The organism is Streptomyces luteolus (genome assembly GCF_029968015.1).
Classification (GTDB): Bacteria; Actinomycetota; Actinomycetes; order Streptomycetales; family Streptomycetaceae; genus Streptomyces; species Streptomyces luteolus.
Genome location: NZ_JASCIS010000011.1, coordinates 1 through 210,822 on the forward strand (window position 1 = coordinate 1; position 210,822 = coordinate 210,822).

Below are 210,822 nucleotides of genomic sequence, written 5' to 3' on the forward strand. Positions count from 1 at the left end.
CGGAGGGGCTCATTTTTGAGCCCCTCCGGCGATTGAGGAGGCCCGTCCGGCAGGACTTTCGGGAAGGGGCGGGTAGGGGAAAAGAACGCCCCAGCCTACGAACCCGCACCCGGCAACGCGTCCCGCAATAGCTCCGCCAGGTGCCGAGGCCGGCGCTCGGACAACTGCAAGATCTGCGTACGGCAACTGAACCCGTCCGCCAAGACCACCGTCTCGTCCGGCGCCGACCGCAGCGCGGGCAGCAGCGCCTGCTCTCCGACCTGCACCGACACGTCGTAGTGCCCGCGCTCGAAGCCGAAGTTGCCCGCCAGGCCGCAGCAGCCGGAGTCGAGGCGGCCGCTGTCGACGCCGACGCGGGCGAGGACCCGGTCGTCGGCGGCGCTGCCGAGCGTGGCGTGCTGGTGGCAGTGGGTCTGGGTGAGGGCCGTGGCGTCCAGGCGGGCGAACCGGGCGTCGGGGGCGCGCCGGTCCAGGAGCTCGGCGAACGTCAGGGTCTGCTCGGCGGCGCGCCGGGCCCGTTCGTCCCCGGCGAGGAGTTCCGTACCGTCGCTGCGGAACAGGGATGTGCAGCTGGGCTCCAGGCCGACCAGCGGGATCCCGCGCCGCAGATACGGGTCGACGGCGTCGAGTGTGCGGCTCAACCTGGCGCGGGCGGCGTCGAGTTGGCCGGTGGTCAGCCAGGTGAGGCCGCAGCAGAGCCGGTCGGGAGGCAGGAGCACCTCGAAGCCCGCGCTCTCCAGGACCTCCACCGCGGCCCGCCCGACCTCGGGCGTGAAGAACTCCGTGAACGTGTCCGGCCAGAGCAGGACCTGCTGCCGCTCCCCCTCCGAGGACCGCGCGGGACGGGACTCGAACCAGCGGCGGAACCGCTGTGTCGCGAACGGCGGCACCGCGCGCTGCGGGGCGATCCCGCCCACCCGTTTGAGCAGGGCCGCCGCGGCCCGGTTCTGCGTCACCGCGTTCGCGAGGCGCGGCGCCTTCCCGGCCAGCCGGGCCCACAGCGGGAGCCTGCCCAGGGAGTAGTGCGTGACGGGGCGCAGCCTGCCGCGGTAGTGGTGGTGCAGGAACTCCGCCTTGTATGTGGCCATGTCGACGCCGACCGGGCAGTCGCTCTTGCAGCCCTTGCAGGACAGGCACAGGTCGAGGGATTCCCGTGCCTCCTTGGAGCGCCAGCCGGCCGTGACCACGTCGCCCTGCACCATCTCGTACAGGACGCGGGCGCGGCCGCGGGTGGAGTCCTTCTCGTCGCGCGTCGCGCGGTAGCTCGGGCACATCACGCCGCCGGACGACGTGCGGCACTTGGCGATGCCGACGCAGCGGCGCAGCGCGCGGCTCAGGTCGCCGTCGTCCTCGGCGAGGGCGAGTGTCGTGGTGAGCGGCAGCTGCGGCCGGTGCCCGGGGCGGATGCGGAGGCGTTCGTCGGCGGGGCGCGGGTGGACGAGGATGCCGGGGTTGAGGCGGTTCTCCGGGTCCCACACGTCCTTGAAGTCGGAGAACGCGGCCATCGCCTCGGGGCTGTAGACCAGCGGCAGGAACTCGGCGCGGGCCTGCCCGTCCCCGTGCTCCCCGGACAGGGTGCCGCCGTGCGAGGCGACGAGCCGGGCCGCGTCCGTCATGAACTGCCGGAACGTGCGCAGCCCTTCGGGCGTCGAGTGGTCGAAGTCGATCCTGATGTGCACGCAGCCCTCGCCGAAGTGCCCGTACGGCGTGCCCTGCAGTCCGTGCCGGGCGAGCAGGGCCTCCAGGTCCCGCAGGTAGTCGCCGAGGTGCTCGACGGGGACGGCGGAGTCCTCCCAGCCGGGCCAGGCCTCCGAGCCGTCCGGGGCGCGGGTGGCGAGGCCCGAGCTGTCCTCCCGGATCCGCCAGAGCGCGGCCTGCTCGGCGGGGTCGGCGACGAGGCGGACGGCGATCGCGCCGGTGTCGCGGCGCAGGGCGGCCGCCAACTCCTCGTCCCCCAGAGGGCCTTGGGCTTCGTCCGCGTACCCGAACTCGCAGAGCAGCCAGCCCCGGCCCTCCGGCAGGAGCTTCTCCGGTTCGGCGTCGGGGACGGTGCGGCGCAGGGCCGCCACCTGGTCGCCGCCGAGCCCCTCGCAGGCGATCGGGTGGTGCTCCAGGACGTGCCGGGCCGCGTCGCCCGCCGCGGGCAGGTCGGCGAAGCCGAGGGCGACGAGGGTGCGGCGGGCGGGCAGCGGGACGAGCCGGACGGTGGCGGCGAGGACGACCGCGCAGGTGCCCTCCGTACCGACGAGCACGGCGGCCGGGTCGAAGCCGCGCTCGGGCAGCAGGTGTTCCAGGCTGTAGCCGGACACCTGGCGGCGGAAGCGCCCGAACTCGGTGCGGAGCAGGGCCAGATGGGCGTCCCGCAGGTCCCGCAGGCGGGCGTGGATCTCGCCGCGCCGGCCGCCCGCCTCGATGACCCGCAGCAGCTCGTCCTCGCTTAGCTTGCGCAGGGCCATGCGGTGTCCGTCGTACGTCACCACGTCGAGCTCGACGACGTTGTCCGCCGTGCGGCCCCAGGCCACGGAGTGGGTGCCGCAGGCGTTGTTGCCGATCATGCCGCCGACGGTGCAGCGGGCGTGCGTCGACGGGTCGGGCCCGAACCGCAGGCCGTACGGGCGGAGCACCTTCTGCAGGTCGTCGAGGACCACGCCGGGCTCCACGCGCGCGGTGCGGGCCTCGGGGTCGACGTCGAGCACGGCGCCGAGGTGGCGCGAGGTGTCGACGACGACGCCGTCCCCGACCGCCTGACCGGCGATCGAGGTGCCCGCGCCGCGCAGCGTGACGGCCATGCCGTACCGGTGGCAGACCGCGAGCGTGTCGACCAGCTCGTCGGTGGAGCCGGGCAGCACCACGGCGGCCGGGACCTGCCGGTAGGTGGAGGCGTCCTGGGCGTACTCGGCGCGGCGGCGGGCCCCGAAGGCGACCTCGCCGCTCACGACGGCGGCCCGCAGGTCCCGTTCCAGCCGTGCCAGGGTGCGCCGTGCGGGGCTGTCGGTGCGCGGCTCGGCAGAGAGGGACATGCGGGCTCAACTCCTCGGTGTACGGGGCGGATTGGCGGCGGAGTGGGTCAGTGCGGCCTCACCCGCCCAGGGCCGCGTCCACGGACTGGGTCCACAGCCGCAGGCCCTCCGCGACCTCGCCCTCGTTCACGACGAGCGGCGGGATCATGCGGACCACCTGGCCCTGGGTGCCGCAGGTGAGCAGCAGCAGGCCGCGCTCGCCAGCGGCGGCTTGCACCTTCGCGGCGGTGGCGCCGTCCGGCTCGCCCTCGGCGTCGGTGAACTCGGTGCCCGCCATCAGGCCGAGCCCGCGCACGTCGCCGATCCCGGCGCGGCCCTCGCCCGCCGCATGCCGCGCGGCGACCTCGCGCAGGCCCGAGAAGAGCTGCGCGCCGCGCGTGGCGGCGTTCTCGACGAGCTTCTCGTCCTGGATGACGTCGAGCGTGGCGATGGCGGCGGCGCACGCGACCGCGTTCCCGCCGTACGTACCGCCCTGCGAGCCCGGCCAGGCCTTCGCCATCAGCGCTTCCGGGGCGGCGATCGCCGACAGCGGGAAGCCGCTGGCCAGGCCCTTCGCGGTGACGACGATGTCGGGCCTGCCGCCGAAGTGGTCGTGGCCCCAGAACTTGCCGGTACGGCCGAAGCCGGTCTGCACCTCGTCCAGGATCAGCAGGATGCCGTGCCGGTCGGCGCGCTCCCTGAGCCCCTGGAGGAAGGCGGTGTTGGCCGGTACGTACCCGCCCTCGCCGAGGACCGGTTCGACGATGAACGCGGCGGTGTCGGCGGGGGCCGTGACCGTGGCGAGCAGCTGGTCCAGCTCGCGCAGCGCGAAGCGGGTCGCGGTCTCCTCGTCCCAGCCGTAGTGGAAGGCGTTCGGGAACGGGGCGAGGGCCACGCCGGGCATCAGCGGGCCGTACCCGGAGCGGAACTTGGTGGCCGAGGTCGTCATCGACGCGGCGGCCATCGTGCGCCCGTGGAAGCCGCCCTGGAAGGCGACGATGTTGGGCCGGCCGGTGGCCTGCTTGGCCAGGCGCATGGCCGCCTCGACGGCCTCGGAGCCGGAGTTGACGTAGAAGAGCGAGTCGATCCCGGCGGGCAGGACCTCCCCGAGGCGCTCGGTCAGGGTCAGCAGCGGCTGGTGCATGACCGTCGTGTACTGGCCGTGCACCAGCTTGCCGACCTGGTCCTGCGCGGCGGCGACCACGCGCGGGTGGCAGTGCCCGGTGCTGGTGACGCCGATTCCGGCGGTGAAGTCCAGGTGGGCGCGCCCGGATTCGTCGTAGAGGTGGACACCCTCGCCGCGTACGGCCAGGACCTGCGTTGCCTGCTTCAGGACGGGGGACAGTGCACTCATGGGACGTCTCCTCGGACGCGTACGGCACGGCTCTCGGTCACCCGAGGGACTCCCGGGACGTGCGCGGGAGCCTCTCGGGGCGTTCTCAGGACTGTCGATTCATCGTAGGATTGTCAACAACCTGCACGCATGCAAGCATGCCATTTCAGACGCTGTCCATAGGCGAGTTGAGCGGGAGTACGCGTGAGCACTTGGACGGAACACGAGCGGGCCGTCGTCGACGCCGTGCCGGACGGACTCTTCATCGGCGGGGCCTGGCGCCCGGCCGCCTCCGGGGCCCGGTTCCCGGTGGAGGACCCGGCGCTCGCCCGCGAGCTGCGCACCGTCGCGGACGCGGACGCGCAGGACGCCCGCGCGGCGGCCGAGGCGGCGGGCGCGGCGCAGGAGGCCTGGGCGGCGACGGCTCCGCGCGAGCGCGGCGAGATCCTGCGCAGGGCCTACGAACTGCTGCTTGAGCGCAGGGACGACCTCGCGCTCCTGATGACCCTGGAGATGGGCAAGCCGCTGGCCGAGGCCAAGGGCGAGGTGGGGTACGCGGCGGAGTTCTTCCGCTGGTTCGCCGAGGAGGCCGTCCGGATCGACGGCGGGTACCAGACCTCGCCCGACGGCAAGGACCGCTTCGTCGTGATGCGCCGACCGGTGGGCCCGGTGCTGCTGATCACGCCGTGGAACTTCCCGCTCGCGATGGGTACGCGCAAGATCGGCCCGGCCGTCGCCGCGGGCTGCACGATGATCGTCAAGCCCGCCGAGCAGACCCCGCTGTCGCTGCTCGCGCTCGCCGGGATCCTGCGCGAGGCGGGCCTGCCGGACGGTGTGCTGAACGTCCTGACGACCAGCCGCCCGGGTGAGGTCGTCGAGCCACTGCTTCGCGGCGGGATCGTCCGGAAGCTGTCGTTCACGGGGTCGACGGCCGTCGGGCGGCTGCTCCTTGAGCAGTCGGCCGAGCAGGTCCTGCGGGTCTCCCTGGAGCTCGGCGGGAACGCCCCGTTCCTGGTCTTCGAGGACGCCGACCTGGACCGCGCGGTGGAGGGCGCCCTCGCCGCGAAGATGCGCAACATGGGCGAGGCCTGCACGGCCGCCAACCGCCTGTACGTCCACGAGAGCGTCGCCGGGGCCTTCGCCGAGTGCCTCGCCGCCCGCATGGGCGCCCTCACCGTGGGCCGAGGCACCGAACCGGGCGTCGACGTCGGCCCGCTGATCGACGCGGACGGCCGCGGCAAGGTCGACGAGCTGGTCGAGGACGCCGTCGGGCGCGGCGCGAAGACCCTGGTCGGCGGCGAACACGCCCCGGGCGACGGGTACTTCTACCGGCCGACGGTCCTGACCGGCGTCCCCGCCGACGCGGCGATGCTGCACCAGGAGGTCTTCGGCCCCGTGGCCCCGATCCTCACGTTCACCGACGAGGACGAGGTGGTCGCCGCCGCCAACGACACCCCGTACGGCCTGGTCAGCTATGTCTTCACGCAGAGCCTGGAGCGGGCGTTCCGGCTCGGCGAGCGCCTGGACACCGGCATGGTCGGGCTCAACAAGGGCGTGGTGTCCAACCCGGCGGCGCCGTTCGGCGGGGTCAAGCAGTCGGGCCTCGGCCGCGAGGGCGGCACCGTCGGTATCGACGAGTTCCTGGAGACCCGCTATCTCGCCATGCCGCTGAGCTGAGCCTGTCCTACGCGTACGCCCCCGCCCGTACCCACCGCATCGGAGAGTCAAGCCCATGGCCCGCCACATCGAGGTCTCGCTGCCCAAGCGCGGCGTCACCTGCACCGCCCTGCTCCTCGACGACAAGGCCCCGATCACCTGCCAGGCCGTGTGGAACGCGCTGCCGCTCGGCGGCGACGTCTACCACGCGAAGTACGCCCGCAACGAGATCTACACCCTGGTCCCCCCGTTCGCCCCGCAGGAGCCCCCGCTGGAGAACCCGACGATCACCCCGATCCCGGGCGACCTCTGCTACTTCACGTTCACGGACACGCAGTTGAACACCTCGTCGTACGGGTACGAGGCGGCGGCCGAGCAGCAGGGCGGGCAGGCCGCGCACGCCGAGCGCAGCACGGTCGTCGACCTCGCGCTGTTCTACGAGCGCAACAACCTCCTGATCAACGGCGACCAGGGCTGGGTGCCCGGCATCGTCTGGGGCACGATCGTCGACGGCCTCGACGCGATGGCGGAGGCCTGCCAGGACCTGTGGCGGGCGGGCGCGCTCGGCGAGTCGCTGCAGTTCCGCAGGGCCTGAGCACAGGTGAAGGGGCGGGCCGGACGGCCCGCCCCTTCACCTGTGATGTCTCACTGTGTCATCACTTCTCGGAGGGGACACGCCCCGGGGGGTCAGCCCACCGGGTCCGTGCTCACCACGCCCTCCCGCAGCAGCTCCCGCTGCAGCAGATGCGCGGCCCGGAGCACCAACGCGTCCCCGTGCCGCGCCGCCACCAACTGCGCGCCCACCGGCAGCCCTTCGTCCGTCGTCCCGCACGGCACGCTCGCCGCCGGCTGCTGGGTCAGGTTGAACGGGTACGAGAACGGCGTCCACCCGGTCCACCGCGCCAGCCCGCTGCCCTCGGGGACCTCCACACCCGCCGCGAACGCCGTGCGCGGAACGGCCGGCGTGAGCAGCAGGTCGTACGTCTCGTGGAAGGCGCCCATCAGGACGCCGAGCGCCATCCGGGTGTCCACCGCGCCCAGGTAGTCGAGCGCGCTCTTCTCCGCGCCCTCCGCGACGATCTCCTGGAGGCCCGGGTCGAGCCGGGCGCGCTGCTCGGGCCCGAGGTGCTCCACGACCCTCGCCGCGCCGGTGAACCACAGCGTGTGGTACGCCTCCACCGGGTCCTCGAACTCCGGTGCCGCCTCCAGGACTTCGGCCCCGAGACCGGCGAGCAGCTTCGCCACCCGCGCCACCCGCGCGGCGATCTGCGGGTCGACCTCGGCGTCCGCGAGCGTCGGCGCGTAGGCGATGCGCAGGCCCGCGAGGGAGTCGGCCTCAAGAGCCGCGCGGAAGCTCCCCTCGGGCAGGGCGAGCCCGGACCAGTCGCGGCTGTCCGCCCCGCACACCACGTCCATCAGGAGCGCCGCGTCCGCGACGGTCCGCGTCATCGGGCCCGCGTGCGCGAGCGTCCCGAACGGGCTCGCCGGGAACATCGGGATCCGCCCGTACGTCGGCTTCATGCCGAAGACGCCGCAGAATGCCGCCGGGATGCGCACCGAGCCACCGCCGTCCGTGCCCACCGACAGCGGACCCATCCCAGCCGCGACCGCCGCGGCGCTGCCGCCCGAGGAACCGCCCGAAGTCCGGCTCGGGTCCCAGGGGTTGCGCGTCACGCCGGTCAGCGGGTTGTCGGTCACGCCCTTCCAGCCGAACTCCGGCGTCGTCGTCTTCCCCACGAACACCGCGCCCTGCTCCCGCAGGCGTGCCACACACGGCGCGTCCGCCTGCCAGGCCTGCTCGGCGGCGATGCTGAGCGAACCGCGCAGCGTCGGCCAGCCCCGGGTCAGGAACAGGTCCTTGATGGACGTGGGCACGCCGTCGACCAGTCCCTGCGGCTGTCCGCGCCGCCACCGCTCGGCGCTCTGCTCGGCCTGCGCGAGCGCCGCGTCCCGGTCGACCAGGCAGTACGCGTTGACCCGCGGGTCCACCTCCGCGATCCGGTCGAGCACGGCCTCCGTCGCGGTCACCGGGGACAGCTCGCCGGAGGCGTACCGGTCGAGCAGCTCGGTCGCGGTGAGCGCCGCCGGTCCGGTCACCGAACCGGCGGGCACGTGGGCTTCTTCCTGCACGTTCGTCATCGGGACACTCCATCGGCAGGGGCGGCGTACGGGATGTAACCGAGCTTCTTGTCGACGACGTTGCGCAGCGGGCGGCCCGCGCGCCAGCGGCCGAAGTTGTCGACGAACACCGCGGCCAGATCGTCCAGCCACGTCGTGGTGTCCGCCGCCATGTGGGGCGAGACCAGGAGTCCCGGCGCGTCCCACAGGGGGCTGTCGGCGGGCAGCGGCTCCTCGCGGAACACGTCGAGCGCGGCGCCGCCCAACTGCCCGGCGCGCAACGCCTCCAGGAGGTCCGCCTCGACCACGAGCGGGCCGCGCCCCACGTTCAGGAAGCGGGCCCCGCGCTTCATCAGGCCGAATGCGCGGGCGTCGAACATGTCCCTGGTCTGCTCGGTCAGCGGCGCCGCGCTCACCACCCAGTCGGCCTCCGGGAGCAGCGCGTCGAGCTCGGCGAATCCGTGCACGCGGCCCACCTCCGGGTCGTCCGCGCGGGCCGTCCGGCCGACCAGGGCGACCCGCAGGCCGAGCGCGCCGAGCGTGCGTGCCGTGGCCCGGCCGATGGGCCCGCCGCCGACGACCACGGCGCGCGTGCCGCCGACCCGCTCGGTGACGCGGTGCTGCCAGACGTGGTCCCGCTGGCGGGCGTACGTACCCGCGAAGTCCTTGGCGAGGGCGAGGATCTGGCCCGCGACGTACTCCGCGATGGGCTGCTCGAAGACGCCGCGCGCGTTGGTGAGGACGGTGTCCGAGTCGACCAGGGCGGGGAACATCAGCCGGTCCACGCCCGCGCTCGCCGTGTGCACCCAGCGCGGTCCGCCCGCGCGCGGCCAGGCGGCGGGCAGCGCGTCGGTGGCGAACTCCCAGACGAGCAGGGCGTCCGCGGCGGGCAGTTCGGCGGCGAGCCGGTCCTCGGTGACGAGGCGCAGCTCGGCCCGGCCGTCGAGCGGTTCGAGGCCGGGCGGCGGTTCACCCGAGAGGACCAGGACGCGCGGAGTGGTGCTGTCGGTCATACGGCAGGCCGCCCTTCGATCGCGGTACGAACGGCCCCAGTGCGGCCCTGGCGCCGCGTCAGGGGCCGTTGGAGCGTCTTCCCGGGGCCGCGCGCCAGGGCCGGACCAGGGCGCCAGGGCACCCGATACGACGCCCTCAGCAGGGATTGACACGCTAGGCAGCAGATCTTTAGATTGTCAACAATCTACCGTGCCGGTGGCCGCACGAACAGCCGCGCCGGGCCCGGAGACCGCCACGGCCGCGCAGCCCGCGGGTCACCCCCACGTCCCCCGCTGCGACTTCCCCGGCACGGGTGCACACGACAACACCACTCATGTCCACCAGGGCGCACGGCCGACCGTGCCCGTGCGCGTGCAGCGTCGAAGGGGAACCGCGTTGGACATCACCACCCTGGGCGGTCCACTGCCCCAGTGCGGCGTCGGCGTCGTCGCACCGTTCGACTTCGCTCCAGGCCCTGTCCTCAAACCCCCGCCTGCCCCGCAACGCCTGGCACCCACTCTCGCCGCACCGGGCGAAGACCCAAGTAGCTCCGCTACGAGGGCCTGCGCCCGGCACACCGAGAGCACGCACCAGACGCCGCAGGGCCGCCCTTCGGGCGACGACGGGGGTTTGAGGACAGGGCCTGACCGCGAGCTGTGGCGCTGGGTCCCGGACGAGGTCTCCCTGCACATCACCCGTACCCCGTTCGTCCCCGTCGAGGTCAGCCTCGACATGGCCCGGCTCATCAGTGAGCACGAGACACTGCGCGCTGCGGTCTCGGCCCTGCAGGAGGTCGAGCCGCGCACCCTCGCGTACGCCTGCACCTCGGGCAGCTTCGTCGCCGGGCTCGCCGGCGAACAGGCCATGTGCGCCCAGATGAGCAGCGCGTCCGGCGGGCTCCCGGCGGTCACCACGTCCGGGGCGCTCCTGGAGGCGCTCGCCGACCTGCGGGTGCGCAGGCTCGCCGTGATCACCCCGTACACCCGCTCGGTGACGGACTCGCTCGCCGACTTCCTGCACCAGGTCGGCATCGAGGTCACCGGCCGCGAGTATCTGGGCCTGACCCGGAAGATCTGGGCGGTGCCCTACCGCGACGTGGTCGACATGGCCCGCAACGTCACGCTCGGCGGCGCCGAGGCGCTCTTCATCAGCTGCACCAACCTGCCCACCTACGACGTGATCCCGCAGCTGGAGGCCGAGCTGCGGATGCCGGTGCTCTCCGCGAACCAGGTCACGATGTGGGCGGCGCTGCGCCGCATCGGCGTCCGGCCCGTCGGCGACTACCAGGCCCTGATCGACCCGCAGGCGCGCGTCGCGGCCCTTCCGCGCCCATCCGCCGGACCCGGCGCGGCCGCCCCCGCAGCGCCCGCCGAGCCGGCGTCGGACGCGCCCTCCGACCTGCCGTACGACGTGCCGTACGACCTGCCGTACGACCTGCCGTACGACGTGCCGTACGACCTGCCCTGATCCGCCCGGTCCCGATTTCGGCCGGCCGCGGATTGTCGAATGTCTACAACTTTTCGTCGTCTCGTCGACAGCGGGCTAAACTTCCCGCGCGAAAGGAAATCGAACCCATGCCTGACCGGACCACCTGCGTCGGATTTCTGTACCCGGGCTTCTCCGCCGAGGACGACTACCCCCGCCTCGAAGCGCTGCTCGGCGACGGCACCCGACTCCCCCTGGTGCACACGGACATGGGCGAGGACGCGCACCGCGTGGACGCCCTCCTGGAGATGGGCTCCACCCACCGCCTCGCCGACGGCCTCACCGAGCTCTCCCGGCACAGCCCCGACGTCGTCGTCTGGGCCTGCACCAGCGCCAGTTTCATCTACGGCCCCGAGGGCGCGCTCCGCCAGGTCGAGGAACTCGCCGAGGCGGCGGGACTGCCCGTGAGCCGCGCCTCCTCGACGTCCTTCGCCTTCGCCCACGCCGTCCAGGCGCTCGGCGTGCGCAGGCTCGCGATCGCGGCGACCTACCCGGACGACGTCGCCGGCTACTTCGTCCGCTTCCTCGAAGCCGCCGGGGCCGAAGTCGTCCAGGTCTCCGGGCGCGGCATCATCACGGCCGCCGAGGTCGGCACGCTCACCCGCGACCAGGTCCTGGACCTCGCCCTGTCCAACGACCACCCGGACGCGGAGGCGGTCCTCCTGCCGGACACCGCCCTGCACACCGTCGCCTACCTCGACGACCTCGAACAGGCCCTCGGCAAGCCGGTCCTGACCGCGAACCAGGTCTCCGCCTGGGAGGGCCTGCGCCTGGCGGGCGACGCGAAGCCGCGCACGGGCCTCGGCGCCCTGTTCGGGCTCTCGCACCATCCCCGTATCACCACCGGCGTGGCCTGAGCCCGGCCGCGCCCCGACCAAGGACAACCCGAATATGGCGGAAGTGAAGAGTCTGCGCCCCGTGAAGCGGGAGCCCGCGGCCATCGCGATCGCGTCCCAGCTCACCCAGGCCATCATGGACGGCAGCCTGCCGCCCGGACACCAGCTCGGCGAGGCCGACCTTGCGGCCCAACTCGGCGTCAGCCGGGGGCCGTTGCGGGAGGCGATGCAGCGTCTCGTGCAGCAGGGCATCGCGGTGAGCGAGCCGCACCGCGGCGTCTTCGTCACGAAGCTCGACGAGGAAGACGTACGCGACATCTACTTCACCCGTTCCGCCATGGAAGCCGCGGCCTGCCGTCTCGTCCTGCGGCAGGACCCGCAGCGCACCGCCGACCGCCTCGCCAAGGCCCACCGGGCGATGGCGACGGCGGCGCGGCGCGGAAACATGACCGGGCTGAGCGCCGCCGACATGGAGTGGCACCAGACCCTGGTCGCCGAGTCCGGCAGCCGCCGGCTCGCCCGGATCGCGGAGACCCTCTTCGTCGAGACCCGTATGTGCCTCTCGGCCCTCACCCACCGCCACCCCGACCCGCAGGCCATGGTCGAGGAGCACGCCGCCCTGATCGAGGCGCTCCGCGCGGCGGACGAGCCGCGTCTGCTGACGCTGCTTGAGGCGCATATGCGGGATGGGGTGGAGCGGTTGACGGGCCGGGAGGGCTCCCCGGAATAGATACGGTCGGGCTATGAAGGCACTGCCCGGCTGGATGCTTCCGCCACGCCCGGAAGGCTGGCTCGCCGAGGACCTGGACGACCTCCCCGAAGCGCCCCGCCACACCGAACTCATCGACGGCGCCCTCGTGTTCAGGCTTCCTCCGCAACGGTCCCGGCACAGCAGCCTGGTCACCGCGCTCACCGTCGCCCTCATGGAACAGGCACCGGACGGCGTCGAGGTCGCACGAGAGATGACGATCCGCCTCGACGCCAAGACCCGCCTGGAGCCGGACCTCCTTCTGACCACCGCGCCCTACCAGGCCGACCGCACCTGGTTCGCCCCCGAAGAGGTCCAGCTGGTCATCGAGGTCGTCTCCCCCGAATCCGCCCACCGCGACCGCACCGTCAAACTCCGCAAGTACGCGGAGGCCGGCATCCCGCACTACTGGTGCATCGAGGACGAGGACGGAGCGCCCGTCGTCCACGTCTACGAACTCGACGGGCCGACGCGCGCCTACGCCCCGGCAGGGATCTTCCGCGGCACCCTCACCCGCCCGGTGCCCTTCGCCATCGCCCTTGACCTGGACGCACTCACGCCTGGTCGCGCCGCCTGATCCGGGACTGCCCCAGGAGAGTCAGCTCCGCGTTGCGGCGGTCGGTGGCCCGGCGAGGGCAGGCTCGGGCGGGAGCGCGGGGCGGTGCCTGCGTCGCCGTACCGCCTCCACGGCCGCCGTGGCCGCGATGTTGGCGAGCAACGCGGGCAGGCCCGGGTCGACCGTGCCGGCGTCCACGCCCCCGAACGTCAGCCACGTCAGGACCGCGACGCCGGTGAGCACCCCGCTGAGCGCGGCGGCGGCGCTGAGCCGGACGCGGCGGGCGAGGCCCATCACGATCGCCGGGGCGAGCTGGGTGAGTCCGCCGTACGTCAGCAGCAGCAGGTTGGACAGCAGGTCGGGGCGGGCGAGGCCGAGGAGCAGGGCGAGTCCCGCGGCGGCGATCGCGACGGCGTGCGTGACCCGGAGCTGGGCCCGGTCGCCCCGGACGCCGAGGACGTTGCGGGAGACCAGGCTGGAGATGCCGACGATGATCGCGGCGGAGGGCACCATCGCGGCGGAGGCCGCGGCGACGGCGACGAGTCCGACGAGCCACCCCGGCAGGGTCTGTCCGGCGAGGGTCAGGGCGACGGCGTTGCCCGGCGAGTCGGGGGCGAGGCCGAGGACACCGGCGAAGCCGACGATCACCGGGATCATCAGGGCGAGTTGGTACAGCGGCAGCCAGATGGCGTTCTTGCGCAGCGCCCGGCCGCTGCCGGCGGCGAGGACCGGCGGCCACAGATGCGCCATGGTGCCGAGGCCGCCGCCGATACCGGAGATCACCACGGCGCTGATGAACCAGGCGGTGTCGTACCCCTCCTGGTCGAAGCCGAGCAGGGCCGGACGCTCCTCGCGGATCGTGGTGAAGAGGCCGCCGAGGCCGCCGTCGAGGGAGGCCAGGACGCCGACCGCGAGCACGATCAGGCCGATCACCATCAGGAAGTCCTTGAGGTAGGCGACCCGGGCGATGCCGCGGATGCCGGACCACAGGACGAAGCCGACGGTGAGGACGGTGGCGAGGACCATGGAGAGCCGTCCGCCCGCCGCGCTCCCGGTGGCCAGTTCGACGATCAGCCCGAGTCCGGTGATCTGGAGCTGGAGGTACGGGAGCAGGAAGACGGCTCCGACGACGGCGACGACCTTGCCGAGCAGCGGGCTGCGGAAGCGGTCGGTGAAGAAGTCGGCTTGGGTCAAGTAGCCGCCCTGGACGCCGAGTTCACGCATCCGGGGCATCGTGAAGTACTGCAGGATCAGGTTGATGGAGAGGTAGCAGAGGGCGAAGCACGCGGCGACGCCGCCGCCGAAGGCGATTCCGGCGAGGCCGAGGAAGCTGAACGTGGTGAACGCCTCGCCGGCCTGGAGGAACCAGGTGGTGAAGGCGCCGAACCCGCGCTTGGCGACGGTCCATTCGCCGATCCCGTCCTGCTTGCGGCGGCGTCCGCCGATACCGACGGCGGCCAGGCCGACGATCCCGAGGAGGGTGACGACGGTGGTGGGGTCGAGGCTCATCGGCCGGCCTCCTCGGCGTGCGGTGCGGCGAGGTCGTCGGCGTGATCCATCCGGGCCAGCCGTTCGGTGAGGGCGAGGCAGACGGTGGTGCCGGCGGTCCAGGACAGGCACCAGACGAGGACGGACGGCAGCCCGAACCACAGGTGCGGGCCGTTGACGAACGGCAGGAACGGCGTACTGAGGAACCCGAGCACGGGCAGCACGGCCCAGAGCAGGTGCGGTCTTCTCAACGAGACTCCCGGGGAGGGGCGGGGACGAGCCGGAGAGGGTGGTACGAGAGAGGCGTTGCACGGGGGTGGCCTTGTACGGGTGGGGGTGCGGATGGGCCGCCGGTGCGGACGGGCCCCCGGCGGGGGTGCGGATGGGCCGCCGGTGCGGATGGGCCGCCGGTGCTACGCGGCGGAGTCCAGGTCCGGGCGGCGGCGGCCGTAACCGGTCGCGGTCTCGTACACCGCGCCGATCTCCAGGACCGCTCGCTCGGCACGGGGGCGGCCGACGATCTGCAGGCCGACGGGGAGGCCGCCGGGCGTGAATCCGGCGGGGACGGCGAGCGCGGGGGCGCCGAGCACGGAGAGGAAGTACGCGGAGCGCATCCAGTCGAGGTAGGTGTGCTGGGGGACGCCGTCGATCGTCTGCGGGTACTCGGCGTCGACGTCGAACGGGGTCACCTGGCTGACGGGGGCGAGCAGCACGTCGTAGCGCTCGAAGAAGGCGGTGGCGGCGAGGTGGATGCGGGTGTGTTCCGCGTGGGCGCGGGCGATGTCGGCGCCGGTGAGGTCGCGGCCGGCCTCGATGTTCCGGACGAGGCTGGGCTTGAACGCGTCGGGGTGCTGGTCCAGGAGCGGGCCGAGGCCGAGGTGGAACTCCTGGGCGCGCAGGGTGCGGAAGACCTCCTCGGCGCCGTCGAGGTCGGGGCAGTCCTCCTCGACGTGGGCGCCGAGCTCCTCGAAGACGGTGCGCTGGGCGGCGAACACGTCCCGGACGTCCCGGTCGACGGGGACGCGGCCGCCGAGGTCGGGGGCCCAGGCGACGCGCAGTCTGGTGAGGTCGGCGCGGGTCAACGGGGCGCGGAACGCGGCCGGTTCGGGGCTGTCCAGGGAGAGCGGGGAGCGTGCGTCGGGACCGGCCATCACCGAGAGGAGCAGGGCGACGTCGGCGACGGAGCGGCCCATCGGCCCGGCGACGGCGAGGGTCTCCCAGAGGTTGGCGGCGGGCAGGGCGGGGACGCGTCCCGGGGTGGGGCGCAGGCCGACGACGTTGCAGAAGGAGGCGGGGTTGCGGAGCGAGCCGCCCATGTCGGAGCCGTCGGCGAGCGGCTGGAGCCCGGCGGCCAGGGCCGCGGCGGCGCCTCCGCTGCTGCCGCCGGCGGAGCGGCCGGTGTCGTAGGGGTTGCGGGTAGCACCGAAGACGGTGTTGAAGGTGTGCGAACCAGCGGCGAACTCGGGGACGTTGGTCTTGCCGATGCGGATCGCTCCGGCCGACTGGATGCGGCTGACGAGGAGTTCGTCCTCGTCGGGGACGTGGTCGGCGAAGAGCGGGGAGCCGTGGGTGGTGCGCATCCCGCGGGTGAGGTGGGTGTCCTTGAAGGCGATGGGCAGCCCGTGCAGGGGGCCGGTGGCATCGCCCCGTACGAGCTGTTCGTCGGCTCTGGCGGCGGCGGCGAGCGCGCCGTCCGCGTCGACCGTCACCAGGGCGTTGAGGCGGGGGTTGAGGCGTTCGATGCGCTCCAGGTGGGCGGTCACGACCTCGCGGGCGGACAGCTCCCGACGCCGGATGCGAGCGGCGAGTTCGGTGGCGTCGAGCAGGCAGGGGTGATCGGTCATCGTGGTGTCCCGAGGGCAGGGTGGGCGGCGCGCGGACGGGCGCGGTCGCCAAGACGTGTGCGGTCCCACACTGCGACCCCCTGACGAGAACCGTCAATAGATGGGTCTGTATGAACTTTTCAGACGATCGGAGTTCTACAGAGAACGTTTCAGTCGCGAGGCAGCAGCGCCGTCGGGGTTCCGCTGCGCTTGAACGCCTCCACGACCAGGTGTGACTGCACGGACTCGACGCGGCTCACCCAGGGGCGCCGGGTCAGGAAGTCGTGGAGCGCTTCCTTGTCGGGCTGCGTGACGTCGACGAGGAGTTGGTGCTCGCCCATGACGACGGCGGCGTACCGCACCAGTGAGTCCTCGACGAGCATGCGGCCGACCGTCTCGACCTCGTCCGGCCGCGTGCGGATCCACAGCATCGCCTCGACCGGCAGACCGAGCAGAGCGGGTTCGACCGCAGCCCGGATGGAGACCGCGCCCGAGGCGATCAGCGACTCGACCCGGCGGCGGGCCGTGGCGACCGACACCCCGGCGAGGGCGGCGAGTTCGTCGTGCGTGCGGCGGCCGTCCTCGGCGAGGGCGAGCAGGATCGCCTCCTCGTCGGGGGCCCACGGGCCGGGCGCGGCGCCGACCCCGTCGGCGAACGGGTCGATCCCGCCGAGCTCCTCGACCTCGTCCGCGTCGAGGATGTCCGGACGCCACTCGTGCACGGTCCTGAAGTACCGCAGGACCGGGGTGATCTGCTGGCCCGCGAGGCCCGGGAGCGCGGGCACCTCTTCGTACATCAGCCGCGCGAGGCGGCGCGGCGGGCACTGGATCTCGGCGACGCAGTCGACGGATCCGGCCAGGACGTACGAGAAGACGGTGTCCTCGCGGCGGGCGGCGGCGACGGCGGTGTCCCGCACCCGCCCCGGCAGGCAGCCGAGCCGTGCGATCACCGTCTCCCCGCGCACCACGAGCCCGGTGACGGCGACCGCCCCACTGTCGAGGAGCCGCGCCCCGCGCCGGGCCACCTTCCGCTCGGGCTCGCCGAGGGCGGCGGCGATCCGGCGCCACGAGGCACGGCCGTCGATCTGGAGGGCGGCGACGATCCGGCGGTCGAGCGGGTCGAGGGGTCCGGGGGGCCAGGGGGCGGTGGAGGTCACGCGTCGACCTTAACGAGCGCCTTGACGAGGCCGGGGCGTCCAGAGTCCGGGCATATCTGAAAGGGCACATCTGAAAAACAGATCCCCTACCCCGAAAAGATCTGTTGGACAGGCTTTCCGGCTCGGGCCAAGGATGTTCATGCGGTAGCGCGCAACGCGACACCTCGATGAACTACCGCCCGAGTGGAGGCTGAAAGTGCCGAGTGAAGAGACCGAAGTCGTCGTCGTCGGGGCCGGACAGGCCGGCGTGGCGATGAGTGAGCACCTGGGGGCGCACGGCATACCGCACGTGGTCCTGGAGCGGCATCGCATCGCCGAGCGCTGGCGCTCGGAGCGCTGGGACTCGCTGGTCGCCAACGGGCCCGCGTGGCACGACCGGTTCCCGGGCCTGGAGTTCCAGGACGTCCACCCCGACGCCTTCGCCTCGAAGGAGCAGGTCGCGGACTACTTCGTGGCGTACGCCGAGAAGATCGGCGCCCCCGTCCGGTGCGGGGTCGAGGTGAACTCGGTGCGCAGGCACGAGGGGCGGCCCGGCTTCCGGGTCGAGACCTCCGAGGGCTCCATCGACACACGTTTCGTCGTGGCCGCGACCGGACCGTTCCAGCGGCCCGTGATCCCGCCGGTCGTCCCGGACGGCGCCGTGCCCGTGCAGATCCACTCCAGCCAGTACCGCAATCCGCGGCAACTGCCCGCAGGTGCCGTGGTCGTGGTCGGGGCCGGCTCGTCCGGGGTGCAGATCGCCGACGAGCTGCGGCGGTCCGGGCGCCGGGTGTTCCTCTCCGTGGGGCCGCACGACCGGCCGCCGCGGCAGTACCGCGGCCGGGACTTCTGCTGGTGGCTCGGCGTGCTCGGGCTCTGGGACCTGGACACGCCCCCGCAGGGCGCCGCGCACGTGACGATCGCGGTCAGCGGTGCCCGGGGCGGCCACACCGTGGACTTCCGCGCCCTCGCCGCCGACGGCATCGAACTCGTCGGCATGACCGCCGCGTACGAGGACGGCGTCCTGACCTTCGCGCCCGACCTGGCCGAGAACATCGCGCTCGGCGACGAGAAGTACCTGGACCTGCTGCGCGCCGCCGACGCCTACGTGGAGCGCAACGGGCTCGACCTGCCCGAGGAGCCCGAGGCGCACGTCCTCGGCGCCGACCCGGCGTGCGTGACCGAGCCGCGGCTCGAACTCGGCCTGGCCGAGGCGGGCGTGACCTCGATCGTCTGGGCGACCGGCTTCGCCGCCGACTACGGCTGGCTGGACGTCGACGCCTTCGACGCGAACGGCCGGCCCGACCAGCGGCGCGGGGTGTCCGCCGAGTCCGGCGTCTACTTCCTGGGCCTGCCCTGGCTGTCCCGGCGGGGGTCGAGCTTCATCTGGGGCGCCTGGCACGACGCCAAGTACATCGCCGACCACATCACGACCCAGCGCGGCTACCTCGCGTACGGCGCGGACGAGAACTGAGGAGCAGCGGAACATGACCTCCACGAACCAGCGGAACACGACCTCCACAAACCAGCGGAACACGACCCCCACGAACCAGCCCATCGTCGCCGGCGGGCACACCCGGGTCCGCCCGTTCAACACCCGTGACACGTACCCCGAGCAGAGCCTCGACAACGACCTCTGCCAGGCCGTCGTCGCCGGCGACACGGTGTACGTACGCGGCCAGATCGGCCAGGACCTCGACACCAGCGAGTCCGTCGGCGTCGGCGACGCCGAGGCGCAGGCCGAGCGGGCCATGGCGAACATCAAGATGCTGCTCGAAGAGTCCGGCAGCCGGATGGAACACCTGGTCAAGCTGACGATCTATCTGATCGACCCGCGCTACCGCGAGGCCGTCTACCGCACGGTCGGCCGCTGGACCAAGGGCGTCCACCCGATCTCCACCGGCCTGGTCGTCTCCGCGCTCGCCCGCCCGGAGTGGCTGTGCGAGATCGACGCGATCGCGGTGATCCCGAAGGACGCACAGGAGGCCCGGCGATGACGTTCTCCCTGGTGGTACGGGACGGCGAGCGGTTCGGCATCGCGGCGAGCTCGTCGAGCCCCGCCGTCGCCGCCCGCGTGGTGCATCTGCGGCCCGGCATCGGCGCGGCGACCTCGCAGAACGTCACCGATCCGACGCTCGGCCCCGCCCTGCTCGACCGGCTCACCGAACACGGCGACCCCGAGCGGGCGCTCACAGAGGTCACGGCTGCCGCGCGCAACGAAAAGACCATCGCGTACCGGCAGTTGACGGTCCTCGGGCGGTCCGGTCCCGGCTTCGCGTACAGCGGTACGCAGACGCTCGGCACCCACGCCTCGGCCACGGCGGACGGTGCGGTGGCGGCGGGCAACATGCTGTCCGGCGAGCACATTCCCCGCGTACTCCTCGACGCGTACGCCGCCGCCACGGGCGAGATGGAGGAGCGTCTGGTCGCCGCCATGAAGGCGGCGCTCGCGGCGGGCGGCGAGGAAGGGCCGGTGTACTCGGCGGGCCTCGCGGTCGTCGCCGACGTCGGCTGGCGCGTGACCGACCTGCGCGTGGACTGGGCGGAGGACCCGCTCGACCGGCTCGGCGAGCTCGTCGACGTCTGGCTCCCGCAGCGCGACGACTACGTGCGGCGCGGACTCGACCCGGCGTCGGCTCCCTCGTACGGCGTTCCGGGTGATCGGTGATGGGCGCGGTGACGGGCGCGGTGACGGGCGCCGAGCAGATGAAGCAGGGTGCCCGGGAGGCCGTGGAGCGGCAGGCGGACCGACTCGTCGCGCTCTCCGAGCGGTTGCACGCCGACCCGGAGACCGCGTGGGAGGAGCACCGGGCGGCCGCGGCCGTGCCCGAGCTCCTCGACCGCGCCGGGTTCGACGTGACCTCGGCGTATCTGGGCCTGGACACGGCGTTCCACGCCCGGTTCGGCAGCGGGCCCGTGCGGATCGCGCTGTGCGCGGAGTACGACGCGCTGCCCGGCCTCGGCCACGCCTGCGGGCACAACCTGATCGCGGCGAGCTCGGTCGGCGCGGCGCTCGGCCTGGCCGCGGTCGCCGACCAGGCCGGGCTGACCGTGGAGGTGTACGGCACGCCCGCCGAGGAGGGCGGCGGCGGCAAGATCGAGATGCTCGACCGGGGCGCGTTCGCCGGGGTCGACCTGGCGATGATGGTGCACCCGGCGCCGGTCGACGTGGCCGAGGCCCGCCCGTTCGCGGTCAGCCACTCGAAGGTCTCGTACACCGGGAAGTCCGCGCACGCCGCCGCGTACCCGGAGGCGGGGATCAACGCGGCCGACGCGTTCACCGTCGCCCAGGTCGCCATCGGCCTGCTGCGGCAGCAGCTCCCGGCCTCGGCGCGGGTGCACGGCGTGGTGACGCACGCCGGGGACGCCCCGAACGCCATCCCGGAGCGGGCCGACGGCCGCTGGTACGTACGGGCCGAAACCCTCGCGGAACTGGCCGAGTTGGAGCCGCGCGTGATGCGGGCCTTCGAGGCGGGCGCGCTCGCGACCGGCTGCGACCTGGAGATCGAACCGGAGAGCAAGCCGTACGCGGAGTTCCGCGCGGACCAGTCGGCGCTCGCGCACTACCGGGCCAACGCCCTCGCCCTGGGGCGGGAGTTCGCGCCGCCCGGACAGGCCGCCCGGATGAACCGCGCCTCCACCGACATGGGCAACGTCTCGCAGGTGGTCCCGGCCATCCACCCGTACATCGGCATCGGCTCCCTGCCCGCCACCAACCACCAGCGGGAGTTCGCGGCCCACTGCGTCGGCCCCGCCGCCGAACGGGCCCTGCTCGACGGGGCGATGGCCCTGGCCTGGACGGGCGTGGACAGGGGGGCGGCTTCGTGACCCCCCGGTTCCGTACCGAGTACGACATGCTCGGCGCCGTCGACGTCCCGGCGGACGCCTACCACGGGGCGCACACCGCGCGGGCCGTCGCCAACTTCCCGCTCACCGGGGAGACCCTGGCCGACCGCCCGCACCTGGTCCGCGCCCTCGCCGTCGTCAAGAGCGCCGCCGCGCGGGCCAACGCCGAGGTCGGCGCCCTGGACCCCGCGCTCGCCGACGCCATCACCGACGTGTGCGCCGAACTTCAGCAGGGCGCCCTGCACGAGCAGTTCGTCGTCGACCTGATCCAGGGCGGCGCGGGCACCTCGACCAACATGAACGCAAACGAGGTGATCGCCAACCGCGCCCTGGAACGCCTCGGGCACCCCCGCGCCGCGTACGACGTCCTCCACCCCCTCGACCACGTCAACCTCGGCCAGTCCACCAACGACGTCTACCCGACCGCCGTGAAGCTGGCCCTGGACGCGCACATCGGCGAACTGCTCGCCGCCCTGGCCGAGTTGGGCGAGGCGTTCGCGGCCAAGGCGGCCGAGTTCTCCGACGTACTGAAGATGGGGCGCACCCAGCTGCAGGACGCCGTGCCGATGACGCTCGGCCAGGAGTTCGGGGCGTTCGCCGCCACCCTCGCCGAGGACCGGGACCGGCTCGCCGAGGCCCGGGTGCTGCTGCACGAGCTCAACCTCGGCGGCACGGCGATCGGCACGGGCCTGAACGCCCGCCCCGGCTATCGGGAACGGGCGATCGAGCACCTGCGTCGCCTCACCGGCATCCCGACGCTCGTCTCCGCGCCCGACCTGGTCGAGGCGACGCAGGACGTCGGGGTGTTCGTCCAGCTGTCCGGGGTGCTCAAGCGGATCGCCGTGAAACTGTCCAAGATCTGCAACGACCTGCGGCTGCTCTCCTCGGGGCCGCAGGCCGGGTTCGGCGAGATCGCGCTTCCCGCGCGGCAGGCCGGATCGTCGATCATGCCCGGCAAGGTCAACCCGGTGATCCCGGAGGCGGTCAACCAGATCGCGTTCGAGGTGATCGGCTACGACGTGACGGTCACCCTCGCCGCCGAGGGCGGGCAGCTCCAGCTCAACGCCTTCGAACCGGTCATCCACCGTGCCCTGAGCGCGGGCCTCGACCACCTCACCGCGGGCGTCGGCGTCCTCACCGAACACTGCGTGCGCGGCATCACCGCCGACCGGGACCGGCTCGCGGCGACCGTCGCCGCGTCCACCGGCCTGGTCACGGCGCTCAGCCCCGCACTCGGCCACGAGACCGCCTGCGCCCTGGCGTTGGAGGCCCACCACACCGGCAGACCCGCGCTCGACCTGATCCGGGAGCGGGCCCTGCTGACCGAGGCGGAACTCACCGCACTCACCAGTCCCGCCGCGCTGACCGGCCTGCCCGCGCTCTGAGGGCACGGCACACACCGGCGGCACCCGCCCATCAGCTCCGCTTCTCCACCCATCCACAAGGAGGCGTGCAATGCCTACCTCTCACACCGGCGCCACGACGACCGAGCCCGAGTCCCGGGCCGGGGTCGAGGCGGCCACGGACGTGGTCACCCTGCGCAGGAGCGTCGCCGCGGGTGCCGTCGGCGTCTTCGTCCACTGGTTCGACTGGGCCGCGTACGCGTATCTCGCCGGCACCGTCGCGACCGTGTTCTTCCCCGCCGACGACAGCACGACCGGACTGCTCGCGGTGTTCGGCGTGTTCGCCGTCTCCTTCGGCATCCGGCCCATCGGCGCCCTGGTCTTCGGCCCGCTCGGCGACAGGATCGGCCGCAAGCGCACGCTGTCCCTGGTCATCTTCACGATGTCCGGAGCGACCCTGGCTATCGGCCTGCTGCCCGGGTACGACTCCATAGGCATCGCCGCCCCGGTCCTCCTGATCGTCCTGCGCCTGATCCAGGGGTTCGCGGCGGGCGGCGAGTTCGGCAGCGCGGCCAGCTTCCTCGCGGAGAGCGCGCCGCGCCGGCGCCGCGGCTTCGGCGTGGGCTGGCTGGAGGTCGGCTCGCTGCTCGGCTTCCTCGCCGGTTCGTTCGTGTTCCTGCTGCTCTCCACCGGGCTCGACGAGGCCCAGCTGACCGCCTGGGGCTGGCGCATCCCGTTCCTGATCGCGGCCCCGCTCGGCGTCATCGGCTTCATCATCCGCAACAAGATCGAGGACACCCCCGAGTACCGGGCCCTCGAAGAGAACGACACCGTCCCGCGCTCCCCCGCCCGCGAACTGCTCCGCTCCCACAAGCGCCAACTCCTCCAGGCGGCGGGCCTGATGGCGGCCATGCACGTCCCGTTCTACGCGGTCCTCACCTACCTGGTGACGTACGCGACCGACCACCTGGGCCACTCGGCGGACAGCGCGGCCCTCCTCTCCACGGTCATCTCGCTGCTCGGCCTCGCCCTCGTGCCACTGTTCGGCGCGCTCTCCGACAAGGTGGGCCGCAAGCCGGTGTTCGTCGGCGCGACGACGGCACTCCTGGTCGTGGCCACACCGGCGTTCTGGCTGATGCGTACGGGCAGCACCGGGACGTGGATCGCGGGGCTCGCGCTCGGCGTGATCCTGGCGGCGATCCTCGGCACGTACGCGGTGTGGTCGGCGGAGATCTTCCCGACGCGGACGCGGCAGAGCGGACTCTCCATCGCGTACAACATGACGGCCGCGCTGTTCGCCGGGACGGTGCCGTACCTGATGACGGTGCTGATCTCCGCGACGGGCAGCACGCTCGTGCCCGGCCCCTACCTGATGGTGTTCGCGCTCGGCGGTCTGATCGCGGCGCTGTCCCTGAAGGAGACCGCCGGTTCGCCGCTGCTGCACGCGGAGGACGTCGCGGCGGATGCTGCGCCCGCCAACCAGGTCTAGCGGATCCGGAGGCCGCATAGGCTCGGGCCCGGACACGGTTCACCGGGCACGAAGGTCTCGTATGACGTCACCGCTGGGGTTCACCCTCGTACAGCTCCGCTACTTCCTGGTCGCCGCCGAGCGCGGTTCTGTCACGGAGGCGTCGGTGGAGCTGCACATCGCGCAGTCCGCGGTGTCCGCGGCCATCCACAACCTGGAGCGCGACCTGCAGGTGCAGCTGTTCATCCGCCGCCGGGGCCGGGGCCTGACCCTGACCCCCGCCGGGGAGCGGCTGCGCCAGCAGGGCCGCGACCTGCTGGCGCGCGCCCGCGAGGTGGAGCGGGAGGCGCGGGGCGACGGCGAGACGGTCTCGGGCCCGGTCTCGGTGGGCTGCTTCGTGACGCTGTCCCCCTATTACCTGCCGGCGCTGTTCAGCGAGTGCACCCGGCGCTTCCCCGACGTCGAGATCGACGTGCTGGAGGCGGAGACCGACCAGCTCGTGCACGCCCTGGCGACGGGCCGCATCGACTTCGCCGTGACGTACGACCTGGGCCTGTCGACCGAACCGGAGGTACGCAGCGAGACGATCGCCCGCGCCCCGGCGTACGTCATCGTCGCGGCGGACCATCCGCTGGCGGGGCGGGACAGTGTGGAGCTGTCCGAACTGTCGACGGAGCCGCTGGTCCTCCTCGACCTCCCGCACAGCCGCGACTACTTCCGCTCCCTGGTCGCGGCGACGGGCACGGCACCGGATGTCCGCTACCGCACCCAGTCGTACGAAACGGTCCGCTCGCTCGTCGCGCGGGGTCTCGGGTACTCGGTCCTGAACCAGCGTCCGGCTACGAGTCAGACGTACGGGGGCGGGGAGGTGGTGGAGCTTGAACTCCGGGGGGCGGGGCCTGCGTTGGAGGTCAGGCTGGCCGTCCTGGCCGGGGTGGCGCACAGTGCGCGGGCGCGAGCGGTGATGGACGTACTGCGAGATGTGGCGCCCCGGCCCACGTGAGTTTCCCCTCCCCGCCCCTTCCCGTAAGCCTGCGGCGCTGTCGTTTCGTCTGCTGCGCCGTCGTGGCTGGTCGCGCAGTTCCCCGCGCCCCTATCGGGGCAAATTCAGCCCCTCCGGCGTTTGAGGAGCGGGGGTCCGGGGGCGGAGCCCCCGTGCCGACGGCAGTCTTTCGGGAAGGGGCGGGGAGGGGAGAAGTTCCTACAGCGACGCGCACCCCGTCACCGCCCGTGCATGCGCCAGCACCAGCTCCCGCGCCCGCTCCGGCCGCACCGCCGCGTTCCGGCTCACGATGTGCAACCCGTACCCGTCCTCAAGGGCGACCAGCCCATGCGCCAGATCCTGCGCCGACGCGGCCAGCGTGAACACCCCCGTCGCCGCGCCGACCTCGAGGGCCGTCGAGTAGAGCCCCACCTCCCGCGCGAACAGCGACGTCATCAGCTCGGCGTGGCCGGGGCTGCGGCCCGCACGGCGGTGCAGTTGGTAGAGGAGTCCGTGCAGGGAGTCCTCCGGGCTCGCGGGCAGCCCGCTGTCCACGAGCGCGCGCAGCCGCACCGCCGGATCCGCCGCCGCCTCGTCGTACGCCCGCTGCCGGGACTCCACGAAGCCCTCCACCGCGCCGCGGTGCACCTCCAGGACGAGGTCGTCCAGCTCCGGGTAGTAGTACAGGACCGAGCCCTGTGAGACGCCCGCCGCATCCGCGATGTCCTTGATGCGCAGGCCCTCAAGCCCGCGCTCCGTGATCGCCTGCCCCGCCGCGGAGACGAGGGCCTGCCTGCGCGCCGTCTGATTGCGCGGTCTGCCGACTTTGCTCATGGCGGCCAATTCTCTGTCACCCGAACCATCTCCCGCAAGAAGATCTTGCCCAGAGCATTGACGATCCCGTCACCCATTGTTTGAATTTCGACTCAAAGAATTGCTCGGGCCGCCCCCGGCGCGCGCCGCCCAGGCACCTTCCCCTCGGCCCGCCCCCGGCCCCTCTCCGCAATCGCCCTCCCCGCAATCTCCCTCTCCGCAATCGCCCTCCCCGCAATCGAAGGCCACAGCATGACGACGTACTCGCACTGGCGGCAGCGCGCCGCCGAGCTCGTCCCCCGCACCCGCCTCTTCATCGACGGCACCTGGTCCGACCCCACCGGTGACGACCCGTGGCTGCCCACCGTGAATCCGGCCACCGGCAAGACCACCGCCCACGTCGCGATCGGCTCGGCCGCCGACGTGGACCGGGCCGTGGCCGCCGCCCGCGCCGCCTTCGAGGACGGCCGCTGGTCGCGCACCGCCCCCGCCGAACGCAAGCGCGTCCTGCTCGAACTGGCCCGCCTCATCGAGGCGCACGGCGAGGAGCTCGCCCTCTGCGACACCCTCGACATGGGCAAGCCGATCGCCGAGTCGTACGGCACCGACGTACCCGGCGCCGCCGGCGTCTTCGCCTGGTACGCCGAGGCCCTCGACAAGCTGTACGACGAGGTCGCCCCGGCCCCGCCCGGCAACCTCGCCCTGGTGCGCCGCGCCCCGCTCGGCGTCGTCGGCGCGGTCGTGCCGTGGAACTTCCCCCTGGACATCGCGACCTGGAAGCTGGCGCCCGCGCTCGCGGCCGGCAACAGCGTCGTCCTGAAGCCCGCCGAGCAGTCACCGCAGTCGGCGCTGCTGCTCGCCGAACTCGCCACCCGGGCCGGTCTCCCCGACGGCGTCCTGAACGTCGTCCCCGGCCCCGGCGAGATCACCGGGCGCGCCCTCGGACTGCACCCGGACGTCGACTGCCTGGCGTTCACCGGCTCCACCGCCGTCGCCAAGCGCTTCCTCGGCTACGCGGCCGAGTCCAACATGAAGCAGGTCTGGCCCGAGGCCGGCGGCAAGAGCCCCAACCTGGTGTTCGCCGACGCCGACCTGGAGGCCGCCGCCGAGCGCGCCGCCTGGGGCTTCGCCTACAACGCCGGGCAGGTGTGCTCCTCCAACACCCGGCTGCTCGTGGACGCCTCGATCGCCGAGGAGTTCGCCGCCCGCGTCGCCGAGCACGCCCGCTCCTGGCTTCCCGGCGACCCGCTCGACCCGGCCACCCGCCTCGGCCCGCTGGTCGACGAGGCCCAGGCGCGGCGCGTCCTCGCGGCGGTCACGTCCTCCGGCGGCACGGCCCTGTGCGGCGGTACGCGGCCCGACCGCGAGGGCGCGTACGTCGACCCGGCCGTCGTGACCGGCCTCGCGCCCGACACCCCGCTGGTCCGCGAGGAGCTCTTCGGTCCCGTACTCGCCGTCCTGCCGTTCCGCGACGAGGCGGAGGCGGTCCGGCTCGCGAACGACTCCGCGTACGGCCTCGCCGCCTCCGTGTGGACCCGGGACCTGGGCCGGGCGCACCGCGTCGCCGACGCGCTCCGGGCGGGCACCGTCTCCGTCAACACCGTCGACGCGCTCAGCCCGTTCACGCCCTTCGGCGGCTTCAAGCAGTCCGGCCACGGCCGCGACCTCTCGCTGCACTCCTTCGACAAGTACACGGGCCTCAAGACCACGTGGATCGCGTACGAGGCCTGACCCGCTCGCTCCGTACGACCAGTTCGCTCACGAAAGGCACCAGAACATGACCCTCGACGCCGCCGACCTCGCCCGACTCGACCGGGCCCACATCATCCACCCCTATCTGCCGGGCACCGCCACCGAGCGCGTCGTAATGACCGACGGCGCGGGCTGCCGGCTGACCGACACCGAGGGGCGCGGCTACCTCGACGCCACCGGCGGACTGTGGCTCGCCCAGGTCGGCCACGGCCGCACGGACCTCGCCGACGTCGCCCACGAGCAGATGAAGAAGCTGGAGTACTTCACCAGCTTCTGGGACTTCTCCAATGACCGCGCGATCGAACTGGCCGCCCGGCTCGCGGAGTTGGCGCCGGACCCGCTGAACCACGTGTACTACACCTCCGGCGGTTCGGAGGGCGTCGAGGCCGCGATCAAGATGGCCCGCTACTACCACCACCGCCGCGGCGAGAGCAGCCGCACCTGGATCCTGGCGCGCAGCAAGGCGTACCACGGCGTCGGCTACGGCGGCAGCTCCGCCGCCGGATTCCCGCTCTACCAGGAGGGGTTCGCCCCGATGGTGCCGCACGTCTCGCACCTGACCCCGCCGTGGCCGTACCGCACCGAGCTGTACGACGGCCAGGCCACGACTCCCGAAGAGGTCACCGACTTCCTGATCCGCGAACTGGAGGAGCGCATCGCGGAGATCGGCCCGGAGCACATCGCCGCGATGGTCGGCGAGCCGATCATGGGCGTCGGCGGCATGCTCGTACCGCCCGCCGACTACTGGCCGCGCGTGCGCGAAGTCCTCGACCGGCACGGCATCCTGCTGATCTTCGACGAGGTCGTCACCGCGTACGGGCGCGTGGGCGAGTGGTTCGCCGCCCAGTACTTCGACACCACGCCCGACATCATCGTCACCGCCAAGGGCATCACCTCCGGGTACGTCCCGCTGGGCGCCCTGCTCGTCGGGGACCACGTCGCCGAGGCGCTGCTGCGTGAGCACGGCTTCCCGATGGGCTACACGTACAACGGCCACCCGGTCGCCACCGCCGTCGCGCTCGCCAACCTCGACATCATCGAGAAGGAGGGCCTGCTCGCCCGCGCGACCACCATCGGCTCGTTCCTGCACGCCGAACTCCAGTCCCAGCTGGGCGACTTGGAGGTCGTGGGCGAGGTCCGCTCGGTCGGCATGATGCTCGCCGTGGAGCTCGTCGCCGACCGCGCCACCCGCGAGCCGCTGCCCCTCGACCCCGAGCGGATGCCGCATGACGTGATCCGCCGCGAGACCGGCGTCATCGTCCGCGACTCGGCGCACAGCCTGGTCCTCTCCCCGCCGCTGATCATGACGGAGGCGGAGGCGAAGGAGGCGGCGTCGGCGCTGCGCGGCGTCCTGGAGCGCACGGAGCCGAACGGCCGGATCCGCCAGGCCTGACCACACCCCCCGGGGAGGCCCGTTCCCCCGCCGGGCCTCCCCTCCCCCTCCCCCGTACCGCCGCAGACACGCACGCACCCGCACGCAGTCCCCGCAGTCCCCCGACTCCCGCCCTAGGAACTGCCCGTGTCCACCAAGCTCTCGCCCCCCGACCTGCCGGCGCCCGAGGCCACCCCGGGCCTGCGGCGCAGCCTCAAGCGCTTCGACATCACCGCCATGGCCATCGCCGCGGTGATCTCCTTCGACACCGTCGGGCAGATCGCCACCGGCGGCGGTGAGGCCGCCACCTGGACGGCGGCCATCGCCCTGTTCTTCCTCGTCCCGTACGCCCTGCTCTTCGCCGAGACCGGCGCCGCGTTCCCGCAGGAGGGCGGCCCGTACATGTGGGTCAAGCTCGCCCTCGGCCGGCCCGCCGCCGCGCTCACCACTCTCTTCTACTGGGTCACCAACCCGATCTGGCTGGGCGGTTCCCTTGTCTTCCTGGCCGCCGAGACCTGGGACGGCTTCGTTTTCCCCCTGGGCTCGGGCACGGCCGCCGACTACGCCTTCAAGCTCGTCTTCGTCTGGGCCGCCATCCTCACCGCGGTCGTCTCCCTCAGCCGCGGCAAGTGGATCACCACGGCCGGCGCGATCGTGAAGGTCCTCTCCCTCGCCCTGTTCACCTGTACCGCCGTGGCCTACGGCGCCCAGCACGGCTTCCAGGGCCTCACCGACGCCGACTTCACCCCGACGACGGCCGGCTTCCTCGCCCTCGTACCGATCCTGCTCTTCGCGTACGTCGGCTTCGAGGCGCCGAACGCCGCCGGCGAGGAGATGCACGACCCGCAGCGCGACGTGCCCGCCGCCCTCGGCCGCTCCGCGACCGTCGCGGCCTGCTGCTACCTGCTGCCGGTCCTCGCGCTCCTCGCCGTCGTCCCGGCGGGCAAGGTCACCGGCGTCGGCGGCTTCATGGAGGGCGCCCGGCTGGTCTTCGGCGTGTACGGGGGAGCGGCCGGGCCGCTGCTCACCCTCACCGCGGTGATGTTCGTCTTCGCGCTCCTCACCCAGGGCAGCGCCTGGATGATCGTCAGCGACCGGATGCAGGCCATGGCCGCGGCCGACGGCGGCTTCTTCTCCCGCGCGCTCGGAACCTTCCACCCGAAGCTGGGCACGCCCGTGCGCACGAACCTGCTCTCCGGCGCCGTGGCCACGCTGTTCATGTTCGCGGCGATGCAGCTCGCGGACGGCGATACGGCGGCCGTCTTCACCGTGGTCCTGACGGTGGCGGTGACCACCCTGCTGCTCTCGTACCTGGTCGTCGTCCCGGCCCTGGTCGTCCTGCGCCTGCGCCGCCGGGAGGTACCGCGCCCGTACCGAGTCCCGTTCGGCGACCGCGGGTTCGTGACCTGCGCGGTGGTCGTGTACGCGTGGATCGTGGTCGGCTCCTGGTCGGCCCTGTTCCCCGGCGTCCTGGAGGGCCTCTTCGGCATCGACTACGTCTTCACCGACGTGTGGGGCGTCTCCCGCCTCGCCTTCGAGACGTTCACTCTGGGTACGGTCGCGCTGCTTCTGCTTATCGGGGCGGCGGGGCTTGGGGTGGCACGGCGGGAGAACAGGCGCGAGTGAACTCGGCCCACGCGGCGGGACCGAAGGACAACGCGGCACGGTGCGTGTCCTTCGAGTCCCGGACGTGCACGGCTGTGGGGCAGGTGGCGACTTCGACGCACTGGCCGCCCTCACCGCTGCTGTACGTCGACTTGTGCCAGGCCATGGCGACCTCGACGCATTCGCCGCCATCGCCTGCGCTGTAGCTGCTCTTGAACCAGACCAGCGCGCCGGTTTCCGCCTTCATGCCTCTCTCAGCAACCTCTCGATCAGGCACAGCGACTCCTCGGGAGTGATCGCCTGTGCACGGAGAACTCCGTACGTGGCCTCCAACTCTCGCACTCGGCAACGCTCCGTGTAGAGACGGCTGTCGCTCTGGACCTCCGCATAGGCGATCCTCCGCCCATCACCCGTTTCCATCAAGGTGAAGGGCCCAGCCAGTCCAGCGTGCTCGCCTCGATCCAGCGGCATGATCTGGACCTCAACATTGCGCTTCTGAGCAACCAACATGATCTGCTCCAACTGCCCCCGCCAGGCGTCGTGTCCCCCTATCTTCCGGTGGAGCACGCCTTCTTCGATCACGAAGCTCACATGCGGGACCGGTCGACGGCTGAAGATCGCCTGTCGCGCCAAGCGCGCCGCAACCCGGTCTCCGATGCCCCCTTCGTCCAGCAAAGGACGCCACAACCGGCAAACAGCCAGGGCATGTTCTTCCGTCTGCAACAGCCCAGGGACCCCTTGCGTCGCATACACATGCAACTCGACCGCCTTCGCCTCCAACCGCGCCGCATCGCGGAAGAACGCCGGATACTGCGCCCGCTCCACCTCCTCCGTCATCTCCACGAGAACCCCGTGCGCCCCCACCGCCTCATCCGCCTGGGAGATGAACCGCGCCGGAGGAATCCGCCGACCCTGCTCGAACGAGGCGATCGTCGCCGCCGAGTAACCGGTCAGCGAGCCCAACTGCGCGCGGTCCATGCCCTTCCATTCCCGGAACCGCTTCAACTGCCGCCCGAACGCGAGCAGTACGCCACTGCCTGCCTCGTCCACGCTCATGCCGTTCCCCTCTGCCGCCTCCCCGGACCAACTTCCCACCCAGGGCCGGGTCACGCCGCACCCCGCGTACAACGCGCCCCCCTCCACGTACAACACCCCGCAGTCAGGCCGTAGCCCCTGGGCACGCGCCACGACCCCGACCACGCTGGCCGCCATGAGCAGCAGCACCTCCCACACATTCGCGATGCGCTTCACCTCCACGCCCCGCGGAGCCCGCCTCGCCCGGCGCCTCGTCTCGCACCGTCTGGACGCCTGGGGGCACCCGTACGACTCACACGTCAACGAGACCCTGACCCTCATCGCCGCCGAGCTGACCGCCAACGCGGTCCGCCACGGACACGTCCCCGGCCGCGACTTCCACGTACGCCTCACCACCGACGGCCACACCCACCGCATCGAGGTCTCCGACACCCGCACGGAGAAGCACCCACCGAGCAAGGCGCCCGCCCCCGCGAACCCGGAGAGCGACGGCGGCCGCGGCCTGCTCCTCATCTCCGCCCTCGCCGACGACTGGGGCTGCGAGCCGAGGACGGGGGCTCCGGGGAAGACGGTGTGGGCGGTGGTCGACGGCAGCCATGACCGACGCACCGACTGCGGCTCGCGTCACGCCCTCAACTGGTGTGCCACGTAAGACATGTGCTGGCTGTGCCCTGCCGTGATCCACTCGGCAGCACCTCCCGTCCCCACCCTCCCGGCGCCCCGCGCACACCCGTCGAGCCAGGAGTCACCGTCGCTGAAGCCCGCGCCGCGGTACTCCTCCGTCTCGATCAGCCGCCGCGCGAGCGCCCTGACATCCGCCGCGCGTTCCTCCCCCGCTGTCGGCGCCTTGGCCAGCAGGAACGTCCGATCCGTCGTGTACCGCAAAAGCCCCCACGGTCGGCCGCCTCCGCCGTCCATGGGCAGATCGGCGGCACGCGCGTGCTGAGCCCCGTAGTCGCCGTACGTGAGGAGCGGCAACGGCGCCTCCCTGGCCTCCCCGTCATGCAGGACCATGTGCGGGATGTCCCAGTCGAAGCGGTGCGGTTCGGCCAGCGCGCCCACGGCGAGATCCGGCACCTCGCGCGGGACGGAGCCCGCGAGGACCACCACGGTGCGCCAGCCGTGCAGGGCGCCGAGGAGGTCCAGCGCATGCAAGGCCCACTTGTCGGCCCGGTGGTGCTCCTCCGTCACGGAGCCGAGGTCGAGCAGGAGATCGAGGGGGACCGGGTCCGCCCGCAAGCGGTCGAGGATCCTCAGCAGGGCTTCGGCCCGACGTTCGTCAGGCAGGTCCGGCAGGAACACGCGGATCCCGAGCCCGTTCCCGCTGACGCGGGCCACCCGCGCCGTCACGTCCTGCTGCCACTCGGGCCGCTCGACGCCCGTCACGGGCCGCACGGGGCTGTGCAGCAGGTGGTTCCACAACTCACCGGTGACCGGCCCCTCTTCATCCTCCACATGGAACGCGTCCACCCAGGCCTGAAACGACCCCTGCGCTTTCAGGATCTCGACCGTACGACCACGCACATGCGCGGCGAGGGCAACCCGGTCCCGGTCGTACAGGACGTCCGGCCGGTGACCGAGGAGCCGTTCCGGGCCGGTGCGCGGCGGAACGGTCCAGAGGGGTGCGGTGACCGCCCGGACCCACGGCTTCAGCTTGGCGTACGCCGCGAGCGCGCTGCTCCGAGCCGGCAGCGCGGGCACGTAGAGAGGTAAGCAACCGGCCATAGCGAACAGCCCCCGTCTTCCCCGCGAGAACGTCCTGATCGCAGAGTCACCCGGGACAGCGGACGGCGAAAGAGGGCGTCCCTGGTCAAGGGCGCGTATCTCGCCACGTGACGGGTGTGGGGTGTGCAAGCCGACCGGCCCGGTGCCCCCGAACACCCCAGGACGATCCCGGCACGGTAGGGATGAGCCGGGGTCAGGGCGGTCAGGGCGTTGCCGGATCGGGGACCGCCGAGTCCTGACCGTGGGCGGCAGAGTCTTGGCATGACGCGTCACCGGTCTGTCCTGTGGTGGCAAGACCTGGTGGTGCGCGGGGCGGCAGGCTGGTGGCGGTGCCGCGCGGACGGTGCGGCGCGCTCGTCACCGAGGACACGTATGAACCACACCGAAGACGCCTCCGCACCGCGCGGCTGCTGCACGCCCTCTCGGCAGCCCTCCGCTCAACTGGGCGTAGCGACGGGCCTGTTGTCGGTGGCGGCGCCGTGCGGGACGGCAGTCGCCGACGGGGTCGCTGAGTCCGTCCGGCTGCCCGGCGGGGAGTTCCTCATGGGCACCGACAGCGCGGAGGGGTTCGCCGTTGACGGGGAAGGGCCGTCGCGCGCGGTGCGGCTGAGTCCGTTCCGCATCGCGCCGTACGCGGTCACCAACGCCGAGTTCGGCGCGTTCGCCGAGGCGACCGGTCACGTCACCGACGCGGAGCGCTTCGGATGGTCGTACGTCTTCGCCTCGTTCCTGCCGGCCGCGCTGCGCCGGATCTCCGAACGGGTGCCGGGCACCCCCTGGTGGTGCGGCGTCACGGGTGCGAGCTGGCGGGCGCCCGAAGGGCCGGGGAGCGATGTCGCCGAGCGGGGGCGGCATCCCGTGGTCCATGTGTCGTGGCGGGACGCGCAGGCGTACTGCGCGTGGGTGGGCGGGCGGCTGCCGACCGAGGCGGAGTGGGAGTACGCCGCGCGCGGCGGCCTAGAACAGCGCCGCTACCCCTGGGGCGACGAGCTCACCCCCGGCGGCGAGCACCGCTGCAACATCTGGCAGGGCCACTTCCCCACGAAGAACACCCTGGACGACGGTCACCGGGGAACCGCTCCGGTGGACACGTACGCGCCGAACGGCTTCGGCCTGTACAACACCGCCGGGAACGTGTGGGAGTGGTGTGCCGACTGGTGGACCACCGATCACGGCCGTCCCGGCATGGTGAAGACCGACCCGACCGGCCCGACCGGCACGACCGACCCGACCGGCCCGGCGGAGGGCGCCGCGAAGGTCATCCGGGGCGGCTCTTACCTGTGCCACGACTCGTACTGCAACCGCTACCGGGTCGCAGCCCGCACCTCCAACACCCCTGACAGCACCACGGGGCACATGGGCTTCCGGTGCGTTTTCGACGCATGATCCCCGTTCTTGTCATTCGGCGACAAGAACTTGACGTCGGGTGACATGGCCCCGCAGGGGGACGGCGGCGATGGTGTGGCGCACTCACCTCGCCCAGGGCCCAGGAGGCCCCGCCGAAGAACGGTCCACGACATGATCAGATCGTTGGGTTCCCCCGGTGTCGAAGACGACGGCACGCAGCCTCGACCGCTGTCCGCCCGCCGGATGGCCGGCTGGGGCAGCGGCGCCTTCGCGTCGAACGCCTTCAACACGCTGCCGGGCCTGCTGCTGCTCATCTACATGACGGACGCGCTGGGGGTCCCGGCCGCGCTCGCCGGGGTCGTCGTCGCCGTACCCAAACTGTTCGACATCGCGGCCAGCGCCTGGCTCGGTGCGGTCAGCGACCGGGAGGCGGCGCGTACCGGTCGGCGCTCACACCTGATGCGCGCCGGCGCGCTGGTGATGCCCTTCGCGTTCGTCGCCACCTTCAGTTCGCCGGTGCGGGGTGACGCCGCCGCCCTGTGGGTGTTCGCGGCGTTCCTCACGGCGTCGGCCGCCTACCTCTGCTTCCAGGTGCCGTTCCTCGCCCTGCCGGCCGAGATGACCGAGTCGACGGAGCAGCGGACCCGGCTGATGACCTGGCGGACGTTCTTCTTCACCCTCGGCATGCTGGCGGGCGGAGTGGCCGGCCCACTGCTCACGCAGGAGGGGACCCCTGCGGCGTACCGGACCATGTCCGTGATCATCGGTGCGGTGCTGCTCGTGGTGCTCCTGATCCCGGTCGTGGCCACCCGCACCGTGCGCTCGCGTCCCTCCGCTCAGGCGCTGTCACTGCGTGAGGCGGTCCGTACCGCCCGGGGCAACCGGCCGTTCGTGCTGCTGTCGACGCTGCTGTTCCTCTACTTCGTCTTCACCACGATGATCCTGACGGGTCTGCCGTACGTGGCCACGTACTTCCTCGGCGGAAGGAAGGGGCAGGCGACGGTCTTCCTGGTGTTCGCCCTCAGCTCCACGCTCGCCGTGCATGTCGTCGGCACCTTCGCCCGCCGGTTCGGCACGGTCCCCTTGCTCCTTGCCGGGCTGGCGCTGTGGGCGGTCGGCGGCGTCACCCTGTACTTCGCCGTGGGCATCGGCGTCGGGGCCACAGCCGCCGCGGGCGTCCTCACCTCGCTGGGCCAGGCGTCGAGCCTGGTCGCCATGTACGCGCTGCTGACCGACTGCATCGGCATCCAGGCCGAGCGCACCGGCCACGACAGCGCCGGTGTGCTGTCCGGGGTGTGGACGGCGGTCGACACGGCCGGGCACGCGCTCGGGCCGCTCTGCTACACCCTCGTCCTGTCGCTCACCGGCTATGTGTCCTCGACCCTTGACGCCCCGGTCACCCAGTCGGCGACGGCACTTGAGGCTCTGCGGCTGGGCTTCTCGGCCCTGCCCGGCCTGCTCATGCTGACCCTGATCCCGCTGGTGCTGCGCTACCGCCGCGCCGTCTCCGATCAGGCCACCGGCCCCGCTGTCGTCAGCCCGGCCGACGCCTGATCCGCACCCCCTCCTCGCGCCAGCCTCACCCCCGCGCATCCGCACATCCACGTACCCGCGCACCCGCACACCCGCGACCCGCACACCTGCACATCTGCACGTCCACGCATCCGTACGTCCACACATCCGCGCATCCGCGTACCCGCACATCCGCACCATCCCGAAAGGACCATCCCCGTGGTGAATCCGGCCTACCGCGCCACCCTCCCCATCCAGCAGCCGAAGCGGCTCAAGGCGACACCGATGGACGTCCGCGACGCCGAGCAGCCCGCGCCGATCGAGCGCATCCGCCCGCCCGAGGGCGCCCCCAACGTGCTGATGATCCTGGTCGACGACATGGGGTTCGGCGCCTCGTCCTCGTACGGCGGCCCGTGCTCCATGCCGACCGCCGAGCGGCTCGCGGAGGGCGGCCTGCGCCTGAGCCGCTTCCACACCACGGCGATCTGCTCGCCCACCCGCGCCTCGCTCCTGACCGGCCGCAACCACCACACCGTCGGTGCCGCCGGCATCACCGAACTGGCCACCAGCCACGACGGATACACCTCCTCACGGCCCGACTCGTGCGCCCCGATCCCGGAGATCCTGCGCCGCAACGGCTACAACACCTTCGCCTTCGGCAAGTGGCACCAGACGCCCACCTGGGAGACCTCGCGCTCCGGCCCGTACGACCGCTGGCCGACGGGTGAGGGATTCGAGCGGTTCTACGGGTTCATGGGCGCCGAGACCGACCAGTGGTACCCGAACCTGTACGAGGGCACCACCCCGGTCCCGACGCCGACCGAGCCCGGCTACCACCTCAGCGAGGACCTCGCGGACCGGGCCATCGCCGACATCCGCGAGCAGCAGGCGGTCACCCCGGACCAGCCGTTCTTCGGCTATCTGGCGTTCGGCGCCTGCCACTCCCCGTTCCACGCGCCGAAGGAGTACGTGGACGCGTACCGCGGGCGGTTCGACCACGGCTGGGACGAGCAGCGCGAGCGGACCCTGGCCAAGCAGCGGGAACTCGGCCTCGCGCCCGAGGACGCCGGACTCAGCGCCCGCCCCGACGAGATAGGCGCCTGGGCCGACCAGTCCGAGGACGCCCGGCGCCTCTACGCGCGGATGATGGAGGCGTACGCCGGAATGGCGACGCACACCGACGCGCAGGTCGGCCGGGTCGTCGACGCCCTGGAGGAGATGGGCCTGCTCGACGACACGCTGATCCTCTACATCATGGGCGACAACGGCGCGAGCGCCGAGGCCGGTCCTGACGGCTGCGTCAACGAGTACGCGGCGTACAACATCGTCCCGGCGACGGTGGAGTCGATGCTGGAGCGCGTCGACGAGCTCGGCGGGCCCACGCTCTACAACCACTACCCGGTGGGCTGGGCGCACGCGATGAACACGCCGTTCCAGTGGACCAAGCAGATGGCCTCGCACTGGGGCGGCACCCGGGTCGGCACGATCGTGCACTGGCCGGCCGGCATCGACGCGCCGTCCGGCGGCGGGATCCGCGAGCAGTTCACGCACGTCAACGATGTCGCGCCCACCCTCCTCGACCTGGCGGGCATCCCCGAGCCGACGTCGGTCAACGGTGTGGCCCAAAAGCCCATGGAGGGCGTCTCGTTCGCGTACGCCCTGAACGACGCCGACGCCGCCGAGCGGCACACCACCCAGTACTTCGAGATCTTCGGCAACCGCGGGCTCTACCACGAGGGCTGGTCCGCCTGCACCAAGCACGCGGTGCCGTGGGAGTTCAACGGCGAGCAGCCGCCGTTCTCCGAGGACACGTGGGAGCTGTACGCGCCCGGCGACTACGCCCAGGCGAACGATCTGGCGGCCGCGGAGCCGGACAAGCTGGAGCGGCTCAAGGAGCTGTTCCTGATCGAGGGCGCCAAGTACAACGTCTTCCCGCTCGACGACCGCAAGGCGGTGCGGACGGACAGCGAGGCGGTGGGCCGCCCGACGACCGGCAGCACAGACTCGGTCAGTCTCTACCCGGGCATGCGGGCCCTGCACGAGTCGGTCCTGCCCTCCACACGCAACCGCTCCTGGTCGCTCACGGCGGATGTCGAGGTGGTGGAGGAACCGGCTCGCGGTGTCGTCGCCGCCCAGGGCAGCCGGTTCGCCGGCTGGGCGCTGTACCTGCGCGACGGTGTCCCGGTCTTCCACTACAACTGGGTCGACGTCGAGCGCTACGAGATCGCGGCGCCCGAGCAACTCCCGCCCGGCACCCACCAGTTGACGTACCGCTTCACGTACGACGGCGGGGGCGTGGGCAAGGGCGGCCACGGCGAGCTGTTCGTCGACGGCAAGCCGGCCGGGTCGACGCGGATCGCGCACACGGTGCCGTTCATCTACCACATGACGGACGGCCTGGACGTCGGCGAGGACAACGGCAATCCGGTCACCGACGACTACGGGACCGTACGCGGCGTCTTCACCGGCGGCCGGATCCACAAGGTCGTCCTGGCGTCCGGCGACGACGCGCACAGGGACCTGATGGGCGAGGCGAAGGCGAAGGCGTCGCTGCAGTGACGCGCTGAGAGACGGCGAAGTCCCCGGGTGCCGCGCACCCGGGGACTTCGCCGTCTCTGGATTCATGCCTCCTTGGAGGCGGCGTAGCGGGCGGCGCCGCCCGTCAGGTAGTTGACGTCCAGGCCCTGCGCGGCGGCGAGCTGCTGGGTCAGGCCCTGGATGGTGACCGCGTCGAGCACCGAGTGGAACTGGCCCTCGTCGGTGAAGTTGATGTTGGCGCCGTAGACGACGTAGAGGACGACGGTCTCCTCGGTGTTGCTCTCCGGCACGAACAGCTTGTGGACCGAGGCACCCGGCTCGTACAGGTACGAACCCTCGGTCTGCGGCTGGTCCGGGTACTCGCGGTACGCCCACGAACCCTTCAGCGTGTACGCGTGCACAGCACCCGTGTGCAGGTGGACCGGGAGCTCGGCGCCGGGGGCGAAGTGGGCGAGGACGACCCAGACGCCGACCTCGGGGTCGAGGAAGAGGGGCTGGTAGTGGATGCCCGGGCCCATCGAGTCCTTGATGACCGGGATGTCCTTGACGTTCAGGGTCAGCAACTCGCCCTGCGGGAGCGACATCACGGGAAGCTTGGCGGCGGAAGACTGGTCGGCCATCTGCTGTCTCCTTGTTGATCGGTGGGAAGGTGTCGGGAAGGCGCAACTGGAATTGATGGGGCGTCAGAGGCCGGGAACGATCAGGACCTTGGCGTCCTTCTCGGGGTCGGCGAGACCGCGGCAGGCGTCCGCGACCCCGTCGAGACCGACCCGGCCGGTGATGAGCGGCTCCGCGCGCAGCTCACCCGCCGCGAGGTGCCCGAGGGTCTGGGCGAACTCCTCGACGGTGTAGTAGAGGGAGAAGACCAGGTCGATCTCCTTGAGCACGCCGAAGGTGGGCAGGAACGTGTCCTCGGCCATGCACAGACCGGCGACGACCACGCGCGAGCAGGCCGGGGCTCCGGCCAGGACCTGCTGGATGACGCCGGGCACACCGACGCACTCGAAGACGACCGACGGGCGGTAGGGCAGCTCGGGGAAGAGCGCGGTCTGGCGCCCGTAGCGGGCCGGGTCGTCGACGGCCGCGACCTCGCGCCAGGAGTCGTACGGGGACGTCTCTCGCGGGTCGACGACGATGTCGGCGCCCAACTCGGCGGCCAGCGCGCGCCGGGCGGGCGAGAAGTCGGCGGCGATGACCGGGCCGGCGCCGCGCATCTTCAGGACGGCGATCACGGCGAGGCCGATCGGGCCGCATCCGATCACGACCGGCACGTCGTCGGAGCCGAGCGCACCGCGGTTGACGGCGTGCAGCGCGACAGCCAACGGCTCGGTCAGCGAGGCGACTTCGCTCGACAGGTGGTCGGGCACCGGCATGAGCAGCACCTCGGAGAGCACCATGTACTCGGCGAAGCCGCCCGGCGCGTCCACCCCGCCGAAGCCCAGGTTCACCGGCACCGGCCGGGCGAGCATGGGCGGCGACACGACACGGGTACCGGGGGCGAACGTGCCCCGCGTGTCGGGGCCGCCCCGGACGACCTCGGCGCAGTACTCGTGGCCGAGCACGACCGGCTGGTCCGGGTCGAACAGGTCGGCACCGGTCACCGCCTTCACACCGGCGGCGAGCGCGTGGCTGTGCGTCACGCAGTGCAGGTCCGAGCCGCAGATGCCGTTGGCCAGGGTCTTGACCAGGACCTCGCCGGGGCCGGGCTCGGGCAGCGGCACGTCGGTGAGCTCAAGGGATCCGTTGCGCAGGACCACCGCTTGCATCGTCATAGGGGTTCCTCACGGGACAAGACGGGGAAGGGGACGGGGCTACAGAGGGACGGGCGTACGGGGGTGGTGCTCAACCGGCGCTGTATCCGCCGTCGACCGGGATGGTCACGCCGGTGATCAGCCGGGCGGCCGGGGAGGCCAGGAACACGGCGGTTCCGGCGAGGTCCTCCGGCTCGCCGAGCTGCCCGCCGGGGATGCGGCTGGTGATCGCCTCCGCCGCACCGGGAAGGTCGGCGAGCGGCGCGGTCAGCGCGGTGCGGATCCAGCCCGGTGCGATGCCGTTGACGCGGATGCCGTCGGCCGCCCAGGCGAGGGCGAGGGTCTTGGTGAGCTGGACGATGCCCGCCTTCGCGGCGCCGTAGGCGGGCACCAGCGGGGAGCCGAAGTAGCTGTACATCGAGCCGACGTTGAGGACGCTGCCGCGGGACGCCGCGAGCAGCGGGCGCAGCGCGGTCGCCATCGAGAACGAGCCGGTGAGGTGGATGCCGACGATCTCCTCGAAGGTGGCGAGCTCGTACTCCGTCATGGGGGCGGCGCGGCCCGCGCACTGCACAAGGACGTCGAGCCGGTCCAGGTCCTCGGCGAGAGCGCGTACGGCGTCGGCGTCCCGCACGTCGAGTACGCGGTCGTCGATGCCCTTGCGGGGCTCGACCGGGACCGGCGAGAGGTCGGTGGCGATCACGTGCGCGCCGGCGTCGACGAAGGCCGCGGCGATCGCGCCGCCGATGCCTCCGCGGCCACCGGTGACAAGGACGTGCTTGCCTGATACGTCGAAGTCGACGGGCATCCGAGGGCTCATCCGAGGGCTCCCTTGCTCCGCATTCGGAATGGTGAACGGCCCCCAGCTTGCGACTGAACGCCCATCAAGTCTTGACGTAGGACGACAAGAATTTGACACTTGGCGACATGAGTTCGCTGATCCGCTCCAGTTGCCTCACCGGGTTTCCCGCGCTGGTGTCCTCGCTCGGCGGGCAGTCCGCACCGCTGCTGCGGCAGGCCGGAATCCGGCCCGAGGCGATCGAGGACCCGGACGAGTACATCCCGTACCGCGCGCTCGTGACCGCCCTCGACCTCGCGGCCGGGCGGCTCGACTGCCCCGACTTCGGACTGCGGCTCTCCAAGCACCAGGGCCTGGACATCCTCGGCCCGGTCGGGGTCATCGGGCGGCACGCGACGTCGGTGGGCGACGCGATCGACGGCATCGGCCGGTTCCTGTACCAGTACAGCCCGGCGATCGAGTCCGCCGTCGAGCGGGCGGGCGCGGTGGCCGACTACCACTTCCGCATCCGCCCGCGGGTGCAACGCACGCTGGTCGACGTGGCCCAGATCGGCGAACTGTCCCTGGGCGCCTCCCTGCAGATCTTCCGCATGCTGATCGGGCCCGAGTTCGTCCCGCTCCGCGTCGCGCTCCCGCACCGGCCCGCTGCGCCCATGACCACGTACGAGACCTACTTCGGCTGCCAAGTGTCGGCCGAGCAGGACCACTTGGGCTTCCACTTCGCGGCCGATGTGCTCGACCGCCCGGTCGAAGGCAGCGACCCGGCGGTCCGCAGGCTGGTCCTGGAGTATCTGAGCGGCGTGGTCGGCGGTGCCGTGGGCAGCGGACTGCCCGCCGAGGTGCGCAGCACGGTCAAGCGCGCGCTGCCCACCCGGCGGTTCGGCCTGGAGGACGTGGCGGAGAGCTTCGGCCTCCATCCCCGCACCCTGCAAAGGCAGTTGGCCGCGCACGGGACCACGTACCAGGAGATCGTCGACGAGGTGCGGCACGAACTCGCCGACCGCTATCTGCGCACGACGGCCATGCCGCTCGCCCAGCTCGCCGACGTCCTCGGCTACAGCGAGCAGAGCAGCTTCAGCCGCTCGTGCCGCCGCTGGTTCGGCTGCTCACCGCAGGCGCACCGGGCGGCCACGGCTCAGGGGCCGCTCAGTCCTTGAGCACCGCGGGCGGCGCCCATGTGCCGTCCAGTACGGCCTCGTCCGGCCAGTAGGCGCGCAGGAAGAGGGAGAACTCGCCCTCGGGGGCGGGCAGCCAGTTCGCCGCGCGGTGCGGGTCGGCGGGGCGGGCGGCGGCGACCGTGACGGTCAGGGAGCCGTCCGGATCCACGTGCAGATCCTGGTTCTTGGTGCCCAGGGAGTAGCGGCCGAGTTCGTTCGGGTGGAAGAAGTGGTGGGCGTCGTAGAGGGTCAGCGACCAGAAGCCGCGGACCGGCGGCAGCGCGCCGGGCTCGAAGGTCACGGTGTACGAGTCGCCGCCCCGCAGCCGCGACCCGTCCGCGGCCACGTCCAGGTAGTAGTACGCGGTCTCCTCCACGGGGTTGACGAAGATGTTGGACTTGGCGACGGCGGTGCGGGTCAGGTAGTCGGTGCCGAAGCGGGCGCCGTTGCGCTGGGTCGTCCAGCCGTGCGCGGCCGGCAGTCCTACGTGCCTGAAGTGGGCCAGATCCGCGACGAGTTCGGCGTCGGCGGTGCGTGCGGCCTCGCGCAGGGCGCGGGCCGCCGCGGGGTCGGCTTCGGCCGCCGTCAGCAGCGACCGGAAGAGGGCGTACAGCGACTCCTCGCCTGGCAGCGGCGGCACCTCGTCCATGACCGCGCCGAGCTGGTCGAAGAACGTGTCCGGGTCCACCTGGATCTGCTCGCCCCGGCCGGCGGTCGACTGGTCCGAGGCGACGGGACCGACGGTCGGCAGGGCCGTCCAGTCCACCTCGCGCACGGACCCGTCGTACTCGGCGAGCGGGTACACGCTGATCCGCCGCACGTCGGGCAGCAGCGCGGCGCGGTCCTCGGCGGTGTCGTCCATGAACATCCGGGGCACCACGACACCGGTCCGGGTGTCGTGGCGGAAGACTTCCTCGATGCCGGGCGGCACCTCGCCGTCCCAGTCGTGCGGCGCGAGCAGGTAGTGGCCGGGCTTGCTGCCGTACGGGGAGCCGAGCCTGCCGAACGACTCCGTGCGCTGGTCGACGAGCTGGATCACCCAGAACCGGTCGCCCAGATCCGGGACTTGGACGACACAGGGGCCTGATTCGGCGTCCAGCATGCCGAAGCCGTAGACGACATCCTGGTTGGCGCATGCGACGGTGCGCTGCTGCGCCTGGACGTAGTCGTGCAGCATGCCGATCGTCCCGGGCGGACCGGCGGGGACCACCCCGCCGAGCAGCGCGGGGGCGGACAGCTGGGACATGGCCCGCAGCCGGTTGTGCAGGTTGACCAGCGGCCATCCCCACAGATAGGCGACGCGGCCGACCGCCGTGAGGTAGGCGTCGCTCATCAGGGTGCCGGGCAGCGGCCCCGGAACGGCGGCCGGGGCGAGGGCGCGGGCGTGCGGGTGGCGGTCGGCCTCGGAAGAGCGTGCGGGGCGCCCTGGCCCCTCGCTCGGCACGGCGTGAGAACGGGACATTCTGACTCCCTGCGGCAGGACTGGGACAGCGGATGCTCACCCTCGCGCCTGCCGCGCGGCCGTGTCTTGACCGTGCGCGACGAATCCTTGTCACTTGGCGACGTCCCGGCACCGAGGCGGAGGCGGAGGCGGAACCGATGCCCCTGACGCTCCCGCCTTCCCACCTCTGCCCCCTGGCACGGGTGCCGGGGGGAATCCCGTAGACCGAATCCGACGCGAGCCCGACCAAGGCCGGCACCATCCCGACACGGGAAAGACAAAGGGCCCGGCTCCGAAGAGCCGGACCCTCTATGACCTGCACATTCGCAAGATCAGCGACGTGGTGACGTCAGCCGCTACACGTTGAAGCGGAACTCCACCACATCCCCGTCCTGCATCACATACTCCTTGCCCTCCATCCGCGCCTTCCCCTTCGCGCGGGCCTCGGCGACCGAGCCCATGTCCACCAGGTCGTGGAAGGAGATGACTTCGGCCTTGATGAAGCCCTTCTGGAAGTCCGTGTGGATGACGCCGGCCGCCTCGGGGGCCGTGGCGCCCTTCTTGATGGTCCAGGCGCGGGATTCCTTGGGGCCGGCCGTCAGGTAGGTCTGGAGGCCGAGGGTGTCGAAGCCGACGCGGGCGAGGGTCGCCAGGCCCGGTTCCTCGGCGCCGACGGACTGGAGGAGTTCGAGGGCGTCCTCCTCGTCGAGCTCCGCGAGGTCCGCCTCCAGCTTGGCGTTGAGGAAGATCGCCTCGGCCGGGGCGACCAGGGCGCGCTGCTCCTCCTTGAACGCGTCGTCGGTCAGCTCGTCCTCGTCGACGTTGAAGACGTACAGGAAGGGCTTCGTGGTGAGGAGGTGCAGGTCGTGCAGGAGCTCCTCGTTGTCGCCGCCGTTGACGATGCCGGCCGAGAAGAGGGTCCTGCCCTCCTCCAGGATGGCCTTGGCCTCCTCGACGGCCTTGACCTTCGGGGCGATGTCCTTCTTGATGCGCGACTCCTTCTGGAGGCGCGGCAGGACCTTCTCGATGGTCTGGAGGTCGGCGAGGATCAGCTCGGTGTTGATCGTCTCGATGTCGCTCTTCGGCGAGACCTTGCCGTCGACGTGGACGACGTTCTCGTCGTGGAAGGCACGGATGACCTGGCAGATGGCGTCGGACTCGCGGATGTTCGCGAGGAACTTGTTGCCGAGGCCCTCGCCCTCGCTCGCGCCGCGCACGATGCCCGCGATGTCGACGAAGTCGACCGTCGCCGGGAGGATCTTCTGCGAAGCGAAGATCTCCGCCAGCTTGTCGAGGCGGGTGTCGGGGACGCCCACGACACCGACGTTGGGCTCGATGGTGGCGAACGGGTAGTTGGCCGCCAGCACGTCGTTCTTGGTCAGGGCGTTGAACAGGGTCGACTTGCCGACATTGGGCAGGCCGACGATTCCGATCGTGAGCGACACGTTGCGACTTCCCGTACGTGAGGTCTGGTGGAGGACCCGATGGCTGCCGGGCCGATCCACCAGTCTACGGCGCGCCGCGAGTCCGGCCGCCGCCCGCCCGCGAGCCCGTGGCCGGTACGCGTCGAACGCCGGGCCAAGGTGCGCCAAAACGCGTGTCCAAGGGCGGTTTTCCGGGCGGAGCCGACCTAGGTTGGAGCGGTGGAGCAACACAGGACGCGACCGCCCAGGGACAGAGCGCGACGAACCGCACCCCTCCCGCCGCAGGCCGGCGGGCCGCCCTCCCGCCCCCGGCCCGGGAACGGCCGGACCGGCGGACGCGGGAACGGGAACGGGAACGGGAAGGTGAACGGGAGCGGCACCGTGTACCGGGCCGCCGCCCGGCCTCGTCTTCCCGGCGGCGGTTCGCCGGTCGTCCGCGGGGTTCGTGCCGTGGTGCGGGCCGTGCGGAGGTTCGTGGCCGCGGTGCGCGCTCTGCCCAACCCGCGCCTGACCGGGCTCGGCAGCGGACTGTTCTGCACCGTGGTGATGCTGCTGACCGGCTTCCTCGACCGCCTGCTGTTCGGCGGCTCCGGTCTCGCGTACGGGCTGCTGTTCCTGCCCGTCAGCGCGCTGACCGCGGTGTGGGTGCGGCCGGCGGACCTGGTGACCGCGCCGGTCGCGGTGCCGATCGCGTTCGCCGTCGGGATGCTGCCGATCTCGGGTGGCACGGATGGCTTCGGCGGCCAGGTGATCGGCCTGTTCACCTCGCTCGCCGTGCACGCCGGGTGGTTGTACGGCGGCACGCTGATCGCCGGAGTGATCGCTTCCGTACGCAAGATCCGGCTCATGGCGCGGAAGCGGGCGCTGCGCGCGCAGGCGAGTGCGGGTGCAGGTGCAGGTGCAGGTGCACGTCAGGCGTCCCAGCGGCGGAGGATGCCCGCCCAGCATTCCTGAGGCTTTCAGGAAGCCTGCGTCGCCTTCGGGGCTCCGCCCCGGACCCCTCCCCCAAGCTCTCGGCTTCGCTCGAGCAGGGGGGACCCCCATCTCAATCTCCCCCAACCTTCGGCCGGGAGGTGCCCCCAGAGGGGCTGGTTGCAGCCGCCATCGCCGCGCCCACGATGCCCGCGTTGTTCTGCAGCTCCGCGGGGACGATCTCCGCTCTGACGCCCTCGATCAGGGGCAGGAACTTCTGCGCCTTGCGGCTGACTCCGCCGCCGATGACGATCAGCTCCGGCGAGAGCAGCATCTCCACGTGCGCCAGGTACTTCTGGAGTCGGCGGGCCCAGTGCTCCCAGCTCAGCTGTTCGTCGTCGCGGGCCTTGGTGGAGGCGCGCTTCTCCGCGTCGTGACCGTGCAGCTCCAGGTGGCCCAGCTCGGTGTTGGGGACGAGGACGCCGTCGGTGAAGAGGGCGCTGCCGATGCCCGTGCCGAGGGTGAGCATCAGGACCGTGCCCTTGCGGCCGCGGCCCGCGCCGAAGTGCATCTCGGCGACCCCGGCGGCGTCCGCGTCGTTGAGCACCGTGACCGGGCCGCAGCCCGTGCGCTCGCCGAGCAGGGCGCGGGCGTCGACGTCGATCCAGCCCTTGTCCACGTTGGCCGCCGTGCGGATCGTGCTGCCGCCGGTGACTACGCCGGGGAACGTGACCCCGATCGGGCCCGACCAGCCGAAGTGGCCGATGACCTGCTTGACGCCGTCCGCCACCGCGTCGGGCGTCGCCGGGTGCGGGGTCAGGACCTTGTGGCGCGGCTCGCTGAGCTCGCCCCGGTCCAGGTCGACCGGGGCGCCCTTGATGCCGGATCCGCCGATGTCCACGCCGAAGATCTGCATGGACACCACGTTACGACGCGGCACTGACAGTCACGAGGTGAAAGCCGACGACGGGCGGTCACGCAGACCTCGGCCGCCCCCGGTCAGGACTCCGTCGTACGCCCCGTGCGCTCCTCGATCAGGGCGGTGGCCTCGGCGCGCAGGTCGCGGCGGAGCTCCTTCGGCAGGGAGAACGTGAGGGACTCCTCGGCGGTCTTCACGATCTCGACGTCGCCGTACCCCTTCTCCGACAGCCAGGCCAGGACCTCCTCGACCAGGACGTCCGGGACCGAGGCGCCCGAGGAGACGCCGGCCGTGCCGACGCCCTCCAGCCAGGTCTCGTCGATCTCGCTCGCGAAGTCGACCAGGTACGCGGCGGGGCAGCCGGCCTGCTTGGCGACGTCGACCATGCGCTGGGAGTTGGAGGAGTTCTTGGAGCCGACCACGATGACCAGGTCGGACTGCTGGGCCAGTTCCTTGATGGCGGTCTGGCGGTTCTGCGTGGCGTAGCAGATGTCGTCCGAGGGCGGGGAGATCAGGTTCGGGAACTTCTCCTTGAGGGCGTCCACCGTCTCCATCGTCTCGTCGACGGAGAGCGTGGTCTGGGACAGCCAGACGACCTTGGAGTCGTCCCGCACCTCTACGTTGGCGACGTCCTCGGGGCCGTCGACGAGCGTGATGTGGTCGGGGGCCTCGCCGGAGGTGCCGATGACCTCCTCGTGGCCCTCGTGGCCGATGAGGAGGATGTCGTAGTCCTCGTTGGCGAAGCGGACCGCTTCCTTGTGGACCTTGGTGACCAGGGGGCAGGTGGCGTCGATGGTGGCGAGCCTGCCCTCGCGGGCCTCGTCGTGCACGGAGGGGGCGACGCCGTGGGCGGAGAACATCACGATGTTGCCCGGCGGGACCTCGGTCGCCTGGTCGACGAAGATCGCGCCCTTCTTCTCCAGGGTCCGCACCACGTATTTGTTGTGCACGATCTCGTGCCGGACATAGACGGGGGCCCCGTACTGCTCCAGGGCCTTCTCGACGGCGATCACGGCGCGGTCCACGCCCGCGCAGTAGCCGCGGGGGGCGGCAAGCAGGACGCGGCGGGCTTGGGTCTGTGCAGTCATGCCCCCCATCGTAAGGGCGCCCCCAGCGCGTCAAAGATCCACACCTTGGGGAGACTGGAGCGGGCGGTCCGCAGAGGGCGGGCGTGGCCAGGGAGGCGCACGATGTCGGGTGACGGCGACAGCACCACAACGGGGGGCGGCGAGCCCGTCACGGGCGACACCCATGTGGGTCTGCGGCGCAGCCTCGGCTTCAAGGATCTGGTGGTCTACGGGCTGCTTTTCATCGCCCCCATGGCGCCGGTCGGCGTGTTCGGCACCCTGGACGCCAAGTCGCACGGCGCGGTCGCGCTCGTCTACCTCGTCGCCACGGTCGCGATGGCGTTCACCGCGTACAGCTACGCCCAGATGGTGCAGGTCGTCCCCCAGGCGGGTTCGGTCTTCGCCTACGCGCGCGTGGCGCTGGGTCAGGGGCCCGGTTTCATCGCGGGCTGGATGGCGATGCTGGACTATCTGCTGATCCCGGCGGTGGCCTATCTGTTCTCCGGGATCGCGATGCACGAGCTGGTCCCGTCGGTCTCGCAGTGGGTGTGGACGGCGATCGCGGTGGTGGTCACCACGGCGCTCAACCTGTGGGGTGTACGGGCCGCCGCGCGGGTCGGTTTCGCCGTCCTGGCGATGGAGATCGTGGTGCTGCTCGTCTTCGTCGTGGCGGCGCTCGTCGTGCTCGTGCAGGACGGGGCGCGGCGCGGGTGGCTGACGCCGCTGACCGGTGACGGCACGTTCGCGGTGAGCGCGATCCTCGGGGCGGTGTCGATCGCCGTGCTGTCGTACCTGGGCTTCGACGCGATCGCCACGTTCGCGGAAGAGGTCACAGGGGGTTCGGCGAAGGTCGCACGCGCGGTGCTGTTCTGCCTGGCCCTTGCGGGCTTCCTGTTCGTGGCGCAGACGTATCTGGTGGCGCTGCTCGAACCGGTGTCGTCGGCGCAGCTCGCGGCGGAACCGGGCAAGCAGGGCGCCGCGTTCTACGACGCCGTGGACGCGTCGGTCGGTACCTGGCTGCACGATCTGGTGGCGGTGAGCAAGGCGATCGGTGCCGCGTTCGCGGCGCTCGCCGGGCAGGCCGCGGCCGGCCGCCTCGTCTTCGCGATGGCCCGCGACCGGCGGCTGCCGAAGGTGCTCTCCCGTACGGACTCGGGCGTTCCGCGGGTGGCGATCGGGGTGGCCGCGGTGATCACGCTGGTGGCCGCGGTGTGGGCGGCGCGGCGGGACGACGGCATGGACCACCTGGTGTCGGTGGTCGACATCGGCGCTCTGGTGGCGTTCACCATGCTGCACGCGTCCGTGGTGTCGTGGTTCGCGGTGCGCCGGCAGGGCGGTGCGGTCAGCTGGTGGCGGCACGGGCTCATTCCGGTGCTCGGGGCGGTGATCACGATCGCGGTGATCGTGGAGGCCTCGTGGACGGCGCAGGTCGTCGGGGCGGTGTGGTTCGTGGGGGGGCTTGTGGTGCTGTTCGCTCAGCGCGGGCGGCGGGTTCTTACGTAGTCGGGTTCTGTGCTGTCGGCTCGGGTGCCGTTGATCGCCCTGCGGGCTCGTCCTCAAGCGCCGGACCGGCTGATTTTGATCCCCTCCCCGCCCCTTCCCCAAAGACTGCCGTCGGCTGCGGGGGCTCCGCCCCCGGACCCCCGCTCCTCAAACGCCGGAGGGGCTGATTTTGCTGGGGCGGCGTTGTCAGTGGGGGCGGCTACTCTCCCCTCATGGCTCTCAACACCTCCCCCGAAGCCCCCCTGCCCGTGGGCGAGGTCTCGCGGCTCATCGGCGGGTGGATCGACCGGCTCGGCGCGGTGTGGGTCGAGGGGCAGATCACCCAGCTGAACCGCCGCCCCGGCGCCGGGGTGGTGTTTCTGACGCTACGCGACCCGTCGTACGACATCTCGGTGAGCGTGACCTGCTACCGCCAGGTGTTCGACGCGGTGGCGGACGTCGTGTCCGAGGGCGCGCGCGTGGTGGTCCTCGCGAAACCGGAGTGGTACGCGCCGCGGGGGCAGCTGTCGCTGCGGGCGGCCGAGATCAAGCCCGTCGGTGTGGGTGAACTGCTCGCGCGCCTAGAGCAGTTGAAGAAGGCGCTGGCGAGCGAGGGGCTCTTCGCGGCCGAGCGGAAGAAGCCGCTGCCGTTCCTGCCGCAGCTGATCGGGCTCGTCTGCGGGCGTGCCTCGGCGGCCGAGTGGGACGTCCTGGAGAACGCCCGGCACCGCTGGCCCGCCGTCCGCTTCGAGGTGCGCAACGTCCCGGTGCAGGGCGTGCACGCCGTGCCGCAGGTCGTGCAGGCGGTCAAGGAGCTGGACGAGCACGAGGGTGTGGACGTGATCGTCGTCGCGCGCGGCGGCGGCAGCGTGGAGGACCTGCTTCCGTTCTCCGACGAGCAGTTGGTCCGCGCGGTGGCCTCGTGCCGTACGCCGGTGGTGTCGGCGATCGGGCACGAGCCGGACTCGCCGCTGCTCGACCTGGTCGCGGACCTGCGCGCCTCGACGCCGACGGACGCGGCGAAGAAGGTCGTCCCTGACGTGGGCGAGGAGTACGACCGGGTGCGGCTGCTGCGGGAGCGGGCCCGGCGCGCGGTGGGCATACACCTGGACCGCGAGGAGCGCGGGCTCGACGTCGCGATGTCGCGGCCCTCGATGGCGCATCCGCACCGGATGACCGCCGAGCGGGAGGAGCAGGTCACGGCCCTGCTCGACCGCGGCCGCCGTACCCTCGGCCACCTCCTGGACCGCGCCGACTCGGAGCTGACGCACACGCACGCGCGCGTGGTGGCCCTCTCCCCGGCGGCCACCCTCCAGCGGGGGTACGCGGTGCTGCAGCGCCAGGACGGCCACGTGGTCCGCGACCCGGGCGAGGTCGAGGCGGGCGACGCGCTGCGGGCCCGGGTCTCGGGCGGGGAGTTCAGGGTCGCGGTGACCGAGGCGCCGGAGGCGGACTCCGGCGACTCCGGCGACTCCGGCGACTCCGGCGGGCAGCGTTAGTCCTCCCGCGACCGGGCAGCGTTGGTCCTGCCGCAACATCGTCTTCGTATCGGAAATCTAGGGTGGAGCACATGAGCAGTACGGGTACCGAGACCGCGACCGAGAGCGCGCTCGGCTACGAGCAGGCGCGGGACGAACTGATCGACGTGGTGCGGCGCCTGGAGGCGGGCGGCACGTCGCTCGAGGAGTCGCTCGCCCTGTGGGAGCGGGGCGAGGAGCTGGCGAAGGTGTGCCGGCGCTGGCTCGACGGCGCGCGGGCCCGGCTCGACGCGGCGCTCGCGGAGCGGGAGGACGGGGAGGACGGGGACGCAGGGGCCGAGCGGGACGACTAGCCGCCCCCGCCCCACCGCGGCCCGCCCCACCCCGCCCCGGCCTGTCGTGTTTGTGAACCCGATCACATAGACCCATTTTTGTTGAAACTTAAACCTGTGTGCGGGTAAGGTGATCACCGCAAGCGTTACGACGATCGTCTTCTCGAGAAGGTTGACCGCATGTCCCTCGCCCTCGACGCCGCCGCCCAGGACCTCCTCTTCCGCGAGGCCCGCACCGCCAACACTTTCACCGAAGAGCCGGTGAGCGACGAGCAGGTCCAGGCCATCTACGACCTGGTCAAGTACGGCCCCACCGCCTTCAACCAGTCGCCGCTGCGCGTGACCCTGGTCCGCACCCCGGAGGCCCGGAAGCGCCTGGTCAAGCACATGGCCGAGGGCAACCGCCCGAAGACCGCCACCGCCCCGCTGGTCGCGATCCTCTCCGTGGACAACGAGTTCCACGACGAGCTGCCGAAGCTGCTCCCGCACGCCCCCGCCGTGAAGGACGCCTTCTTCGCCGAGCGCCCGGTGCGCGAGCAGGCCGCCGCCATGAACGGCGCGCTGCAGGCCGGTTACTTCATCGTCGGCGTGCGCGCCGCGGGCCTGGCCGCGGGACCGATGACCGGCTTCGACTTCGACGGCGTGCAGAAGGAGTTCCTGGACGACGACCACACCCCGCTGATGGTCGTGAACATCGGCAAGCCCGGCGAGGACGCCTGGTTCCCGCGCTCCCCGCGCCTCGACTACGACGAGGTCGTCACCTCCGTCTGACCTCCGTCTGGCCTCCGTCTGGCCTCCGTCCGAGCCGCACACGAAGCCGCACACGAAGGGGCCCCGGCGATTCCCGCCGGGGCCCCTTCAGGTCTGCGTCACTTCAGCGCGCCCGCCATCTCCGCGAGGGTCTCGAAGGAGGCCGAGCCGGTGACCACCGTCGTCGCGCCCTTCTCCGTACGCACAAGGGCGTCGTACGTCTCGCCCTCGTAGCGCGTCCACGTGGAGCCGTCGATGCGCTCGCTGCGGGCCGTCTCCGCGGCGCCGCGGGTGACCTGGTCGACGAAGACCGGGGCCTTCTCGGTGGACTGCTCGACCGCGACGTACTTGCCGTCCGGGGCGTGGAAGCCCAGGTGCCAGTGGTCCCGCTCGTCGCCCTTGAAGCGGACCGAGGTCGCCTTCCAGTCCTTGCCCAGGCCCTCGGGTGCGAGGACCGGGTACGCGGCCGCGCGCTTGGCCGTCGCCAGCTCGACGTCGTAGCTCACCGTCTTGACGGGGCTCTGGGACTCGTCGTGCGGGATGAAGATGTAGATGACCGCCACGACTGCGCCGATCACCGCGAGGGACAGCAGCATGTCCCGAATCGTCTTGGTGCCTCTCGTACCTGCCACGCCCCCCATCGTCGCAGGTGCCCCCTCTGCTCATGCGTGGGGGCCACTGCTCAATTTGTCGGCCTCCGGATAGAGTGCGAAGCACACCCTCCTCGGCCGCCCACCCGACGCCCGCCACCGCCGCTCGGCACTTCGGGCGCGGCCTGCTGGTCGTATCAGAAAGGTGCGCTCCGATGACCGAGCATCACTTGCCGTCCGCTCTGGAGGTCTCGCCCGAGGCCCCCGACCGCAACCTCGCCCTGGAACTGGTCCGGGTCACCGAGGCCGCCGCCATGGCCGCCGGGCGGTGGGTCGGCCGCGGCGACAAGATCGGTGCCGACGGCGCCGCCGTGCGCGCCATGCGCACGCTCGTCTCGACCGTCTCGATGAACGGCATCGTCGTCATCGGCGAGGGCGAGAAGGACGAGGCCCCGATGCTGTTCAACGGCGAGCGGATCGGCGACGGCACCGGCGCCGAGGTGGACATCGCCGTCGACCCGATCGACGGCACCACCCTGAACGCCAAGGGCATGCCGAACGCGATCGCCGTGCTTGCCGCAGCCGACCGGGGCGCGATGTTCGACCCGTCCGCCGTGTTCTACATGGACAAGCTGGTCACGGGCCCGGAGGCCGCGGACTACGTGGACATCAACGCCCCGGTGTCGGTGAACATCCGCCGGGTCGCCAAGGCCAAGCGCTCGGCGCCCGAGGACGTCACGGTGGTCATCCTGGACCGGCCGCGGCACGAGGGCATCGTCAAGGAGATCCGCGAGACGGGCGCCCGGATCAAGTTCATCTCGGACGGCGACGTGGCCGGTTCGATCATGGCGGTCCGCGAGGGCACCGGCGTGGACCTGCTGATGGGCGTCGGCGGTACGCCCGAGGGCATCATCTCGGCCTGCGCCATCAAGTGCCTGGGCGGCACCATCCAGGGCAAGCTCTGGCCCAAGGACGAGGCGGAGAAGCAGCGCGCCCTGGACGCCGGGCACGACCTGGACCGGGTGCTCTACACCGGCGACCTGGTCTCCGGCGACAACGTCTTCTTCGTCGCCACCGGCATCACCGACGGCGAACTCCTGCGCGGGGTGCGCTACCGCGCCGAGACCGCGACCACGCAGTCCCTGGTGATGCGCTCGAAGTCCGGCACGATCCGGCAGATCGACTCCACGCACCGCCTGGAGAAGCTGCGCGCGTACAGCGCGATCGACTTCGACCGCGCGAAGTAGGCCGCCAGACCTCGCTGATACGACGCGAACGGGGTGCCCCTGTGCGGAGGGGCACCCCGTTCGCGTACGCATATGCCGTCAGCCGGCGGCCGCTATCGCCTCGGCCGGAGTGGCCGCCTGAGCCGCCTGAGCCGCCTTCTTCAGCTCCATGTCGCGGCGCCTGCGGCGGGCGAGGACCACGCGGCGCTCGGCGGCGGTGAGCCCGCCCCACACTCCGTACGGCTCGGGCTGGAGCAGGGCGTGCTCGCGGCACTCGACCATCACCGGGCAGCGGGCACAGACCCGCTTCGCGGCCTCTTCGCGGGCCAGGCGGGCGGCCGTCGGCTCCTTGGAGGGGGCGAAGAAGAGGCCGGCCTCGTCCCGGCGGCAGACCGCGTCCGAGTGCCAGGGCACGTCCTGGTCCCGTGCCGGGGCTCCCTCCTGCCCCTGACTTCGCTGTGCCGGAACGGCGGCGACCTGCAGGGACTGATGCGGCGTTTGCAGCACGGTCTACTCCTGACGGACGGCTTCGCGAGCGAGAAGAAGGCGACGAACCGTCCCTACCCGCTGTACGCGGCCCTATGCACTGCGTTCCCATACGGGCGGCCGCGTCAACTTCCCGGCTGGTCACGGAGGTTGACGCCCCGCGCCAGGCGTCAGAGGTGCTTGCGCAGGTGCTTGGCCGTGGACCGGCCGACGTACTTGTGCAGGTCGGCGATGAGCTTGCCGCGCCTGGGCTTGGCCTCGATGCTGCCGAAGACGGCGTAGCCGCCGACGAAGACCACCGGGGCCTGCGCGTCCTCCGCCTCCTGGGTGTCCACCTCGAAGTTGCCGCAGACGCCGCTGCCGGTGCCGCGGAGCGTGACGTTCTCCGGGACCCGGACCTCGACGCTCCCGAAGACCGACCAGGCCTTGATGACGATCTGCGGGTACTCGAAGATCGCCTCGGTCAGGTCGATCTCCACGCTCCCGAACACCGCGTACGCATGCGTCCTGCGGCCCACGCGCCAGCGGCCCTTGCGGGTGGCGCCGCTGAAGACCGCGACCAGGTTCTCGTCCGGCTCGGCGGGGATCGTGCCGGGCAGGGGCGCGTCGGTGTGCGGCGCGGGCGCGGGGCGCGACTGATGCGCCCCGGGCAAGTCCCTTACGTACGGCTCCAGTTCGGCGAGGGTCTTCGCGCGGTACACCCCGTCGATACGGTCGGCGTGCTCCTCCGCGGTGAGCCGGCCCTCGGCCATCGCCTCGCGCAGGATGTCCGCCGTGCGATCACGGTCGGCGTCGGACGCGCGCAGGTCGGCCGGCTCCGCGGCGGGGGCGGTCTGCTGGGGGCGCTTTTCGAGGTCCACCCCACCAGCGTACCCAAACGCGATAGATCGCGACTACCCCACGCGTACAACTGCCGTTCCGCACTGAGCCTTACCTCACAAGTCCACTGTCAGTGGCGCGTCCTACCCTTGAGGGCGCTGGCCAACGGAGGCCCGCCGCTGTCTGCCGAGTGAGGAAAAGGCCGAGATGCCGGAATTCGCGTACACCGATCTGCTCCCCCAGGGCGAGGACACCACCCCGTACCGCCTGGTCACCGCGGACGGTGTCTCCACCGCCGAGGGGCCGGACGGCCGTACGTTCCTGAAGGTCGAGCCCGAGGCGCTGCGCAAGCTCGCCGAGGAGGCCATCCACGACATCCAGCACTATCTGCGCCCGACGCACCTCGCGCAGCTGCGCCGCATCGTCGACGACCCGGAGGCGTCGGGCAACGACAAGTTCGTGGCGCTCGACCTGCTGAAGAACGCGAACATCGCCGCGGCCGGTGTGCTGCCGATGTGCCAGGACACCGGCACCGCGATCGTCATGGGCAAGCGCGGCCAGAACGTCCTGACGGAGGGCGAGGACGAGAAGTCGCTCTCCAAGGGCATCTACGACGCGTACCAGAACCTGAACCTGCGCTACTCGCAGATGGCTCCGCTGAACATGTGGGAGGAGAAGAACACCGGCTCCAACCTCCCGGCGCAGATCGAGCTGTACGCGACGGACGGCGGCGCCTACAAGTTCCTCTTCATGGCGAAGGGCGGCGGCAGCGCCAACAAGAGCTTCCTCTACCAGGAGACGAAGGCCGTCCTGAACGAGGCCTCCATGATGAAGTTCCTGGAGGAGAAGATCCGTTCGCTCGGTACGGCAGCGTGCCCGCCGTACCACCTGGCGATCGTCGTCGGCGGCACCTCTGCCGAGTACGCACTGAAGACCGCCAAGTACGCCTCCGCCCACTACCTCGACGAGATCCCGTCCGAGGGTTCGGAGCTCGGCCACGGCTTCCGGGACAAGGAGCTGGAGGAGAAGGTCTTCGAGCTGACCCAGAAGATCGGCATCGGCGCGCAGTTCGGCGGCAAGTACTTCTGCCACGACGTGCGCGTGGTGCGGCTGCCGCGGCACGGCGCCTCCTGCCCGGTCGCCATCGCGGTGTCCTGCTCGGCGGACCGCCAGGCCGTCGCGAAGATCACCGCCGAGGGCGTCTTCCTGGAGCAGCTGGAGACGGACCCGGCGCGGTTCCTGCCGGAGACCACGGACGAGCACCTGTCCGAGGACTCCGAGTCCGACGTGGTGAAGATCGACCTCAACCAGCCGATGGACGCCATCCTCACCGAGCTGACCAAGTACCCCGTGAAGACCCGTCTTTCGCTGACCGGCCCGCTCGTCGTCGCCCGTGACATCGCACACGCGAAGATCAAGGAGCGCCTGGACGCGGGCGAGGAGATGCCGCAGTACCTGAAGGACCACCCCGTGTACTACGCGGGCCCGGCGAAGACACCCGAGGGTTACGCATCGGGTTCGTTCGGCCCGACGACGGCCGGGCGCATGGACAGTTACGTGGAGCAGTTCCAGGCGGCCGGCGGCTCGAAGGTCATGCTGGCCAAGGGCAACCGGTCCAAGCAGGTCACGGACGCGTGCGACGCGCACGGTGGTTTCTACCTCGGCTCGATCGGCGGCCCGGCGGCCCGCCTCGCGCAGGACTGCATCAAGAAGGTCGAGGTCGTCGAGTACGAGGAGCTCGGCATGGAGGCCGTCTGGAAGATCGAGGTCGAGGACTTCCCGGCGTTCATCGTCGTGGACGACAAGGGCAACGACTTCTTCCAGAACCCGGCCCCCGAGCCGACGTTCACGTCCATTCCGGTGCGCGGCCCGGGTCTCGCCTAGCCGGATGTCGTACGGGCCGTACGGGTCGTGCCGCTCGTACGGCCCGTACGGCCCGTACGGCTGTCGAGAAACCGCTCCCCCGCGCTCGGCGCGGCCAGGGCGAGGTCGCGGTGGACGCGACGCGGCATCATGCGCGCCATCGCGGGGTGCACCGGCCTGACGACGCTCCAGTAGAGCCGGGCGCGCGGCGAGTCGGGGGCGACGGCCGTGCACAGCGTGACGTGGCGCTCGTCGACGAGGATCGACGCACGGGCCGAGAGGCCCCGCCGTGTCCACCCGCATCAGCAGCTCCCCGCCCTCGCGCGCGATGACCGGGAAGGCGTCGCGCAGCACCCCGGTCCACGCCGCCGGATCGCGCGGCAGCCCCGGCTGGAGCTCCATGCGGTACGCGTCCTGGTAGGCCGGGCGGTCCAGGGCCGTGCGGATCAGGCGGGCGTGCTCCGGGACCGCGACCGCCTCCGGCCTGGCCCACATCACCCTGCGGAGCAGCCGTACGCGCGCGCGGTGGCGCACCGGGTGCGGGAGCGAACCGGTCGCGACCAGCTCGATGTTGTCGAAGAGCTCCTCGATCATCGTGTCGTGCACGGGCCGAATCGCGGCGGTCCAGGCAAGCCGCCTGAGGCCCGGGAACTCCATCTCCAGGGATCCACCGGCGGGCGCCGTACGGACCGGAGTCGGCCCGTACGGCGCCCGTTCTCGCAGCTACGCGCTGAACCTCTGCTGCCCCGAGCCGTCGCATGCCCGCAGGCGCAGCGGGTCCTGCGCGCCCGCGAGCGTGAGGCACAGGCCGTTCGCCGAGGCCGGCCGGATCGTCGAACCCTCGCGTACGAAGCGCTGGTTGGCGCCGCCGTGGCAGTTCCACAGGACCACGTCCGTGCCCGCCGTCACCGACTTGGCGTCCAGGCAGCGGTCCTGGGTGAGCTCGGTGTGCACGGTGCCGCGCGCCGCGTCGAACCACCAGTTCTGGTTGCGGCCGTCGTGGCAGTCCCAGCCCAGGACGCGGGTGCCGTTGGCGCTTTGGGCGCCGTCGACGTCCAGGCAGGCTCCGCTCGCCTGGTTCTTCAGTGGCTTGAAGACGTCGTCCCAGGCGTACGGGACGAGGGCCGGCTTTCCCGAGGAGTTCACGTCGGCACAACTCGCCTCACGGGCAGGGGAGTTGTAGAGCTGCGTGAGGCAGGAGGCGAAGGCCGCGTGGCCTGCCCTGTTGGGGTGGAAGGACTGGCGCAGCGAGTTCTCGTCCGGCAGTCCGGGCTTGGAGAGGTCGATGTAGAGGCCGCGCGCCCAGGTGCTCTCCATACATACCTCGTGGCCGTGGAAGAGCCGCGAGTTGTCGAGGTAGGTGGCGCCGGTGTTCGCGGCGGCCTCGCGGACACCGCGCTCGAAGGCGGGCACGGCGGCGTTGCGGCCCCACACGGTGTCGGAGTCGTACCCCATGCCGCCGCAGGCCAGCTTGCCGGGGAAGTCGGGGTTGTCGCGGAAGTCCGGGCCGATGGGGCTCGGGTAGCCCATGACGACCAGCTTGTACGCGCCGTCCGCGTACCCGGCGTCGCGCATCACGGTCCGCAGGTCGCGCACGGTCTGCTCGACCTTGGGCACGAGCCCGTCGACGCGGGACTGCCAGCCGGGGGCGTACTTGGGCTCGCAGGGGCCCTGGCTGAGCAGGAAGCGGGTGACGCAGTCGGTCATGACGGGGCCGAACTGCAGGTCGTCGTTGGCGCCCGCGACCAGGACCACCATCTTGATCCTCGTGTTGCGGGCCTTCACGGCGAGGCTGTCGCTCTGCACCAGCTCGTCGGCGTACTGCTTGCTGCCGCCGATGCGGATGTTGGCGGTGGAGGCGCCCGAGCAGGAGACGTTGTAGGTGACGTCGGCGGCGATGCCGGTGCGGTGGATCGCGGCGTCCGGCGAGCGGTGGCACCAGTTGTCGGGACCGTTGGTGCCGGGCTCGTACGTGCCCACGCCCTCGCCGGAGATCTCGCTGTCACCGAGCGAGATCAGGGCCGACTTGCGCTCGGCCAGGGGGCGTTGCGCGGGGTCGCCGTAGAGCTGCGCAGCCTCGGCCGCGCGGACCTTCTCCAGCTCCGGCGGCAGGGGCGAGACACCCCCTGAGGGCGTGGCGGCGGACGGCGTGGCCTGTGCGGCGGGAGCATGGAGCCCGACCAGGGCCGCCGCTGCCGCCGCTAGGACGGCCACGGCGTTCCGCCGGCCGGTGTGCCTGGGTCTTGCGCGCTGCGTCTGGTGCATGCTGCCTCCCCGGGTTCGCTGTCACCCCGGTATTTACTCGGCGGTAGGGCCGAGGGGAATAGCCCGAACAAGACAAGTGCTCAACTTTCAGAGCGACTTCGGAGGCGTACGGACATGACGAACGACCGCACAGACGAGACCGCGTACCGCGTCGAGCACGACTCCATGGGCGAGGTGCGCGTCCCCGCCCACGCCAAGTGGCGGGCCCAGACCCAGCGCGCCGTGGAGAACTTCCCCGTCTCCGGCCAGCGCCTGGAGCGCGCCCACATCGAGGCCCTGGCCCGGATCAAGGGCGCGGCGGCCAAGGTCAACGCCGAACTCGGCGTGCTCGACGCGGACCGTGCGCGGGCGGTCCAGGAGGCGGCCGCCGAGGTCGCCGAGGGGCGCTGGGACGAGCACTTCCCGGTGGACGTGTTCCAGACCGGCTCCGGCACCTCGTCCAACATGAACACCAACGAGGTCCTGGCCACCCTCGCCACCGAACGCCTGGGCCAGGACGTCCACCCCAACGACCATGTGAACGCCTCCCAGTCGTCCAACGACGTCTTCCCCTCCTCCATCCACATCGCCGCGACCGCCGCCGTCACGCGGGACCTGATCCCCGCCCTCGACCACCTCGCCGAGTCCCTGGAGCGCAAGTCAGCCGAGTTCGCGGAGGTCGTCAAGTCGGGCCGGACGCACCTGATGGACGCGACTCCGGTCACCCTGGGCCAGGAGTTCGGCGGATACGCGGCGCAGGTGCGGTACGGCGTGGAGCGGCTGCGGTCCACGCTGCCGCGCCTGGCCGAACTCCCGCTGGGCGGGACGGCCGTGGGCACCGGCATCAACACCCCGCCCGGCTTCTCGGCGGCGGTGATCGCCGAGGTCGCCCGCGCCACCGGCCTGCCGCTCACGGAGGCCCGCGACCACTTCGAGGCGCAGGGCGCGCGGGACAGCCTGGTGGAGGCCAGCGGTCAACTCCGGGTCATCGCCGTGGGGTTGACGAAGATCGCCAACGATCTGCGCTGGATGGCCTCGGGCCCGCGCACCGGCCTCGCCGAGATCAACCTGCCCGATCTGCAGCCCGGTTCGTCGATCATGCCCGGCAAGGTCAACCCGGTGATCCCGGAGGCCGTCCTGATGGTCGCGGCGCAGGTCGTGGGCAACGACGCGACGGTCGCCACGGCGGGCGCGGCCGGCAACTTCGAGCTGAACGTGATGCTGCCGGTACTCGCCAAGAACGTACTGGAATCGATCCGGCTCCTTGCCAACGCCTCCCGCCTGCTCGCCGACCGCACGGTCGACGGCATCACCGCCAACGCCGAACGCGCCCGTGAGTACGCGGAGTCGTCGCCGTCGGTGGTCACGCCGCTGAACAAGTACATCGGGTACGAGGAGGCGGCGAAGGTCGCCAAGCGGTCTCTTGCGGAGCGGCGGACCATTCGTGAGGTTGTCCTCGATGCGGGGTATGTCGACCGAGGGGACCTCACGCTGGAGCAACTGGACGAGGCGCTCGACGTACTGCGGATGACCAGGCCGTAGCGGAATGCGCCCGCCTTGCCCTGCTGATCACCCCTACCGATGATTCGCGGGAGTGCTACCGGATTCAGCCGGTAGAACCGGACCAGGACCTGCCCTGCGCGATCGCCTGGTTGACCGGGCGGGTAGTGCCCGCGCTGTAGGCGACGTGTGCATCCCTGCGCACATCCGGCATTCTTCCCACCAAGATGTACATGAACGAAGTACATTAGGTGATCGAAGCGGGCAAATGACAGACACGGGGCGGGGAGTTGAGGCAGCAGCGCGGCCATAAGGCCAAGGTGTACTTCGCCCTCTCCCAGGATCAGGCCGCGCGGGACCAGGGGCACGCGGCCCGCGCGCTGTGGAACCTCATTCACGACTGGTGGACGATGCTCCCCCGGGACAAGCGGACTCTCGGCGCGGCCGACGAGGCGATTCGCCAGGGCCGCAAGGATCTTCCCTGGCTCAGCGTGCTTCCCGCGCAGGCCGCGCAGCAGGTCCTCAAGACGTACTTCCGGGCCTGGGTGAACTGCTGGGAAGCCCGGGCCGAGGCGCCGAACTTCAAGGGCCGCTGCCGCTCCCGTATGGCCATCGACATCCCGCAGGGCCGAGATCTCCAGATCGTTCGCCTCAACCGGCGTTGGGGCCGGATGCGGGTACCGAAAATCGGCCTGGTCCTGTTCCGCTGGACCAAGGATCTCCCGGTCGGCAAGCGCTCCGACAAGGCCAACAAGGTCACCGGCGCCCGCCTGGTGATGGAAGCCGACGGCTGGTACGTCGTCTTCCGCGTCCAGACCGAGGTGCCCGAACCCGAGCCGCACACCGGCCCGAGTGTCGGTATCGATCGGGGCGTCGCCAAGGCCCTCGCCCTCTCGGACGGCAGCTTCCGCGAGCACGACCCGTGGCTCACGCCGGGTGAGGCCGAACAGCTGCGGCGCCTGGAGAAGACCAAGGAACGCCGCCGCCGCGCAGCCAAGAAGAACGAGCCGACCTCGAACCGACTCAAGCGCACGTACGACCAGATCGCCCAGCTCCGCGCAACAGCCAAGCGCCGGGCAGTCGACTGGCAGCACAAGACCACCACCGAGATCGCCGCGACCTTCTCGCGGATCGGGGTGGAAGACCTGACCATCAAGAACATGCTCAAGTCCGCCAAGGGAACCGTGGAATCCCCCGGCATCAACGTCCGACAGAAAGCCGGACTCAACCGCGCCATCGCCGGGGAAGCATGGGGCCGCACGGTGTCGATGCTGGAGTACAAGGCCGCGCAGCGCGGCGGCATCGTCGTCAAGGTTCCCGCCGCGAACACCTCACGCCGCTGCTCCGTCTGCGGGTTCATCATCCCCGGCAACAGGCAGACGCAGGCCCGCTTCGTCTGCCAGGCCGACGGCTGCGGATACGAGGAGAACGCGGACACCAACGCCTCACGCAACGTAGATCACGCCGCCGGATCAGCGGTGTCAGGATGTGGAGACCTCGGGGTTACCCGGTCTGTGAAGCGTCAACCAACCACCAGACCGCACGCGGCCTGAGATGGGATTCCCCCTGCTTCAGCAGGGGGAGGAGATCAATAACATCAGTTCATGACAGACAAGACGACGACCAGCCGATGGGCCCCGGGCACCCCCGTCCTGTGGCGGTACCGGGACAACGCGAGCCCCCGCTTCCACATCTGCCGTCCCGTCACCGTCGTGCAGGACACCGATGAACTGCTCGCCGTCTGGCTCGCGCCGGGCACCGAGTGCGTCAAACCCGTGCTCCGGGACGGCACTCCGGTCCACGAGGAGCCGCTGGCCACCCGGTACACGAGCCCGCGCACCGTGCGCCGCGACCGCTGGTTCGGCACCGGGGTGCTCAAGCTGGCCCGGCCCCGCGAGCCCTGGTCCGTCTGGCTGTTCTGGGAGCCGGGCTGGGAGTTCCGCAGCTGGTACGTCAACCTTGAGGAGCCGCGCACCCGTTGGACGGGCGGGGTCGACTCGCAGGATCACTTTTTGGACATCTCCGTGAGCCCGGACCGCAGTTGGCGCTGGCACGACGAGGACGAGTTCGCGCAGGCCCAGCGCGACGGCCTGATGAGCGCCCGACAGGCGCGTGCGGTGCGCTCCGCGGGCCGTGCGGCGGTCGAGTCGATCGAGGCGTGGGGGGCGCCGTTCGACTCCGGCTGGGAGGAATGGCGTCCCGATCCGGAGTGGAATGTGCCGTTCCTGCCGGTGGACTGGGATCGTACGCCCGCGCATGTGTCCCCATGAGACCCTTGCTGCGCCCCCATGGTCCAAACGTAGGATCGTCGTCCACAAGGGCGCGTAGTACGGCGCGGAACGAGGGCAACTGACCAGGCCTTCGAACTTTCTGACCGTACGTCATCGAGGGGCGGCAGTGACGTGAGCGAAGGGTACGAGGGGTACGGCGGCGGCGCCGCACCGGACCGTACCGGGCAGGCCGAGGCCTTCGACGCCATCGGCGCGCGGTACGACGAGGCCTTCCCGCACAAGGAAGGTCAGCTCGCCGCCGGTGAGTGGCTCGCCAAGACCCTGCCGCCCGGGTCCCGGGTCCTCGACGTGGGCTGCGGCACCGGCGTCCCCACGGCGCGGCAGCTCGTGGACGCCGGGCACACCGTCGTCGGCGTGGACCTGTCGGCGACGATGCTGGGCCTCGCCCGCCGGAACGTGCCCGAGGGCGAGTTCCACCAGCGGGACATCGCCGGGCTGCGGGCCGAAGGGCCGGGCGGACTCGGCACGTTCGACGGCATCACCTGCTTCTTCACGCTGCTGATGCTGCCGCGCGCGGAGATCCCGCACGCGCTCGCGAGGCTGCGCTCGCTACTTCGCCCCGGTGGCCTGCTCTCGCTGTCGATGGTCGAGGCCGACCTCGACGACACGGCGATCCCGTTCCTCGGCCGGACGATCCGGGTATCGGGATTCCGGCGGGACGCCCTGCGCGAGGTCGTGGGCGCCGCAGGCCTGGACATCGCCGGTGAGGACGCGTACGCGTACGAACCGGCCGGACCCGACGCCCACCCCGAACACCAGCTGTTCCTCAACTGCCGACGCGCGTGAGGCACTTCGCAGGCACCAACTCATCGCGCGCGCCGCGCGCAGCCCCGGACGGACGGATTCAGAACGCGTGACGGAGCACCCCACCTCCCAGGAGGGCAGGCAGCCGCGAGCTGCCCGGCCGAACCCCGCGGACCCTCGCGGGGCGCTGCTGCGTTCCCCGGACTCCGCCGAAGGACCGGACAGCCCGGGCCGCGGTGACGGCACGGAGGCCCCCGGCACCCGGCCCGCCGAGCATTCGGGCGCGGCCGCACCCCGGACCGCCGCCGCCTTACCGTCCCAGAACCGGACCGGCGGCGACGACGACGGCGAGCACCGCAAGACCGGCCCCGCCGACACCCCCGAACCGGACGCGCACCGCCCGCGCCCCGGGCCGCTGCCCGTGCCCCCGGCCCGGATGGGCTCTGCGGGCGGCGAGAGCGGCCGCTCCGGCCCCTCCGTGCACCCCGCGCCCTCCGCGCACCCCGGCGCCTCCGCCGCCGTACCCTCCGACGGCCGGGCGGACGGACTGCCGCCCGCCCCTCCCGTACCGCCCGCGCCCCCGTCCGGCGACGGCGACGCGGCCCGGCACGGCGGGGACCGGCTGCGGTTCGTGGGCGCCGCGACCCGGCGGATCGCGCGCGGCATAGACCTCGACGAGATCGTGATGGGCCTGTGCCGGGCCACCGTGCCCACGTTCTCCGACGCGATCCTCGTCTACCTCCGCGACCCGCTCCCGGTCGGCGACGAGCGGCCCGTCGGCCCCGTCGTGCTGCGCCTGCGCCGCACCGACCGCATACCCGACGAGATGGACGACACCGTCTCCGAGAGCGGCAGCCTGCTCGCCCCGCTGCCGGTGCCGCCCGACGCGACGCCGAGCCTGCAGCTGCGCTGGAGCCGGGGCGAGCCCAACGCCGCCGAGCTGTGCGAGGTGCGGACCGGCGGCGCGCTCGCCGAAGTGCTGCGCGGCGTCCGTCCGGTGTTCGGCGACACCCCGGCCGCGCGCGCCGCGCTGCCCGAACTCCTCGGCGACGAACACACGCTGCCCGAGGGCCGGCGCGCGGTCCTCGCCCCGCTGCGGGGCCGGCGGCGGGTGATCGGCGCGGCCGTGTTCCTGCGCCGCCCCGAGCGCGCCGCGTTCGAGCAGGACGACCTGCTCGTGGCCGCGCAGCTCGCCACGCACACCGCGCTCGGCATCGACAAGGCCGTGCTCTACGGCCGCGAGGCGTACATCGCGGACGAGCTGCAGCGCACGATGCTGCCCGAGACGCTGCCGCAGCCCACCGGCGTGCGGCTCGCCAGCCGGTACCTCCCGGCCGCCGAGACCGCCCGCGTCGGCGGCGACTGGTACGACGCGATCCCACTGCCCGGCAGCCGCGTCGCCCTGGTCGTCGGGGACGTCATGGGCCACTCCATGACCTCGGCCGCGATCATGGGCCAGCTGCGCACCACCGCGCAGACCCTCGCCGGGCTCGACCTGCCGCCACAGGAGGTCCTGCACCACCTCGACGAACAGGCCCAGCGCCTGGGCACGGACCGCATGGCGACCTGCCTGTACGCGGTCTACGACCCGGTCGCGCACCGCATCACCATCGCCAACGCCGGCCACCCGCCGCCCGTACTGCTGCACCTCGGCGGGCGGGCCGAGGTCCTGCGCGTACCGGCGGGGGCGCCGATCGGCGTCGGCGGGGTCGACTTCGAGGCCGTCGAGCTGGACGCACCGGCCGGGGCGACGCTGCTGCTCTACACCGACGGCCTGGTCGAGTCCCGTCTGCGGGACGTGTGGACCGGCATCGAGCAGCTGCGGGAACGGCTCGCCGCCACCGCCGAGTTGACCGGACCCGACCACGCCCCGCCGCTCGAAGCGCTCTGCGACGAGGTGCTCGACATGCTCGGACCGGGCGACCGGGACGACGACATCGCGCTGCTCGCCGCCCGCTTCGACGGCATCGCGCCCAGCGACGTCGCGTACTGGCAGCTCGACCCGGAGGACTCCGCGCCCGGCCGGGCCCGGCGGCTCGCGCGGCGCGCCCTGGCCGCGTGGGACCTGGAGGACCTCACGGAGCCGGTGGAGCTCCTGGTCAGCGAGGTCGTGACGAACGCGGTGCGGTACGCGTCCCGGCCGATCACGCTGCGGCTCCTTCGGACGGACGTCCTGCGCTGCGAGGTCGGGGACGACGTTCCGCAGCTGCCCCGGCTGCGGCAGGCGCGGGCCACGGACGAGGGCGGGCGCGGCCTGTACCTGGTCAACCGGCTCGCCCGGCGCTGGGGCGCGACGCGGCTCTCCACCGGCAAGGTGGTGTGGTTCGAGCTGAACCGGGGTTGAGGGGCCCTCCGGGCGGTGTTCCGGGGCGGATGCGGGGTACTCGGGCGGCAGGTCCACCCGGGGGCCCACACCAGGGCTTTCCGGGCAAGCCGGACAAATGTTGCCGACAGTCGGTCGGCGGCGTTGACTGGCATCCCCGAAACCTCAGATCCGACCTCAGATCCAACCTCAGATCCGACCTCAGATCCGACCTCTGATCCGACCTCTGATCCACGGGAGGACGCTCGTGACCGAGGCACCGCAGAAGGCCCCGTACACCACCTCGAACACCGGGATCCCGGTGGAGAGCGACGAGCACTCGCTCACCGTCGGGCCCGATGGACCGATCCTGCTCCAGGACCACTACCTCATCGAGAAGATGGCCCAGTTCAACCGGGAGCGGGTCCCCGAGCGGGTGGTCCACGCCAAGGGTTCGGGGGCGTACGGCTTCTTCGAAGTCACCAACGACGTCAGCCAGTTCACCAAGGCCGACCTCTTCCAGCCGGGCCGCCGCACCGACATGCTGGCCCGCTTCTCCACGGTCGCCGGTGAGCAGGGCTCCCCCGACACCTGGCGCGACCCGCGCGGTTTCGCCCTCAAGTTCTATACGGACCACGGCAATTACGACCTGGTCGGCAACAACACCCCGGTGTTCTTCGTCCGGGACACGATCAAGTTCCAGGACTTCATCCGCTCCCAGAAGCGCCGCCCCGACAACGGGCTGCGCGACCACGACATGCAGTGGGACTTCTGGACCCTGTCGCCCGAGTCCGCGCACCAGGTCACCTGGCTGATGGGCGACCGCGGCATCCCGAAGTCGTACCGCCACATGAACGGGTACAGCTCGCACACCTACATGTGGATCAACGGCGGCGGCGAGCGGTTCTGGGTGAAGTACCACTTCAAGACCGACCAGGGCATCGACTTCCTCACCCAGTCCGAGGCCGACGAACTGGCCGGCTCGGACCCCGACCTCCACCGCCGCGACCTGTTCGACGCGATCGCGGGCGGCAACGCCCCGAGCTGGACGCTGAAGGTCCAGATCATGCCGTTCGAGGACGCGGCGGACTACCGCTTCAACCCCTTCGACCTGACGAAGGTGTGGCCGCACGGCGACTACCCGCTGATCGAGGTCGGCCGCATGACCCTCGACCAGAACCCGGAGGACTACTTCATCCACATCGAGCAGGCCGCGTTCGAGCCGTCCAACATGGTCCCGGGCGTCGGCCCCTCCCCGGACAAGATGCTCCTCGGCCGGCTCTTCTCGTACCCCGACACCCACCGCTACCGCATCGGCCCCAACTACGCCCAGCTGCCGCCCAACCGGCCGCGCTCGCCGGTCAACTCGTACGCGAAGGACGGACCGATGCGGTACGCGCCGTCCGAGGCGGCGCGGCCGTACGCCCCGAACTCGTACGGCGGTCCCGAAGCCGAGTTCACCGGGCGGTTCGGTGACCCGGCGGGCTGGGAGACGGCGGGCGAGATGGTGCGCGAGGCGACCAAGCGGCACGCCGAGGACGACGACTGGGGCCAGCCCGGCACGATGGTCCGCCAGGTCCTGGACGACGCGGCCCGCGAGCGGTTGGTGTCGAACGTGTCCGGCCATCTCCTGGACGGGGTGTCCCGGCCGGTGCTGGACCGGGCCGTCCAGTACTGGCGCAACATCGACAAGGGGGTCGGGGACCGGATCGCGGCGAAGGTCAACGGGGGCTGAGCTCCGGGGCTCCGCCCCGGACCCCGCTCCTCAAGCGCCGGAGGGGCTGAAAAATCAGCCCCTCCGGAAAAGCTAGTCCCGGCCCGGCTTGTCCGGTTTGCCGTTGCCGTTTCCGCCACCCGGGTCCGTCGGGATGCCCCAGGAGCCGGAGGGGTCCGGGCTCGTGGGCAGGTCCGTCGGGCCGTCCGTCGGCGGCTCGGTCGTCGGCCCGTCCGTCGGCGGCTCCGTGGTCGGCGGCTCGGTCGTCGGGTCCTCCGAAGTCGGCGGCGCCGTCGGCGTGTCCGAAGGATCGGTCGACGGGGCCTCGCTCGTCGGCTCCGCCGGAGGCGAAACGCCCGCGCCCATGTCCGTGTCGAGGTCGAACCGCGCGTCCGAGCCGCCGTTCAGAGCGCCCAGGGTGTACGCGGCCCAGATCCGGGACGGGAAGCCGCTGCCGTGGATCTTGCCGTCGCCACCGGCACCGGCGAGCGAGACGTGGTCGTTGGTCTTCGCGGGCGACTTGTCCGGCCGCTTCAGGTCGCCGCCGCCCTCGGGCGCCTCACCGAACATGCCCACCACGGTGACCATCTCGGGGGTGTAGCCCGCGAACCACGCCGACACGTTGTTGTCCGACGTACCGGTCTTGCCCGCGGCCTCGTACTTGCCCGCGTACCGACCCGAACCGACCACCGAGCCGGTGCCGTCGTTGACCACGCCCTGCAGGACGGAGGTCACGGAGTCGGCGGTGGTGCGCTGGACCACCTGTTCGCCGAGCGTCTCCGGCTCGATCGTCTCGCGGTCCTTGTGCGTGGCCGACTTGAGGATGGACGGGGTGACCTTCTTGCCGTGGTTGTCGAGCGTCGCGTAGACGCCCGCCATGTCCATCGGGCTCGCGCCCATCGAGCCGAGCGTCATCGCCGGTTCCGTGGTGATCTTCTGCATGCCCAGGTCGGAGGCGGTCCGCGCGACCCGGTCCATGCCGACGTCGGCGCCCATCTGCGCGAACACCGAGTTCACCGACTTGTCCATGGCCCGCTGGACGGTGACGTCGCCGTAGTCCTTCTTGCCCTCGTTCGGCGGGGCGTACGGCTTCTCCCCGCCCTCGACGGGACGGCCGCTGGTGCCGTCGTAGACCGTGCTCGCGCTGATCGGGGTGCCGTCCTGCGTCTGGGCGTCGTTCTCCAGGGCCGCGGCGAGGATCACCGGCTTGAAGGTCGAGCCGGGCTGGTAGTCACGGCGGGTGGCGTTGGACTGGTAGTGCTTGAGGTAGTCCTCGCCGCCGTAGAGGGCGATGACCTCGCCGGTCTTCGGGTCCACGGAGACCGCGCCGGCCTGCACGGCGGCGTCGACCTTCCGCTTGTCCGTGTCCAGCTTGTCGTTGAGCTCCTTGTCGACCGCCTTGAGCAGGGCCTTCTGCTTCTTCGGGTCGATGTTCAGGGTGACGGTCCAGCCGCCCGCCTTGACCTTGGCGACGGCGTCCTCGCGGGTGTCGCCGCGGCGCATCAGCTCGTCCACGATCTGCTCGTCGGCCGCGTCCACCAGGTACCCGGCCTGCCCCGCCTTGCCCGCCTCCGGCTTGGGCTTTCCGGGCTTGTCGAAGGTCATGCCGGACCGCTTGCCCTGGTCCAGCCAGCCCTCCTCGACCATGTTGTCGAGTACGTAGTTCCAGCGCTGCTTGACGAGCTTCTTACTGGCCGGCGACGCGGCCGCCCAGTCGTACTGGCTGGGGGCCTGCAGCAGCGCCGCGAGATAGGCGCCCTGCTCGACGGAGAGCTCCTCGGCGTCGACGCCGTAGTAGGCCTGGGCGGCGGCCTGGATGCCGTACGCGCCGCGGCCGTAGTAGCTGGTGTTGATGTAGCCCGCGAGGATCTCGTCCTTGGACTTCTTCTGGTCGACCTTGAGGGAGATCACCAGCTCCTTGAGCTTGCGGGTGACCGTCTGGTCCTGGTTCAGGTAGTAGTTCTTGACGTACTGCTGGGTGATCGTCGAGCCGCCCTGCTTGCCCTTGCCGGTGAGGGTGTTGACGACGCCGCGGGCGGTGCCCTTGAGGTCGACGCCCTGGTCCTTGTAGAAGGACTTGTTCTCGGCGGCCACGAAGGTCTTCTGCACCGGCTTCGGCACCCGGTCGAGACCGACGATCTCGCGGTTCACCTCTCCGGTGCGGGTGATGACGCTGCCGTCCGCGTACTTGTAGACGTTGCTCTGCTGCTCGGCCTGGGCGTTGGCCTCCGGGACCGGCACCAGCAGGTACAGCGCGATGAAGCCGCCCATCGCGAGCAGGCAGAGCCCGAAGAGGGTGCCGAGGACGCGCTTGACGGTGAAGAAGCGGCGTATGCCGCCCTTGCCCTTGGCGGCCCGGCGGGCGCCACGGGGGCGTATGCCGTCGGACTGCGACCGCGCCGCCGCCCGGCGTGCCCCGCCGCGCTGCCGCGCTCGTCTCGCTTCCGCTCGCCCCATTGCTCCGTCGCTCCAGTCAGTTCGGCTCCCCCGGGTCAGCTCATGAAGCTAACACCGGCCATGCGGACAAAGGACTGCCGATCCGGCCTTTTCCGGACGTGACAATCAGCACCTGTCCCATGGGAACCGACTCATCGGGCGCACGAAGGGTTGCCCACGCAGTGTGTGGAGGGTTGGCAACGGGCGGGTTGGCAGGAGCGGACGGCGGGGATTAAAGTGCTAGCACTTTGCTTTACCATTGAGAGCACACAGAATCGGGGACCTCCATGACCAGTCACGACCACACCCCAACCCAGGACCGCACCCCCGCCGCCGACGCCCCCGAGATGCCCGAGCCGGGTGTCCGGGAGTTCGCCGCGCACTCCATCGGCGGCGGGCTCGCCCTCCTCCTCGGCCTGCTCGGCCTGGCCGCCGGCACCGCCCTGGTGGTGTTCGGCACGATGGCCGGCTCGGCGGGCGCGAAGGCGGTCATGATCGTCGCGGGTGTACTGATCGGCATCGCCGCGTTCCTCGCGATGTGCGGGCTGAACATGGTGGCGCCGGGCGAGGCCCGCGTCGTCCAGCTCTTCGGCCGGTACCGCGGCACGATCCGTACGGACGGCCTGCGCTGGGTCAACCCGCTGACGTCCCGGATGAAGATCTCCACCCGGGTCCGCAACCACGAGACCGCCGTCCTCAAGGTCAACGACGCGTACGGCAACCCGATCGAGCTGGCCGCGGTCGTCGTATGGAAGGTCGAGGACACCGCGCAGGCCTCGTTCGAGGTGGACGACTTCCTGGAGTTCGTCTCGACGCAGACCGAGGCGGCCGTCCGGCACATCGCGATCGAGTACCCCTACGACGCGCACGACGAGGGGGGCCTGTCGCTGCGCGGCAACGCCGAGGAGATCACCGAGAAGCTGGCGGTCGAGCTGCACGCGCGCGTGGAGGCGGCCGGTGTGCAGATCATCGAGTCCCGCTTCACGCACCTCGCGTACGCGCCGGAGATCGCCTCGGCGATGCTGCAGCGCCAGCAGGCCGGTGCGGTGGTCGCGGCGCGGCGGCAGATCGTGGACGGCGCGGTCGGCATGGTCGAGGCGGCGCTCAACCGGCTCACCGAGCAGGACATCGTGGAACTCGACTCGGAGCGCAAGGCGGCCATGGTGTCCAACCTGATGGTGGTGCTCTGCGGTGACCGCGCGGCGCAGCCGGTCCTCAACACGGGGTCGCTGTACCAGTGACTCCGCCCGAAGCCGGGGATCCCACCCCGAAGCGGAAGCCGCAGCAGCAGCGGAAGCAGGTGCTGTTGCGGCTCGATCCGTCGGTGCACGACGCGTTGGCCCGGTGGGCGGCCGACGAACTCCGCTCGACCAACGCTCAGGTCGAGTACCTGCTCCGCAGGGCGTTGTCGGAAGCGGGCCGCCTCCCGGGCGAAGCCCGGCCCATCCCTAAACGTGGGCGCCCACCGAAGTCGCCCCCGTAGGGGTGCGGGGAACTGCGCGAGCAACCCACGAAAAGCCGCAGCCACGTCTGCTCATGAACCATGCAGATGCGACTGCGGCTTTCGTCGTGGCTGGTCGCGCAGTTCCCCGCGCCCCTTTGGGGCGACCACCCGATCCGGAGCTATACACCGCAGGTATACACGCCATGTATAGTCCGACGCATGTCGATCCCACACACCCTCCTGGGCCTCCTCGAATCCGGCCCGCGCCACGGCTATGACCTGAAAAAAACCTTCGACGAAAGGTTCGGGCACGACAAGCCGCTGCACTACGGGCAGGTCTACTCGACCATGTCGCGGCTGCTGAAGAACGGCCTCGTCGAGGTCGACGGCGTGGAGGCGGGCGGCGGGCCCGAGCGGAAGCGGTACGCCATCACCGAGGCCGGGATCACCGACGTGCGGACGTGGCTCGCGACGCCGGAGAAACCCGAGCCGTACCTCACCTCGACGCTCTACACGAAGGTCGTCCTCGCCCTGCTCACCGGCAGGGACGCCGCCGACCTGCTCGACACGCAGCGGGCCGAGCACCTGCGGATGATGCGCATCCTCACCGACCGCAAGCGCACCGGTGACCTCGCCGACCAGCTGATCTGCGACCACGCCCTGTTCCACCTGGAGGCCGACCTGCGCTGGCTCGAACTGGCCGCCGCCCGGCTGGACAAGCTCGGAAAGGCGGTCGGCGCATGAGCCCGGCCACCGAGCCCACCGCCCGCCCCGCGCCCGCCGGCTCCCTGCTCGTCGCGGACGACCTGCACAAGGCGTACGGGGCCACCGACGCCCTGGCCGGGGCGAACTTCTCCATCCACGCGGGCGAGGTCGTCGCCGTCATGGGCCCCTCCGGCTCCGGCAAGTCGACGCTCCTGCACTGCCTCGCCGGGATCGTCCCGCCCGACTCCGGCACCCTCACGTACAACGGCCGCGACCTGGGCGCGATGAGCGACGGTGAGCGGAGTGCGCTGCGCCGGTCCGAGTTCGGGTTCGTGTTCCAGTTCGGCCAGCTCGTACCGGAGTTGACCTGCCTGGAGAACGTCGCCCTGCCGCTGCGGCTGAGCGGGGCGCGGCGCAAGGAGGCCGAGCGGACCGCGCTCGGCTGGATGGAGCGCCTGGAGGTCCACGACGTGGCGGGGCAGCGGCCCGGCGAGGTCTCCGGCGGCCAGGGCCAGCGCGTCGCCGTCGCCCGCTCGCTGGTGACCGGCCCGCGCGTGCTGTTCGCCGACGAGCCGACCGGCGCCCTCGACTCCCTCAACGGCGAGCGCGTCATGGAGCTGCTCACCGAGGCGGCCCGCGCCACCAACGCGGCCGTCGTCCTCGTCACCCACGAGGCCCGGGTGGCCGCCTACTCCGACCGCGAGATCGTCGTACGTGACGGCCGCTCCCGCGACATGGAGCGCGCCGTATGAGCCGACTGACCGTCTGGGGGCGGGACTTGGGGTTCGGCCTGCGGTTCGCCGTGACCGGTGGCCGGGAGGGCTGGACGCGGACCGTGCTCACCGCGGTCGGCGTGGGGCTCGGCGTCGCGCTGCTGCTGATCACCACGGCGGTCCCCAGCGCGCTCGCCGCCCGCTCGGAGCGCGGCGACGCCCGTACGGACGTACTGTTCCGCCTGGACATGATGCCGAAGGGCGACGACACGGTCCTCGTCGGAGCGGTCGACACCACCTTCCGTACGCACGACATCCGCGGCCGCGTCTACCAGCCCGAGGGCCCGGACGCGCCGCTGCCGCCCGGGGTCTCCGCGTACCCGAAGCCCGGCGAGGTGCTCGTCTCGCCCTCGCTGCGCGAGCTCCTCGACTCCCCCGACGGCGCGCTGCTTCGCGAGCGGCTCGACGCGAAGGTCGTCGGCACCCTCGGCGACGACGCACTGCTCGGCCCCACCGAACTCGTCTTCCACAAGGGCGCGTCGCACCTCGATCCGCAGAACGACCAGGTCGAACGGATCGACGCCTTCGGCACGGACCAGCCGCCCGAGCAGATGGACCCGGTCCTGCTGCTGCTCACGCTGATCGTGTTCGTCGTGCTGCTCATGCCCGTCGCCGTGTTCATCGCGGCGGCCGTCCGCTTCGGCGGCGAGCGCCGCGACCGCAGACTCGCCGCGCTCCGCCTGATCGGTGCGGACGGCCGTATGGTCCGCCGGATCGCGGCCGGCGAGGCACTCGCCGGCGCGCTGCTCGGACTGCTCGCCGGCACGGTGTTCTTCCTGCTCGGACGGCAGTCGGCCCGCCTTCTGGAACTGAGCCGGGTGAGCGTCTTCCCGCACGACCTCTCCCCGGCCCCGGCGCTCGTCGTGCTCGTACTGCTCGCGGTCCCGGCGGCCGCCGTCGGTGTCACGCTGCTCGCGCTGCGCGGCGTCGTGATCGAACCGCTCGGCGTCGTACGTACGGCGAAACCCACCCGCCGCAGGCTCTGGTGGCGGCTGCTGCTGCCGCTCGCCGGGCTCGCCCTGCTCACACCGATGATCGGTCAGGGCCGTGACCAGGGCGACTTCAACCAGACCATGGTCACGAGCGGTGTGGTGCTGCTGCTCCTCGGCGTCACCGCCCTGCTGCCCTGGCTGGTGGAGTTCACCGTGAGCCGGCTCGGCGGCGGCAGCGTCTCCTGGCAACTGGCCGTCCGGCGACTGCAGTTGAGCAGCGGTACGGCGGCCCGTACGGTCAGCGGCATCGCGGTGGCCGTCGCCGGGGCCATCGCGCTGCAGATGCTCTTCGCGGGCGTCGAGAGCGACTACACCCGCAGCACCGGCGAGGACCCGGAACGGGCCCGGATGAGCCTCGTCGTACCGCCGTCCCCTCGGGGCATGGCACAGACCGACGAGGCCTACCGCGCACTCCGCGCGACCCGCGGCGTCACCCACGTCACCCCGCCGCTCGGCACGGTCGGCGCGGGCGACCGCAGAAAGGACAGCGAGGAGACCACCTCCGTCACCGTGGGCAGCTGCACGGCCCTGCGCGAGGTGGCGAAGCTCCCGTCCTGCCGTGAGGGCGACGTGTTCGCGGTGACCGGCGCGGAGTACGACACGTCCACGGCGAAGCTCGCGAAGCCCGGCCGCGCCGTCTACCTCGACCCGTCGTACGCGGAGGTCCACGGCAAGGCACTGCCCTGGAAGGTCCCCGCCGACCTGAAGCGGGCCGCCGTACGCAAGGACCCCACCGGCATGGAGTCGGGCGGCTTCCTCTTCACCACGAAGGCGTTCCCGGCGAAGGAGTTGGGCTCCGAGCTGAGCAGCGACCTGTACCTGCGGATCGACCCGGCGGTCCCGGACGCGCCGGAGTACGTACGCAACGCCTCCGCGAGGATCGACCCGCTGGTGGAGGTCCGCACCCTGACGGCGACGGAGCGCACCGGGCGCTTCGCGTCCATCCGCACCGGCCTGTTCGTCGGCGCGACCTGCGTGCTGCTGCTGATCGGCGCGAGCCTGCTCGTCTCCCAGCTGGAGCAGCTGCGGGAACGCCGCAAACTCCTCTCGTCCCTGGTCGCCTTCGGTACGCGCCGCCGCACGCTCACCCTGTCCGTGCTGTGGCAGGCGGCCGTGCCCATCACGCTCGGCCTGGCCCTGGCGGGCGCGGTGGGCCTGGGGCTCGGCTCGGTGCTCCTGAAGATGGTCGGCTCGCCGGTGGACGTCGCGTGGGTGCCGGTCGCGTCGATGACCGGGGTCGGCGCGGGGGTGGTGCTCCTGGTGACTTCCCTCAGCTTGCCGGCGCTGGTGCGGTTGATGCGGGCGGAGGGTTTGCGTACCGAATGAGGGTGCCCCGATAGGGGGCCCTCCAGGGGCGCGGGGAACTGCGCGACCGGCCACGACGGCGCTGCACGCGGCAACGGCGAGAAGTGGGCAGACGCGTCTGCCGGGTGCGCGGCAACGGCGAGAAGTGGGCAGACGCGTCTGCCGGGTGCGCGACATCGGCCAGTGCACCACCGTCGTGGCCGAGCGCGCAGTTCCCCGCGCCCCTAGAGGGGCACCGCCCGCACCGGCAACGACCCCAGCACCGTACGGAGTTCGGCCGCCAACTCCTCGTACTCCGCTCCCCGCGCCGCCCCCGTCCGCATAGCGAGAGCGACCCTGCGGGTGGGCGCGGGCTCGGCGAAGTAGCCGGTGAGCAACTGGCTGGAGCGGCTGGTCTCCACGTTGACCGCGGTACGCGGGAGCAGCGTCACGCCGAGCCCGCCCGCGACCAGCTGTACGAGGGTGGAGAGCCCGGCCGCGGTCGTCGTCACCGGGGCGTCCCCGCGGCCCGCCTCCCGGCAGATGTCGAGGGCCTGGTCGCGCAGGCAGTGGCCCTCGTCGAGGAGCAGCAGGTTCAGCTCGCGCAGCGCCTCGCGCGGAATGCCCTCGCGGCCGCCGAGCCAGTGGTCGAGCGGGGTGATCAGGACGAAGTCCTCGTCGAACAGCGGGAGTTCGGTCACCCCGGGCACGCCGAGCGGCACGGCGAGCAGCAGCAGGTCGAGGCGTCCGCCGAGCAGTCCGTCGACGAGGGACGCGGTCTGCTCCTCGTGCACCTGGAGGTCGAGCTCCGGGTACCGCTCGTGCACCAGGCGCAGCACGCTCGGCAGCAGATACGGTGCCACGGTCGGGATCGCGCCGAGCCGCAGCGCCCCGGTGAACGGCGCGCGCACCGCCTCGGCCTCCTCCATCAGCGCCCCGACCGCCTCCAGCACGTCCTTGGCGCGCGCGGCGAGCCGCTCCCCCGCGGGCGAGAGCAGGACTTTGCGCGTGGTGCGCTCCAGGAGCTGCACGCCGAGGGCCTCCTCCAGGGCGGAGACGGCCCCGGACAGCGCGGGCTGGCTCATTCCGATCGCCGCCGCGGCGTCCCGGAAGTGCAGATGTTCGGCGACGGCATCGAACGCCCGCAGCTGCGCCAGGCTGGGCTGCTTGGCCCCCCGCGCGGCAGTCCCCTTACTCACGTTACTCACGGCCACTGATAACCACCTCCGATCAACATGACCAAGTCTAGCTATTTCTGCGATCAATGCAGGCTGTGCCAGGATCGACGGAACGTCCAACCCTCAGGAAAACCCTAAAAAAGGGTTTTCCACACCTCGCAAGGAGAGCGCGTGCTCACTGTCGGTGACAAGTTCCCCACGTACGACCTGACCGCCTGCGTGTCGCTGGAGAGCGGCAAGGAGTTCGAGCAGATCAACCACAAGTCCTACGAGGGCAAGTGGCGCGTGGTGTTCTTCGGGAAGAACACCACTGGCTAACCCTCATTGCGTAGACTCCCCACAAGATTCACGATGACGGCTGTGAACTGCGAGGACGCCGGGTTGGACGTGCGGCCGAGCGGTCCGGGGAGGGGAACCACGTGATACCTGTCGGCTCGTACGGTCGACTGTCGGAGGACAAAGCCTTAAGGGCCAGGGCCACCGGCCGCGAGGAAGGCGAGCAGGTCGCCGACCAGTTCAAGAAGAACAACAAGTGTGCTGCGGACCTGGGTTGGACCGTCGTCCGCGAGTACAACGACAACAACATCCCGGCTTCTGATCCTCTGGTCGTCCGGCCAGAGTTCGAGCAGATGCTGAAGGACCTGGAGAGCGGCGTCATACGAGGCATCGTGTTCACGCACGCGGACCGCCTCGCCCGCCTGGAGTTTGACGCCGCACGCATCAACCGGCTTTACCTGATCAACCCGAAGCTCGTGGGACGGGCCGTAGAGGGCGGCACGGATCTGTCGACCATCGAGGGTCGCAGCATGTTCATGGTGCAGGCCACCATGGGCGGCGTGGAGGTAGCAAACACCAAGCGCCGGGTGAGCGGAACGAACCGGGCCAACGCGGAACGGGGGCGCATGCACGGGGCGCCACGCGCCTTCGGCTGGAGTGAGGACCGCAAGACACTCCACGCCACAGAGGCCCAGGACCTGCGGGACGCCATTGTGGCCGTCCCTGGGGGCAAGACAGTGGGGCGTGTACGCAAGGAGTGGATTGACCTCGGGTACTCCGCGAAGCCGACCAAGCGCCGCAAGGAAGGTAACGCCAGCAATTACAGCCTGTCTCACAGCACAGTAGAGGCCCGGCTCGTGAACCCCCGAAACTGCGGTTACGTGACATACCTGCCGCAGGTCGACAGGCGGGGTTCCAAGAAGCCTTGGATGCCCGACCACATCGTTTACGACGCCGACGGCAAACCGGTCATGGGCGATTGGGAAACCGTCTGCACACCCGAGGAGTGGGCGGCTTGCGTCGAGACCGTCGAGGAGCGGAAGTCAGCACGAGCCACCGGCGACAAGCCGACGCACGACACCTCCGAGAAGTACCTCCTGGCTGGCATCGCGCGGTGCGGGATCTGTTCCTTCCCCCTGACGGCCAACTGGTACCAGAAGGGCACGAGTTCATACGACCGCTACGGCTACCGCTATGCCTGTCTCAGCAACCTTGGCGGCTGCGGCGGCATCACTCGCGTCGGCCCGCTGGTCGAAGAACACGTCGTTGAGCTCTTCTTCGCGGAGTTGAAGAAGAGCCTCGGCATGGTGCATATGGAGCGAGAGGTCGATGAGACCAAGAATGACGTCCGCCTTGCCGAGATCTCCCAGGAGATCGAAGAGGTGAATGGGCGTCGTAGGGCCAAGCGCCTCTCCATGTCGACCGCTCTCGACGTGATCGAGGAACTGGAGGAAGAGCGCGCCAAGCTAGCCCGCGAGCGGACCAGGCTGCTGGCGTCCAAGGTGAAGCCCCAGAACGCATCGGAGGACGTCCTCAAGGACTGGAAGGGTTACACCATCCCTGAGAAGAAGCATCGACTCAGGCAGAGCATCCGAGCAGTGCTCATCCATCCGGCAGGACGCGGCAAGCGGTTCGATCCAGAGTTGATCGAAGTCGTTTGGGCCGACTAGCACGAAAGCCCCCTCCCGTTCGGGATGCCACGATCGGCACGGGGTGGTCCGGAGGTATCGGCGTGGCTGAAGACCGTCTTGACTCGGGCAACTCCACAGAGTGAGGGTCGTGCAACAAGCCGCAACACGCTCGACAGGGGAGAGTCAGCCATGTCTTTACTGTTCTTCGGCAAGGACCCCAACACCGATGGGGACGAGTGCCCGACCGTCTGGGTGGACGACAAGAGCGCCGACCTCGTCTTGCAGGGCTGGAAGGCCGACGCGCAGACCGAGGCGGATTGCCTCGAGGTCGGTCACATCCCTGAGTCGGAGGCGGTCATCAGGATTCCGGCACGGATGGTGCCGCTGCTTCGGGAGGCGTGTGATGCCGCAGAGCGTGCCCAGCTTCGTTGAGCTGCTGCGGGGCTGTGAGAAGTCGGCCGTCCATTTGGAGATGCGCGACAGCTACAGCGTCGCCAACGAGCGTGCACAGTTCGATGCTTGGAGGGCGGGCAGCGACGCCAGCCGTACAGACCCGCAGCTCCGCCAGGCATGGCTGGACATCGTGCAGGAGACCACGGGGCGTGGGGTAGAGATGCGACGGGCGAGGATCGTCTCCGAGCCAGTGAGCGAGTACATCCAGTACGAACACGCGGGAACGCAGCTCAACATCGATGCCGGCGAACAGGTGCGCTGGCTCCCGCGCCGTCAGGCCTCGGATATCGCCCTGCCTGGCAATGACTTCTGGATCTACGACGGGCAGCTCGTCAAGTTCAATCACTTCACGGGGAGCGGCTCCTCGGCGGGTCAGGAAATGACCCACGACCCTGCAGTTGCGCGGCTGTGCCTCACCGCCTTCGAGGCCGTGTGGGAACGTGCCGTCCCGCACGCACAGTTCGCGATCTGACAGGCGGACCTGTTCGGTCAGCTTATGCAGTCCTCGCCCTTCTCCAGTGTCCAGGCGGCCCGAGAGTCCCTCGGTGCCCGCCTTCGCGATCTGCGTCTGGACGCCGGACTGACCATGCAGCAGCTCGCTGATCGCTGTGCATGGAGCAAGTCGAAAGTCTCGCGGATCGAAGCGGCAAGAACGGCTCCGTCGGATGCGGACATCCGGCATTGGTGCCGAGCCAGCGAGGTCGAGGACCAGGCCGCCGACTTGATCGCCGCATCGCGCAGTGCCGACTCGATGTACGTCGAGTGGCGACGTATGGAGCGCACCGGCATGAGGCGCTTGCAGGAGTCGGCGGTGCCGTTGTACGAGCGCACCAAGCTCTTCCGTGTCTATGCGAGCCGAGTCGTACCCGGACTGCTCCAGACCGAGGGATACGCCGGTGCCCTGTTGGCCCAGATCGCAGAGTTCAGGAACGTACCCGACGACTCCTCGCAGGCCGCAGCAGTCCGGGTCGACCGCTCACATGTCATCCGCAGCGGACAGTGTCAGGTCAGTCTGCTGATTGAAGAGGACGTCCTCTTCTACCAGTTCGGGGACGTATCCACCATGGCCGGACAGCTCGGCTATCTGCTCACGGCCCTCTCATACCCAGCCGTGGCCATTGGGGTCATCCCGCGTACCGCTCCGCGGACCATGTGGGGCCAGGAGACTTTCACGATGTTCGATGACACGCGCGTGCACGTCGAGCTGCTGAACGCCAAGGTCACCATCACCACTCCCGGAGAAGTGGACATGTACCGCCGGGCCTTCGGCAAGCTAGGAGAAATGGCGGTGTACGGCCAACCCGCACGGGCTCTGATCACCCATGCCATTGACAGCCTGGGCTAACCCGCCTGCAACAGACTGCAACATCGTGGCGACCCAACTCCCCTGTTCCATAGCCTCGTTGGCATGGCAGAAAAGAGCAGACCGGATGACTGTGAAGTGTGCCAGCACCTGACCCGCAAGATGGCCAAGGCGGTCTTGAAATCCAACTTGAGTCGCCAGACCGATATCCGAGTCCTACGTCGCCGGCACGAGCCTGATTGCCCCGACCAGGTCAGGGAAAACGCATGAATCAGGCGAGTTCTGAACATGACCTAGTCATCGGTAGCCTCGTCCACGACATGGAGCGAGACCGAACCGGCTTGCTGATGGATAAACAGTGGGGGCGACTCTTCCTGCGGCCACCAGAGGGCGGACAGGAATGGGAAGTGGAGCCCTCCAAAGTGGTCCCAGCCGATGACTTCGCCCGTCTGAGAGTGCGGGTTCGCGAACTGAACGCGCAGTCCAGATGGGCCACTTGACTCGTTTCCCGAACCGTTCAAGGGCTCCCTGACTCCGGCGGGAGCCCTTGAACTGCCGCTGGCCGCACGAACTTCTGAACTCTCGGCTCGTCGGCTCGTACGTTCCTCGGAGACCGCCTCAGAGGTCTTTGAGGAGCCGCGTCAATTCTGACGGCGGAAGCTTCGGGTACAGCAGCTTCAAGTAGCGCACCGTCGCCATGTCACCCCTCGCACGCCGCACTTCGCGCAGTTCCTCAAGGTTCACCTCAGCCCGGAAGTTCTCGTACGTACGGAACGTCAAGAGGAACCAGTCACTCTGCCGCTTACGGTGGTTCCAGACCTCGCCTGCCAAGATCACGACACATGAGGCGATGAAGACCACATAGCCAACCGCGGCGTGCCCGGCGATCGAAACGGATATCCCGGCATAGCAACCGAGGGCCCCGCCGAGCAGGGTCAGGACACGCAATGGATGCACGGGCGGGCGGTGTCGCTTGCTCATTGATTCCTCGTCGAGTTGGTCTCTGCCCGTGCTTCGGGGATTGCACCTCAGAGTTCGTTGATCAGCGCCTGCGCAAGTTCGGGAGCGAGATGCGGGTACTGCTTCTTCAGCCGACGTGCCACTGCGAAGTTCCCGCGTCTGTACTTCAGCTCCCGCAAGGCCGCGAAATCGACCGAAGCGCGGAGGTTTTCGTACGTCCCCCAGGTGTTGGCCAGCCACTCGCGCTGGCGCCGGCGCATCGCATACGCCTCGGCCACCCCTACGAGGACGAGACCGAGGATGAACAGCGTCGACCCCAACACCACTGAGTCAACTGGCGGTCCAGTGAAAAAGAAGGCGAGACCAGCGGCGGCGAGCCCCGAAGCCAACATTCCGAGTCGTGCTGGGTACACTCTGTTGCCTTCCGCAGGAGCTGCATGAAGAGGTTACTCAGACTCCTCCTTCAAATCCAGCAAGAATAGCTGAATCTGGAATGGCGTCCGCTGGCTCGCAATGTGTAAATCTGTTAGCAGAACTGGCTTGCTGCACTGCGATCTCTGCCAATGCTTGCCTTCCCTCACCGCCATCCGGAACTGAGGTGCCTCGGGCCACGACATTCACGGAAAGGCTCACATTGCGTCGCTTCTCGTCTTTATTTTGACATCGGGCATAGATACTGAACGAGTCGGCCCCGGCAAGCGCCAGAGTTCCTATGTCACTCACCTTCTTGGTGGCGCCTTCCAGTCGCCGATCCGTCTCCCAGCTACCCACCGAATCATCTGTAATTGAGCTAACAATTTCCAGCGATGCTCCGGCGTCCATCATCCTGGTTGAGCACTCATAACGCCAATCCCCCTTGGCGAATTCTCCTTCGACTCCAGAAGTCGAGACTAGCGTCGTCCCGTCTGGCATTAGGTTGTCGAACTGCTTGGCCTGGTTCTCATTCACCTCTGACCCGTAACAGAGAATTCGAGGAGCGGGTTGCACCACGTCCTTGTTGAGAGTCCGTTCACCGTAGAAGCCGCCAGCAACTCCTACCGTAAGGGCAACTGCCCCAACCGGTATCCAGTTCTTCTTCAATGTTCTACCTCAAACCTTTAGCCCGGAGCCTGAGCTTGCTTGTCTCTCGCATGCCTGTCGACGAGGTGCCCAGCATGGTCGAAACCGCTCCTGGCAGTCTCGCCGATACTGGAGCTCGCATCAGCAGAATGCTGGCTGCCGTTCGCTTCATTAACTCGGCTGTATGCTTCCTTCAGCTGATCTTCTGTGGATTGCTGCAGGCCCGCCTGATCTCGTCCTGTTTGAAGCATGGTGTCGGTTGATCCTTCTCCCTCGTTGCTTTTGACAATCTGGTTGATTAGGTCTCCGGTGACTGTGCTGGCAGCACCAGCAGCTGCGGCACCTGCAACCGGGGAAGCAACGAATGAAACACCGATACCAATGCTGCCGCTCACAACTCCGTTAGCTATGCCGCCAATCCGCTCATTCCCTTCGTTTTCTTCCTTGACTCTGTCGAATTCATCTTTCAGTTCGGCCTCTTGCCGGCCATGGCCGATCAGTCCGTCAACTGTCCCGGCAGAGTATGCAATCTCTTCCATCGCGCGACCCGTGGACACACTTGTAGAATCTGGATTCTGCATGTGGTAGTCCATAAGGTTTGAAGAGTACGCGGTCTGCCCGATGTTGACGGCATCAAACGCATCAGGATCCTCGCCGAGCGTTGCAAGGAATCTGCTTGCATCTTGCTCGCTCGCCGCTATTTCTGCGGCGTTAGTAACAGGAAGGGCTGCGTTACCTTCGAGGGGGAATACTTCGTCCACATTATCCTTATTGACAGTCAGCGCCCTGTTAAAGTCAGGCATATACTCCGAAGACATACGCCCGAGGCTGTCCCCCATTCCAGGGCGGACCTCCCCCTCCTCGCCCACGTTGTGGATTACACGCTGCATTACTTCTACCTGGGCGTCAGAGTGCGGCATGACCGGCTTGGGCTCCTCGTCATACGGATGCCCAGTGGTAGCGGCTTCGAGAGCGTGCCCGAGCTCGTTGTAACCAGATATCTTCTCGCTGCCATCGGGTCCATCGGGCACCCACTTGCGATCGTCCATCAGGTATTCATAGTTCTCCTGATCGGAGAAAAAGGTTGTTGCGGCTGATTCCTTGCGGATCTCCGGCGGTTCAATGAGGTTTCCGTCGTTGTCCATCTCGAGCTCCGGTCTACTGTTCCCCAAGGCCTCCATGTAGCCAGTCATGGGGTCTGTGCCACGGTCGTTGGGATCACCAATGTTGAGCGTGGGTCCGGACCCCGCAGGGTGGTCCCACATTCTGTCGGGATCCATCCCTGCACCTTTCTCCATCTTGACAAGTTCCTTCCCGTAGTCCTCCAGGAAGGCGTTGTCCCACTCGCCGTAGCGCATGAGGTTGCTCGCGACTTGGAATCCGTAACTGCCTGAGGGCCCGCCCTTCGGCTGCTGCACCGCATCGGGGCCAAGGTCAACGAGGTCACGCTTCCACTTCTGCATGTCGCCGCCGTCAGTGCGGGTGGCGGTGCCCAGTGTTGTGCCCAGGTTCTCCTGCATCTGCTTGAGGATCTTCTGCCGGTCCTTTGGCAGTTTTTCACCGATCCCCAATTGCGGATTTCCTACATTATTCCAGAACTGTACGGTGCCCCTCGGGCCGAGGTCGGTAGCGAACTTTGCTGCAAAGTCAGGGTCGTTACGGTTCACCTTCAGCAGGTTGTTCAGCTGGTTCAATTCTGTCTTGGACAGGTCCTCACCCTTGGCTGCCTTCTTGGCGATATCGCTTGCCTTGGCGGCTTCTGCTGCGTCCCCGGATGCGTAGCCCTTGCGGTTAAATCCGTGGTTGTCGCTGCCGTTTGGATCATGGCGTAGCGCCATGTCGGCGGCCACGTCCGCGGCTGTAGCCTGCATCAAGACCTGCTTGAGGCGATCAGCGTAGCTGTCGAGTTGCTTCTGGCGCTCTTCTTTCCAGGTGAGATCCTTACCCGCGGTGGGCGTCTCCCAACGCGGGTGCACATCGGTTATGCCGCCCTTGTCGTCAAACTTGTAGTGGTCCTTGCGTGCGTCGTCAGCGAGTTCTCGGAGTGCCTTCTGCCATCTCTTGAACTCGTCGTGAGTGTCCTCGAGGAGCTTGGCGATGCGTCGGGCTTCCACGGCCGCGGCCTCGTACTCCTGCTTTGCCTTACGCATGAAGGCGAAGCCCTTGCGAGCCGCCTCTCCCTCCCAGTGGTCTTCGAGGCGCTTGATCACCGCGGAATTGAACTGGTCGAGAAGTCCCTCGTATTTAGCTGGCAATCTCTGCCACGCCTCTGCTGCCGTAGAGAGCTTCGACAGGTCCGCTTCCCGTAGGTACGCGTATGACACCATTTACTTGCTTCCCCCTAGCTAGTAGTCACCCAAAATCGGGGTGCATACGCTGATACTGGTTGTTCTCTTCTATCTCGCGCTTCGTGTAGGAGTTGCGCGTCTCGTGGAGCTTCTCGCTGATGTCGCGGAGCAGGTTCTTCAGGTTGATCACCTGATCTCCCCAGCGCACGTCCATGGCAAGGAGCCCTCCAGACGTTTCCCAACTGCCGTCGCCCTCTGTCGTGCCAAGGCTGTTCTTGTTGAGATAGCTGCTGGCGTCCAAGGTCTTTTCGTCAGCATCGTTGTCGACCTGGTCGGTGGAGCCCCGGAGCCCCACCAGCGCATCAGCAGCCTGATTCATGGCCTGTGTGTCGGCCTTAGTGTGACCAGCCGAGCCGCTGCCCCCGCTGCTGGTGGACAGTCCATTCAAGTTCGTGCCCGCAGCTGATCTGTGCCCCGGCTCATCGAAGTCGTTCCGCCAGCTCATGAACCCCCCGTACGTAACGCACTCTTCAACAAAATTCGCACTTGGAACAGCAGCCAAGTTTGCATGGCACCAGAATTTCTGAGCGCATCAGTTGGGCCACGTTGGAGATGCCGGCCCTTGCGCCTGGTGCGCATCGGCGCCGGCGAATCGGCGGCGTGCACGACTCCGCACGATAGCGAAGACAACGCCACCGATTATCGCCAAGGCCACGAGAGTGCCGACGGCAAGGGGGATTGCGACTGATGTGGAACCCTGGGTCTGGGGCTGGCTGTTGTCGTTGCCATCGCCCTGGGGCGTGCCTGCACCCTGGCCCTCAGGACCCGATGGGGCCTGAGGCAATGGACCTTCAACCGGACCCTTCGGGATGTCAGCGGCAAGTGCCCTCCACGGGCGGATGATTCCGTAGCCGTACTTGCTGTCCCGCTTATCGATCTCATGGTGGGCGAATGTGGCTGATTTGATAAGGCGGTTGACGACTTGCCCTGCCGAGAGATCCGGATACTTCGAGCGGATCAGTGCGGCCGTTGCTGATACGAAAGCTGCGGAGTCCGACGTTCCCGTGCCTTGGCGATATCCGCTCTCTGCATTCGGGTCAGCAGAAACGATATCTACGCCGGGAGCGACCAGTGTCACTTCTTTGCCCTGGTTGGACCGATCCCATATATCCAAGTTGGCGTCGACTGCTCCAACCGCAACTACTCCCGGCACATTCGCCGGGGACCCCACGGCCGCCCCTTCATTCCCCGTCGCTGCTACCAGCACGACGTCACGCTGCTGCGCATAGTGGATCGCTTCGACAATCTCCGGTTCCGGAGACCCTGAGTTGCCCCCCGACAGGTTGATTACCTCAGCCCCCGCATCGACCGCGTAACGGATTGAAGAAGCGAGTTGCAGATTGGACTGCTGCCCGTTGACTTGAACCGAAAACTTGACGGGGAGAATTTTGGAATCCGGCGCCAGCCCCAACACACCGGAGGCTTTTCCCGGGCCGTGGCCGTGTCCGGCGATGAGGCTGGCCATCGCAGTCCCGTGGCTTTCGGTGTCGTCGTGAGCCCCGGCCCCCTGCCCGCTGAAATCTCGTCCCTTCAGTACCTGGCCGGTGAGATCGGGGTGAGACGAGTCCACTCCGGAGTCAATGACGGCTACGGTGACTCCGTTACCGCGCGACTCCTTCCACACCTTTTCAAAGTCGATGGTGTCAACTACCCACTGCTTGTCGCGGATGTAGTCTGCTGACGCGGTAGGTGCCGTGGTGAGGAGTAGTGCTCCCGTCAATGTCGCAACGCCAGCCACGGAGCTGATGCGCCTGGCACTCAAAGTCTTGCTCCCCACTTCATTACGGATTCGTGCTCTCAGTTGTTCGCGTACGTGCGTAGGCCGTTGACGGAGCTACTCGATGTTCTTCGGCATGTTTTGTTTGCGGTCCTTGTCGGAGACCCAGGTGTCCTCGTCCTCGACCAGATAGTCAGGTCGCTGACCGCGTTCTTCGTCATCGTCGGTGCGCCGGTTCTTCCGCCCGTTCGAACCAGGCAGCCCGGCCTCTGCACGGCGTTCTGCCATCTGGCCACGCCATCCGCCACGACTTCCGTGGAGGCCGGTCCCGGTTCCTGTTCCCTTTTCCGGCATGCCCTTGGCCGCGCCCACGACGCCGCCACGAGTCTTCGCCAGGCTCCCACGGCCCGAGCCTCCTGCGGCGCCGCGGCCTCCAGCTCCAGCACCGACGCCACCGCCCATGCCTCCGATGCCGACCGCTCCGCGTCCCGCGCCAGCCGCGCCACGTCCTGCTCCGGCACCTCCACGACCCGCAGCAGAACCACCAGGCCCACCGGGGATGCCCACGCCACGAGGACCACTGGCGCCCCCACGAGGGCCTCCGACTCCTCCACGGCCACCTCCAAGTCCAGGAGCCCGAGGAGTCGCGATGGGGCCACCCGGCGTTCCACCGGGCCCCGTGCTACCGCCACCACCCAAGCCATTGGGTCCGTTCAACCCAGGAGTCTGCCCTCGCCCCTTGAGGCCCGGGCTGACACTGTCCGTCTGAGTCTTGGATCCCGGTAGCTGTGCCCCGCCCGTAATTCCCTTGTTCCGGGGACCTGTTGGCGCAGGCCCGACGTCGGCAGAATTCCCTGCACTCCACGGCCGCTGGCCAGCACCAGAGGCGCCTGGGCCCGTCGACGCCCCGACATAGCCAGGAACCGGCGGGATGACGACGTTGTTGCCAGGAGCCGGGATCTCAGATCCGTCATCCCACCGCTTTGAGGGAGGCGTGATGTTCGATCGGATCGTGCTGTAGTTCACCGCCAGGCGCTCCATGACGGCCACGGCGTGAAGCTGTCGCTCCTTCATGATCGACAGGTTCGTCTCGTTGGCCCTGGCCGCGGCCTCCGCGTCGACTCCGTCCGCCATGTCCTTGCGCATCTGACCGTCGCCATCGCGGTCGTCGCCGAGCTTGTCCTTCGCCCGCTCAGAGAGGGACGGCACCTCGATACCGCGCATCTCCTCTTGCGCGGTACGCAGGCAGTCGCTGGCCGATTCGATGTTCATGGCCGTCAGGTTCGCGAAGGCCGCACCGTTGCGGATGTTCCGCACGATGACCTCGGCTCGCTTCCTGAAGCCTTCTGCCGCCTCACCGCGCCAGTGCTCGAGCGAATCATCGACCGCCTTCTGTAGAAGCCCGGCGACGCTCTCCTTGCTGGACGTCCTGTCGACCTCGCCTCTGGCGCCGTCTCCGTCACCTCCCGACAGGAGTTGATGAACGTGCCGCCAGCGCCCCGCCACGTTGTTCAGCTCCCCGGGCCTGGCGCCAAGGATCATCTGACGTAGGCCGTTGACCGAATAGTCCTGGAAGTAGGTCAGGCCTTCGCCGTCCCGGTCGAAGCGGGCCCTGCACTCCAGGGGAGCCTGCTGCGCGACCCTGTCAGGCTGCTGTGTGTCCTTGTCATTGCCGGCCACGTGTATCCGTCCCCTCCGTCGGCGGCGTGGTCAAGAGTCAGTCGTTGAGCTTCGGCCTGCCCGGATCGCCCGAGCCGCCCCCCATGCCCTTCGCGATGTCGTACTCCTGGTCGCTGTAACCGTCCCTCATCTTCGCTGTCTTGGTGCCGTAATCATCGATCAAGGCATCCAGAGACTCGACGACGGCCTCCAGATACAGCTTCATATCGCTGTGAGCTACATGCAGTTGGCGTGCTTGCAGGAAGTCTGCGTTACCGAGGGCGCCCGGAGGGATCTCCGTCTCGTACCTCGAAGTCGTGCGTGCGCCTTCCATGTCCAGCAGCAAGTGCTGGAGCTTCGAGATGACTTCGTTGATGCCGCTCACATCAACGCGCAGGTCTTCCACGATTCCCCGTTTCCCTCGTCATGTCCTGAATTGGCCGCTCGGCGGCTTGCAAGAAGAGCCAGCGCAGGAACGTTTCAGCAGTACGTTCTTCCGAACTTGATTCGGGTGGCAGTGGCACACCCGCGTGCCAGGCGACTCAACAGCGCCATCGAACCTTGGTTGGCACGCGCACCCCTCGAACGATGCCTCATATCCGAATTGCCAGCTTCGCCTCGGACGCACCGATTAAGAAGTTGAGCTAGTCAGGGAGAGGTAAAGCAAGCTCGACACGTGCGCCCTGCCTGGCCCTTGCGAGCCAACAGTGACGCCAGCGCGCTGCACCTCTCGGCTTCACGTGTGCCTGCATCAGGTCCCCCCATCGCGCGCATTTTGCCTGACGCATAGGCGAGTGACCAGGGTGGCCTGTGCTGCGTACGCCGTCTTGGCCGAGATTGATCGTCATGCCAAGAAGGGGCGTCGAAAAATTGTGAACCCCTCCACACATAGTGGCCCCAAACCTTGCGCTGAATCATCCGAAGTGAAGTCCAGTCACTCGGCGTGGCGGGGTTCCCATCTCGTCGCGCACCTCTCAAAGGGTGGCCCAGGGGCGCCTTAGCGAGGATGTGCGCGCGCATCAAGCCCTGCCACGCACGCTGGCTTGAAACGATCGCCAGTGCGGCGATCGGGGCGCTCACCCTCGCTCCCGCGTCCAGGACCACCCCGGGGCGACCTTACTGATCTCTCCCGGCACACAGACGCCTCCCGCGACTGATAGCCATTCTCGATCAGATGTGTTCGATCTTCCTATTTCTACGATCAATCAACCTTGTGACACGGTTGGCGTCGTCCAACCCCTCACGTAAGCCCCCAAAAGGGATTTACGCCGCGCATTGGAGAGCAAGTGCTCACTGTTGGTGACCAGTTCCCGCCGTTCGACCTGACGGCCTGCGTCTCGCTGGAGAAGGGCAAGGAGTTTGCCCAGATCGACCACAAGACGTATGAGGGGTGGAAAGTAGTGTTCTTCTGGCCGAAGGACTTCACCTTCGTCTGCCCCACCGAGATCGCCGCCTTCGGCAAGCTGAACGAGGAGTTCGCCGACCGCGACACCCAGATCCTCGGTGTCTCCGGCGACTCGGAGTTCGTGCACCACGCCTGGCGCAAGGACCACGACGACCTGCGTGACCTGCCCTTCCCGATGCTGGCCGACTCGAAGCACGAGCTGATGCGCGACTGCGGCGTCGAGGGCGAGGACGGCTTCGCGCAGCGTGCCGTCTTCATCGTCGACCAGAACAACGAGATCCAATTCTCGATGGTGACCGCCGGTTCCGTGGGCCGTAACCCGAAGGAGGTCCTGCGGGTCCTCGACGCCCTGCAGACCGACGAGCTCTGCCCCTGCAACTGGTCGAAGGGCGAGGACACCCTCGACCCGGTCGCCCTCCTGTCGGGCGAGTGATCCTGAGATGGCACTCGACGAGCTGAAGTCCGCGGTCCCGGACTACGCCAAGGACCTGAAGCTGAACCTCGGTTCGGTCATCGGCAACTCCGACCTGCCGCAGCAGCAGCTGTGGGGCACGGTGCTCGCCTGCGCGATCGCCTCGCGTTCGCCGCGCGTGCTGCGGGAGCTGGAGCCGGAGGCGAAGGCGAACCTGTCGCCGGAGGCGTTCACCGCGGCCAAGTCCGCGGCCGCCGTCATGGCGATGAACAACGTCTTCTACCGCACGCGCCACCTGCTCTCCGACCCGGAGTACGGCACGATGCGCGCCGGCCTGCGGATGAACGTCATCGGCAACCCCGGTGTCGACAAGGTCGACTTCGAGCTGTGGTCGCTGGCCGTCTCGGCGATCAACGGCTGCGGGATGTGCCTGGACTCGCATGAGCAGGTGCTCCGCAAGGCGGGGGTGGACCGCGAGACGATCCAGGAAGCGGTCAAGATCGCGGCCGTCCTCCAGGCGGTCGGCGCGACGCTGGACGCGGAAGCGGTTCTGGCCTAGTCCGTTCCACGCCTCGGCCCCGCCCGGTACGTACCGGGCGGGGCCGACGTGTTTTTCTCCCCTCCCCTTCCCGAATCTCCTCAATCGCCGGAGGGGCTCAAACTGAGCCCCTCCGGCGATTGAGGAGGCCCGTCCGGCAGGACTTTCGGGAAGGGGCGGGGAGGGGATCAATCCGCCGGAGGCGGGTCCGGGGAGGCGAGTTCGGTTGCCGTCGCCCCGTGCGGGCGGGGCGTCATCCTCAGCGCCTGGTCCTGCGAGTACGCCCGCAAGTACCCCACCACCGTGTTCGCCACGGCGACGAGCGGGACCGCGACCACCGCTCCCCCGATCCCGCCGACCATCCCCCCGGCCGCCACGGACAGCACGACCGCGAGCGGATGCACCCGTACCGCACGGCCGAGGATGAACGGCTGCAGCACATGGCCCTCGATCTGCTGCACGGCGAGCACCACGATCAACGCCATGAGCGCCGTGAACACGCCCTGCGTCACCAGCGCGACGACCACCGCGAGCGCACCCGAGATCACCGCGCCCACGAGCGGGATGAACGCGAACAGGAAGATGAACACGGCGAGCGGCACGGCCATCGGGACGTCGAGGAAGTAGATGCCGATGCCGATGAAGATCGCGTCGATGAGGGCGACGATCACCGTGCCGCGGACGTACGCGGTGAGGGTGCGCCACGCCTTGGGACCGGCCCCGGCGACTCCCGGACGGGCCTGCGCCGGGACGGCCTTGAGGGTCCAGTTCCAGATGCGCTTGCCGTCGTAGAGCAGGAACAGCGTGCAGAACATCGCGAGCAGGATGCCGGTGAGGAACTCCACGATCACCGTGACGCCTTCGAGTCCGGCGGTGGTGATCTCCTCCGTGTTGGTGCCGACGGCGTCGCGCAGGTTCTTCGCGATGTCCTTGATCTGGTCCTCGGTGACGTGGAAGGGGCTCTCCAGGAGCCACTTCTGGAGTTCGTCGATGCCCTCCTGGACGCGTTCGGCGAGGGTGTCGATGTTCTCCATGACCTGCCAGACCACGAACCAGCCGACCAGGCCCATGATGACGAAGCCGGTGATGAACGTGACGGCGGTGGCGAGTCCGCGCGGCATGCCGAGGGAGCGCAGCCGTCCGACGGCGGGATGCAGCAGTGCGGTGATGAGGAGCGCGGCCAGGAAGGCCATGACGACGAGCTGGATCGAGGTGATGGCGCGCGCCAACACCCAGACAGCGGCGGCGAGTACGAGCAGCCGCCACCCCGCCTCGGCCGCGACCCGCAGCCCCCAGGGCACGGCGGCCACGGGTTCGAGCCGGGCGGCGACCGCGGGCGCGTAGGCGGGCGGCGCGGGCACCTGGTCGGGCGCGGTCTCGGGCCCGGTCTCGGGCGGGTAGTCCGGCGGCGCGGGCACCTCGTTGCGGTGCGGTTCGTCCTCCGCGGCGGCGCGGCGCTCCTCCAACCGCTCTCCCATACGGGTCAGTCGGCCCCCGAGCCGGCCCAGCCACCCTGGCACTCTCGTCATCAGCTTCCCTTGTCCCCCGGTTTTTTCCTCTGCGACGGTACACGCGTGGAGCCCTCCACCGTAGGACGGTGAAGGGCTCCACGAAGTTGAGCGCCAGGCGTAACGCCGTTGTCTCAGTACCAGTTGTTGGCCTGCCAGAAGTCCCAGGCACCGCAGGGGCTGCCGTACCGGTCGTTCATGTAGCCCAGGCCCCACTTGATCTGGGTGGCCGGGTTGGTCTGCCAGTCGGAACCGGCGGAGGCCATCTTGGAGCCGGGCAGCGCCTGCACGAGACCGTAGGCACCGGACGACGGGTTGGAGGCCCGGTAGTTCCAGCTGGACTCGTGGTCCACGATGTTGCTGAAGCACTGGAACTGGTCCGCGGGGATCATCTGACGGGCGATCGCCTGCGTCTCCGCGATGGTGTACGAGCTCTGCTTCGCGATGTCGGAGATGTCCGCGCGCGCTTCGGAGCGGCTGGCCTTGAGCTCCGCCTCGCGCTTCGCGGCGGCCTTCTCGTCGGCGAGCTTCTTCTCCGCGGCTTCCTTCTTGGCTACCGCGTCCTCGGCGGCCTTCTTGCGCGCCGACTCCTCCGCGGACTTCTGCGCGGCGGCATCGGCGGCGACAGCCTGTGCGTCGGCCTGCTGAGCCAGAGATGCGGTCTGCACCTCGGCCTGCTGGCCCGCGGGGATGTCGGCGAGCAGCGTCCCTTCGCCCGACGCTGCCGTCGCCTCCATGTCGTTGGAGGGCTGGGTGCTGCCCGAGGCAACGCCCACGACGGCGCCGACAGTGGTGACCGCCGTGGCCGAAGCCACCGCGAATCCCCGGACCGAGATCCGGCTCACATGCATTCCTTCCAGCATCGCCCGGTCGGTGACCTTTCGGGCGCAATCGTGCCCCTGGCGCTGGCCACCCACGGATACATGGTCACGGGCGGCACGGACCCCAGGGGCAACTCCCTGACGGAAGTGGCCTCCTGTGAAGCGGGTGGCATGCGGCGGTCTCTATGAAGTTCTGGGGTTCCACACCGCTGGGGGTGCGCAAGTGCCGCATGCGGGGCCTGACAGGACCACGACTCTGCCGGAACGGGATGCCGCGAGGCAATTCCGCGTTGCGTGTGAAAGCTCACACCCCGTTTGCCCCAGGAGTTTTGAGGAAATGCGCGTACGCCGAGACGCCGCCCGGCTAAGCTCTTCGGCTTCGCCGGACGGCGCCAACTCCCGCACAGACAGGCGGAGGTACTGCTATTCGGGCATCGCACACATGGTGCCCATGACCCGTCAGATGTGACCGTCCTCCAGCATTTCGGTCACGAGTGCCGCGATCTGCGAGCGCTCGGAGCGGTTCAGGGTCACGTGCGCGAAGAGCGGATGGCCCTTCAGCTTCTCGACCACGGCGACGACTCCGTCGTACCGCCCCACCCTGAGGTTGTCGCGCTGGGCGACATCGTGGGTGAGGACGACCCGGGAGTTCGCCCCAATACGGGACAGAACGGTCAACAGGACGTTCCGCTCCAGGGATTGCGCCTCGTCCACGATGACGAAGGCGTCGTGGAGCGAGCGGCCGCGGATGTGGGTGAGCGGCAGGACCTCCAGCATGCCGCGCGCCGTGACCTCCTCGATGACCTCGCGGCTCGTGACCGCCGAGAGCGTGTCGAAGACCGCCTGCGCCCACGGGCCCATCTTCTCGGCCTCACTGCCGGGCAGATAGCCGAGCTCCTGACCGCCCACCGCGTACAGCGGCCGGAAGACCATCACCTTCTGGTGCTGCCTGCGTTCGAGCACCGCGTCCAGTCCCGCGCAGAGCGCGAGCGCCGACTTTCCGGTGCCGGCCCGGCCGCCCATCGAGACGATGCCGATGTCCGGGTCGAGCAGCATGTCGAGGGCGATGCGCTGTTCGGCGCTGCGGCCCTTGATGCCGAAGGCCTCGCGATCGCCGCGCACCAGACGGACGTTGCCCTCGGGCGTGACCCGGCCTAGCGCCTTGCCCTTCTCCGAGCGCAGCGTGAGCCCCGTGTGCACGGGCAGGTCCACCGCCTCCGGTACGTACAGGGTGTCCTGCTCGAAGAGGAGGTCCACCTGCTCACCGGACAGGGCGAGTTCCGACATTCCGGTCCAGCCGGAGTCCGTGATGGCGAGTTCCGCGCGGTACTCCTCGGCGAGGAGCCCGACGGAGGACGCCTTGATCCGCAGCGGCAGGTCCTTGGAGACGACGGTGACGTCGTACCCCTCCGCCTGCAGGTTGCGGGCGACCGCGAGGATGCGGGAGTCGTTGTCCCCCATTCGATAGCCGGCCGGAAGCACTCCGGGATCCGAGTGGTTGAGCTCGACCCGCAGCGTCCCGCCGAGGTCGCCGATCGGGATGGGGGCGTCGAGCCGCCCGTACCTGATCCGGCAGTCGTCCAGCATGCGCAGGGCCTGCCGGGCGAAGTAACCGAGTTCGGGATGGTGCCGCTTGGCCTCTAGTTCCGTGACCACCACGATCGGAAGCACTACTTCGTGTTCGTCGAAGCGGTTCATGGCGTTCGGGTCAGCCAGCAGCACGCTGGTGTCGAGAACGTAGGTGCGCCTGTCGGGAGTGCGGCGCTTTGTGCTGGTCACCACGGAAGGACGTACCCCCTCGGATGAGGTAGGGGAGCGACGGCGTCGCGGGGAGATGGACCGGGCTCGGGCCCCTGCGCGCGGGCCGAGCGCCGGCCCTCCACGAGTCCGTACGACGTACGGTCCTTGAGGTGCAAAGGGCCTCCCGGGCGGGCGGCCCCGTGCCACCCGCTGAGATGCGACTCCCCTGGCCGGAGAGTCACTTGACATGGGTATGCCCTCGAACGAGGCAAGGCATGCGGCTGCGTCCGACGACGCGTGGATGAACGTCCGGTGACCTGCGGTCTCGACGGGGTGTCAGGAGCCGTAACGCCGGTGCCGTGCGGCGTAGTCGCGCAGCGCGCGCAGGAAGTCGACCTTGCGGAAGGCGGGCCAGAAGACTTCGCAGAAGTAGTACTCGGAGTGCGCCGTCTGCCAGAGCATGAAGCCGGACAGGCGCTGCTCGCCGCTGGTGCGGATGACGAGGTCCGGGTCGGGCTGGTCGCTGGTGTAGAGGTGGCGGCCGATCATGTCGGTGTCGACGACCTCGGCGAGGGCCTCCATCGAGGTGCCCCTCTCCGCGTGGTCGAGGAGCATCGAGCGGACCGCGTCGGCGATCTCCTGGCGGCCGCCGTAGCCCACCGCCACGTTGACCGTTATGCCGTCGACATGCGCCGTGGACTCCTCGGCCTCCTTGATCGCGCCCCGCAGCTGGGTGGGCAGGATGTCCGGGGTGCCGACGTGGTGCACGCGCCAGCGGCCGTCCGAGGCGAGGGTGCGGACGACGCTCTCGATGATGCCGAGGAGGGGGCCGAGTTCGTCCGCGGGGCGGTCGAAGTTGTCGGTGGAGAGCAGCCAGAGCGTGACGACTTCCACATCGGTCTCGGAGCACCAGCCGAGGAACTCGGAGATCTTCTCGGCCCCGGCCTGGTGGCCGTGCACGGTCGTACTGCCCGAGGCCTTCGCCCAGCGCCGGTTGCCGTCCATGATGACGCCGATGTGCTTCGGCACCGCGGAGTGGTCGAGGCGCCCTTCCACCCGGCGTGCGTAAAGCCCGTACACCAGGTCGCGCAGGTTCACTCTCTTCAGCCCCTCCGTGCAGATGGCAGATGCGGCCCCCGAAGGCGCCACCTTACCGCCGGTGGCGGCGGTCTTTCGTCCAAGGGTGCGTCCGGCCTGGAGGTAGCTTCGTAGCCATGAACGACAACCGTGTGTACCGCGCCGCCGGTGACCGTTACGACGCGATGGAGTACCGGCGCACCGGCCGCTCCGGCCTGAAGCTGCCCGCGATCTCGCTCGGCCTGTGGCACAACTTCGGCGACGACAAGAGCCTCGACAACCAGCGCGCGATCCTGCGCCGCGCCTTCGATCTCGGCGTGACGCACTTCGACCTGGCGAACAACTACGGCCCGCCGCCCGGCTCGGCCGAGCTGAACTTCGGCAAGCTCCTGGAGCAGGACTTCGCGCCTTACCGGGACGAGCTGGTCCTGTCCACGAAGGCCGGCTATCTGATGCACCCGGGCCCGTACGGCGAGTGGGGCTCGCGCAAGTACCTGATGTCGTCCCTGGACGCCTCGCTGAAGCGGATGGGCGTGGACTACGTCGACATCTTCTACTCGCACCGCTTCGACCCGAACACCCCGCTGGAGGAGACCATGGGCGCCCTGGCGTCCGCGGTGCAGCAGGGCAAGGCGCTGTACGTGGGCGTCTCGTCGTACACCAGTGAGCAGACGCGGGAGGCCGTGCGGATTCTTGACGACATGGGCGTGCGGCCGCTGATCCACCAGCCGTCGTACTCGATGATCAACCGCTGGACCGAGGACGACTCACTGCTCGACGTCCTGGAGGAGGCGGGCATGGGCTGTATCTCGTTCGTGCCGCTCGCGCAGGGGCTGCTCACCGGGAAGTACCTGAAGGGCATCCCGGAGGGGTCGCGGGCCACGCAGGGCAAGTCGCTCGACCCGGACCTGCTGAGCGACGAGGTGCTGCGCCGGCTGAACGGCCTGAACGACATCGCGGCCCGGCGCGGCCAGTCGCTCGCGCAGCTGGCGCTGAACTGGGTGCTGCGGGACGAGCGGATGACGTCGGCGCTGATCGGCGCGTCCAGCGTGAAGCAGCTGGAGGAGAACGTCGCGGCGCTCAGCGGTGCGAAGCTCACCGACGAGGAGCTGGCCGAGATCGACAAGTTCGCGGTGTCCACGCCGGGGACGAACATCTGGGCCGGGCGGCAGTAGCGCCGGAGCCGGGGCAGAAAAACGGGCCGGTCCATGGGGGGGGAGATGGACCGGCCCGAGGGGGGGTTTCCACCATAACCCTTCGTGAGGGGCATGGCGTGCAGCGGCGCGGCGGGCTATCCGGCGAGCGCGCCGCAGAGGAGCCCGGTGGCGGCTCCGGCGAGCATGCAGGGCCCGAGCGGCATCGCCGTCCTGCGGCCCGCTTGCCCGCGCAGCACAAGGGAGAGCGCGTATCCGCCGCCGTATCCGATGCCCGCGACGAAGCCGAGGACGAGCACGCCCCAGCCGTACCACCCAAGGGTTACCCCCAGGACGACCGCCAGCTTGACGTCGCCGAAGCCCATGCCGGTGGGGTGGGCGAGGAAGAGCAGGAGGTACGTGCCGCCGAGGGCGAGGCCGCCGAGGAGCGAACCGGTCCAGGAGCCGGCCGCGCCGTCGAGGGCCGCGGCGGCGCCGAGCAGGACGAGGGCGGCGGCGGCGAGCGGCAGGGTGAGGACGTCGGGCAGCCGGTGCACGGCGTGGTCGACGGCGGCGAGCAGGACGCCGAAGGGGACGAGGACCAGCCAGACGGCGAGTTCGGGGCGCGGCCCGGAGGCCGCGGCGAGCGCGGCGCACAGGACTGCGGTGAGCGTGGCGAGCAGCGGGGTGCTGGGTCCGTACCAACGGGGCGCGGGCGGCGGGCAGTTGGCGCAGCGGGCGGTGCCGAGCCAGCCGTTCGCGGGGCCGGTGAGGGGGTGGCCCTGGGGGCAGTCGGCGCGCCAGGGCTCGTCGTAGGTGACCGCGAGGCGGTGGGCGGCGCGCGGCAGGAGCACTCCGGCGAGCGCGCCGTAGACGGCGGCGAGGGTGGCGAGCAGCGCGGGCACGAGGTGACTTTAGGGGCGCCGTGTGTCACGGCGGTAGGTGCCGTGTGTCACGGCGGTAGGTGCCGTGTGTCACGGCGGCGGGGAGGTGTACGACCCCGGAGAGAGGCTTGCGGCACCGCCCGGCCCCCTCCACCGTGCGGTGCCGCACCGCGTGGCTTTGCCGACGCGAATTAGCCTTGGTCTGAACTTACGTGATGCCTACAGGGTGATCGACCGGTTCAGATAACAATGCGGAATCAACGGGTGGGATTTGTCCGAGTTGCCCCTTGATGTGACAGCCCTCTTGCGTGGGGTCGTGGGTGTTGTTCCGTTTTGAACTACCGCTGCCCGGTGCGGAATCACGTGTCTCCGGCGGACGCACCCGTACCGATGAAGCCCTGCTCGGACAGGAACGCCAGGGCCGCCTCGTCGGGCGTGTGGCCCTCCAGGTCGACCATGCCGTTCAGCTCGATCATCCGCTCCTCCGTCAGGGCATCTCCCAACTTCTCTGCCAGCGCCTTGAGTTGCGGATGCTCGGCCGCCGTCCTGTCGCGTACGGTCACGGCCGCCAGCTCGGTGGTGAAGTGGGCCCGGTCGTCCTCCAGGACCTCCAGGTCGAGCGAGGTGATGCGGGCGTCGCTCGTGAACACCTCGGCGAAGCGGCAGGGGCTGGCCTTGGCGACGTTGACGTAGTTCAGGGCCAGGGCGTTCTGATACGTCTGCTCGGGCGGGAAGCGGGCGCCGTAGGTCTTCTGGAAGGAGCGCAGTTCACGGTCGAGGAACTCCGACGCCCCGCACAGCGTGGCCTGCTCCGGATGGTTCCGGGTGAACTCCGCCAGGTCCGACAGGGTGTGCACCTCGCCCGCCGCTCCGCTCGCGTCCTTGGCGCGGGCCAGCGCGTACTGGTTGCCGAAGCGCGCCGGTGCCAGCCAGGTGACGCCGTTCTTCGCGTGGTCCTCGCGGGCCGTGGCGCGGAACTGCTCCTGCGCCCCGCGGATCGGCCTGTCGTGCTGGAGGAACTGGGTCCAGCCGGTGCCGGAGTACTCCCAGTAGATGTCGACCTGGCCCTGCTTCAGGGCCTGGCGCACCACGTTGGTGCCGTTCAGGCCGGTCTGGTCCGAGGTCCTGGCACCCGCGGCGCGCAGCGCGTACAGGAGGATCTTGCCGAGGATCTGCTGCTCGGTGAACTCCTTGGAGCCGACGGTGAGCCGGGCGCCCTTCAGGTCGAAGTCCCGGGCCAGAGAGCCCTGTTCGAGCTGGTGCGCCGAGGGGCCCGCGGTGGCGCCGGGGCCGCAGGCCGTCGTGAGGGTCGCGAGGACGAGGGCCATCACGGCCAGGGCGCGCCCTGGGACGCGTGGGGTGCTTCGGGGCACGGCGGTGTGCCTCCCTCCGGTAGGGGCGTGCGGGCTCAGAGCCCGCGGGGGCGCAGGGTGTCCTCGGCGATCCCGGCGAGCCAGTCGACGAGCAGCGCGAGCACGGCGACCAGCACGGACCCGGTGACGAGGACCAGGTTGCGGCCGGAGTTGATGCCGTTGGAGATCACATCGCCCAAACCTCCGGCGCCGATGAACGTCGCGAGCGCGACCGTGCCGACCGTGATGACCAGGGCGGTACGGATCCCGGCCAGCATCACCGGCACGGCCAGCGGCAGTTCGATGCGCCACAGCACGGTCGAGCGCTTCATGCCCATGCCGAGCGCCGACTCGATGACGGCCGGGTCGACCTGCTGCAACCCGGCGATGGTGTTCCGCAGCACCGGAAGGACGCCGTACGCGACGAAGGCGATCAGCGCGATCTGGTGCACGCCCAGGCTCACGAACACCACGGCGAGCAGCACGATCAGGCCGATCGACGGCACGGCCTGCGCGATGTTGGCCACCGCGAGGATCGGGCCCGAAAGGCCGCGCGCCCAGCTCCGGGTGAGGAGCACGCCGAGCGGCACGGCGATCGCGAGGATCAGGGCCGTGACGGCGGCCATCAGCTCCAGGTGGGTGACCGTACGGCTGATCAGATACGCCGAGTTGAGGCTGCGCTGCTCGATCAGGTCGTGCGGCTGCCCCGCCACGTACCAGAGCAGCAGGGCCAGGGCGGTGCCGAGGCAGAGCGGGGTGATCGCGTACGCGGCGCCGCGCGGCAGGCGCGAGGTCGCGGCGGTGGCGGTGGCGGTGGCGGTGGCGGTGGCGGTGGCCGACATTCTCAGGCCTCCTGGAGCCGGGCGTGGGCGGTACGGGTCTGCTCGCTGTTGATGAGCTCCCGCACCGTGTCCATCTCCAGGACGCCCCGGTAGCGGCCCTCGTCGTCGACCGCGACGACCGTCGACGTGTCCGCGGACAGCATCAGGTCGAGCGCGTCGAACAGGGTGCTGTGCGGGCCGAGGGTGGAGAACACCGGGAAGTGCGACGGGGGTTCGGTGTCGGCTTCCGCGGTGGGCAGCCAGCCGGCCGGGCGCCGGTCGGCGTCGAGCACCAGGCAGTACTCCCGGTCCTGCGCACGCGCGACGGCGAGGCGCCGCTCCGGGTCGGCGTCCGCGTCGACCGTGGGCCACTCGGGCACGTCGAGGGTGCCGAGCCGGGTCAGGGAGAGGCGGCGGACGGACGCGCCCGAGCCGATGAACGCGGCGACGAACTCGTCGGCGGGCTCGGCGAGGATGCGTTCCGGGGTGTCGTACTGGCGCACCTTGCCGTTCTCGCCGAAGACCGCGATCAGGTCGCCCATCTTGCAGGCCTCGTCGATGTCGTGGGTGACGAACACGATGGTCTTGCGGACCGTGCGCTGGATGCGCAGGAACTCGTCCTGCAGCGCCTCCCGGTTCTGCGGGTCGATCGCCCCGAACGGCTCGTCCATCAGCATCACCTGCGGGTCGCCGCCCAACGCCCGGGCCACGCCCACGCGTTGCTGCTGGCCGCCGGAGAGCTGCTTCGGGTAGCGGTCGCGGTACGTCGCCGGGTCCAGGCCCACCATGGTGAGGAGTTCGTCCACCCGCTCCGTCACCCGCTGCCGGGACCAGCCGAGCAGCCGGGGCACGGTGGCGATGTTGTCGGCGACGGTGCGGTGCGGGAAGAGCCCGGAGGACTGGATGGCGTACCCGATGCGGCGGCGCAGTTCGTGCACCGGCAGTTCGGTGACGTCCTGCCCGTCGAGGTGGATACGGCCCGAGGTCGGCTCGATGAGGCGGTTGATCAGCTTCATCGTCGTCGTCTTGCCGCAGCCGGACGGCCCGACGAACGCGACGATGCGGCCCTCGGGTATGTCGAGGGACAACTCCTCGACCGCCGCCTGCTCCTGGCCCGGATAGCGCTTGACCAGGCGGTCGAGGCGGATCATGGGGTGCTCGGCCGGTTTCGTACGGGCGTGCTCGGCCGCTTCCGTGCCGAGGCCCGCTTGCGTGCCGGGGGTGGCGTCCGTCATGTCAGGCACCCAGTCCCTTCGCAGTGGTGAGCCGGTTCAGTCCGGCGAAGAGCAGATCGAAGACGACGGCGAGCAGCACGATGCCGAGGCAGCCTTCCACGGTGAGGTACGCGGCGTACGGCGTACCGGCGCTGGCCAGGCCGTCGAGGATGAGGTTGCCGAGTCCCGGCCCGTTCACGGCCGCGGCGATCGCGGCGATGCCCAGGAGCAGCTGGGTCGCCACCCGCAGGCCGGTGAGCAGCACCGGCCAGGCGAGCGGGAGTTCGACGGTGGCGAGGACCCGTAGCCGCGTCATGCCCATCGCCCTGGCCGACTCCACGACCGCCGGGTCGAGTCCGCGCAGGCCGACCACCGCGTTGCGGAGCACCGGCAGCAGCGCGTACATCGTCAGGGCCACGACCGAGGGTCCGGTGCCGAGCCCCAGCGGGGTGATGAGCAGCCCGAACAGCGCGTACGACGGGATCGTGAGCAGCAGTCCGGCGAAGCCGAGGACCGCGGTGCGCGGGGCGCCGGTGCGGTAGGTGGCCACCGCGACCGGCACCCCGATGAGCACCGCCAGACCGAGTCCCTGGAGCACCAGGACGGCGTGCGCCAGCGTGGCGTCGGCGACGTCCGTCCAGTTGGACGCGAAGTAGTCGAGGAAGGTCATGACGGGCCGACGGGATCAGTGCGCGTCGGCGGCGGTCACGGGCTGCGGCTGCTGTTCCTGCGCGAACGCCGAGCCGAAGAACGCGTCGAGGTCCTCCACCACCGACTTGAACGTCGGGTCGTCGTCGAACATCCACTCCGTGTGGCCGCGCCCTTCGAGGAACTTGAGCTCCTTGGGCTCCTTGGCGGCCGCGTACAGTGCCTCGGCCTCCTCGGGCTTGTGCAGCCCGTTCTCGGCGCCGTGGATGATCAGCAGCGGGCGCGGCGAGATCCGGTCGGCGACCGCCTCGGCGGAGAAGCGGAGCAGCAGGTCGGCGGATTCCAGGGAGACGCCGGAGCCGAAGCCGGGCGCCTTGTACAGCTCCTCGCCGACGTATCCGTCCGTACGGCCGTCCAGGTCGAGGCGGATGATGTCCCAGGGGCTGGTGATCTCCGAGCGGCCGTGCTCGGCGCGGTGGCCGCGGTCGGCGGCGACCCGCTCGACGAGACTGTTCCAGGACTCCTCGTCGTGCATGTTGCGGGTCGAACGGCGGCCGTCCGAGATGCAGTTGAGGGACGCGACGGCGCGCACGCGCGGGTCGTCGGCGGCCTCGGCGACGACCACTCCGCCGCCCATGCCCCAGCCGATCAGGCCGATCCGCTCGGCGTCCAGCTGCTCGGCGGCGGCGGCCCGGTCCACGGCGGCGCGCAGGTCGTCGGCCCACTCCTGCGGGGCGAGCCGGCCGCGCTCCCCCTCGGAGAGGCCGAAGCCGCGGTAGTCGAAGGCGAGGACGGCGTAGCCCCGCTGGGTGAGGGCGCGGGCGAACCGCTCGGGGTGGATGACCTTCAGGCCCTGGTAGCCGGAGGACGGGATGAGCACGGGGTAGGGGGCCGCTGCGCCGTTGTCGTCGGGCAAGTGGAGGTCGGCGTCGAGGCGGATGCCTTCGCTGAAGAAGGGGAAGGGGCGCGTGATCACGGGGGCTCCTAAGTGAGCTGGAGATGAGCTGGACGGTGGGCGGAACGTGGGCAGGGGTGGGTAGGGCGGTGGCGTACGAAGGGTTGGAGGGGCGGTCTGTTCAGGTCACGTACGGACGAGCGAGGGCGCCGCGCAGGCGGTGGGAGGCCTGGGCGGGGCGGCGGAGCCGATGCCCGCCATGGCGCGGGAGAGCTGCTCGGCGGCGGCCTGGGTGAGCCGGCCCGCGCGGTCGAGGTCCCGGCTCATGCGGTGGGCGGGCGCCGAGACGTTCACCGCCGCGACGACCCGGCCCCGGAAGTCGCGCACCGGGGCGGCGGCCGCGACGAGTCCGGCCTCGAACTCCTCGTCCACCAGGGCGTATCCGGCCTTCCTCGACTGGTCGACGCGGGCGATCAGGTCGTCGGCGTCACGGGGTGCCCGCGACGCTCCCGGTGCGTCCGCGCCGTACGAGCCGGGTCCGAAGGACAGCTCCGCGCACAGCAGCCGGATCTCGTCGGGCGAGTGGTCGAAGAGCAGGGCGCGGCCGGACGAGGTGGAGTGCAGGGGGGTGACCCGGCCCACCCAGCCGGTCGCCTGGATGGCGCGCATGGGGCTCTCGGAGAGGACGGTCAGGACGCCGTCGCCGCAGAGCACGGTCACGTGGACGCGCTCCTTGAGCACGGAGACGAGCCGCTTCAGGACGGCCGGTCCCTCGGCGAGGAGCCGGGGCCGTCCCGCGTTGGCGGCGAGGGTGAACATCCGCCAGCCGAGCCGGTAGACGAGGGAGTGCGGGTCGCGCTCCACCAGCCCGGTCTGCTCCATCGACTTGAGGGCCCGGGACACCTGGCTCTTCTCCTTGCCCACCCGGCGGGCGATCTCGACGACCCCGAGACCGCCCTGCTCGGCCGCCTCGTCGGACCCGAGCACCGTCAGGATGGCGACGGTGCGGTGGAGCCCGGACGATCCCTCAACTGTCATGGCTGGATCATGTCTGTGCCGCTTCATCGAGAACAACCCTTGTTGTCGTGTGAGCAACTTCATTCCGCGGCTGCCGTGGACCCGCATCAGGGCGTCACCAGTGCCTCGGGGATCTCTCCCGCGCAGGCGGTCAGGGCGCCGCGGTCGAGGCCCTCGGCGGCCAGCGTGTCGATCAGCAGTTGCAGCGCCTCCGGCGGCGGGGGCGAGTCCGGCTGGCCCGCGTCGGAGGACAGCGCGACGCGGTCGAGTCCGACGGTGCGCGCGAAGTGGGCGAGGCGGGCGGGCGTCATCCCGGGCTGGTGCAGGAGCTGGTAGGTGGTGATCTCGGCGACGGCACCCTGCGCCGTCAGCGCGGCGGCGAGCTCCGCGTCCATGCCGGGCACGGTGTACGAGGGGTGGGTGAGGAGGATCCGGCCGACCCCGGCGGCCCGCGCCTCGGCCACCAGCCACCGGCACTCCTCGGCCGACAGGTGCCCGGTGGCGAGGACCGCGTCGGCCTCGGCGACCATGCGGCACACGGCGCGCGCGGCCTCGCCGGTGGCCGGGTCGACGGGCGGTACGGCGTAGGTGTGCGGGGAGAGCCCGGTGCGCAGTCCGCAGAGCCGGGGCAGTCCGGCGGTCCGCTGGGTGTGGGCGTCCGCGGTCGGCATCCACACGACGCGCGCCCCGGCGTCGAGGGCGGCGGCCACGGCGGCCGGGTTGACGCCCCCGGCGTGCTGGTTGAGGGCGATGCCGCCGTAGACCTTCAGGGGTGCGGCGCGGGCGGCGGCAGCCGCCCGGCCGACGGTCGACTCGTAGTGGGCCTTGAGCACGCAGCCGGTGAACCCGGCTGCGGCGTACGCGGCGACCACGTCGTGGTCGTCGGCGAGGCGGGGGGTGACATCGGGTGCGGCGTGCACATGAAGGTCGAACACGCCGCAAGCCTGCGCCGCCGCCGACGCTCAGGACAACGGCAGTTGCTGCGACGACAACCGCCAGTGGGCGGGGCTCAGTCCACGCCCTCGCTCATCAGCCGCCGCACCTCGCGCGAGACGAGGCCGAAGCGCGGCTCCTCGATCAGCGGCATCTCCCGGCGGCGGCGGCGGACGGCGGAGATGTCGAGGTCGACCACGGTCAGCGACTCCCGGTCGCGCGGCGCCTCGGCGACGACCTCGCCCCACGGGTCGAGCACCCGCGAGCCGCCCCAGAACGTGGCCTTGCCCTCCTCGCCCACCCGGTTCACGAAGACCACCCAGCACTGCTGCAGGCGGGCGATGTTGAGCAGCAGGCTCTGCCAGTACTCCGCGGTGTCGATGGCGCCGGGCGCGAGCCCCACCCCGCTGTTCGTCGGCACGAACAGCACTTCCGCGCCGTCCTGCGCGGCGAGCCAGGGCAGTACGGGCTGCCAGGCGTCGTTGCAGATCAGGGTGGCCGCGCGGGCGTGCGGGGTGTCGAAGGCGCGCAGCGCGTGGCCGGGGCTGAAGTGCTTGCGCTCCTCCCAGTCGAGGTAGTTGGGCAGGTACAGCTTGCGGTGCGTGTGCAGCGGCGTACCGCCCGAGAGGTACACCGCCGAGTTGTAGCGCCGTAGCCTGCCGTCCTCGTGCAGGCCGACCAGGACGTCCGGCCCGTACCGGGACAGCTCCGCGAGCCGCGGGTCGTCGTGCGGCAGGGAGATGTCGCCGGGTACGGAGCCGAGGGCGTACCCGTGCAGGCTCAACTCGGGGAAGACCACCAGGTCCGCCTGCTGCTCGGCGGCCTCCTGGGCCATCCGCGCGGCGGTCTTCAGATTGGCGTCCAGGTCGCCAAGGACGCAGTCCGTCTGCGCCAGTGCGATGCGCACGGCACCCACCTCGTTCTCTTCGTCGACTTGTCGGGGGATTCGCCCTTCTACGCGAGGACGGCCGACGTCGACAATCCCGGTTGCTGTGACGACAACGAGCCGGTCTACCAGGCCTTTTCGCGCAGCAGCCGCAGCCCGTTCAGCGCGACGAGCACCGTCGAGCCCTCGTGGCCCGCCACCCCCAGGGGCAGCGGCAGATGGCCGACCAGGTCCCAGACGGTGAGGATCGCGATGCACACCCCGGCGATCACCAGGTTCTGGGTGACCAGGCGGCGGGCGCGGCGGGACAGGCGCACCGCCCTTGGCACGGCGGCGAGTTCATCGCGTACGACCACGGCGTCCGCCGTTTCCAGGGCGAGGTCGGAGCCCGCGCGGCCCATGGCGACGCCGGTGTGGGCGGCGGCGAGGGCGGGGGCGTCGTTGACCCCGTCGCCGACGACGAGCACCCTCCTGCCCGCCTCGGTCAACTCCCGTACGGCTGCGGCCTTTTCGTGCGGCAGCAGGCCCGCGCGGACGTCCGCGATGCCGACCGCCGACGCCATGCCCGCCGCGGCCGCAGGGCCGTCGCCGGTGAGCAGGACCGGGGGCGTGCCGGTGAGCTCGGCCAGGTCGGCCACGGCCGCGGCGGCGTCGGGACGCGGCCGGTCGGCGAGGGCGAGGCGGCCGACCGGGGCGCCGTCGACCAGGACGAGGACGGTGGTGTTGCCGTCGTCGGGTTGCGCGCGGGCCGGGAGCAGTCGGGCGGGGGCGCCCACCTCGACCCTGCGGCCCGCGACGGTGGCGGTCACGCCGCGGCCCGGCGTCGAGGTGAAGTCGTACGCCTCCGGGAGCCGCAGGTCGCGCTCACGGGCGGCGTCGGTGACGGCGCGGGCGATGGGGTGTTCGCTGCGGTGCTCGACGGCCGCGGCGAGGGTGAGCAACTCCCGCTCGCCGAAGCCGGGTTCGGGGCTTTCGGGGCTTTCGGGGCTGACGGCGATGACGCGCGGGGTGCCTTCGGTGAGGGTGCCGGTCTTGTCGTACGCGACCGTGTCGATCTCGCCGAGGCGCTCCATCGCGACGGCGGACTTGACGAGGACGCCGTGCCGGCCCGCGTTGGCGATCGCGGAGAGCAGCGGCGGCATCGTGGCCAGGACCACCGCGCACGGCGAGGCCACGATCATGAAGGTCATCGCGCGCAGGAGCGCGCCGGTGAGGTCGGCGCCGAAGGCGAGGGGCACCCCGAAGACGGCGAGCGTGGCGACGACGACGGCCACGGCGTACCGCTGCTCCACCTTCTCGATGAACAGCTGCGTCGGCGCCTTCGTACGGGACGCCTCCGCGACGAGCGTGACGATCCGGGCGAGCACGGTGTCGGACGGGTCGCGCCGCACCCGCACCCGCAGGGCGCCGGCCGGGCCGTTGACCGTACCGGCGAACACCTCGTCCCCCGGCCCCTTCGGCACGGGCAGCGGCTCCCCGGTGATGGTGGCCTGGTCGACCTCGCCCGTACCGTCGACGACCTCGCCGTCCGCGCCGATCCGCTCGCCGGGGCGGACCAGGATCTCGTCGCCGACGCGGAGGCGGCTCGTGGGCACGGTCTCCTCCGTCTCGTCCATCTCCTCCGTCTCCTCCGTCTCTCCGGTGACACGGGTGGCGGTCTCGGGTGCGAGATCGAGGAGTCCGCGCACGGAGTCCTCGGTACGGGCGGTGGCCAGGGCCTCCAGGGCGCCGGACGTGGCGAAGATGACGATGAGCAGGGCGCCGTCCATGACCTGCCCGATCGCGGCGGCGCCGAGGGCCGCGACGATCATCAGGAGGTCCACGTCGAGGGTGCGCTGGCGCAGCGCGCGCAGCCCTTCGAGCGCGGGCTCCCAGCCGCCCGCGGCATAGGCGACGGCGTACAGCGGCGCCCACCACCAGGCGCCCAGACCCGCGAGGTGCGGCGGAAGGGCCAGCAGGAACGCGACCAGGGCGGCCCCGGCCCAGCGCACCTCGGGCAGGGCGAGCAGGCGGGTGCGGCGGGTGGGGGTGACCGGGTGGGCGGCGGATACGGCCGGTACGTCGACCGTCGATTCCCGTACGGACGCGGGCATGGCGAAGGAGCCCCTCAGCTTGGCGGCGAGCAGGATGCTCCCACCATACCCGCATACATGAACAGCTCTTCATTCATTCCAGGGTGCTGGACTGCCGCTCGCTACGATGTGCGTATGGGCCACGGAGTCGACAAGGAGCGCACCGGCACGCGCGCACGTCTGGACACCGTCGGCGCGGCCGATGTCGCCGCGACCCTCCAGGCCCTGGCCACCCCTTCCCGGCTGCGGATCCTGGCGCGGCTGCAGGAAGGTCCATGCGCGGTGAGCGAGTTGGCCGAGGCGGCGGACCTGGAGCAGTCGGCGTGCTCGCACCAGTTGCGGCTGCTGCGCAACCTGGGCCTGGTCACGGGCGAACGCCGCGGCCGCTCGATCGTGTACGCGCTGTACGACCACCACGTCGCGGAACTGCTTGAACAGGCCCTGTTCCATGTCGAACACCTCCGACTGGGGTTGCGGGACGCGACGTAGTCCGGGCCGCGCGATCCTTCCCCTCCCCGCCCCTTCCCGAAAGCCCTGCGGACAGCCACGGGGGCCAGCCCCCGGACCCCCGCTCCTCAAACGCCGGAGGGGCTGAGTTTTTAGGGGCGCGGGGAACTGCGCGACCAGCCACGACGGCGGGACAGCCGAATGACAGCGCTGCAGGCTTTCGGGAAGGGGCGGGTAGGGGACCATCAACCGGAGGTCACACACATGCACGCACACCCCACCACCCACAACCGCCTCATCATCCTCACGGGCGGCCCCGGCTCCGGGAAGACGACGCTGATCGACGCCCTGGAGCGGTCCGGCCTGTCCCGCACCGAAGAGGCCGGGCGGGCCGTGATCCGTGAGCAACTGGCCATCGGCGGAACGGCGTTGCCCTGGGCCGACCAGGAGGCGTTCGCCACGCTGATGCTGGAGCGGGAGCTGCGCTCGTACCGCGAAGGCCGGGCCGCGCCCGGCGACGGACCCGTGCTCTGCGACCGCGGGCTCCCCGACCTCGTCGGCTACCTCCGCCTCGAAGGCCTCCCCCTGCCCGAGCCCGTGCACACGGCCGCCCGCGAACTCCGCTACCACCCCGACGTGTTCATCGCCCCGCCCTGGCCCGAGATCTACGGCCGCGACACCGAGCGCAAGCAGTCGTACGAGGAGGCGGTGCGGACGTACGAGGTGATGGCGGAGGTGTATCCGGAGTACGGGTACGAGCTGGTGCCGCTGCCGCTCGGGACCGTGGACGAGCGTGTGGGGTTCGTGCGGGCTCGCCTTCGAGAGCGCTCCGGCGTCTCGCGTCCGTAGCGGTTCGGGACCGACGAGCGGACGGAACTCCGGCGAGGCTCCGCGCGCCGCAACCTCCCCGCCTCAGGGCGTCAGGCTCTCCAGGTCGATGTCCATCACGAAAGGCACCGTCGTCTTGAGCCTGCCTCGGTGGATGCCCGTCGGGACGTAGGAGTGCGTGACCCGGTCGAGCTCGTAGACGTGCACGGCCGACTCGCCGTCCTCGTCCTCCACGCGCCAGAAGTGCGGGATCCCGGCCTGGGCGTACTTGAACGGCTTGATGTTGCGGTCTCGGTCGACGGACTCCTCCGAAACGACCTCCACCACGAGTGCGACCTCCTCCGGGAGGTAGCTCGTCCGGTCCGGTTCGTAGGGCACGGTGGCGACCAGGACGTCGGGCTCCGGTCGGCTCTTCTTGTCCAGGCGGACGGTCATTTCCAGCGCCGCATCGAAGCCCTCGGGGGCGGCCTGGCGCAGGGCGAAGCTCAGGCTGGTGACGAGGCGCGAGTGCCAGGACCGCTGCGGGACCAACCTGAAGATCAGCGCTCCATCGATGAGTTCGGTGTGACGGGGCGCCTGGGGGAGGTGGTCGAGGTCATCGGCCTCCCATCCGCTTCGGCGGGGCGGATACATCCAGTCGGGCAGCTCGGCGGTCACGGTCTCCTCCTCCGTCCTACTGTGCGGTTCACTTCCGCTTGCGGGCCTCGATCAGGAAGCGCGTGCTGTGGGCCCGGAAGTGGCCGTCGTGCTCGATCCGGTCGTGCAGGGCGCGGAGTTGCGGGCGGTACGCGTCGACCGTGAAGCCCGGGACCATCCAGATCACCTTGCGCAGGAAGTGCACGACGGCCCCGATGTCGTAGAAGTCCATCCGCAGCCGCTCCAGGCGCAGATCGACGATCTCCAGGCCCGCCGCCTCGGCCTCGGCCCGCTCCAGGTCGGGGTGGCGGGCTCCGCGCACGTCGTCCGGCTGGCGGCCGAGGAAGTACTCGACGAGCTCGAAGCAGCTGGCCGGGCCGACGTGCTGGGCGAAGTACGTGCCGCCGGGCGCGAGCACGCGGGCGATCTCCGTGAAGTACGCCTTCACCGGGTGCCGGCTCACCACCAGGTCGAACGCCCCGTCCGCGAACGGCAGCGGCGGCTCCTCCGGGTCGGCCACGACGACGGTGCCCAGCGGGTGCAGGAGCGCGGTGGCCTTGGCCACGTTCGGCGGCCAGGCCTCGGTCGCGACGCACAGCGGGGGGCGGCCCGGCACTCCGGCGAGCACCTCTCCCCCGCCGGTCTGGATGTCGAGCGCGGCCCGCGCACCCGCCATCCGCTCGCCCATCAGCCGCTGATACCCCCACGACGGCCGCTGCTCGGTGGCCCGTCCCTCGAACCAGGAGAAGTCCCACCCTTCGGTGGGGGCGGCCTCGGCTTCGGCCACGAGGGATTCGAAGGTGCGCGGTTCCGGTGGTGCAGGTGACATGGGGCGATCGTGCCACCCGGAGCCCGCCGCACGCGCGGGAATTGCGGGCGGTCAGGCCGTGAGGCCCTGCAGGATCCCCGTGAGCGCGCCGCCGCCCAGGACGCAGACGAACGCCAGGGCCATCAGCTTCCGGCTGCGCGTACGGTGCGCCCGTACCGCCGCGAGGATCGCGAGACCGCCGACGGCCACCGGCGCCAGTCCGGCGAGCCGCGCCCCGGTCGAACCGCCCGGCGAAAAGAGCATCGCAATTCCGGCAAACGCCAGCAATCCCCCGATGCCGCCCGCAAGCATCGCCATTCGATTCCAAATGCGATCCCAAACTTGTGCCCGCGAGTTGTCGCCCATATCGTTCATCAACATGCTCGGCAGGCTACGTGATTTCACGTGATCACCAAAGGCCGGGGAATTGCATTCAAGATCAAGAATGCACGCGGCAATCACGCGCGGGGCACTAATCACTTGCAAGAAGGGCGAGCGGGGGCGACGTGACGGATTTCAAGGTCGAGCCGGACGACATCGGCAGCTACTCGGCCCAGATCGGCCGTGCCGCGGACGACATGCAGGCCGCGAAGAAGTACGTCGACTCCCACACCGAGGTCGGCTGGTACGACAACGGCCTGATCAGCAACCTCGCCAACTCCCACGACAGCCTGGTCACCCAGCTGGGCGAGGCGCTCACCAAGACCGAGTCGATCCTGCGCGCCTGCCGGACCGAACTCACCGCGGTCTCCCGGTACTACGACGAGACCGACCGGGGAAACGCGGCCGACCTCGACGCCAAGTATCCAGAAAGCAAGCGGTAGTTCGAGGCGCCGCCCCGCACTGCACCATCATTTCCCAGGAGTTCGACTCGCATGTCCGGATTCAGCGACGTCTCAGAACCTTCGAGCCATCTGACCGCCCCGAACGAGAACCCCGAAGAGTTCTCCCAAGGCGTTCTGGTCGATATCTTCAATGATCTCGGCGACCTGATGAGCCCCACGTGGTACGTCACCGAGGCCATCAACCTCGTCTTCGGATTCAACCCGCTCGAAGAGGTCATCGACTGGTACAGCGGCGACTGGGAGACCTTCCTCAGGTGCGGCGAGGTGTGGACGAACGTCGGCAAGGCCTGCGACGCGGTCAGCGCCAACGTGAAGTCCGGCAACACCGCGCTCGACGGCACCTGGAACGGCAACGCCGCCGACGCCGCGTACGTCTACTTCGAGGAGCTCGCGAAGAAGCTCGCCGAGCAGAAGGCCACCCTGGACCAGCTCCAGGACGCCTACCAGCACATGGCGCACTCCGCGTACCTCAGCGCGGAGGGTGTGAAGGGCATCCTGTCCGGGATCATCGACGGGCTGCTTATCGTCGGCCTGGAGATCGCGGCCGGTACGGCCCTGTCCTGGACGGGCGTCGGCGCCGTCGTCGGCTACGGCCTCGCCGCCCTGGAGATCGCCAACATCCTGCGCCAGTGGAGCACCGCCACCGAGGCCATCACACAGGCCCAGCAGCTCGCCCAGCTCACCGCGAGCGCGGTCGAGAACCTCGCCAACGACCTCGGCAACTCCTTCAAGAACTTCCCCGCGCCCGGTTCGGCGTACGACCACCCGAACAAGGCGATCGCTTGAACTCGCCCACGAGCGCGACCAGTTGGAGCTGAACACCATGGCCGAAGACCGCCAGGACCGCCAGGACCGCCAGATCGGCGACGCCGACCTCACCTCGATGACCGGCGGCGACGAGGCCCGCGCCCGCGCCCTGCGCAAGACGCTGCAACGCCTCGCCGACAGCGACAAGGCCGGCCCCGCCCTCCAGGAGATGGCCCGCGAGGTCCTCTCCGGCCGGGTCGGACTGCGCGAGGCGATGCGCGTGGGCGCGTACGCCGACGCGCTCGGCGAGAAGCTCGCCGAGGGCCGCCGCGCGTACGAGGCGATCCCCCGCGAGGAACGCGAACGCCAGATGGAAGCGGCCCGCGACTACCTCGCCAAGCAGCGCGCGGAGATCGACCGCGAACGCTCGGAGGCGGCGCTGCGGCGGGGGCAGAAGCACAACCGCTGACGGCCGTCGCAGCCGTGCCGGGGTGCCGGGGCCCGCTCGGCGCCCGAACGGCGGCCGTGGCGCCTCGCCCTCAGCCGAGGACCAGCGACTCGTCCCCGAAGTCGGCGACGATCTTGAGGCGTCCGCCGAGGGCGGCCACGTAGGCGGCGAGGGTCTCGACCTCGGTCCGAGTGACCGCCCCCTTCTCGATCTGCGAGACCCGCCCCTGGGTAACACCGAGCACCTCGGCCAGGGCGGCCTGGGTCATGTGCTGCCGCTTGCGGACTTCGGCCAGCCGGTGAGCGCGCACCTCGGCGAGCATGTCCGCCGCCTGCTTCTCGACGCTCACCTGCTCGTCCGGAGTGAAGCCGAGCTCGCCCCTGAGTTCGCTCCAGTCCGCCGATTCAGCCTTCTTCGGCTTGAGAGTGCTCACGATTCCTCCTCCAGATACGCCTGATAGGCAGCTTCGGCTTCCTTGATGGCCGTCCGGTACCAGCCGCTCCAATTCCCGGATTTGTCACCTCCGACGAGTACCACGGCGTTGCGTGCGGGATCGAAGGCGAAGAGCAGGCGCACCTCCGTGCTGCCCTTGGAGCCCGGACGTAACTCCTTCAGATTGGGGAGGTTCGATCCAGCAACCCGATCGACCAGCGGACGCCCCAGGGCCGGACCCTCGACCTGGAGCACGTCGAGCGCGGCGGCGATCTGGACGAGAGTCTCGCGGTCGCTCTTGCGGAGTTCATGGATCCAAGCGAGGGCTGGCTCCACGACGATGATCCTGAAGCTCATGCAGTCTCCACTCTCGAATATTACCTCTACACAATATCAGGCTGCCCTAATATTTCTACCGCGTCGCCCACGTCGACCTCCCGCACTCGGCCCACAGCAGCTTCCCCGCCCCGCCGCCCATGCCGTCCCCGAGTTCGTACGCGCCCCACCGCTCGGCACATGCCCCGACGAGGAAGAGGCCCCTGCCGGTCTCGTCCGTGTCGGGGACGGCGAGCGGTACGCGCTGGTCGCGGAAGGGGGCGGGGATCTCGGGGTTGGTGTCCCATACGCTGACCCGCAGCCGGCCGGGGGCCATCTCGCGCAGGCGGAGGGTGTACGTGCCGAGGGAGTGCAGGTAGGCGTTGGTGACCAGCTCACTGGTCAACAGCTCGGCGCTGTCGGCTAGTTCGGCCAGGCCGTGGGAGTCGAGGACGGCACGGAGGGTCGTACGGGCTACGCCTGGGGCGCGGGGATCCCGTGGGAGTTGGAGGGTGTAGGCCCAGGGTGGGGTTACGTTGGTCATCGGAAGTCTCCGATCACGTAGGGGAGTTGAGTGAGTCTGCTCGGTGGCTTTGCCGTGGCGTCCACGGTGCACTTCCAGAGAGCTCCAACGTAGCGGGTCGGGATATATTCTTCACCCGAGTGGGAGAAATCTCTAAGGCAATCACCCGTGTGAGTTACAAGGAGAGGCCATGCCATTGCGGAGCAACCCCACGGGGCGCCACCTCCGATTCGGCACCGAGCTACGCAAGTTGCGGGAACGCGCCGGATTGACATCTACTGCAGCGGCTCAGCTCCTCGGCATCAAGCAAGCCCAGGTCAGCAACATGGAGACTGGGCGCCTGGGCGTCAGCGCCGACCGCGTACGCCGGTTGGCCTGCCACTACGACTGCCAAGACAGCGAACTCATCGAGGCGCTGGCGAACATGACGGGTGACCGCAAGCGTGGGTGGTGGGAGGAGTACCGCGAGATCCTGCCCTCATCACTCTTGGATCTGGCCGAGGTTGAGCATCACGCGCAGCGGCTGCGCACAGGCATCACCGTCCACATTCCCGGACTTCTCCAGATCACGGACCACGCCCGCGAGATCTTCCGCCTGGACGTACCCGCGCTGCCGCCGCCTGAGATCGAGCATCGCATCTCGTTCCGAGTGAAGCGGCAGGCGGTACTCTTCCGGGACCCGCCAACCCCATACCAGGCGATCATCCACGAGGCCGCTCTGCGCATGCAGTTCGGCGGCCCGAAGGTTGCCCGCGCGCAACTCCAGCACATCCTCGAAATGAGCGAGCACCCGCACATCACGGTCCAGGTGATTTCCTTCGCCACGGGTACATTCCCGGGCGCGGGCCAGTCGATCTACTACTCGCACGGACCCGTTCCGCAGCTCGACACCGTGCACCTCGACCAGTTCCACGGCCCCGCCTTCGTCGACGCAGAGGCCCAGCTCGGCAAGTACCGCGTACTCCTCGACCGCATGGAAACCTCGGCCCTCAAGCCCGACGAGTCACGAGACTTCATCCACCAGATCGCCCGAGACCTGTGAAGGGATTCGAAATGCCCAAGCCCACCTGGCAGAGGTCGTCGTACTGCGCCTCTGGCGACTCTTGCGTCCACGTGGCCCATGGTCCACAGAAGTCTTCGTATTGCGGCGAGGGCGACTCATGCATACACGTAGATGCAACACCCGACAGAACCGTGCTGCTGACCGAAAGCAGCGACCCCACGGGCGCCATCCTCACCACCACCCCCGAAGCCTTCGCCGCGCTCCTCACCCACCTCAAGGGCGTCGGCGAAAGCCCCGGCATCGGCATCGCTCACGGCCCCGCCGACGAGATACGGCTGCACACTCCGGACACCGTCGTCACGACCACCCGGGAAAAGTGGCACACCTTCACCCTCGGCGTACGGGCCGGTGAATTCGACCACTTCGCCGCCTAACTGCCGTCCCCGCGCGGGAACGACACCTCGACCCGGCGGTTCTTCTTGCGGCCCTCTTCCGAGGAGTTGGACGCGATCGGGTAGTCCTCGCTGTAGCCGCGCACCTCGAAGGTGATCTCCGGGCCCAGGTCCTTGGCGAGCTGGTCGTGCACGGCGTCCGCGCGCTCCTTGGAGAGCTTCTTGCCGTGCGCGTACGAACCCAGGTCATCCGTGAAGCCGAAGACGCGGACCTTGGTCGAGTCCTGCCCCTTGATCTCCTCGGCGATCGCCCGGATCCGCGCGTCCGCCTCGGGGTTGAGCTTCGCGCTGTCCTTCGGGAACAGCACCTCCGCCTGCAGCGCGAACTTCACCTCGGAGTTCGTGTCCTCGCGGCGCTCGGTGCCGCCCATGTCCTCGACGACGGACTTGATGTCCAGCACCTTGGCCGGCGCGAGCTCCGCCCCATCGGCGAGCTTCAGCCCCGGCGCGGCGGGGTCCACCTCCGGCGGCGGCTCACTGGTCACGGAGCCCGGCGGGACGCTGGGGTCTTCGTCGGCGTACGCGGGGCTGGTCAGGGCTACGACGGCCAGCGCGGCCAGGGTCGCGAGGGTGCGGCGGTGGGAGGGCATGGGCGGTCACTCGCCCTCGGTGATCTGGATGTCGGCGGGGGGCATGTCCCCCACCTGGAAGGCGACGTTGGCCGACGTGTCCGGCGGTGCCGGGAACTGGGCGTAGAAGGTCTTCTCCTCGCCGGCCTTGAAGCCTCCCTGGAACTGCGTGCACAGACAACGACCCTCTGTGTCGCGGAGGATGAGGTACCGCTTCTTGCCGGTCTTGTCGACAATGGCGGCGCCTGCCATGGAGGCCGCGTTGCCGACGAGTTCCTTCTCTTCTCCGCGCCAGCCCGTGGGCACCCAGGTGCCGCCGCTGCCGTTCTTGACCGTGCCGTTCACGGTAAGGAATCCGCCCTCGTCGCGGACCGCCGAGTTGACGACGAGGGTGATGCCGTCCTCTCCGGTGACCTCGGCAAGCACCGCGTCTTCTGCGGGCTCTTGAGGCCTGTCGTCCCCGCCCTCGTCCTTCCCCTTGGAGGACGTCGTGGACTCGGAGGTCGTCTGCTTCCTGCCGCCGTCCTCGTCTCCGCCGCATCCGGCCACCGTGAGGACCAGGCCGGTCGCCAGCATCGCCGCGGTCAGAGCCCTTCGGGCCTTCATTGAGACTCCTTCGTAGACATCAGTCGGCCAAGTGGACAGCGAACAGGTCCTTGGCTTTCGGAAGATCGACATCCCCGGGGTCCTTGGGATCAATCTCCCAGGAACCACTGCCTTCGCAGGTGAACTTCACGTCCTTCGCCGGGTCGATATCCACCTCGACGTTGCACCGGGGTTCGATCACCGCTGTGGCCTGGGCCTTGGCCCGGGTGTTCTCGGTACCGGGGACAAGGGATTCCCCGACGGCGTAGTTGGTTTCCACGCGGGCTTCGAAGGACGGCTTCCCGTCGACTTCACCGGTGGCGAGGCCGGTGAGGGAAGCGTCGTTGGCGGCGGCCAGATCGACCGCCGCATCGTGTCCGTCGCCCAGGAAGCCGTTCCCGTCGAGCCACTCTTCCCAGTTTCCCGATTCGAGGTCGTCGAGGAAGCCGTCCGTCAGTTCGTCGCGCACGTCCTGGGCTGCCGCCAGAGCTGCGGCGTCTGCGGCGGACTGGGCTCCATTGCGCGCCACCGCCCCTTTCGCGAGCACGAAGAAGAGGAACGCGACGAAGAGCAACACCCCGACGAGCCAGATGTAGAGCGGGATGGTCGAGCCACGGTCGTCGCCGCTACGGGCGAGTGTCAGCCACCGGTGATTTCGTTGACCGCGTCCTGAATCGCCGTCGAGATCGTCTCGTCCAACCCCAACCCCATAACCGCAGTAACAACCGCCGCGATCAGAATCAACAGCCCCGCATACTCGACGAACCCCGCCCCCGCGTCGGATGTCCTGCCGCGCATCCGCGCGATGACCGCGCTCTTCCAAGTGCGGATCCTCGACATGGCTTTCCCCTCCGGCCCCTCGGGCCCACTTCGCCCGTACAGGAGAAACGTACGCCGAAAACCGGCGATTTCCAGAGGGGCCCTTGGGCCAACTCCGGATACGGGTGTGTGCCGTTGGCTTCATCGCGGCCCCCTCCCCCGGATCCGCCTCGCAGAGACGACGCTCGGCAAGACTGTCGCACAACACGTTGCAACCGCGAAGTGCGTCCACCGAGTTGATGCCAATTCGAGACAGCGCGGGCATCGCTCAGCCTCCCAGGATCGTGCCGAAGTCGGTGTCCGAGCCGAGGAACATTCCGCAGACGATCAGGATCAGCGTCGCGGGGACCATGAAGATCAGGGTGACCAACGTGGTCTTGGGTACGGTTTTGGCCGCGCGGCGGCGGGCGTTCTGGGCGTCGGTGCGGCGCATGTCGGCCGCGATCTGGATCAGCGTCTCGGCGATCGGGGCGCCCAGTTCCTCGCCCTGCTGGAGGGCCGTGACGAACTGGCTGACCTGTTCGCTGGTGTTGCGTCTGCGCAGTTCCTCGAAGGCCTGGCGGCGGGAGACGCCCATGTCCATCTGGCGGAGGGTGATGGAGAGTTCGTCCGCCCAGGGGCCCTCGTAGCGCTCCGCGACGCGTTCCAGGGCCTGGCGGAAGCCGAGACCGGCCGAGACGACGACGGCGAGTACGTCGAGAAAGTCCGGAAGTATGCGTTCGATCTGGTCCTTGCGGTCGCGGACCGCCTGCCAGATCAGCGCGTCCGCCGCGAACAGGCCGAAGGCGAGCGCGCAGAAGCCGAGGAGCGGCACCCCGTTCACGAAGAGCGAGAACGCGCAGACCGCGCCGAAGATCCCGTAGACGGCGCGGCGGGCCGCGTACCGGTCGACCGTCAGGCCGCTCGGGTTGCCCGCCTGGTCGATCTTGCGGCGCTTGCTGTCGACCCGCTTGGGGCCCATGAGGCGGAGCACGGCGGGCGCGAACCGCATGCCCAGGCGGTCCACCGCCGAGTCCGCGACCGAGACCCGGGACGAGCCGACCTCCAGGGCGAGCGCCAGGTCGTCGGGGAGTTTCGTCTCCGAGCGGTACATGCGTACGCCGACGAAGGCGCCCAGGACGGAGAGGGCGAACAGGCCGGCCAACAGAAGTGCCCACACGTCTACTCAGCCCTCACACTTCGATCTTGCCGAGGCGGCGGATGACGACGAACCCGGCCGCGTACAGGCCGAGGGCGAGGAGGATGAGGATCTGGCCCAGCGGCGATCCGGTGACCTTGGCGAGGGCGCCGTCGTTCATCGCGTTCAGCATCAGCATGGCGCCGATGCCGAGGCACGGGATGGTGAACGCGGTGGCGTTGACCTCGGAGAGCATCGTGCGGACCTCGCGCCGGGTCTCCTTGCGCTCCTCCAGGGTCTGGGTGAGGTTGCGCAGGCTGTCGACGATGGTGCCGCCCGCCTTGTTGGAGAGGATCAGGGTGGTTACGAGGACGCTGAGTTCGCGGGAGGGGAGCCGCTCCGCGAGTTCGCCGAGCGCGTCGTCGATGGAGCGGCCCACCGACAGCTGGTTGGAGACGACCGTCAGCTCCTCGCCCGCCGGGGCCTCCAGCTCCTCCGCGGCCATGGCGAGCGAGGTGCGCAGGGCGAGACCCGCCGAGGTGCCGTTGGCGAGCAGCCGGGCCAGGTCGGGAAGCTGGTTGATGAAGGCCTCGATGCGCTTCTGGTGCTGCCAGTTGAGGAACGCGTTGGCCCCTGCCACGGCCGCCGCCGCGGCGATCGGGCCGAAGAACGGGGCGAGGAGCGCGCCCGCGATCAGCCAGAGCGCGATCGCTCCGGCCAAGAGGTAGACGAAGAACTCGCCGGGCGTGACGTCGAGTCCGGTGGCCGCCAGCTTCCGCTGGATGCGGCGGCCGACCCGGGTGCCGCGCAGCCGCCGGTCGACGGTGGTGAAGCGCCGCTGCCGGCCGAGCGGCAGCGGCCCGTCGTCGGTGAGCCGCTCGACGAGCGCCTGCCGCTGCGCCTTTCCGGAGGCGTACGCGTGGACGCCCGCGACGGCGAGCGCTCCGCACAGCAGGGTGGCGCCGAGGGCGAGGAGCGTGAGGCTGCTCATATGCCGCTTCCCTCCGCGGAGTTGAGTACGTCGACGCCGTCGATCACCCCGTACGAGGGCGGGATCGGCTCGGCCGCGAGGTAGAGGCGGTCGGCGACGCGGCGGGGCAGGGGCAGGTGCTCGAAGGCGCCGCGGACGATCCGGTCGGAGCCGATCGGGGCCGGGGAGAAGCGGGCCACCGGAACGGTCCTGAAGGGCTCGCGGCCGTGCGAGACGAGCAGCGAGATCTCGGTGATCTTGCGGGAGCCGTCGGCGAAGCGGGTCAGCTGGGCGACCACGTCGACTGCCGAGTTGATCTGGTCGCGCAGCGCCTCGAACGGCACGTCCACGTTGGACATGGAGCCGAGGGTCTGAAGCCGCATCAGGGCGTCCGCGGCGGAGTTGGCGTGCACGGTGGCCAGGGAGCCGTCGTGTCCGGTGGACATGGCCTGGAGCATGTCGAGGGTCTCGCCGCCGCGGACCTCGCCGACGATGATCCGGTCGGGCCGCATGCGCAGGCTGTTGCGGACCAGGTCGCGGATGGTGATCTGGCCCTTGCCCTCGACGTTCGGCGGGCGGGATTCGAGGCCGATGACGTGCGCCTGCTGGAGCCGGAGTTCCGCCGAGTCCTCGATGGTGATGATGCGTTCGTGATCGGGGATCAGCGCCGAGAGGGCGTTGAGGAGCGTGGTCTTGCCGGTGCCGGTGCCGCCCGCGACGATCACGTTGAAGCGGGCCCGTACGAAACTGCTGAGCAGCATCAGCATCTGCTGGTCGAGGGTGCCGAGGTCGATCAGCTCGCTGAGCTTGTACGCGCGCGGGAAGCGGCGGATCGTCAGGGTGGGGCCGGTCAGGCTGAGCGGCGGGATGATCACGTTGACGCGCTCGCCGGAGGGCAGGCGGGCGTCGACCATCGGCGTGGACTCGTCCACGCGGCGGTTCACGGTGGAGACGATCCGCTCGATGGTCTGCATCAGCTGCTCCTGCGAGGCGAAGCGGAGCGGGAGTTGCTCGACCCGGCCGGAGCGCTCGACGAAGATCGCGTCGGGCCCGTTGACCATGATCTCGGTGATGGAGGCGTCCTCCAGGAGCGGTTCGAGCACGCCGAGCCCGAGCGCCTCGTCGACGACGCGGCGGATCAGCTGGGAGCGCTGCACGGTCGACAGGACCGGGCCCTCGCGGCTGATGATGTGGCCGAGTACGCGCTCCAGGCGGGCGCGGCGCTCGGCGGCGGCGAGGCCGGACATCTCGGCGAGGTCGATCTCCTCCAGGAGCTTCGACCGGTACGCGGCGACGATGTGGTCGTCCTCGTGGCCGGGCCCGACCTCCTCGGGCGGGGCCATACGGGACCTCAGGCTCATCGCGTACTCACTCCTCTCGCTCCTCGCTCCTCGCTCACTGCGCTTCAGTCCTCGCTCAGTCCTCGTCGGCGGGCATGGTCACGGTGCGGGTCGCGGTCCAGCCCACGTCGACGAACGGGATCAGGGTGGGGATGTCGACGGTCACCTCGGCGCGGACGAGCTCGGCTCCGCCGACGGCTACCTGCGGCTCGTACCAGGCGCTCATCGCGGCGTCCGCGGCGCTCTGCCCGGCGCCCGGCTTCAGGGACTCGGCGCGCGCGGCGGCGCGCGCGCCGGATCCGGCCTGCTGGAACGAGTAGCCGACCAGGCCGAGTTGGATCACGGCGAGGCCGACGAGCAGCAGGGTGGGCAGGAAGCCGGTGAACTCCAGGAGCACCGAGCCGCGGTCGTCGTACCGCTCGCCCCGACGGGTAGACGCGCTCATTCCGCCCCCGCCTCCCCGCCCTCCTGCGCCGCCCCGGCGTCCCCGCTCACCTGCCACCCGGCGTCGAAGCCGGGGAAGAACAGCGGGACGTCGACCTCGACATGGGCCTGGTAGACGCCGCCCGTCGAGCCGCAGGACGGGGCGAAGCCGCCCTCCCAGGCGCTCGGCAGGTGGGCCCGGGCGGCCTCGGCGCAGGCGCTCGCCGGGTCGTCCCCGCGTACGGCCGCGACGGCTCCGGCGCGGGCGCCCTCGTCCGCGGCGTTCCCGGCGAGGGACCAGGTGTAGCCGAAGAGGACGCACTGCCAGAGGATCGCGATCACGGCGAGGATCAGCGGGGCGAGGCCCGCGAACTCCAGGGTGGCGGCGCCCTTGTCGTCGAAGGACCGGCTGTTGTCGAAGGACCGGCTGTCGTCGAAGGACCGGCTGTCGTCGAAGGACCGGCTGTCGTCGAAGGACCGGCTGTCGTCGGCGGCCCGGCGGCGGAAGGGGCCGAGGGCGCCGCGGTCGCCCTGGAAACGGGTGAGGGCCTTACGGCCGGTGGCAGGCGGGGTCTCGGCGGGCCCGGCGAGCAGGCCGAGTTCGGCGGCGAGGCCCCACAGGGCCTGGCGTACGGTGCTGCGGCCGTCGAGGTCCTGCATCCGGCCCGCGTCGACGGCGGCCTGGAGTTCCTTGTACTGGGACGGGATGACGGTCCGGGCGACGCGGGTGCCGGTGATGCGCTCGACCAGGGGCGCCTGGATCTCGGTGAGGCGCGCGTTCCGATTGACCACGGTGAGGGTCTCCTCGGCCTTGCGGATCTGCAGCCGTTCCCACATCCGCACCATGCGCTTCGCGGCCCGTACGGCGACGACGTCGGGGGTGACGACGAGCAGGGCGCGGTCGGCCATCTCGACGGCGGCGGCGTTGGCGCCGTTCATCTGGGTGCCGCAGTCGACGATCACGACCTCGTATCTGCCGCGCAGGGCTCCGATCACCTGCCGGGCGACCCGGTCGGTGACCTCCTCGCCGCGTTCGCCCTCGGCGGGCGCGAGCAGCAGGCCGAGGCCGGTGGGGTGGCTGAACACGGCGTCCTGGAGCACGCGGGTGCCGATCTCCCCGATCCCGGCGAGGTCGACCACGGACCGCCGGAACTGCACATCCAGGTACGAGGCGACGTCACCGGACTGCAGGTCCAGGTCGAGCAGGGCGACGCTGCGGCCCGACGCGCGGGCGGCGAGGGCGAGTTGGACGGCGGTGAGGGTGGCGCCGACGCCGCCCTTCGCGCCGGTGACCGTGACGACGGTGCCGCCCGGGCCGCCGCTCGCCTCCTGCCCCCCGGCGAGGTGCCGCCGTACGCCGTGCGACCAGGACGCGGCGCTCTGCACGCGGGCCGCCAACTCCTCGTACCCGAGGGGCAGTCCGACCAGGCCGCGGGCGCCGGAGTCCATGGCGGCGGAGAACAGACCCGCGCTGGCGTCGCTGGTGATGAGGACGACGCCCACGGCCGGGAAGCGGAGGGCGACTTCCCGGATGAGGTCGAGGGCGGGTACGGGGCCGATGCGCTCGTGGACCAGAACGACCTCCGGCAGCTCGTCGAGCGACTCGGCGGCGAGCTGCGCGAGGGTGTCGAGCAGCGCGGTCGAGTCGGTGACGGGCAGCGCGGGCTCCGCGTCGGGGAGCTGGCCGATCAGGGACGTCAGGGAGCGCGCGGCGTCCGCGTCGCCGATGGCCGGGAGGATTCTGGTGGTCACGGGTGCCCTCACTTGTCCTCGTCGAGGGTGTAGCTCCGGTCGTCGGCCGACACGGGGGTCTCGGCTCCGCCGCCGACCAGGGCGAGACGTACGTGGGTGGCGAACGACTCGGCGTAGGCGACGCGTTGGGCGTCGGCGGTGTTCAGGGCGAAGGTGATCGGCACGGCCTCGGTCTCGGCGCGGCTGCGGGACCGGTCGTCCTCGCGCGGCTCCAGGGCGGTGAGCTTTCCGACGTCGACGACCTTGGCGTTCTCGACGATCACCTTCGACTGGTCCTTCTGGCCCTGCTGTTCGCCCTGGAACGTGGCGAAGATGTTGACGGTCGAGCCGGGGGTGATCTTCCCGGCGACGCCGGTGGCCGCGTCGATCATGATGGCGATCTCCTGCTCGCCCTCCCCGACGGCGGGCCGGTCCACGATCATGTCGCTCTGCAGCAGCGAGCCCTCGCGGAGCTGGGTGACGGCGATCTTCCCGCGGATGTCGTCGAGGTCGGTGACGGCGTTCTCGGACAGCCACCGCTCGGGCATCTCGATCTTCTCGAACTGGCCCGCGCTGAGCGGCTTGTAGGGCGCTATGTCGCTCTTCAGCCGGTACGCGGAGACCTCGGGGCCCACCTTGGAGTTCACGTCGCGGATCACCGTGAACACCCCGGCGAAGGCGCCGAGGGCGCACAGGACCGACAGGAGCAGGAGTATGACGCCGCGGCGCTGGCGAGAGTTCATGGGGCGAACTACCTCGATCGAGAACGGGTACGGACGGGGCGGGCGGGGGCGGGGCGGACAAGGGCTGGATGGGTGAGGGCGAGTCGGCGGCAGGCAGGGCGGTACCGGACGGGACCATGCCGGGCGGGACCGTGCCGGACGGGACCGTGCCGGACGGGTCCGTGCCGGGCGGCGCGGCTTCGGCGTACGAGTTCGGTCAAGGGCCTATGGCCCTTCTCGTCCGGCCCGGGGCGAGCACCCGCGTGTCCCCGGCGGCCAGTTCACGGCCTTCGGCCGCCGAGTGCGTACGACCGCGCTGCTCGCGGGGCAGCAGCGGGGCGGTGCAGAAGCCGCAGCGGTCGCCGATGAGGTCGAGCCCGCACCAGTGGCAGTCCTCGCGCTTCACGGACGACACCAGCTGGTAGAGCAACGTGATGTCGGGGATGGCGGCGGCGAACTCGACGAGCTTGCCGGTCGCCCACCAGCGCCCCGACTCGGCGGGCAGCGGCGCCTCGGCCACGCCCTGCACCTTCCAGGCGGGCGCGAGCCGGGCGGTGACCCAGTCGGAGTTCAACTGGCCACGGGCGATGAGGAGCTGCGTACCGAATCCGGGGCCCTGGAGCAGGGACGGCCCCTGGGCGGCGGCGTTGCCTCCGCTGACCTTGACCAGCTGGGGCGCGGGGGTGGCGAGCACCGCGAACTGGGAGCCGGGGACCCAGGACTTGGCGTGCGAGGTGAGGCTGACGGGGACCCGGTCGAGCTTGGCGACGGAGCCGAGGAGGGCGCCCGCGTAGATGTAGTGCGACAGGAGCCGGGCGGCGGAGGCGAGCACGCCGGGGCTGAAGTCGCAGAGCGCGAGCTGGCGCAGTTGCAGGGCGAGCGTGGCGAGGCCGAGCGGCGGCAGGTCGAGGCGGAGCAGCGCGATCCGGTCGGACTCCAGGAGGGCGCGCGCGGAGTACAGCCGGTGCACGGTGCGGTCGGGGAGCGACGCCGGGTACAGGACGATCACGTACCCGTGCAGGTCGAGCAGGGTCTGCAGCTCGGCGAGCGTGTGCTCAACGGTGTGCTCGCGCCCGGGTGGTTGGAGCACGGCGGCGGGCGGTGTCTGCCGGTCGGGCGGCGGCAGCACGAGGTCCGCACTGGTGACGGCTATCGCGGTCGGCACTTCCCCACACCCCCACACCCCGTTCACTTCGGCAGATGCGGCCATCGTCCGCGTCTGCACCATATCCAGCAAGCAGCGCCTTCAACACTGGATCGCCCGTCGATCGTTCTGCAGAGGCCTTGACAAGACCATTGGCCTAGACCAGTTTGTACGGTCAACAGCACCCGCGGTGGCCACCGTTCGTGCCTGCACCACTCCTGCATTTCCCCCACTAGGAGGCAGCAGTGCACCGTATATCCCGAAAGAACCGCCGCGTGGGCGTCGCCGTCGCGGCCGCGGTCTGCGCGCTCGCGTTCGCCGGTACGGCCACGGCCACGCAGGCCGGTGCGGGCGGTGTCGACGAGGCCGGGTTCCAGGTCTCCGTCGGCGCCGAGGCCGTCCCGAAGCACGCGGTGACCGGCTACTGGCAGAACTTCAATAACGGCGCCACCGTGCAGAAACTCGCCGACGTCCAGGACGAGTACGACATCATCGCCGTCGCCTTCGCGGACGCCACCGGCACCCCGGGACAGGTGAAGTTCAACCTCGACTCGGCCGGGCTCGGCGGGTACACGGTGGACGCCTTCAAGGCCGACATCAAGGCGAAGCAGGCCGCGGGCAAGTCCGTGATCCTTTCCGTCGGCGGCGAGAAGGGCACGGTCGCGGTCAACGACGCGGCGTCGGCGACGGCGTTCGCGGACTCGGTCTACGCGCAGATGCAGGAGTACGGCTTCGACGGGGTCGACATCGACCTGGAGAACGGGCTCAACTCCACGTACATGTCGCAGGCCCTGAAGTCGCTCGCGCAGAAGGCGCCGGGGCTCGTCATCACGATGGCGCCGCAGACGATCGACATGCAGTCGCCGCAGAACGAGTACTTCAAGACGGCACTGAACATCAAGGACATTCTGACCGTCGTCAACATGCAGTACTACAACAGCGGTTCGATGCTGGGCTGCGACGGCAAGGTCTACTCGCAGGGCACGGTCGACTTCCTGACCGGCCTCGCCTGCATCCAGCTGGAGAACGGCCTCGACCCGTCCCAGGTCGGCATCGGCACCCCGGCCTCGACCCGGGCGGCGGGCGGCGGGTATGTCGAACCCTCCGTGGTGAACGCCGCCCTCGACTGCCTCGCCAAGGGCACGAACTGCGGTTCGTTCAAGCCGTCGAAGACCTATCCGGGGATCCGGGGTGCGATGACGTGGTCGACCAACTGGGATGCGGCGGCGGGTAGTTCGTGGTCCGGCACGGTCGGACCGCACGTTCACGGCTTGCCGTAGGCGCTTTCTTCCCCACCCCGCCCCTTCCCGCTGTGTCGATATGCGGCTGGCGCCGCGTGGCCTCGCCGGACAGGCCTCCTCAATCGCCGGAGGGGCTCAAATTTGAGCCCCTCCGGCGATGGCCTACCAGGGCAGCTCCCGCACCTGCTGCACGCACAGCACCACGAACAGCAACCCCGCCGCCGCCAGCATCCCGTTGCTCACCCACCCGTTCCGCCACTCCCCCGGCGTCCGCGAGGAATTGAGCAGCCAGATCAGCGTCGCCGCCAGGAACGGCATGAAGAACGCCCCGAGTACGCCGTACACGATCACCAGGCCGAACGGCCGGTCCAGCCAGAGCAGGGCCATCGGCGGGAACGTCAGCCAGAGCAGATAGCCGCGGAACGCCCAGGACCGCTCCCGCTCGCCCGTCGCCACCTCGGCCACCGCCGCCCCGCCGGCCCCCTCGCCCCGCAGCCGGCCCACGAAGTCGGCGAACATCAGGCTCACGCCGTGCCACACGCCGATCAGGGACGAGAACGACGTGGCGAAGAAGCCGATCAGGAACAGCTTGGCCGTGGCCGCCCCATACCGCTCCTCCAGGATCGTGCCCAGGTCGATCAGGCCCTTGTCGCCCTGGGTGAGCGCGAGACCGGTCGTGTGCAGCAGCTCCGCGCCGACGATCAGCATCGCGACGACGAACACACCGGTCGTGACGTACGCGACGCGGTTGTCGAGCCGCATCACCTTCATCCAGCCGGGGTTGGTCCAGCCCTTGGCGTTCACCCAGTACCCGTACGCCGCCATCGTGATCGTGCCGCCGACGCCGCCGATCAGGCCGAGGGTGTAGAGCAGCGAGCCGTCCGGCAGGACCGGGACCAGGCCCGCGAAGGCCTCGCCGAGGTTCGGCGCGACCCGGATCGCGACGTAGACGACGACCACGAACATGACGCCGATCAGGACCGTCATGGCCTTCTCGAAGACCGCGTACTTGTTGAACCAGACGAAGACGAGGCCGACCAGGCCCATCCCGATGGCCCACACCTTGAGGTCGGGACCCTCCGGGAAGAGCGCGACGAGCGGCAGCGCCGAGGACGACATCGCCGTGGCGCCGTAGACGAAGCCCCAGATGACCACGTAGATCGCGAAGTAGACCGTGGTCCAGCGGCCCAGGCTCTGCCAGCCGTCGAAGAGGGTGCGGCCGGTGGCGAGATGCCAGCGGCCCGCCGCCTCCGCCAGGGAGATCTTCACGAGGCAGCCGATCACGGCGGCCCACATCAGCGTGTATCCGAACTTGCTGCCCGCGATCAGCGTGGCCACCAGGTCACCCGCGCCGACACCGGTCGCGGCGACCACGATGCCCGGGCCGATGTAGCGCCAACTGGACTTGCGCGGCTGCGCGCCGTCCTCCACTACCCCGCCCCTGATGTTGCCGGTCGTGTCCGCCATGCCGCCTCCCCGCCGTCCGGGGCTCGTCCCCCAGTACGAGTACGTCAGTGATCGTGGTCACCAAAGCGCGAACCCGCTGATCGCACAAGGGGTTTGACCGACGCCCGCCTTGACTGCCCCTTTACTCCCACCCATCACTCTTGACCCGTCCATGCCAGGGGCCAAGGATGAGCGGCTGAGTACCACCCCCAGAAGAGTTCCAACACAAGCTCCACCCCCCACATTTCAGGAGCGCTCATGCGTATATGCGTACGCAGCAAACGCGGTGCCGCCCTTGCGGCGCTCGTGGCGGTGGCGATCGCCGCACCGCTGACCGCCAACGCCGCACCGTCCGGCGACGATCCGAAGCCGCGGGCCGCAGCGCCGGCCGGCTCCGCCGACGACCGGCGGATCAGGCAGTACGAGATCCACGGCCCGTCGACGGCGGCCGACCGTACGAAGATCGCCTCGTCCGGGGTCTCGGTCGACGAGGCGCGGGACCACTCCGTGGTCGTCTCCGCCACCGCCGAACAGGCCGAACTCCTGCGTGGCCAGGGCCACAAGCTGAAGGCGCTGGCGGGCCCGCCCAAGCGGCTCGGCGGCAAGGCGGCCGAGCCGAAGGACTTCCCGGCCGAGGACGCGAAGTACCACACGTACGCCGAGATGAACGCGGAGATCGACCGGCAGATCGCCGCGCACCCGGACCTGATCAGCAAGAAGGTCATCGGCAAGTCCCACGAGGGCCGGGACATCATCGCGGTCAAGCTGAGCGACAAGGTCGCCGACGACGAGGCCGAGCCCGAGGTCCTGTTCACCCACCACCAGCACGCGCGCGAGCACCTGACCGTCGAGATGGCGCTGTACCTGGTGAGGACCTTCGGCGACGGGTACGGCTCCGACGAGCGCGTGACGAAGATGCTCGACGAGCGCGAGGTCTGGATCGTCCCGGACGTGAACCCGGACGGCGGCGAGTACGACATCAAGACCGGCGAGTACCAGAGCTGGCGCCTCAACCGGCAGCCCAACGAGGGCGGCGACACCGGCACCGACCTCAACCGCAACTGGGCCTACAAGTGGGGCTGCTGCGGCGGCTCGTCGGACGTGCCGGGCTCGGAGACGTACCGGGGCAGCGAGGCCGAGTCGGCGCCGGAGACCAAGGTCGTCGCGGACTTCGTGCGCGGCCGGGTGGTGGACGGCAAGCAGCAGATCAAGGCGGCCATCGACTTCCACACGTACAGCGAGCTGGTGCTCTGGCCGTACGGCTACACCACCGACGACACCGCCGAGGGCCTGACGCAGGACGACCGGGACGCGCACGCCGCGGTCGGCGAGGCGATGGCCGAGTCGAACGGGTACACACCGCAGCAGTCCAGCGATCTGTACGTCACGGACGGGTCGATCGACGACTGGCTGTGGGGGGACCAGAAGATATTCTCGTACACCTTCGAGATGTACCCGTCGTCGGCCGGCGGGGGCGGTTTCTACCCGCCCGACGAGGTGATCGAGAAGGAGACCAGCCGCAACAAGGACGCGGTGCTGCAACTCCTGGAGAACGCCGACTGCATGTACCGCTCCATCGGCAAGGAGGAGCAGTACTGCAAGGCGTGAACTCCCCTACCTGGCACGGTTGTTGAGGTAGAACCCGAGGACCGGGGCGAGCTCCGCGAACCACTGCTGCAGCCGCTCCGGTCGCTTGGCGTCGACCATGCACTCGGCGAACGCCCCGCTCGCGTGCGTCACGCCCACGCGCAGGCAGGTGCCCTGGCCGGTGAAGTGGACGTTGCCGACCTCGTGCCAGCCGAACTCGGCGGTGTGGCCGAAGTTCTCGAAACACACCCCGGCCGCGTCGACGACGACGGCCCGGCCCTTGTCGGTGGCCAGGAAGTCCGGGCCCTGCGGGGGCGGAGGCTGCTGCGGAGGGTACGCGGGCGGGGGTGGGCCGAATGACATGCGGAAATCCTAAGCAATCGCCGGACGGGCTGAATTCAGCCCGTCCGGCGATCGAGGACAACGGGGAAAGAGATCCCTACACCACCAGGCTGAGCAACGCCGCGACGGCGAACCCGGCGACCGACAGGACCGACTCAAGGACCGTCCACGACTTCAACGTGTCCCGCTCGGAGATCCCGAAGTACTTGGAGACGATCCAGAAGCCGCCGTCGTTGACGTGCGAGGCGAAGATCGAACCGGCCGAGATGGCCATGATGACCAGGGCGAGGAAGGGCTGCGAGTGACCGCCGCCCTCCACCAGCGGGACGACGATGCCGGCGGTGGCGACGATCGCGACGGTCGCCGAACCCTGCGCGACGCGCAGCACCACGGAGATCAGGTACGCGAGCACGATGACCGGCAGGCCCATGCCGTTGAAGGCGTCGGCGAGCGCGTCCGCGATGCCCGAGCCCTTGAGGACGGCGCCGAAGACCCCGCCCGCGCCGACGACGAGCAGGATGTTGCCGACCGGCTTCAGGGACGCGGTGGAGACCTGCTCCAGGGACTTGCGGTGCCAGCCGCGGCGGATGCCGAGCAGCCAGTACGCGAGCAGCAGCGCGATCGTCAGGGCGACGAAGGGGTGGCCGAAGAACTCGATGACCGAGCGCAGCGTGGACTCGTCGAGGGCGATCGAGGAGAACGTCGCGGCGAGGATCAGGAACAGCGGCGTACCGATGATGGTGAAGACCGTGGAGAGGGCGACCGGCTTCTCCGGGGCCTTGGCGTGGGACTCGGCGCGGTCGGCGGCGACGGCGGCCTTGGCCTCCTCGGTGGCCTCCAGCATGTCGTGCGGCACGGGCACGAAGAGGCGGTTGCCGATCCAGGTCGAGTAGGCCCAGGCGGCGAGCACGGCGGGGATGCCGCAGACGATGCCCATGATGATGATCCAGCCGAGCGAGACGTTGAACAGTCCGGCGGCGGCGACGGGGCCGGGGTGCGGCGGCAGGAACGCGTGGGTCATGGAGAGACCGGCGAGCAGCGGCATGCAGTACAGGAGTATGGACTTGCCGGAGCGCTTGGCGGCGGCGTAGACGATCGGCGCGAGGACGAAGATGCCGACGTCGAAGAAGACCGGGATACCGAAGATCAGGCCGGTCATACCCATGGCGAGCGGGGCGCGCTTCTCACCGAAGAGGCCGAGGAGCCGGGAGCTCAACACCTCGGCGCCGCCGGAGACTTCGAGTATCGCGCCGAGCATGGTGCCGAGGCCGATGATGATGGCGACGTGGCCGAGGATGCCGCCCATGCCGGACTCGATCAACGAGACGGTGTCGGACTTCTGGACGGTGCCGAAGAGTTCCGTGACGGAGAGGCCGGCCGCGAGTCCCACGGCGATGGAGACGGCGAGCAGGGCGACGAAGGGCTGCAGCCTGATCTTGATGATCAGGAAGAGCAGCAGGGCGATACCGAGAGCGGCGACGGTGAGCAGTCCCGCGGTGCCGTCGATGAAGGTGAGCAGTCCACCGGTGTGGGGTGGCGCCTCGGCGGGGGGCGCGGCGGCGGCAAGCAGCATGTGAGTAACTCCATTGTCCAAACGGGTGCTTGAGGGTGTGGGGGGTCACGGCACGGCGCGCCCGGGGGAAGCTGCGCCGTGCCGTGGGCCTGGTGGTGCGGAAGGTCTAACGGCATGTCTGACGGCATGTCAGCCGAGGACGGCCAGGGCGTCGATCTCGATGAGGAGGCCCTTGGGGAGGCCGACGTACACGGTCGTACGGGCGGAGGCAGGGGCCTTCAGACCCTGCTCCTCGAAGTACTCGTTGTAGATCTGGTTCATCTCGGCGAAGTGGTCCACGTCCGTGAGGTAGACGCGCATCATCATCACGTCGTCCCAGGTGGCGCCGCCCTCTTCGAGGATCGCCTTGACGTTGGCGAAGGTCTGCAGGGTCTGCTCGCGCAGGGTCGGGCCGGCCGGGGTGGGGGCCTTGCCCTCCTCGGCGGGCAGGAAGCCGACCTGGCCGGCGACCTGGAGGATGTTGCCCTTCTTCACGCCGTGCGAGAACTTCGCGGGCGGGGTGGTGTGGGTGGCCGGGGTGAGGGCGGTCTTCTCGGTCATGAACGCGTCTCCTTCTGAGGGGTGTTGAGCAGCGAGCGGATGGAACCGCGGGTCACGGGCTACGCGGGGGTGTGGCCCGAGTACTCGCGGCTGATGGCGTCCGCGGTGCGGCGCACCTGCGGCAGCAGGGTGAGGAGTTCCTCGGCGGTGACGACGACGTTCGGCGCGGAGACCGACATGGCGGCGACGACCTTTCCGTCCGCACCGCGGATGGGGGCCCCGATGCAGTTGATGGACTCCTCGTGGCCACCGAGGTCGGTGGCCCAGCCCTGTTCCCGTACGACCGCGAGTTCCTTGAGGAAGGCAGCGGCGTTGGGTATCGAACGGGCCGTGTACATGGGGTAGTCGAGCTTCTCGGCGACGGCGCGCCGCTCCGGCTCGGACAGGTCGGCGAGCAGCAGCTTGGCCACGGCGGCGACGGTGATCGCGACGGGCTTGCCGATGCGGGAGTACATCCGCACCGGGTAGCGGCTCTCCACCTTGTCGATGTAGAGGACCTCGTTCTCCTCGTACACGGCGAGGTGGACGGTGTGGCCGATCTGTTCGTTCAGCTCGACCAGGTGCGGGTGGGCGATCTCGCGCACGTCGAGGTTCTCCACCGCCTCCTGGGCGAGGGCGAAGAGCCGGGCGCCCAGGCGGTACCGCTGGTCGGACTGGCGGTACACGAGGCCGTGCTCGTGCAGCGTGCGCAGCAGCCGCAGCGCGGTCGACTTGTGCACGTCGAGCCGCTCGGCGACCTGCCCCAGGTCAGCGGGCCCCTCCGCGAGCAGCGGCAGGATGCTCAGCGCCCGGTCGACGGTCTGGCTCATGTGGTCACTACCTCCCCGGCCCAGGTCTGGATCGTGTCCGGGCCAAGGCGCAGTGTCCCCCACGCCTCGGCCGGGAGAGCGGCAAGCCGGTCGGCCTCGGCGCGGGCGGGCGGTGCGCCCAGGTCGCCGGGGACGAGCAGGGCGGCGGCGGCCATCAGGTGGCCGTGGCGCAGCCGCTCGGAGTCGGTGAGTCCGCGCAGGGTGGCGGAGAGGAACCCGGCGGCGAAGGCGTCGCCCGCGCCGACGGAGGCGACGACGTCGACCTTGAGAGAGGGCTCGTACGTGGCCTCCGTACCGCTGAAGACCGTCGCGCCCTGGGCGCCCTGCTTGACGACGAGGGTGCGGGGCTCGGGCAGCGCGGCGCGGACGGCGGCGGGCCCGCCGGTGATGCCCCAGGCGGCCTCGGCCTCGTCCTCACCGACGAACACGAGGTCGCTGCCGCGCGCCAGGTCGAGCAGGACGGGTCCGGCCAGCGCGGGGTCGGCCCACAGGTGGACGCGGTAGTTGACGTCGAAGGAGACCAGCGGCCTGCCCGGCCGGGGCGCGGTGAGGTTCCGCATCAGGTCGAGGCAGTCGGCGGAGAGGGCGGCGGTGATGCCGGACACGTGCAGGATCTCGCCGTCGGCGAGGGAGTCCGGGTCGATGTTCCCGGGGGCCATGGCGGAGGCGGCGGAGCCGGCGCGGTAGTAGGCGACCTCGGCGGGGGGCTCGTTTCCGGCGCCAAATTCAGCCCCTCCGGCGTTTGAGGAGCGGGGTCCGGGGCGGAGCCCCGTGGCGGAGGTGCGGTCTACCGCGCGCTCTCCGGCCGTACGGAAGTAGATCCCAGTAGGCCGAGACGCATCGCGCACGACGGCGGACGTATCCACCCCACATGCCGCGATCTCGGAGATCAGATGCTCCCCGAACCCGTCCGCACCGACCCTGCTGACCCACCGCGCCCGATGCCCGGCCAGGGCCAACGCGCAGGCGACGTTGGACTCCGCGCCGCCGATGCCGCGCTCGAAGGTCGGGACGTCGGCGAGCCGTCCGGGGCGGGAGGGCCGGAACGTGACCATGGACTCACCGAGGCAGACCACGTCGGTACCGACGTGTTCCGCCCCCTGGAGGGGTCCTGACGCGTTCACGGTGGGCACGCTCGATCTCCTTCGCCGCTGGGCCGGGCGCCATTGACCCGGTATTGGCTCGGATGTTAGACAGCAGTAAGCGAAATACGCAATGGCCGTTGCAGAGAATGCAACGAGCTGGTGCGGACAGCCCCTGAGGAGGCCCCCTATGGCAGCCGACAACGCGGTCGGACAGCGCGCGGCGGGACACACGTCCCGGACTCAACTCGCCGACGAGCGGGTCGACTTCCGCTTCAAGGGGCTGCCCCCGGACGCCGAGGGCCTGACCGTCGGCGAGCTCGCCGCCCAGCGCCGCAATCTCTTCACGGACGGCTTCACGACGCCCGTGCTCGCCCTCTCCGCCGAGCGCGTCGAGCACAACCTCGCCCTGATGGAGACGTACTCCACCCGCCATGGCCTGGCCTTCGCCCCGCACGGCAAGACCTCCATGGCCCCCGAGCTCTTCGCCCGCCAGGAGGAGCACGGTGCCTGGGGCATCACGCTCGCCGTCCCGCACCAGGTCCGGGTGGCCCGGGCGTACGGCGTGCGCCGGGTCTTCCTCGCCAACGAGCTGGTCGACGCCTCCGCCCTGCGCTGGCTCGCCGCCGAGCTGCACGCGGACCCCGACTTCCGCTTCATCTGCTACGTGGACTCCGTACGCGGCGTCGAGCTGATGGACGCGGCCCTGAGCGCGGCCGGCGCCTCGCGCCCCGTCGACGTGGTGGTGGAACTCGGCGCGGGCGACTCGGCCCGTACCGGTGTGCGCACCGAGGCCGAGTGCGCGGCGATCGCGGACGCGGTGTCGGCCACGGCCACGTTGCGGCTCGTCGGCGTCGCCGGGTACGAGGGCGAGGTGCCGGACGCCGACCCCGAGCGCGTGCACGCCTGGCTGCGCCGCCTGGTCGCGCTCGCCGTGGACTTCGACAAGGCCGGCCGCTTCGCCGGGCTCGACGAGATCGTGGTCAGCGCGGGCGGCAGCGCCTGGTTCGACGCGGTCGCGGACGTCTTCGCCGAGATCCCGTCCCTCTCGGCGCCGGTCCTCAAACTCCTCCGCTCCGGTGCGTACGTCTCGCACGACGACGGGCACTACCGGCACCTCACGCCCTTCAACCGGGTCCCGGACGAGGGCGCCCTGCAGCCCGCCTTCCGCCTCTGGGCCCAGGTGGTGTCCCGCCCCAACCCCGAGCAGGCCTTCGTCAACGCGGGCAAGCGGGACGCGGCGTACGACCTGGACCTGCCCGAGGCGCAGGTCGTCCGGGACGCGCGTTCCGGGGAGGTCCGCGAGGCCGCCGGGGTCACGGTCACCGGCCTCTCCGACCAGCACGGCTGGGTCCGTACGGCCGCCGAGGCGGATCTGGAGGTGGGCGACTGGGTCGGCATGGGGCTGTCGCACCCCTGCACGTCCTTCGACAAGTGGCAGCTGATCCCGCTGGTCGCGGCGGACGGCACGGTCACGGACTACATCCGCACGTACTTCTAGCCGCACCCAACTGGGGCTCCGCCCCAGACCCCGCTCCTCAATCGACGGAGGGGCTGAATTTTCAGCCCCTGCGGCGTTTGAGGAGGCCCGTCCGGCAGGACTTTCGGGAAGGGGCGGGGAGGGGAAAAAGCACGCAAGAGAGGCAGCACCCCATGGACCTGGTCATCCGCGACGCCCGCGTCATCGACGGCACCGGCGACGCCTCGTACCGCGCGGACGTAGCCATCGACGACGGCCGGATCGCCGAGATCCACCGCGAGGGAGACGGCGCGCGCCCGACCGGCGCGAAGGAGATCGACGCCGACGGCCTCGCCCTCTCCCCCGGCTTCATCGACATGCACGCCCACAGCGACCTCGCCCTCCTCCGCGACCCGGACCACAGCGCGAAGGCCGCCCAGGGCGTCACCCTCGAAGTCATCGGCCAGGACGGGCTGAGCTACGCGCCCGTCGACGACCGCACCCTCGCCCAGGTCCGCCAGGCCATCACGGGCTGGAACGGCGACGGTTCCGACATCGACTTCTCCTGGCGCACCGTCGGCGGCTACCTCGACGCTCTCGACAGCGCCCACGGCGGCCAGGGCATCGCCGTGAACGCCGCGTACCTGATCCCGCAGGGCACCGTCCGGATGTACGCCGTGGGCTGGGACGACCGCCCCGCCACGGACGAAGAGCTGGACCGGATGCGGCAGCTGGTCGCCGAGGGCATGGAGCAGGGCGCCGTCGGCATGTCCTCGGGGCTGACCTACACGCCCGGCATGTACGCCAAGGACTCCGAACTGGCCGAGCTGTGCCGGGTCGTGGCGCGGTACGACGGCTACTACTGCCCGCACCACCGCTCGTACGGCGCGGGTGCCCTGGACGCGTACCGGGAAATGGTGGACCTGACCCGGGACGCGGACTGCGCGCTGCACCTCGCGCACGCCACGATGAACTTCGGCGTGAACAAGGGCAAGGCCCCCGACCTGCTCGCGCTCATCGACGACGCGCTCGCCGAGGGCGCCGACATCAGCCTCGACACGTACCCGTACACCCCCGGCTGCACCACGCTCGTCGCGATGCTGCCGAGCTGGGCGAGCGAGGGCGGGCCCGACGCGATCCTGTCCCGTCTGAAGGACGACGGGACCGCCGAGAAGATCCGCCACCACATGGAGGAGATCGGCGCCGACGGCTGCCACGGCGTGCCCATCGAGTGGGACACCATCGAGATCTCCGGCGTCTCGGACCCGGGCCTCGCCTCCTGCGTGGGCAAGACGATCGCCGAGTCCGCCGCCCAGCGCGGCGAGGCTCCCTGGATCACAGCCCGGCGCCTGCTCATCAACGACAACCTCGGCTCGACGATCCTCCAGCACGTCGGGCACGAGGACAACGTGCGGGCGATCATGCAGCACCGGGTGCACACCGGCGGCTCGGACGGCATCCTCCAGGGCTTCAAGCCGCACCCGCGCGCGTACGGCACGTTCCCGCAGTATCTCGGCCGGTACGCGAGGGAGCTGGGGGTGATGGGCCTGGAGGAGACCGTCGCCCACCTCACCTCGCGCCCGGCCGCCCGCCTGCGCCTGCCCGACCGCGGCCTGGTGCGCGAGGGGTACCGGGCCGACCTGGTCCTCTTCGACCCGGACACGGTCGCCGCGGGCTCGACGTTCGAGGCACCTCGCACGCTGCCGGTGGGCATCCCGCATGTCCTGATCGACGGCAAGTTCGTCCTCGAGGACGGGCGGCGCACGGACGCTCTGGCCGGGCGCGCTATCCGCCGTGCGGCCTGATATTCCCCCCACCCCGCCCCTTCCCGAAAGACTGCCGTCGGCGTATTCGGCTTTCCCACCGTCGTGGCTGGTCGCGCAGTTCCCCGCGCCCCTTCCGGGCACGATTCAGCCCCTCCGGCGATTGAGGAGCGGGGGCCCGGGGGCTGGCCCCCGAAGCTGCTGCAAGCTTTCGGGAAGGGGCGGGGTGGGGTAAGTCACTCGTCTCGCCCCAACCCACGGTTCGCAGGCCCCACAACCGTCCGGACCACCAATCCCCCTGCGCCCCACCCCGACAGCCATGCGATGGAAGGGCACCGTTCCCGATACCGCCCGCACCGCACCCCACGTGGCCGTAAACACCAGGCGACACCCCGAACCCCGCTCGTAAAGTTGCCGCATGCAGCTGATCCAGTCGACGAAGCTCGCGAACGTCTGCTACGAGATCCGGGGCCCGGTTCTCGAGGAGGCCATGCGGCTCGAAGCAGCAGGCCACCGCATCCTCAAGCTCAACACCGGCAACCCCGCGGCATTCGGTTTCGACTGCCCGCCGGAGATCCTCGAGGACGTCCTGCGCAACGTCGGCTCGGCGCACGGCTACGGCGACGCGAAGGGCCTCCTTGCGGCCCGCCGAGCGGTCGTCATGCACTACCAGACCCTCGGCGTCGAGTCGGACGTCGAGCACGTCTACATCGGCAACGGCGTCTCCGAGCTGATCGTGATGGCCATGCAGGCCCTGCTCGACGACGGCGACGAGGTGCTCGTACCGGCCCCGGACTATCCGCTGTGGACCGCCGCCGTCTCGCTCTCCGGCGGCACCGCCGTGCACTACCGCTGCGACGAGCAGTCCGACTGGATGCCCGATCTCGCCGACGTGGAGCGGAAGGTCACCGACCGCACCAAGGCGATCGTGATCATCAACCCGAACAACCCGACGGGCGCGGTCTACAGCGACGACGTGCTGCGCGGCCTCACCGACATCGCCCGCCGCCACAACCTCCTGGTCTGCTCGGACGAGATCTACGACAAGATCCTGTACGACGGCACCACGCACACCCCGACCGCCGCCCTCGCCCCCGACCTGCTGACACTGACCTTCAACGGCATGTCGAAGGCGTACCGCGTGGCCGGTTACCGCACCGGCTGGATGGTGATCTCCGGGCCGCGGGCGCACGCCGAGTCGTACATCGAGGGCCTGACGATCCTGGCCAATATGCGGCTGTGCGCGAACATGCCGGCCCAGCACGGAGTGGTGGCCGCGCTCACGGGGCGGCAGTCGATCAACGATCTCGTGCTTCCGGGCGGCCGGCTGCTCGAACAGCGCGACACCGCCTACGAGTTGCTCACCCAGATCCCCGGCGTGACCTGCGTGAAACCCAAGGGCGCGCTGTATCTGTTCCCGCGCCTCGACCCGAAGGTGTTCAAGGTCAAGGACGACCGGCAGATGGTGCTCGACCTGCTGCGCGCCGAGAAGATCATGGTCGTGCACGGCACCGGCTTCAACTGGCCGGAGCCCGATCACTTCCGCGTCGTGACCCTGCCGCAGGCTACGGATCTCGCGGACGCGGTGACCCGGATCGGCAGGTTCCTGGACGGCTACGGGCAGCCCTGACCTGCCTCTTCTCTACCCGGCTCAACTTTAGATTGAATCTAAGCTAGGATGGCTTCCTGAAACGTCAGGAGGCCGTCCCATGTACGAACCGATCCGCAGCAAGTCGGTGCACGCGCTGGCCGGCCGAGGACAGAACCCGGGGCAGGACTTCCCGCACCGCTCCCGCGAGGAGGAGCTGGACATCCAGCTCGCCGGGCATCTCGCGGCCCTGCTCGCCGTCACGGACGAGCTGCGCGCGGTGGTCCCGTCCGGGGACCTCGCCGACGCGGCCGAGCAGCTGGCCGCGGAGATCGCCCGCCTGCGCGGTGGCGAGTCGCCCGTACGCTCCGCGGTGGCCGCGGCGATCCACGAGCCGTACCTCGCCGGTCTGCACCGGCGGGCGCACGCGCTCGCGGGCCGCGCCCTGGTGGTCGCCGCCTCCCGTGCCGACACCGCCGCGGCGATCCTCGCCGCGGAACGCATGGACGCGCACACGGCAGCTCTGCGGGACCGGGAACCCGCGGGCGCCGCCCAATGACGGCCCCGGCCCGCAGCCGGGGAGGCTACGGGCCGGGTGCCACAAGCTTTCGCCCCGTAAGGGGCGCGGGGAACTGCGCGCTCAGCCACAGAAAAGCCGCAGTCGCATCTGCTCATGCACCACGCAGATGCGACTGCGGCTTTCGTCGTGGCTGGTCGCGCAGTTCCCCGCGCCCCTAAAAGATCAGCCCAGGCGCTGCACGAGTGCGCGGTACTCGTCCCACAGCTCCTTCGGCGTGTGATCGCCGAACGTGTTCAAATGCTCGGGCACCAGCGCCGCCTCCTCACGCCAGACCTCCTTGTCGACCGTGAGCAGGAACTCCAGGTCGGCGTCGGCCAGTTCGAGGCCCTCGGTGTCGAGCGCCGCAGGGGTCGGCAGCACGCCGATGGGGGTCTCCACACCCTCCGCGCGGCCGTCGAGCCGGTCCACGATCCACTTCAGTACGCGGGAGTTCTCACCGAAGCCCGGCCACACGAACTTGCCGTCGGCGTCCTTGCGGAACCAGTTGACGTAGTAGATCTTCGGCAGCTTCGCCTGGTCCTTGCCCTTGGCGACGTCGACCCAGTGGCCCATGTAGTCGCCCATGTTGTAGCCGCAGAACGGCAGCATGGCGAAGGGGTCGCGGCGCAGCTCGCCGACCTTGCCCTCGGCGGCGGCGGTCTTCTCGGAGGCGACGTTCGCGCCGAGGAAGACACCGTGGTTCCAGTCGAAGGACTCGGTCACCAGCGGTACGGCGGTGGCGCGGCGGCCGCCGAAGAGGATCGCCGAGATCGGCACGCCCTTCGGGTCCTCCCACTCGGGCGCGATGATCGGGCACTGCGAGGCGGGGACGGTGAAGCGGGCGTTGGGGTGCGCGGCGGGGACGCCCGACTCCGGGGTCCAGTCGTTGCCCTTCCAGTCCGTCAGGTGGGCCGGAGTCTCCTCCGTCATGCCCTCCCACCAGATGTCGTTGTCGTCGGTGAGCGCGACGTTGGTGAAGACCGAGTTGCCCCACAGGGTCTTCATCGCGTTGGCGTTGGTGTGCTCGCCGGTGCCGGGCGCGACGCCGAAGAAGCCGGCCTCGGGGTTGATCGCGTACAGGCGGCCGTCCTCGCCGAAGCGCATCCACGCGATGTCGTCGCCGATCGTCTCGACCGTCCAGCCGGAGATGGTGGGCTCCAGCATCGCGAGGTTGGTCTTGCCGCAGGCCGACGGGAACGCGGCCGCGACGTACTTCGACTCGCCCTGCGGGGGCGTGAGCTTGAGGATCAGCATGTGCTCGGCCAGCCAGCCCTCGTCGCGCGCCATGACGGAGGCGATACGCAGCGCGTAGCACTTCTTGCCGAGCAGGGCGTTGCCGCCGTAGCCCGAGCCGTACGACCAGATCTCGCGGGACTCCGGGAAGTGCGAGATGTACTTGGTGGAGTTGCACGGCCACGGCACGTCCGCCTCGCCCTCCTGGAGGGGGGCGCCGAGGGAGTGCACGGCCTTCACGAAGAAGCCGTCGTCACCGAGCTCCTCCAGGACGGGCTGCCCCATCCGGGTCATCGTCCGCATCGACACGGCGACGTACGCCGAATCGGTGATCTCCACGCCGATCGCGGAGAGCGGGGAGCCGAGCGGGCCCATGCAGAACGGCACCACGTACATGGTGCGGCCGCGCATCGAGCCGCGGAAGATTCCGCCGTCGCCCTCCTTGCCCTGGAAGACCTCGCGCATCTCCGCGGGGTCCTTCCAGTGGTTGGTCGGGCCGGCGTCCTCCTCCTTCTCGGCGCAGATGAAGGTGCGGTCCTCGACGCGCGCGACGTCCGTCGGGTCGGAGGCCGCGTAGTACGAGTTCGGGCGCTTGATCGGGTCAAGCTTCTTGAAGGTGCCCTTGGCGACGAGTTCCTCGGCCAACCGCTCGTACTCGGCCTCGGAGCCGTCGCACCACACGACCTGATCCGGCTGCGTGAGTTCGGCGATCTCTTCGACCCAGGAGATCAGCTCCCGGTGGTTGGTCGGGACGGTGCTGGGAGCCGCGTTGTCGCGCGCCACGATTGCTCCTTGATGAGGGGGCTATGAGGGGTGTGTTCATGTATGCCCCGTGGGGGCTGCGACCCGGATGCGTCATGGCTGCTCATCCGGTGCCGACCGCACTCATTTGATCATCCGACCCGAGTGCGCATATGTCCAGAGGGTCGCACACCTGAGCAGACGTGAGCATCACCACTCATCAGCCAAGCTGTTCCAGACCGGCACAGAACAGTACGAACCTCTCTCGGCGATCTTGACGGACCGCCTCTGACACGCAACCTACGGGCCCGTAGCTACCATGCGGCGTATGACTGCGCCTGCGCCTGCCCACCCGTCCCCCGGCCCCAGCACCGGCGGGCCGACGCCGATAGCGCTCCCGGACCCCGTGAAGCCGAAGTTCCGCGGCTGGCTGCACGCGGGCATGTTCCCGGCGGTCCTGATCGCCGGAATCGTGCTCACCGCGCTCGCCGACTCCACCCGCGGCCGCGTCGCCTGCGGGATCTACGTCCTGACCGCCTGCCTGCTCTTCGGCGTGAGCGCGGTCTACCACCGGGGCAACTGGGGCCCCCGCGCCACCGCCGTCCTGCGCAGACTCGACCACGCCAACATCTTCCTGATCATCGCGGGCACCTACACCCCGCTGACGATGCTGCTGCTCCCCGAGTCCAAGGGGCAGTGGCTGATGTGGGGCATCTGGGCCGCCGCGGCCGCGGGCATCGCGTTCCGGGTGTTCTGGGTCGGCGCCCCGCGCTGGCTCTACACGCCCTGCTACATCGCGATGGGCTGGGCCGCCGTCTTCTTCCTGCCGGACTTCATGCGCGCGGGCGGCATCGCCGTCCTGGTCCTGGTCATCGTCGGCGGACTGCTCTACAGCGCGGGCGGCGTGATCTACGGGATGAAGCGCCCCAACCCGTCGCCCCGCTGGTTCGGCTTCCACGAGGTGTTCCACTCGTTCACGCTCGCCGCGTTCGTCGTGCACTACGTCGGCATCTCGCTCGTCGCCTACCAGCACGCATGACACCTGTTCCCACCCCGGCTCCCACCCCTGCCCCCGCTCCCGGCCTGCGCGAGCGCAAGAAGCTCAAGACCCGGTCGGCGATCAGATCGGCCACGTACGAGCTGATCGCGGCGCAGGGGTACGAGGCGACCACCGTCGAGCAGATCGCCGCGGCCGCCGAGGTGTCGCCCTCCACCGTCATCCGGTACTTCCCGGCCAAGGAGGACATCGTCCTGGGCGCGGAGTACGAACAGCCCCTTGAGGCAGCCCTCCGCTCCCGCCCCGCCGACGAGCCCGTCCTCACGTCCCTGCGGTACGCGATCAAGGCCCAGCTCGGCGCGGACCTCGACGACACCGGCCTGCGCCTGCGCTGCCGCCTCCTGCGTGACGTCCCCGAGGTCCGCGCCCGGATGACGGAGTCCCTGACCGACACCGCCCGCCGCCTCTGCCCGCTCCTCGCGGAACGCACCGGCCGCCCCGCCACGGACCTCCAGCTCCGCGTCCTCGTCACGGCCGTCGCACAGGCAGTCCTGGAGGTGGCCCTGCACTGGGCGGAGGGCGGCCGGCGGGAAGACCTGACGCGGCTGGTGGACGAGGCCCTCGACGTCTTCGCGGACGGAATCTGAGCACTGGCCCCCGAGGTTCGGCCGGGCCCGGATGAAGGAGCCCCCGAGGTTCGGCCGGGCCCGGAGCCCGTCTTCCCGATCTTTACGGGGCCTGTGAGGCGCTGCCCACCCGGGGGGGGTGAGGGAGGGACGTTACGGACACGCCCCAGGGCCTGCCAGCCGGAGCAACGCGGACGGTGGCACCGGGCGCACCCCGCACCCGTTGTCGCGCGCACGCGCGCTGCCAGGCCTCGGGCCTGCCCGCCCGGGCCACGCAGACGATGCCACCGAGCGGACAGCCTCGGCAGACGCACCGCACACCCCGCTTCGCGCGCACACCCCGCCGCTCAGGCACGTACCGCCGCAACACGTGGAGGCAAGGCCCACGCACCTGACGCCCTATCCCGCCCGACCACGGGCAGACCCGCCCTTCGAGGCACGGCCCCCAACTGGCAGCCCCCCCCCCTCTGCCGACCCCGTGCCCGCCCGGATCACGCGAACGGTGCCACCGAGCTCGGTGCCTCGGCGGGGCGCACCGCACACACGCCCCGCCGCTCAGCCAGGTACCGACGCGGCGCGTGGCCGCAAGGGCCCGCGCGCCCAACCGACCCGTCCCGCCCGACCTCACACCCCAGTTCGCGCCCTCGCGCCGCTCGGACGCGTGCCGACGCAGCGCGCGGAGGCGCATGGCGGTGCGCCTGACGGCACGGGCCGCCGCCCGGCCTCACCCAGGCCCAGGCCCGCCCTGGAGGCAAGACCGCGCACCGGGCGAGCCCGGTCCTGCCCGGCACCGGGCAGGGCCCGGCGGCAAAGTTCGGGGGGCTGCATCCGCAGGTCGCCCCTGTCGCGAAGAAGTGGGTGTCGCAGCGATCGGGCGACCGTCCTGCCTAGGCCGCGGCCTGGGCACGTCGTCACGTCGTCACGTCGTCACGTCGTCACGTCGTCTCGTCGTCTCGTCGTCACGTCGTCACGTCGTCTCGTCGTCACGTCGTCACGTCGTCACGTCGTCACGTCGTGGAGGGCGGTTCCGGCGTGCGGAATCTGACGGGAAACGAGGGGCCGGATTCGTACCACGGCCAATCCGGAGCCCGACCGGCTCCGGATCACCTGTGACAGCCCTGATCCCGGCCCGCGGAGGAGTCCATGGCACGCACGTTCCCGGCAGCGTCGCAGATACCGGAACCGGAACCGGAGACGCGGAGCGGGCCGCGGCGCACCGCCGTGGTGGGCAGCGGCGTGGCGGGGCTGACCGCCGCCCACATCCTGGCCGGTACCCGCCGGGTCACCCTGTACGAGGCCGACGACCGGCTCGGCGGGCACGCGCACACCCACCGGCTGACCTCGGCGCACGACGGCCGGGTGCACCACGTCGACTCCGGGTTCATCGTGCACAACCGGCGCACCTACCCGAACCTCCTGCGGCTGCTGCGCGAACTCGGCGTCGCCACGCAGGAGTCGGAGATGAGCATGTCGGTGCGGTGCGAGGGGTGCGGCCTGGAGTACGCGGGGGCGCGCGGGCCTGCGGGCCTGTTCGCGCAGCCCCGCAACCTGCTGCGCGGACCCTACCTGCGGCTCCTCTCGGAGGTTCCGGCGTTCTACCGGGCGGCCCGGCGCCTCCTCGACTCGGGGGCCGACGTGGGCCCCACACCGGAAGTGGGCCCCGCACTGGGCGAGTTCCTCGACCGGGAGGGCTTCTCCGGCTACTTCCGGGCCCACTTCACGACCCCGATCGTGTCGGCCGTCTGGTCCTGCGACGCGGAGACCGCGCAACGCTACCCGGCCGCCTACCTGTTCCGGTTCCTCGCCCACCACGGCATGCTGTCGATCGGCGGCTCCCCGGTCTGGCGCACCGTGAGCGGCGGCTCGCGCACCTATGTCGACCGGATCGCCGAGCGCCTCCCCGAGGTCCGCACCGGCACCCCCGTACGGGCCGTGCGGCGCCACACCGACAGCGCCGAGGTCATCGCGGAGGACGGGACGACCCGGTCGTACGACTCCGTGGTGATCGCGGTCCATCCCGATCAGGCGCTGCGCCTGCTGGCCGACGCCACTCCGCGGGAGAAGGAGGTGCTCGGCGCCTTCCGGTACTCCCGCAACTCCACGCTGCTGCACACCGACACCGCCCTGCTGCCGCGCGCTCGCGGGGCGCGGGCCTCGTGGAACTACCTGATGCCGTCGTGCGCGGCGGGCGCGGACCGGGTGCGGGTCAGCTACGACATGAACCGGCTCCAACGCCTCGACGCCGCCGAGACGTTCGTGGTCACGCTGGGGGGCGAGGACCGGGTCCGGTCCGGTCGCGTCCTCGCGCGGATGGTGTACGAACACCCCGTCTACACCCCCGAATCCGTGGCCGCCCAGCGGCAGTTGCCCGAACTGAACAGCCCGGTCTGCGCGTTCGCGGGCGCCTACCACGGCTGGGGCTTCCACGAGGACGGCTGCCGCTCCGGTGTGGAGGCCGCCGCCGCGCTGGGGGTGAAGTGGTGAGCACCGTACCGGCGTTGTACCCGTGCACGATCACGCACGTGCGCGCCTCGCCCCGGCGGTACGCCCTGCGGCACCGCACCTACCTGTGGTTCGTGGACCCCGACCGGCTGCCGCGGCTGCCCCGCCCGCTGCGGCCCCTGGCCCGCTTCGACCCGCGGGACCACTTCACCGGCGACAAGCCGTCGATCCGGGCCGGTCTGGACGCCTACCTCGCCGAGCGCGGCATCCGCCTGGACGGCGGACGCGTGCTGATGCTGACGCACGCGCGCGTGCTCGGGTACGTCTTCAACCCGCTGACCGTCTACTGGTGTCACGGCCCCGGCGGTGACCTGCGGTGCGTGGTGGCCGAGGTGCACAACACGTACGGCGGCCGCCATTGCTACCTGCTGCGTCCGGACCCGGCCGGCACCGCCCGTACCGACAAGCGGTTCTACGTCTCCCCGTTCTTCCCGGTCGACGGCCACTACAAGATGCGGCTGCCCCCGCCCGAGCAGCGGCTCGACCTGACGGTGCACCTCGACCGGGCGGAGGGCCGGGCCCTGACCGCGACGGTGCGCGGCACCCGGCGCGCCGCGGGCCCGCTGCCGCTGCTGCGGACGGTGCTGCGCCACCCCTGGGCCCCGCTCGTCGCCGCCGCCGCGATCCGGGTCCACGGCATACGCCTCTTCCTGCGCGGACTCCCGGTCCAGCCGCGCCCCCATGACCACCGCACCCCCACGACCACCGCACCCCGGAGAACGTGACATGACGACAGCAGAACCCGCTACGACACCGCAGCGGGCCGACTTCGCCGCAGAGCCCGAGCGATGGCCCGAACGATGGCCCGACGTCGTCGCCGTTCCGCGGGTCTCGCGGCCCCGTGCCGCCATCGCCGAGGCCGTCGTGCGGCGTGCCCTGCGCGGGCTGCCGCTGCAGGCCCGGTTCGCCGGTCCGGGCGCGGCGGGCCCGCGCACGGTGGGCCGCGGCGGGCCGCTCCTGGAGGTGCACGACCCGACGGCGTTCCACGCCCGCGTCGGCGCGCACGGCCTTGTCGGCTTCGGCGAGTCGTACATGGCGCGGGAGTGGGACGCCCCCGACCTGGTGGGCGCCCTGACGGTGCTCGCCGCGCACGCCGCCGAGCTGGTCCCGGCCCCGCTGCAACGCTTGCGACCCCTGTGGGCGCTGCGGCAGCCCGAGGCGGAGCGCAACACGGCCGACGGCTCCCGCGCCAACATCAGCCGCCACTACGACCTGTCCAACGACCTGTTCGCCCTGTTCCTCGACGACACCCTGAGCTATTCCTCCGCGCTCTTCCGGGGCCTGCCCGCGAGCTGGGACCTGCTTGCCGCCGCCCAGCACCGCAAGATCGACCGGCTGCTCGACCTGGCGGGCGTCGGCGAGGGCACCCGGCTCCTGGAGATAGGCACCGGCTGGGGGGAGCTGGCCCTGCGCGCCGCCGCGCGCGGCGCCCGCGTCACCTCGCTCACCCTCTCCCGGGAGCAGCGGGCCCTGGCACGCGAGCGCGTGCACGCGGCGGGCCTCACCGACCGCGTCTCGATCGAGCTGTGCGACTACCGCGACGCGCGCGGCACGTACGACGCGGTCGTGAGCGTGGAGATGATCGAGGCCGTCGGGGCCGAGTTCTGGCCGGTGTACTTCCGCGCTCTGGACGCGTTGCTCGCACCGGGCGGCCGGGTCGCGCTCCAGGCCATCACCATGCCGCACGAGCGGATGCTCGCCGCCCGCACCACGTTCACCTGGATCCACAAGTACGTCTTCCCGGGCGGCCTGATCCCGTCCGTCCGGGCCGTCGAGGAGAGCGTCCGCGACCACACCGGGCTGACCGTCGCCCGCCGTGACGCGTACGGCGCGCACTACGCCGAGACGCTGCGCCTGTGGCGGGAGCGGTTCGCCGAGCGGAGCGAGGAGGTCGAGGCGCTCGGTTTCGACGAGACCTTCCGCCGGATGTGGACCTTCTACCTCGCCTACTCCGAGGCCGGTTTCCGTTCCGGCTACCTGGACGTCCAGCAGTACCTGTTCACGAAGGAGGATGCCGCGCGATGACCCCTCTCCAGGCCGCCGCACCCCGCTCCGGCGCCGCCCACCGGCTCGCCGCCCTCGCCGCGGACGCGCTCGGCGGCTCCCTGCCGATCCGGCTGCGCGCCTGGGACGGGAGCGAGGCGGGACCGGCCGAAGGCCCCGTGGTCGTCGTACGGTCCCGGCGTGCCCTGCGGCGCGTCCTGTGGCAGCCCGGCGAACTGGGGCTCGCGCAGGCGTACGTCACCGGTGAACTCGACGTCGAGGGCGACCTCGCCGAAGGGCTGCGCGCGATGTGGACCGCGGCGCGGGCGCGCGGGCTGCACCCGCCCCGGCTCACCCCCGCCGACCGGGCCCGGGCGCTCGCGGCTGCCGTACGCCTCGGCGTCGTGGGGCCGCCGCCCGCCGCCCCCGCCTCCCAGGCCAGGTTGCGCGGCGGGCTGCACAGCAGGGCACGTGACCGGGCCGCGATCAGCCATCACTACGACCTGTCCAACGCCTTCTACGGGCTGCTCCTCGACGACACGATGGCGTACTCGTGCGGCTTCTGGGCGTCCGAGGACGCCGCGTTCACGCCGGCCGACGCGCAGCGCGCGAAGCTGGAGCTGATCTGCCGCAAGCTCGCCCTGCGCCCGGGGGCCGGGCTGCTCGACATCGGCTGCGGCTGGGGTTCGCTCACCCTGCACGCGGCGCAGCGGCACGGCGCCCACGTCACCGCTGTCACGCTGGCGCGCGAGCAGGCGGCGTACGTACGGGAGCGGGTGCGGGAGCGCGGGCTCGGCGACCGGGTGGAGGTGCTGTGCCAGGACTACCGGGACATCGCGGGCGGTGGCTTCGACGCCGTCGCGACGGTCGAGATGGGCGAACATGTCGGTGATGCCGAGTACCCGGCGTTCGCCGCCGCCCTGCACCGGCTCGTCCGGCCCTCCGGGCGGGTCCTTGTGCAGCAGATGTCGCGCGGCCGGAACGCCCCCGGCGGCGGGCCGTTCATCGAGGCGTACATCGCCCCCGACATGCACATGCGCCCGCTCGGCGAGACGACCGGCCTGCTGGAGGCGGCGGGTCTGGAGGTCCGGCACGTCGAGTCGCTGCGTGAGCACTACGCCCGCACGATCGCCGCGTGGCACCGCACCCTGGAGGAGCGCTGGGCGGCGTTCGTACGGCTTGTGGGGGCTCAGACGGCGCGGGTGTGGCGGCTGTACCTGGTCGGCGGGGCGCTGGCGTTCGAGGAGGGCCGCATGGGTGTCGACCAGATCCTGAGCGTGCGGCGCGACCACGGCGGCGACAGCGGCATGCCGGCCACGACGCACCACTGGTACGAAGGGCTGGACCGGACGTGAACGGCTTCCCGTGGGCTGCGTTCGCCCTCAACCTCGGCCTGGCCGCCGCGGCGGCCCTCGTCGTCATGCTCGGCACGTTCGCGCTCGCCGTGCGCCGCGGCCTGCACCGGATCGTGGACATCGCCTGGGGCGTCGGCTTCACCGCGGTGGCCTCGGTGACCTTCGCGGCCTCCACCGGCCACGGCGACCTGGAGCGCCGTGTCCTGGTCACCGCCCTGACCGCGGTCTGGGGGCTGCGCCTGGCCGTGCACATCGCCCGCCGCGGCCGGGGCCACGGCGAGGACCCGCGCTACGAGGCGATGCTGGCCAAGGCCCCCGGCAACCGGAACGCGTACGCCCTGCGGATGGTGTACCTGCTCCAGGGCGCCCTGGTCTGGCTGGTGTCCCTGCCCGTCCAGGCGGCGCAGTACGTACCCGGCGGCCTGTCGCCGCTGGCCTGGGCCGGCGTGGCGCTGTGGGCACTGGGGCTGTGCTTCGAGGCGGTCGGCGACGCCCAACTGGCCCGGTTCAAGGCCGATCCGGCGAACAAGGGCCGGATCATGGATCGCGGGCTGTGGTCGTGGACCCGGCACCCCAACTACTTCGGCGACTTCTGCGTCTGGTGGGGCCTGTTCCTGCTGGCCTGCGACGGGCCCGCGGCGGCGGCCGTGTCCCTGATCTCGCCGGTGGTGATGAGCCTGCTCCTGACGCAGGGCAGCGGGAAGCGGCTCCTGGAACGGCACATGCGCGACCGGCCCGGCTACGCCGAGTACGCCGCCCGTACCAGCGGCTTCTTCCCACTCCCGCCGAGGCGAGGATGAGCGGCCCGCCGCCCGGTCCCCCGCCCGGTGGCGCACTCCAGCCATGGCGCCTGCCGGACCGGCCCCGGGCCGCCGTGCTGCTGCTGCACGGCGGGCGGGCGAAGGGCCTGACCCCCTCCCGGCCCTGGCACCTGGCCGCCCTGCGCATGCGCGCCTTCGAGCGGGCGTTCGCCGCGGCGCTCCCGCGCGAGGACGTCCTGCTGGCACGGGTGCGCTACCGGCACCGCGGCTGGAACGACGACCGGGCCGATCCCGTACGGGACACCCTGGACGCGCTCGGTGAACTCGCCGTCCTGACAGGGCCCGTGCCCACCGTCCTGGTCGGTCACTCGATGGGGGCCAGGGCGGCGCTGCACGCCGCGGGCCACCCTCAGGTGCACGGAGTGGTCGCCCTCGCGCCGTGGTGGCCTCCGGGCGAGCCGACACATCAGCTGACGGGCCGCCATGTCGTGGTCCTGCACGGCGCCCTCGACCGCGTCACCTCACCCGTCGAGGCCGCCGCCTGCCTGCGGCGCGCGCGGAGCTCGACGGCCCGTGCGGCGATGGCCGTGGTCCGCGACGGCGACCACGCGATGCTGCGCCGCCACCGGTTCTGGCACCACACCGCCGCGGCCGTCGTCGCCCACCTCCTCGCCCCGACCGGCCGCCCGGACCCCCTGCCACCGGAGTGCTACGAGGCGGCGGACGCTCCGGTGCTCTAGGGGCTGTCGCCCCGATGCTTGCAGGCCCGCGACTCCCCCAAGCTCTCGGCTCCTCCCTCAGCTACCACTGGGAGGTGCCCCCAGAGCAGGGAGGTACCCCCTCGACGCCGCGGGCTGATCCGCAAGCAAAGGTCGCGGAGACGGACCCCAGGGCCCGTCGCCCGCGCAGGCCACCGCCGAACGGGTGACTCCACCGGGCCGCCTCACGGTTACTTTTCGTGAGCGTGGGGTAACGGGTGGATCTCGTATGCCGGCCAGGCCTGGCCGCACCGGCCGGCAGCGGGGCCACGACAAGGAGAGTCCATGAATACGCCCTTGGAAACCCTGCTGGAAGAGGTCCGTGAACGCGGCGACTTCGCCACCCGGCGAGCCGCCGCACGGGCCGTGCAGAGCGTGCTTGAGATCCTTGGCGCGCACCTCGTGGGCGACGACCGCACCGACCTGGCGCGCCTCCTGCCCGCCCAGTGCGGCCCGGTCCTGACCGACGCCGAACCGGCCAGCGAGCCCCTCACGCCGGAGGCGTTCATCGAGACCGTCGCGGTGCGCGCCCGGGACGACGTCAAGTCCGCCCGCCGCGCCGTCGCCGCCGTCCTGAGCACGGTCGCGGAGGCGGCCGACGACGCGCTGCTGCGGCGCATCCTCACCCAGCTCCCGCCAGGGCACGCGGGCCTGTTCGGCCGCACCGACCCGGTCTGACGGCTTGGCCCAGATGGGCTAACGGAGAGTCAAGTCACGGGTGTGTAACGGGAGATGGCGGGTACGTGCGGTGCACACGGCGCTCTCACCCGGAGGGCGCCCTCCGCAGTCGGGAGCGACGATGGCAACCCAGGTCAGCCACACCAGCACCCCCACGGCCCCGCACGCCGAGCGACATACCGCCGGCCCCGGCAGCCCCGCGGAGCTGCCGGGCCGGCACGACCTGCCGTCACCCTCCGACACCGCGCGCCTCCCCGCCGAGGAGATCCGCCGACTCTCCAAGACCCTCTTCGCCCGCCTCGACGAGCTCGAAGAGGGCACGGAGGCCCATGCGTACGTACGCAACAGCCTGGTCGAACTCAACCTCAACCTCGTGCACTACGCCGCCCGCCGGATGCGACCGCAGGCGGAGTCGTGGGACGACGTGATCCAGGTCGGCACGATCGGGCTGATCAAGGCCATCAACCGCTTCGAACTCCACCGCGGCGTCGAGTTCCCCAGCTACGCGCTGCCGACCGTCATGGGCGAGATCAAGCGCTTCTTCCGCGACACCAGCTGGTCCGTACGCGTCCCGCGCCCGCTGCAGGAACTCCACTTCGACCTGGCCAGGGCGACGACCGCGCTGGAGCAGGCCCACGGCCACCCCCCGACACGCGCCCAACTCGCCGCACACCTCGGCCGCACCGAAGCCGAAGTCGCCGAGGGCCAAGCCGTCGCCCGCAGCTACCTCCCCGCCTCCCTGGACCTGCCCGTCGACGGCGCCGACTCCGACGACACCCTCGCCGACCACCTCGGCTACCACGACCCCGACCTGGCCCGCGTCGAAGCCGTCCACGTCCTCAAGCCGCTGATCGCCGCCCTCCCCGAGCGCGAACGCCGGATTCTCGCCCTCCGCTTCGTCGGCGACCGGACACAGCGCGAGATCGGCGAGGAGCTCGACATCTCCCAGATGCACGTCTCACGCATCCTGACCCGCACCCTGGGCCGCCTGCGGGCGGAGCTCGACACGAAGCGCTAGGAGAGACGCCTCCAGACGCCCCCCCTTGAGAACCCTCCGCATTCGCAGCGGTCCCGCGGGGCGACGCGGCGTACCGGTCCTGCTGAGCGTCGGGTACAGCTCCTGCCACTGGTGCCGGTAGCCCTGCGCGCGACCGCCCGCCCCTGAAGCCAGTCCGGCACCGGCAGCAGGGGCCGGATGACCTGCCACTCTGCCTCAGTCATGGCGGAGCCGTAGCGGGGAACGCGGTCGGGTCCGTCAATAGGGCCTCCGTCCGCCCGGTGAACTACGCACCGTCGAGCCGGAGTCCGGGGTGCGCACCCCCGCGCGGTTCATCAAGGCCGGGTCAAGTTGGCCCCTGCACCTGGGACGCCGCCACCCGCCTGGCGATCTCCTCCAGCGGCACGTCCTCGACGTGGGTGGCCACCATCCACCGGTGGCCGAAGGGGTCTTCGAACATGCCGACTCGGTCGCCGTAGATCTCGTCGACCACGGGACGCAGCGGCCTGGCACGAGCCGCGAGCGCGCGGTCGAAGACCTCATCGACGTCGTCCACGTGGACGCTGATCGCCACCGGCGTGCCGCCCACCGACCTCGGGCCGGGGGCGTCATACTCCGGAAACTCCTCTGCGAGCATGATCAGGGAGTCGCCGATCCGAAGCTCGGCATGGCCGATCCGGCCGTCCGGTTCCCGGATCCGCATGCGCTCGGTGGCTCCGAACACAGCGCGGTAGAACTCGATCGCCGTCTCGGCCCCTGCGACGAACAGGTGGGGGGAGACCCGGGGGTAGCCCTCGGGTACGGGGCCCGTCTTCACCTTGCTGTCGTCTGTCATCCCCGCATCCTTTCGGTGGATTTCCGACCTGCGGCGGTGAGCAGGTGCGGTACTGGCACGGTTTCCACCGCCGGTCGCGTGGCGGTGCACTGGAATTCGGCGTCGCGCAGCGTGGACACCATGCCCCGCCAGCACAGCACCACATACCGGCTGAACGAGAAGTTCGGCCGGTGGTCGTGGAGCAGCTTCGCGGGGGTGGTGACCCGGCCGGTCAGCTCGGCGCCCAGAGGGCAGTGGAGGTCCGGGGGGATGTCCCCCGCCTCGCGCAGGACGGCGAGGATGTCGGCCGGGACGCGGAAGTCCGAGTGCTCGGCCCGGCCGGTGATCATGGAGCGGAATACGGAGCCGGCCGCGAGGTCCAGGTCGATGACGGGCTGCAGATCCGTACGGCTGGGCAGGGAGTCCCCGGGGATGCGACTGAGCAGATGGTCGACGGCCGCGTCCAGGAAGTGGGCAAGGCGGGCAGGGTTCTCGACCAGGCGGTGCAGGATCGCCTCGTAGTGGATCTCCTGGCGGCCGTACAGGTCGCCGTTGCCGACCTCCAGACCCAGTTCGTTCTGCAGGAGTGCCTGGTCCAAGGTGTCCGGGTCCGTCCAGGCGGCCCGGTAGTTCTGCGCGATCGCGTGGGTCACGCCGTCCGTGACGTGGTCGAAGAGGAAGTCCCTGAGGTGGTCGCAGAGTTCGACCATGCGTACGCCGGTGTCCCCGGCCAGGGTCCGCAGGGTGCAGCGCAGCAGGGATTTCTGGAAGATGTGCAGACAGAGCCGGAACTCAAGGCCGCGCAGCCAGTCCGCCTCGGTCATGGTGGCGTGCGCCACCACGACGTCGCCCCTCAGTTCGGGATCGCTGACGTCGAACGGGAGGTCGCGGACGACGAGTTGCTGCTCATGGCGGAAGCGCTCCCGGGTGTAGTCGGTGTTGTTCAGCAGGAGAAGCGGGAAAATGACCGGCGACCCGCCTGCGGCCAGCGTCTCCTCGACCCCGGCCAGGAAGCTCTCGTACGTCTCCCCGGGCATTCCCCAGATGAGATCGGTGTAGGTCGGGATACCGAGGTCCCGGAACTCCGACTGCAGTCGGCGAAAGTTGTCGAGGCGGATATTGGAGCGCTGGGCCAGATCGAGCACAGTCGGGCTGAAGGACTGCGTGGAGAGAGTGACGGGCGCGAGGAGTCCGCCGTCGCGGAGCAGAGCGGCCATCTCCAGAATCCGTTTGTTGCTGTTCTTCGCCCAGGTGACGAAGAAGTCCACCTTTTTGCCGTGCCGGTCGCAGAGGTCGACCAGCATGCGCGCGATCTCGACATCCCTGGGGAGGATTCCGAAATTCGCGTCGGCAAGGGCCAGCATCATATTCGGCCCGGCGAGTCGGACGGCTCTTTCCAGATCGGCCGCGACCCGTTCCATGGGGAACTGGCGGACCTTCGAATTGGTCGCCCCGCCCCAGTAGCAGAACGCACAGCTGTACGGGCATCCGCGATTCGTCTCGTACACCAGCAAGGTCGTCCCGGACAGCTCGGTATCCGCGTAGACGGACAGCGGTGAGGGTACGGTCGCCAGATCCACGATCCGGGCCGCCGGCCTGGTGGAGAACGGCCGACGGTCCGCCCCGGTGCCCGACCAGTAGGTGATCCCGTCGATCGACGCCAAGCCCTCGTCGTCGTGCAGGAACGACCTCAGCAGCTCGACGAACCGCAGCTCGCCCTCGCCGTGCACCAGCACGTCGACCCAGGGTGCTTCGGCGAACAGCGCGTCCTGCTGGTGGCTGACGTCGTTGCCCCCGACGACGATGCGGCAAGCGGGCCAGCGCCGCCGGATGCGCCGGGCGAGCTCCAGCGACTGCGCGCGGTTCCAGAAGTAGACGGTGAAGGCCACCACGAGCGGATCGTGCAGCGCCGCGAGGACCTGCTCGCAGGCCCGCTCGAACCACGGGCCTCGGGAGAGGACCGCGTGCCGCCTGAAGGTGCAGCCCGCCGACACCTCCGGATCCGCCGCGGCCGCGGCCTGCAGGTAGCCCAGGGTCGGACTGTAGGTCGCTCCGGCGATCGAGGTCAGGTCCACCAGGTGCACTTCGCGGCGGGCCCGGGGGTGTCCGGTCATTGTGTTCGCTGTCCCTTTCTGCGTGATCCGGCTACGGAACGCGCTCAGTGCGTCTGCTCGACGAAGGCCTCGCCCGATTCGGCGGCTCCGGCGAGGCGGTCGTCGACGCGAGGTTGGGGCATACCGACGCCCGGGCGGGCGCTCTCGGCGGGCTGTTCCTCGCGCCGCAGCCCGAGCCGCGGCGAGGTGACAAGGCGCAGGTTGGACCGCGTGTCGTAGAGGTTCTTCGGTGCGATGTCCACCATGTCCATGGCGTCGTCCGGCCCGGCGGCGCCGGTGTCGACCAGCTCTGCCGCGGCTTCGGCGGGAGCGGTCGCGCCACGGTCGACCGCCCGGCCGTGTCGTGCGTCGAAGAGGTCGGAGAGGCCGCCGACGATCTCGACGAAGGGGACGTTGGACTGCCCCTCCGCCTCCGGCGTGCCGACCAGCCGCTGTGCGAGCCAGAAGTAGCTGGACTTCCCCTGGTACTGGTCGTACATCCGGGCGACCACGGCGAGCAGCCGGGTGTACGCGTTGCGGTAGAGCGACTCGTAGAACGCCGTCGCCTCCGTCTCCTCGACGTCGCCGTCGACCACCGCGACGATGGACGCGGCGGCGAGCAGCGCGCTGTACGAGGCGAGGTGTACGCCGGTGGAGAGCAGCGGGTCGAGGAAGCAGGCCGCGTCACCGGCGATGAAGTAGCCGGGGCCGCAGAACGCCTCGGACACGTAGGAGTAGTCCTGCTCGACCCGGGCCCCGGCGATCTGGCGGTCGCCGGAGACCAGGGAGCGGACGGTCTCCGACTCGTTGACGAGCTCGCTCAGCAGGTCGTCCAGGGAGCCGCCGGCCTTCCGCCGCTCCCGGAAGGCGGTCTCGTGCATGACGAATCCGACGCTGCGGCGGCCGTCGCGCAGCGGGATCACCCAGTACCAGCCGTCCGGGGCCGAGATGATGTTGCTGCCGCCGGGCGGGGTCTGCGGCAGCAGGGTGTCGCCGTCCCAGTAGCCCCAGATCGCGACGTTGCGGAACGCCTCGTGGCGGGTGCGGTTCTTGAAGGTCTGGGCGGTGAGCAGACCGGCCCGCCCCGAGGCGTCCACGAGATGGTCGAAGCGGGACGTGCGGATCTGCCCCGGCGCGTCCAGGGCCGCCCACTCCGCCGCGACCGGCCGGTCTCCCTCGAAGACGACCCGCTTGACCGCGGCCCCCTGGACGACCCGCGCGCCACGGTCGGCCGCGTTGTTCAGCAGGAGGTGGTCGAAGTCGTCCCGGTCGACCGACCAGGACCGCACCTCGGGGCCGAACATTTCAGTCCAGTCGGCGACCCAGTCCTGTTCGGAGCCCCAGCGGAAGAGGGCGCCGTGCTTGCTCAAGAAGCCGCTCGATTCGACCTTTTCCGCCGCACCGGCGAGTTCGAGCACGGTCCGGCAGGAGGACGCCACGGCCTCTCCGATGTGATACCGCGGGAATACCTCCTTTTCGAGCAGCAGGACGTCGACACCCGCGCCCGCGAGCAATGCCGCAGCCAGAGACCCAGCGGGGCCACCGCCGACCACCAGGACAGTCGCATCATCGGTACATTCGGCCATGTAATTCTCCAAAGACATTGGCGTACGTCCTGAGAAGCGTAGAGCTTCCTGGCGTAATCGAGGGCAGTCGGCCATTCCAATGGAGGACTAGTCTTTCCTGCCTATTTGCCGTTAATGGATTTAGCTACGACGCCATGCGGGTGCATTTTGCCGTGTAACAAACTTTCGACTCGTCAGGCCTCGGCCGGATTGCTAACCTGCCACTTGTTCGGACGTCGGACAGGAATTCCCTTCACTCCGCCGGAATTTTCGCGCGGACAGTCCTGCCGATAATTTCCACGCCCTAGAAAGGCACTCGCATGACCTCGATTCGACGCGTGGCCCTGGCCGCCGCGTGCGTCACCTCGCTCGCCGGCGCACTGGCCCTCACCACCCCGGCCGCGGCGGCGCAGCCGGCCGGGCACACGGCTGTCAGCGCCTGCGGCCAGCAGCCCGAGGACTACGACGGCACCTTCACCGGAAACTTCAACGGCTCGCAGAACGACCGTCTGACGACGACCTTCACGGCGCCCGGCAACGTGGAGCAGGACTGGAACGTCAACGGCTGGAGCGGAAACGGCACCGGCACGTACCTGATCGGCCCGACCGGTCCGACCTGGACCGCCTCCGCCGAGGTGGACGGCCCCATCGACGGCGTGAGCTCCGAGCACTACCGGGCCACCAACGTGGAGTGCGCCCGCGGCACCACCGAGGTGACCAAGATCTCCGGGACCGTCAGCACTCAGGAGAAGGAGATCCCGTTCACCCTGACGCGGCAGCAGTAGTAGCGGCGGCGGCGCCTGCCGTCCCGTGACGACGTCGGGCTCAGATCTCGCGGCAGCGAGGTCGCGGCCCGACGTTTCGCGTTGCCCTGCCGGAAAGAGCCGGTCACGGGAGTACGAGATCAGGCCGCCACCAGAACTACCCGATCAGGACGCCGAGTTCGGGGGTGACCTGCTTGGCCGTCAGCCCGGTCTCGGCCGCCAGGTCGTCGAGCCCGAAGGTGTACCAGTCGTGGGTCACGTCGACCTCCCGCACCGTCTCGCCGCCGCGCAGTACCCGCCAGGTGGCCGACCAGCGCATCTGCTCAACTCCGCACGGCTTGCCGGACATCCATGCCTCGTACTCCTGGTCGCCGAGGCGCTGACGGGCGATCCGCACCGGGGCGACCGTCTGCGGTTCGCTCACCGCCATCAGCTCGACGACGATCGGGGCTCCTGTGGGGAGCCGCTCGGTGATCCGGCGCCACAGGTCGGCCCGCTCCGCCCGGTCGAGGTAGCCGAGCACACCGCAGATGACTGCCGCCGAGAGGCGCTCCGGCAGCTCCACGTCCTGCGCACGGGCGGCGACCACGGTCACCCTCTCCCGCAGGTCCTCGTCGCGGACCGCCCTGCTGGTCAGCGCGGCCCGCATCCCGGGCGACGGCTCAACGGCGAGGATGCGTGCCTCGGGCAGGGTCCGGGCGATCAGCTCGGTCGCGCGGCCGGTACCGGCGCCGAGATCAAGCACCGGGCCGTGGCCGGTGTCGACGTCTGCGAGGACTGAGGCGAGCGCCGGGTCACTGTGGGCCCAGTGCTGGCCGCCGAGCAGGTCGTAGAACTCCGCGGTGGGGGAGTAATAGTCGATCATCATCAACTTCCTTGGTGGGTACGGGGGACACGCGCTGCCACGCCCGGGCGGGAAAGCGGGGTCGACAGGTCAGTCGGCGTCCGTGAGGATGTGCGGGGCCACGCAGTCGGCGAGCGCGGCCAGGACCTGGGCCTGGTACGGCACCAGGTAAAAATGGCCACCGGGGAAGACCCGCAGTGTGAACCGGCCCCGGGTCTCGTGCTCCCAGTCCCGCGCCTGGGCGATGGTCAGCTCCGGGTCGTCCTCGGCGGCGAAGACCGTCACCGGGCAGCTGAGCGTGCGGCCGGGGGCCGGGCGGTAGGTCTCGACGACCCGGTAGTCCGCCAGGATCACCGGTGCCATCAACTCCCACAGCTCGGCGTCGTCGAAGAGCAGCCGTGAGGTGCCGCCGAGCCGCGCGAGTTCGGCGCGCAGGGCCGCGTCGCCGCCCAGGTGCACCGTGCCTCCGGCCACATGCGCGGGCGGCTCGCGCGCGGAGACGACCAGTTGGACGACCGCGGGCCCGCCGAGGCCCGCGAGTCGCAGCGCCACCTCGTGGGCGACCGCGCCGCCCATGCTGTGGCCGAAGAGCACCACCGGCCGGTCGTCGGCCGACGCTGCGAGCTCCCCGCTCACCGCCTCCGCCATATCGGTCAGCTCGGTGGCCGGCGGCTCGCCGAAGCGGTCCTCGCGGCCCGGGTACTGCACGGCCATGGCCTCCACGCCGGGCGGCAGCAGCTGCGGCCAGCCGCGGAAGGCGCCGGCACCGGCTCCGGCGTGCGGGAAGCACACAAGGCGGGTCGCGGCGGCGGGCCGCGGCCGGTGGCAGCGCAGCCAGGACGTTCCGGTCATCGCGCTGCCTCCGCGGTCAGGTCGGCCGGCCACAGCGCAGGCGACTCCGTGGCCCGGATCAGCTCGGGCCGGCCGAGTCTGGTGGTCAGGTCAAGCCACATCTGGCTCACCGTCAGGGCACGCTGGCCGTACGGGGACTGATGGCGGCCGTCGAGCACGGCCTCCCGGAGCTCGGTGAGCGCCCGGTCGACTCCGGCGGGCCAGGTCTCGGTGAAGGTGTGCCGGAAGGACCTCGGCGGTTCGGCGCCGATGACGGAGGTGGTCGGCTGGTCCAGTCGTTCGGTGCCGGGGCCCTCCAGTGCGAGGGCCCCGCCACGGTCGCGGTTCACATGGAGGCGGGGGGTCCACAGCACCGGGCCGTGTGTGTCGGCGAGCGTCAGCGTCCCGGCGTCGGTGCCGAGCGTGACCCGGTGCAGCAGGTGCGCGTGGTTGTCCGGGTCGACGGAGTCCAGCTGGTTCTGCACGCTCAGGGTCACCGGCACTCCGGCCACCATCCCGTGCAGCAGGCGGAACGGCACCGGTGCACCGGTCGCCGCGTACACCTCGGCGACCGGCGGCGGGTCCGCGAAGACCCACGGCCCGAACCCGCCGAGCGTGCGGCCGATGATGTCAAGGAGCGGGAAGAGCACCTGGCTGGAGCAGGCCGCGTCCAGGTAGCGACAGCTGCGCCGCGCGCGCAGCTCCCGGGCGCACGCCAGGAACCGCCGGACCGGTTCGACGTACGAGTAGAACGAGTTGAGCTGGTAGCGCACGCCGTGGCGGCGAGCCAGTCGCAGGCATTCGGCAACCTCGCCGGGGTGCGCGGGCTGCTCCTGGAGCACGTGGATCCGCCGCGCAAGGAGTGCCCCGGCCAGGTCGGCGCCGGGGCCGCCGGCGACCGCCGAGCGGACCACCACGCAGCTCACGTCGATGTCGTCCGGCAGCTGGTCGACCGCCGTGTAGTACGGCACTCCGAACTCGGCGGCGCGGGCCCGGGAGCGGGCACTGCCGTTGGCGAGCACCCCGGCGAGTTCGAACCGCGGTGCGGCCGCCCGTACGGCCTGGAGGTAGAAGCCGCCGAAGACGGCGCCGCAGACCACGGTACGGAGCGGGCCCGCCGCCGGAGCGCTCACAGCGCGCCCACGGTGGCAGCCGCTCCGACCGGGCCCGAGGAGACGTCGATCGTCACCGCGCCCAGCGATTCGATCCGCGCCGTCGTCTCGTCGGGATCGAGGACCTCCGCCGCGTAGTGCAGGCCCGGCGGCACCCGCCCGTCGAGGGTGGCGGCCACGGTCAGGGCGCCGACGGCTCCGGTCAGCCGGTAGCTGTCCGTCGTGCCGAGGATCGCGGTGGTGGAGGTACTGGCCCCGTCCGAAAGTTCGAACACCATCCGGTAGTACGGCCGACGGCCCGCCAGGTCCAGTTCAGCTGCCCTGACCAGCCTGTCTGCCGCCGCCCCGAGCGAGGCCGGACCAGTCGGCGGGCCACCGCGCAGCGCCGCGAGCGTCTCGCGTACCTGCCGGCCGGGGAAGACGTTGAACCAGTCGAGCTCCGCGAGCCCCAGCGCCTGGGCAAGGCGTTCCGCCTCGGTGCTGAGGTAGGGCTGCACCGCCACCGTCCCCGGGAAGAACGGCAGTGTCGCGACCGCCTGCGCCGACAGGGCATGGCTCTCCCGACGGCCCCGGCGCCAGGCGGCCAGCGCCTCGCCGTATGCCGTGGGGGCGGCGGAGACCGCGTCCGGGCCGTCGCCGAGCGAGAGCATCAGGTCGGCCGCGACCGTGCGGCTGCACCGCTCCAGGCCGCCGGTCCAGACCGCCAGCCGTGCGTCGGCCAGAGCCCGGTGGCGGGCAAGGCGGCGCGGCAGCAGCCCGGAAAGCCCCGGGAGCATCCCGGCGGAGAGCACGGCTCTGCGCCGGGTGGCCGCGAGATCAAGACCGCGGAGATCGGCGTGGGCCGGATCGTCGCCCGCCACGTCCACGTAGTCGGCCCCGGCGGCGAGTGCGGCGATGGCCACCCGGCCGCGCACCAGGTAGGACGGGCCCGCGCAGTTGAGCACGGTCCGGCAGTCCCGACAGAATGCGGCGAGGCCGTCCTCGTCATCCAGGTCCACGGCGACCGACTCGACGCCGTCGGCCGTCACCCCCGGCGGCCGACGGGCACCCAGTCGCAGCGACCGGACGCCGAGTTCCCGCAGGGTACGTACGGCCGCCCGGCCCACGACGCCGGACCCGCCAAGGACGCCGACCAGCGGTTCGCCCCTCATGACGCGCCCTCCACTGCCACGCCTGCCGCCGAGTCCGCCAAGAGGTCGCGTACGACTTCCGCGCGCGGCCCGGTGATGCAGCCGAAGTGGTCGCCCGGGATGTCGCGGATCCGGAGCTCGCCCAGGCAGACGCGCTGCCAGTAGTTGCTCATGTCCTCCTGGAGGCCGGGCAGGAATCCGTACCGGCCGGTGTGCCGCAGGAAGGTGACATCACCGGCGTAGGGTTCCGGCCGGTACCGGGTGACCGCGAACAGGCTGTGCCGGAAGATCTGGTACTGCCTGGACAGCCGGGCGCCGTCCGGCAGTTCGGCGGCCCGGCCGATCGCGGCGAGGCGCTCCTCGGGCCGACGGGCGGAAAGGTCCCGGAACGCTGCGCCGACCTTCGCGAACTCGCCGTCGAGCGCGGCGAGGGCGCCGGCGCCCAGCACACCGGGGGTCACTGCCAGTACGGCGCTGATCGCCCTGCCCAACTCGCCGTCGTCCACGGGGAACCCGAGCAGCGCCGGTTCGACGCCGAGCGACAGCGCGAAGGTGTACTCGGCGATCAGGTCCTCGTGCACCTCGAAGGGCGGGCGGTAGCAGCTGATCGCCGTCAGGCTCTCGACCTCGGCCCCGGCCTCGACGAGTGCCCTGGCCACCTCGGTCGCGATCAGGCCGCCCATGCAGTAGCCGACCACGTGGAAGCGCCGGCCGCCGTCGGCAAGCAGGGCTTGCGCGTACTCGCCGCCAAGGCGGCGGATCAGCAACGCGGGGTCGGTGTCCAGGTACCGGCTCTGGCCCCCGGTCTCCAGGCCGATGACCGGTCCGGAGGCGGGGCGTCTGCGGTACTCGTCCAGCAAGGACTGGTAGGGCATCAGGGTGCCGCTGCCGTCGTGCACCAGGACGGTGGCAGGGCCGTCCGCTGTGGCACCGACCAGTGTCGTCGGGGCGGGAGCGGAGTCCTCGGGTTGGTGCGGGACGGTGCCCGCCGGGCTTTGGGCCGCGTCGCGCAGATAGGCCGCGAGTGCCGCGACGGTCGGACGTCGCAGCATCTGACGCAGCAGGTGCTCCCAGTCGACTCCGGCCGCCGCGGGCTCGCTCTCGCGCAGCCGGCCGACCAGCCGGGCCACCAGCAGGGAGTCCCCGCCGAGTTCGAAGAAGTCATCTTCCCGGCCGACCTGCGGCGCCTTGAGCAACTGCTGCCAGAGGGCGGCGATCCGGCGTTCGAGTTCGTCGGTGGGTTCCGCCGCACCGGCCGGGCCGTGGCGGTCCGCGGTCGGCTCGGGCAGCCGCCGGTGCAGCCGGGCCCGGTCGATCTTGCCGTTGGCGGAGAGCGGGAACTCGTCGAGGATCTCAAGGCGTGCGGGCCGCATGTGCTCGGGCAGCCGGTCGGCGAGGTGGCGGGCGAGTTCCTCGCCGGCCAGCGGGGTGCGGTCGGTCTTGAGCCGGGTGAAGAACAGGTGCTGGCCGGCCTGCGACAGGATGTCGTCGGGTGCGGGGAAGCACAACGGGACCTCGGCCCCGGCTTCGGCAAGGAGGCCCAGCCACTGCTCCCGGGTCAGGAAGGTCTGGTCGGCCGCTTGGCGCAGGTCGGTGAAGCCGCCGCTGAGACCGTCGATGAACTCCATGGAGACCAGCAGGGGGTGACGCTCCAGGGTGGCCTCCATGAAGACCAGCCAGCCGCCCGGCACGAGAAGTTCGCGCAGCCGGCGCAGTACGTCGGCGGCGTCCTTGGAGTTGTGGAGCACGTTCGCGCACAGGACGACGTCGAAGGTGTTCGGCGCGAGGCCTTGTGCGGCTGGGTCCGTGTTGACGTCGAACAGTCCGTAGCGCACCCACGGATACGCCTGGAAGCGCTGCTGCGCCTCGCCGAGGAAGAACTGCGAGACATCGGTGAACAGGTACTCGACGTCCAGGCCGTCGAGTGCCGGGATCAGCTCGGTGCTGGTGCCGCCGACACCGGCTCCGACCTCCAGGACCCTGAGCGGTCCCGGCCGACGGTGGGCGGAGGCGAGCTCGCGCAGTCCGGCGACGGCGACCCGGTTCAGAGAGCGGCTGACCAGGTTGTCGCGGTAGGCGGCCTCCGCCACGTTCAGGTTGCCCTGGGGGAAGAGCAGCCGCAGCGGGTCCTCCTCGCCGCTCAGCAGTTCCGGCAGGTGCCGACTGCTGGTGCGGATCAGCCGCAGCAGGTCGGTGCCGTAGTGGAGGCGGGCCCCCAACTCCTCAAGGTGCTGCCAGTCGCGTTCCAGCGTGGCCGGATCGGGAGCGGCGAGCCCGGCGTAGCGCCCGGTGACCGGGTCGTGGTGGAGGCGTCCGGCCCCGGCCAGGGCCCGCAGCCAGCGCCGTACGGCGCGCAGGTGCCTGTGGTGCGCGCCGAGCCCGGCGGCGGCCTCCTCGGCCGTGTGGGACTCGGTCGCTCCCATGAAGAGCCCGGCCTCGCACAGAGTCCGGGCCATCGAGTCGAGGGCGACCTCGTCGGCCAATTCAAGCAATTGGGCCAGGAGTTCACCGTCGACCGTCGAGCTGACCTCCAGGCCGGTGGCTGTAGCTGCCGCGACCGTGGCGGCCCCGTCGGCTGTGAGCCGGGCCGACTCGGTGGGCACCGTGGTGACGAAGGTGGCGAGCCGCCGGCTCGCGGGGTCGGCGCCGGTCACCAGGGTCACGGCGGAGGCCACCGCCGGGTGGGCCTCGGCGGCGGCGGAGACCTCAGCGGGTTCCACCCGGTGGCCTCGGATCTTGACCTGGTCGTCGACCCGGCCGAGCAACTCGATGGTGCCGTCCGGCAGATAGCGACCCAGGTCGCCGGTCCGGTACAGCCGCTCGCCCTCGCCCGGCCGCGTGACGAACCGCTCGGCCGTTCTGGCCTCGTCCCCCAGGTAGCCGAGCGCAAGGCCGGTGCCGCTGATGTACAGCTCACCCGGCGTCAGGTCCGGGCAGTCCCTCAGCTGGTCGTCGAGCACGTGCCAGCCCTGGTTGGCGAGCGGGGTGCCGTACGGGACGGTGCGGCTGTTGACCGGTCCGGTACCGATCGGGTGGACGATCGACCAGATGGCAGCCTCGGTGGCGCCGCCGAGGCTGATCAGCTCGCAGTGGGGCAGTCGTCCACGGATCTGCTCGACGAGCGGGACGGGAATCCAGTCGCCGGACAGCAGGGCGAGCCGCAGCGCGGACGGGGCGGGGCCGTCGCCGGACGCCAAGTAGCTGTCGAGCATCTGGAGTTGGGCCGGTACGGAGTTCCACAGCGTGACCCGGTGGCGGTCGGCGAGCTCGGCCCAGTGCGCCGGATCTCCGCGGCGGGCCGCGTCGGGGAGCACCAGACAGCCGCCGCGGGCCAACGGTCCGAAGATGTCATACACCGACAGGTCGAAGCCGAGCCCGGCAAGGCCGAGGACGCGGTCCTCGGGGCCGGTGGAGAAGCGCTGGTTGATGTCCATGACGGTGTTCACGGCCGCGCGATGGCTGATCATCACGCCCTTCGGCGCTCCGGTGGAGCCGGACGTGTAGATCACGTACGCCAGGTCGTCCGGAGCGACCCGCCGGTCACGCGCAGCCGGCCCGCCCGCCTGTGCCATCGCTTCGTCGACCGGCACCACCCGTACACCGGCCGGCCAGTCCGTGGCGATCCACGGCTGGGTCAGCACGGTCGTCGCGCCCGCGTCGGTGAGCATGGAGTCCCGGCGCGCCGGTGGCTGGTCGGTGTCGATCGGCAGGTAGGCGGCGCCGGCAAGGAGGGTCCCGAGAACGGCGGCCACCTGCTCCCAGCCCTTGTCCATGACCACAGCGACGATCCGGCCCGCAGGGTCGCCGTCAGCGGCGAGCGCCTCGGCCACGGCCTGGGCCCGGTCCATGAGTTGACGGTACGTCAGGACAGTGCTGCCCGAGATCACCGCCGTCCGCTCGGGTGCGGCCAGTGCCTGGGCGAGCACGCCTTCGTGCAGCAGCCGCTCCGGCAGCTCCAGCGCGGTGTCGTTGACCTGGGCCCGCCGGTCGAGCTGGGCAGGGGGCAGGGTCACCACGGATGCGGCGGTCCAGGGCTCGTCGGAGGCGGCCAGGCGTCGCACCGTGTCCTCGAAGGCGCGGAAGGCGTCCGCCGGTAGTCCTTCGGGCAGCGCGTCGACGCGTACGTCCCAGCCGAGCAGCAGGGCGTCGTCGTCCTCCATGACCTGGCAGTCGATCCAGACGTGCGGTGTGCGGCTGCAGCCGTAGACGATCTTGCCCTGCTTGAGGCGCGGCACATGGCGCGCCTCGGTGTCCGCTGTGCTCAGGCCGACGGTACTGGTGAAGACGACCGGCATCAGCGCCGCATCCTGGCCGCTGCGCCTGGCGAGCTCGCGCAACACCTCTACGCCGGAGTACAGCTGATGGTCGAGGTCCTGCCAGAGCTGGGCCTGGGTGGCCGCCGCCCGTACGGCGAAGGGTGCCTCCGCCGAGCAGTCGACAGCGAGCAGCTCGACGGAGGTGAAGTCCCCCACCAGGCCGGCGGTCTGCGGGTGCAGCGGCAGCCGGTTGAACATCGGCAGATTGAGGGTGAAGCGGGACTGGCCGCTCCACCGCCCGATGACTTCCGCGTAGGCCGTGAGCAGCGCGGAGGTGGGTGTGACGCCGCGCGCGGCGGCCCGGCGGCGGAACTCGGCCCATGCCTCGGGTTCCAACTCGGCCTGAAGGCGCTCGAAGCGCGGTGGACAGGGCGTCACGGTGTGTGAGCGCACGGGCAGGGTGGGCGAGGCGGGCAGCGGTACGGTCTCTGGGCTCTCCGGAAGGCCGTCCCCGGCGTCCCCGCTGTCCCGGCCATCCCCTCCGTGCCCTCCGTCCCCGCCCGGCAGCCTCCGCCACCAGTACTCCCGGTCGCGTTCGAACGCGGTGTCACGCAGCCGCCGTTCGGCCATCAGGTAGTCGCGGTATCCGATCTCCAGTGCCGGCAGGGGCAGGTCCGACCGCAGGCTGAGCTGCTCCAGTTCGCCAAGGAGGAGTTGGACGCTCGCGTAGTCGCAGATGAGCAGGTCGACCGAGAGGTGGATCACGGTGTGCTCGCTGGTCCTGGTGATCCGCAGGTCGTGCAACGGCCACTGGTCGGAGCGGTACTCACGCGCAGACAGCTCGGTGCGGATCCGCCGTACCGCCTGCTCCTGCTCGCCGGGTGCGGCCTCCCGCAGGTCGGTGATCCTGATCGGCTGCTCGGGGACCTGCGGCAACACCTGCTGGTAGCCGTCCGGGTGGACGATCGTGCGCAGGGCGTCGTGCCGCTCGACCAGCCGGTGCCAGGAGTCGGCCACCCGCCGGGGGTCTACGGCGGGGAACCTCACCTCGACGTACGCCTCGCACCCCACGCCGCCGTACTGGTAGGCGGTACTCCGGCCGAGCAGGTAGGAGGACTGCACGTCGGTGAGCGGGAATGGCTCGTGCCTGGCCTCCGGGTCCGCCGTCAGCTGCGACTGCGTCCCGGCGCGCCGCCGCAGCTCGTCAAGGACGGCCTGCTTGTGGTGCTTGAGCTGTTCGAGCCGGGCCTCCGTCAGCACGTTCCGGGGTGCCCGGTAGCGGAGCAGGCCGCCTTCCTCCCATAGCCGCACACCGATGTTCTCAAGTTCACCGATGAGTTCGTGGACCATCACAGGCTGCCGTCCTCCATTTCTTGGGCCTCGAAGTGGAGGCGTTCGATGAGCGTGGCGAGCCCGGCGATCGTCGGGTCGCTCAGAAGTTGCCGCAGGGAGATCTCGCCGCCGAACCGGTCGCGTACCAGCCGGACCAGGCGGGTGGCCTGGAGGCTGTCGCCGCCCAGCTCGAAGAAGGTGGCGTTCCGGGGTACCGCGGGCACCCCGAGCAGAGTGGTCCACAGGGCGGCGAGCGAAGTCTCCAGCGGAGTGCGCGGCGCCCCACCGTCACCCGGCGCGAGCGTGACCTCGTCGGCGGGCGGAGTGAGCCGGGCGTGGTCGACCTTGCCGTTACTCGTCAACGGCAAAGCGTCGAGCAGGGTGAGGCCGGACGGCTGTGCGTGGCGTGGCAGCCGGTCGGCCAGGTGCCCCTGGACGGCTTCCAGGTCCAGGGCCGGGTCGCCGGTGGCGACGAAGGCGTGCAGCCGTAGGCGGCCCCGCTTGCCGACCGGCACGACGACGCAACTCCGGATGGCGGGGTGGGTGGTGAGGGTGGCTTCGACTTCGGCGGGTTCGAGGCGGTGGCCGTTGATTTTGAGTTGCCGGTCCATGCGGCCGAGGAATTCCAGGGTGCCGTCCGGCCAGTAGCGCCCCAAGTCGCCCGTGCGGTACCAGCGTTCGCCGTCGTGGAGGACAAACTTCTCCGCCGTACGGTCGGAATCGCCCCGGTATCCGCGAGCCACACCCGCACCGCCGATCCACAGCTCACCGGACACCCAGTCCGGGCAGTCGTGCCCCGAGGGGGAGACCACCCGGAATCGCTGGTTGCGCAGCGGCCGACCGTACGGGACGGATGTCCAGTGTTCGGGGATCTCGGTGACTTCGTGGAAGTTCGACCAGATCGAGGCTTCGGTGGCGCCGCCGAGCGCGATGACCCGGCAGTCGGGCACATGGTCCGCGAGGCGTGCTGTGAGATCCAGCGGGACCCAGTCGCCCGACAGCAGGGCCAGTCGCAGTGGTGCGGTCAGGCCGCCCGGCCCGGGGCCCGCGGCGGTGAGCAGCATGTCGAGGAGCATGGGCACGCTGTTCCACACCGTCACGCCATGCCGGCGGGCAAGCTCCAACCACGCCTCAGCATCCCGCCGCTGCTCTTCCGCCGGAAGTACGAGCGCTCCGCCCGCACCGAGCAGACCGAACACGTCCCAGACCGACAGATCGAAGTCCAGCGCCGACACCGCCAGCACCCGGTCCTCGGGACCGACCGCGAAGCGCTCGTTGACATCTCGTACGGTATTCAGCGCAGCCCCATGCGTGACCTCCACACCCTTCGGGACCCCCGTCGAACCCGACGTGAAGATCACGTACGCCAGCGCATCTCCGGTCACCTCCACCGGTTCGTTCAGCGGCTCGTGCGTCACGCACTCCGGCACCGACAACACCGTCACACCGGCGAGTCCACCGTCCTGCTCCTCGGCCAAGAGCAGCCGTACGTCCGCGTCCTGGAGCGTGCGCGCCCGCCGGCTCACCGGCTGGTCGGGCCCGATGGGCAGATAGGCGGCCCCCGAGGCCAGGACGCCCAGCACGGCGGCGATCTGGTCCGGCCCCTTCGGCAAGGTCACCCCCACCACCTCCGACGGCCCCACCCCGTACGCCCGCAACGCCCCCGCCACACCCAGCGCACGACCGGCCAACTCGCCATAACTCATCGCCCCGTCCCCACCCCAGCGCAGCGCACACCGCCCGGGATCAGACACCGCACGCTCGAAGAACGCCTCGTGCAACCCACCCCAAGCCACTGGCCCCGACGTGGAGTTGACCGCCCGCCGCACTTCACGCTGCTCCACCGGCAGCAACTCCGGTACCGGCCCCTCCCAGTCCGAGACCGCCAGCCACTCCAGCAACCGCCCATGGGCATCGAACATCGCGTCGAGCACACCGGCCGGGAACAACTCCTCCACCGCATCCCAGGTGAGCAACAGGCCGCCGTCGCGGGCCATGACCTGCTCGTCCAGCCACACCTGTGGTGTCTGCGACACGCTCCACACCGGTCGGCGCAGCCGGTCGCTGAGCTGGTCGGCCACGCCGAGAGCGCTGGTGAACACCACGGGCAGGATGGCCTCGGACGCCGAGTCCGGCCCCGCGTGCTCCCGGAGCAGCCCGAGGACCTCGGCGCCCCGGTGGTCGAGATCCTCCCCCAGCCGCTGCTGAGTCCGTCGTACTCGGTCCGCGAACGTCTCGTCCGGTACGGGCTCCTGAGCCACCGGCAGCAAGGAGGTGAAGTCGCCGAGCACCCGCCCGATGTCGGGGTGTACATCGCGACGGTCGAACAGGGTGAGTGCCACGGTCAGCCGCCGCTGCTCGCTCCAGATCCCAAGGACCTCGGCGTAGCAGGCGAGCAGCACGGCGGACGGCGTGCAGCCGGCCTGCCGGGCCCGTGCTTGCAGCGCACGCCAGCGCTCGGGTTCCAGCCAGGTCTCGCGGCGGACGAAGCGCGGCCGCGCGAGGGCCGCCGGATCGGTGGCGAGCGGAAGTGCCGGCGGCGGCGGAAGGCCGGGCAGCCGCTGCTGCCAGTACTGGCGGGACCGTTCGAGTTCGGCGCTCGGGGGCCGGACCTGGCACATGTAGTCGCGGAAGGACAACTCGACGGGTGGCAGGGCGGCTTCGGGGTCGCGGTACAGCTGGTCGAGCTCGGAGAAGACGGTCATCATGCTCAGCCCGTCGACCAGCAGGTAGTCCAGGCCGACGCCGACCCGGGCGCGGTCACCCGCACGACGGACCACACGTACGTCGAACAGCGGCCATACGGACGGATCGAGGACCTGGTGCGACATGTCCGCCCGCAGTGCGGCCAGAGCCGTCTCCTCCGCAGCCTCCTCAGCCTCCTCATCCGACCCGTACGTCTCGGCCGCTTCGGTCACCGGGATGACGAAGCGCGGCACCTGGGGCAGGATCCGCTGAAAGCCGTCCTCGTCGAACACGGCCCGCAGCATCTCGTGCCGCTCGATCAGCCGGTTCCACGCCTCCTCCAGACGGGCCGGATCGAAGTCGGTCTCGTCGAACTCGCAGTAGTAGTACGAGCCGACGCCGCCGAGGGTGAAGGCCGGAGACCGGCCGACCCAGTAGGCACGTTGCAGGTCGGTCGGCGGGAACGGCTCGTGCCGGTGCGCCGGGTCCGCCAGGACGCCCTGGGACTCCGGGACCTGTGCGGGGGGTGTCCCGAGCGTCAGCCCGGCGGCGAATCCCGCGAGCTGCGGCGTCCTGAACAGACCGCTGATCTCGGCGCCCGTGACGCCCGCCACGCGCAGCCGGCCGACGACCTGGGTGGCGAGCAGCGAGTCACCGCCCAGTGCGAAGAAGTCCGCGTCGCGGGTCGGTTCGGCCACCCCTAGCACGTCGGACCAGACTGCCCCCACCAGCCGCTCGGCCGGTGTGCGCGGCGCTTCTCCCTGCTCGCCGGTCCCACCGGGTCGGGCGGCGGGTACCAGGGCGGCGAGCCTGGCGTGGTCGACCTTTCCGTTGGCCGTCAGCGGCAGCTCGTCCAGCGGCGTGATGACCTCGGGTACGGCGTGCCGGGGCAGCCGCTCGGCCAGGAACTCCCGCAACTCGGCGGGGGTGGTCGAGCGGATGGCCTGCACGGTGTACGCCAGCAGACGTCGCCTCGACCCAGTGCCACCGGCAAGGACCACCGCTCGCTGGATGGCGGGGTGGGTGGTGAGGGTGGCTTCGACTTCGGCGGGTTCGAGGCGGTGGCCGTTGATTTTGAGCTGGCGGTCCATACGGCCGAGGAATTCCAGGGTTCCGTCCGGCCAGTAGCGCCCCAAATCGCCGGTGCGATACCAGCGTTCGCCGTCATAGCGGACGAACTTCTCCGCCGTACGGTCGGCGTCGCCCCGGTATCCGCGCGCCACACCCGCGCCGCCGATCCACAGCTCACCGGACACCCAGTCCGGGCAGTCCTGACCGGAGGGGGAAACCACCCGGAATCGCTGATTGCGCAGCGGCCGACCGTACGGGACGGATGTCCAGTGTTCGGGGATCTCCGCCACTTCGTGGAAGTTCGACCAGATCGAGGCTTCGGTGGCACCGCCGAGCGCGATGACCCGACAGTCGGGCACATGACTTGTCAGGCGGGTCCGCATATCCAGCGGAACCCAGTCGCCCGACAGCAGGGCCAGTCGCAGTGGTGCGGCCAGGCCACCGGGTCCGGGTCCGGCGGCGGTGAGCAGCATGTCGAGAAGCATCGGCACGCTGTTCCACACCGTCACACCGTGCCGGTGAGCGAGCTCCAACCACGCCTCAGCGTCCCGCCGTTGCTCCTCTGCGGGCAGTACGAGCGCGCCACCGGCGCCGAGCAGACCGAACACGTCCCAGACCGACAGATCGAAGTCGAGGGCCGACACCGCCAGCACCCGGTCCTCAGCGCCGACGGCGAAGCGCTCATTGACGTCTCGAACAGTGTTCAGCGCCGCCTCGTGCGTGATCTCCACACCCTTCGGGACCCCCGTCGAACCCGACGTGTAGATCACGTACGCGAGCGCGTCGCCAGTCGCCTTCACCGGTTCGGCGAGCGGTACGTACTCGGCGCACTCCGCCATCGACAGCACTGTCAAGTCGGCGGGTGCATCGTGTGGTTCGGCCAGGAGGAGTCGTACGTCGGCGTCCCGAAGCATGCGCGCCCGCCGGCTCGCCGGCTGATCGGGCCCGACGGGCAGATAGGCGGCCCCGGCGGCCAGGACGCCCAGCACGGCGGCGATCTGGTCCGGCCCCTTCGGCAGAGTCACCCCCACCACCTCCGACGGCCCCACCCCATGCGCACGCAACGCCCCCGCCACACCCAGCGCACGACCGGCCAACTCGCCGTAACTCATCCCCCCGTCAACGCCCCAGCGCAGCGCACACCGCCCAGGATCAGACACCGCACGCTCGAAGAACGCCTCGTGCAACCCACCCCAAGCCACCCGCCCCGACGTGGAGTTGACCGCCCGCCGCACTTCACGCTGCTCCACCGGCAGCAACTCCGGTACCGGCCCCTCCCAGTCCGAGTCCGCCAGCCACTCCAGCAACCGCCCATGCGCATCGAACATCGCGTCGAGCACACCGGCCGGGAACAACTCCTCCACCGCATCCCAGTCGTAGTGCAGGCCGTGCGGCGAGTCGTAGACCTGGTTGTCGAGCCAGGTCTGGGGTGTCTGCGAGACGCCCCAGATCCGGGGCAGCAGCCACCGTGACAGGTCGAGGGAGAGATCGCGCGGCGTCCCCAGCGCGCTGGTGAACACCACGGGCATGGCCCGTTCGGCGACGCCCTCGGTCCGCGCCAGTTCGCGGGAGACCCGTACGGCGGACCAGGCCCGGTGGTTGAGGTCCTGCCCCATGCGGTGGTGGAGGCGGCGCGCGCGGTCGAGGAAGCCGGATCCGGGCTCCGGCTGGTAGGCGACGAGCAGCAGCGAGGTGAAGTCGCCGACGATGTCGTCGACCGAAGGGTGGACGTCCCGGCGGTCGAACAGGGTGAGGTTGACAGTGAGGTCCCGCCGGGCGCTCCACGTCCCAAGGACCTCGGCGTAACAGGCGAGCAGTACGGCGGACGGCGTGAGCCCGTGCGCCCTGGCCCGCTCGGTGACGGCCTGCCAGCGTTCTGCCGGGAGCAGCCCCGACCGGCGAACGAACCGTGGCCCGCTCAGCTCGGACGGCCGTACGGCGAGAGGTAGTTGAGGGGTCGGCGGCAGCTCGCCCAGCCTGGCCTTCCAGTACTCCTCGGCCGTCTCCAACTCGGCGGTGGACGGCACCACTTGGAGCAGGTAGTCACGGAACGACAGGTCGGTCTTCGGGAGTACGGCGTCCGGGTCCCAGTAGAGCCGCTCCAGCTCGGACAGGACGATCATCATGCTTCGGCCGTCAAGGACGATGTTCTCCAGGCTCACGCCGAGCCGTACGCGCTGCTGCCCGTCCCGCCGGTAGACGACGGCCCGCATGTCCACGAGCGGCCACGCGGACGGGTCGCGGACCTGGTGCGACATGTCCTTCCGCAGTGCGGCCAGAGCCGTCGCCTCCGCAGCCTCCGCATCCGCCCCGTACGTCTCGTCCGTCTCGTCCGTCTCGTACGTCTCGTCCGTCTCGTACGTCTCGTCCGTCTCGTACGTCTCGTCCGTCTCGGTCACCGGGATGACGAAGCGCGGGACCTGAGGCAGGATCCGCTGAAAGCCGTCCTCGTCGAACACGGCCCGCAGCATCTCGTGCCGCTCGATCAGCCGGTTCCACGCCTCCTCCAGACGGGCCAGGTCGAGGCCCGTGCCGTCGAACTCCGTGTAGTAGTGCGCGCCGACGCCGCCGAGCGGCAGGCCCGCGGCCCGGCCCGTCCAGTAGGCCCGTTGCACGTCCGTGGGCGGGAACGGTTCGTGGCGGTGCCCGGGATCGGCGACGACGGCGACCTCCCCGGTCGGCTGGGCCGGGGTCACCGCGTGGGCGAGGTCCTTCAGCACGGAGGAGGTGAAGAGGGCGGACAGCTCCACGGCGAACCCGTCCGCCCGCAGCCGGCTGACCAGCCGGGTGGCAAGCAGCGAGTCACCACCGAGGCGGAAGAAGTCCTGGTCGCGGCCGACCCATGGGATGCCCAGCACCTGGCACCAGGCGGCGGCGAGCGCGGCCTCCACCGGACCGCGTGGCGGCTCGACGAACTTGGACGCCACCGGTCCGGATGTCGGCAGTGCGCGTACCAGCGCGGCGCGATCCACCTTGCCGTTGGCCGTGACGGGTAGCGCCAGGGCGCCGAAGACCTGGTCGGGGACCAGCGGGGCGGGCAGCCTGGCCGCCAGCCACTCCCGGACGGTGTCACCGGCCGGCAGCCCCGCTTCCGTGGCTCGGGTGGCCGCCAACAGCACTTGCCCGCCGGTCAGTTGACGAGCCGGGTCCGGATCGAAGCCGTTGCCGGAGAACAGCCGCTGCCACTCGGGGGCCGCGAGCAGCGGGCTTCGCCGCTCCCGCCGCAGCGCGTCGAGGCGGGTGAAGCCCCTGGCCGGCAGGGCGGCGGCGATGAGTGCCAGCGGCGTCGGCTCGGTCCGCTCCACCGCAAGGAAGCGGCCACCGGGTGCGAGCAGCAGCACCGCGAGGCCGGGACCGACAGCAGGGTCGGAGAAGGCGTGCAGCGTGTTGCCGGCCACCACCGCGTCGAAGCGGGCCAGGAGGTCGGACGGCACCAGATGGTCCGTCAACTGCCGGTACACGAAGGGCAATCCGGCCAGCAGTTCGGCGGCCGTGCTCAGCCGGGCCGCGGACTCGTCGAGCACCGTCCAGCGGTACTGCTGCCCGGGAGCGGCGGAGTCGGCGAGCAGTCGTGCGGTGCGGGCACTGCCCGCCCCCAGTACGGCGATCTCCAGCCGGGCCGTCGGTTGAGTACGGGGCACGGCCGACAGCTCGGCGGCCAGCGCCGCCGACACGCGGTCCGCTCCCGGCATGCCGGCGGCGAGTGCGTCGGGGGCGAGGACGGGATCGTCGAGCAGGACGAGCGGGTCGAGCTCTCCGCATACGATCGCGGCCAGCTCCTCGGCCCGCTGGGCCAGCCGTCCGGCGGCGGGTTCAAGCCGCCCGCCGGCCAGGTCGTCCGCCAGGGCCCGCCGGGCCGACGGCAGCGACACGGCGGACAGGCGCGGGCCGGCGGCATAGCCCTCCGGCCCGGCGGCCAGGACCCGCCGGGCCGCCAGCCAGTCGAACCAGAGCCGCAGCAGCGGCTGCCACTCGGCCGGTGCACCCCAGCGCCCCGCCAGCACCTCCAGGGACTCCGGTGTCGCGGACACGCCCGCCCGTTCGGCCGCGAGGTGGCCCAGTACCGATTCGACGAGCCGCGCCTCGGGGTCGCGTTCGGCCTGGGCCGGCCACGACTCCTCCGGGTCCGCCGTGCCGTCCGCTCGTGCCTGAAGCGGCAGCAGAGCACCGGCCCGTGGGGCAGGCGTGGCCACCGCTACCAGCCTCTTGGTTCGCTCGCCGACGGCGGCGACCACGCAGCGGCCGATCGCGGGGTGGTTCCGGAGCACGGCCTCGACCTCGCCGGGCTCGGTCCGCATACCGTGGATCTTGACCTGCTGATCGATCCGGCCGAGGAACTCCAGGGTGCCGTCCGGCCAGTACCGCCCTCGGTCACCCGTCCGGTACCAGCGGATTCCCTCGTCCGTGACGAACTTCCTCCCCGTCAGCGCGGGATCGCCGAGGTAGCCGGTGGCGACTCCGGCACCACCGATCCACAGCTCGCCGGACACCCAGTCGGGGCAGTCGTGCCCGGAAGGTGAGACCACCCGGAATCGCTGGTTGCGCAGCGGCCGACCGTACGGGACGGAGGTCCAGTGCTCGGGCACCTCGGTCACCTCGCACAGGTTCGACCAGATCGAGGCTTCGGTGGCACCGCCGAGGGCGACGAACCGGCAGCCCTTGCCGCTCAGTTCGGCCAGTCGGCCGGGCAGGTCGAGCCCGATCCAGTCGCCGGACACCAGCGCGATCCGGAGGTGTCCGCGCAGCGCGCCATCCGGCCGGGCGGTTGCCTCGGTGAGGAGCATGTCGAGCAGGACGGGCACCGAGTTCCACACGGTCACGCGGTGCGCGGCGATCAGCTCGGCCCAGGCGCCGGGGTCGCGTCGTCGCTCCTCGCTCACAAGGACCAGTGCGCCGCCGGCCGACAGGGTGCCGAAGACGTCGTAGACGGACAGGTCGAAGTCGAGAGCTGACACCGCGAGCACTCGGTCCTCGGGACCGACGCTGAAGCGCTCGTTGATGTCGTCGACCGTGTTGACGGCCGCGCCATGGGCGATAGACACGCCCTTCGGCTCGCCCGTGGTCCCCGAAGTGAAGATCACGTACGCCGTCGCGTCCGCCGCCACCTCCACGGGCGCGGTCAGCGGCCGGTGTTCGCAGGCCGCCCCGATGTCAAGGGCCGAGATCTCCGCCGGCAGCTCCGGCCGGTCGGCGCCGTCGCCCGCATCGACAAGGACCCGCTGGACGCCGGCGGCCCGCAGGATTCGCCTCCTCCGCCCGGCGGGCTGGTCGACGCCCACCGGCACGTACGCGCAACCGGCGGCGAGCACGCCGAGGACCGCGGCGATCTGGTCGGCACTTCTCGGCACCGAGACGGCCACCAGCTCCCCCGCGCGCGCTCCGTGCTCCCGCAGCGTGGCCGCCACACCGAGCGCGCGGCGAGCCAGGGTGGCGTAGGTCATGGCCCCTTCGCCGACCGGCAGCAGCGCGGGGCGGTCGGGGTGATCGGCGGCCTGCCGGAAGAACCCGTGGTGCAGGGCGTGGGCCGGGGCGGTCCCGGCGGTGTCGTTGGCCCGGGCGCGGACGGCTCGTTGGCCGTGCGGCAGCGGCGGCCGTGCGCAGACGTTCCAGTCGGCTTCCGGCGCCGCAAGCCGGTCGGTCAACTCCTGGTAGGCCCGGAACATGTCGTCGACCAGGCCGGCCGGAAAGAGGTCGTCGACCGAGTCCCAGCACAGGTCGACCCCGCCGTCCGACTCGTACACCTGGTGGTCGAGCCAGACCTGCGGCGTCTGCGAGATCATCCAGCCCAACTCGCCGAGCACGGACCGGAATTCCGCCCCTACGAGTTCGGTGCCCAGCGTGCACGCGAACACCACCGGCGCGGCCCTGGGCTCGTCCCGGTGGGCGCGGGCCAGGTCACGCAGCACCTCGACGCCCGAGTAGGCGCTGTGGGCGGCGGCGGTACGGAACTGTGCCTGAAGCGCGCGGATGCGGTCGTGGAACGACGACTGGGCGGTCACGTCCACGCTGAGCAGCAGCAGATCGGTGAAGTCGGCCACCATGCCGGGCACCGCCGGGTGCACGGACTCGCGGTCGAACAGCGGAACGCTGAGCAGGAAGTTCGAGTTGGCGCTCCAGGCTCCGAGCACCTCGGCGTAGGCAGCGGCGAGCGCCATCGCGGGCGTGGTGCCGCTCTGGCGTGCGCGGTGGCTGAAGCGCTGCCAGGCGTCCGGTGCCAGGCGGTGCCGTCGGCGGGTGAACTTCGGTGCCCGCAGCTGCGCGGGTTCCGCGGCCAGCGGCAGGCCGGGCCCGTCGGGCAGGTCGGCGAGCCGCTGCTGCCAGTACGTACGGGCCTCCTCGCGGGCCTCGGCGCGGCGGGCCGCCTGACCGGCCAGGTAGTGCGGGAACGTGAAACCGGACGGCGCAGGGGCGGGTGCCTCGTGGGCGTCGCCATGGAGGTAGGCGTCGGCGAGGTCAGCCAGCACGATCCTGAGGCTCTCGACATCCGCGACGAGCAGATCGATGCCGAAGTGGATCCGGGTGGCGGTCTCGGGCAGCAGGGAGAGGTGGAGGTCGAAGACCTCGCCGCGGTCGACTCGCAGCCGGCGATGTGAGAGCCCCTCTCGTACCGCGGCAAGCCGGGCCGTGGCCAGGTGCTCCGGGGTGCCCCTGAGGTCGTTCACCACGAGACCGGGCCAGGGGCTCGTGGGACTGATCTGCTGGCTGCCGTCCTCCAGGAATCGGGCGCGCAGCATCCCGTGCCGCGCGATCACAGCGCGCATCGCCGCTTCCAGCCGGTCCGGGTCGACCCCGGCACCCTCGAACTCCAGGTAGGCATGGCAGCCGACACCGCCGAGCGCCTGGTCATCGCGCCTGCCGATCCAGTACGCGTGCTGAAGGGGCGTCAGCGGGAAGGGCGCCTCCGGATCCACCGCGGTGGTGGCGGCCGCCAGGGCGCTCTGGGCACTCCCGGTCTCGGGCCGGTCGGCCTTCCACTGCTCCATGGACAGGTCGGTCCAGGCGGCGATCGTCGGGCGCTCCGCCAGGTCGGCCAAGGTGACCGGGACACCGTGCCGGCGCAGCCGGCTCACCAGGCTCATCGTCCGGATCGAGTCCATGCCGTGCTCAACGAGGTCGTCACCGTCCTCGAATGCGTCGAGCTCGCAGCCGAGCAGATCGGCGACGGCCCTCCTGATCCGGTCCCGCGTGGGTGGTTCGCTGTCGCAGGCCCCCACCTCGCTCCCGGCGGTTGCGGTCGCTCGCTCTGGTGAAAACATTCCTCATCCATCGGTCGAATAAGCGGTGCACAGGCTTTCGGCCGAAAGGCAGTCAGCCTCGAAACTAATACACAAGTTATTTGCCCCCGGCAAATCCACTTCAGGGTCATCCAAGGTCAGTCGTGGGCAGAGTCATGCCATCGGATGGCGTTAAAGTGTCGCCGGGTCAACGGCAGTCATCCGGTCGCGCCGTATTACCTGTTGAAACCATGGGCCGGAATAATAAAAACGGATGTGATTTCTGATGCTTGGCCCGCCGCCCGGCGCCCTCCTTGCCGACCTGCTCCGCGATCAGGCCCGGCGCGGCCCCGACCGACCCGCACTGGTGTCCAACGGGCAGGTCACGACCTACCGGGAGCTCGACTCCCGCGTCGACCGGATTGCGGCACGACTGCGCCGCCTGCGCATCGGCGCGGGCGATCGCGTGGTGGTGCAGCTGCCGAACGGCACAGAATTCATGCTCCTACTATTTGCATTCTTCCGGCTGGGCGTCATTCCCGTTCTCGCATTGCCAGTGCACCGGAAGAATGAAATTCATAACGTGTGCGGAATCGCCGGGGCGGTCGGCATCGTCATCCCCCGCAGGCGGGCAGGTTTCGATTTCCGGGCCATGGCCGAGGCTGTCCGCGCGGATAATCCCACGTTGCGCGAAATCGTCACGGCGGACGACGTGTGCGACGTTCCCGACGCGCTCCCGGTGGCCGGCGGACCCCGCCCGACCGTCGGCCCCGCCCCGGCGGGCATCGGGCTCCTGCTGCTGTCGGGCGGGACGACCGGTGCCCCCAAGCTGATTCCGCGCACCCACCGGGACTACGCCCTCAACGTGGTGGAGAGCGCCCGGCTGTGCGGCCTCGACGAACACACCGTGTACCTGGCGGCGCTGCCCGCAGCGCACAATTTCGCGCTCGGCTGCCCTGGTGTCCTTGGCACCCTCGCGGTCGGCGGGAAGGTCGTGCTGGCCCCGGACCCCTCCCCCGACGAGGCGTTCCAACTGATCGAGCAGGAACGGGTGACCGTCACCGCCCTCACCCCGCCCCTCCTGCAGCTCTGGCTGGCCGAGGCCGGCCGGACCCGGGCCGACCTGACGAGCCTTCGGCTGCTCCAGGTCGGCGGAGCCCCACTGAGCCGCAAACACGCCGAGCGCGTACGTCCCGAGCTCGGATGCCGGCTCCAGCAGGTGTTCGGCATGGCCGAGGGCCTGCTCAGTTTCACCAGGCCGGACGACCCGGAGGAAATCGTGGTCTCCACTCAGGGGCGCCCGCTGTTGGCCGAGGACGAGATCCGGGTGGTGGACCGCGAGGGTCGCGACGTAGCGGTGGGCGAGGCGGGCGAGTTGCTGGCGCGCGGCCCGTACACCGTGCGCGGCTACTACCGGGCACCCGGCTCCGGCCCGGCGCCCGAGTCCGACGCCACCGCCTTCACCCCGGACGGCTACTACCGCACCGGCGACCTGGTGCGGCTCACCGGCACCGGTCACCTGGTGGTGGAGGGGCGGCTCAAGGACGCCGTGAACAGGGGCGGCGAGAAGGTCCCGGCCGTTGAGGTCGAGGACCATCTGCTGGCCCATCCGCTGGTCGCCCAGGCGGCCGTGGTCGGCGTGCCTGACGAACTGCTCGGCGAGCGGACCTGCGCCTTCGTGGTGCCGCGCACCCGCCCTCCCCGCCTCCCCGAAATCGCCGCCTTCCTGCGCGACCGGGGGTTGGCCGCGTACAAGCTGCCCGACCGCCTGGAGATCGTGGCCGACCTTCCGCGTACCGGCGTGGGCAAGGTGGACAAGCACGGACTCGCCGCACGCCTGGAGCGCCCCGCGAGCCGAAAGCATCAGAAGTCGAGGGAACTGGCATGACACTGCGCCACCACTACCGGGAGACCGAGACCGCCGCACCGAGCGACCCGCTGCTCACCGTGGCGCGGCTGGCCGAGACACACGACCCGGCTGCGTGTCTGGTCTACGAGCGGGAGGACACCTGGCACTACTGCGCGGGGGCCATCGCGGAGATCATCGTCGACCACCGGCATGTCCACTACTCGATCGGTACGGACCGGCGGAGCATCCCCTGGCGGGGTCACCCCCTGCCGGTGGTCGCCCAGTTGCTCGACGCGCTGCCGATCGCGCAATGGCGGGCCTACGGCTGGGCGGCCTTCGAACTCGCGCTGCTCCGGACCGCCGGGGTGCCGGCCCGCCGACACCCCGGCCGGCCTGCCACCGCACCCCTGCTGCACCTGGTCGTACCGCGTGACGAGGTCAGGATCACAGCGGGCCGGACCGAGCTGCGGAGCACCGACGCGAGCTCCTTGGCCGCTCTCGAAGCCCGGCTCACGGAGGCGGTGAGTGGCTCCGCCCTGCCGATCGAACAGGGCCCCGGAGTGAGCGCCGCCGTCGACCTCTCCACCGGCGGGGACGCGTACCGGACGCTGGTGGCGGGCGCGGTGGACGAGATCGGGCGGGGATCGTACGACAAGGTCGTGCTGAGCCGTGTGGTTCCCGTGCCGCACCCGGTCGATCTGGTGAACACCTTCGTCCTCGGCCGCCGCAACAACACCCCCGCCCGCTCCTTCCTGCTCCGTCTCGCGGGCCTGGGAGCAGCGGGCTTCAGCCCCGAACTGGTCGTCACGGTCTCCGCGGACGGGCTCGTACGGACCCAACCACTGGCCGGCACACGGGCCCGCACCGCCTGCGCCGCCGAGAACGGGCGGCTCCGCGCCGAACTGCTCGCAGACGTCAAGGAGATCCACGAGCACGAGATCTCGGTGACGGCGGCGACCGAGGAACTCGCGACGGTCTGCACACCGGACACCATCACGCTTGACGAGTACCTCACGGTCAAGGAACGCGGCAGCGTGCAGCATCTCGCCTCACGGCTCTCCGGCCGCCTCGCCCCGGGCCTTCGCTGCTGGGACGCGTTCACGGCGCTCTTCCCCGCGATCACCGTCTCGGGCGTCCCCAAGGCCGCCGCCGTGGCCGACATCGCCCGAATGGAGGCGCAGCCCCGCGGGATGTACGGCGGCGCGGTGCTGACCGCCGCCGCGGACGGTTCGCTGGACGCGACTCTGGTCCTGCGGGCCGTCTTCGAGCAGGGCGGACGGACCTGGCTGCGCGCCGGTGCGGGCGTGGTGCGCCAGTCGGATCCCGCCCGGGAAATGGAGGAGACCTGCGAGAAGCTGCGTAGCATCGCTGCCTACCTGGTGCCCGAGAGGGTGCCCGCCGCCCGGTAGCACGCCGCTGCGCGACCATCAGGAATGTGCTGTCCAGCCGCTTCTGTACGGACACTCCAACCGGTGCGCGAGCGGTGCAACCGATGCGCCGCGCCGGACGAGAACAAGGCCGGCCCGACCTCCCCGACGGCCTTGAGGACCTGTCCGACCGACGGCGGCAGGAGCTCGGGAAGACCGGGCGGCCCGCCCGACGACCTGCGGTCCGGATTACATGCCGTGTGCAATTTCCCGCTCCTGGGGTCCAGCCCGGCAAGCTGGGCTGGACGGCCGGATCATGCGACGATGCCGGTATGAATCGACTGGCTAACGAGCAGTCGCCCTACCTACTCCAGCACGCCTCCAACCCAGTGGACTGGTGGCCATGGGGAGAGGAGGCGATGGAAGAAGCTAAGCGGCGGGACGTACCCATTCTCTTGAGTGTGGGCTATTCGTCCTGCCACTTATAGCTTCTACAGATTCACTGGTGCCACGTCATGGCGCACGAGTCGTTCGAGGACGAGGCGACCGCCGCGTACCTCAACGAGCACTTCGTCAGCGTCAAGGTGGACCGGGAGGAGCGGCCCGACGTCGACGCCGTCTACATGGAGGCCGTACAGGCCGCGACCGGCCAGGGCGGCTGGCCCATGACCGTCTTCCTCACCCCGGACGCCGAACCCTTCTACTTCGGCACGTACTTCCCGCCCGAGCCCCGCCACGGCATGCCCTCCTTCCGGCAGGTCCTGCAAGGCGTCGGCGAGGCCTGGACGGGCCGCCGCGAGGAGGTCGCCGAGGTCGCGGGCAAGATCGTGCGGGACCTCGCGGGCCGTGAACTCCCGTACGGGGACACGGCGTTGCCCGGCGAGGAGCAGCTGGGCAAGGCGCTGCTCGGGCTCACCCGGGAGTACGACGCGACGTACGGCGGATTCGGCGGCGCACCGAAGTTCCCGGCCGCGATGATCGTCGAGTTCCTGCTCCGCCACCACGCCCGCACCGGCTCCGACGGCGCCCTGCAGATGGCCGCCGACAACTGCGAGCGGATGGCCCGCGGCGGGATCTACGACCAACTGGGCGGCGGCTTCGCCCGCTACTCCGTGGACCGCAAATGGGTCGTGCCGCACTTCGAGAAGATGCTGTACGACAACGCCCTGCTGTGCCGCGCGTACGCGCACCTGTGGCGGGCCACCGGCAGTGAGCTCGCCCGGCGCGTGGCCCTGGAGACCGCGGACTTCATGGTGCGTGAACTCCGTACGAACGAGGGCGGGTTCGCCTCCGCCCTCGACGCCGACAGCGAGGACGGGGCGTCCGGCCGGCACGTCGAGGGCGCGTACTACGTGTGGACGCCCGCGCAACTGCGCGAGGTGCTCGGCGAGTCCGACGCCGAACTGGCCATCGCGCACTACGCCGTGACCGACGAGGGAACCTTCGAGGAGGGTGCCTCCGTACTCCAACTCCCGCAGAGCGAGGGCCTGTCGGACTCGGACCGGCTCGCCTCGATCCGCGCCCGGCTGCTCGCCGCCCGCGAGGAGCGGCCGCGCCCCGGCCGCGACGACAAGGTGGTGGCCGCCTGGAACGGCCTCACGATCGCGGCACTCGCCGAGGTGGGCGCGTACTTCGACCGGCCCGACCTGGTGCAGGCCGCGATCGCCGCCGGGGACCTGCTCGTACGGCTGCACATGGGCCCGGACGCGCGCCTGGTCCGCACCTCCATGGACGGCAGGGCCGGCACGCACGCCGGGGTCCTGGAGGACTACGCCGACGTCGCCGAGGGCTTCCTCGCGCTCGCGGCCGTCACCGGCGAGGGCGTGTGGCTGGAGTTCGCCGGGTTCCTGCTCGACCACGTACTGATCGGGTTCGTGGGCGAGAACGGCGCGCTGTACGACACCGCCCACGACGCCGAGGCGCTGATCCGCCGCCCGCAGGACCCGACGGACAACGCCACCCCGTCCGGCTGGACCGCGGCTGCCGGCGCCCTGCTCTCGTACGCGGCGCAGACCGGCTCCGAGCCCCATCGCACCGCCGCCGAGCGGGCGTTGGGCGTCGTCACGGCACTCGGCCCGCGCGCCCCGCGGTTCATCGGGCACGGCCTGGCGGTCGCCGAGGCACTGCTCGACGGGCCGCGCGAGGTGGCGGTGGTGGGCCCCGCGGACGACCCGGAGCGGGCGGCTCTGCACCGCGCAGCGCTGCTGTCCCCGGCGCCGGGTGCGGTGGTCGCGGTGGGCGAGCCCGACTCCGGTGAGCTGCCGCTCCTGGCCGACCGCCCGCTGGTCGGGGGCCGGGCCGCGGCGTACGTGTGCCGCAACTTCACATGCGATGCGCCGGTCACGGAGGTGGAGGGGCTGCGGGAGCGGTTGGGGCGGGCGTAGGGCTTTCTTCCCCTCCCCGCCCCTTCCCGAAAGTCCTGCGGACAGCTCTGGGGGCTCCGCCCCCAGGCCCCCGCTCCTCAATCGCCGGAGGGGCTCAAATTTGAGCCCCTCTGGGGGCACCTCCCAGCGGTAGCTGGGGGAGATTGAGGAGGCCCGTCCGGCAGGACTTTCGGGAAGGGGCGGGTAGGGGAAAAATCAACGCGTACGCCGATGACGAGGCAGAGGGGGACCCGGCATGCGGGAAAGCCATCGGGGCGAGGCCGAGACGTTGCTGGCACGGGCAGTCGAGGAAGAAGTCCGGCGCTCCGGCGGCCGCACGGAAGGCAACGTACTCCTGAGCCGAGCTCGCGGCGCCCTGGACACCCTGGCCGAATCGGCGGCGGAGGAGTACGCCGCGTACGTACGGGCGCTCGACGAGGCCGAGGCCGGACGGCAGTCGTTCGGGCAGCGCCTCGGCCGGGAGGGGGCAACGCCCGCGCTGGTCACGGCCGTCGCCGCGGTCGCCGCGGCCGCCGCGGACCTGGCGTTCGGCACCGACGCGGGCACGGCCCTCGGCGCGGGCGCCGTCGTCGCGGTCGCGGGCGCGGCGGCCACCGTCGGCAAGGTCACCGCGTCGCACGCGCCCGCCGCCCACCGCCGCGCGGGCGCCCTCGGCCGGCCCGGCGGTCCCGAGCAGCTGCGCCTGCAGTGGCTCACGGCGCTCGAAGTGCGCGGTATCCGCCCGTACTTGGACCAGCAGCGCGTCGTCGCCGCGAACACCGGTACGGGCAGGAAGAAGCCGGTCCCCCTGCGCCGTACCGACAAGAGCGCGGCCGCGCGGCGGCGGAGCGTACTGGAGCGGTCCTTCGCCCAACTCCCTGAGCCGGACGGGCCGTTCGCGGGCCGGCGGCAGGATCTCGCCCGGATCGGGCAGTGGGTGCACGCCGCCCGCGCCTCCACCGAGACCAGGCCGACCGTGGTGGTGCTGCACGGCGCGCCCGGCTCGGGCCGCTCGACGCTCGCGGTCCACGCGGCGCACGCCCTGCGCGACCAGTTCCGCGGCGCCTGCCTGGTGGACCTGCGCGGCGACAGCACGACCGAGCCGCCCCGTACGACCCGGGACGCGCTCCTGCACCTCCTCAACCGCCTCGGCGCCCCCCGCGAGCAGCTGCTCTTCCGCGAACGGTCCGCGCCGGAACAGCAGTTGAAGCGCCTCACCGAGCTGTACCACCAGCATCTGACGGGCCTGCCGGTCACGGTGATCCTGGACGACGCGAGCGACGCCGAGCAGGTCCGCACCCTGGTCCCGGACCGTTCCGACAGCCTGGTCCTGGTCACCTCCCGCGCCCCGCTTGACCTGCCGGACGACCTGCCGGCCTGGGTGCACCAGCTGCCCGTCGAACCCCTGGACGCGGCGGGTGCCGAGGATCTGCTGCGCGCGGCGGCCGAGGACGCGTCGGGCCCGTACGACGCCCAAGCGGCCGACGAGATCCGGGAGTTGTGCGGCGGCCTTCCGCTCGCGCTGCGCATCGCGGGCTCCGCGCTCGGCCCGCGGACCGCCCGCGAGCTCGCCGCGGACCTCGCCGCGGGCGGGGCGGACGGGTCGGAGGGGCCGGACGGCCCGGTCGAGCGCGCGCTGCTGCTGCGCTACACGGACCTGGCCGACCCGGCACGGCGGCTGCTGCGACGGCTCGCGCTTGCGGGCCGCGCCTCGCTCGGGGCAGCCGCGGCGGGCGCCCTCCTGGACGATCAAGAGGTGCGCCCCGAAGGGGCTCAGGACCAGGGTGGTGGCGGGCGACGGGTGGGCGAGCGGGAGGCGGAGCGGGAGTTGACGGCCCTCGCCCGCGCGGGGCTCGTCGACCATGTGCGCGGCAGCCGCTACCGCCTGCACGACGTGGTCCGCTCCTTCGCCCACGCGCGGCTGCTCGACGAGGAGGAGGCGGCCGAACGCACCGCCGCCCAGGAACGGCTGATCGCCAACTACGCCGAGCTGGCCGACTCGGTGATCCGCCTGGTCGACGGCAAGACGTCGACGCGCGCCGACACGTCCTTCCACGCGAGCGCGGTAGGACCGCACGGCTTCACGTCCCTGGACGCGGCGCTGCGCTGGCTGGACGACGAGTCCAGCTTCATCACGGCGGCCCTGCGGCACGCGGAGGGCGTCGACGACCAGGCGGTCCTGAACCTCCTCGGCGCGCTCTGCGACTACTGCCTGCTGCGCGGCGACCTCTACCGCCTGGGCGAGATCAGCGAGCTGAGCCAGGCGGTCGGCCAGGGCCTGCTCGGCCGCTCCGTGCAGTGGCGCACGGGCATCGCCGCCCGCCAGCTCGGCGAGCTCGACAGGGCCCGTACGACACTGTCCTCGGTGGTCGACCTGTACTTCGAGGCGCACCACGAGGCCGGTGCCGCCCGTGCCCTGTGCTCGCTCGGCATCACCCTGCACCACCAGGGCCGGCTCGCGGACGCGGCGGCCAAGCTGCGCGAGGCCCTGGAGCTGCAGCGGGCCGAGCATCTCGCGGGCGACCGGGCGTGGACGCTGCACGCCCTCGCGGCCGTCGAGCGCGACCGGGCGCGCGTCGCGGAGGCCCTCGGCCTGCTCACCACCGCCCTCGACCTGCACCGCGAGAGCGAGTCCGTGCACGGCCAGGCCTGGGCCCACTTCCAGCTGGGCCAGGTCCGCCTGCGGCTCGGCGATGTGCCGCGCGCGGAGGAGGAGTTGAGCACCGCTCTCGACCTGTACGGACGCACGCGCGACCCGCGCGGCGAGGCCTGGGCGCTGACCCAGCGGGCCCGCGCCCGCCTGGTCGACGGCGACCCGTCGGCCGCGGTGGAGGCGCTGCGCGGGGCGGCCCTGCGGCACCGGGACAACGAGGACGCGCGCGGCGAGGCCTGGTCCCTTTACTACCTGGGCCAGGCCCTGGAGGAGACCGGCGACCTCACCGAGGCGGTCCGCGCACTGGAGCGCGCCCGCACGATGTTCTCCCGTATGCGCGACGTGTACGGCCTCGCCTGCGCCCGCCACCACTCGGCCCGCGTCACCCGCGACCAGCGCGCCGCCCAGACCGGTTCGCTGCGCAACTCCGGCTTCGCCCGGCAGCTCCTGGTCGACGCCCGCGCCGACTTCCAGCGCATCGGCGTCGCCCACGGGGAGGCCTGGACCTGCCTGGAGCTCGCCGTCGTGGACGCCGGCAACGCCCGCTCCCCGCAGGCCCTGGCCCTGTGCGACGAGGCGGTGGCGCTCTTCGGCTCGTACGGCGACCGGCGCGGCGAGGACTGGGCCCGCTTCCTGCGCTGCACGCTCCTGCCGTACGCGTCCCCGGGCGGCTCGGAGATCGGCACGGCGGTGGCGGCGGAGGAACTCGCGCAGCTCACCCGCGCCGCCCACCCGGCCCGCGACCCCGAACTCGCGGGCTACCTCCCGGCGTACGCCCTGATGCTCGACCGCGGCGTGGAACTGGACACGGGCTGGCAGGCCTGGCGCCTGGGCATGGTCCCGAACCGCCACGCCCGCGAGGTGATGGGGGTTCCGACAGCCATCAGCTGACCGCCTGTGCAGGTCCCCTGCAAACACGCCTGTGCCCCGGCATACCGAGGCCGAACCACGGTGCCGGGGCACAGGCAAAAGAGCAGCTCAGCCCTGGTAAGGCTTCGCCTCCAGAATCTTCACCATCGCCATCTTCCCGTTCGGAAGCTCGTACTGAGCCTCCTCACCGACCTTCTTCCCGCTCACGCCCTGCCCGAGCGGCGACTGCGGCGAGTACGTCGTGGTGCCCTCCGACGCGTACTCCCGCGAGGCGAGCAGGAAGGTGAGGGTGTCGTCCTCGTCGCCGTCGAAGGCGATCGTCACGACCATGCCGGGCTCCACGACGCCGTCGTCGGCCGGGGCCTCGCCGACCTTGGCGTTCTCGAGCATCTGCGTGAGCTGGCGCACACGGAGCTCCTGCTTGCCCTGCTCTTCCTTGGCTGCGTGATACCCGCCGTTCTCCCGCAGGTCGCCCTCCTCGCGGGCCTCCGCGATCTTGGCGGCGATCTCGGTGCGCGCGGGACCAGACAGATACTCCAGCTCGGCCTTGAGCTGGTTGTACGCCTCCTGGGTCAGCCAGGTGACGTTGTCGCTGGTCTGGGTCACAGGTGCTCCTCGTCGGTACTGGGAATACAAAGCATCGCCCTACCCAGAAGGATGTTCCCTCACTGGTGGGCGAAACCACGAGCCTAACAATTCAGGCGCAAAAGAGGGAGGACGTTATCCGCCCGGAAACCGTCGGGAACCTGTCGCAGCAGGTCAGAGCAGGTCCGCCCGCGCGCTCAGCGTGCGTCGCAGGAGACCAGCTCGGCCGCGGTGGCCCGCTCGGTCGTACGCAGCGTGACGACCTCGTTGACGAGCTCCTCGCGCTGCTCGAAGGCGATGTCCTTGCGGCCGACCTCGGCGCCGGACTCGGCGAGGGCGCGCAGCGTGCACGTCCCGGAGACGTCGGCGCCCTTGCGGATCTCCAGGTGGACGTCGACGGCCTGCGCGGAGGCCACCTTGAACTTGATGAGCTCGCCGCTGAAGGCGCTCTTGCCGGAGATGTAGTCGTAGCCGATCCAGCTGACGACGCCGAGCAGCAGGACGCCGAGCACCGAGCCGACGATCTTCAGCTTGCGGTCGGCGCGGGCGTCCGCGGAGCGACCGTACCGGCCCTCGGGGAGCTGTTCGCGGACCGCGTTCATGGATCGGCCTCTCAAGACGGCGTCGGGTCGGGGGGCCGGGAATTATCGGGCCCCTGTTTCGGTCACTATAGAAGCCCCCCGAAGCACCCGAGGACCGAGGGCCGCCCCCTGACCGAGGGCGCCATACACATGAGGATCGAGTCTTGACTGAGCAGCTGCGACTGATGGCGGTTCACGCGCACCCCGACGACGAGTCGAGCAAAGGCGCGGCCACCATGGCCAAGTACGTGTCCGAGGGGGTGGACGTGCTCGTGGTGACCTGCACGGGCGGTGAGCGGGGCTCCATCCTCAACCCGAAGCTCCAGGGCGACCAGTTCATCGAGGAGAACATCCACGAGGTCCGCCGCAAGGAGATGGACGAGGCGCGCGAGATCCTCGGCGTCAAGCAGTGGTGGCTTGGCTTCGTGGACTCCGGGCTGCCGGAGGGCGACCCGCTGCCGCCCCTGCCGGAGGGCTGCTTCGCACTTGAGGACGTGGACAAGGCGGCCGGAGAGCTGGTCAAGCAGATCCGCTCGTTCCGCCCGCAGGTGATCACCACGTACGACGAGAACGGCGGCTATCCGCACCCCGACCACATCATGACCCACAAGATCTCGATGGTGGCGTTCGAGGGAGCGGCGGACGCGGAGAAGTTCCCAGAGTCCGAGTTCGGGCCGGTCTTCGCGCCGCAGAAGCTGTACTACAACCAGGGCTTCAACCGCCCGCGCACGGAAGCGCTGCACGAGGCGCTGCTCGCCCGCGGTCTGGAGTCGCCGTACGGGGACTGGCTGAAGCGCTGGGACGAGTTCGAGCGGGTGGAGCGCACGCTGACCACGCACGTTCCGTGCGCGGACTTCTTCGAGATCCGTGACAAGGCGCTGATCGCGCACGCCACGCAGATCGACCCCGAGGGCGGCTGGTTCCGCGTTCCGATGGAGCTCCAGAAGGAGGTCTGGCCGACGGAGGAGTACGAGCTGGCGAAGTCGCTCGTCGATACTTCCCTCCCCGAGGACGACCTCTTCGCGGGCATCCGGGACAATGCCTGACATGAGCGCAAGCGCAGCAGCCAATCTGGCCATGACGCACCTCGTCCCGCTGGCCAAGGAGATCGACGAGGACAAGGTCACCCCCGGTGTTCTCGGCTTCATCGTGTTCGCGGCTCTCGCCGTGGGCGTCTGGATGCTGATGAAGTCGATGAACCGGCACATGGGCCGCGTGAACTTCGAGGAGGCCCCCGAGGGCGCCCCCGCGAAGGGCGCGGAGGCGGGGTCCAAGTCCGAGGGCGGCACGAAGAAGTAGGCGTACGACGAAGGCCCCGGTGCGGAAAGCACCGGGGGCCTGTTGTCGTGCGCTCGGGCGGTCTGTCGTGCGCTGCGGCGGTCTGCCGTGCGCTCGGGCGGTCTGCCGAGCGGTCAGGCCGTCGCCGAGCGGTACTTGCGGACCGCGAGGGTGCGGAAGACCACGATGATCAGCACCGACCAGAGGACCGATGCGAGCACCGGGTGCTCCATGGGCCAGGCGCCGGTCACGGATTCCATCTGCTGTCCGGCGGTGTTGCCGAAGAGTTCCCTGGCCGCCTGGACGGTGGCGCTGAAGGGGTTCCACTCGGCGACGTGCTGCAGGAACGCGGGCATGCCCTGGACCGGCACGAAGGCGTTCGAGATGAACGTCAGCGGGAACAGCCAGATCAGTCCGCCCGAGGTGGCCGCCTCCGGCGTACGCACGGACAGCCCGATGAGCGCGCCGATCCACGAGAACGCGTACCCGAGCAGGAGCAGCAGGGCGAAGCCCGCGAGGACCTTGCCGAAGGGCTCGTGGGTGCGCCAGCCGACGAGCAGCGCGACCACGGCGAGCACGACGAGGGTGAGCGCGGTCTGCACGAGGTCGGCGAGGGTGCGCCCGGTGAGGACGGCGCCGCGGGCCATGGGCAGCGAGCGGAAGCGGTCGATCAGGCCCTTGTGCATGTCGTCGGCGATGCCCGCACCGGCGCCCGCGGTGGCGAACGTCACGGTCTGGGCGAAGATGCCGGCCATCAGGAACTCGCGGTAGAGCTGCGGGTCGGTGGAGCCGCCGACGCTGATGGACCCGCCGAAGACGTACGTGAACAGCACCACGAACATGATCGGCTGGATCAGGCCGAAGATGACCATCTCCGGGATCCGCATCATCCGGATCAGGTTGCGTTTGGCGACGACGAGCGAGTCCCGTACGGAACCGGCGATGCCGCCGCCCGCCACGGGGGCCATCGGCTTGGCCGTCTCGGTTGCGGCGCTCACTTGGTGTCCTCCTTCTCGGCGTCGCCCGCGGTGTCCTCCGCCTCGGCCGCGTGGCCGGTGAGCGAGATGAACACGTCGTCCAGGGTGGGGCGGCGCAGGCCGATGTCGTCGATCTCTATGCCGCGCGCGTCCAGTTCGCGGATGACCTCGGCGAGCAGCTTGGCGCCGCCGGTGACGGGGACGGTCAGCTTGCGGGTGTGCTCCTCGACGGTGGTGCCGCCTCCGCCCTTGGCGAAGCCGCGCAGCACCTCCTCGGCGGTGGCGATGTGGCCGGGCTCGTGCACGACGACCTCGACGCGCTCGCCGCCGGTCTGCGCCTTGAGCTGGTCGGAGGTGCCGCGGGCGATGACCCGGCCGTGGTCGATGACGCAGATGTCGTGCGCCAGGTTGTCGGCCTCCTCCAGATACTGCGTGGTGAGGAGCAGGGTCGTGCCGCCGCCGACGAGGTCCTTGATGACCTCCCACAGGGCTTGGCGGTTGCGCGGGTCGAGGCCGGTGGTGGGCTCGTCCATGAACATCACCGGCGGCCTGACGACCAGGGCGGCCGCGAGGTCGAGGCGGCGGCGCATGCCTCCGGAGTACGTCTTGGAGGGGCGGTCGGCGGCGTCGGCGAGGTTGAACTGCTCCAGGAGTTCCCCGGCCCGCTGCTTCGCGGCCTTGGCGCTCATCTGGTAGAGCTGGCCGACCATCTGGAGGTTCTCGCGGCCGGTGAGGTACTCGTCGACTGCGGCGAACTGGCCGGAGAGGCCGATGGAGCGGCGCACTTCGTTGGGGTGCTTGAGGACGTCTGTCCCGGCGACGACCGCCTTGCCCGCGTCCGGCGTGAGCAGGGTGGTGAGGCAGCGGACCGCGGTGGTCTTGCCCGCGCCGTTCGGCCCGAGGAGGCCGAGCACGGTTCCTTCGGGGACGTCGAGGTCGACGCCGTCCAGAGCCTTGACGTCGCCGAAGTGCTTGACCAGCCCTTCGGCGTAGATGGCGCCTGGCATGTGGGTTCTCCCCCGTGTCTGGGTGATTTCCTATGCGAACTTTAGGTATGTCGGTTTGATTCCGCCCGAGGGCGGAGTGGCCGGACCTCCACCATAACGCGATGTATCGCGTTTTCTCAAGTGGCCTGTTCCATGCACTCGTTGGAACCGATACGCGATCTATATCGCGATCGCTGTCCCCGCGCCCCTACGTCCCTACGTTCGTACGGGACCTCACAGCATGACCGTGTAACCCGCCTCGCGCAGGGCTTCGGCCACCTCGGTGCAGTGCCCGGGACCCTTCGTCTCCAGGTGCAGCTCGACCTCCGCCTCCGTGAGGCCGAGGCGCGGATCGGTCCGTACGTGACCGACGTCCAGGACGTTGGCGTCCACCACCGTCAGCACGCCGAGCAGCGTGGCCAGGGCGCCCGGCCGGTCGGTCAGGCGCAGCCGCAGCGACAGATACCGGCCCGCCGCCGCCATGCCGTGCCGCAGGATGCGCTGCATCAGGAGCGGGTCCACATTGCCGCCGGACAGCACCGCGACGACCGGCCCCTGAACCGACTCCGGCTCCGCGAGCAGCGCCGCGACCGGGCTCGCCCCGGCCGGCTCCACGACCAGCTTGGCCCGCTCCAGGCAGAGCAGCAGCGCGCTGGAGAGCGCGTCCTCGGAGACCGTACGGACTTCGTCCACCAGATCGCCAACGATTTTGAACGGCACGTCTCCCGGGCGGCCGACCTTGATGCCGTCGGCCATGGTCGCCGGGTGGTCGATCGCCACCGGGTGCCCGGCCGCGAGCGAGGGCGGGTAGGCCGCGGCGCCCGCCGCCTGCACGCCGATCACCTTCACGTCCGGGCGCAGCGCCTTGACCGCCACCGCGATACCCGCCGCGAGACCGCCACCGCCGATGCCCACCACGATCGTGCGGACCTCCGGGCACTGCTCCAGGATCTCCAGGCCCACCGTCCCCTGACCCGCGATCACGTCCCGGTGGTCGAAGGGGTGGATGAACACGGCACCCGTCTCGCGCGCGTAGTCCTCCGCCGCCGCGAGGGTCTCGTCGACCACCGTGCCCTGCAGCCGCACCTCCGCGCCGTACTCCCTGGTCGCGGCGACCTTCGGCAGCGGGGCGCCCTTCGGCATGAACACCGTGGACCGCACCCCGAGCAGCGACGAGGCGAGCGCCACGCCCTGCGCGTGATTCCCGGCGCTCGCCGCGACCACCCCGGCCGCCCGCTCCTCCGCGATCAGGCCGGCGATCCGCACGTACGCGCCGCGCAGTTTGAACGAGCCGGTGCGCTGCAGGTTCTCGCACTTGAAGTGGACCGGCGCGCCGACCAGCTGCGAGAGATGCCTGCTGCCCTCCATGGCGGTCACCCGCGCGATCCCCGCGAGCATCTTCTGCGCACCGCGCACGTCGTCCAGGGTCACCGTCGGCCAGGAGCCAGCCGTGCTGTACGTCATGACTTCAAGTCTCGCACCGGGACGGGTCCGCGCCCGCCGGGGGAGCCGGTTCGCGCAGCGCAGGTACGGCCGGGCCGATCGCCGCGTACCCTGTCCCCCAACCCACCGACCACGCACGAAGTGAGCCCCCGGCCATGCCCACACCTTCGGACATGACGACCGATCCGCAGAGCGACACCTCGGAGCTTCCCGGTCTCCTCGACCACCTCCAGCACGAGGTGGCGGTCTTCGCACGCCGCGCGGAGCAGACCCGCCTCGGCGGGGTCGGTCAGGTCCGCAACTCCATGGACCGCGCCGCGTACCTGCTGCTCAACCGCCTCGACAGCGAGGGTCCGATGGGCGTCAAGGCGCTCGCCGCGAGCATGGGCATCGACTCGTCGACGGTCACCCGGCAGGTCGCGCCGCTCGTCGAGTCGGGCCTGGTCAAGCGGACCTCGCACCCGGACGACGGACGCGCCGTGGTGCTCCAGCTGTCGCCGCGCGGCCAGTCCAGGCTCGACGAGGTGCGGGCCTCGCGGCGCGAGCTGATGGCACAGCTGACCGAGGACTGGGCGCCCCGGGAGCGCGAGGAGTTCTGCACGCTCCTCACGCGGTTCAACGCGGCCCTCTCGGCACGGCACGGGTCCGGTACTGAGTAGGGGCGCTCTCCTCGAACGCCGGAGCGGCTGAACAGCTCCCGCCCCTTGACCTCCCGACGGCGCCCGCGCCTATATGGAGGAACACGGCTCGGGAGGCGCACGGTGCGTCATCGGCAGGTACGGCAGCAACAACCCCTCCACGCCGGGGAGTTCGAGGCGTTCGTCGCGGGTGCGGCCGGCCGGCTGCTGCATGCCGCCACGCTGCTCACCGCCGAACCCCCCGACGCCAACCCCCGCGCCCGGACCCTGCTCACCGACGCCCTCACGCAGACGTACGCCTCCTGGGACCGGCTGCGCGGCGAGGACCCGTACGACCGCGCGCGGCAGGAGCTGGCCGCCCGCTTCGCCCGGTCCGCCTGGCGCGCGCACCGCGGGCGGGGCGGGGTGCTCGGCGCCCTCGGCCCGCAGGAACGGCTGGTCGTGGTGTTGCGGCTCGGCGAGGGCGTGGCCGAGGAGCAGACCGCGGCCCTGCTCGGACTGCCCGTGGAGCGCGTCCGCGCGATCTGCCACCGCTCCGTGGCCGCCCTGACGAGCCCTCCCCGCACGCGCGGTGACGCGACCGCCACGATGACGGCGGCACCGTCATGAGCCCCGAGCGTCCCGAGCGCCGGGAGCGCCGGGAGGACCAGGTGCGGCGCCTCCTCGACGGTCCGCACCCGGCCGTGCCGCCCGAGCTGGTCGTCGACGCGATGCGCCGGGGCGCGCGCCGGGGGCGCCGGCGCGCCCGCGCGCGGCGGCTGCTGTGGCTGGTGCTGTCGGTGGCGTTCCTGGTGTTCGTGGTGTGGGCGTCCGTGGAACAGCCGTGGAACCCGCCACCGGCGGAGACGACACCCCCGCTGAACGGCTGGTAGCTCCCACTCAGGGCGTACGCGAAAGGGGTACGGGAGCAACTCCCGTACCCCTTGAGCGGGTTGGCGACCGGACAGGCGCTAGCCCAGCGCGCGGCGCAGATCCGCCACCAGATCGGCGCTGTTCTCGATGCCCACCGAGAGGCGCACCAGGTCGGACGGGACCTCCAGGGGCGAGCCCGCCGCCGAGGCGTGCGTCATCCGGCCCGGGTGCTCGATCAGCGACTCCACGCCGCCGAGGGACTCACCGAGGGTGAACACCTCGGCGCGGTTGCAGACCTCTACGGCCGCCTCCTCGCCGCCCTCGACCTGGAACGACACCATGCCCCCGAAGTGCCGCATCTGCTTGACGGCGATGTCGTGCCCGGGGTGGTCCGGCAGGCCCGGGTAGAGGACGCGGGTCACGCGCGCGTGCTGCGTGAGCATCTCCGTGATCCGCTCCGCGTTCTCGCTGTGCCGGTCCATGCGCACGGCGAGGGTCTTGATGCCGCGCAGCACCAGCCACGCGTCGAAGGGCCCGGCGACCGCCCCCATGGCGTTCTGGTGGTACGCCAACTCCTCGCCCAGATCGGCGTCGTCGACGATCAGCGCGCCACCGACGACGTCCGAGTGGCCGCCCATGTACTTGGTCGTGGAGTGCACCACCACGTCGGCGCCCAGCGCGAGCGGCTGCTGGAGATACGGGCTCGCGAAGGTGTTGTCGACGACGAGCCGCGCACCGGCCGAGCGGGCCACCGCCGCGAGGGCCGCGATGTCGCTGATGCCGAGCAGCGGGTTGCTGGGCGTCTCCACCCAGATCACCTTCGTACGGTCCGTGACGGCCGCCCTGACCGCCGCCGGGTCGCTGGTGTCGGCGACGGAGAACTCCACGCCCCAGCGTGCGACGACCTTCGCGAACAGGCGGAACGTGCCGCCGTACGCGTCGTTCGGGATCACCACGTGGTCGCCGGGCACGAGCAGCGTGCGCAGCAGGCAGTCCTCCGCGGCGAGGCCCGAGGCGAAGGCGAGCCCGCGCCGGCCGCCCTCCAGGGCCGCGAGGTTCTCCTCCAGGGCGGTCCGCGTCGGATTGGCGCTGCGGCTGTACTCATAGCCGCCGCGCAGGCCGCCGACGCCGTCCTGCTTGTACGTCGACACCTGGTAGATCGGCGGTACGACGGCGCCCGTGAGAGGGTCCGCGGTGTTGCCCGCGTGGATGGCGAGCGTCTCGAAGCTCCGGCCGCTGTCGGCGGGCCCGTTGCTGTCACTGCTGTGCGAGTCGGTCATGCCGCCCGAGGGTAGTCCCCGGATCCGGGACAGGTTCGTCGTTTGTCAGTGGCGTCTGGTTCGCTTGTACGTATGGACATTCTCTGGGTTCTGTTGGGCCTTCTCATGCTCGGTGCGGCGCTCGGGCCGTTCCTGTTCCGCAGGCGCGGCGGCATCCGGCTCGCGGCACCGGGCTCACCGGACGCGGCGGACCCGGCGAACTACGGCTTCGCGCTCCAGGAGGAGCTCGACATCCGCATGCCGGGCCCCGACCAGGACCTTCTCGACGTCCTGGACGTCGTCCAGCGCACCCAGGACTGGAAGTACGCCGCGCAGCTCCTCGCCGGCACCGAGAAGGACGGCGAGGTGCGCTGGCAGCGCGTGCAGGCCTTCGCGGGCGCGGCCTCCCTGGAGCTGGCGGAGAAGCCGGCGGGCGTGCGAGACGTTCCCGGCGGGCAGTGGCTGCGCGTCTGGCGGGCCGAGTCGCCGAAGGACGCGGGCGGTGCGGCGGTGCACGCGGAGTTCCTGGTGCAGCAGGCTTTCCGTACGGCGATGCCCGGCACCGACGAGTACAGAATCATCCTCGAAGAGGCCAAGGCCGCGTGCGCGGAGGCGGCCCTGCTCGCCCCCGGTGACCCGGTCCCGTACGTCACGGAGCTGGCCGTGGCCCGTGGACTCGGGTACTCCCAGGAGGAGTTCGACCAGCTCTGGCTGAAGATCCTGGACCGCAACCCTCGGCACATGGGCGCGCACCTCGCCGCGCTCCCCTGGTTCAGCGAGAAGTGGCACGGCTCGCGCGAGCAGGCGTACGCGTTCGCGGAGGCCGCGGCGGCGCGCGCCCCTCAGGGGTCGCTGCTGTCGGCCCTCCCGCTCTTCGCGGTGTTCGAGCACCTTCCGGAGGTCAACCTGGTCCGGAGCTTCTGGGAGAGCGAGGTGGTCCGCAAGGCCGTCGAGGGCGCCCAGTTCGCGGAGCACTCGACGCAGTCGGTGCGGCCCGCCGACCCGATGCTGGCGCCGGTGCGCCACCTGCTCGTGTACTTCCTGGTGCGCTCCGAGCGCTGGGCCGAGGCGATGCACCAACTGATCGCGGTCGACGGCCATGTGGGCGCCCTGCCGTGGATGCTGTCCCCGGACCCGGCCGCCGAGTACGCGGTGTTCCGCGCGCTCGCGGTCGCCGGTTACGAGGCGAACGGCGGCAGCCCGGCGACGCTCCCGCACTGAGGAATTCTGCCCGGCCGCCGGACGTTGACCTTCACGCACGCCCCTGCCCTTGGAGGACCTGATGCTGTTCGGACGTACGCCCGTCCTGCCGACCCGCGAGGAGGCCCTGGTGGGCCGCCCGGAGCGGCCCTTCGCGGTCCCCGAGCGCCATACGGTCCTGGGCAACCCGCTGCTCGGCCCGTACCCGGAGCACCTGGAGGTGGCGGACTTCGCGCTCGGCTGCTTCTGGGGCGCCGAGCGCAAGTTCTGGCAGACCCCGGGCGTCTGGACCACCCTCGTCGGGTACCAGGGCGGCTTCACCCCCAACCCGACGTACGAGGAGGCCTGTTCGGGCCTGACGGGTCACACCGAGGGCGTCCGCGTCGTCTTCGACCCCTCGGTCGTCTCGTACGAGCGGCTCCTGAAGCTCTTCTGGGAGAGCCACGACCCGACGCAGGGCTTCCGCCAGGGCAATGACGTGGGCACGCAGTACCGCTCGGCGATCCACACGCACTCCCCGGAGCAGGCGGCCGCGGCCGCGTCCTCGAAGGCCGCCTACCAGCAGGTCCTCACGTCCACGGGCCACGGCACGATCACGACGGAACTCCTCCCGGCGCAGGACCGCCCGTTCTACCCGGCCGAGGCGTACCACCAGCAGTACCTGGACAAGAACCCCGGCGGCTACTGCGGGATCGGGGGGACGGGGGTCTCCTGCCCGATCGGGGTGGCGCCGGCTGAAGGCTGACCGGGCAGGATTCGAGAAGCGGGGGTGCGGGGGCCTACCTAGCATGCGGGCATGGACATCAGCATTCACACCAGCGTGCTGCCGCACACCGATCCCGAGGCCTCGGTCGGGTTCTACCGGGACGTTCTCGGGTTCGAGGTCAGGAGTGACGTCGGGCAGGGGAGCATGCGGTGGATCACCGTGGGGCCCGCCGGGCAGCCCGACACCAGCATTCTGCTCGCGCCGCCCGCCGCCGACCCCGGGATCACCGAGGAGGAGCGGCGGATCATCGCCGAGATGATGGCGAAGGGGACGTACGGCTGGATCCTCCTGGCCACCCAGGACCTCGACGGCGTCTTCGCGCAGGTGCGGGAGCGGAAGGGGGAGGTGGTGCAGGAGCCGACGCTGCAGCCGTACGGCATCCGGGACTGCGCCTTCCGCGACCCCGCAGGCAATCTGATCCGCATCCAGGAGCTGCGCTGATCTCCTCGGTCGGAGGCCGTCATGTGTCAACCCGCCTGGGGGCGCGCGCGGGCCGCGGCGCAGCGGCTGGAGGTGTTCGCGCGGTTGCGGCGCGTGCGTGACCGGATCGACCGGGAGTACGCGCGCCCCCTGGACGCCGAAGCGCTCGCCCGCACCGCCGGGATGCCGGCCGCGCGCCTTGGCCGGGAGTTCCGGATGGCGTACGGCATGTCTCCGCACGCGTACGTGCGGGCTCGCCGGGAGGAGCGGGCCGCGGCGCTGCTGCGGCTCGGGGAAGCGGTGGCCGTGGCCCCGGTCTCAGTCCGCCGCCGTGACCGGGCGGTCCTCGCGTAGCCGGGTGAAGAGGCGGTCCGCCTTCCGCCGGTCCCAGCGGATCGCGCTGCCCTTGGGGGTGGCGACGCCCACCGCGGCGACGGGAACGTTGAGCTGGTCGCCGTCGCCCGCGGACACCTTGCGCATCGCCGTGAACAGGCGCGTCAGGTGGGGCAGTCCGGTCGACTCGTCCACCACGAGGGTGTCCAGGCCCGCCTCGGCCGTGCCGAACATCGCCGACGGGCTGAGCAGCACGTCGCGGGACGCGGCCTTCTCGGCGAGAGCGGCCAGGAACTTCTGCTGGTTGCGGGAGCGACCGAGGTCGCCCTCCTTCTCCTGGTGCCGCTGGCGCACGAAGGCCAGGGCGTCGCGTCCGTCCAGGGTGTGGCAGCCCGCGGTCAGGTCGAGTCCGGACTTCTCGTCGCGGAGGTGCCGGTCCACGCACATGCGGACGCCGTCGACCGCGTCCACGATGCCGACGAATCCGGCGAATCCGATCTCCGTGTAGTGGTCGATACGCAGGCCCGTGTTCAACTCGACTGTACGGACGAGGAGTTCGGGGCCGCCGAGGGAGAAGGCCGCGTTGAGTTTGTTCTTCGCCGCCTTGTGGTGGACGCCGGTCCTCGGGTCCACGTGGGCGGGGACGGTGACCCAGGAGTCGCGCGGCAGGCTGACCAGGCTCGATCCGTGGGCGCCGGTGTGCAGCACCATCATCGAGTCGGTGCGGCGGCCCTCGGCGCCGATCGAGGAGCCGGTGTGCAGGTCCCTGGTCTGCTTCTCGCTCAGGCCCTCCCGGCTGTCGGAGCCCACGATCAGGTAGTTGGTGCCCTTGCCGGGGGCGGGCCGGTCCGGCAGCGCGGAGAGGTCGACGTCGCCGGAGAGCCGGGAGTCGGCCCACACATAGGTGCCCGCGCCGCCGAGCACGCTCAGCAGGACGAGGACGCACAGCGCGCGCAGCACCCGGCGCAGGCGCGAGCGCCGCCGCCTCGGCCGCCGTCCGCGGCGCCGGTACCGGCCGCCGCCCGCGATCCCGGAGGCGGCCGCGGCGCGGGAGTCGGGGTCGTAGGGGTCGTACGGGGCGTAGGGGGCGTACGGGTCGTGCGGTTCGTCCGGTTCATGCGGGTCGTATCGGCCGTACGGCTCCAGCGGCTCGTACGGCCCGTACGGCCCGTACGGCCCGTACCGCTCGTACGGGTCCGGGGAGCCGAGGGGTATCGGAGTCTGCGGGCCGGAGCTCACGGCGTCACCTCGTGACCGGCAGGCGGCGGCAGGCGGCGGCGGTCGGCCGCGCGGTCGATGTGCTGGGCCGCCGCGGCGGCCGTTCCGGACCGGTGCATGCGGTGCCACTTCAGCCTGCTGCCGCCCACGAAGGCGACCACCGACTGGATCACCACGAGATACATCAACTGCCGGTAGACGAGCAGCTGGAAGGGGAGCGTCCACAGCGTGCGCCGGCGCTCGCCGTCGAGTCTGAGCGCGTACGCGGCGACGGCGATCTGCACGGCGAGAAAGCCGATCCACGTCGCCATGGACTTCACCGGAGAGTCGGTGAACAGGGCGCTGTAGAGCATGAAGACGTCGATGACCGGCGCGAGCAGCGGCAGCACCACCTGGAAGAGGAACAGGTAGGAGAGGCCCCGGCGCCCGAAGCGTCCCGCGGGCCCGACCTCGATGACGGCCCGGCGGTGCTTCCACATCGCCTGCAGAGTGCCGTAGCACCAGCGGTAGCGCTGCCGCCACAACTGCCGCAGGGAGGTGGGGACTTCGGTCCAGGCGATGGCGGTCTCCTCGTACACGACCCGCCAGCCCGCCCGCCACAGCGCCATGGTGAGGTCGGTGTCCTCGGCGAGGGTGTCCTCGCTCAGGCCGCCCACCCCCATGAGGGCGTCCCGGCGGAACGCGCCGATCGCGCCGGGCACGGTCGTCATGCACTCCAGGACCTCGAACATCCTGCGGTCCAGGTTGAAGCCGAAGACGTACTCCAGATGCTGCCAGCGCCCCAGAAAACGCCTGCGGTTGCCCACCTTGGTGTTGCCGCTGACCGCGCCGACGGCCGGATGCGCGAGGGGCTGGACGAGGCGTTCGATGGCGTCGGCCTCCAGGACGGTGTCCGAGTCGACCATCACCACGTACGGGCAACGGGCGTACCGCAGGCCGTGGTTGAGGGCGGCGGCCTTGCCCGCGTTGCTCTGGCACAGCACCCGCACGCGCGGGTCGCGGTCGGCGTACTCGTTCGCGATCTCCACGGTGCGGTCCGAGGAGCCGTCGTCGATCACGATGATCTGCAGCTGCCGGTGGGTGGAGGCGAGCAGCGAACGCAGGGTGCCGCCGATCCCCGCCTCCTCGTCGTACGCGGGGACGAGGACCGTCACCGGGTCGCGGATCTCACGCAGCCAGGGCGAGCCGGGCCGGTACCGCTCCAGGCGCTTGACGTGGGCGCGGGCGAACACGACGAGCACGACGAGGCGGATCAGACCGAGCCCGGCGGCGATGGTCAGCACCCAGCCGAGGGCGGCGACGAAGCTGCGCCCCAGGTCCTGGAACCGCATCAGGGCGGTGCCCAGCCACTGCTGCGGCCGGCTCGCCGGGGTCATGGCGGGCGCGGCGCCGACCGGATCCAGGGCGTCCGCGCTCGTACGGCCTGCGGCGTCCGCGTTCGTACGGCCTGCGGCGTCTGCGCTCGTACGGCCCGCGGCATCGCCGTCCGTGCGGCCCCCGGCATCCGCGCTCATACGGCCTGCGGCATCCGCGCGCGTACGGCCCCCGGCATTCACATCCGTACGGCCCCCGGCCTCCGCACCCATGCCGCCCTCGGCCCGCGTGCGGAGGCCCTCCGAGACGGTGGTGAACCGGCGGGCATCCCGGTCGGCGAGCAGCTGTCCGGTCTCCCGGTACGCGAGGGAGGTCTGGCTGAACTGGCGCACGACCCCGTCGGCCGGCTTCCTGCCGGGCCGGTCCGCGGCGACCAGGAGGTACCCGTCGTCCTCCGAGGCGCTCCGTGCGGCGGGCCACTCGGCCCCGCACAGCGTGGGGACGGTGGTGGTCATCGGCATGCGCAGGAGGGAGGTCCGGAAACCGTCGGCGCCCGCGAAGGCGCTCTGCGTGAGGTGGTGCTCCAGGGCGCCGCGCACCGCGGAGGCGGTACCGAGATCGGCCCCGGTGTACGTGTGGGAGCCGATCTCGTGGCCTTCCGCCCGGATGCGGCGGACGAGGTCGGGGTACTCGGCCGCCCTGGCGCCGTCGAGGAAGAACGTGGCGTGCGCGTCGTGCTTCCGGAGCAGGTCGAGCAGGCGCGGCGTCCACTCCGGGTCGGGCCCGCCGTCGTACGTGAGAGCGACGGTGCCCGCGGGCATCGAGGCCGAGCGCACCCGGTCGCCCCGGAGGGAGAGCACGGGCCCGGCGTCGGCCGCCGCCCGGGGCACCGGAGCGGTGCAGTCCTGCTTGGTCTTGGCTCCGTCGACCTCGTTCTGCACCCAGCCGTGGAACAGCAGGGCCCCGAAGAGGACGGACAAGGTGACGAAGAGGAGCGGCCAGTGCGCCCGCGGATCCCGGGCCTGCTTGTGCCGTGCCGCCATCAGGTGGCGGACGCGGCGCCGGCGTCCAGCGGGTCCAGGCCTTCACGTGATGGCCCAGCCGACCACCCGTTCTTCACGCTCCAATCACACATGGGAGGCGAGTGTATTGATCGCTCAGCCCGAGAATTGGGGCATTACCGGGCAAGACGGGCCGCCGGAGAGCATGACCTGCCCCACACTTCGGGAGCCCCCCGGGCACCTTCCGACGCCCCGCAAGGACCGCGGGACGGTCAGGAACCACCACTCCCGTACGGCCGCGTGAGGATCTCCATGTTGTGGCCGTTGGGGTCGGAGAAGTACGCGCCGCGGCCGCCGTCGAGGTGGTTGATCTCGCCGACCTGGCGGTGTCCGGGGTCCGCGTAGTACTCGACGCCCGCGGCCTGGATACGGCCGAAGATCTCGGAGAACTCGTCCTCGGAGACGAGGAACGCGTAGTGCTGCGAGGTGATGGGGCCGTCACCCGTGTCCATGTAGTCGAGCGTCACCCCGTTGGGGATCGGCACCGGGACGAACGGGCCGTACCGGGGGCCGACCGCGAGGCCGAGCAGGTCGGCGAGGAACGCGGCCGAGGCCTCCTTGTCATGGGCGGCGACGATGGTGTGGTTGAGCTCGATGGTCATCTCTGCACCTCCATCCAGAACGCTAGAGGCACTCCCCGGAGCGGACCATCGGGAAATACGCCTAGGGCCCCGGACCCCCCGTTCGGGGACCCGGGGCCTAGGTCATGACCGGACCGGTGAGGCTCAGGCGGCGGAGCCGGCCTTCCACTCGGACCAGTCCATGTTCCAGCCGTTGAGGCCGTTGTCCGGGGTGATCGTCTTGTCCGGGGAGTTCTTGACGATCACGACGTCGCCGACCAGCGAGTTGTTGTAGAACCAGGCGCCGGCGGTCTTGGCGTCGTTCGCGCCCTTGGTGTCGGAGAGGCCGACGCAGCCGTGGCTGGTGTTGGCCGAGCCGAAGATCGACTTGGCGCCCCAGTAGTTGCCGTGGATGAACGTGCCGGACGTCGACAGGCGCATCGCGTGCGGAACGTCCTTGATGTCGTACTCGCCCTTGCCGTCGTCGTCGGTGAAGCCGACCGTGGCGCCGTTCATCCGGGTCTCCTTGAACTTCTCGGAGATCACCATCTGACCGTTGTACGTGGGGTTCTCCGGGGAGCCCGCGGAGATCGGGATGGTCTTGACGGTCTTGCCGTCCTGCGTGACCGTCATCGTCTTGGTCTTGGCGTCGACGGTGGAGACCTGGTTGCGGCCGATCTTGAAGGTCACGGTCTTCTGCTGGACGCCGTACACACCGTCGGCGCCCTCGACGCCGTCGAGGTCCAGCTTGAGGGTCACGGTGGAGCCCTCCTGCCAGTAGTCCTCGGGGCGGAAGTCCAGACGGTTGCCGTTGAACCAGTGGCCGACGACCTCCTGGCCGCTGCTGGTGCTGACCTTGATGCCGTCCTGTACGGCGGCCTTGTCGGTGATCGCCTTGTCGAAGTTGATCGACACCGGCATTCCGACGCCGACGGTCTTGCCGTCGTCCGGGGTGAAGTTGCCTATGAAGCTGTTGGCGGACGACACGGTCGTGAACTTGGCGTTCTCGTGCGCCTCGCGGCCCTTGCCGTCCTTCGCGACGGCCGTGACCTTGTACGTCGTACCGCGCTCCAGCTGGGCGTCGGGCTTCCAGCTCTTCTTGTCGGCGGCGAGGGAACCGGCGACCTCGGTGCCGTCGGTGGTCTTCATCGCGACTTCGGTGAGCGTGCCGTCACTGACGGTAACCTTGGCCGCGTTGTTGATGCTGGCCTTGTTCTCGCCGTTCTTGGGCGTGATCTTGATCTGCGCGGCCGAGGTCTCCTTGGCGGCGGCCTCGTCGGCCTGGTTCTGCGACTTCTTGCCGCCGTCGCCCGCCTTCCCGCCCTCGTCACCGCTGCAGGCAGAGAGCACCAGTACGCCACTGAGCAGGGCAGACGCGGCTATGAATCCCCTGCGCCGCTTCCGAGCCGTCATCACACGCTTCTCCATCGTTGCCGAATCCCCATGTCCCCGTTGTCCCCGTGCGGGCGCCAGCGGAGGCAATCCCGTCACGCTTTAGAACACCCATGGTGGTTCGTCCGGTTCCAGGTGCGCCGAAGATGTGGGGAAGACCACGTACGTGTGCCCGTATCTCTGCCGTTTCTAGCAGTACGTGTACGGGTGGTGGAACCCGGCCCCGGTTCAGGCCCTCCCGGGCAGGGGCTCCTCGTCCACCTCGTCGTCCACGTCCTCGTCCACGTCCTCGTCCACCTCGTCGTCCACGTCGTCGTCCCAGTCCGGCTCGTCCGGGTCGTAGTCGACGGGCTCGCTGCTCCACGAGGCCTGGGCGAGCTCGACCCCCGGGACCTTGCCGACCAGGTCGAAGGGGTCGACCAGATACGCGAGGGCCTCCGCGCCGTCCTCCCGCACGGCCGACTCGGCATGCGCCCGCTCCTCGTCGGGCATGAACTCGTCATGCCCGATGCGGTCGAGCGCGGCGCCGGTGAGGGCGCCGGGGTCGGTGATGTCCAGGACCAGTTCGACCTTCAGCCGGACATAACGGGAGGTCTCAGGAGTGCTCATATGACGGAGCGTAAGGCGTGACCCCTCCCGGCTTTCCCGCGACCCGCGGCTTTCATTAGCATCAGCTCACACGGCCAAATCGCCAGCACCACAAGGGGGATCGATCCCGTGTCCGCCGCACGTCGCTCGCTGCTCACCACCACCGCCGCGGCCTCCGTCCTCGCTGCCCTGTGGTTCGTTCCCTCCGCGAATGCGACGGCCGACCGGCACGAGGAACGCCAGCGCGTCGAGCAGGCCTCCGCGCACTCCGAGACCCGCCTCGCGGAGACCGGCTCGGCGCAGACCACCCCGTACCTGGTCGGCGGACTGCTCTTCCTCGGCGCGGGCGCCGGCTTCGTGGCGTACTCGGCCCGCCGGGCCCAGCTCTCCTAGGTCCTGTCTTCAAACTCCCGTCGTCTCCCGGAGGGAGGCCCCGCGGCGTTCGGTGCGTGCTCTCGGTGTGCCGGGCGAAGGTCCTCGTAGCGGAGCTACTTGGGCCTTTGTCCGGTGCGGCGAGTGGGGGTCCCCCCGGCCGGAGGCTGGGGGAGCGTACCGGGCGTCTCGGGGCAGGCGGGAGTTTGAAGACAGGACCTAGGGGAGACGGCCCCTGGCGCGCCGCCCTACGCCAGGGGTCCGGTCACCGACTCCGCCGCAGCGACCAGCGCCCCGCCGCGTACGAACTCCTCGGCGAGAGCCAGATCGGGCGACACGTGCCGGTCGGGGCCCGGGCCTTGGATGCCGGCCGCGCGTGCGGCGGCGATCACGGCGCGTGCGGCGGGCGCGGGTTCGAGGCCCTCGCGCAGCTCGATCGCGCGCGTCGCGGCGTACAGCTCGACGGCCAGGATCCTCGTCAGACTCCCCACCGCCGTACGGAGTTTGCGCGCCGCGGACCAGCCCATCGAGACGTGGTCCTCCTGCATCGCCGAGGACGGGATGGAGTCGGCCGACGCGGGCACCGCGAGCCGCTTCATCTCGCCGACCAGGGCCGCCTGCGTGTACTGGGCGAGCATCAGGCCCGAGTCCACGCCCGGGTCGTCGGCGAGGAACGGCGGCAGGCCGTGCGAACGGTTCTTGTCGAGCAGCCGGTCCGTGCGCCGCTCGGCGATCGACCCGAGATCCGCGGCGGCGACGGCCAGGAAGTCCAGGACGTACGCGACGGGCGCCCCGTGGAAGTTCCCGTTCGACTCGGCCCGGCCACCTCCGTCCCTGAGCACCACCGGGTTGTCGATGGCCGCGGCCAACTCCCGCTCCGCGACCGTACGCGCGTACGCGATCGTGTCCCGGCCCGCGCCCGCGACCTGCGGGGCGCAGCGGACCGAGTAGGCGTCCTGGACGCGCGGCGAGTCGTCCTGGTGGTGGCCGGTGAGGCCCGAACCGGCGAGCACCTTCAGCATGTTGGCGGCCGCGGCGGCCTGGCCGGGGTGCGGGCGGATGGCGTGCAGCTCGGGCGCGAGGACCTTGTCGGTGCCGAGCAGGGCCTCCAGGGAGAGGGCGGCGGTGATGTCGGCACCGCGGTACAGCAGCTCCAGGTCGGCGAGGGCGAGGATCAGCATGCCGAGCATCCCGTCGGTGCCGTTGAGCAGCGCCAGCCCCTCCTTCTCGTGCAGCTCCACGGGGGCGATGCCGTGCTCGGCGAGGAGTTCGGCGGCGGGCCTGACCGTGCCGTCGGGGCCCTCGGCCTCGCCCTCGCCGAGCAGCGCGAGGGCGCAGTGCGCGAGGGGGGCGAGGTCGCCGGAGCAGCCGAGCGAGCCGTACTCGTGGACGACCGGGGTGATGCCCGCGTTCAGCAGGTCGGCCATGGACTGTGCGACCTCGGGGCGGACGCCGGTGTGGCCGGAGCAGACCGTTCTGAGGCGCAGGAACATCAGGGCGCGCACCACTTCGCGTTCCACGCGCGGGCCCATGCCGGCGGCGTGCGAGCGGACGATGTTGCGCTGCAGCTGGGCGCGCAGCTCGTGGCCGATGTGCCGGGTGGCGAGCGCGCCGAAGCCGGTCGAGACGCCGTAGACCGGCTCGGGCCTGGCGGCGAGCGCGTCGACGATCCGCCGTGCCGCGGCGAGCGCCTCGACGGCCTCCCCTGCCAGCTCGACCCGCGCCCCGCCCCGGGCGACGGCGACGACATCGGCCGCGGTGACCCCCGCCGTACCGAGGACCACAGCGCCCGAACCGGCCTCCGCCCCCACAGAACCTCCCATATCCATGGTCAGCAGCGTACGGATCGAGCGGGGGTACGGAGGGCGGCTCGGCCGGGCTCGACTCTTGCGGGTTGCCGGGGGCCACCCCGGCGCACCGGGAGCGGCGCGGGGCGTGGACCCCCGCCCCGGGCCGTCGGGCCCCACGCCCCGCCACCCCCGGCCGAGCCCGCGCCTGGGCGGCGCCGGGCAAGGCGGGCCAGTAGGCGGGCCAGTACGTCCGTGCGACGGCGCGGCGCAGTAGGCGACGAGCGTCAACCCTGGCGCATAGGGCAGCCCGACGCCGGGACGAGCCGGCACGGTCCCAGGCCGAGGCGGCCCGGCGAGGGCGCACCAGCTCTCGCCCCATTGCGACGCGGCGGAACGCGGCGGAACGCGGCGGGACGCGGCGGGACGCGGCGGGACGCGGCGGGACGCGGCAAGCCCAGCACGGTCGCGCCCCGAAGCCCCTGGCGCTGGCGCTGGCGCTGGCGCACCAACCAACCCGACCACCACCCCGAACCAGTCCCCCTCACGCCCACGGCACCCGCCCCAGCCCCGCCCCCGCGAGGCGACTCACCGCCCCCGGATACGTCTCCGCTCGCCCTCGCGCGGTGCTGGGCCCGGCTCGTCGGCCAGGCGGAGCACCGGGTCGTCCGGGCCCTCTCGGCCCGCCACCACCGGCTTCGCCGAGCGGGCGGCCTTGGCTCGGTACTGGGCGGCGTCCGCGAGGCGGAACAGGCGGCGGGCCGAGCGGACCGGGCCGATCGGGTCGCCGGTCGACGCCACCCCGCAGGCCACACCCTCGCCGAGCTCCAACTCCGCCCCGCGTACGCAGAGTTCATCGGCGACCCGGACCACCTCGTCGGCGCTCGGCCCCGTCGACAGAAGGCAGAACTCGTCGCCGCCGAGCCGGGCCGCGAGCGCGCCGGGCAGCATGGCGCCGCACAGCGAGAGCACCGAGCCGAAGCGTTCGAGCAGCCGGTCGCCGACCGCGTGGCCCCGGGTGTCGTTGACCCGCTTGAGGCCGTTCAGATCGCAGACCACGAGCGAGACCACGACGCCCTCCGGGTCCGCCCGGTGCCGCTCGATCGCCTCGTCCAGGCGGGCGTCGACGGCACGGCGGTTGGCGAGCCCGGTCAGGGCGTCCGTGTACGCGAGCCGGCGGGCCTCCTCAAGCCGCTCGAACTGGGCGATCCCCGCCGCGATCACGGACGCCAGCACGGTCGCGAAGTCCGCGTCGGGCCGCTCGAACTCGGGGGCGTCGAGCGACCGCCCCACGTACAACTCGCCCCAGGCCAGCCCGTGCAGCACGATCGGCGCGACCACGCAGCTGCTCCGGCCGCGTCTGCGCAGGGCCGCCACGCGCTGGTGGCAGTAGCCCGCCGCGGTGCCCGCGCTCGGCCCGCGCGCGGTCTCGACCCACGCGTCCGGCTCGCCGCCCCCGGCCCACCGCTCGTGCAGGAACTCGGCGATCTCCGGGAACTGGTGCACCGGATACGCCTCGTCCTCGGGGAACTCCTCCTCGTCCGGGGCCCGTTCGCCCGCGTTGACGAGGACCCGGAGGCGGCCGCGGTGCCGCTCCCACACCGACAGTGCGGCGAAACTCCCGCCCAGGGCCCGGCGCGCACCCTGCGCCGCGGCCAGCCAGGACTCCCGCGGTGTGTGCGCGGCGGCCATGGCCTGCGCGAGCGCTACGACGGCCCGCAGCCGGTCTTCCTCCTCAGCCATCTTCCCAGGCTAGGGAGTTTCCTCCCGGTTCGCCGCTTTCGGGCCGGTCACTCGGGGTGCCCCGAAGGGGCGCGGGGCTGTGACATTCACGGCTCCGCCGCGGGGCGCGCCCAGCCACCCGCTACCGGCAGCCGCGGCAGGACCGGTCACACCGACCTTGACGGCGGCCCTGCCAAGCTGGACGGCGGCCCGCCGAGCCCCGGACGACGGCGAGGGTCGGACCACATGAGTTACGGCCACACCGGCTTCCGCTTCTCGTTGAAGGCCGCGACCCCCTCGGCCCGGTCCCCCGAGAACGCCACCGCACGCCATGCCGCGTCCTCCACGTCGAGCCCCGCCCGCAGATCGAGCCCCTGGCCGAGGCGCAGGGCGCGCTTGGCCGCGCGCAGCCCGACCGGGGAGTTGCCCGCGATCCGGGTGGCGAGGGCGAGCGCCTCCTCCCGGTCCCGGCCGGCCTCCACGAGCTGGTCGACGAGGCCCAACTCCCTTGCCTCGTCCGCCTCCACGCGCCGCGCGCTGAACACCAGCTCGGCGGCGCGCGCGGCCCCGACCCGGCGCGGAAGCAGCTGCGTACCCCCACCGCCGGGGATGACGCCGACGGACACCTCGGGCAGGCCGACCACGGCGGTGGCGTCGGCCACGATCAGGTCGCAGGCCAGGGCGAGTTCGAAGCCGCCGCCGAGGGCGAAGCCGTGCACGGCGGCGATGGTCGGCATGGGGAGTTCGAGCACACCGGTGTACGCGGCGCGGGTGGTGGGGCGCTGGCGCACGAGCTCGGCGTCGGAGAAGGAGTTGCGCTCCTTCAGGTCGGCGCCGACGCAGAACGCCCGCTCGTGGGTGGAGGTGAGGACGGTGACGCGTACGTCCGGGTCGTCGCCGAGGGCGCGGCAGGCGGCGGAGATGGAACGGGCCATCGCGGTGGACACGGCGTTCATGGCCTTCGGCCGGTCGAGCACGAACTCGGCGACGTACTCGTGCCGCCTCACGACGACGTGCTCCCCGAACCGCTGCTCTGACATGGCGCCTCCGCCCCTGGATCCCACTGGTTAACGGTCGTTACCAACGGATCATGTCAGGCCGGGGCGGCGGGGCCAATACCTGCCCGGACACCGCGGACAGCGGACAGCGGACAGCGGACAGCGCTCAGTCGCGGCGCGAAAGCAGCCAGGGCTCGATCATGCCGAGGCCACGCACCGGCCGCTGCCACATCGGCTGCAGCCCGAAGCGGTACGTGACCGGCTCGGCGCCCTCCTTCTCGGCGCGCTCGGCCTCCGCGGCGGCCTCGGACTCGGAGGCGGGGGCGTCGCCGGTCCTGGTGAGCTCCTCGGCGAGGGCCCCGTCGACCAGGACGGCGTCCTTGGGCGCTATCGAGGTGAGCCGGCTCGCGAGGTTGACCGTCGTACCGAACACGTCGCCCATCCGGGTCGTCACGGTGCCGAAGGCGATGCCGACGCGCAGCTCGGGCATCGTCTCGTCGTTGGCCATGGTCTCGATCAGGCGGAGCGAGATCTCGGCGGCGGTGCCCGCGTCGTCGGCGGCGAAGAGGACCTCGTCGCCGAGGGTCTTGATGAGGCGGCCGCCGTGCGCGGCGACGAGGTCGGCGGCGGTGGTCTCGAAGGCCTCGACGAGCTCGCCGAGCTCCTCCTCCTCCATCCGCCGGGTCAGCCGCGTGAAGCCGACGAGGTCGGCGAAGCCGACGGCCAGACGCCGGTCGACCATCTCCTCGTCGTCGCCCGCCTGCACGACCCGGCTCGTGGCCGCGGCGAGCTGGCGCCGCCAGACGTAGACGAGGAACTCCTCCAACTCGGGCAGGAGCAGCTCGACCAGCGGATACGTGACCTCGGTACGGGTCATGCCCGGCTCGGGCGGCTCGGTGAGGCCCTCCAGGAAGGAGTCGATCTGCCATTCGGCCAGGCGGGCGGTGGTCTGCCCGGTGGAGCGGGCCACCTGCACGGCCATCGCCTCGCTGAGCAGGCCCGCCTCGACGAGACCCGCGAGGCGCCGCAGGGCGAGCACGTCCGCCTCGGTGAGCGCCTTGGCCTGGCCGATGTCGGGGAAGCCCATGGCCCGCCAGAAACGGGACGCCAGCTCCATGGAGACGCCCGCGGTACGGGCCGCCTGGAAGGCCGTGTAACGCCGCTCGGCGCCCAGGATCAGCTGTTCGAGCCGGAGCGCGAGCGGATCGTCCGCGTGGTCGGCCGCGGCGTCGTCGGCATCCCGGGGGGCGGGGTGGGTGCCCGTGCCTGAGCCCGTGTCGTCGACGGTCACTGCGTGTTGCCCTTCCGGTCTGTCGCGGTCTGATAACGACCGGGCCCCACGATACGGCAGGTGTGGGGTGCCTCACGTAGCCCCGCGCATCCCGTCCGTTCCGGGTTCGACGGGCCCCTGCCGGGGAACACTGCGGGGCCGCCCGGCCCGGTGCGCGCGGAGGGGCGGGGACGGACCGCCCCCCCGGCCGGGAGGTACCGCCCCCCGGCCGGGAGGTACCGCCCTCCGGCCGGGATGTACCGCCCTCCGGCCGGAACGTACCGGCCCCACCGGCGCGGGTCCCGGTACGTCCGCGGCCCGAGGAGCCAGCCCGTACCGGAACGGGCCCGAGGAGCCGCCCCGTACCGGGACTACGCCCCCTGCTCCGCCCGGAGATGCACCACGTCCCCCGCGCCGACGGCCTCCCGGGCGCCCTCGTCCGTCGTGACGACCAGGCGGCCGTCCGTGTCGAGGGCCGTGGCCTCGCCGACCAGGGTGCGGTCGCCGGGCAGTTCGGCGCGGACGCGGCGGCCGAGGGTCGCGCAGCCCGCCGCGTACGTCTCCTGCAGGCGGGACTGGGCCGGGTCGCCGCCCGCCGCGCGCCAGTCGCCGTACCACTGCTCCAGGGAGCGGAGCAGGGCGCGGACCAGCGGGTCGCGGTCGGTGCTCACCGCGCCGGCGAGGGCGAGGGAGCCCGCGCCGGGGACAGGGAGTTCGTCGGCGCCGAGCGTGACGTTGATGCCGATGCCGAGGACCACGCCGGCCTCCTCGCCCGCGCCGGCCCGCTCGGCGAGGAGGCCGCCTGCCTTGCGCTCCTCTCCGTCGACCGTGACGAGGATGTCGTTGGGCCACTTCAGGGCGGTGTCGACGCCGGCGGTGCGGGAGAGCGCGGTGGCCGTGGCGACCCCGGCGAGCAGCGGCAGCCAGCCCCACCGCTCGACCGGCACCTCGCGCGGCTTGAGCAGGACGGAGAGGAAGATCCCGGAGCGCGCGGGCGCCGTCCAGTCGCGGTCCAGGCGGCCACGCCCCGCGGTCTGCTCCTCGGCGATGAGCACGGCGCCCTCGGCGTCGTCCACGGCACGGGCCGCGAGGTCGACGTTGGTGGAGCCGGTGCTCGGCACGACGTCGAGCACGGTCCAGAGCCCGCCGGGCCTGACCAGCGCCCGGCGCAGCGAAGTGGCGTTCAGCGGCGGCCTGTCGAGGTCGGACCAGGGGCCGGCTCCGGTGCCGGAGGCGGAGGTCGGAGCGGAGGAGGACGACGGGTTCGACGAGGGGTTCGACGAAGGGTCGGGCGCTGATCCTGAGGACTTCGTTGGCGTCATGCAAGACAGCCTAGGTGTGGTAAATGCCGCACTGCCGAGGCGTGCCCGCGCCATTACGCTACGGGTCAGTAGCTCGCCAGGTCGGGACCTCACGGACACGGCCTGGTCTCACCCAGCGCACGTCCCCATGAACCCGTGACCAGCCAGGGAGCCGCACCCCCGATGTCCGAGCCGGAAGCGCAGAGCGCC

Annotated in this window: 182 protein-coding genes and 2 pseudogenes; 87 read left to right on the forward strand and 97 right to left on the reverse strand. The window is 70.9% G+C overall.

Annotated features, from left to right (window positions below):
• Window positions 1-95: 95 nt before the first annotated feature.
• Window positions 96-3,020 carry an FAD-binding and (Fe-S)-binding domain-containing protein gene (locus QIT00_RS12815; RefSeq protein WP_282535339.1) on the reverse strand — a complete coding sequence of 975 codons (2,925 nt, stop codon included), beginning with the start codon at window positions 3,018-3,020 and terminating at the stop codon, window positions 96-98.
• Window positions 3,021-3,078: 58 nt separating this feature from the next.
• Entirely contained in the window at window positions 3,079-4,353 is a 1,275-nt protein-coding gene (locus QIT00_RS12820) for an aspartate aminotransferase family protein (protein ID WP_282535340.1), read from the reverse strand.
• Window positions 4,354-4,536: 183 nt separating this feature from the next.
• Between QIT00_RS12820 and QIT00_RS12825 the strand changes: the two genes are divergently transcribed.
• Complete coding sequence (locus QIT00_RS12825) at window positions 4,537-6,009, forward strand: NAD-dependent succinate-semialdehyde dehydrogenase (RefSeq protein WP_282535341.1); 1,473 nt, start codon at window positions 4,537-4,539, stop codon at window positions 6,007-6,009.
• A gap of 55 nt (window positions 6,010-6,064) precedes the next feature.
• Complete coding sequence (locus QIT00_RS12830) at window positions 6,065-6,583, forward strand: DUF3830 family protein (RefSeq protein WP_282535342.1); 519 nt, start codon at window positions 6,065-6,067, stop codon at window positions 6,581-6,583.
• Window positions 6,584-6,675: 92 nt separating this feature from the next.
• On the opposite strand, the gene QIT00_RS12835 is transcribed toward QIT00_RS12830, so the two are convergent.
• Window positions 6,676-8,127 carry an amidase gene (locus tag QIT00_RS12835; RefSeq protein ID WP_282535343.1) on the reverse strand — a complete coding sequence of 484 codons (1,452 nt, stop codon included), beginning with the start codon at window positions 8,125-8,127 and terminating at the stop codon, window positions 6,676-6,678.
• The gene (locus tag QIT00_RS12840; protein ID WP_282535344.1) at window positions 8,124-9,119 is read right to left on the reverse strand and encodes a D-2-hydroxyacid dehydrogenase; all 996 of its coding nucleotides are present in this window, start codon (window positions 9,117-9,119) and stop codon (window positions 8,124-8,126) included. Before QIT00_RS12840 ends, QIT00_RS12835 begins: the two co-directional genes overlap by 4 nt.
• Before the next feature lie 610 nt (window positions 9,120-9,729).
• On the opposite strand from QIT00_RS12840, the gene QIT00_RS12845 reads away from it, so the two are divergent.
• The 4 genes from QIT00_RS12845 (at window position 9,730) to QIT00_RS12860 (ending at window position 12,745) form a co-directional block, all read left to right on the forward strand.
• Entirely contained in the window at window positions 9,730-10,566 is an 837-nt protein-coding gene (locus QIT00_RS12845) for a maleate cis-trans isomerase family protein (protein ID WP_282535345.1), read from the forward strand.
• A gap of 107 nt (window positions 10,567-10,673) precedes the next feature.
• On the forward strand, window positions 10,674-11,441 hold the full coding sequence (locus QIT00_RS12850) for a maleate cis-trans isomerase family protein (RefSeq protein WP_282535346.1): 768 nt from the start codon (window positions 10,674-10,676) through the stop codon (window positions 11,439-11,441).
• A gap of 34 nt (window positions 11,442-11,475) precedes the next feature.
• On the forward strand, window positions 11,476-12,150 hold the full coding sequence (locus tag QIT00_RS12855; RefSeq protein ID WP_282535347.1) for a GntR family transcriptional regulator: 675 nt from the start codon (window positions 11,476-11,478) through the stop codon (window positions 12,148-12,150).
• 13 nt (window positions 12,151-12,163) lie between these two features.
• The gene (locus tag QIT00_RS12860; protein WP_282535348.1) at window positions 12,164-12,745 is read left to right on the forward strand and encodes a Uma2 family endonuclease; all 582 of its coding nucleotides are present in this window, start codon (window positions 12,164-12,166) and stop codon (window positions 12,743-12,745) included.
• A 21-nt stretch (window positions 12,746-12,766) separates the two neighbouring features.
• On the opposite strand, the gene QIT00_RS12865 is transcribed toward QIT00_RS12860, so the two are convergent.
• The 4 genes from QIT00_RS12865 to QIT00_RS12880 all read right to left on the reverse strand — a co-directional run bounded on the left by QIT00_RS12865 (window position 12,767) and on the right by QIT00_RS12880 (window position 17,192).
• Window positions 12,767-14,233 (reverse strand): sodium:solute symporter family protein, encoded by a 1,467-nt coding sequence (locus QIT00_RS12865; RefSeq protein WP_282535349.1) that lies wholly within the window; start codon window positions 14,231-14,233, stop codon window positions 12,767-12,769.
• A complete protein-coding gene (locus QIT00_RS12870; protein ID WP_282535350.1) occupies window positions 14,230-14,463 on the reverse strand; it encodes a hypothetical protein in 234 nt (77 codons plus the stop codon). The genes QIT00_RS12865 and QIT00_RS12870 overlap by 4 nt, the downstream gene beginning before the upstream one ends.
• Before the next feature lie 162 nt (window positions 14,464-14,625).
• Window positions 14,626-16,056, reverse strand: a complete 1,431-nt coding sequence (locus tag QIT00_RS12875; RefSeq protein ID WP_282535351.1) for an amidase — start codon at window positions 16,054-16,056, stop codon at window positions 14,626-14,628.
• Window positions 16,057-16,205: 149 nt separating this feature from the next.
• A complete protein-coding gene (locus QIT00_RS12880) occupies window positions 16,206-17,192 on the reverse strand; it encodes an Lrp/AsnC family transcriptional regulator (RefSeq protein WP_282535352.1) in 987 nt (328 codons plus the stop codon).
• Window positions 17,193-17,388: 196 nt separating this feature from the next.
• On the opposite strand from QIT00_RS12880, the gene QIT00_RS12885 reads away from it, so the two are divergent.
• From QIT00_RS12885 to QIT00_RS12915, 7 genes are all read left to right on the forward strand, one after another.
• The gene (locus tag QIT00_RS12885) at window positions 17,389-18,645 is read left to right on the forward strand and encodes a flavin-containing monooxygenase (protein ID WP_282535353.1); all 1,257 of its coding nucleotides are present in this window, start codon (window positions 17,389-17,391) and stop codon (window positions 18,643-18,645) included.
• A 13-nt stretch (window positions 18,646-18,658) separates the two neighbouring features.
• Window positions 18,659-19,168: a RidA family protein gene (locus QIT00_RS12890; protein WP_282535354.1), complete on the forward strand. Its 510-nt coding sequence runs from the start codon at window positions 18,659-18,661 to the stop codon at window positions 19,166-19,168.
• Window positions 19,165-19,839: a DUF1028 domain-containing protein gene (locus QIT00_RS12895; RefSeq protein ID WP_282535355.1), complete on the forward strand. Its 675-nt coding sequence runs from the start codon at window positions 19,165-19,167 to the stop codon at window positions 19,837-19,839. Before QIT00_RS12890 ends, QIT00_RS12895 begins: the two co-directional genes overlap by 4 nt.
• Window positions 19,839-20,999, forward strand: coding sequence for a M20 family metallopeptidase (locus QIT00_RS12900; RefSeq protein WP_282535356.1), 1,161 nt, complete (start codon window positions 19,839-19,841; stop codon window positions 20,997-20,999). Before QIT00_RS12895 ends, QIT00_RS12900 begins: the two co-directional genes overlap by 1 nt.
• Window positions 20,996-22,402, forward strand: a complete 1,407-nt coding sequence (locus QIT00_RS12905) for an aspartate ammonia-lyase (RefSeq protein WP_282535357.1) — start codon at window positions 20,996-20,998, stop codon at window positions 22,400-22,402. Before QIT00_RS12900 ends, QIT00_RS12905 begins: the two co-directional genes overlap by 4 nt.
• Window positions 22,403-22,472: 70 nt before the next feature.
• Complete coding sequence (locus QIT00_RS12910) at window positions 22,473-23,849, forward strand: MFS transporter (RefSeq protein WP_282535358.1); 1,377 nt, start codon at window positions 22,473-22,475, stop codon at window positions 23,847-23,849.
• Window positions 23,850-23,910: 61 nt separating this feature from the next.
• Window positions 23,911-24,831 carry a LysR family transcriptional regulator gene (locus QIT00_RS12915; RefSeq protein ID WP_282535359.1) on the forward strand — a complete coding sequence of 307 codons (921 nt, stop codon included), beginning with the start codon at window positions 23,911-23,913 and terminating at the stop codon, window positions 24,829-24,831.
• Between the two features lie 198 nt (window positions 24,832-25,029).
• Here QIT00_RS12915 and QIT00_RS12920 read toward each other — a convergent pair whose 3' ends face one another.
• On the reverse strand, window positions 25,030-25,644 hold the full coding sequence (locus QIT00_RS12920; RefSeq protein ID WP_282535360.1) for a TetR/AcrR family transcriptional regulator: 615 nt from the start codon (window positions 25,642-25,644) through the stop codon (window positions 25,030-25,032).
• Window positions 25,645-25,875: 231 nt separating this feature from the next.
• Here QIT00_RS12920 and QIT00_RS12925 point away from each other — a divergent pair, with 231 nt between their 5' ends.
• The 3 genes from QIT00_RS12925 (at window position 25,876) to QIT00_RS12935 (ending at window position 30,373) form a co-directional block, all read left to right on the forward strand.
• The gene (locus tag QIT00_RS12925) at window positions 25,876-27,354 is read left to right on the forward strand and encodes an aldehyde dehydrogenase (RefSeq protein WP_282535361.1); all 1,479 of its coding nucleotides are present in this window, start codon (window positions 25,876-25,878) and stop codon (window positions 27,352-27,354) included.
• A gap of 46 nt (window positions 27,355-27,400) precedes the next feature.
• The gene (locus tag QIT00_RS12930) at window positions 27,401-28,768 is read left to right on the forward strand and encodes an aminotransferase family protein (RefSeq protein WP_282535362.1); all 1,368 of its coding nucleotides are present in this window, start codon (window positions 27,401-27,403) and stop codon (window positions 28,766-28,768) included.
• A 126-nt stretch (window positions 28,769-28,894) separates the two neighbouring features.
• Window positions 28,895-30,373 carry an APC family permease gene (locus tag QIT00_RS12935; RefSeq protein WP_282535363.1) on the forward strand — a complete coding sequence of 493 codons (1,479 nt, stop codon included), beginning with the start codon at window positions 28,895-28,897 and terminating at the stop codon, window positions 30,371-30,373.
• On the opposite strand, the gene QIT00_RS12940 is transcribed toward QIT00_RS12935, so the two are convergent.
• Together QIT00_RS12940 and QIT00_RS12945 are read right to left on the reverse strand one after the other, a co-directional pair.
• Window positions 30,321-30,599 (reverse strand): DUF397 domain-containing protein, encoded by a 279-nt coding sequence (locus QIT00_RS12940; protein WP_282535364.1) that lies wholly within the window; start codon window positions 30,597-30,599, stop codon window positions 30,321-30,323. The genes QIT00_RS12935 and QIT00_RS12940 overlap by 53 nt on opposite strands.
• The gene (locus QIT00_RS12945; protein WP_282535365.1) at window positions 30,596-31,408 is read right to left on the reverse strand and encodes a helix-turn-helix domain-containing protein; all 813 of its coding nucleotides are present in this window, start codon (window positions 31,406-31,408) and stop codon (window positions 30,596-30,598) included. Before QIT00_RS12945 ends, QIT00_RS12940 begins: the two co-directional genes overlap by 4 nt.
• 154 nt (window positions 31,409-31,562) lie before the next feature.
• Between QIT00_RS12945 and QIT00_RS12950 the strand changes: the two genes are divergently transcribed.
• The gene (locus QIT00_RS12950) at window positions 31,563-32,039 is read left to right on the forward strand and encodes an ATP-binding protein (RefSeq protein ID WP_282535366.1); all 477 of its coding nucleotides are present in this window, start codon (window positions 31,563-31,565) and stop codon (window positions 32,037-32,039) included.
• Here QIT00_RS12950 and QIT00_RS12955 read toward each other — a convergent pair.
• Window positions 32,012-33,088, reverse strand: coding sequence for a beta family protein (locus tag QIT00_RS12955; RefSeq protein ID WP_282535367.1), 1,077 nt, complete (start codon window positions 33,086-33,088; stop codon window positions 32,012-32,014). The genes QIT00_RS12950 and QIT00_RS12955 overlap by 28 nt on opposite strands.
• Before the next feature lie 396 nt (window positions 33,089-33,484).
• Between QIT00_RS12955 and QIT00_RS12960 the strand changes: the two genes are divergently transcribed.
• From QIT00_RS12960 to QIT00_RS12970, 3 genes are all read left to right on the forward strand, one after another.
• A complete protein-coding gene (locus QIT00_RS12960; protein WP_282535368.1) occupies window positions 33,485-34,498 on the forward strand; it encodes a formylglycine-generating enzyme family protein in 1,014 nt (337 codons plus the stop codon).
• A 132-nt stretch (window positions 34,499-34,630) separates the two neighbouring features.
• Window positions 34,631-36,013 carry an MFS transporter gene (locus QIT00_RS12965; protein ID WP_282535369.1) on the forward strand — a complete coding sequence of 461 codons (1,383 nt, stop codon included), beginning with the start codon at window positions 34,631-34,633 and terminating at the stop codon, window positions 36,011-36,013.
• Window positions 36,014-36,190: 177 nt separating this feature from the next.
• Complete coding sequence (locus tag QIT00_RS12970; protein ID WP_282535370.1) at window positions 36,191-38,530, forward strand: arylsulfatase; 2,340 nt, start codon at window positions 36,191-36,193, stop codon at window positions 38,528-38,530.
• 62 nt (window positions 38,531-38,592) lie between these two features.
• Here the strand turns inward: QIT00_RS12970 and QIT00_RS12975 are convergent, their stop codons facing one another.
• From QIT00_RS12975 to QIT00_RS12985, 3 genes are all read right to left on the reverse strand, one after another.
• A complete protein-coding gene (locus QIT00_RS12975; RefSeq protein ID WP_282535371.1) occupies window positions 38,593-39,129 on the reverse strand; it encodes a 2,4'-dihydroxyacetophenone dioxygenase family protein in 537 nt (178 codons plus the stop codon).
• Window positions 39,130-39,192: 63 nt separating this feature from the next.
• Window positions 39,193-40,281: a zinc-binding dehydrogenase gene (locus tag QIT00_RS12980; RefSeq protein ID WP_282535372.1), complete on the reverse strand. Its 1,089-nt coding sequence runs from the start codon at window positions 40,279-40,281 to the stop codon at window positions 39,193-39,195.
• Window positions 40,282-40,351: 70 nt separating this feature from the next.
• Window positions 40,352-41,080: an SDR family NAD(P)-dependent oxidoreductase gene (locus QIT00_RS12985; protein ID WP_282535373.1), complete on the reverse strand. Its 729-nt coding sequence runs from the start codon at window positions 41,078-41,080 to the stop codon at window positions 40,352-40,354.
• A 107-nt stretch (window positions 41,081-41,187) separates the two neighbouring features.
• Between QIT00_RS12985 and QIT00_RS12990 the strand changes: the two genes are divergently transcribed.
• Window positions 41,188-42,216, forward strand: a complete 1,029-nt coding sequence (locus QIT00_RS12990) for an AraC family transcriptional regulator (protein ID WP_282535374.1) — start codon at window positions 41,188-41,190, stop codon at window positions 42,214-42,216.
• On the opposite strand, the gene QIT00_RS12995 is transcribed toward QIT00_RS12990, so the two are convergent.
• Window positions 42,206-43,678, reverse strand: a complete 1,473-nt coding sequence (locus QIT00_RS12995; protein ID WP_282535375.1) for a DUF1214 domain-containing protein — start codon at window positions 43,676-43,678, stop codon at window positions 42,206-42,208. The two genes, QIT00_RS12990 and QIT00_RS12995, sit on opposite strands and share 11 nt — an antisense overlap.
• A gap of 335 nt (window positions 43,679-44,013) precedes the next feature.
• The gene (gene ychF / locus QIT00_RS13000; protein ID WP_282535376.1) at window positions 44,014-45,102 is read right to left on the reverse strand and encodes a redox-regulated ATPase YchF; all 1,089 of its coding nucleotides are present in this window, start codon (window positions 45,100-45,102) and stop codon (window positions 44,014-44,016) included.
• A gap of 342 nt (window positions 45,103-45,444) precedes the next feature.
• Here ychF and QIT00_RS13005 point away from each other — a divergent pair, with 342 nt between their 5' ends.
• Window positions 45,445-46,035 carry a DUF6542 domain-containing protein gene (locus QIT00_RS13005; RefSeq protein ID WP_408909766.1) on the forward strand — a complete coding sequence of 197 codons (591 nt, stop codon included), beginning with the start codon at window positions 45,445-45,447 and terminating at the stop codon, window positions 46,033-46,035.
• 91 nt (window positions 46,036-46,126) lie between these two features.
• Here the strand turns inward: QIT00_RS13005 and ppgK are convergent, their stop codons facing one another.
• Both ppgK and QIT00_RS13015 read right to left on the reverse strand, forming a co-directional pair.
• Window positions 46,127-46,909: a polyphosphate--glucose phosphotransferase gene (gene ppgK, locus QIT00_RS13010; RefSeq protein ID WP_282535377.1), complete on the reverse strand. Its 783-nt coding sequence runs from the start codon at window positions 46,907-46,909 to the stop codon at window positions 46,127-46,129.
• Between the two features lie 83 nt (window positions 46,910-46,992).
• Window positions 46,993-48,009: a 4-hydroxy-3-methylbut-2-enyl diphosphate reductase gene (locus QIT00_RS13015; RefSeq protein WP_282535378.1), complete on the reverse strand. Its 1,017-nt coding sequence runs from the start codon at window positions 48,007-48,009 to the stop codon at window positions 46,993-46,995.
• 93 nt (window positions 48,010-48,102) lie between these two features.
• Here QIT00_RS13015 and QIT00_RS13020 point away from each other — a divergent pair, with 93 nt between their 5' ends.
• The 4 genes from QIT00_RS13020 (at window position 48,103) to QIT00_RS13035 (ending at window position 52,042) form a co-directional block, all read left to right on the forward strand.
• The gene (locus QIT00_RS13020) at window positions 48,103-49,482 is read left to right on the forward strand and encodes an APC family permease (protein WP_282535379.1); all 1,380 of its coding nucleotides are present in this window, start codon (window positions 48,103-48,105) and stop codon (window positions 49,480-49,482) included.
• Between the two features lie 212 nt (window positions 49,483-49,694).
• The gene (gene xseA / locus QIT00_RS13025; RefSeq protein WP_282535380.1) at window positions 49,695-50,960 is read left to right on the forward strand and encodes an exodeoxyribonuclease VII large subunit; all 1,266 of its coding nucleotides are present in this window, start codon (window positions 49,695-49,697) and stop codon (window positions 50,958-50,960) included.
• A gap of 71 nt (window positions 50,961-51,031) precedes the next feature.
• A complete protein-coding gene (locus tag QIT00_RS13030) occupies window positions 51,032-51,292 on the forward strand; it encodes an exodeoxyribonuclease VII small subunit (RefSeq protein ID WP_282535381.1) in 261 nt (86 codons plus the stop codon).
• Between the two features lie 159 nt (window positions 51,293-51,451).
• On the forward strand, window positions 51,452-52,042 hold the full coding sequence (locus QIT00_RS13035) for a malonic semialdehyde reductase (protein ID WP_282535382.1): 591 nt from the start codon (window positions 51,452-51,454) through the stop codon (window positions 52,040-52,042).
• A 98-nt stretch (window positions 52,043-52,140) separates the two neighbouring features.
• Here QIT00_RS13035 and QIT00_RS13040 read toward each other — a convergent pair whose 3' ends face one another.
• Window positions 52,141-52,653, reverse strand: a complete 513-nt coding sequence (locus tag QIT00_RS13040) for a DUF4245 domain-containing protein (protein ID WP_282535383.1) — start codon at window positions 52,651-52,653, stop codon at window positions 52,141-52,143.
• Window positions 52,654-52,826: 173 nt separating this feature from the next.
• On the opposite strand from QIT00_RS13040, the gene glpX reads away from it, so the two are divergent.
• Window positions 52,827-53,858 (forward strand): class II fructose-bisphosphatase, encoded by a 1,032-nt coding sequence (gene glpX / locus QIT00_RS13045; RefSeq protein WP_282535384.1) that lies wholly within the window; start codon window positions 52,827-52,829, stop codon window positions 53,856-53,858.
• A gap of 78 nt (window positions 53,859-53,936) precedes the next feature.
• Here glpX and QIT00_RS13050 read toward each other — a convergent pair whose 3' ends face one another.
• On the reverse strand, window positions 53,937-54,344 hold the full coding sequence (locus QIT00_RS13050) for a WhiB family transcriptional regulator (protein ID WP_282535385.1): 408 nt from the start codon (window positions 54,342-54,344) through the stop codon (window positions 53,937-53,939).
• Between the two features lie 149 nt (window positions 54,345-54,493).
• Complete coding sequence (locus QIT00_RS13055) at window positions 54,494-55,183, reverse strand: DUF1707 SHOCT-like domain-containing protein (RefSeq protein ID WP_282535386.1); 690 nt, start codon at window positions 55,181-55,183, stop codon at window positions 54,494-54,496.
• 166 nt (window positions 55,184-55,349) lie between these two features.
• On the opposite strand from QIT00_RS13055, the gene QIT00_RS13060 reads away from it, so the two are divergent.
• Window positions 55,350-57,026: a fumarate hydratase gene (locus tag QIT00_RS13060; RefSeq protein WP_282535387.1), complete on the forward strand. Its 1,677-nt coding sequence runs from the start codon at window positions 55,350-55,352 to the stop codon at window positions 57,024-57,026.
• Here the strand turns inward: QIT00_RS13060 and QIT00_RS13065 are convergent.
• Complete coding sequence (locus QIT00_RS13065) at window positions 57,023-57,157, reverse strand: hypothetical protein (protein WP_282535388.1); 135 nt, start codon at window positions 57,155-57,157, stop codon at window positions 57,023-57,025. The genes QIT00_RS13060 and QIT00_RS13065 overlap by 4 nt on opposite strands.
• A gap of 137 nt (window positions 57,158-57,294) precedes the next feature.
• On the opposite strand from QIT00_RS13065, the gene QIT00_RS13070 reads away from it, so the two are divergent.
• Window positions 57,295-57,426: a hypothetical protein gene (locus tag QIT00_RS13070; protein ID WP_282535389.1), complete on the forward strand. Its 132-nt coding sequence runs from the start codon at window positions 57,295-57,297 to the stop codon at window positions 57,424-57,426.
• Window positions 57,427-57,728: 302 nt separating this feature from the next.
• On the opposite strand, the gene QIT00_RS13075 is transcribed toward QIT00_RS13070, so the two are convergent.
• Window positions 57,729-59,270 (reverse strand): ricin-type beta-trefoil lectin domain protein, encoded by a 1,542-nt coding sequence (locus QIT00_RS13075; protein WP_282535390.1) that lies wholly within the window; start codon window positions 59,268-59,270, stop codon window positions 57,729-57,731.
• Window positions 59,271-59,384: 114 nt separating this feature from the next.
• On the opposite strand from QIT00_RS13075, the gene QIT00_RS13080 reads away from it, so the two are divergent.
• The 6 genes from QIT00_RS13080 (at window position 59,385) to QIT00_RS13105 (ending at window position 67,821) form a co-directional block, all read left to right on the forward strand.
• On the forward strand, window positions 59,385-60,791 hold the full coding sequence (locus QIT00_RS13080; RefSeq protein ID WP_282535391.1) for a class II fumarate hydratase: 1,407 nt from the start codon (window positions 59,385-59,387) through the stop codon (window positions 60,789-60,791).
• A gap of 248 nt (window positions 60,792-61,039) precedes the next feature.
• Entirely contained in the window at window positions 61,040-62,302 is a 1,263-nt protein-coding gene (locus tag QIT00_RS13085; protein WP_282535392.1) for an RNA-guided endonuclease InsQ/TnpB family protein, read from the forward strand.
• 51 nt (window positions 62,303-62,353) lie between these two features.
• Window positions 62,354-63,019 (forward strand): cytidylyl-2-hydroxypropylphosphonate hydrolase, encoded by a 666-nt coding sequence (fomD, locus tag QIT00_RS13090; RefSeq protein ID WP_282535393.1) that lies wholly within the window; start codon window positions 62,354-62,356, stop codon window positions 63,017-63,019.
• A gap of 132 nt (window positions 63,020-63,151) precedes the next feature.
• Window positions 63,152-63,826 carry a class I SAM-dependent methyltransferase gene (locus QIT00_RS13095; protein ID WP_282535394.1) on the forward strand — a complete coding sequence of 225 codons (675 nt, stop codon included), beginning with the start codon at window positions 63,152-63,154 and terminating at the stop codon, window positions 63,824-63,826.
• A gap of 67 nt (window positions 63,827-63,893) precedes the next feature.
• Entirely contained in the window at window positions 63,894-66,128 is a 2,235-nt protein-coding gene (locus QIT00_RS13100) for a SpoIIE family protein phosphatase (protein WP_282535395.1), read from the forward strand.
• Between the two features lie 226 nt (window positions 66,129-66,354).
• On the forward strand, window positions 66,355-67,821 hold the full coding sequence (locus QIT00_RS13105; RefSeq protein ID WP_282535396.1) for a catalase: 1,467 nt from the start codon (window positions 66,355-66,357) through the stop codon (window positions 67,819-67,821).
• A 72-nt stretch (window positions 67,822-67,893) separates the two neighbouring features.
• On the opposite strand, the gene QIT00_RS13110 is transcribed toward QIT00_RS13105, so the two are convergent.
• Entirely contained in the window at window positions 67,894-70,257 is a 2,364-nt protein-coding gene (locus QIT00_RS13110) for a transglycosylase domain-containing protein (protein WP_282535397.1), read from the reverse strand.
• Window positions 70,258-70,523: 266 nt separating this feature from the next.
• Here QIT00_RS13110 and QIT00_RS13115 point away from each other — a divergent pair, with 266 nt between their 5' ends.
• The 5 genes from QIT00_RS13115 (at window position 70,524) to QIT00_RS13135 (ending at window position 75,476) form a co-directional block, all read left to right on the forward strand.
• The gene (locus QIT00_RS13115) at window positions 70,524-71,477 is read left to right on the forward strand and encodes an SPFH domain-containing protein (RefSeq protein WP_282535398.1); all 954 of its coding nucleotides are present in this window, start codon (window positions 70,524-70,526) and stop codon (window positions 71,475-71,477) included.
• Window positions 71,474-71,719 carry a hypothetical protein gene (locus QIT00_RS13120; protein ID WP_282535399.1) on the forward strand — a complete coding sequence of 82 codons (246 nt, stop codon included), beginning with the start codon at window positions 71,474-71,476 and terminating at the stop codon, window positions 71,717-71,719. Before QIT00_RS13115 ends, QIT00_RS13120 begins: the two co-directional genes overlap by 4 nt.
• Window positions 71,720-71,899: 180 nt before the next feature.
• Window positions 71,900-72,424, forward strand: coding sequence for a PadR family transcriptional regulator (locus tag QIT00_RS13125; protein WP_282535400.1), 525 nt, complete (start codon window positions 71,900-71,902; stop codon window positions 72,422-72,424).
• A complete protein-coding gene (locus QIT00_RS13130; RefSeq protein WP_282535401.1) occupies window positions 72,421-73,137 on the forward strand; it encodes an ABC transporter ATP-binding protein in 717 nt (238 codons plus the stop codon). The genes QIT00_RS13125 and QIT00_RS13130 overlap by 4 nt, the downstream gene beginning before the upstream one ends.
• Complete coding sequence (locus QIT00_RS13135) at window positions 73,134-75,476, forward strand: ABC transporter permease (protein ID WP_282535402.1); 2,343 nt, start codon at window positions 73,134-73,136, stop codon at window positions 75,474-75,476. The genes QIT00_RS13130 and QIT00_RS13135 overlap by 4 nt, the downstream gene beginning before the upstream one ends.
• Window positions 75,477-75,679: 203 nt before the next feature.
• Here the strand turns inward: QIT00_RS13135 and QIT00_RS13140 are convergent, their stop codons facing one another.
• Window positions 75,680-76,633 carry a LysR substrate-binding domain-containing protein gene (locus tag QIT00_RS13140; RefSeq protein WP_282535403.1) on the reverse strand — a complete coding sequence of 318 codons (954 nt, stop codon included), beginning with the start codon at window positions 76,631-76,633 and terminating at the stop codon, window positions 75,680-75,682.
• A 150-nt stretch (window positions 76,634-76,783) separates the two neighbouring features.
• Between QIT00_RS13140 and QIT00_RS13145 the strand changes: the two are divergent.
• The 6 genes and pseudogenes from QIT00_RS13145 to QIT00_RS13170 form a co-directional block, all read left to right on the forward strand.
• Window positions 76,784-76,906: pseudogene (locus tag QIT00_RS13145) on the forward strand (peroxiredoxin); the annotation flags it as partial.
• 125 nt (window positions 76,907-77,031) lie between these two features.
• A complete protein-coding gene (locus tag QIT00_RS13150; protein ID WP_282535404.1) occupies window positions 77,032-78,558 on the forward strand; it encodes a recombinase family protein in 1,527 nt (508 codons plus the stop codon).
• A 150-nt stretch (window positions 78,559-78,708) separates the two neighbouring features.
• Entirely contained in the window at window positions 78,709-78,951 is a 243-nt protein-coding gene (locus QIT00_RS13155) for a hypothetical protein (RefSeq protein ID WP_282535405.1), read from the forward strand.
• Window positions 78,923-79,444 carry a DUF6879 family protein gene (locus QIT00_RS13160; protein ID WP_282535406.1) on the forward strand — a complete coding sequence of 174 codons (522 nt, stop codon included), beginning with the start codon at window positions 78,923-78,925 and terminating at the stop codon, window positions 79,442-79,444. Before QIT00_RS13155 ends, QIT00_RS13160 begins: the two co-directional genes overlap by 29 nt.
• Before the next feature lie 24 nt (window positions 79,445-79,468).
• Window positions 79,469-80,317, forward strand: a complete 849-nt coding sequence (locus QIT00_RS13165) for a helix-turn-helix domain-containing protein (RefSeq protein WP_282535407.1) — start codon at window positions 79,469-79,471, stop codon at window positions 80,315-80,317.
• Between the two features lie 63 nt (window positions 80,318-80,380).
• On the forward strand, window positions 80,381-80,545 hold the full coding sequence (locus tag QIT00_RS13170) for a hypothetical protein (RefSeq protein ID WP_282535408.1): 165 nt from the start codon (window positions 80,381-80,383) through the stop codon (window positions 80,543-80,545).
• 348 nt (window positions 80,546-80,893) lie between these two features.
• Here the strand turns inward: QIT00_RS13170 and QIT00_RS13175 are convergent, their stop codons facing one another.
• The 8 genes from QIT00_RS13175 to QIT00_RS13210 form a co-directional block, all read right to left on the reverse strand.
• Window positions 80,894-81,256: a hypothetical protein gene (locus QIT00_RS13175; protein WP_282535409.1), complete on the reverse strand. Its 363-nt coding sequence runs from the start codon at window positions 81,254-81,256 to the stop codon at window positions 80,894-80,896.
• 47 nt (window positions 81,257-81,303) lie between these two features.
• Window positions 81,304-81,555: a hypothetical protein gene (locus tag QIT00_RS13180; protein ID WP_282535410.1), complete on the reverse strand. Its 252-nt coding sequence runs from the start codon at window positions 81,553-81,555 to the stop codon at window positions 81,304-81,306.
• 130 nt (window positions 81,556-81,685) lie between these two features.
• Window positions 81,686-82,315, reverse strand: coding sequence for a hypothetical protein (locus QIT00_RS13185; RefSeq protein ID WP_282535411.1), 630 nt, complete (start codon window positions 82,313-82,315; stop codon window positions 81,686-81,688).
• A gap of 17 nt (window positions 82,316-82,332) precedes the next feature.
• Entirely contained in the window at window positions 82,333-84,504 is a 2,172-nt protein-coding gene (locus QIT00_RS13190; protein ID WP_282535412.1) for a hypothetical protein, read from the reverse strand.
• Between the two features lie 142 nt (window positions 84,505-84,646).
• On the reverse strand, window positions 84,647-85,087 hold the full coding sequence (locus QIT00_RS13195) for a hypothetical protein (RefSeq protein ID WP_282535413.1): 441 nt from the start codon (window positions 85,085-85,087) through the stop codon (window positions 84,647-84,649).
• 87 nt (window positions 85,088-85,174) lie between these two features.
• Window positions 85,175-86,380 (reverse strand): type VII secretion-associated serine protease mycosin, encoded by a 1,206-nt coding sequence (mycP, locus tag QIT00_RS13200; RefSeq protein WP_282535414.1) that lies wholly within the window; start codon window positions 86,378-86,380, stop codon window positions 85,175-85,177.
• Window positions 86,381-86,476: 96 nt separating this feature from the next.
• Window positions 86,477-88,039 (reverse strand): hypothetical protein, encoded by a 1,563-nt coding sequence (locus QIT00_RS13205; RefSeq protein WP_282535415.1) that lies wholly within the window; start codon window positions 88,037-88,039, stop codon window positions 86,477-86,479.
• Between the two features lie 37 nt (window positions 88,040-88,076).
• Complete coding sequence (locus QIT00_RS13210) at window positions 88,077-88,424, reverse strand: hypothetical protein (protein ID WP_282535416.1); 348 nt, start codon at window positions 88,422-88,424, stop codon at window positions 88,077-88,079.
• Window positions 88,425-89,304: 880 nt separating this feature from the next.
• On the opposite strand from QIT00_RS13210, the gene QIT00_RS13215 reads away from it, so the two are divergent.
• On the forward strand, window positions 89,305-89,856 hold the full coding sequence (locus tag QIT00_RS13215; RefSeq protein ID WP_282535417.1) for a peroxiredoxin: 552 nt from the start codon (window positions 89,305-89,307) through the stop codon (window positions 89,854-89,856).
• Window positions 89,857-89,863: 7 nt separating this feature from the next.
• A complete protein-coding gene (locus QIT00_RS13220; RefSeq protein ID WP_282535418.1) occupies window positions 89,864-90,394 on the forward strand; it encodes an alkyl hydroperoxide reductase in 531 nt (176 codons plus the stop codon).
• Between the two features lie 167 nt (window positions 90,395-90,561).
• On the opposite strand, the gene QIT00_RS13225 is transcribed toward QIT00_RS13220, so the two are convergent.
• The 4 genes from QIT00_RS13225 to QIT00_RS13240 all read right to left on the reverse strand — a co-directional run bounded on the left by QIT00_RS13225 (window position 90,562) and on the right by QIT00_RS13240 (window position 95,540).
• Window positions 90,562-91,902, reverse strand: coding sequence for an AI-2E family transporter (locus tag QIT00_RS13225; RefSeq protein ID WP_282535419.1), 1,341 nt, complete (start codon window positions 91,900-91,902; stop codon window positions 90,562-90,564).
• Between the two features lie 113 nt (window positions 91,903-92,015).
• Complete coding sequence (locus tag QIT00_RS13230) at window positions 92,016-92,726, reverse strand: aggregation-promoting factor C-terminal-like domain-containing protein (protein ID WP_456316485.1); 711 nt, start codon at window positions 92,724-92,726, stop codon at window positions 92,016-92,018.
• Window positions 92,727-93,161: 435 nt separating this feature from the next.
• The gene (locus QIT00_RS13235) at window positions 93,162-94,484 is read right to left on the reverse strand and encodes a PhoH family protein (protein ID WP_282535421.1); all 1,323 of its coding nucleotides are present in this window, start codon (window positions 94,482-94,484) and stop codon (window positions 93,162-93,164) included.
• 294 nt (window positions 94,485-94,778) lie between these two features.
• Window positions 94,779-95,540, reverse strand: coding sequence for an isoprenyl transferase (locus QIT00_RS13240; RefSeq protein WP_282535422.1), 762 nt, complete (start codon window positions 95,538-95,540; stop codon window positions 94,779-94,781).
• 116 nt (window positions 95,541-95,656) lie between these two features.
• On the opposite strand from QIT00_RS13240, the gene mgrA reads away from it, so the two are divergent.
• A complete protein-coding gene (gene mgrA, locus QIT00_RS13245; RefSeq protein WP_282535423.1) occupies window positions 95,657-96,694 on the forward strand; it encodes an L-glyceraldehyde 3-phosphate reductase in 1,038 nt (345 codons plus the stop codon).
• 116 nt (window positions 96,695-96,810) lie between these two features.
• Here mgrA and QIT00_RS13250 read toward each other — a convergent pair whose 3' ends face one another.
• The 10 genes from QIT00_RS13250 to QIT00_RS13295 form a co-directional block, all read right to left on the reverse strand.
• On the reverse strand, window positions 96,811-97,557 hold the full coding sequence (locus tag QIT00_RS13250) for a prepilin peptidase (protein ID WP_282535424.1): 747 nt from the start codon (window positions 97,555-97,557) through the stop codon (window positions 96,811-96,813).
• A 338-nt stretch (window positions 97,558-97,895) separates the two neighbouring features.
• Window positions 97,896-98,909: a glycine betaine ABC transporter substrate-binding protein gene (locus QIT00_RS13255; protein ID WP_282535425.1), complete on the reverse strand. Its 1,014-nt coding sequence runs from the start codon at window positions 98,907-98,909 to the stop codon at window positions 97,896-97,898.
• 35 nt (window positions 98,910-98,944) lie between these two features.
• Window positions 98,945-99,730, reverse strand: a complete 786-nt coding sequence (locus QIT00_RS13260; RefSeq protein WP_282535426.1) for an ABC transporter permease — start codon at window positions 99,728-99,730, stop codon at window positions 98,945-98,947.
• 2 nt (window positions 99,731-99,732) lie between these two features.
• The gene (locus QIT00_RS13265) at window positions 99,733-100,944 is read right to left on the reverse strand and encodes an ABC transporter ATP-binding protein (protein WP_282535427.1); all 1,212 of its coding nucleotides are present in this window, start codon (window positions 100,942-100,944) and stop codon (window positions 99,733-99,735) included.
• Window position 100,945: 1 nt separating this feature from the next.
• A complete protein-coding gene (locus QIT00_RS13270) occupies window positions 100,946-101,593 on the reverse strand; it encodes an ABC transporter permease (protein ID WP_282535428.1) in 648 nt (215 codons plus the stop codon).
• Window positions 101,594-101,608: 15 nt separating this feature from the next.
• Window positions 101,609-102,547 carry an alpha/beta hydrolase gene (locus QIT00_RS13275; RefSeq protein ID WP_282535429.1) on the reverse strand — a complete coding sequence of 313 codons (939 nt, stop codon included), beginning with the start codon at window positions 102,545-102,547 and terminating at the stop codon, window positions 101,609-101,611.
• Window positions 102,548-102,652: 105 nt separating this feature from the next.
• On the reverse strand, window positions 102,653-103,504 hold the full coding sequence (locus QIT00_RS13280; RefSeq protein ID WP_282535430.1) for an IclR family transcriptional regulator: 852 nt from the start codon (window positions 103,502-103,504) through the stop codon (window positions 102,653-102,655).
• 86 nt (window positions 103,505-103,590) lie between these two features.
• Window positions 103,591-104,418 (reverse strand): DUF6282 family protein, encoded by an 828-nt coding sequence (locus QIT00_RS13285; RefSeq protein ID WP_282535431.1) that lies wholly within the window; start codon window positions 104,416-104,418, stop codon window positions 103,591-103,593.
• A gap of 74 nt (window positions 104,419-104,492) precedes the next feature.
• A complete protein-coding gene (locus tag QIT00_RS13290) occupies window positions 104,493-105,323 on the reverse strand; it encodes a nitrilase-related carbon-nitrogen hydrolase (protein ID WP_282535432.1) in 831 nt (276 codons plus the stop codon).
• Window positions 105,324-105,427: 104 nt separating this feature from the next.
• Window positions 105,428-107,395, reverse strand: coding sequence for a heavy metal translocating P-type ATPase (locus tag QIT00_RS13295; protein ID WP_282535433.1), 1,968 nt, complete (start codon window positions 107,393-107,395; stop codon window positions 105,428-105,430).
• Window positions 107,396-107,509: 114 nt separating this feature from the next.
• Here QIT00_RS13295 and QIT00_RS13300 point away from each other — a divergent pair, with 114 nt between their 5' ends.
• A complete protein-coding gene (locus QIT00_RS13300) occupies window positions 107,510-107,863 on the forward strand; it encodes an ArsR/SmtB family transcription factor (RefSeq protein ID WP_282535434.1) in 354 nt (117 codons plus the stop codon).
• A 222-nt stretch (window positions 107,864-108,085) separates the two neighbouring features.
• Entirely contained in the window at window positions 108,086-108,670 is a 585-nt protein-coding gene (locus QIT00_RS13305) for an AAA family ATPase (RefSeq protein WP_282535435.1), read from the forward strand.
• Between the two features lie 63 nt (window positions 108,671-108,733).
• On the opposite strand, the gene QIT00_RS13310 is transcribed toward QIT00_RS13305, so the two are convergent.
• The 3 genes from QIT00_RS13310 to QIT00_RS13320 are packed head-to-tail and all read right to left on the reverse strand — an operon-like array spanning window position 108,734 to window position 110,474.
• Window positions 108,734-109,282: a Uma2 family endonuclease gene (locus QIT00_RS13310; RefSeq protein WP_408909767.1), complete on the reverse strand. Its 549-nt coding sequence runs from the start codon at window positions 109,280-109,282 to the stop codon at window positions 108,734-108,736.
• Window positions 109,283-109,334: 52 nt separating this feature from the next.
• A complete protein-coding gene (locus QIT00_RS13315; RefSeq protein WP_282535437.1) occupies window positions 109,335-110,114 on the reverse strand; it encodes a class I SAM-dependent methyltransferase in 780 nt (259 codons plus the stop codon).
• 51 nt (window positions 110,115-110,165) lie between these two features.
• Entirely contained in the window at window positions 110,166-110,474 is a 309-nt protein-coding gene (locus QIT00_RS13320) for a hypothetical protein (protein WP_282535438.1), read from the reverse strand.
• Between the two features lie 125 nt (window positions 110,475-110,599).
• On the opposite strand from QIT00_RS13320, the gene QIT00_RS13325 reads away from it, so the two are divergent.
• From QIT00_RS13325 to QIT00_RS13335, 3 genes are read left to right on the forward strand one after another with little or no spacing between them, the layout of a single operon-like run.
• Window positions 110,600-110,917, forward strand: a complete 318-nt coding sequence (locus QIT00_RS13325) for a WXG100 family type VII secretion target (protein ID WP_282535439.1) — start codon at window positions 110,600-110,602, stop codon at window positions 110,915-110,917.
• 51 nt (window positions 110,918-110,968) lie between these two features.
• Window positions 110,969-111,724 carry a WXG100 family type VII secretion target gene (locus QIT00_RS13330; protein WP_282535440.1) on the forward strand — a complete coding sequence of 252 codons (756 nt, stop codon included), beginning with the start codon at window positions 110,969-110,971 and terminating at the stop codon, window positions 111,722-111,724.
• 37 nt (window positions 111,725-111,761) lie between these two features.
• The gene (locus QIT00_RS13335; RefSeq protein ID WP_282535441.1) at window positions 111,762-112,154 is read left to right on the forward strand and encodes a hypothetical protein; all 393 of its coding nucleotides are present in this window, start codon (window positions 111,762-111,764) and stop codon (window positions 112,152-112,154) included.
• A gap of 70 nt (window positions 112,155-112,224) precedes the next feature.
• On the opposite strand, the gene QIT00_RS13340 is transcribed toward QIT00_RS13335, so the two are convergent.
• The 3 genes from QIT00_RS13340 to QIT00_RS13350 are packed head-to-tail and all read right to left on the reverse strand — an operon-like array spanning window position 112,225 to window position 113,424.
• A complete protein-coding gene (locus QIT00_RS13340; RefSeq protein WP_282535442.1) occupies window positions 112,225-112,566 on the reverse strand; it encodes a helix-turn-helix domain-containing protein in 342 nt (113 codons plus the stop codon).
• Window positions 112,563-112,922: a type II toxin-antitoxin system RelE/ParE family toxin gene (locus tag QIT00_RS13345; protein ID WP_282535443.1), complete on the reverse strand. Its 360-nt coding sequence runs from the start codon at window positions 112,920-112,922 to the stop codon at window positions 112,563-112,565. The genes QIT00_RS13340 and QIT00_RS13345 overlap by 4 nt, the downstream gene beginning before the upstream one ends.
• A 55-nt stretch (window positions 112,923-112,977) precedes the next feature.
• Window positions 112,978-113,424 carry an ATP-binding protein gene (locus tag QIT00_RS13350; protein WP_282535444.1) on the reverse strand — a complete coding sequence of 149 codons (447 nt, stop codon included), beginning with the start codon at window positions 113,422-113,424 and terminating at the stop codon, window positions 112,978-112,980.
• 169 nt (window positions 113,425-113,593) lie between these two features.
• Here QIT00_RS13350 and QIT00_RS13355 point away from each other — a divergent pair, with 169 nt between their 5' ends.
• Window positions 113,594-114,445 (forward strand): helix-turn-helix domain-containing protein, encoded by an 852-nt coding sequence (locus tag QIT00_RS13355; protein ID WP_282535445.1) that lies wholly within the window; start codon window positions 113,594-113,596, stop codon window positions 114,443-114,445.
• Window positions 114,446-114,456: 11 nt separating this feature from the next.
• The gene (locus QIT00_RS13360; protein ID WP_282535446.1) at window positions 114,457-114,840 is read left to right on the forward strand and encodes a DUF397 domain-containing protein; all 384 of its coding nucleotides are present in this window, start codon (window positions 114,457-114,459) and stop codon (window positions 114,838-114,840) included.
• On the opposite strand, the gene QIT00_RS13365 is transcribed toward QIT00_RS13360, so the two are convergent.
• From QIT00_RS13365 to QIT00_RS13415, 11 genes are all read right to left on the reverse strand, one after another.
• Window positions 114,837-115,448: an OmpA family protein gene (locus tag QIT00_RS13365; protein WP_282535447.1), complete on the reverse strand. Its 612-nt coding sequence runs from the start codon at window positions 115,446-115,448 to the stop codon at window positions 114,837-114,839. The two genes, QIT00_RS13360 and QIT00_RS13365, sit on opposite strands and share 4 nt — an antisense overlap.
• 6 nt (window positions 115,449-115,454) lie before the next feature.
• A complete protein-coding gene (locus tag QIT00_RS13370) occupies window positions 115,455-116,033 on the reverse strand; it encodes a hypothetical protein (protein WP_282535448.1) in 579 nt (192 codons plus the stop codon).
• Between the two features lie 19 nt (window positions 116,034-116,052).
• Window positions 116,053-116,655 (reverse strand): pilus assembly protein TadG-related protein, encoded by a 603-nt coding sequence (locus tag QIT00_RS13375; protein WP_282535516.1) that lies wholly within the window; start codon window positions 116,653-116,655, stop codon window positions 116,053-116,055.
• On the reverse strand, window positions 116,652-116,852 hold the full coding sequence (locus QIT00_RS13380) for a hypothetical protein (protein ID WP_282535449.1): 201 nt from the start codon (window positions 116,850-116,852) through the stop codon (window positions 116,652-116,654). The genes QIT00_RS13375 and QIT00_RS13380 overlap by 4 nt, the downstream gene beginning before the upstream one ends.
• 247 nt (window positions 116,853-117,099) lie before the next feature.
• Complete coding sequence (locus tag QIT00_RS13385) at window positions 117,100-117,990, reverse strand: DUF5936 domain-containing protein (protein WP_282535450.1); 891 nt, start codon at window positions 117,988-117,990, stop codon at window positions 117,100-117,102.
• Window positions 117,991-118,003: 13 nt separating this feature from the next.
• A complete protein-coding gene (locus QIT00_RS13390) occupies window positions 118,004-118,939 on the reverse strand; it encodes a type II secretion system F family protein (protein WP_282535451.1) in 936 nt (311 codons plus the stop codon).
• Complete coding sequence (locus QIT00_RS13395) at window positions 118,936-120,279, reverse strand: CpaF family protein (protein ID WP_282535452.1); 1,344 nt, start codon at window positions 120,277-120,279, stop codon at window positions 118,936-118,938. Before QIT00_RS13395 ends, QIT00_RS13390 begins: the two co-directional genes overlap by 4 nt.
• A 55-nt stretch (window positions 120,280-120,334) precedes the next feature.
• Complete coding sequence (locus QIT00_RS13400; protein ID WP_282535453.1) at window positions 120,335-120,703, reverse strand: TadE/TadG family type IV pilus assembly protein; 369 nt, start codon at window positions 120,701-120,703, stop codon at window positions 120,335-120,337.
• On the reverse strand, window positions 120,700-122,433 hold the full coding sequence (locus QIT00_RS13405; RefSeq protein ID WP_282535454.1) for an AAA family ATPase: 1,734 nt from the start codon (window positions 122,431-122,433) through the stop codon (window positions 120,700-120,702). Before QIT00_RS13405 ends, QIT00_RS13400 begins: the two co-directional genes overlap by 4 nt.
• Before the next feature lie 8 nt (window positions 122,434-122,441).
• Window positions 122,442-123,155, reverse strand: coding sequence for a Flp pilus assembly protein CpaB (cpaB, locus tag QIT00_RS13410; protein ID WP_282535455.1), 714 nt, complete (start codon window positions 123,153-123,155; stop codon window positions 122,442-122,444).
• Window positions 123,156-123,351: 196 nt separating this feature from the next.
• Window positions 123,352-124,299, reverse strand: a complete 948-nt coding sequence (locus tag QIT00_RS13415; protein WP_282535456.1) for a hypothetical protein — start codon at window positions 124,297-124,299, stop codon at window positions 123,352-123,354.
• 224 nt (window positions 124,300-124,523) lie between these two features.
• Here QIT00_RS13415 and QIT00_RS13420 point away from each other — a divergent pair, with 224 nt between their 5' ends.
• Complete coding sequence (locus tag QIT00_RS13420) at window positions 124,524-125,558, forward strand: chitinase (RefSeq protein ID WP_282535457.1); 1,035 nt, start codon at window positions 124,524-124,526, stop codon at window positions 125,556-125,558.
• A gap of 123 nt (window positions 125,559-125,681) precedes the next feature.
• Here QIT00_RS13420 and QIT00_RS13425 read toward each other — a convergent pair whose 3' ends face one another.
• A complete protein-coding gene (locus tag QIT00_RS13425) occupies window positions 125,682-126,986 on the reverse strand; it encodes an Nramp family divalent metal transporter (RefSeq protein WP_282535458.1) in 1,305 nt (434 codons plus the stop codon).
• Window positions 126,987-127,223: 237 nt separating this feature from the next.
• Between QIT00_RS13425 and QIT00_RS13430 the strand changes: the two genes are divergently transcribed.
• Window positions 127,224-128,573, forward strand: a complete 1,350-nt coding sequence (locus QIT00_RS13430; protein ID WP_282535459.1) for a M14 family metallopeptidase — start codon at window positions 127,224-127,226, stop codon at window positions 128,571-128,573.
• A gap of 6 nt (window positions 128,574-128,579) precedes the next feature.
• Here QIT00_RS13430 and QIT00_RS13435 read toward each other — a convergent pair whose 3' ends face one another.
• From QIT00_RS13435 to QIT00_RS13455, 5 genes are all read right to left on the reverse strand, one after another.
• Complete coding sequence (locus QIT00_RS13435; protein ID WP_282535460.1) at window positions 128,580-128,915, reverse strand: hypothetical protein; 336 nt, start codon at window positions 128,913-128,915, stop codon at window positions 128,580-128,582.
• Window positions 128,916-128,991: 76 nt separating this feature from the next.
• Window positions 128,992-130,467: a GntP family permease gene (locus QIT00_RS13440; protein WP_282535461.1), complete on the reverse strand. Its 1,476-nt coding sequence runs from the start codon at window positions 130,465-130,467 to the stop codon at window positions 128,992-128,994.
• A 129-nt stretch (window positions 130,468-130,596) separates the two neighbouring features.
• Window positions 130,597-131,007 carry a RidA family protein gene (locus tag QIT00_RS13445; protein ID WP_282535462.1) on the reverse strand — a complete coding sequence of 137 codons (411 nt, stop codon included), beginning with the start codon at window positions 131,005-131,007 and terminating at the stop codon, window positions 130,597-130,599.
• 59 nt (window positions 131,008-131,066) lie between these two features.
• Window positions 131,067-131,816 (reverse strand): IclR family transcriptional regulator, encoded by a 750-nt coding sequence (locus QIT00_RS13450; RefSeq protein ID WP_282535463.1) that lies wholly within the window; start codon window positions 131,814-131,816, stop codon window positions 131,067-131,069.
• Window positions 131,813-132,871, reverse strand: coding sequence for a sugar kinase (locus QIT00_RS13455; RefSeq protein WP_408909768.1), 1,059 nt, complete (start codon window positions 132,869-132,871; stop codon window positions 131,813-131,815). Before QIT00_RS13455 ends, QIT00_RS13450 begins: the two co-directional genes overlap by 4 nt.
• 217 nt (window positions 132,872-133,088) lie before the next feature.
• On the opposite strand from QIT00_RS13455, the gene QIT00_RS13460 reads away from it, so the two are divergent.
• The 4 genes from QIT00_RS13460 to QIT00_RS13475 all read left to right on the forward strand — a co-directional run bounded on the left by QIT00_RS13460 (window position 133,089) and on the right by QIT00_RS13475 (window position 138,267).
• On the forward strand, window positions 133,089-134,399 hold the full coding sequence (locus QIT00_RS13460) for an amino acid deaminase (RefSeq protein WP_282535465.1): 1,311 nt from the start codon (window positions 133,089-133,091) through the stop codon (window positions 134,397-134,399).
• Complete coding sequence (locus QIT00_RS13465) at window positions 134,333-136,162, forward strand: N-acyl-D-amino-acid deacylase family protein (RefSeq protein WP_282535466.1); 1,830 nt, start codon at window positions 134,333-134,335, stop codon at window positions 136,160-136,162. Before QIT00_RS13460 ends, QIT00_RS13465 begins: the two co-directional genes overlap by 67 nt.
• Before the next feature lie 376 nt (window positions 136,163-136,538).
• The gene (locus QIT00_RS13470; RefSeq protein WP_282535467.1) at window positions 136,539-137,750 is read left to right on the forward strand and encodes a pyridoxal phosphate-dependent aminotransferase; all 1,212 of its coding nucleotides are present in this window, start codon (window positions 136,539-136,541) and stop codon (window positions 137,748-137,750) included.
• 79 nt (window positions 137,751-137,829) lie between these two features.
• Window positions 137,830-138,267, forward strand: coding sequence for an SCO4983 family protein (locus QIT00_RS13475; RefSeq protein ID WP_282535468.1), 438 nt, complete (start codon window positions 137,830-137,832; stop codon window positions 138,265-138,267).
• 183 nt (window positions 138,268-138,450) lie between these two features.
• Here the strand turns inward: QIT00_RS13475 and QIT00_RS13480 are convergent, their stop codons facing one another.
• A complete protein-coding gene (locus QIT00_RS13480; protein ID WP_282535469.1) occupies window positions 138,451-140,283 on the reverse strand; it encodes a phosphoenolpyruvate carboxykinase (GTP) in 1,833 nt (610 codons plus the stop codon).
• 286 nt (window positions 140,284-140,569) lie between these two features.
• On the opposite strand from QIT00_RS13480, the gene trhA reads away from it, so the two are divergent.
• From trhA to QIT00_RS13530, 10 genes are all read left to right on the forward strand, one after another.
• Complete coding sequence (trhA, locus tag QIT00_RS13485) at window positions 140,570-141,280, forward strand: PAQR family membrane homeostasis protein TrhA (RefSeq protein WP_282535470.1); 711 nt, start codon at window positions 140,570-140,572, stop codon at window positions 141,278-141,280.
• Entirely contained in the window at window positions 141,277-141,885 is a 609-nt protein-coding gene (locus QIT00_RS13490; protein WP_282535471.1) for a TetR/AcrR family transcriptional regulator, read from the forward strand. Before trhA ends, QIT00_RS13490 begins: the two co-directional genes overlap by 4 nt.
• 1,122 nt (window positions 141,886-143,007) lie before the next feature.
• Complete coding sequence (locus QIT00_RS13495; protein WP_282535472.1) at window positions 143,008-144,348, forward strand: NAD(P)/FAD-dependent oxidoreductase; 1,341 nt, start codon at window positions 143,008-143,010, stop codon at window positions 144,346-144,348.
• Window positions 144,345-145,091, forward strand: coding sequence for a DUF1365 domain-containing protein (locus QIT00_RS13500; RefSeq protein WP_282535473.1), 747 nt, complete (start codon window positions 144,345-144,347; stop codon window positions 145,089-145,091). The genes QIT00_RS13495 and QIT00_RS13500 overlap by 4 nt, the downstream gene beginning before the upstream one ends.
• Before the next feature lies 1 nt (window position 145,092).
• Window positions 145,093-146,391, forward strand: a complete 1,299-nt coding sequence (locus QIT00_RS13505; protein WP_282535474.1) for a class I SAM-dependent methyltransferase — start codon at window positions 145,093-145,095, stop codon at window positions 146,389-146,391.
• Window positions 146,388-147,704, forward strand: a complete 1,317-nt coding sequence (locus QIT00_RS13510; RefSeq protein ID WP_282535475.1) for an SAM-dependent methyltransferase — start codon at window positions 146,388-146,390, stop codon at window positions 147,702-147,704. The genes QIT00_RS13505 and QIT00_RS13510 overlap by 4 nt, the downstream gene beginning before the upstream one ends.
• A complete protein-coding gene (locus QIT00_RS13515) occupies window positions 147,701-148,504 on the forward strand; it encodes a DUF1295 domain-containing protein (protein ID WP_282535476.1) in 804 nt (267 codons plus the stop codon). The genes QIT00_RS13510 and QIT00_RS13515 overlap by 4 nt, the downstream gene beginning before the upstream one ends.
• On the forward strand, window positions 148,501-149,205 hold the full coding sequence (locus QIT00_RS13520; RefSeq protein WP_282535477.1) for an alpha/beta family hydrolase: 705 nt from the start codon (window positions 148,501-148,503) through the stop codon (window positions 149,203-149,205). Before QIT00_RS13515 ends, QIT00_RS13520 begins: the two co-directional genes overlap by 4 nt.
• Window positions 149,206-149,508: 303 nt before the next feature.
• Entirely contained in the window at window positions 149,509-149,901 is a 393-nt protein-coding gene (locus QIT00_RS13525; RefSeq protein ID WP_282535478.1) for a DUF2267 domain-containing protein, read from the forward strand.
• Window positions 149,902-150,022: 121 nt separating this feature from the next.
• Entirely contained in the window at window positions 150,023-150,919 is an 897-nt protein-coding gene (locus QIT00_RS13530; RefSeq protein ID WP_282535479.1) for a SigB/SigF/SigG family RNA polymerase sigma factor, read from the forward strand.
• A 325-nt stretch (window positions 150,920-151,244) separates the two neighbouring features.
• On the opposite strand, the gene QIT00_RS13535 is transcribed toward QIT00_RS13530, so the two are convergent.
• Genes QIT00_RS13535 through QIT00_RS13545 form a run of 3 tightly spaced genes read right to left on the reverse strand, consistent with a single transcriptional unit; the run spans window position 151,245 to window position 155,391 of the window.
• Window positions 151,245-151,733 (reverse strand): VOC family protein, encoded by a 489-nt coding sequence (locus QIT00_RS13535; RefSeq protein WP_282535480.1) that lies wholly within the window; start codon window positions 151,731-151,733, stop codon window positions 151,245-151,247.
• On the reverse strand, window positions 151,730-153,826 hold the full coding sequence (locus tag QIT00_RS13540) for a B12-binding domain-containing radical SAM protein (protein WP_282535481.1): 2,097 nt from the start codon (window positions 153,824-153,826) through the stop codon (window positions 151,730-151,732). Before QIT00_RS13540 ends, QIT00_RS13535 begins: the two co-directional genes overlap by 4 nt.
• A 44-nt stretch (window positions 153,827-153,870) precedes the next feature.
• Window positions 153,871-155,391 (reverse strand): NAD(P)/FAD-dependent oxidoreductase, encoded by a 1,521-nt coding sequence (locus QIT00_RS13545; protein ID WP_282535482.1) that lies wholly within the window; start codon window positions 155,389-155,391, stop codon window positions 153,871-153,873.
• A 299-nt stretch (window positions 155,392-155,690) separates the two neighbouring features.
• On the opposite strand from QIT00_RS13545, the gene QIT00_RS13550 reads away from it, so the two are divergent.
• Window positions 155,691-156,155 carry a hypothetical protein gene (locus QIT00_RS13550; RefSeq protein ID WP_282535483.1) on the forward strand — a complete coding sequence of 155 codons (465 nt, stop codon included), beginning with the start codon at window positions 155,691-155,693 and terminating at the stop codon, window positions 156,153-156,155.
• 136 nt (window positions 156,156-156,291) lie between these two features.
• Here QIT00_RS13550 and QIT00_RS13555 read toward each other — a convergent pair whose 3' ends face one another.
• The 6 genes from QIT00_RS13555 to QIT00_RS13580 form a co-directional block, all read right to left on the reverse strand.
• The gene (locus QIT00_RS13555; protein ID WP_282535484.1) at window positions 156,292-157,002 is read right to left on the reverse strand and encodes a class I SAM-dependent methyltransferase; all 711 of its coding nucleotides are present in this window, start codon (window positions 157,000-157,002) and stop codon (window positions 156,292-156,294) included.
• 66 nt (window positions 157,003-157,068) lie between these two features.
• Window positions 157,069-157,830 (reverse strand): thioesterase II family protein, encoded by a 762-nt coding sequence (locus QIT00_RS13560; protein WP_282535485.1) that lies wholly within the window; start codon window positions 157,828-157,830, stop codon window positions 157,069-157,071.
• Complete coding sequence (locus QIT00_RS13565) at window positions 157,827-158,942, reverse strand: Gfo/Idh/MocA family oxidoreductase (RefSeq protein ID WP_282535486.1); 1,116 nt, start codon at window positions 158,940-158,942, stop codon at window positions 157,827-157,829. Before QIT00_RS13565 ends, QIT00_RS13560 begins: the two co-directional genes overlap by 4 nt.
• Complete coding sequence (locus QIT00_RS13570; RefSeq protein ID WP_282535487.1) at window positions 158,939-160,072, reverse strand: saccharopine dehydrogenase NADP-binding domain-containing protein; 1,134 nt, start codon at window positions 160,070-160,072, stop codon at window positions 158,939-158,941. Before QIT00_RS13570 ends, QIT00_RS13565 begins: the two co-directional genes overlap by 4 nt.
• The gene (locus QIT00_RS13575) at window positions 160,069-165,657 is read right to left on the reverse strand and encodes a non-ribosomal peptide synthetase (RefSeq protein ID WP_282535488.1); all 5,589 of its coding nucleotides are present in this window, start codon (window positions 165,655-165,657) and stop codon (window positions 160,069-160,071) included. Before QIT00_RS13575 ends, QIT00_RS13570 begins: the two co-directional genes overlap by 4 nt.
• Window positions 165,657-176,651 (reverse strand): non-ribosomal peptide synthetase, encoded by a 10,995-nt coding sequence (locus QIT00_RS13580; RefSeq protein WP_282535489.1) that lies wholly within the window; start codon window positions 176,649-176,651, stop codon window positions 165,657-165,659. Before QIT00_RS13580 ends, QIT00_RS13575 begins: the two co-directional genes overlap by 1 nt.
• A 244-nt stretch (window positions 176,652-176,895) precedes the next feature.
• Here QIT00_RS13580 and QIT00_RS13585 point away from each other — a divergent pair, with 244 nt between their 5' ends.
• From QIT00_RS13585 to QIT00_RS13600, 4 genes and pseudogenes are all read left to right on the forward strand, one after another.
• Window positions 176,896-178,497, forward strand: a complete 1,602-nt coding sequence (locus QIT00_RS13585) for a (2,3-dihydroxybenzoyl)adenylate synthase (protein ID WP_282535490.1) — start codon at window positions 176,896-176,898, stop codon at window positions 178,495-178,497.
• Entirely contained in the window at window positions 178,494-179,867 is a 1,374-nt protein-coding gene (locus QIT00_RS13590) for a salicylate synthase (RefSeq protein ID WP_282535491.1), read from the forward strand. Before QIT00_RS13585 ends, QIT00_RS13590 begins: the two co-directional genes overlap by 4 nt.
• 290 nt (window positions 179,868-180,157) lie before the next feature.
• Window positions 180,158-182,209: pseudogene (locus tag QIT00_RS13595) on the forward strand (thioredoxin domain-containing protein).
• A gap of 235 nt (window positions 182,210-182,444) precedes the next feature.
• Window positions 182,445-185,732 (forward strand): tetratricopeptide repeat protein, encoded by a 3,288-nt coding sequence (locus tag QIT00_RS13600; RefSeq protein WP_282535492.1) that lies wholly within the window; start codon window positions 182,445-182,447, stop codon window positions 185,730-185,732.
• Between the two features lie 87 nt (window positions 185,733-185,819).
• On the opposite strand, the gene greA is transcribed toward QIT00_RS13600, so the two are convergent.
• Complete coding sequence (greA, locus tag QIT00_RS13605; protein WP_282535493.1) at window positions 185,820-186,317, reverse strand: transcription elongation factor GreA; 498 nt, start codon at window positions 186,315-186,317, stop codon at window positions 185,820-185,822.
• A 176-nt stretch (window positions 186,318-186,493) separates the two neighbouring features.
• Window positions 186,494-186,898 (reverse strand): DUF4307 domain-containing protein, encoded by a 405-nt coding sequence (locus QIT00_RS13610; protein ID WP_282535494.1) that lies wholly within the window; start codon window positions 186,896-186,898, stop codon window positions 186,494-186,496.
• Between the two features lie 143 nt (window positions 186,899-187,041).
• Here QIT00_RS13610 and mca point away from each other — a divergent pair, with 143 nt between their 5' ends.
• Together mca and QIT00_RS13620 are read left to right on the forward strand one after the other, a co-directional pair.
• Window positions 187,042-187,923, forward strand: coding sequence for a mycothiol conjugate amidase Mca (mca, locus tag QIT00_RS13615; RefSeq protein WP_282535495.1), 882 nt, complete (start codon window positions 187,042-187,044; stop codon window positions 187,921-187,923).
• Entirely contained in the window at window positions 187,916-188,176 is a 261-nt protein-coding gene (locus tag QIT00_RS13620) for a hypothetical protein (protein WP_282535496.1), read from the forward strand. The genes mca and QIT00_RS13620 overlap by 8 nt, the downstream gene beginning before the upstream one ends.
• Window positions 188,177-188,289: 113 nt before the next feature.
• Here QIT00_RS13620 and QIT00_RS13625 read toward each other — a convergent pair whose 3' ends face one another.
• The 3 genes from QIT00_RS13625 to ilvA all read right to left on the reverse strand — a co-directional run bounded on the left by QIT00_RS13625 (window position 188,290) and on the right by ilvA (window position 191,582).
• Window positions 188,290-189,123, reverse strand: coding sequence for an ABC transporter permease (locus QIT00_RS13625; RefSeq protein ID WP_282535517.1), 834 nt, complete (start codon window positions 189,121-189,123; stop codon window positions 188,290-188,292).
• Window positions 189,124-189,149: 26 nt separating this feature from the next.
• On the reverse strand, window positions 189,150-190,139 hold the full coding sequence (locus tag QIT00_RS13630) for an ATP-binding cassette domain-containing protein (protein ID WP_282535497.1): 990 nt from the start codon (window positions 190,137-190,139) through the stop codon (window positions 189,150-189,152).
• Between the two features lie 213 nt (window positions 190,140-190,352).
• Window positions 190,353-191,582, reverse strand: a complete 1,230-nt coding sequence (gene ilvA, locus QIT00_RS13635; RefSeq protein ID WP_282535498.1) for a threonine ammonia-lyase — start codon at window positions 191,580-191,582, stop codon at window positions 190,353-190,355.
• A gap of 134 nt (window positions 191,583-191,716) precedes the next feature.
• Between ilvA and QIT00_RS13640 the strand changes: the two genes are divergently transcribed.
• From QIT00_RS13640 to QIT00_RS13650, 3 genes are all read left to right on the forward strand, one after another.
• Window positions 191,717-192,220 carry a MarR family winged helix-turn-helix transcriptional regulator gene (locus QIT00_RS13640; protein ID WP_282535499.1) on the forward strand — a complete coding sequence of 168 codons (504 nt, stop codon included), beginning with the start codon at window positions 191,717-191,719 and terminating at the stop codon, window positions 192,218-192,220.
• A 102-nt stretch (window positions 192,221-192,322) separates the two neighbouring features.
• Window positions 192,323-192,808, forward strand: a complete 486-nt coding sequence (locus tag QIT00_RS13645) for a sigma factor-like helix-turn-helix DNA-binding protein (protein WP_282535500.1) — start codon at window positions 192,323-192,325, stop codon at window positions 192,806-192,808.
• Window positions 192,805-193,071, forward strand: a complete 267-nt coding sequence (locus tag QIT00_RS13650; RefSeq protein ID WP_282535501.1) for a hypothetical protein — start codon at window positions 192,805-192,807, stop codon at window positions 193,069-193,071. Before QIT00_RS13645 ends, QIT00_RS13650 begins: the two co-directional genes overlap by 4 nt.
• Before the next feature lie 78 nt (window positions 193,072-193,149).
• Here QIT00_RS13650 and QIT00_RS13655 read toward each other — a convergent pair whose 3' ends face one another.
• Window positions 193,150-194,331, reverse strand: a complete 1,182-nt coding sequence (locus QIT00_RS13655) for a cystathionine gamma-synthase (protein WP_282535502.1) — start codon at window positions 194,329-194,331, stop codon at window positions 193,150-193,152.
• Window positions 194,332-194,403: 72 nt separating this feature from the next.
• Between QIT00_RS13655 and QIT00_RS13660 the strand changes: the two genes are divergently transcribed.
• From QIT00_RS13660 to QIT00_RS13675, 4 genes are read left to right on the forward strand one after another with little or no spacing between them, the layout of a single operon-like run.
• Complete coding sequence (locus QIT00_RS13660; protein ID WP_282535503.1) at window positions 194,404-195,531, forward strand: hypothetical protein; 1,128 nt, start codon at window positions 194,404-194,406, stop codon at window positions 195,529-195,531.
• 58 nt (window positions 195,532-195,589) lie between these two features.
• On the forward strand, window positions 195,590-196,255 hold the full coding sequence (gene msrA / locus QIT00_RS13665) for a peptide-methionine (S)-S-oxide reductase MsrA (RefSeq protein ID WP_282535518.1): 666 nt from the start codon (window positions 195,590-195,592) through the stop codon (window positions 196,253-196,255).
• Window positions 196,256-196,306: 51 nt separating this feature from the next.
• A complete protein-coding gene (locus tag QIT00_RS13670; protein ID WP_282535504.1) occupies window positions 196,307-196,717 on the forward strand; it encodes a VOC family protein in 411 nt (136 codons plus the stop codon).
• Window positions 196,718-196,738: 21 nt separating this feature from the next.
• On the forward strand, window positions 196,739-197,050 hold the full coding sequence (locus QIT00_RS13675; RefSeq protein WP_349017177.1) for a hypothetical protein: 312 nt from the start codon (window positions 196,739-196,741) through the stop codon (window positions 197,048-197,050).
• Here QIT00_RS13675 and QIT00_RS13680 read toward each other — a convergent pair.
• The 5 genes from QIT00_RS13680 to QIT00_RS13700 form a co-directional block, all read right to left on the reverse strand.
• Window positions 197,015-198,268 (reverse strand): LCP family protein, encoded by a 1,254-nt coding sequence (locus QIT00_RS13680; RefSeq protein WP_282535505.1) that lies wholly within the window; start codon window positions 198,266-198,268, stop codon window positions 197,015-197,017. The two genes, QIT00_RS13675 and QIT00_RS13680, sit on opposite strands and share 36 nt — an antisense overlap.
• A complete protein-coding gene (locus QIT00_RS13685) occupies window positions 198,265-200,604 on the reverse strand; it encodes a bifunctional polysaccharide deacetylase/glycosyltransferase family 2 protein (protein WP_282535506.1) in 2,340 nt (779 codons plus the stop codon). The genes QIT00_RS13680 and QIT00_RS13685 overlap by 4 nt, the downstream gene beginning before the upstream one ends.
• A 230-nt stretch (window positions 200,605-200,834) precedes the next feature.
• The gene (locus QIT00_RS13690) at window positions 200,835-201,224 is read right to left on the reverse strand and encodes a VOC family protein (RefSeq protein WP_282535507.1); all 390 of its coding nucleotides are present in this window, start codon (window positions 201,222-201,224) and stop codon (window positions 200,835-200,837) included.
• Between the two features lie 123 nt (window positions 201,225-201,347).
• Window positions 201,348-202,610: a L,D-transpeptidase gene (locus QIT00_RS13695; protein ID WP_282535508.1), complete on the reverse strand. Its 1,263-nt coding sequence runs from the start codon at window positions 202,608-202,610 to the stop codon at window positions 201,348-201,350.
• A 192-nt stretch (window positions 202,611-202,802) separates the two neighbouring features.
• Complete coding sequence (locus QIT00_RS13700) at window positions 202,803-203,183, reverse strand: hypothetical protein (protein WP_282535509.1); 381 nt, start codon at window positions 203,181-203,183, stop codon at window positions 202,803-202,805.
• Between the two features lie 108 nt (window positions 203,184-203,291).
• Between QIT00_RS13700 and QIT00_RS13705 the strand changes: the two genes are divergently transcribed.
• Complete coding sequence (locus QIT00_RS13705; RefSeq protein WP_282535510.1) at window positions 203,292-203,555, forward strand: LAETG motif-containing sortase-dependent surface protein; 264 nt, start codon at window positions 203,292-203,294, stop codon at window positions 203,553-203,555.
• 227 nt (window positions 203,556-203,782) lie between these two features.
• Here QIT00_RS13705 and hutH read toward each other — a convergent pair whose 3' ends face one another.
• The 5 genes from hutH to QIT00_RS13730 all read right to left on the reverse strand — a co-directional run bounded on the left by hutH (window position 203,783) and on the right by QIT00_RS13730 (window position 210,633).
• The gene (hutH, locus tag QIT00_RS13710; RefSeq protein ID WP_282535519.1) at window positions 203,783-205,357 is read right to left on the reverse strand and encodes a histidine ammonia-lyase; all 1,575 of its coding nucleotides are present in this window, start codon (window positions 205,355-205,357) and stop codon (window positions 203,783-203,785) included.
• 552 nt (window positions 205,358-205,909) lie between these two features.
• Window positions 205,910-207,064, reverse strand: a complete 1,155-nt coding sequence (locus QIT00_RS13715; RefSeq protein WP_282535511.1) for a GGDEF domain-containing protein — start codon at window positions 207,062-207,064, stop codon at window positions 205,910-205,912.
• 230 nt (window positions 207,065-207,294) lie between these two features.
• Entirely contained in the window at window positions 207,295-208,083 is a 789-nt protein-coding gene (locus tag QIT00_RS13720) for an enoyl-CoA hydratase/isomerase family protein (RefSeq protein ID WP_282535512.1), read from the reverse strand.
• 124 nt (window positions 208,084-208,207) lie between these two features.
• Window positions 208,208-209,332: an adenylate/guanylate cyclase domain-containing protein gene (locus QIT00_RS13725; protein ID WP_282535513.1), complete on the reverse strand. Its 1,125-nt coding sequence runs from the start codon at window positions 209,330-209,332 to the stop codon at window positions 208,208-208,210.
• Between the two features lie 350 nt (window positions 209,333-209,682).
• Window positions 209,683-210,633 (reverse strand): biotin--[acetyl-CoA-carboxylase] ligase, encoded by a 951-nt coding sequence (locus QIT00_RS13730; protein ID WP_282535514.1) that lies wholly within the window; start codon window positions 210,631-210,633, stop codon window positions 209,683-209,685.
• Between the last annotated feature and the right edge of the window lie 189 nt (window positions 210,634-210,822).

Excerpts from the sequence above, each read along its gene's own strand:
- QIT00_RS12815 (WP_282535339.1), bottom strand. The coding sequence starts at position 3,020 with ATGTCCCTCTCTGCCGAGCCGCGCACCGACAGCCCCGCACGGCGCACC.
- QIT00_RS12820 (WP_282535340.1), bottom strand. The coding sequence starts at position 4,353 with ATGAGTGCACTGTCCCCCGTCCTGAAGCAGGCAACGCAGGTCCTGGCC.
- QIT00_RS12830 (WP_282535342.1), top strand. The coding sequence starts at position 6,065 with ATGGCCCGCCACATCGAGGTCTCGCTGCCCAAGCGCGGCGTCACCTGC.
- QIT00_RS12835 (WP_282535343.1), bottom strand. The coding sequence starts at position 8,127 with ATGACGAACGTGCAGGAAGAAGCCCACGTGCCCGCCGGTTCGGTGACC.
- QIT00_RS12840 (WP_282535344.1), bottom strand. The coding sequence starts at position 9,119 with ATGACCGACAGCACCACTCCGCGCGTCCTGGTCCTCTCGGGTGAACCG.
- QIT00_RS12850 (WP_282535346.1), top strand. The coding sequence starts at position 10,674 with ATGCCTGACCGGACCACCTGCGTCGGATTTCTGTACCCGGGCTTCTCC.
- QIT00_RS12855 (WP_282535347.1), top strand. The coding sequence starts at position 11,476 with ATGGCGGAAGTGAAGAGTCTGCGCCCCGTGAAGCGGGAGCCCGCGGCC.
- QIT00_RS12860 (WP_282535348.1), top strand. The coding sequence starts at position 12,164 with ATGAAGGCACTGCCCGGCTGGATGCTTCCGCCACGCCCGGAAGGCTGG.
- QIT00_RS12865 (WP_282535349.1), bottom strand. The coding sequence starts at position 14,233 with ATGAGCCTCGACCCCACCACCGTCGTCACCCTCCTCGGGATCGTCGGC.
- QIT00_RS12875 (WP_282535351.1), bottom strand. The coding sequence starts at position 16,056 with ATGACCGATCACCCCTGCCTGCTCGACGCCACCGAACTCGCCGCTCGC.
- QIT00_RS12890 (WP_282535354.1), top strand. The coding sequence starts at position 18,659 with ATGACCTCCACGAACCAGCGGAACACGACCTCCACAAACCAGCGGAAC.
- QIT00_RS12895 (WP_282535355.1), top strand. The coding sequence starts at position 19,165 with ATGACGTTCTCCCTGGTGGTACGGGACGGCGAGCGGTTCGGCATCGCG.
- QIT00_RS12900 (WP_282535356.1), top strand. The coding sequence starts at position 19,839 with ATGGGCGCGGTGACGGGCGCGGTGACGGGCGCCGAGCAGATGAAGCAG.
- QIT00_RS12910 (WP_282535358.1), top strand. The coding sequence starts at position 22,473 with ATGCCTACCTCTCACACCGGCGCCACGACGACCGAGCCCGAGTCCCGG.
- QIT00_RS12915 (WP_282535359.1), top strand. The coding sequence starts at position 23,911 with ATGACGTCACCGCTGGGGTTCACCCTCGTACAGCTCCGCTACTTCCTG.
- QIT00_RS12920 (WP_282535360.1), bottom strand. The coding sequence starts at position 25,644 with ATGAGCAAAGTCGGCAGACCGCGCAATCAGACGGCGCGCAGGCAGGCC.
- QIT00_RS12925 (WP_282535361.1), top strand. The coding sequence starts at position 25,876 with ATGACGACGTACTCGCACTGGCGGCAGCGCGCCGCCGAGCTCGTCCCC.
- QIT00_RS12930 (WP_282535362.1), top strand. The coding sequence starts at position 27,401 with ATGACCCTCGACGCCGCCGACCTCGCCCGACTCGACCGGGCCCACATC.
- QIT00_RS12940 (WP_282535364.1), bottom strand. The coding sequence starts at position 30,599 with ATGAAGGCGGAAACCGGCGCGCTGGTCTGGTTCAAGAGCAGCTACAGC.
- QIT00_RS12945 (WP_282535365.1), bottom strand. The coding sequence starts at position 31,408 with ATGAGCGTGGACGAGGCAGGCAGTGGCGTACTGCTCGCGTTCGGGCGG.
- QIT00_RS12950 (WP_282535366.1), top strand. The coding sequence starts at position 31,563 with ATGAGCAGCAGCACCTCCCACACATTCGCGATGCGCTTCACCTCCACG.
- QIT00_RS12960 (WP_282535368.1), top strand. The coding sequence starts at position 33,485 with ATGAACCACACCGAAGACGCCTCCGCACCGCGCGGCTGCTGCACGCCC.
- QIT00_RS12965 (WP_282535369.1), top strand. The coding sequence starts at position 34,631 with ATGATCAGATCGTTGGGTTCCCCCGGTGTCGAAGACGACGGCACGCAG.
- QIT00_RS12975 (WP_282535371.1), bottom strand. The coding sequence starts at position 39,129 with ATGGCCGACCAGTCTTCCGCCGCCAAGCTTCCCGTGATGTCGCTCCCG.
- QIT00_RS12980 (WP_282535372.1), bottom strand. The coding sequence starts at position 40,281 with ATGACGATGCAAGCGGTGGTCCTGCGCAACGGATCCCTTGAGCTCACC.
- QIT00_RS12985 (WP_282535373.1), bottom strand. The coding sequence starts at position 41,080 with ATGAGCCCTCGGATGCCCGTCGACTTCGACGTATCAGGCAAGCACGTC.
- QIT00_RS12990 (WP_282535374.1), top strand. The coding sequence starts at position 41,188 with ATGAGTTCGCTGATCCGCTCCAGTTGCCTCACCGGGTTTCCCGCGCTG.
- QIT00_RS12995 (WP_282535375.1), bottom strand. The coding sequence starts at position 43,678 with ATGTCCCGTTCTCACGCCGTGCCGAGCGAGGGGCCAGGGCGCCCCGCA.
- ppgK (WP_282535377.1), bottom strand. The coding sequence starts at position 46,909 with ATGCAGATCTTCGGCGTGGACATCGGCGGATCCGGCATCAAGGGCGCC.
- QIT00_RS13015 (WP_282535378.1), bottom strand. The coding sequence starts at position 48,009 with ATGGGGGGCATGACTGCACAGACCCAAGCCCGCCGCGTCCTGCTTGCC.
- QIT00_RS13020 (WP_282535379.1), top strand. The coding sequence starts at position 48,103 with ATGTCGGGTGACGGCGACAGCACCACAACGGGGGGCGGCGAGCCCGTC.
- xseA (WP_282535380.1), top strand. The coding sequence starts at position 49,695 with ATGGCTCTCAACACCTCCCCCGAAGCCCCCCTGCCCGTGGGCGAGGTC.
- QIT00_RS13030 (WP_282535381.1), top strand. The coding sequence starts at position 51,032 with ATGAGCAGTACGGGTACCGAGACCGCGACCGAGAGCGCGCTCGGCTAC.
- QIT00_RS13035 (WP_282535382.1), top strand. The coding sequence starts at position 51,452 with ATGTCCCTCGCCCTCGACGCCGCCGCCCAGGACCTCCTCTTCCGCGAG.
- glpX (WP_282535384.1), top strand. The coding sequence starts at position 52,827 with ATGACCGAGCATCACTTGCCGTCCGCTCTGGAGGTCTCGCCCGAGGCC.
- QIT00_RS13060 (WP_282535387.1), top strand. The coding sequence starts at position 55,350 with ATGCCGGAATTCGCGTACACCGATCTGCTCCCCCAGGGCGAGGACACC.
- QIT00_RS13065 (WP_282535388.1), bottom strand. The coding sequence starts at position 57,157 with ATGATGCCGCGTCGCGTCCACCGCGACCTCGCCCTGGCCGCGCCGAGC.
- QIT00_RS13075 (WP_282535390.1), bottom strand. The coding sequence starts at position 59,270 with ATGCACCAGACGCAGCGCGCAAGACCCAGGCACACCGGCCGGCGGAAC.
- QIT00_RS13080 (WP_282535391.1), top strand. The coding sequence starts at position 59,385 with ATGACGAACGACCGCACAGACGAGACCGCGTACCGCGTCGAGCACGAC.
- fomD (WP_282535393.1), top strand. The coding sequence starts at position 62,354 with ATGACAGACAAGACGACGACCAGCCGATGGGCCCCGGGCACCCCCGTC.
- QIT00_RS13110 (WP_282535397.1), bottom strand. The coding sequence starts at position 70,257 with ATGGGGCGAGCGGAAGCGAGACGAGCGCGGCAGCGCGGCGGGGCACGC.
- QIT00_RS13115 (WP_282535398.1), top strand. The coding sequence starts at position 70,524 with ATGACCAGTCACGACCACACCCCAACCCAGGACCGCACCCCCGCCGCC.
- QIT00_RS13125 (WP_282535400.1), top strand. The coding sequence starts at position 71,900 with ATGTCGATCCCACACACCCTCCTGGGCCTCCTCGAATCCGGCCCGCGC.
- QIT00_RS13130 (WP_282535401.1), top strand. The coding sequence starts at position 72,421 with ATGAGCCCGGCCACCGAGCCCACCGCCCGCCCCGCGCCCGCCGGCTCC.
- QIT00_RS13135 (WP_282535402.1), top strand. The coding sequence starts at position 73,134 with ATGAGCCGACTGACCGTCTGGGGGCGGGACTTGGGGTTCGGCCTGCGG.
- QIT00_RS13155 (WP_282535405.1), top strand. The coding sequence starts at position 78,709 with ATGTCTTTACTGTTCTTCGGCAAGGACCCCAACACCGATGGGGACGAG.
- QIT00_RS13160 (WP_282535406.1), top strand. The coding sequence starts at position 78,923 with ATGCCGCAGAGCGTGCCCAGCTTCGTTGAGCTGCTGCGGGGCTGTGAG.
- QIT00_RS13165 (WP_282535407.1), top strand. The coding sequence starts at position 79,469 with ATGCAGTCCTCGCCCTTCTCCAGTGTCCAGGCGGCCCGAGAGTCCCTC.
- QIT00_RS13170 (WP_282535408.1), top strand. The coding sequence starts at position 80,381 with ATGGCAGAAAAGAGCAGACCGGATGACTGTGAAGTGTGCCAGCACCTG.
- QIT00_RS13175 (WP_282535409.1), bottom strand. The coding sequence starts at position 81,256 with ATGAGCAAGCGACACCGCCCGCCCGTGCATCCATTGCGTGTCCTGACC.
- QIT00_RS13195 (WP_282535413.1), bottom strand. The coding sequence starts at position 85,087 with ATGAGCTGGCGGAACGACTTCGATGAGCCGGGGCACAGATCAGCTGCG.
- QIT00_RS13220 (WP_282535418.1), top strand. The coding sequence starts at position 89,864 with ATGGCACTCGACGAGCTGAAGTCCGCGGTCCCGGACTACGCCAAGGAC.
- QIT00_RS13225 (WP_282535419.1), bottom strand. The coding sequence starts at position 91,902 with ATGACGAGAGTGCCAGGGTGGCTGGGCCGGCTCGGGGGCCGACTGACC.
- mgrA (WP_282535423.1), top strand. The coding sequence starts at position 95,657 with ATGAACGACAACCGTGTGTACCGCGCCGCCGGTGACCGTTACGACGCG.
- QIT00_RS13260 (WP_282535426.1), bottom strand. The coding sequence starts at position 99,730 with ATGTCGGCCACCGCCACCGCCACCGCCACCGCCACCGCCACCGCCGCG.
- QIT00_RS13265 (WP_282535427.1), bottom strand. The coding sequence starts at position 100,944 with ATGACGGACGCCACCCCCGGCACGCAAGCGGGCCTCGGCACGGAAGCG.
- QIT00_RS13270 (WP_282535428.1), bottom strand. The coding sequence starts at position 101,593 with ATGACCTTCCTCGACTACTTCGCGTCCAACTGGACGGACGTCGCCGAC.
- QIT00_RS13280 (WP_282535430.1), bottom strand. The coding sequence starts at position 103,504 with ATGACAGTTGAGGGATCGTCCGGGCTCCACCGCACCGTCGCCATCCTG.
- QIT00_RS13295 (WP_282535433.1), bottom strand. The coding sequence starts at position 107,395 with ATGCCCGCGTCCGTACGGGAATCGACGGTCGACGTACCGGCCGTATCC.
- QIT00_RS13300 (WP_282535434.1), top strand. The coding sequence starts at position 107,510 with ATGGGCCACGGAGTCGACAAGGAGCGCACCGGCACGCGCGCACGTCTG.
- QIT00_RS13305 (WP_282535435.1), top strand. The coding sequence starts at position 108,086 with ATGCACGCACACCCCACCACCCACAACCGCCTCATCATCCTCACGGGC.
- QIT00_RS13310 (WP_408909767.1), bottom strand. The coding sequence starts at position 109,282 with ATGTATCCGCCCCGCCGAAGCGGATGGGAGGCCGATGACCTCGACCAC.
- QIT00_RS13315 (WP_282535437.1), bottom strand. The coding sequence starts at position 110,114 with ATGTCACCTGCACCACCGGAACCGCGCACCTTCGAATCCCTCGTGGCC.
- QIT00_RS13320 (WP_282535438.1), bottom strand. The coding sequence starts at position 110,474 with ATGTTGATGAACGATATGGGCGACAACTCGCGGGCACAAGTTTGGGAT.
- QIT00_RS13330 (WP_282535440.1), top strand. The coding sequence starts at position 110,969 with ATGTCCGGATTCAGCGACGTCTCAGAACCTTCGAGCCATCTGACCGCC.
- QIT00_RS13335 (WP_282535441.1), top strand. The coding sequence starts at position 111,762 with ATGGCCGAAGACCGCCAGGACCGCCAGGACCGCCAGATCGGCGACGCC.
- QIT00_RS13345 (WP_282535443.1), bottom strand. The coding sequence starts at position 112,922 with ATGAGCTTCAGGATCATCGTCGTGGAGCCAGCCCTCGCTTGGATCCAT.
- QIT00_RS13350 (WP_282535444.1), bottom strand. The coding sequence starts at position 113,424 with ATGACCAACGTAACCCCACCCTGGGCCTACACCCTCCAACTCCCACGG.
- QIT00_RS13355 (WP_282535445.1), top strand. The coding sequence starts at position 113,594 with ATGCCATTGCGGAGCAACCCCACGGGGCGCCACCTCCGATTCGGCACC.
- QIT00_RS13360 (WP_282535446.1), top strand. The coding sequence starts at position 114,457 with ATGCCCAAGCCCACCTGGCAGAGGTCGTCGTACTGCGCCTCTGGCGAC.
- QIT00_RS13365 (WP_282535447.1), bottom strand. The coding sequence starts at position 115,448 with ATGCCCTCCCACCGCCGCACCCTCGCGACCCTGGCCGCGCTGGCCGTC.
- QIT00_RS13370 (WP_282535448.1), bottom strand. The coding sequence starts at position 116,033 with ATGAAGGCCCGAAGGGCTCTGACCGCGGCGATGCTGGCGACCGGCCTG.
- QIT00_RS13380 (WP_282535449.1), bottom strand. The coding sequence starts at position 116,852 with ATGTCGAGGATCCGCACTTGGAAGAGCGCGGTCATCGCGCGGATGCGC.
- QIT00_RS13390 (WP_282535451.1), bottom strand. The coding sequence starts at position 118,939 with ATGAGCAGCCTCACGCTCCTCGCCCTCGGCGCCACCCTGCTGTGCGGA.
- QIT00_RS13395 (WP_282535452.1), bottom strand. The coding sequence starts at position 120,279 with ATGAGCCTGAGGTCCCGTATGGCCCCGCCCGAGGAGGTCGGGCCCGGC.
- QIT00_RS13400 (WP_282535453.1), bottom strand. The coding sequence starts at position 120,703 with ATGAGCGCGTCTACCCGTCGGGGCGAGCGGTACGACGACCGCGGCTCG.
- cpaB (WP_282535455.1), bottom strand. The coding sequence starts at position 123,155 with ATGAACTCTCGCCAGCGCCGCGGCGTCATACTCCTGCTCCTGTCGGTC.
- QIT00_RS13425 (WP_282535458.1), bottom strand. The coding sequence starts at position 126,986 with ATGGCGGACACGACCGGCAACATCAGGGGCGGGGTAGTGGAGGACGGC.
- QIT00_RS13430 (WP_282535459.1), top strand. The coding sequence starts at position 127,224 with ATGCGTATATGCGTACGCAGCAAACGCGGTGCCGCCCTTGCGGCGCTC.
- QIT00_RS13435 (WP_282535460.1), bottom strand. The coding sequence starts at position 128,915 with ATGTCATTCGGCCCACCCCCGCCCGCGTACCCTCCGCAGCAGCCTCCG.
- QIT00_RS13440 (WP_282535461.1), bottom strand. The coding sequence starts at position 130,467 with ATGCTGCTTGCCGCCGCCGCGCCCCCCGCCGAGGCGCCACCCCACACC.
- QIT00_RS13445 (WP_282535462.1), bottom strand. The coding sequence starts at position 131,007 with ATGACCGAGAAGACCGCCCTCACCCCGGCCACCCACACCACCCCGCCC.
- QIT00_RS13450 (WP_282535463.1), bottom strand. The coding sequence starts at position 131,816 with ATGAGCCAGACCGTCGACCGGGCGCTGAGCATCCTGCCGCTGCTCGCG.
- QIT00_RS13455 (WP_408909768.1), bottom strand. The coding sequence starts at position 132,871 with ATGGTCACGTTCCGGCCCTCCCGCCCCGGACGGCTCGCCGACGTCCCG.
- QIT00_RS13460 (WP_282535465.1), top strand. The coding sequence starts at position 133,089 with ATGGCAGCCGACAACGCGGTCGGACAGCGCGCGGCGGGACACACGTCC.
- QIT00_RS13470 (WP_282535467.1), top strand. The coding sequence starts at position 136,539 with ATGCAGCTGATCCAGTCGACGAAGCTCGCGAACGTCTGCTACGAGATC.
- QIT00_RS13475 (WP_282535468.1), top strand. The coding sequence starts at position 137,830 with ATGTACGAACCGATCCGCAGCAAGTCGGTGCACGCGCTGGCCGGCCGA.
- trhA (WP_282535470.1), top strand. The coding sequence starts at position 140,570 with ATGACTGCGCCTGCGCCTGCCCACCCGTCCCCCGGCCCCAGCACCGGC.
- QIT00_RS13490 (WP_282535471.1), top strand. The coding sequence starts at position 141,277 with ATGACACCTGTTCCCACCCCGGCTCCCACCCCTGCCCCCGCTCCCGGC.
- QIT00_RS13495 (WP_282535472.1), top strand. The coding sequence starts at position 143,008 with ATGGCACGCACGTTCCCGGCAGCGTCGCAGATACCGGAACCGGAACCG.
- QIT00_RS13505 (WP_282535474.1), top strand. The coding sequence starts at position 145,093 with ATGACGACAGCAGAACCCGCTACGACACCGCAGCGGGCCGACTTCGCC.
- QIT00_RS13510 (WP_282535475.1), top strand. The coding sequence starts at position 146,388 with ATGACCCCTCTCCAGGCCGCCGCACCCCGCTCCGGCGCCGCCCACCGG.
- QIT00_RS13520 (WP_282535477.1), top strand. The coding sequence starts at position 148,501 with ATGAGCGGCCCGCCGCCCGGTCCCCCGCCCGGTGGCGCACTCCAGCCA.
- QIT00_RS13525 (WP_282535478.1), top strand. The coding sequence starts at position 149,509 with ATGAATACGCCCTTGGAAACCCTGCTGGAAGAGGTCCGTGAACGCGGC.
- QIT00_RS13530 (WP_282535479.1), top strand. The coding sequence starts at position 150,023 with ATGGCAACCCAGGTCAGCCACACCAGCACCCCCACGGCCCCGCACGCC.
- QIT00_RS13535 (WP_282535480.1), bottom strand. The coding sequence starts at position 151,733 with ATGACAGACGACAGCAAGGTGAAGACGGGCCCCGTACCCGAGGGCTAC.
- QIT00_RS13540 (WP_282535481.1), bottom strand. The coding sequence starts at position 153,826 with ATGACCGGACACCCCCGGGCCCGCCGCGAAGTGCACCTGGTGGACCTG.
- QIT00_RS13545 (WP_282535482.1), bottom strand. The coding sequence starts at position 155,391 with ATGGCCGAATGTACCGATGATGCGACTGTCCTGGTGGTCGGCGGTGGC.
- QIT00_RS13550 (WP_282535483.1), top strand. The coding sequence starts at position 155,691 with ATGACCTCGATTCGACGCGTGGCCCTGGCCGCCGCGTGCGTCACCTCG.
- QIT00_RS13555 (WP_282535484.1), bottom strand. The coding sequence starts at position 157,002 with ATGATGATCGACTATTACTCCCCCACCGCGGAGTTCTACGACCTGCTC.
- QIT00_RS13560 (WP_282535485.1), bottom strand. The coding sequence starts at position 157,830 with ATGACCGGAACGTCCTGGCTGCGCTGCCACCGGCCGCGGCCCGCCGCC.
- QIT00_RS13570 (WP_282535487.1), bottom strand. The coding sequence starts at position 160,072 with ATGAGGGGCGAACCGCTGGTCGGCGTCCTTGGCGGGTCCGGCGTCGTG.
- QIT00_RS13575 (WP_282535488.1), bottom strand. The coding sequence starts at position 165,657 with ATGGTCCACGAACTCATCGGTGAACTTGAGAACATCGGTGTGCGGCTA.
- QIT00_RS13580 (WP_282535489.1), bottom strand. The coding sequence starts at position 176,651 with ATGTTTTCACCAGAGCGAGCGACCGCAACCGCCGGGAGCGAGGTGGGG.
- QIT00_RS13585 (WP_282535490.1), top strand. The coding sequence starts at position 176,896 with ATGCTTGGCCCGCCGCCCGGCGCCCTCCTTGCCGACCTGCTCCGCGAT.
- QIT00_RS13590 (WP_282535491.1), top strand. The coding sequence starts at position 178,494 with ATGACACTGCGCCACCACTACCGGGAGACCGAGACCGCCGCACCGAGC.
- QIT00_RS13600 (WP_282535492.1), top strand. The coding sequence starts at position 182,445 with ATGCGGGAAAGCCATCGGGGCGAGGCCGAGACGTTGCTGGCACGGGCA.
- QIT00_RS13610 (WP_282535494.1), bottom strand. The coding sequence starts at position 186,898 with ATGAACGCGGTCCGCGAACAGCTCCCCGAGGGCCGGTACGGTCGCTCC.
- QIT00_RS13620 (WP_282535496.1), top strand. The coding sequence starts at position 187,916 with ATGCCTGACATGAGCGCAAGCGCAGCAGCCAATCTGGCCATGACGCAC.
- QIT00_RS13625 (WP_282535517.1), bottom strand. The coding sequence starts at position 189,123 with ATGGCCCCCGTGGCGGGCGGCGGCATCGCCGGTTCCGTACGGGACTCG.
- QIT00_RS13630 (WP_282535497.1), bottom strand. The coding sequence starts at position 190,139 with ATGCCAGGCGCCATCTACGCCGAAGGGCTGGTCAAGCACTTCGGCGAC.
- ilvA (WP_282535498.1), bottom strand. The coding sequence starts at position 191,582 with ATGACGTACAGCACGGCTGGCTCCTGGCCGACGGTGACCCTGGACGAC.
- QIT00_RS13640 (WP_282535499.1), top strand. The coding sequence starts at position 191,717 with ATGCCCACACCTTCGGACATGACGACCGATCCGCAGAGCGACACCTCG.
- QIT00_RS13650 (WP_282535501.1), top strand. The coding sequence starts at position 192,805 with ATGAGCCCCGAGCGTCCCGAGCGCCGGGAGCGCCGGGAGGACCAGGTG.
- QIT00_RS13655 (WP_282535502.1), bottom strand. The coding sequence starts at position 194,331 with ATGACCGACTCGCACAGCAGTGACAGCAACGGGCCCGCCGACAGCGGC.
- QIT00_RS13660 (WP_282535503.1), top strand. The coding sequence starts at position 194,404 with ATGGACATTCTCTGGGTTCTGTTGGGCCTTCTCATGCTCGGTGCGGCG.
- QIT00_RS13670 (WP_282535504.1), top strand. The coding sequence starts at position 196,307 with ATGGACATCAGCATTCACACCAGCGTGCTGCCGCACACCGATCCCGAG.
- QIT00_RS13675 (WP_349017177.1), top strand. The coding sequence starts at position 196,739 with ATGTGTCAACCCGCCTGGGGGCGCGCGCGGGCCGCGGCGCAGCGGCTG.
- QIT00_RS13685 (WP_282535506.1), bottom strand. The coding sequence starts at position 200,604 with ATGGCGGCACGGCACAAGCAGGCCCGGGATCCGCGGGCGCACTGGCCG.
- QIT00_RS13690 (WP_282535507.1), bottom strand. The coding sequence starts at position 201,224 with ATGACCATCGAGCTCAACCACACCATCGTCGCCGCCCATGACAAGGAG.
- QIT00_RS13695 (WP_282535508.1), bottom strand. The coding sequence starts at position 202,610 with ATGGAGAAGCGTGTGATGACGGCTCGGAAGCGGCGCAGGGGATTCATA.
- QIT00_RS13700 (WP_282535509.1), bottom strand. The coding sequence starts at position 203,183 with ATGAGCACTCCTGAGACCTCCCGTTATGTCCGGCTGAAGGTCGAACTG.
- hutH (WP_282535519.1), bottom strand. The coding sequence starts at position 205,357 with ATGGGAGGTTCTGTGGGGGCGGAGGCCGGTTCGGGCGCTGTGGTCCTC.
- QIT00_RS13715 (WP_282535511.1), bottom strand. The coding sequence starts at position 207,064 with ATGGCTGAGGAGGAAGACCGGCTGCGGGCCGTCGTAGCGCTCGCGCAG.
- QIT00_RS13720 (WP_282535512.1), bottom strand. The coding sequence starts at position 208,083 with ATGTCAGAGCAGCGGTTCGGGGAGCACGTCGTCGTGAGGCGGCACGAG.
- QIT00_RS13730 (WP_282535514.1), bottom strand. The coding sequence starts at position 210,633 with ATGACGCCAACGAAGTCCTCAGGATCAGCGCCCGACCCTTCGTCGAAC.